This is a genomic window from Micromonospora sp. CNZ309 (genome assembly GCF_002846525.1).
Genome location: NZ_PJNG01000001.1, coordinates 4710403 through 4941088, shown reverse-complemented (window position 1 = coordinate 4941088; position 230686 = coordinate 4710403). Strand labels below are relative to the sequence as shown.

Here is a 230686-nt window from a genome sequence, read left to right as displayed (position 1 = left end):
ACCGTTGCGCCAACCGACGGTTCGGTACCAGAACGAGGTCATGGACAGTGGACGGTGGGAGGGTTTCCCGTTCCGTGAAGGTGACATCGTGGTTTCGACCCCCGCGAAGTGCGGGACGACGTGGACGCAGACGATCTGCGCCTTGTTGATCTTCCAGACACCGGATCTGCCGGCACGGCTGGACGACCTCACCTACTGGCTCGACATGTTGACTCGCAGCCGGGACGACATCTTCGCGTTCTACGAGGCGCAGCGGCATCGCCGTTTCATCAAGACTCATACGCCCTTCGATGGGCTGCCCATCCATGATGGGGTGACCTACGTCGCGGTCGGTCGGGATCCCCGGGACGTCGCGATCTCCTGGGACGCCCATATCCAGAACGTCGCCCAAGAGGCCTTCGACGCGATGCTGGCGGCCGGCGGTAGCCCGACCCAGGAGCCCGCCGATACGGCTCCGGCGCCTGCGGAGTCCGCGTACAACCGTTTCTGGGCCTGGCTGGAGGACACCAATGTGCAGGTGGGCCTGCCGTCGATGCTGCACCACCTGTCGGGGTTCTGGGCCGAGCGGGAGCGGCCCAACGTGCTGCTGCTGCACTACGACGATCTGAAGTCAGATCTTGAAGGCCAGATGAGGTTCCTCGCCGGGCGCCTCGGAATCGAGGTGCCGGAGTCGCGGTGGCCGGATCTGGTGCGGGCGGCGACATTCGACTCGATGCGCGGCCGGGCGGAGGCTCTGACCCCGGTCGCGGCGATGTGGCGCGATCCGAAGCGGTTCTTCAACCAGGGTGTCAGCGGCCAGTGGCGGGACCTGCTCGACGAAGATGACCTGCGGCGATACGAGGATCGGGTCGCGAAACTGGCCGAGCCCGACCTCATCGACTGGTTGCACCGCGGCCCCATCGTCCCCGCCCGCTGACCCTGCGCTGCCCTCCTTCCTCGCTATCCCGCCTTACACAACTGTGCTGCTCTACGGCGCCGCCCCGACCTGCATGTCCCTGCGAGGGCGTAACGCCGCCTTGGATGTGTACAAGTTTCAGTGGCTCCGATGTCGATGACGGAAAGTAGCCGGGCTTCGAAGTGACCATGGCCGGTCCTGCTGCGGGGGTTTCCCTCTGGGTTTGGTCAAGTCCCGGAAGGGGTCGACGTCAACTGGTGGGTGAGGTCGTCGAGGCAGGCAGTGAGGTCGGCGGCGGTGGACATTTCGTAGTAGGTGCTGGTGCTGGTGCTGGTGCTGGTGCTGGTGACGGTGGCTGTGGCGATCTGGGCGAGGTCAAGTTCGGCTTCTCGGCATTGTTGCTGGTGACGTTGCTGTGGTTAACAGCCTGTCAGACCGCCAGACGCCCCAGCGAGAGTGTGCAGCGATGCGCCCGAGGGCTCACCGTCGACGGGTATGCCCAGACGCAGCCGTACGAGGACCGGACCTGGTTGGAAGTCGGATTCATTGGCCCGGCATCAACAAGCGGAGCAGAGAAGGTGAAGCTCGATCCGGCCGGGAAACTATCACTGGCACTGGTTCCGCAGCGGCCGAGTGGGCCGTATGTGGTGATCGCCGAAGGTGAGGTGCGGTTGGCGGCCGACACCTGCTCTATCTCGGTGGAGAAGTTGAAACAGGGTTTGGAACCGCCAGGGCACCTGGGCATCTCACCAGAGCAGTCGGCTGCCGTGGCTGGCGGGGAGAGCGAGTTGATCATCTTGATGATCGGCCCGGAGACGATCTGACGGGCACTGGTTCCTGGCATGCGGTTCGGAATGGTGGGGTGCGTACATCGAGGTACGCACCCCACCGCCGTGGTCGGCATCTTGTGTTCGGCACCGAGAGTGGCCTGGGAGCACCGGCGATCAGGGCCGTTTTCCATTGAGTCGATCGCTGCGCCTACGGGTCGAAGCGGTTGCGCAGACGCCGCCGGCTAGCAAGGAGAACGCCAGTACATGCAACAGTCGTACGCCCGACGCGGCGACATGGCGGGAGGCCGGTAGTTGCGGTAGCGCCATTACACCGAGTGAGAGTGTGGTCGCTCCGACCGAATAGAACACTGCTGGCCACGCCGGCCGCCTCTGCTCTACGGGCGTATGTAGACGCTACGGATCAGAAGGTTAGGGGTTCGAGTCCCTCCGGCCGCACCAACGTGACCAGGGAAGATAGCTGACCGGCTGGGGCTGCTCCGGGACAGCAGGTGGAAGGCGCGGTCGGGGGCACTGGTGGAGGGATCAACTCCGGTCTGCTGGCCCGGCGGCTGGACCGGCCGCTACGCGGAGCACGTCTGATGTTTTGCGGCCCTCCCGGGCTGGGTAGTGGCCAGGCTGCAGGGCCAGCCCGGCCACTACGAGGGGACCCGCGCTGCCGTCGTGCCATAACCAGAGGCGTTTGAGATCGGGCAGGACTCGCACGCCAAGTTGGTGGGCCATCGAGTCGATGGCCTCGATCGTGGCGGACGGGCGTAGTGACTCGTAGGTCGCTGGGGCCTGTTCCCGCAGCCACCGCTCCAGCCTCGCTCAGACTGACGATCATCGACACGGACCCCGACCCGCTGATCATCGCGTTGACCGTCGCCGAGATTCGCCGACTCCTCAACGCCTTCGTCCTCGCCGTGGCGCTACCGCCGGAGCACACCCTGCGCTGGTCAATCTGGCGGCGAACATCCCAAGCCCGAGCCCGCCGATCCCACTATCAGCGCAGACAGGCCAAGTGACGTTGGAATATTAGCCAGGCTCCCTCGCCTGGCAGACCCGGGGTGGCGGCTTATCGCCATAGTTCAGTTCCGGGCAGTAACGGAGCTTGGGCTTGGGGGAGACGGTCCATTCGTATCGAGCAGCCTGGTAGCCCATGAATGTTGTGCGTCCGCAGCAGCGGAAGTATCCGCCTGCCTCGTCACGCAGCTCGTAGCTCTGGGTCACCCCATCGACCTCAAGGTCGACGCGCAGGTAGTAGTTCCACCCCCCGATCGGAAAGTTTTCGCCGACCGACTCGATGCCGGACAGGTCGACCAGCAGCCGGATCGTCTGCCCTGGTACGAGCAGGTGCGGCCCGCCGAGGTCGAGGATGTCGGGCGTGGCCTTGGGGGCGGGAGGTTCTTCACGGCAGGCCACCTCCACCCACGGGCCCTGCTCCCGCTCCCGGGCAATCTGCGCAACCGGCACAGCCACGACTCTGTGAACCGCCACGTCTACGCGGCGCTCGCCGCGAATGGTCAGTAGGTGGAGGGGTTCGAAGCCGACGGGGACGGCACCTCTGCGCTGTGCCCACGAGGCGAACTGCTGGCAGTCCCGTACCTGCGATGGTGGGACCGTCCGAGCCTGCGCCTCCGCGACTTCGAGGGCCAGCTCGCTGCTGTTCCGGGTGCCCGCGAGCGTGGCGGCCAGCGAAACCCCGTCGGCGCTGCTGGCTGTCGGACCGGCGGAGGACGGGCTGCCCGTGGGTGCCGCCTGGGGCGGCAGCGCCGGGCGGTCGTCGTCGCCAACGTCGCGTAGGGCTTGGACCACGGCAAAAGTCAGTGCCCAGGACAGCGCAAACGTGGCGAGTAGCACGGCGCCCCGGCGCCTGGCGTTCATATCAGCGGCTCGAAAGGGCCGGGGCCGTCGTATACGAGGCCCATCTTCGCCATGCTGAAGTAGTAACGGTCCTGGTAGTGGCGGGCCAGGCTGGTGCTGCGGAACGGCTGCCCATCGTGATCGACGGTGACCACCCGCTTCTCGCCGTCGAGGTCGAGGTCGAAGTCGATGACCCACTCGTGGTACGACCGGTCTGTCTGAGCCTGCACATCGATCGTGATCGGCTCACCCGGCGCGAGGGTTAACGAACGGTCGTCGACATATGCCCCGCCGAGTCGCTTGTCGGGTCCGATGACCCGCGCGACGCTGTCGGGCTCGTCCAGGTCAAAGCCGATCTTCAGCGGCTCCCCGTCGCCCTGGCTCTGCTGGAACACGTACGCGTGCGGCAGGGGCGCCGAGCGACGCAGCACCCGGGCCCGGATCTGGGTGACGAAGACCGGGGCGGCCCACTGCCCGACCACCGAGAGCCGTACCCGGGTCAAAAGTCGGTACGGGTGCTTATCGCTGGTACTAACAACCGCGTCGATGCCGCGTTCGGTGGCGATTTCCGCGAAGGCTGGCGTGCCCAGCCGCTGTCGGACCTCAGCTGTCAGGGGCGCGACTGCCAACCAGATCTTCGCCTCGTCGGACCGGTCGTAGTAGTAGGCATTCAGCGACAGCGGAGCTTTCCGGCGGGCTTCCTCACGCTTGGCGGCCTCTACCGCACGATCGTCGCGTATTGCCTGCGCAGGTGAGGTGAGTCGATCGTCCAATTCGGTGACCAGTGCGGTGAAGATGGCGGCTGCGGCCCCGCCACCAGCCGCCCAGAGCAGGTTCCGGCGAGAGAACACCGTGTTCTCCTCCCGCATGGGCGGGTCGCCCGCGCCACCCTGCGTTTCATCGTCCTGCCGGGGTGGACCGGCGCGGTCGGCGCGGCGTTCCTGTCCCGTCGCCGGGGCGCTACCGTCCGGTTGCTCCGTCGACGGGACTGAGGGCGGCTTCTTCCGACGCCGACCTGGCCGTTTACTGGGCTTGGACGACGGCACGTATCCCCCTCAAACAACGACCAGCGCGAAAGCGCGACGCTCTTGACCATCGAGTACCAGGGCGGAAGGCACTGGTAACAGTGCAGAATACAATAACCCGGCAAATGTTCGGTTCGCCCTCACAGCGGGTCTACGTGTGGCCCACAGCCACCGCGCGATCTTCGGTTGTCCGCACAGACCACCGATGATCGACCCGGTGGCCGTCCTCATGCCTACGCCACGCCCAATGCCGAAACCAAGTGACGTTGGAGTATTAGTACTCCAGCCGGGGATTGTGATCACGGCTCGGTGAGGTCTTGTCGGGTGTAGTGGCTGGTCATGGCTTGGGCTTGGTGGCGTCGTCGGCGGATGGACCAGAGCAGTGGGTCCGCTCGGCGGCGGGTGGGTTCGATGATCAGGACGTGGAACAGGTGGCGTAGTTCGTTGACGGTCAGTCGGATCAGCCCGGCCGGTTGATGGTGGTGGTTGGCGGTCGCGGCGGCGAGGAATGCGTGGGCGAGGATCACCAGGGTGGTCCAGCGGTGCCATGACGTCCAGCGGCGGTGTTGGTGCTGGTCGAGGCCGAGTCCGGTCTTCGCGGCCTGGAACGATTCTTCGATTTTCCAGCGGCGGCCGGCGACCGTGACCAGGCGGTGGAGTGGGACGGGTTGCGGTGACCAGCAGCGGTAGAAGGCCAGTTCACCGGTGCGGCGGTTGCGGCGGGTCAGGAGCCAGTGGTGTCCGCCGTGTGCGTCGGTGGCGTGCGGTAGGGCGGTGTAGGACCAGTCGTACCAGCGGTGGCCTTTCGCGCCTCGGCCGGCGGAGATGCGCTGCCAGGCGGTGGTGGGAAGACCGGTGGCCAGGGCGTCGACGCGGTGGACGCCGAGGCTGGTGGTGACCTGGTGGGAGCGGGCCACGGCCAGGACGTAGCCCAGGCGCAGCTGACGTAGCCGGGCGGCCAGGCGTGGATCGTTGCCGTAGGCCTCGTCGCCGGCCACCCACCCGCACGGCAGCCCGGCGGTGACCGCGGTGGTGATCATCCGGGACGCCAGCTGCGGTTTCGTGGCGAACCGCACCTGCTCGGGGACACCGGCCCGTGTCCGGCGTTCGGGGTCGTCGCACCAGGATTTCGGCAGGTAGAGGGCCGCGTCGAGCATCGCGTGAGCGGTGTCGGTGGCGTAGACGAGGTGCACGGCGAGCTGGCAGTTCTCGATCTTCCCGGCCGTGCCTGAGTACTGCCGCTGGACACCGACGGTGTGCCGGCCCTTCTTCAGGTCCCCCGTCTCGTCGATGACCAGCACCGCCTCGGTATCACCGAGGTGCTGGGCGACGAACTCGCGGACATCGACACGAACGGCGGCGTCGTCCCAGCGCACCCGGGTCAACAGGTCCTGCATCCCGTCCGGGCCGCTGTCACCGGCGTGCTCGGCGATCGTCCAGCAGTTCTTCGACGGTAACGGCGCCAGCAGGCCCCGGACGAAGTCACGCACCCGACGGCGAGGCTCGGGCCTGCGGAAACGTCCCCCGACCGTCAGCATCAGGCCGTCGAACAACACCCGCCACCGCTGAGCGTCTACCCTGTATCCCGCAGCCACCGCCGCGTCATGGTCAGTCCACACAACCGCCCATGATCGACGGTGGCTGCACCCGTTCACACACCACACCAAGCCCCAGCTCAGCCAAGGTCAACATCCCCGGCTGGAGTATTAGGCGGGCTGAGGACATGAGAGTCGACAACGCTGCTGAGCGAGATGGCCTTTGTGCTCTACTCCGGGAGCGGCGAAGAGCGCATCGCGGCGTACCTCGCCCGCGCTGGCATCGGCTCCCACGCTGGCACTGATTCGGTGACGCGGTTATGTCGATGAGCTGTCGGAGCTTGAGTGCCGCAGCTGTGGTGAGTTGGGGTGGCGTCGGTCGCGGACGTAGACGACGGCGGGTTTGCCGGCAGTTGACGCGCCGCCGATCCACCTCGTTTCTTGTCATCGGCCGCTGCCTCGGGTGGTCAGGGGCCGTCAGGTGGGCTTGCCTAGCTTGATTTTCAACTCGTGCGGCGCGGGCGAGGAGGGGCGGAGGTGTTCGGTTTCGCGAGCGAAAGGGGGCACCGACGAGTCCGGCGGTGCCCTCTTTCCGGGGCCGGTGTTACTCGCTGACGACGACTATCCGACGTCGCCGGGCGAGGAAGAACAGTGCTGCGCCGATCGCCACCGCACCGCCGCCGATTCCGCCAATGAGCGCCGCGTTCGCCCCGGTGACCGGCAGGCCACCGCCGCCACCGCCGCTGACCGTGACGACCAGCTTGACCTCGTTGTTGGCCGGGTTGGACTCGGTGCTTTCCGGGAACGATCGGACCCGCAAGGTGCCGTTGTCACCCGGCGTGGAGATGATCCGGAGCTTCATCTTGCCCTTGACGCCCTGGTAGCCGGAGGCCTTGGCCGGGAACTCACCCTCGGTGCTGCAACTGACCTCGGGCAGTTCCTTGGCTGGGCGGCCGTGCTCGTCAAGGAAGTAGCACCAGGGCCCGTCGTACTGAGCGTCGTTGACCAGCACGGTGCCGGTCGGTGCCTTGAACGTCCAACCGGCCCCGCCGTCGGCCGGGCCGTTGTTGATCACCGTGTACGGAATCTCGACGATGTCGCCGATGCTGCCGCTGACCGACCCGGCGGTGACAGCGAAGTCGTGCGTGTTCGGCTTGGTCCAGATGGCGAAGCCGGCCCAGTTGTTGTCGGTATTGCCCTCACTTCGGGCAGCGATCCGGGTGGTGGGCTTCAGATCGGCGATCGCGTCCGCGAACTTCTTGCCGGACGATCCCTTGCGGGTCAACTTTGTCGGTGCCCGCTCGGACTCAAGGTCGTCAACGAGGCCGACCTGAACGGATCCGCTAGTCTCCTCGGGGCCGCGTAGGTTCTTGCCGAACGCGGCGTGGAAGAGCGACTCGCCGGTCTCGTCGACGAAGACGAGTCCTTCGCCGACACCGAGCGGGTCCAGATCTGGAGGTGCCGGGCAGGTGACCACATTGGGGCCGTACACGTAACCGGCGGGGTGCTCCCCCGGCCACCAGTCCCGGTACTCGCAGTCCGAGTACTGCTCGACGATGCCGGCGCCCGTGGGCACCGAGATCTGGATGTACCAGTCGCCAGTAGCTGTGTCGCCGTCGTTGTAGATCGCAGCCGCTACCGGACGCACGTCACCGCCGCCGACGCGGTCGTTCGCGCTGTTGATATCCGCAGTGGACGCGACCAGATCAGGGCCGCTCGCCACGATCGTGACCTCGAGGTCACCACCGCCGGTGTATTCGGCGCCGTCCGGGCCGAAGGCGCGTATCGTGCCCTTGACCGATCCGGCGGGGCCCGGCTTGGACTGTTGCTTGCTCTTCAGTTCGAACGCGTGCAACCACTCGGTGTGCTCCGCGGCCAAGCCAGAAAGTTCGCATGTGACGATCTGGCCGCCGAGCTCACAGTAGTCGATCCAGTCCGGCACACTGACATTGACGCCAGCAGTCCGAGGTGTCGTCCGCGGTGTGTCCGCTTGCGTCCTTTGATCTTCTTCGCTGCGTCGATGCCCTGGCCGAGCTCCGGCAGATTGCTGGGTGTCTTCACATTTTGCTCCAATTCCCGACAGTGTCGGAATCCAGGCGGAGCAAGCTCCCGAAGCCGGAAACCGCGATTTGATGTCCTCTGGCGACAGAGAAGAACCACCGTACGAGACGGATTGGCCCCGGAGGATGGCAGATGTACGACATCAGAAAGATGGCGAGGGACACCGGTCGCGACACCAGGCGACGTTGGCTGGCGGAGGCCCTCGCGGCGGTGGCGTTGCTGGCCGGACTGCTGACCGTTGCCTCACCGGCGCAAGCAGTGCACCTGGCATCGGGACCGTACACCTGCGCGACCGGCTACGTCTGGCGAGAGGCGGTGCCGGGCGACCAGGTCTGTGTGACCCCGCAGACGCGGTCCGACACCCAGACCGAGAACGCCCTGGGGCCGTCACGCCGAGAGCCCAACGGCTTCTGCAAGGCGGGCTTCGTGTGGCGTGAGACGCGACCCTCGGACCTCGTCTGTGTGTTCCCGTCCAGCCGCGACCGGGCTTACAGTGACAACGCCAACGCGCCCTGGCGGCTGGTCGACCCGGGTGCGACGCCACGTGGGGGAGTCTCCGTCACCACCACGTTCCACCAACTCGGCGGCTACCTGTACGCCACCGGCAGCGGGCTCTCCCCCAACCGGCCGGTGCGCTTCTACGCGGTGCGGATCAACACGGTCGGCCCGTACTCGCTCGGGTCACTGACCGCAAACAGCAGCGGCGCAATTTCCGGCTGGCAATACGTCGCGGACATCCGCTGCCGCTCGGGACAGACCCAGCCGGCCATCATCGTTGTTCTCGACCAAGGCTCCGGCGTGGTTACCACCGCCGGCACTACGGACGCCTTCCGCCGCTGCGGTTGACTCATCTGGGGGAAGAGCGGGTTGGGCGCCGTCGAGGGCAACGGGTCCGTCCGCTGGTGCATTCGCCGCGGTTCGCCTGATGTGGTCGGCCACCGGTCCTGGTATGCCCGGATCGGGGCGAAGCAGAAGTGGCTGTGGCCCGACGTGCACGAGTCGGGCCGCAGCCGCTTGTCGACGGCGGGAGTTGTCAGGCAGCCGCCGCGACCGGCGCGTTACGGGCTGCGCGGCGGGCGGCTGCAGCACGGCCTGCCCGCCGCTGGCCAGGTTGCTCTGCCTGCGCTCGCAGGTGCACCAGGGTCTCCGGCGAGGCGAGACTCGGCGCACGAGTGAAGTAACGCTGCTACCCCGTCTCCGGCTCCCGGCTGGTCCAGGACCGCGCGGCCCAGGCGTGCAGGGCGTCGCTATCACCGGCCGCATCCAGGTTGAGCGCCGCTTCGATCGATGCGAGATGGGTGAAGGCCTGCGGGTAGTTGCCCAGAGCGGTGCCGTCGCCGGCGAGCTGTTCGGTAAACAGGCCGAGCGGTCCGGCGTACGACAGCAGCTGGTCGAATAATGCGCGCGCCTCGTCGTGGCGTCCGGCGAGGACGAGGGCGGAGACCAGTTCGAAGGAGCAGAGAAGGAAGGCGCCCTCATCGCCGGGCAGCCCGTCGTCGATGGCGTAGCGGCGGATCAGCGCCGGGCCGACGGAGAGGTCCCGCCACACGCGTTCGATCGTGCCCACCACCCGGGGTCGTGACCGGGGAGGAAGCCGACCAGCGGGATCCGGAGCAGCGACGCATCCAAGTCGGCCCAGGACCCGGGCGACTACCCCGTGCACCGTCGGTAAGCCGTCCCGTCCGGATCGGAGGGGGCAGGGTGGAGGGGTCGTTCGTCAACTGGTCCGGCAGCCTCCGCTTCGCGCCGGCGGAGTTCGCGATGCCGGCCGACGAGGATGAGGTGTGCGCTGCCGTGCAGCGCGCCCGAGAGTCGGGTACGACCATCCGACCCGTCGGGTCCGGTCACTCGTCCAGCCCGTTGGTGCGGACCGACGGGATCCTGCTGAGCCTGGACCGGCTCGCCGGGGTCATCTCGAACGAGGGGAACCTCGCCACCGGCTGGGGCGGCACCAAGCTCAGGGTTGCTCGGGGAGGGCCTGTACGACGCGGGCCTGGCAATGGACAACCTCGGTGACGTCGACTACCAGTCCATCGTCGGGTCGACCGCCACCGGCACCCACGGCACCGGCGTGGGGTTCGGCAACCTCAGCACTCAGGTGGCGGGCGTGCGGCTGGTCACCGGCACCGGCGAGACGCTAGACATCGGGCCGGACCGCAACGCCGACCTGCTGCCCGCCGCGTGCCTGTCCCTCGGTGCCCTGGGCGTCGTCACGCGGGTGACACTCGACGTGCAACCCCGCTACGAACTCCACCGCCGCTCGTGGTGCGCCCCGAATCGACTGGACCCTCGACCACCTTGCCGAATTGCAGCACACCAACCGGAACATGGACTTCTACTGGTATCCGCGCAGCGGACCCAGATGCGGGTGATGAACCGCGCCGACGACGGCGCCGACAAACAACCGTGGCATGCGCCCAGGGTGCCGGGCTCGGCGCCCTGGGTGAACCCCGCGAAGTTCGGGCCGGTCCCACCCACCGGACCATCCCCCGGCACCGGGAGCTGCGGTTCGAGGAGATCGAGTACATGCTGCCGTCGGAGGCCTTTCCCGCCTGCTTCGCGGAGGTACGCCAGCGGCACCGCCGGGTGGCCGCCTGGCGGGTGCTGGTGCGCAGCATCGCCGCCGATGACGTGTGGCTCAGCAATGCCTACGGGCGGCCGACCACCACGATCGCCTGCCTGCAGAACACCTTACTGCCCTACGAGGAGTACTTCCGGGACATGGAGGCGGTGTTCCGCCAGTACGGCGGACGCCCGCACTGGGGCAAGAAGCAGGTTCTCCGGCACGATCGTGGTCTCCCAACTGCGGACCGTTGCCAACGAGCTGCTCCGGACCACCGGCGTGCGACGCGACGAGGCGCGTCGGCTGGTCCGCCGTGCCGCCGCCGGGTGATGGGCGCGCCGTCGCCTTCAAGCGCCAGCTTCAGCATCCGGCAAGCTCGCCGCGAGCCGTGGCCGGCTGGTGAATAGCTTGCGCACAAGCGCAATCCCCGACGCGATATTCCTCAACCGAAGAGGCTCCGACACGAAACTGTCATGGGTAACCGCAAACTCTGAGGGCACGTTCACCGGGACGGCGACGAGGATCGGACACGTCGACGCGACAACGAAAGGGGACGACCCATGCCGAACATCCAGCAGCCCGAGATGCGCCGCAGCGGCGAGACCCGCCTGGTGCAGGACAGCGACGGCCCTCAGGGCGGCACCGGCAAGAGCCCACGGGCCGAGCATCGCACCGTACCCCCGGAGCAGCAGTCCCCGTACGGCCCCGGTGTCACCGCAAGCAGCTCACACCAGGAGCCCACGGGGCGCGAGGCCGAAGGCGAGTAGGAATCCTGCTGGCCGGGCTTCTCGTCCCGACGACTGTCGGCTAGCCACGGTCCCGGGCCAAATTGCTTGGCCCGGGACACCGCCGTAGTGCCGCCACCCTACTGACCGACGCCCGGCCATACCCCGGTCGCACGCCGTGCCAGCTACGCCGGGAGTGGGGAAAGGTGGTCGCCCACGTCCAACCCGGTGCAGGTGCCGTGCGGCCCCGGCCCTCCGTGGAAGACGCTGTGCAGCCGGCGTAGCTCTCGCGCCGGATGATCGGAGTCATCGACCCGTACGTCGAGGGTGAGCGCCCTCGGCAGGGGTACCGTTATGGCTGCTCTGGCGGTGGGTCCGGTTTCGGTGCCGGTTGGGCGGTGGTGCGCTGTTCGGCCTGATGCCTTAGCAGGACGGAGCCGCTCTGGTGCAGCACCGCGAGGACCGGCACGGCGATGACGGCTCCCGCGATGCCGGCGGTCAGGGTGCCGGCGGTGACCGCGAGGAGTACGGGGGCGGGGTGCAGTTTCAGGGCTCGGCCGACGATCAACGGTTCCAGTAGGTTGCCTTCGAGTTGTTGGACGGCGATGACGGCGGCGAGGACGAGCAGGGCGTCGGTGGGTCCGTTGGTGACGAGGGCAACGAGTGCGGCGGCGGCGCCGGCGACGGTGGCGCCGACGATCGGCACGAAACCGCCGAGGAAGGTCAGCAGCGCCAGTGGGAGGACCAGCGGCACACCGATCACCAGCAGGGCGATGCCGATGCCGATGGCGTCGACCGCCGCCACGACCGCCTGGCCGCCGATGTAGCGGCTGACCGCCCACCAGCCGGCCCGTCCGGCCTCGTCGACCGGTGGGCGCAGCCGGTCGGGGAACAGCCGGAGCAGCCAGCCCCACATCCGGGAGCCGTCCTTGAGGAGAAAGAAGAGCAGGACGAGGGCTAGAAGTACGGCACCGACCGTCTCCAGGGTGGCGGTCGCGGTCGCGGCGGGATCGATGTCCGCGGAGGCGTCGGTCAGGGACTGCTGTAGCACCTCGATGGCGGAATCCAGCTGTTCCTCGTCGATCGGTAGCGGGCCGCTGACGATCGTCTGCTGGACCTCTTCCAGACCATCGGACAGCGTTTCGCCGAGGTCGTCGAACTGGTTGGCGATCTGGTTCGTGACCAGGAAGCCGGCGAGCGTGAGGACTCCCACCAGGGTGAGCACGCCGCCGAGGGCGGCCAGCGCGGCGGGTACCCGGATGCGGCGCAGCAGTTTGCTGATCGGGTTGAGCAGCGCGGTGAGCAGCAGCGCGATGACCACGGCCAGGGACAGTGGGGCGACGGCGAGCAGGAGCCGACCGATCAGGTACACGGTGGCGGCCACCACCAACAGGCACGACCCGTAGATGGCCGTGACGCGCAGCAGCCACGGCACGGCCTCCCATGGTCTTTTCCGGGTCGGTCCCTCGGCAGCCAACGGTCTCCCGTCCGAATCGTTCAGTAGCCGAGGGCGGCGCCATCACCTCGGGGGTCCGCGCCGGCCTCCAGCAGTCCGCGTTCGTGGTCGATCCGGATGGCGTGGGCGTGGCCCAGGTTGTCGTCCCAGTTCGGCAGCATTCGTACCGGCTGGCCGCGGCGTTGTAGTTCCCTGACGATCTCGTCGCCGATGCGGCCCTCGAGGGACAGGTCCTGGGCGGTGGTGCCCCAGGTGCGGCCCATCAACCAGCGGGGCGCCTCGATGGCCTGCTGGACGTCGTACCCGAAGTCGATCGTTCGGGTCAGGAGCGCGGCGTGGGTCTGTGGTTGGCCCTCGCCACCCATGCTGCCGAAGGCCAGCCACGGTCTGCCGTCCCGGCAGACGAGACCGGGGATGAGGGTGTGGAAGGTGCGCTTGCCCGGCTCCATCCGGTTCGGGTGGTTCTCGTCGAGGGAGAAGAACGAGCCCCGGTTCTGCGGGATGATGCCGGTGTCCCCGGCGATGATCGCGCTGCCGAAGTCGTGGTAGATGGACTGAATCGCGGAGACGACCAGGCCGTTTTCGTCGACGGCGCTGAACGCGCAGGTGTCGCCCTGCGGGGACCGCCGTCGGGCCTGCGGGCCGAATCGGATGCCCGGTTCGACGTCCGCCATCACCATGGCCCGGTCGGGTCGGATCAGCTCGCGGCGCCGCGTCGCGTAGTCCGGGTCGAGCAGCTCGGTGACCGGGATGTCGAGCCAGTGCTTGTCGGTGAGCCATTCGTCGCGGTCGGCGAAGGCGAGTTTCACCGCTTCGGCGAGATGGTGGTAGTAGTCGGGGGTGCCGTCTCCCCAGGCGGCCACGTCATAGCCGGAGACGAGGTTGAGGATCTGCAGGGCGGCGAAGCCCTGGGTGTTCGGGGGGAGCTCGTAGACGGTGTAACCCCGGTAGTCGGTGTAGATCGGATCTTCCCAGTGTGCCTGGTAGGCGGCGAAGTCGTCGACGCGCAACGGCGATCCGGTAGGGGCGAGCGCGGCGCAGATCCGCTGGGCGAGGGCACCTTCGTAGAAGCCGCCGCGGGCACCGCCGGCGGCGATGGCCGCCAGCGACCGGGCCAGGTCCGGCTGGGCCAGCCGGTGGCCCTCGCGGGCGGCACGCCCGTCCGGTACGAAGATCCGTGCCATGGATTCCTCGCCGTTTAGCAGGTCCAGGTCTTCGACCAGCCAGTCGGACAACGATCGGGACACCGGAACGCCGTGCCGCGCGTAGTGGATGGCGTCGGCGAACAGGTCGGACCAGGGCAGCCGTCCGTGGCGTTCGTGGGCGAGCCGCCAGCCGTCGACAGCGCCGGGTACGGTCAGCGCGGCCAGACCGCCACGGGAGGGCACCTCGTCGGTGTGCCCCCGCTCCCGGTAGTAGTCCCGGGTCGCGGCGGATGCGGACGGGCCGGAGGCGTTCAGTCCGCGTACGGTTCCGTCGGGTTCGGCGATCAGCCAGAAGCCGTCGCCACCGAGCCCGGCCATGTGCGGGTAGGCGACGCAGAGCATGGCGTTGACGGCGATGCCGGCGTCCACCGCGCTGCCCCCACGGCGCAGCGCGTGCAGGCCGGCCTCGCTGGCCAGGGTGTGCGGCGAGGTGACCGCGCCACGGTCGACCCGGGTGGGTGGCCGGCCGGTACGCGGGCCGTGCGGAGCGGTCATCTTCAGGTCCCCGATCGTGGTCGGTATGGCTGCGGGTCGGCGAACCGGTCGCTGGTGGTGACGAAACCCCAGCACTGCTTGGTGTTGAACACCACGGCGTCCTTGCAGTACGACGGGCTGGAGGTGGCCGTCGCGTCGGCGATGAGCACCGGGTTGTAGTCGCGGAAGTAGGCGTCCTCCAGGGTGGTGCTGACGCACTGGTCGGCGTTCACGCCGCAGACGAAGAGCGTCTGGATGCCCTGGGTGCGCAGCACCTGGTCCAGATGGGTGCCGTAGAAGCCGCTCATCCGCACCTTCTCGACGTGGATGTCGTCGTCGCGCATGTGGCTCTTCACCTCGTCGACCAGCTCCGCTCCCCAGGACCCCGCGGTCAGCACCGATCCGTTGTCCAACTCCTCGCCGATGCCCTGTTGGTCGCGGCGGTGTTTGAAGGAGAAGAGGGTAGGGGCGCCGAGGTTGCGCAGGTCGGGCCGGTTGTGCCAGTAGATCCAGATGACGAACATGTCGTGCCGGCGGGCGGCCTCGATCGCCCGCCGCACGCCGGGAATCGCCTCCCGGCAGGCCCGGTAGTCCAGGCCCGAGCGGTCGGTCCAGCCGCCGGGGGCGCAGAAGTCGTTCTGCATGTCCACCACGGCCAGCGCGCCCCGATTGAGGTTGTCCACGAACGGCAGCAACTCGGCGTCGAAGCGAACCAACTGCCCGTCGGTGTGGTGCGGCGACAGGTGCACGTGGTCCTCGTAGAGGTGCCAACGGTCGGCACTGGCACCGAGTTGCACGCCCCCGTCGCCGGTGTCGGCGTAGATCTCCCGGAACCGGCCCATCATCCCTCCTCGTCCCCGCCGCCAGCGGGTGCGAACTTCAGCACGATCGGTATCGCGCCGGCGACCCCGACGAGTGCCAGGCCCGCCCACCACGCCGGCGACGTGTCGGTGTCGGCGCCGAGGCTGAGGGCCGGCAGCGCGACGAGGAACAGCACCAGCGCCAGCAACAGCCAGCGGAGCTCGGTCATAGGTCCTCCCGATGTCAGACGAACAGCAGGGTCAGCAGACCGATCACGACGGCGACGGCCATCGTCCAGGGCAGCGTCTTGCGCAGCACCTGGCCCTCCTGGCCGACGATGCCGGCGGTGCCGGTACCGAGCACGATGTTGGCCGGGGCGATCGCGTTGCCGACCGCCCCTCCGGCACTCTGCGCGGCGATGATGGCGTTGCCAGACAGCCCCGTACCACTCGCCACGCCCTGCTGCAACTGGCTGAACAGCACGTTCGATGCCGTGTTGCTGGAGGTCATGAAGGCGCCGAGCAGCCCGATGAAGTTCGCCACGAAGGCGTAGACCAGCGGCGGGGAGACCGTCTCGATGCCCTGCGCCAGCACGTCGGTCAGGCCGGAGTGCTCCATCACCCCGGCGAGCACCAGGAACGACAGGATCGCCACCGACGCGGGTGCCGCGTTGTCCGCAAGGGAGGACCAGACCGACTGCCGGCCGGCGCGCTCACGCTGCGCCGCGAAGAAACCCCGCAACCGGAAGGCCATCCACGTCACCGCCGTCGCGACGATGAGGGCGAACCCCGGGTGGGTGAACGGTGAGATCGGCGAGTACGGACGCTCCCCCTCACTCGCCACGTCATAGCCGGTCGTGACATCGGGGAACGGGAAGCCGAACTCCACCTGGTCGAGCAGGTTCTCCACGGGCGGAATCGCCAGGGTGAGTACGGCGACAGCGGTAAGCACGGCGTACGGCAGCATCGCCCACGCCAGGCCCATCGTCGGCCTCGCGTCCTCGTCCTCGGCGGCGTCCCCGGCGTCCTCGCTCATCGCCGGCCGCCGCTCGATGTCGCGCGCCGGCTCGCGGTAGCGCGACCACCGGGACAATGGATACAGAGCGACCAGGGCCACCGTCGTGGCGAGGAAGTTCGACAGCAACGGCTCCCAGTACATGATCACGAACTGCAGGCCGGCGTGGATCGCCGAGATGATCAGAACCAGCGGCCAGGCCAGCCGGACCGCCGCGCCGCGGCCCGCCATCCAAGCGATGGTGACCCCGGCCATCAGGGTGATCGGCGCCAACAGCACCGCGGTGATCAGCGCGGTGGTCAACTCGCTGTCCAGCTCGACCACCTGCAGGGTGGCCAGCCAGCCGACCGCCAGGGTGCCGAACATGTTCGCCCAGGCGTGCCCGATCAGCGGGATCGCCACCGCGTACACGGCCCGCACGCCGATCGCCAGCAGCAACGGCGCGACGATGGCGATCGGCGCGCCGAAGCCGGCAATGCCCTGCATGAAGGACGCGAACACCCAGCCGAACGCGAGCACCAGGAAGACGTGGTTGCGGCTGTAGCGCGACAGCCCTCGACGCAGGGCGTCGAAGGCGCCGGCTGCGGTGCCGATCCGGTAGAGCAGCAGTGCCGGCCAGATCACCAGCAGGATGAAGATCGCGTCCCAGATCCCCTTGCCCGCACCGACCGCGACCGTCTCCCACGGCGTACGGAAGAACACCAGGGCGAGCAGCACGGCCAGGAACATGCCGACCGGCCCGGCCTGCGGCGCCTTCCAGCGCAGCACCGCCAGGAGAACCAGCAGGACCACGATGGGGCTGATGGCCAGCAGCCAGGTGCCGACGTTGATGGGCAGACTGGTCTCATTCATGTCAGCTGCCACGGCGCGCGGGATGCGACGGGCGGCAGGTGCGAGCGGCCATGACCAAGTTCTAGTCCAGCTCAGCGCCAATTTTGCCAATACGTGTGTTTTGCCCTTCTCCGCACGTCAGCCTGGCGTTCGCCGCGGGACTCTGCGGGTAAGTGGGCCTATGCCGTCAGTGGGTGGCGCGGCCAGTGAACGCTCAGCGGGGGCCCGGGCGAGGCGGCTGGGTCGCCGGGTTTGGACCCTGACTTGGCGCCGCCTGCAGAACAATCTGCTCGTGGCGGGGCTGGCCGCGACCGCGTACCCGTGAACGGAACGTGCGAGTGTTGCCTTCGTCGCCGGGCGAGGCCAACCACCCGCCAAGCTGGAACTCCTCAACGGGTCGGACGGCTGGCCGAAGCGGATGGGCTGGCGAGGCTACGTCCGGTGTGCCTATTCGTACGTATGGGTGAGTGCCGCGCCCGGGTCCGTTGCCACCGAATGCAGATCTCGCGGGCCTGACGTTGTCGTGAGGTGATCGTGTGGTGCTCCGGTGTGCTCGGACGCACGGCACCCCATCAGCACGGGTGCGACTGTTCCAGCACCGCAGCAGCTCCTCCAGCCGTCGGCAGTGGTGGCTTGTCGAGTGGAACGCGCGGACCAGCGGAAACGGAAGCCCTCCATGCGGACGGAGAGCCGCTGAGTCAGTGCATCTTAGGAGTCTAAGATAAGGATAGAGATGATATGCCCGGTTCCGACTACGGATCAGAAGGTTAGGGGTTCGAGTCCCTTCGGGCGCACTTCACGATCAAGGCCGTGACCAGCAGAAATGCCGGTCACGGCCTTGATCGCTTCTGCATGCTGGGACGAGTTCTCCCAGTATCTAGGCCCTGGTGCTCCTTTGTCGCTGTGCTGTTCAGCAGGGTCCGTGCCGGTGGTCTGAGCCGTCCAGGTCGTTTGCGTGTCGGCTGGTCTGGATCGGTCGTGCGTCAGAGCGCAACCGTCGTCCACTACGGTCACGACTGTGGATCTTGCCTGAAAGGCTGGCGCTCGGACGGTCGGCCGCCGTTGACCTGGGCTGGCGCAGGGGTGGCGAACAGGGGTCGGGGTGCCCGACGGCGTGAGTGTCCTGGGTGACGGGCGGGAGATCCACGCAATCTGATTGAGGCACGTGTAGCGGCCTGCGTGGCGGGCAACCCGGCTCTCCTGGGTAGTGGGGAATCTCGCCCGCGTTCGGCACGGATGGCAGTGCACTGTCATGGCTCCCCTCTGTGTCAAGACACAGCCGGGAGGGGAGTTCATCCTGGGTCTCGGCGGGTCCGGGAAGTGACTTCTCCGAAGAGCCGGCTGGGGGATGCGAGTCGGTCACGCTGGAGCCAGTTGCCGTTCCCCGTTGTCCTCCCGGGCCCGCCGCCGTGGCCACCGCGTCACTGATCATGCACCGGTAGACGACGTCAGACAGCAGTTGGTGTAGCTGGGGCACCACCCGGGTGTGGTCCTCACCGAGAGAGCGACGCCGGTCGACCAAGATCCGCAGCAAGGCTAGCTGTTCATCATTGACCACTGGACGCAGCCCGGCCATGCGGGTGCCGACCAGCGCGATGCAGTGGGCGTCGGTGGCATCAGTCGTGCGGCCCTGCCCGGTGGCGAACACCCGTGCCCGGGCGGACAGCTTCGGCGGCACATCGACAACCTGCTCGCCCTCGGCCAGGAGCCGGGTGGCGATGTGCCGACCGCTCCCCTGGCAGCCCTCGATTCGCCCAGGCGTTGATGTTCGCCGAAGCCGACGCGATCTGCGGCGCCGGGTACGGGCAGCGCAGCGACGAGCGGGCCAACTCCCGCAACGGCAACCTGCGGACTGAAGCGCTTGAAGATTCACGAGTGTGCTCGCTTCTCGGCCGGGCGCGGCCTCCGGGACGACGTCAGGCCAGACAGGACAATTGCGGACCACACTGGGACCCTGGGTCGACGGCCGGATCACCATTCCCGGCTGATCCGGTCGGCCAATCTATCGGGATTCCGACTCATGCCGATGAATGGTGCTCGGCTTGACGTAATTCGGCCCTATTTATGGTGCTCGGCACCCTGATCACCTGTTGTAATCTGGCGAGAAGCGGCGATCTGAAGGCGGCCGAATGACCATTGAGGACAGGTACCGCGCTCTGCAGGAAGCCCTTCAGAAGAAGGCGGACGAGCTGGCGAGCATTCTCGACGAGGCGGGGGCTGAAGCGCGCGCGACCGACAGTCGTACACGGGAGCCGCTGGCCGAGGTGGAGAAGGGCATCCAGGATGCGCGACAGCTCGCCGACGCCATCACCCGGGACGGCGGTGAAGCCGCCGCCGACCTGGCCCACGAGAAGCTCGTCGTGGCCATCAACCAGTTGGCGGCGGTGCTGGAGACCGTCGGCCGGAAACTCGACCACAAGAGGGTCGACCTCGATTACTGCCATTCGGCCGGTGCCATTGAGGAGCGGGTGGAAGGGGTCGGGGAGAGCGGCGCCGTCCACGTCGCGTCACCGACGTTCGCCGACGACGCCCGGCACTTCTTTCCCGGCGGCTCGGTCGGCGGGCGGCTCATTCCCCGCGGCTGGTACTCCATTCCCTGGTGGCGGGACGTGAAGCCGAGCACGGTCGCCAACGCGGCCGGCACCGGCCTGGTGTTCGGCGGGGTGGCGCACGAGTTCTATGAGCACGTGCTCGCTCATCTTCCCGGGCAGCCGTCCTCCGAGACTTGGGCGAAGGGTGTCACTGCCACCTATCGGGTCTCCACCGACTGGTGGCCTTTCGACGGTGACAGCGTTCTCGACTGGCTGTTCTGAGGAGGCGGGATGAGCGAGAAGGCCTTCGGCCCGTACCGGATCAGGCTCACCCACGACACCGCCGGCTACGCCGTTTCCACGCAGGATGGCGACCTGTTCACCGCCGACTCGGTCGAGTTCAAGGACTCGGTGGTCAAGCGTCTGCGCATCGACCTCCCCGGCCGTGGCGCTCCGGTTCCGCTCACCTACAGCGCGGGCCGGAAGAAGCTCTCGGTGAAGTTGGCCAAGAGGCTCGGCAAGGCCGCGATGATCGCTTTGATCATATTCGTGAACAAGGAGAACGCCCGCAAGGGATACGTGAGAGGCGCTCGCGTGACACCCGAACTTCCGGGCAGCCCAGGGAGCACCGCCAAGAGAGCGGGCGCGGTCGCGGCCGGCGGGGCGGCCATCAAGAGCGGGAAGGACATCGCCGACTTCGTCAACCGACCGCAGGAGGGCTACTACGACGGCCAGGGGCAGCTCGTGGTCCGCGGCGTCCTCGGCCGTCCGGATCTCCTGCCCCGTGGCGCGGCACTCGACCTGTGAGCGCACTCCAGGTACCACTGGTCACCGCGACCGCCACCCTGGCCGCCGCGCTGCTCGCCGCCTCGGTCACCGTCTGGAACGAGCGTCGCAAGCGGCTGCTGGAGGCAAAACAGGCCGCGTACGCCAAGGCGACCAGCACATTGCAGCTCATCCGGCAGCACGCGGTGATCGACCAGTTGTTCGCCGACCAGGTCGACGCCCTCGTCGGGCGGTTGCTTCAGAACGGTGACCCGGCCGAGCTGCGCGACGTCGTGCGGAGCACCGTCGAATCCCTGGAACGTCGCCGCGACCGGTTGCTGGATCATGTCCTGCGACCGTTGCTCGAGGCGGAGGCTGGGGTGCAGGTGTTCGGCAGTGCCCGGGTCATCCGGGCCATGGAGGAGGCGTCCACCCTCGTCGCGGACATGCTCGGGCCCGAGCCGGGTGCCTTCGACGCGGTCCGGTTCGACGCGGCAGTGCGGGTGCTGCGGGAGGCGGTACGCAAAGAACTTCGCATCCGTTGACGTACGGATCAGAAGTTTAGTGGTTCGAGTCCCTTCGGGAGCGGGCAGCCGGTCGGGCGACCCGGACCGGCCCCGCGCGGCCTGCCCGCTCCCTTCCCGGATGGCGGGCGGTTGGCCGCGTGGGCCGGCCGATGACAGGGCCAGGTCAGAGCGCGGGGGACAGGTGCAGGAGACGGTTGGGCGAGCCGACCCCCGGGTTGATCACGACCGGGCTGGCGACGCTGAACAGGTAGCTGGCCACCTGGGCCGGTGTCCAGGTCGGGTTGTTGCTGAGCACCCGAGCGGCGACGCCGGCGACGAGCGGCGCGGCGTGTGAGGTGCCGCTGATCGTCTGGGTCGCGGTGACCGAGTTCCACCAGGCCGACGTGATGCGCTCGCCGGGAGCGAAGATGTCCAGGCAGGGGCCGAAGTTCGACCAGCTTGCCCGGTTGTCGTTCGTCGACGTCGCGCCTACGGTCAGCGCGGTCGGCACCGACGCGGGTGAGACGGTGCAGGCGCTCGCGTTCGAGTTGCCGGCCGGAACCGTTACCGTGATGCCGTCGGCGACCGCGTTCGTCACTGCGGTGTTGAGCGCGAGGGTGGGGCTGGTCAGCACGCCGATGTTCGCCACGGCCGGCTGCCCGGTGGGGTGGTTGGCGATCATCCAGTTGATCCCGTTGATCAGCATCGACAGCGTGCTCGGCAGGGCGCAGTCGAACACCTTGACCGCGACCAGCACGACGTTCTTCGCCGCCCCGTAGGTCGTCCCGCCGACGGTGCCGGCGACGTGGGTGCCGTGTCCGCTGCAGTCGTTGGCCGGGAGCGCGCCGTCGACGGCGTCGTAGCCGTACACCGCCTGGCCGCCGAACTCGACATGGTTGATCTGGATCCCGCTGTCCACGATGTACGCCCGGACGCCCGTCCCGACACTGGTGAAGTTGTAGGTACCACTGAGTCCCAGCGGTGCGTCGACCCGGTCGAGGTTCCACGGCGCGTTCGTCTGGGTGGTGGCCAAGCTGATCAAACGGTCCTGCTCCACGACCGCCACCGCCGGGTCGGCGGCCAGCCGGCGGGCCACCGGCTCGGAGGTCCGCACCGAGAAGCCGTTCAACGCGTCGCGCCAGACCTGGTCCGGGCGGAAGCCGTACCGGTCGGCGAGGCGGGACACGCCAGCCTGTCGATCGCCGACCGTACCGCCGCTGTCCTTGAGGGTGACCACGTAGCTGCCGGGCACGGAGGTGGCGTTGCCGGTGCCGAGGATCTCGCCGGTCGTCCCGGTCCGCATTCCGGTGGCGGGTGTCGCAGTGGCCGGTCCGGCAGCCACGGTGAGGAGCATGACCGTGGTGGCGAGCGTGGCCATGGCGGCCGTTCCGGCTCGACGCTCGCGGGCGAAGATCGTGTGGCGGTGGAGTCTCATCTCCCAGCCTCCTTTTGTTCCGGCCATTCCGGCGGACGCATGACGCGCCGATTGAATGGTCCGAACGGTTTTGCTGGATCGTACAGCCGATAGATGGCCGGATTCCATCGCGGAATTCGTTAATTCAATCGATGGAGGTCGTTTTCGGCGTGGAGTGAGAAGAGTTCTGGTTCGATGTATCAGGGTCCCTTCCGGGGCCTCGCCCCCCGGCTGCTGCTGCCTGCGGCACCCGTGGACCGACCGTCCGCCGTCCGTAGCGGCCGGTCGCATGGATCTCGCCCGCCTGCCCGGGCCGCCCCACCGGCTACCGGCCGAACTGTCGGTAGCGCTCCTCGGTGCGTTCCTTGTCCGGCTTCCACCACCACTCGTTGTCCCGGTACCACTCGATCGTCGCGGACAGGCCGGCGCGCAGGTCCGGGTACCGGGGCCGCCAGCCAAGCTCGCGGCGCAACTTGCCGCTGTCCGTGGCGTACCGCAGGTCGTGGCCCGGGCGGTCCGGGACGTGGTCGTACCCGCCGGCGGACTCGCCCATCAGGTCGAGGACGAGTTCCAGCACCGCCTTGTTGCTGCGCTCGTCGCCGGAGCCAATCATGTACGTCTCACCGAGCCGACCCCGCTCCAGGATCAGGTGCACCGCCGCGTTGTGGTCGTCCACGTGGGTCCACTCCCGCACGTGCGCGCCTGTGCCGAACAGTTTGGGCCGGTGACCGCTGAGCAGGTTCGTCACCTGCCGGGGAACGAACTTCTCGACGTGTTGGTACGGGCCGTAATTGTTGGCGCAGTTCGACAGCGTGGCCCGTACGCCGTAGGAGCGCACCCAGGCCCGCACCAGCATGTCGGACGCGGCCTTGGTGGCCGAGTACGGGCTGGACGGATCGTATCGACTCTCCTCGGTGAACCTCCTGTCGTTGCCCAGACCGAGGTCGCCGAAGACCTCGTCGGTGGAGATGTGGTGCAGTCGCCGGTCGTGGCGTCGGACCGCTTCCAGGACCGTGTAGGTGCCCAGCACGTTGGTGCGCACGAACGGCGACGGGTCGTGCAGGGAGTTGTCGACGTGCGACTCGGCGGCGAAGTGCACCACCAGGTCGGTGTCGGCGACCAGACCGTCGACCAGGTCCGCGTCGCAGACGTCCCCGTGCACGAACTCGATCCGGTCGTCGACGGCCGCCAGGGTCCGCCGGCCACCGGCGTAGGTGAGGGCGTCGAGGACCCGGACGGTGTAGTCGGGCCGGTTGGACAGGGTGTGGTGCACGAAGTTCGCGCCGATGAAGCCGGCTCCGCCGGTGACCAGCATCCGTGTCACGACGCACCCCCGGGCCGGGTCGCGTGCCGGCGGGGCTCCAGGGACCCGGCCGGTCCTTCCGGACAGCTCGTACGCTCGTCGCCAGACATGGCTGGGACACCTCCTCGTCGACGTGCCCGGACGGTGACCGGGCGGTCGGTTGTAGGACATGGCGGGTATCGGCCGGCGTCGACGCTGCCGGGGCGTCCTCGCGCGTGCCGAACTCCCTGCCGGGGTCAGTAGACGGCCGCGGCGGCAGACCGCTGTGACGAGGGCAGCTGGTGCGGCAGGCAGATCCGTTCCGGTTCCCCGGTGAGCAGGTGCCGGGCGACGTCGGCCCCCATCTTCATGGCGTGGTCCATGTTGCCGTACTCGTACATCCAGACGCCGAAGCGGCCACGGGAGTAGATGCCCCGTCCTTCCAGGTGGTCGAGGATCAACGCCACGGCGTCCGTGCGGTCCAACGTCGGGATCGGGTACGCCATCGGGATCCGGCGTACGTACCGGGAGGCGACGGCACCGGAGTCCGACAGCAGTCCGGCCCGCTCCAGCCCGGCCACGGTCTGCCGCACCGCCGCGTCGTCGTCCGGCCAGCCGCCGTCGGCCGGCAGGGCGATCTCGGCGAGGTACGACAGGTGGCGATCGTGCGGCTCCGGCATGTTGGCGCCGGCGAACAGGCCCATGTTGGTGATCCGGTAGAACGGGTAGTCGGCCTCGGGGAAGTACAGCCAGTGCCACGCCGGGTCGACCCGGCCACGGGCCCCGACCCCCACCACCAGCACCCGGTTGTGCCGCAACGCCGCGGTGGCGGCGCGCACCTCCGCCGGGCACCGGCTGAGCGCCGACACCAGCGCGGTCAGCGGCATCGTGGAGACCAGCCGCTCGTACGGCAGCACCTCGCCCGAGCCGTACGTGACGGTCCGGGCGTCCGGATCGATCCGCCGCACCGGCGCCTCGTACCGCACGTCGGGCAGCCGGGCCGCCAGGCGTCGGAACGGTTCACCGATGCCGCCGCGGCCCGGGTAGCTGAAGGTGCTGTTCGGTCCCCAGCCGGGAGCGGTCCGCCGCTCGACGAGGTTGCGCAGCGCGCCCCGCCAGTCGACCGTGGCCACCCGGTGGGTCACCCAGTCGGTGGACATCTCGGCGATGGGCACCGTCCACAACTTCTCGTGGTACGGCCGCATGAACCGCTCGACGACGCCGGTGCCGAAGTTCGCCAGCAGCCAGTCCTCGTAGTTGCGTACCGTGCCGTCCGGCCGGTCGATCATCTTGACCAGGCAGTCCACGGCCTCGTCGGTGGGCAGGGCGCTGAGGTTGTGCTGGAACGGGTACGGCACCCAGCTGTCCCCGTAGCGGATGTAGGAGGAGCGCTGGTGGCGCAGCACATCCCCCTCCATGACGTCGTCGAGGAGGGCGTCGAAGTCGCCGAAGTAGCTGAAGGCGACGTGCGCACCCTGGTCCCACACGAATCCGGCCCGGTCCGTGAAGGAGGAGGCGAGCCCGCCGGCCACCGCCCCGCGTTCGAGGACCACCGGGCGCGCGCCGGCGCGGTGCAGTTCGTGGGCGGCGGCGAGCCCACACGGGCCGGCGCCGATGATGAGATGGTCGTGTCGCATCCGTGCGTTACCTCCGCGAGCGGAATGGGGACGATCCGGCGGCTCGGGCGGTCGGCCCGGCCGGACCGGGGCTCAGTCGGCGGGCATCGGCCGGATGACGACGCTCGCCAGGTCGACGCCCTCGGGCTGGCCCAGCACCCAGAGGATGCTGTCGGCGATCTGGCCCGCGGTCAGGCTCCCGCCCGCCGGGGTCCCCCCGGCGGGCGCCCAGAAGGCGGTGTCGACCCGGCCCGGCGCGATCAACGTGACCCGGATCCCGTCGCCGGTGACCATCAGCCGGATGTTCTCCGCGAGCCCGGTGACCGCCCACTTCGTGGCCCCGTACAGGTTGCCGCGGGTGGCGACGAGGCCGGCGAGGCTGCCCACCAGGATGATCTGGCCACGGGTGCGGCGCAGGCTCGGCAACGCGGCGCGCACCAGCAGGGCCGGCCCGAGCACGTTGACGAGGACCATCTCCCGCCAGCCTCGTGGGTCCCCGTCGTCCATGCCGTCGAAGGTGGCCATCCCGGCGTTCGCGATCACGGTGTCCAACCGGCCGAAGCGCTCGACCGTGGTGCGTACGGCCCGCTCCACCGCGGCGGGGTCGGCCGCGTCGCCGGGCACCACCGCCAACCGTTGTCCGGCATCGGCCCGGGCGGCGAAGCGTGCGAGCCGCTGCGGGTCACGGCCGGTCACCGCGACCCGGTGGCCCCGGCGTAGCAGCCGCTCGGCGGTCGCCGCCCCGATGCCGCTGGCGCCGCCCGTGATCAGGGTGACCGGAGTGTCCGGCATGGCAGCCTCCTCCTCGGCACCGGCGGCACGGGGTCGGCGGCCGGGCCCCGGCGCGGCCGGCGATGTCGCGCCCGCCGCAACCATCTTCGGCCGCCGTCAGCGGTCCGGGCTTCTCTGAGCTTGCCGGGCCCGGACACGCGTGCGGGGCAGGGCCCGGGCCGGCCCCACCCCGCGCAACGCGTGCGGGGCAGGGCCCGGGCCGGCCCCACCCCGCACGCGGGCTCACTCAGCCGGCCTGCGCGGGCGCCTCCGCCGCGGCCGTGCCGCTGGCCGGCTTCTGCGGCTTCGGCGGCGGGGGCACCGGGGCCACCTTGCGCAGCGCGACCACGGAGAGGACGGCCAGGCCGAGCACGACGATCGCCCCGACCAGGGCGACGGTGTTCAGACCGGCGGTGAAGGCGTCGTGCGCGGCGTCGACCAGGCCGCTGCTCAGCGGGCTGGGCAGCGACCGGGCGGCGGTTTCCGCAGCCTCGACACTGGCCCGGGCGGCCTGCGCCGCCTCGGTGGTGACACCAGAGGGCAACCCGTCGGTCAGCTCGGTGCGGTAGACGGCGGCGGCGACGCTGCCCAGGGCCGCGATGCCGAAGGCCACCCCGAACTCGCTGCCGGTCTGCATCACCGCCGACGCGGAGCCGGTCTTCTCGGTGGAGACCGCCCCGATCGCCAGGCCGGTCACCAGGCCGAGCGGGATGCCCACGCCGAACAGCACGATGCCGAAGCCGATCAGCACGGGCGCCAGCCCGCCGGTGCGGGTGACCTGGCTGAGCACTACGTACCCGAGAGCCGCGACGACCATCCCGAAAGCGAGCACGTACGCCGGCCGGATCCGTTGCGCCAGGCCGGGGCCGAGCATGAGCCCGACGATCAGACCCAGGGTCGGCGGCAGCATCCACAACCCGGTGCCGAGGGTGGAGAGGCCCTCCACCGTCTGCAGGTGCAGGGTCACCAGCAACGAGCTGCCACCCTGCACCGCGCCGCCGAGCAGGCCGAAGATCACCGCGGCGGCGAAGATCTGGTTGCCGAACAGCTTGGTGTCGAGCATCGGGTCGCGGAGCGACCGCTGCCGCACGACGAACGCCGCGGCGGTCACGAGGCCGACGACCACGGCGGCGACGGGCACGGGGGCCCAACCGTTCTTGGCCAGTTCCTTGAGGCCGAAGATGACCAGCAGCACGCCGGCCAGGGAGAGCGCGACGCTGGCCAGATCCAGCGGGCCCCGGTGCGGGTTGCGGTACTCCGGCAGCAGCCGTGGACCGGTCACCAGTAGCAGGAGCATCACCGGCACGCCGATCAGGAACACCGAGCCCCACCAGAAGAACCGCAGCAGGACACCGCCGACGACCGGGCCGATCAGCAGACCGCCCATGAAACAGCTCATCCAGGAGGCGATGGCCATGCCGCGCTGGGCGGGATGGGCGAACATGTGGCTGATCAGGCCCAGCCCGCAGGGCATGACCGTGGCGGCCGCCACGCCCATCAGCGCCCGGGCGCCGAACAGCATCCAGAACGACGTGGAGAAGGCGGCGACCACCGAGGTGACCCCGAACAGCGCCGCGCCCAGCAGCAGCAGCTTCCGCCGGCCGACACGGTCGCCCAGGCTGCCCATCGTGATGAGGAAACCGGCGGTCATGAAGCCGTAGATGTCGACGACCCAGAGCTGCTCGGTGCTGTTGGCACCGAGCGCCGTGCTCAGGTGTGGCAGGGCGAGATAGAGCACGCTGAGGTCCAGCGACATCAGCAGTGCGGCGAGGGCCAGCACGGCCAGTCCGGCGAATTCGCGGCGGCCCGCCAGCGCGCCGGGAGCGGCGGAGGCGTCCGACGGCATGTCGGCATGGGACGACATGTTGATCCTTCCTTCTTGTCGGCCGTCCGGGGACGGCGGAACAGGGTCACCGGACGTACGGGCGGCTCTTCCGGTGATTGCGCAACGCCTCGCCCCACCAGACCAACTCGTCGAACATGCGCCGCGCGTCCAGCGACACGGCCTCGGCCTCGGCCTCGACCGGCTGGCCGTCGGCGTCGAAGAGCGTCCGGTGGTTCGGCAGGCTGACGGTCTCCCGGATGGTTGCCGACCCGAGCGCGGCGAACACCTGCCGGAGTTGCTCGGCGGCGCGCAGGCCGCCCGCGGGGCCGCCGTAGCAGAGGAAGCCGACCGGCTTGGCCTGCCACTCCTCCCGGTACCAGTCGACGGCGTTCTTCAGCGACGCCGGAAAGCTGCGGTTGTGCTCGGGCACCACCACCACGAAGGCGTCCGCGCTGGCGAGCCAGGGGCTCAGGTCGCGTACGGCCTGCGGCCGCACGTCGCCCTCGGCGAGGCGTACCTCCGGCAGGCGGGCCTCGGCCAGCTCGATCAGGTCGACCTGGAGGTCGCTGCGCAGCTCGGCCTGGCCGGCGAGCCAGCGGGCCGCGACCGAGCCGAAACGCCCGGCCCGGATGCTGCCGACGACAATTGCCAGACGTAATCGCGATGACGGCATTCCACGAACTCCTCGCATTTTCGTTGGCCGGCGTCCGTCGAAGTGGTATCAGCCCAGGTCATTGTCGCCGCGCGGGGTTCCGGAATCGTTTCGGTGCTGTTCGGGCGTGTCGGAGCGGCGCCGAAACGCCTCGTCACGCATTCTCTGCGGCTCCTCGGTTAGAGTGTCCGCATGCGCTTTGGTGTGCTCGGCCCACTGGAGGTGTGGACCACCAATGGGCGGCACGTCAAGATTCCCGAGTGGAAAGTCCGCGCACTATTGGTGAACCTGCTCGCGCAGTCCGGTCGGGCCGTCACGGCGGACCGACTGATCGACGATCTGTGGGGTGACCGGCCGCCGGCCAACCCGCACGCCGTACTCCGCAGCAAGATCTCGCAGTTGCGCCGGGTGTTGCGCGACGCCGAGCCGGGCCTGCCCGACCCGGTCGTGCGGCGCGGGGCCAGCTACGCGCTGGACCTCCCGGCGGACGCGGTCGACGCGCACCGCTTCGAGGCCCTGCTGGACCGGGCGGAGCACCTCGGTGATCGGCGGCAGCGGGTCTCGGTCCTGGCCGAGGCGCTCGCGCTGTGGCGCGGACCATGCTTCGCGGGTTTCGCCGAGGCACCGTTCGCCGCCGGCGCGGTGGCCCGGCTGGAGGAGCGGCGGCTGACCGCGCTGGAGGAGCAGGTCGCGCTGCGCGCCGAGCTCGGCGAGGACATGACGCTGGTCGGCGAGCTGGCGGACCTGGTGGCCGACCATCCGTTGCGGGAGCGGTTCCGGGCCGCCCAGATGCGGGTGCTCTACCGCCTCGGCCGGCAGGGTGACGCGCTCGCCGCGTACCGGGACCTGCGCGAACGGCTCAGCGAGGAACTCGGGCTCGAACCGGGTCCGGCCGTGGTGGCCCTGCACCAGGCGATCCTGCGGCAGGAAGAGAACCTGGCGGCGGCGCCCGCCGGTCCGCCGGTCCGGCGTCGGCTGACCAATCTGCCCACGCCGCTGACCGGTCTGGTCGGCCGCGACGGCGCCGTCGACGAGGTGCGCGCACTGCTGGAGGCCGGCCGGCTGGTCAGCCTCGTCGGCCCCGGCGGGGTGGGCAAGACAAGGCTGGCGGTCGAGGCCGCCCGCGGGCTGACCGCGGACTTCCCCGACGGTGTCTGGCTGGTCGAGCTGGCCGCCCTGGACCGTACGGCCGGCGCGGCCGACCCGGCGGAGGCCGACCGGCCCACCCTGCAGGGCCTGGTCGACCGGGTCGCCGCCGAGCTGGACGTGCGGGCGCCGACGGGTGCCCGGTCCTGTGTGGAGAGGCTGGCGGACGCGCTGCACGACCGCCGCCTCCTGCTGGTGCTGGACAACTGCGAACACGTGGTCGACGACGCGGCGGAGCTCGTCCGCCGGATGCTCGGCGGGCTGCCCGGTCTGCGTTTGCTCACCACCAGCCAGGAGCCGCTGGGGGTGGCCGGTGAGCAGGTGTGGGTGGTGCCACCGCTGGCGCTGCCCGAACCGGGGGCCGACCACGACCCGGCCCGGTTGTTCCGCTACGGCGCGGTCGAGCTGTTCACCCTGCGCGCCCGGGCCGGGGCGGCCGGCTTCACGATCGGGCCGGAGAACGCCGCCGATGTCGCGGCGGTCTGCCGCCGCCTGGACGGCATTCCGCTGGCGCTCGAACTCGCCGCCACCCGGGTCCGGGCGATGGGCATCCGTCAGCTCGCCGCCGGGCTGGACGACCGGTTCGGGTTGCTCGCCTCCGGGCGGCGTTCCGAGCCGGCCCGGCAGCAGACGCTGCGCGCGATGATCGACTGGAGTTGGGAGCTGCTCAGCGGCCCGGAGCGGGCGCTGCTGCGCCGGCTCGCGGTGCACGCCGACGGTTGCACGCTCACCGCCGCGCGCGAGGTCTGTGCCGGCGGTGAGGTGGATCCGGCTCAGGTGCCGGACCTGTTGGCCCGTCTGATCGACCGGTCCCTGCTGGTGCCGGCGGAGCAGCCCGACGGCCCCCGGTACCGCCTGCTGGAGTCGGTCGCCGCCTACTGCCTGGAGCAGCTGAGCGAGGCGGGCGAGCTGGCCGAGGTGCGCGCCCGTCACGCTGAGTGGTACACGGCCCTGGCCGAGCAGGCCGACGAGCGGCTGCGGGGGGTGCACCAGCGCACCGCGTTGCGCCAGATGGACGCCGAGGCGGCCAACTTCCGCGCCGCGCTGCGCGTCTGCGTGCACCGCCGCGACGCCCACCTCGCCCTGCGCCTGACCTGTGCACTGGCGTGGTACTGGGTGCTGCGCAGCCGGGTCGGGGAGGGGCGCCGCGCGCTGGCCACCGCGTTGACCGTTCCGGGCGTCGCACCGGAGGGCCTGCGCGGCACGGCGATGACCTGGCAGGCGGGCATCGCCGCGCTGGCCGGTGAGCCGCCGGACGCCCTGATCGAGCCGCGGTACGCGACCGCGAAGAGCTACGTCGACGATCCGCGCGACCCGGCGGGCCGGGCCCGCGCCGCCCTGCTGCTGGCGGTGGTCACTCCGCTCGATGTCACCAGGCCGGCCGCGAACCCGGTCAACCGGCTGTTGGCGACCTTCCGCGCACTCGGCGACCGGTGGGGGGAGGCGGCGGCGCTGGCCGTGCTGGCGTACCACGCCCAGTTGCGCGGCGACTTCTCCGCCCTGCGTCGCGACGCCGAGCGCAGCCTGGTGCTCTTCCGCGAGCTGGGCGACCACTGGGGCATCCTCCAGGCGACCACCCCGCTGGCGGAGCTGGCCCAGTTCACCGGGGAGTACGACCGCGCCGGCCGGTGGTTCGCCGACGGGTTGCACATCGCGCAGGAACTCGGCCTACGCGCCGAGGTGGCGCGGCAGCTCAACGGGGCGGGCCGGATAGCCCAGCTGCAGGGCGACAACGTCCGTGCCCGGGAGCTGTTCCGGCGGGCCCGTACGCTCGCCGCCGAGGAATCGGTCAAGGCCATGGAGCAGGTCGCCGACCTCGGGTTGGCGGTCGCGGACCGGTGGGAGGGCAACCTCGACGCGGCCGAGCGGCGGCTGCTGCCGTGGTTGAGCTGGAACCGTCGGGCCGCCTGGCCGGCGGGCATCGCGGCGGTCCAGGCCGAGCTGGGCTTCGTCGCCGAGCAGCGCGGCGATGTCGACACCGCCTCGGAGCGGCACCGGGAAGGCTGGGAGGCCGCCCGGCAGACCCGGGAGAGCCGGACGGTCGCGTTGGCGCTGGAGGGCCTGGCCGGGGCGCGGGCGGTGGCCGGCGACGGAATGGGCGCCGCCCGGCTACTCGGCGCGGCGGCGGCGACCCGCGAGTCGGTGGGGATGGCTCTGCCGCCGGCCGAGCGCGGCGACGTCAAGCGGATCGCCGCGCTGGCCCGTGCCGCGCTGGGCGAGGACGGCTTCAAGAGCGAGTTCGAGTACGGCGCCGGTCTGCGGCCGGAGGAGTGTGTGGCGCGGGCCCTGGCGGAGAGGGCCGGCACCGTCGTCGCGGACGGACGGTAGCGGCGCGGGCCCGCGTGGCGGAACCAGTCGAACAGGTGAGGTGCCCACAGGGCACGGAGAAAGAGGTGGATCATGACCGAGAGCATCTCCGCGACCGGCGGCACGACCGTCCGGGCGAACGGGGTGGAGTTGTGCGTCGAGACCTTCGGCCGGCCCGGCGACCCGGCCGTGCTGCTGCTGGCCGGTTCGACGTCGTCGATGTTGATGTGGGACGAGGAGTTCTGCCAGCGGCTGGCCGACCACTCCCGCTTCGTGGTGCGCTACGACTACCGGGACACCGGGCGGTCGGTGACGTACCCGCCCGGGAAACCGCCGTACGCCCTGCGTGACCTCGCCGCGGACGCCGTCGGCGTGCTGGAGGCCCTCGACCTGCCCGCAGCCCACCTCGTCGGCCAGTCGATGGGCGGCATGGTGGCCCAACTGGTGGCGCTCGACCACCCCGACCGGGTCGCCTCACTGGTCCTGGTCTCCGCCAGCCCCGCCGTGCCGGGGCCGGAGAACCCGGACCTGTCCGCCATGCCCGACGAGTTCCAGAAGGCGTACTCGGACGTCCGGCTGCCCGACTGGTCCGACCGGGAGCAGGTCATCGAGTACCGGTTGTCCCTGCAGCGGCCCTGTACGGGCTCCGGCCGCACGTTCGAGGAGGGGCGGTACCGGCGGCTGATCGGGCGCGAGTTCGACCGGGCGGTCGACATCGAGGCGAGCATGAAGAACCACTTCGCCATGGCGGACGTGCCCCCGTGGCGCGAGCGGCTCGGCGAACTGGCCGTGCCCACCCTCGTGATCCACGGCAGCGACGATCCGGTGCATCCCTTCGACCACGCCACCGCCCTGGTCCGGGAGATCCCGGACGCGTCGCTGCTGCGTCTCGACGGGGTCGGCCACGAACTGCCCAGCCAGGACTGGGACACCATCGTCGCCGCGGTGGTGACGCACACGGCCTGACCGCCGTCCGTACGGCCGAAGTGAGCAGCCTGCGAGATGTCCGGCCGGCCGGGCCCCACCATGCTGGGACGGAGGGGGCCCGGCCGGGCCATGGCGCGGTCCGGCGACCGATCCGGCGCCCCGATCCACGTCGTGGTCCGCCGCCCCCCGCCCTGGCGGGTCGGCGCGGCGGGTCGACCCAGGAGGAGCGCTCATGCGGATGCGTATGTTGGCAGGGATCGTCACCCTGGGGGTGGTCGCCGGCTTCGTCGGCGTGGCCCCGGTGGGGGCCGGCGAGCGGCCCCGCGTGCCGTCGGTACGCGACTGGTCCGTCGCCGGGCAGAACACGCACAACACGAGGCACGCTGCGACCGAGCGAACCATCGACGCCCGCAACGTCGCGCGGCTGCGGCCCCGTTGGGTGTTCACCGCCAACGGCGACATCAACGCCACTCCGGCGGTGGTGGACGGCATCCTCTACGTGCCGGACGCCGGTGGAACGCTCTGGGCCATCCGGGCCTCCGACGGCACGCCGGTGTGGTCGCATCCGATCAGCGACTACACGGGGCCGCCGGTCGACGGTTCCCGCACCACCCCGGCCGTCTCGGGTGACCTCGTCGTGATCGGCAAGGGCTTCACCATCGAGTCGCCCAGCGGGGCCGCCGTGATCGCGGTGAACCGGGGCGACGGCTCGCTGCGCTGGCTCACCCAGGTCGACCCCAACCCGCGGGCGAAGGTGACCGGCGCCCCCGTGATCGATCGGGGCGTGGTCTACGTCGGCATCTCCTCGTCGTCGGAGATCCTGCCGCCGCCGCACACCTTCCGGGGCAGCGTCGTCGCGCTCGACCTGCGTACCGGCCGGATCCTGTGGCGGACCTACATGGCACCGCCGGGCTACACCGGCAGCGCCGTCTGGGGGAGCAACCCGGTTGTCGACCGTCGCCGGGGCCTGGTCTACGTCGGCACGGGCAACAACTACACGGTGCCGGAGGGCGTGTGCACCCGCCCCGAGCAGACCGACTGCGAGCTGCCGGCCGCCGACGACTACTTCGACGCGGTGGTCGCGCTCGACCTGCGGACCGGCCGGGTCCGCTGGGTGCACAAGACCCTGAGCGCCGACGCGGTGTCCGAGCTGGACCCGCCGCCGGGCACCGACATGAACTTCGGCTCGTCGCCGAACCTCTACACCACCACGATCGGCGGGCGCCAGCGCGAGTTGCTCGGGATCGGGCAGAAGAGCGGCGACTACTGGGCGCTGGATCCGGACAACGGCCGGGTGGTGTGGAAGACCAAGGTGGGGCCTGCCGGCGGCATGGGCGGGATCCAGTGGGGCTCGTCCACCGACGGCCGGCGGATCTACGTGGCGCTGGCCAACTCGGACCGCATCCCCTTCAAGATCCCCTCTCCCGACGGCGGTGAGATCACCCTGACCGGCGGGATGTGGGCGGCGTTGGACGCCGCGACCGGCCGCATCCTGTGGCGCACCCCCGACCCGCAGGGCGACATCGACATGGGCTACGTCACCTCCGCCAACGGCGTGGTGTACGTCGGCTCCGGCGCCGGCACCGGCGACAACATGTACGCCCTCGACGCCCGCACGGGCGCCATCCGGTGGCGGTTCGCCAGCGGCGGCTCGGTGATCGCGGGCGCCGCCGTCGTCGACGGGTCCGTCTACTGGGGATCCGGATACCACATCGGCACCGGCAACAACAAGCTGTACGCCTTCGACCTGCGCTGACCGGTAGGCCGGGCGGGGCGGCCCGCCCCGCCCGGCGTCCCACCAACGTCTGGGTGGCTGAGGGATCATGCTCGAATCTGGTTCGCGGACCCACCGTCGGGAGCGGCGCGGCGCCGGGCCCGGCCCGGGTGCCGGCACGGCGCTCTGGCCCGATCCGCCGATGCGCGGGATCCTGCTCGCGGGCGGCACCGGCTCGCGGCTCTGGCCGGTGACCAAGGCGATCTCCAAGCAGCTCGTCCCCGTCTTCGACAAGCCGATGATCTTCTATCCATTGTCCACGCTCATCTCGATCGGCATCCGCGAGATCCTGGTGATCACCACACCCGACGACCGGGATGCCTTCGTCCGCCTGCTCGGCGACGGCTCCCAGTGGGGGCTGCGGCTGGAGTACGCCGTGCAGCCCCGGCCGGAGGGGATCGCCCAGGCGTTCCTGATCGGCGAGGAGTTCCTCGGCGGGCGCAACTCGGCGCTGATCCTCGGGGACAACCTGTTCCACGGCGTCGACCTGAGGCGCTGGTCCCGGCCCGGCGCCGGGGTGGTGGGCGGTCACATCTTCGCCTGGCCGGTGCCGAACCCCTCGGCGTACGGCGTGGTGGAGTTCGACGACGCCGGCCGCGTGCTGTCCATCGAGGAGAAGCCGTCCCGCCCGCGCTCCCGGTACGCCGTACCCGGCCTCTACTTCTACGACAGCACCGTGGTGGAGGTCGCCCGCGGGCTTCGGCCCAGCGCGCGCGGCGAGCTGGAGATCACCGCCGTCAACGACCACTACCTGCGGCAGCGCCGGCTGGGCGTGACCGTCCTCGACCGGGGCTCGGTGTGGCTGGACACCGGCACCGTCGCCGACATGGCCCGGGCCGGCGAGTACGTCCGGGTCGTCGAGGAGCGGCAGGGCTGCAAGATCGGCTGTGTCGAGGAGGCCGCCTGGCGGGCCGGGCTGATCAGCGACGCGGAGCTGCGCGAGCTGGCCCGGCCGCTGTGCAGTAGCGGGTACGGCGAGTACCTGCTGGGGCTGCTGGGCTGACCGGCCGCAGCCGGGCCGGCATGATCGAAGAAGACGCCGTCCCCGCCCCGGGTCGAGAATTGGGACACGGGCGCACCGGTTGCGACTGCCGGGACGGTCCCCCCTCCGCCCGCACCCGCTACAGCCGAGCGCCCGCCGCCGGCGGTGCGCTCCCGCCACCCACCGCAGAGACGCGGGGTGACCCATGCCGTCACGACGACCGGCCGGACCCGGCCTGCGCCCCCGCCCGGCCCGGGCGCCGCCGGGGCCGGTAACCACCGGCGGGTGAGTGCCCGCCGTCACCGTCGAGCATCCGGGGGCCGCCAGATGGAAGGGTCGATCATCCGCCGCCTCACCCACGACCACACCCGGGTGCTGGTGTCCGTGTCCGGCCTGCCGGGGGCCGCCGACGTCGCCGCCGCCCTCGCCGCCGTCGGCCGGGTCGGCGCCGCGGCGGAGATGCTGACGCTGCTGCCGGCGCCCGACGGAACCGGGCTGAGCTTCGTCACCGCCCGGTCGGACGGCCCGTCGGTCCTGGTGGCACTGGCCGAGAGCCGGCCGGCGGGCGGCACCGTGAGCGTGCGCTGCCGCGACGACGTGGCCCGGTTGACCCTGCACGGCCAGGGGATCCGCGCCGACCCGCAGGTGCTGCCCAGGTTCCAGCACGCGCTGCACCGGGTCGGGGTGACGACGCTCGCGATGTCCGTGTCGAACACGCTCGTGGAGGCGGTCTGCGCCGCGGACGTACTGCACCGGGCGTTGCGCAGCCTCGCCACCGCGTTCGGCTGCGAGGCGGCGCCCGTGCCGGCGCCCGCCCCGACGCACCGGCCGCGCTCCCTGCCCCTCCCGGCCGCCCGGCCGGCCGTGGCGGCCCGTCCCGTGCCGCCACTGACCATCGCCCGACGTTAGGAGAGACCTGTGCGCGTCCTGTTCGTCACCCCACCCGCCCTCGCCTCGCACCTGTTCGTGCTGACCCCGCTGGCCTGGGCCCTGCGTACCGCCGGACACGACGTCCGCGTCGCCACCCAGCCGGACCTCGCCGAGAGCATCGTGCAGGCGGGCCTGACCGGCGTGCTGGTCGGCTCGGGCATGGGAGAGGCCCTCATGAGGGTCGCCGCCGCCGAGCCGGCGGAGAAGCCGGCCGCCCCCGACCGCCCCCGGCAGGAGGACTACGCCCGCGAGGACCCGTACGGCGAGCTGGACTACCTCACCCGCCATCTGCTGCGGCACCTGTGCCCCGACGACATGCTCGACGACCTCGTCGGCTTCGCCCGCGCCTGGCGTCCGGACCTGGTGATCTGGGACGGGTTGAGCTACGCCGGCGCGGTGGCGGCCCGGGCCTGCGGCGCCGCGCACGCCCGCCTGCTGTTCGGTGCCGACGGGTACGTCCAGCTCCGTGCCGCCGCGCTGCGCCGACGCCCCGACCGGGACCCCCTGCGCGAGTGGCTGGAGCCGCTGCTGGAGCGCTACGGCAGCGGGTTCGACGAGGACGTGCTGACCGGCGACTGGACGATCGACACCCAGCCGCCGTGGATGTGGCGTCCGGCGGGGGCCCGCCACCTGCACGTCCGGCCGACCGCGTTCAACGGGCCGTCGATCGTGCCGGACTGGCTGCACCGGCCGGACGGACGGGCGCGGGTCTGCCTCACCCTCGGCGTGTCGCACCGGGCCGCCGACGTCGCCGAGGCGACCGCGGCGGACCTCTTCGAGGCGGTCGACGGGATGGACGTGGAGGTGGTGGCCACGTTGAACGCCGCGCAGGTGGGCGACACGCCCGTGCCGGCGAACGTGCGGCTGGTCGACTTCGTGCCGCTGAACGTGCTGCTGCCCACCTGCCGGGCGGTGGTCCACCACGGCGGCAACGGCGCTTCCGCGTCGGCGTACGAGCACGCCGTTCCGCAGCTCGTGGTGCCGGGGACGTACTGGAGCGAGAAGTGGTTCGGCCCGCTGGCCGTGGCGAACGGGGTCGAGGACCAGGGGGCCGGCGTCTACGTGGCCGACTCGGACAAGCTGACCGGGGAACTGCTGCGCAAGTCGCTGGACCGGGTGCTCGGCGACCCGTCGTACGCCGAGAACGCGAAGCGGTTGCGCCGCGAGCTGCTCGCGGTGCCGACGCCCCGCGACGTGGTGCCGCTGCTGGAGGGGCTGACCGCGCAACACCGCCGCGACCGGTCCTGACCGGGTGCGACGAGCGCGGGCCCGGCCGGACGATGTCCGGCCGGGCCCGTGGGCGCTGCGGCTCAGCCGCGGGATCTCTCGGCCACGAACTCCCGGATCGTGCGCCCCACGTACGCGGTCATCTCGTCGGTGATGCCGGGATAGACGCCGATCCAGAAGGTGTTGTCGACGATGACGTCGCTGTTCTCCAGGGTTCCCGCCACCCGGTAGTCGACCTGCCGGTACGCCGGGTGACGGGTGAGGTTGCCGCTGAACAGCAGCCGGGTGCGGATCTGCTGCGACTCCAGGTGCAGCACCAGGTCGTTGCGGGTGAACGGGGCCGACGGCCGGACCGTGATGACGAAGCCGAACCAACTGGGGTCGCTGTCCGGGGTCGCCTCCGGCAGCAACAGGCCCGGCACCCCGTCGAGGTCGGCGCGCAGCCGCTGCCAGTTCTTGCGCCGGGCCTCGCCGAACGCCGCCACCCGGTCGAGCTGGCGCAGCCCGAGCGCGGCCTGCAGGTCGGTCGTCTTCAGGTTGTAGCCGATCTGCGAGAACGTGTACTTGTGGTCGTACCCGAAGGGGAGCGTGCCGAGCTGGCAGCCGAACCGTTTGTGGCAGCGGTCGTCCTCACCGGGTCGGCACCAGCAGTCACGCCCCCAGTCCCGGAAGGACTGCACCAGGTGCGACAGCTCCAGGCTGTTGGTCAGTACGCAGCCACCTTCGCCCATCGTGATGTGGTGGGCGGGATAGAAGCTGACCGTGCTCAGGTGTCCGAAGGTGCCGGTCGGCCGGCCCTGGTAGAGCGAGCCCACCGCGTCGCAGTTGTCCTCGATCAGCCACAGGCCGTGCTCCTCGGCCAGCGCCATCATTCCCGCGGCGTCGAAGGGGTTGCCGAGCGTGTGGGCCACGATGATCGCCTTGGTCCGTGGCCCGATCGCGGCCCGGACCCGCTCCACGGTGGTGTTGTAGGTGCCGAGGTCCACGTCGACGAATACGGGCACCAGGCCGTTCTGCACGATCGGGTTGACGGTGGTGGGGAAACCGGCCGCCACCGTGATCACCTCATCGCCCGGGCGCAGCCGCCGGTCGCCCAGCTCGTGCGCGGTGAGCGCCGACAGGGCGAGCAGGTTGGCCGAGGAGCCGGAGTTGGTCAGTTGCGCCTTGCGCATCCCGAAGTGGCGCGCGAAGCGCCGCTCGAACTGCACCGCGTACGTGCTCGCCGCGATCCGCATGTCCAGTGCGGCCTCGACCAGCGCGGCCCGCTCCGTCTCGTCGAAGACCGGGCCGGACGAGAGCACCGGCGTCTCGCCCGCCACGAACTCCCCGGCGCCGCTCTGCTCCCGGTGGTACTCGTGCACCAGTTCGAGGATTCTCGCCTTGAGGTCAGTCATGCCTGCTCGCCCTTCTCTCTTCCATGAGTCGCGTGGGCCGGGTAGTCGGCGTCCGCGTACGACCAGACGTCCCGGACGGTCGTGCTCAGCGAGCGGCGCGGCGACCAGCCGAGCACCGCACGGGCCCGTCGGATGTCCGCCAGCTGCCAGCCCGCGCCGGCCGCCCGGGCGGCCCCCGCCGGGGCCGGCACGAGGACGAGGTCGTGGCCGACCCCGCTCGCGCCGGCGAGGGCGCGGACGACCTCCTCCGCCGAGCGGGCCACCCCCGAGCCGACGTTCAGCGTCCGGTCTTCGCCCACCGCCGCGGTTGCCGCCGCGACCACCGCGTCCGCGACATCCCGGGCGTCGACGTAGTCGCGGTGCTGCCGCAGGTTCAACAGGCGCAGCTCGGCCCGCCCGCCACGGCCGCGAGCGGCCCGCAGCGCGGCCAGCGCGGCGCCCAGCACGCTCACCGGCGACATGCCGGGTCCGATCGCGTTGAACACGCGCAGCACCACGGCGTCGAGCCCACGAGCGACGGCGACCGCCCCCAGCCGGCGGCAGCCCTCCAGCTTGGTCCGGCCGTAGGGGCTGGTGGGCCGGGTGGGTGTCCGCTCGTCGATTGCGACCGGCGGCGGCACCGGGGCGTACTCCAGGCACGAGCCGAGATGCACGAGCCGGGCCGGGACGCCGCTGTCCGCCAGGGCGAGCGCGATCTGTTCCGGCACCTCGGCGTTGGCCACCGCCATCGCCGCCGGCTCGGGACGCCAGATCAGCCCGGCCGCGTTGACCACGAGGGCTGGCGACAGGTCGCGCAGGGCCGGCGCCAGCACGGGGCGCAGCGGCCCGGCGGGGGGCAGGGCGATCCGACGCGGCCCGTCCGGGTGGCGGGCGGCGGCCACCACCTGCCAGCCGGCGGTCGTGAGCGCGGAGCGCACATGCCGTCCGAGGAAGCCGCTGGCACCAACCACCACGGCGCGCGGGCGGGTCACGGGGTCTCCACACCGGCGTGGCGGCGGACCGCGTCGACCAGGGCGGCCCGGCCGATCACCTCGTCGTGGTGGCGGCGCAGGTCCCGCCGCGTCGTCACCGCTGCGGCGAAGTCCGCGACCAGCGCGGCGAACTGGTGGTGGCCGCGGAGGGTGCGCCGCCGGGTGCCGGCCGCGCCGTGCAGGCTCAGCACGGGTCGGTGCTCCGGCGGCGGGGTGAACGCGCGTTCCAGCACCAGCCGGCCCTCGCCGCCCCACAACTCGTAGGCGTTGCGGTAGGCGTGGCCGAAGCCGAACGACACCGCCGCCTCGACGCCCTCCGGGGAGGCGAGCAGGGCGGAACCGGCGACGTCCACCCCCGACGGTCCGGGGAGCAGGTGGGCGCCGATCACCCGCAGTTCCCGCCCGAGGAACATCTGTGCGGCCCGCAGGGGATAGAAGCCGAGGTCGAGTAGCGCCCCGCCGCCGAGTTCCGGCCGGTAGCGGGTGTCCTCGGGCGGCAGCGGCGGGATGCCGAACACGCTGGTGAGAGTGCGCAGCGGGCCGATCTCGCCGGCGGCGACGAGCCGCCGGACGGCCTCGTGCTGCGGGTGCAGCTGGAACGCCACGTTCTCCATCAGGACCAGATTCGCGGCGGTGGCCCGGGCGACCATTTCTTGTGCCTCGGTGCCGGTGCGGCCCAGCGGCTTCTCGGCCAGCACGTGCCGGCCGGCGGCGAGGGCGGCGGCGACCCACCGCGGCAGCAGCCCGGCCGGCAGCGGCACGTACACCGCGTCGATGTCGTCGCGGTCGAGCAACCGGTCGTATCCGGTGACCGGCGCGGCGCCGAACCGGTCGGCGAACTGCCGCGCACGCCGGCCCTCCCGGCTCGCCACGGCCACCAGCCGCAGCCGTGGCTCGGCGAGCACCGCCGGCAGGGTACGGCGCCAGGCGATGTCGGCGCAGCCCAGCACGCCCAGCCGGAGCGGCTCGGGGCGGTTCACGGGCACGACCCGGCGAGGCTGTAGAGCGCGGCGAGCAGCGACCGACCCTCGACGTTGACGTAGTGGCTGTGCGCCAGCAGCGTGGCCAGCTGACGCGGCGTGACCCACCGGAACTCCTCCGACGGTCGCACCGGCACGCGCTCGTCGGCCTCCACCACCATGTACCGGTTCTCCGCGTGGTGGAACCGGCCGCCCTCCTCGGAGAGCATGCAGTCGTAACGGATCCGTTCGCTTGGCGCGGACAGCACCGCGTCCAGGAACGGCGGCCGGCGCGACGTCGGCAGGTGGGCGTAGTTCTCCGGCCGGCACTGCACGGTCGGGCCGATCTCCGGCGCGTCGCGCAGACCTGGCTGGACGGCCGCACGGGCGAGCACGTGCAGCACGCCGCCGATCGGCCGGGCGAGGAACGCGACGATGCCCCGCCCCCGGGGCCGCAGCAACGGCTGCCGCCAGCCGGGCACCTCCCGGACGGTGGTGCGCACCTCCACGCCGATGATGCCGAAGTGCCGGCCGCCGTCGTGGTCGATCGCGTACCGGTCACGATGCCAGCCGCTCACCGTCGACAGCCCGATCCGCCGGACGTCCAGGGGACGGTGGCTGCGCAGCGCGGTGAGCCAACTCAACACGTCGACGTCGCGCTCCACCGCGCCGGCGTCGGGGGAGAAGCCCCGGGCCACCAGGTCGGCGAACGCGTCGCCCGTCGTCCTGGTCGACGGGGGCAGCGCCGCCGCCAGGCAGGCCAGCACCGTGCGGGTGTCCATGTTGACCACGTTGTCGAGGCCCATGAGCAGTTGCAGGTCCCGCAGGGTGATCCAGCGGAAGTTCTCCTGCGCGGGGACCGGTCCGGCCGCCTCGACCACCATGTTCCGGTTGCGCTTGCCGAGGAACCAGGAGCCCTGCTCGGACTGGAGCACGTCGGCGACCACGCTGCCCCGCGCCGGCCGGACGAAGTGCTCCATGTACGGGGTTTCGGCGCCGCCGTGGATCCGCGTGTAGTTGCTGCGCGTGGCCTGCACCGTCGGGGAGATCTGCACCCCGTTGACGTTGCCGGGCTCCATCTTGGCCTGGACCAGGCACTCCAGCCCGGCCCTGCGGCGCACCAGCAGGCCGAGCAGCCCGATCTCCGGCTGGGAGATGATGGGCTGCTGCCAGCCCGGCACCGGCCCGCCCTCGCCGCGCACGTCCAGCCCGGTCACCGTGAAGAACTGACCGCTGCGGTGCCCGAGGTCCCCGGTCACGGGGTCGGTCCGCCAGTCGCGCAACGCGTCCAGCGGCACCTGCGTCACCGTGCTGGTGCTGGCCTCGCACCGCTGTTCGTACCATTGCCGCAGTTCGGGATCGGGCCAGCCGGTGGTGGCCGACGCCGTGCCGGCGCGGGCCGCGCCGGTCACCGGTCGGCCCCCCGTCGGAGGGCGGGCCGGCCGGAGCGCACGCGCGGCGCGGCGGGCACCGGGGACCGGCAGGGGCGGTGCGGCGGCGCGGTCAGCGCGGGTCGCATGGCGTGACCAGCCGTTCCAGGACCCGGACCACCTCGTTCGGGGTCGGCTCCGCCAGCACCTCGGCCCGCAGCCGGTCGGCGGCCGCCCGGAACGACGGCTCGGTGACCAGCCGCAGGACCGCCTCGCGGACCATTTCGGGGGTGACCTCCTCCTGCGGGATGCTCAGCCCCGCCCCCAGTTCCTGGATCCGTGCGGCGCGGACCGGGGCGTCCCACTGGGCCGGTACGAGGGTGAGCTGGGGCACCCCGTAGCGGGTGGCCGTCGCGCCGATGCCGGCCGCACCGACGTGCACCACGGCCGCGCAGGAGGGCAGCAGCGCGTGCATGGGCACGAAGTCGACCAGCCGCACGTTGTCCGGCAGGTCGATCGTCTCGCCCTCGGGCGGCACCAGGGTGGCGATGACCTCCAGATCCAGGTCGCCGAATGCCTGGAGGGTCTTGAGCGGGACCGGGTCGTGGCCGTGGAAGCCGCGCATCGAGATGCCCGCCGTGATGCAGACCCGGGGGCGCGAGGGCGGCTCACGCAGCCAGTCCGGCAGCCGCGATGGCCCGTTGTAGGGCACGTACTGCGCCGTGACGGTGGGTAGGCCGAGCGGCAGCCGCATGCTGGCCGGGGACTGGTCCAGGGTGTGCTGGCCGGTGATCAGCTCCTCGTCGTACGAGGTGCCGAAGCGCTCCGCGGTCTGCGCCAGCCACTCGCCGAGCGGGTCCTGTCGCCGCTGCGGCGGCTGCTGTGCCAGCAGCGACAGGAAGTGCTGCCGCATCCGGACCATGACGTCGGCGCCCCAGAGCAGGCGTACGTGCGGGGTTCCGGTGGCCCGGGCGGCCACTGCCCCGGCGAAGGTGAACATCTCCCAGACGATCAGGTCCGGCTGCCACTGCCGCGTGTAGGCCACCAGGTCGTCGACCATCGGGTCGTTGAAGACCTGGCCCGAGTAGATGGTGGCCTCCCGCAGGAAGCGGACGTAGTCGTCGTACGCCACGCTGGCGGGGTCGATGAGCACGTTCGCCACCCGCTCCGACCAGCCCTCGTCATCGGACTTCTCCACCAGCACCTGGTCGAAGCTGTGGTCCCGGCCGACCGACACGGCGGGCAGCCCCGACGCGACGATGGTGTCCTGGAGCGCGGGCTGGCTGGCGATCCGGACCTCGTGCCCCGCGGTACGCAGCGCCCACGCCATCGGCACCATCTGGAAATAGTGGGTCCGTTCGGCGTAGGTGACGAAGAGAACCCGCATCTGATGCACCCTTCCTGAATGGATCGGGGGAATGTCGGGCGGCTCAAATTGATCGACAAGTGTCTTGTCCACAACGGCCTCGGGGCAATTCCGGAGCGGCTCGCCTGGCGCCCGTCGGATGCCCGGCTCCCATTCTGCGTCCGTCGTACTCAGGGGGTCTTCTCGCAGATTGCGCGGTCGATGGCCCCGCCGAGCAGCCCGCCGGACGCCGCAGCGGCCACCTGTGGTGCCGCCGCGGCCAGCACGGTCAGCGCGGCGGCGTAGCCCGGCGGCGCCGGCAGGTCGGTGAGGTGGGCCGGCGGGTGCACCCGCGACCGGTAGCGCAGCAGGGTCGGGCCCGGTCCGAGGACGACTTCCGACATGGGCACCCGCAACCCGTCGCCGGTGGCCTTGAGCACCGACTCCTTCCTCGTCCAACACCGCAGGAAGCCGGCCCGGGAGCGGATCGGGTCGCCCTCGCCGGGGCCCTGGATCCGCCGGGCCAGGCGCCGCCAGTCCAGTTTTACCTCCTGCTCCACGTCGAGGCCGACCGGCCCGGCGGCGGTCACCGCCACGCCGACGAGCGTCCCGGCGTGCGTCACCGACAGGTGCAGCGGACAGCCGGGCAGGGTGACCCGGCCGTGCGGGCCCCCGCAGTCCGGGCAGCGGCGCCGCAGGGGCACCCGACGCGCCGGCACGCCGAGGTGCGCGCCGACGGCCAGCCGCGCCAGGGCCACGCCGAGGGTGAACCGGTCGCGGTCGGCGTCGCGGGCGAAGCCCTCGCGCCGACGTAGCTCGTCGGCGTCCAGCAGTTCCAGATGCGCGGAACGCAATTCCTCCAACCGCGCCCACCAGACTTCGCACAATTGGTCCGACCGCATTCGGAAATGATGGCACGGGTGCGCCGATTGCGTGGCCGGCATCAGTTCCGCAGGCTGCGCAATTTCAGAGATGCACCGTGCGGAGGGCCGGCCGACGATGGTGACGAAATGACCGCCGAATAGGGGTCGCGACATCCCGCGGCCCGAATTCCGGACGGGCCCGCACTCCGCTCGCCACCCGGCGGGGAGGCCCGGTTGTCGTGTGCCCGCGAACGGAGGAAGCCATGCGCACCCAGCTCCGGTCCGACACCCCGCTGCTGGAGTTCTGGGAGGCCACCCGGCTGAGCGCCGACGACGCCCGCTACCCGGACCAGGCCGAGCCGGCCGCCGGCACGGAGGAAGCGATCCGGGCCGCCCTGGCCGGCGTGCTCGTCCGCGGGTGCGGCCAGCGGGCCGGCACGGTCCTGGCCAAGGGCGGCAACTTCGTCCAGGCCCGTACCACCCCGTCGGCCGGCGCGTTGTACCCCTTCGAGGTGCTGGTCGGCGTGAGCCTCGGCGAGCGGTGCGTCACCTACCTGTACGAGGTGGACTCCGGGCAGCTCAACCCGCTCGCCTCGGCGCCACCGGTGCCGCTGGCCGAACTGGTCGCCGAGGCGGGGCTGGCCGACGCCGCGCCCGCGCCGGTGCACGCCGTCGTCACCCTGGTCGCCCGGCCCTGGACCTCGATGGCCAAGTACGGGCGGCGCGGCTACCTGTACACCTACCTCGACATCGGCCACGCCGCCACGAACCTGGCCCTCGCGGCCCGGGCGGCCGGCCTGGAAGCCGCCATCCACCTGCGGTTCCGCCGCCAGTGGCTGACCCACGCCCTGGGCCTGGCCGGCACCTGCCGGGAACCGCAGGCCGTGGTGACGGTCACCGTGCCCGGTCCGGCGTCGGCCGGCCGGGCGGCCGTCGAGTCGCCGACCGGCGGGGACGGGGTGCTCACCCCCGTGTGGCGGGACCGGCGGCAGGCCTGGCTGGAACCCCCAGGTGACCCGGAGCGCCGGAACTTCGAGGCGCTGCGGGACATCAGCCTCTCCTACGCGCCGACGGCGGTCGCCCGCCCCGGCAAGGTCACCTCGGTGGCCGAACCACCGGCGGCCGACCCGTCGGCCGACGTCGCGCTGCGCCGCAGCAAGGGCGGGCCGGTCGAGCACGCGGCGCTGGCCGAGCGCCGGCAGTCGGCCAAGGGCTTCCTTCCGGCGGCGGTCTCCCTCGACCAGCTCGCCGGTCTCCTCGACGGGCTGGACGGGAGACTCGCCGCCGACTTCGCCGAACTCGCCGGAGCAGGCGTCGGAGTCCGCGTGGTGGCGCGCGCGGTGACCGGGATCACCCCCGGCGCGTACGCCTACTCCGTCCGACGACACGCCCTGCACCCGGCCGGCGGCGGTTCGGTGGACGAGGAGGACGTGCTGGCCACCTGCCAGCGGCAGGACGGGCTGCGGCACGCCGGCGCGCTCGTGCTGCTGCACACCCCGCTGCGCGAGCTGCTGCGCGAGCAGGGCCGGGCCGGCCTGGCGGAGGTGCACCTCCACGCCGCCGCCGTGGCGCAGCGCCTGTGCCTGAACGCGGCCCGGGAACGCGTCGGCGTCACCTGCGTCGGCGGCTTCGACGAGGCGTACGCCGCCCGGCTGGGGTGCCTGCCCCGGGACGAGGAAGTGATCTACCTGATCGCTGTGGGGGTCGCCGACCCGGCGGCCCGGAAGGCCGACCGGGATCCGGTCGCGTACAGCCACGGCCGCACGGCCGCCGGCTTCATCTGAGCACGGCGCAGATCGGAGTACGAAGTGAGCGACCCATGGTGACCGACACCGTCCTCGCGGCACGGCTGACCCCGGCGCACCACGACCTGGCCCGCGTCGCCGGTGAGCTGTTCACGCCGGAACGGCTCGCCGGCTGGCGGGACGGCCCCGACGGACCGCTGACCCCGCGCGCCTGGCGGGACATCGCCGCCGCCGGCCTGCTCGGGGTGGCCCTGCCGACCGCGCTCGGCGGCCGGGGGCTGGGCCTGCTGGGCAGCCTGCTGCTCGGCGAGGCGATGGCCCCGCTGGCGGACGCCGGTGTCCTGCTCGGCATGCACGTGCACAACGACGTGGCGGCGTACTGGCTGGCGGACGCCGCGCCCGAGCTGCGGGACCGGTACCTGCCCCGGCTGCTCGACGGCACGCTGGTGGCCTGCCAGTGCGACACCGACCCGTCCGCCGAGGAGCCGACCACGGCCCGCCGCGAGGGCGACGAGGTGGTCGTCCGCGGGTCCAAGCGGTACGTCGTCAACGGTGCGATCGCCGGGCTCTGCTTCGTCACCGTCCGGCTGGACGACACCCCGACCCTCGTGCTGGTGGAGAAGGACCGGCCGGGCGTGCGGGTCGGCACGGTGTACGACAAGCTCGGCACCCGGTCGGTGGACTCGGCCCGGATCGACTTCGCCGACGTCCGGGTCCCGGCGGCGCACGTGTTGTCCCGGGGCGGCGTCGCCCAGCTTCTGCGCTGGAACCGGGTGATGACGCGGATGCGCTACCTGATCGCGGCCGACGCGTACCTGATCCAGCGGCGGCTGCTCGACCACATCGGCCGGCACACCACCCGGCGCAGGCTCGGCGGACGGGCGCTGTCGGCCTGGCCGGTCAACGCGCACGCGCTGGCCGCCGCGCGGGCCGACCTGGAACTCATGGCGGCCGGCCTGGTCGACCTGCTGGACCGGGTCGACGGGCCGGCCCCGGCGGTGCCGGAGGTGGCCGAGCTCAAGTGGTTCTGCGTCGAGCGGGCCACCGCGCTGGCGACGCTCTGCTGCGACCTGGAAGGCGGCGCCGGCTACATGTGGGGCAGCCCGTCCCTGCGTGACCTCGCCCAGTTGCGCGGGCTGCGGATGGCCGGCGGTAGCCAGACCACGATGCTGACCCTCGCCAACCACAGCTTCGCGTGCCGGGCCGAACTGGCCGGCACCCCGCGCCCGGCGGCCGCGCCGGTCGGCACCGCATCGGTGGCCGGCCATGTCTGAGCACGGGCTCGACGTCACCGTCCGAGCGGCGTGTGCCCGCTTCGCCGATCGGGCGGCGCTGAGGCAGGGCGCCACGGTGCTCACCTACCGGGAGGTGGCCGACAAGTCGTCGCGGCTGGCCGCCGTCCTCGACGACGCCCTCGCCGGGCGCGCCGGCCCGGACCCCGACCGCGTGGCGGTGTACGCCCACAACAGCGTCGACTACCTGCTGTCCTACTTCGCGGTCGTGTTCAGCGGCCGGGTGCCGGTGCTGATCGACCGGGCGTTCGGCGAACGTGAGCTGACCGCCATCCGGTCCGGCTGCGGGGTCACCGCCTACCTGGTGGAGGCCGGGTCGGCGGCGGAGTTCCCGCTGGCGCCCAGCTCGGCGGTGCCGCTCGAAGGCAGCACGCACGCGCTGGTCACCGTGCCCGCCGACGGGGACGTGCCGGCCCTGCTCCCGGACACCGCCGTCTGCCGGTTCACCTCCGGCACCACCGGCGTGCCCAAGTGCCTGGAGTTCTCCGGGTTCGCGGTGCACAGCGCGGCCCGCAACTGGGTCGCCGGCACCGGGCTCGACGCGGCGGACCGGATCCTGTGCCTCGCCGCCTTCACCAACGGGCTGGCGTTCAACACGTCGCTGCTGTCGAGCTTCCTGGTCGGCGCCGAGCTGGCCGTACATCCGGGACTGCCCACCTCGGCGAGGATCGTCCGGGCGCTGGCCGACTCCCGTGCCACCCGGCTGGTCGCCTTCCCGTTCGTCTACCGGATGCTGGCGGACGCCGAACTCGCCGCGGCCCGCTTCGCCGGCCTCGACGTGGCCGTCTCGGCCGGGGCGGAGCTTCCCACCGGGGTACGCGCCCGCTTCGAGAAGCAGTACGGGGTACGGATCGCCGACTACTACGGCGTCGCCGAGGCGGGCCCCTGCACCTTCGAGCGGGACCCCGCGTACCGGCGGGGTCTGGGCACCCCGCTGCCCGGGGTGGTGCTGCGCACCCGCTCCCGTTCGGCCGGGCGGTCGGAGGTGCACCTGCGCACCAGCTCGATGGCCAGTCGCTACCTCAACGCTCCCGGCCTGCTGGAGAGCCGCATCGACGCGGAGGGCTACTACGCCACCGGCGACCTCGGCCACGTCGAGGACGGGCGGCTGTTCATCACCGGACGGTTGGCCGGCCCCATCAACCTGGCCGGCCGCAAGGTGGATCCCCGCGAGATCGAGGAGGCGGTCCGGGAACTCGACGGGGTGCGGGACGCGGTGGTCTTCGCCGACACCGGCGCGGACGACCAGGTGCTGCTGCACCTGGCGGTGGTGGGCCGCCCCCCGCTCGGACGCGCGGGGCTGGTCGCCGGGTGCCGGGACCGGCTGGCCGCGTACAAGGTGCCCCAGCGGATCAGTTTCGTGACGGAGATCCCGCGCTCGTCGACGGGGAAGGTGCGCCTCACCGACCTGCGCGCCGTCGTCGCCGAATCGGCGGACCGACCGGACCAAGGGATCCGGTCGTGAGCGTGAAGGAGGACAGGATGACCGGAATGGACGTGCGGACCGGCGATCCCGGGCTGCGGGAACAGGTGGAGTCGCTGGTCGTCCTGGCCACCGGGCGGGCGGTGTCGGTGGACGACCTGCGTGGCTGCGGCGGGTCGCTGGACGTGGCCGGGGTCAACTCGATCGCGTACATCAACCTCATCGAGGCCCTGGACCGGCAGTTCCACGTGGTGGTCGACCCGGAACGCGACGCCGAGGCACTGTCCCAGGTGGACGGGATCGTCGGGCTCATCCGGTCGGCCGGCGTCGTCGACGGGCAGGACCGGACGTGACCGCCCCCACCCTCGCCGGCAGCTCCCGTGGCGACACCCTCCGCCGCCTGCTGGCCGAGCTGGCGCCGGTCGGCGCACCGGCCGCGGAGGTGTCCGAGGCGGTGCTCGCCGCCGGCCCGCGGGTCGGCCTGCCGGACGCCCTCGCGGTGCTCGAACACGCCTGCGGGGTGCGGCCGCTGCTGGACCTCCTCGCCGGGGCCGGACACCCGACCGTGGCCGCGGTCCGCGCCGGCGATCTGCCCTGCGCCCTCGCCCTGTTCACCCCGGACGCCACGCTGGCGCTTCCCGTGCCGGGGGTCCGGGCCCGGTCCGGCCCGGACGGGTTCGTCCTCGACGGTCGCTACCGCTACGGCAGCCCGGCCGGGGCCGCGCTGCTCGTCGCCGAGGCGGCGGACGGCCCGCGGCTGTGCCTTCTCCGCCACGACGAGCCGGGCGTGCGGACCACCGGCCCCGACGGGTGGGGCTGGGCCGAACTGACCGGCGTGACCGTCGACCCGGCGCTGGTGTCCGGGCCGGTCTCCTGGCACCCGGCGGGCCCGCTGCTGGCCGTCGTCGACGCCTACGCCTGGGCGTACGCCCCGGTCGTCGCGGCGCACGCCGCGGCGACGGTGGCGCAGCTGCGGCGGGAACTGGCCGACCCCGCCGTCGGGGTGCTCGCCGCCTCGCAGTACCTCGCCCACGAGCTGACCCGGCTGGACATCGAGCTGGCGCTGTTGTCCTCCGCCGCCCGCTTCGGGCCCCGGCTGCGCGGCGGGGAGGCCGGCGGCACCGCCGTCGTGGCGGTGCTCACCGCCTGCGCCACCCTCACCCACCGCACCGCGCAGGTCGCCGCCGACTTCGCCACCGAGTTGGGCGTGCCGGGCGGCGCCGCCGCGGACCCCGCCTGGCGGGTGGCGGTCCAGGCCGCGTTCGGTGGGCGGCGGATGGTCGAGGGTGAGCTGGCGCGCCGGATGGGCCTGCTGGCGGGGCGGAGCTGAGATGGCCCTGCCCACCGTCGTGTGCGGACGCAACGGCCGGATGGCGAACCTGCTCGCCGGGGCCGTCCGGGACACCACCGACCTGGCCCTGGCCGGCCGGCTCTGCCTGCGGGACCCGGCGGGACCGCCGGCCGACGGCGTGTTCACCTCGCTCGCCGCGCTACCCGCCGCGCCCGCCGTGGTGGTCGACTTCACCCACCGGGCCGGCACCGTCCGGCTGCTGCGGGCCGCCGAGGACACCCCGTGTGCGCTCGTCGTCGGCACGAGCGGCCTCACCGGGACGGACCAGGCGCTACTGCGCCGGGTGGCGCGGCGACGGCCCGTCCTTCAGGCGGCGAACTTCAGCCTGGTCATGGCGCTGCTGCGCCGCTTCGTCGGCGAACTCGCCCAGGCGTTGGACGACAGGTGGGACGCCGCCGTCGTGGACGTGCACCATGCCCGCAAGGTGGACGCCCCCAGTGCGACCGCGTCGGCCCTGGCCCGGGCCTGGGGCACCACCCGGGCCGCCCCGCCGGTCTCCTCGCTGCGGTTCGGTGACGCCGTCAGCGAGCACCGGCTGCTCGCCGGCGGCGCGGGGGAACAGATCGAACTCGCACACCGGGTCAACGAGCGGTCGGCCTTCGTCCCCGGCGTGCTCGCGGCAGTCCGATTCGCCGGCCGGGCCGCCCCTGGCCTCTACAGTCTGGAGGACGCGCTGTGCGGCTGACCCCATCGCACCACCTGCGGGAACTGGTCGTGAGCCTGGCCAAGGAGCGCCCGGACGGGGTGGCCCTGTGCGCCCCCGGCCGACCCGACCTGACCTTCGCCGCCCTCGCCCACCAGGTGCGGACCACCGGCGAACGGTTGCGTGAGCTGGGTGTCGGCCCGGCGGACGCGGTGGCGCTCGCCCTGCCCTCGGGGCCCGCCCTGGCCACCACCTTCCTCGCCGTCGCCGGGCACGCCCGGTGCGTGCCGCTCAATCCGGCGCACGCGGCGGAGGAGTTCGCCGACTACCTCCACCGCACCGCCGCCCGCGCGGTGGTGGTGCCGGCCGGCGCGGCCGGCACCGCCGCCACCGCCGCGGCGCGCGAACTGGGGGTCCGGACCCTGGAACTGGTGACCCGCCCGGGCGAGCCGGCGGGCGTCGGGGCACTGGTCGGGCAGGCCCTCGACCGGCCGGCGGCCGACCGGCCCGGACACCCGGACGACGTCGCCCTGCTGCTGTTCACCTCCGGCACGATCGCCCGGCCCCGGATGGTGCCGCTCACCCACACCAACCTGCTCACGGCGGCCCGCAACACGGCCGGGGCGTTGCGGCTGGCGCCGAACGACCGCTGCCTGAACGTGATGCCGCTGTTCCACGCGCACGGCCTGACCAGCACCCTGCTCGCCAGCCTCGTCCGGGGGGCGTCGGTGGTCTGCCCGCCCGGCTTCGACGCCGCCGCGTTCTTCGACCAGCTCGACGAGTTCTCGCCCACCTGGTACACGGCCGTCCCCGCCATGCACCGGGCGGTGCTGGACGCCGCCGCGAGCACCGGTCGGCGGCCGGCCGCCGGGCTGCGCTTCGTCCGCTCGGCCTCCGCCCCCCTGCCGGACATCGTGCTGGACCAGCTGGAAGGGCTGTTCGCCGCGCCGCTGGTCGAGGGGTACGGGATGACCGAGGCGGCCTCCCTGGTGACCTGCAACCCGCTGCCCCGGGCGAGCGCCGGCGCGGGTCGGTCGGGCTGCCGGTCGGCGAGCCGGTCCGGGTGCTCGACCCGGCGGGTCGTCCGGTGCCGGTGGGCACCCCCGGCGAGATAGCGATCCGCGGCGCCAACGTCACCGCCGGGTACGCCGACGACCCGGAGGCCAACGCCGCGGCCTTCGCGCACGGCTGGCTGCGTACCGGCGACTACGGCCACCTCGACGAGGACGGCTACCTGTACGTGGTCGGCCGGGTCAAGGAGATCATCAACCGGGGCGGCTCGAAGGTGTCGCCCGCCGAGGTGGACCAGGCCCTCGCCGGGCATCCCGATCTCGCCGAGGCCGCCGCCTTCGCCCTGCCCCATCCGACGCTGGGGGAGGACGTGGCGGTGGCGGTGGTGCCCCGTGCCGGGGCGAGCGTACGCGAGCAGGAGGTGCGGGAGTTCGCCGCGCGGCGGCTGATCGCACACAAGGTTCCCGGCCGCGTCTTCGTGGTGGCCTCCCTGCCCCGCAACGCCGTCGGCAAGGTGCAGCGGCTGCGGCTCACCGAGCGGCACACCCCGGTCGGGCGCGGGCCGGCGGTGGTCACGGGCACCGACCTGGAGCGCCGGATCGCCGCGATCTGGGCCGCCGTGCTCGGAACCGACCGGCCCGGCGCCACCGAGAACTTCTTCGACCTCGGCGGCGACTCGCTGCGGCTCGCCCAGGTCGCCGAGCGGCTCCGCGTGGAGCTGGGCCGGGAGGTGCCCGTGCCGGTGCTGCTCATGCACCCGACCGTACGCGGGCTCGCCACGCACCTGAGCGGGGACGGCGGGGCCGACCCGCCGCCGGTCGCCGAGCAGCGCCGGCGGCACGACGGCCGCGACCGGCTGCTGCGCCAGCGACGCGGCCACGGCGCTGCCGCACCGGCAGGGGAGGCCGGCTGATGGCGACCGGCCTGGAGATCGCGATCATCGGGATGGCCTGCCGCTTCCCGGGCGCCGACGACCCGGAGCAGTTCTGGCGCAACCTGCGCGACGGCGTCGAGTCGATCAGCCACTTCGACGCGGCGGAGCTGGCCGACGCCGGGGTGCCCGACCAGGCGCTCGCCGACCCCGGGTACGTCCGGGCGCAGGCGGTGCTGCCGGACAGCGACCGGTTCGACGCCGAGTTCTTCGGCATCAACCCGAAGGAGGCGGACCTCATGGACCCGCAGCAGCGGGTCCTGCTGGAGTGCGCCTGGACTGCCCTGGAGGACGCCGGCTACGACCCGGACCGGGTCGACGGGCCGGTGGGCGTCTACGCCGGTACCTACTACAACTCCTACCTGCCGCTGCTGCCACCGACGGACGACGTGGCGGAGCAGTTCGCCCGCAACATCGCCAACGAGAAGGACTACGTGGCGACCCGGTTGGCGTACAAGCTGAACCTGACCGGGCCGGCGGTGACCGTCCAGACCGCCTGTTCGACCTCGCTGGTGGCGGTGCACCAGGCCGCGCAGGCGCTGCTCGCCGGCTCCTGCGACCTGGCGCTGGCCGGTGGCGCCACCGTCCGCGCGGAGCAGGTGGTGGGCTACCCGTACCAGCCGGGCGGGATCTTCTCCTCCGACGGGCACTGCCGGGCCTTCGACGACGCCGCCGAGGGCACCGTGCCCGGCAACGGTGTCGGTGTCGTGGTGCTCAAGCGGCTGGAGGACGCGCTCGCCGACGGCGACACCGTGTACGCGGTGATCCGCGGCTCGGCCATCGGCAACGACGGCGGCGAGCGGGCCGGCTTCACGGCCCCCGGCGTGGCGGGGCAGGCCCGGGTGATCGCCGCCGCGTACGCGGCGGCCGAGGTGGACCCGGCGACGGTCGGCTACGTCGAGGCGCACGGCAGCGCCACCCGCCTGGGCGACCCGATCGAGGTGGAGGCGCTGACCCGGGTGTTCGGCCCGGCCGGCGCGGACGGCTGCGCGATCGGCTCGGTCAAGACCAACATCGGGCACACCCACGCGGCGGCCGGCGTCGCCGGACTGATCAAGGCGGTGCAGGCGCTGCGGCACGGGCAGATCCCGCCCAGCCTGCACCACGAACGGCCGAACCGTGCCATCGACTTCGGGGCGACCCCCTTCGTGGTGAGCACCCGGCTGACCGCCTTCCCCCGGCGCGACCATCCCCGCCGGGCCGGGGTCAGCTCCTTCGGCATGGGCGGCACCGGTGCCCACGTGGTGCTGGAGGAGGCACCGGCGGCCCCGCCGCCGTCACCGGCTCCGCCGGGACCCTGGCTGCTCGCGCTCTCCGCCCGCAGCGCCCCGGCGTTGGAGGAGCGGACCGACGCGCTCGCCGCGTACCTCGCCGAGCGTGCCGAGGCGGACCTCGCGGCGGTGGCGCACACCCTCTGGCAGGGACGGCGTCCTTTCGGCCACCGGCGGGTGGTGGTCGCCGCCGACCCGGCGGAGGCCGCCGCCGCGCTCACCGCCCGCGATCCGCGCCGGGTGGTCACCGGCGCGCCAGGCGACGCCCGCCCGGACGTGGCGTTCCTGGTACCGGGGGTGGGCGACCAGCGCCGAGGGCTCGGGTACGAGCTGTACCGCACCCAGCCGGCCTACCGGTCCGCCGTCGACGAGTGCGCCGAGTTGCTCGCGCCGCTGCTCGACCGGGACGTCCGGGCCCTGCTGCACCCCACGTCGGGCGCGCCGGCGGCCGGCCCGGCGGACCTGCGACGGCTGCTGGGGCGCGGCGCACCTGCGGCCGGCGGGGAACCGGATCCGCTGCACCGCACCCGCTACGCCCAGCCGGCCGCCTTCGTCGTCGGCTACGCGCTGGCCCGCCTGTGGGCCGCCCACGGCGTACGGCCCGCCGCGCTGATCGGCTACAGCCTCGGCGAGTACGTGGCGGCCTGCCTGGCCGGCGTGTTCACGCTGCCCGACGCGTTGGGCCTCGTGGTGCGCCGGGCGCAGCTCATCGACCGGCTGCCGACCGGTGCGATGCTCGCCGTACCGGCCGCCGAGACCGAGGTCGCGGCCGACCTGGTGCCCGGGGTGCACGTGGCGGCGGTCAACGGTCCGACCCTGTGCGTGCTGGCCGGCGCGCCGGAGGCGGTGGCCGAGGTCGAGCAGCGCCTGCTCGCCGCTGGCCGGGCCGCGCGGCGGCTGCCCACCAGCCACGCCTTCCACACCCCGCTGATGGATCCGGTCGCCGAGGAGTTCGGCGACCTGGTCGCCTCGGTGGACCGGCGCCCACCGACCGTGCCGTACGTGTCCAACGTGACCGGCACCTGGGTCACCGGCGACGAGGCCACCGACCCGGCATTCTGGGTGGCACACCTGCGCCGGCCCGTCCGGTTCGCCGACGGCGTCGCCGAGCTGTGCCGGGATCCCGACCGGATGCTCGTCGAGCTGGGCCCGGGGCAGGCCCTGGGCAGCCTCGCCGCGCAGGCGCGCCCCGCGGGCACCCCGGTGCCCGCGCCGCCGGTGTCGAGCCTGCCGGGCGTCTTCGACCGGGACTCCGAGCCCGCCCACTTCCTGCGGGCCGCCGGCCGGCTCTGGTCGGCGGGGGTGACGCTGACCCCACCCGTCCCGGCGGCCCGTCCGCCACGCCGGGTGCCGCTGCCCACGTATCCCTTCCAGCGTCGGCGGCACTGGGCGGCGGTGCCGGCCGGGTCGCGGCCCCACCAGACACCCGCGCTGACCCGCCGCCGCGACGTGGCGGACTTCTTCCAGGTGCCGGCCTGGCGGATGCTGCCGCCGCGCGCGCGGCGCGACGCCGCGACGAGCACCGGGCACTGGCTGCTCCTCGTCGACGACGAGGGGCTCGGCGCGGCCCTCGCCGCCCGGGTGGCGCCGGCCGTCGACTCGGTGACCGTGGTGCGGCGTGCCGACCACGACGGCCCCCGGCTGCGGCGGCTCGCCGACGACCGGTACGCGATGCCGGCGGCGGACGGGGACTATCCGGAACTCCTCGCCGAGCTGGCCCGTGGCGGCCGGCGGCCCGACCGGATCGTGCACCTGTGGACGGTCGGCATCGGCCCGGGCACCGGCGAACGGGACGCCACCGAGCGGGGTTTCGGCAGTCTGCTCCCGCTCGCCCGGGCGCTCGCCGACCGCCCCGGCGACGAACTGGTGGACCTCACCGTGGTCACCGCCGACCTGCGTCGGGTGACCGGCACGGAGACCGGGTCACCGCTGGCCGCGACGGCGCTCGGCGTGTGCCTGGTGCTCCCGCTGGAACATCCGCACCTGCGGTGCCGCGCGCTCGACGTCACCCTGGCCGGCGGCAGGCCGGCGGAGGTCGCCGCCACGCTCCACGAGGAACTGTGCGACCCGGCCGGCCCGACCACCGTCGTCCTGCGCGGGCGGCACCGTTTCGGCCCGACCTACCCGACGGTGCCGCTGCCCCCGCCACCGGACCGCGCCCCCGGCGGCGGCTACCTGGTGACCGGCGGGCTGGGCGGGGTCGGCCTGTCCATCGCCCGCGAACTGGCCCGGACCGAGAACGCCGGCCTGGCCCTGCTGTCCCGTACCGCGCTGCCACCCCGGGGGCGGTGGGACGAGTGGCTGGCCAGCCGCCCCACGGACGCGACGGCCGAGCGGATCCGGGCCGTCCGCGAGCTGGAGCGGCTCGGCGCCCGGGTGGTGGTGCTGGCCGCCGACGTCACCGACCCGGGCCAGCTCCAGGAGGCGGCACGACGCGCGGTCGCCGCGCTGGGCCCGGTGCACACGGTGGTGCACGCCGCCGGGGTGGCCGGTGGTGGCCTGATCCAGCTCAAGGAGCCGGCTGTCGCGGCCCGGGTGCTGGCGCCCAAGCTGCGGGGTGGGCTCGCCGTGGTGGACCTGGCCCGGCGCATCGGTGCCCGCACGGTGGTGCTGTGCTCGTCCACGCTGTCGCTGAGCGGCGGGATCGGGCAGGTCGACTACGTGGCCGCGAACGCCTTCCTCGACGCCCTCGCCCAGCACGCCGCCGACCGGCCCGGACCCAAGGTCGTGTCGGTCAACTGGGACGCCTGGCAGGACGTCGGGATGGCGCAGCGGCACCTCGCCGGCACCGAGCCGGTCGCCGGGCCGACGCGGCCGGTGGACCATCCGCTGCTGCACACCCGTGGCGAGCCTGTCGACGGGCACGCCGTGTACGAGGCGACCGTGGACGCCACCGACTCCTGGCTGGTGGACGAGCACCGGATGCTCGGCGACGCGGTGGTGCCCGGTACCGGCCACCTGGAGCTGGCACGCGCGGCGTACGCCGACCTCGCCGGTGCGGGCCCGGTCGTCCTGTCGGACGTGCGGTTCCACACCCCGGCCGTGCTGGGCCGGGCGGGCCGGCGGGAGCTGCGGGTGGTCCTCGACGGGGCGGGCGAGCCGGTCGGGTTCACCGTGGTCAGCCCGCATCCACGGGCGGGGACCGCGCACGGGCCGACGTGGCAGGTGCACGCCACCGGCCAGGTGGCGGCCCTGACCGACGACCCGCCACCGGACCGGCCCGTCGAGCGGCTCATCGCCGAGGGCCGGCTGCGGGACCTCGGCCGGCCCGAGCCCGTCGAGTTGATGGGCTTCGGCGGGCGCTCCCGGTGCCTGCACCGGGTGTGGCAGGGCGAGCGGGAGGCGCTGGCCGAGCTTGTCCTGCCCGACCGGTACGCCGACGACCTCGTCCGGATGCAGCTGCACCCGTCGCTGATGGACCTGGCCGCCGGCTTCGTGGGAACCCACCTGGCCGAGACGTTCCGCATCCCGATCTCGTACGGGCGGCTGCGGTGCTGGCGACCCCTGCCCCGGCGCGTGTTCAGCCACCACGTGTACCGGGAGGACGACCGGCCGGGCCGGGAGACGTCCACCGCCCAGATCACCCTCTACGACGCTGCCGGGCGGGTGCTCGTGCGGATCGACGACTTCGTCCTGAAGCGGGTCGCCGACCTGCGGCGGACCCTGGACGCCGCCCGTACCGGCAGCGGCCCGGAGCTCGGCGGGTTCCGGCTACCGGGCCCCCCGACGGTCGGGGGCGCGGGGCTGCTCGGCGCGCACCTCGCCACCGGCCTGCGGCCGGCCGAGGGCGCCGACGCCTTCCGCCGGCTGCTCGCCGCCGACGTCGGCCCGCAGGTCGCGGTGGTGGCCAAGGACCTCGACGCGGTGTTCGCCGACATCGCCGGTCGCCGGGGGGCCGAGGCGGTGGCGCAGCGACCACCGGCGCACCCCCGGCCGGCGCTGGACACGCCGTACCGGGCGCCCGGCGACGCGGTGCAGGCGCGCCTTGTCGACCTCTGGCACGACCTGCTCGGCGTGGAGCAGGTCGGGGTCGACGACGACTTCTTCGAGCTGGGCGGGCACTCCCTGCTCGGGCTGGAGATGGTCAACCGGATCGGCCGCGAGCTGGGGCTGAGCGTGCCGCTGAGCGTGCTGTTCGAGGCGCGCACCGTCGCCGAGTTGGCCGACGTGCTCCGCCGGGAGCCGGCGCCGGCCGGCCCGGCCGTACTGACCGAGAGCCGAGGAGGATGACCGATGGGTGACATCGAGACGGTCGGCGTGGTGGGCGCCGGCGTGATGGGAACCGGGGTGTCGCAGGCCCTTGCGGAGGCCGGGCTGTCGGTGGTGCTGGTGGACCTGAACACCGAGATCCTGGACCGGGCCCGGCGGGAGATCGGGGACGGGGTACGCCTGCGGCGGCTGCTCGCGGGAACCGGCGGGAACCGGACGGCGGTGCTGGAGCGGATCAGCTGGCACACCGACCTGGACGCCCTCGCCGAGGTCGACTTCGTCATCGAGAACGTCACCGAGGACTGGGCCGTCAAACAGCCGGTGTACGAGCGGCTGGACGAGGTGTGCCGGCCGGACACGGTGCTGGCGGCGAACACCTCCGTCATCGCGATCACGGCTCTCGGTGGCCTGACCCGCCGGCCGCAGGCGGTGCTGGGCATGCACTTCATGAACCCGGTGCCGCTGCGACCCATGGTCGAGGTGATCCGGGGGCACCACACCAGCGACGAGACCGTCGCTCGTGGTCGCTCCCTGCTGGAGCGGCTGGGCAAGGAGGCCGTGGTGGTGGCCGACTCGCCGGGTTTCGTCAGCAACCGGGTGCTCATGCTGACGATCAACGAGGCGGCCTTCCTGCTCCAGGAGCGGGTCGCCGACGCCGCGGAGATCGACCGGCTCTTCCGTGGCTGCTTCGGGCACCGGATGGGCCCGTTGGAGACCGCCGACCTGATCGGCCTGGACACCATCGTCCAGTCCATCGAAGGACTGCACGAGGCGTTCGCCGACAGCAAGTACCGACCCTGCCCGCTGCTGCGCCGGATGGTGCAGGCCGGCCTGCACGGCCGCAAGAGCGGTGCGGGCTTCTACTCCTACGCGGGTGCCGGCGACCGGCCGGCGCCAGCGGAGAGGCGAGGATGATGGAGAACATTCGACGGCAGGTCCGCGCGTTCCTCGCCCGGTACGTCCGGGACCGGGAGATCGCCGACGACGAGAACATCTTCGCCGCCGGGGACGTCAACTCGCTGTTCGTCATGCAGCTCGTGCTGTTCGTCGAGAGCGAGCTGGACTGCCCGGTGGCGGACGAGGACCTGGAACTGGAGAACTTCAGCAGCATCGACGCCATCGTGGCGTTGGTCGGGCGCCGGACAGCGACGGTACGCGGATGAGGGCCCAGCTCACCGCCGACCAGCAGCGGGCGTGGGAGCGGTTCGCGGCGTTCGCCGACGACGACCTGGTGCCGTACGCCGACGGCTGGGACCGCGCGCAGGAGTTGCCCCGCGCCGTCGTGCACCGCCTCGCGGAGGCGGGGCACCTCGGTGCGGTGATCCCCGCCGAGTACGGCGGCGCCGGGCTCGACGCGATCAGCTTCGGGCTGCTGCACGAGGAGGTCGGCCGGGCCTGTTCCTCCGTGCGCAGCCTGCTCACCGTGCACGGCATGGTGTCGTACGCACTGCTGCGGTGGGGCCGCCCGGAGCAGCGCGCCCGCTGGCTGCCGGAGCTGGCCCGGGGGGCGTGCCTGGGCGCGTTCGCGGTGACCGAGCCCGGCGCGGGCAGCGACCTGGCGGGGCTGTCCGCCGAGGCCCGGTCGGTGCCCGGAGGGTACGCGCTGGACGGGCACAAGCACTGGATCACCTTCGGCCAGTACGCCGACCTCTTCCTGGTCTTCGCCCGGTTGGCCGGCCGGCCGGCGGCCTTCCTCGTGGAGCGGCAGCGCAGCGGGCTGACGGTGGTACCGCAGACCGGCGCGCTCGGCACCCGCGCCTCGATGCTCGCCGAGCTGCGGCTGGATGACTGCCGCGTCCCGGCGGAGAACCTCGTGGGGCGGCCGGGTTTCGGGCTGTCCGCGGTGGCCGCGAGCGCCCTGGAACTGGGGCGCTACAGCGTCGCGTGGGGCTGCGTCGGGCTGGCGGAGGCGTGCGTGCGGGCGTCCCTGGCCTACGCGGACACCCGGGAACAGTTCGGCCAGCCGCTGCGTCGCCACCAGCTCGTGCAACGCATGCTGGCCGACATGGTGACCGGGACCAGCGCGGCCCGGCTGCTCTGCCAGCAGGCCGGTTGGCTGCGCGAGAGCGGCGACCCGGCCTCGGTGCACGCGACCTGGCTGGCCAAGTACTTCGCCTCCACCGCCGCCGTGCGCGCGGCCGACGACGCGGTGCAGATCCACGGCTCGCGCGGCATCGGCGACGCGTATCCGGTGCAGCGGTACCTGCGCGACGCGAAGGTCATGGAAATCATCGAGGGCAGCACGCAGCTCCAGCAGATCACCATCGCGGAGTCGGCGTACCAGCTACGGCCCCGGTCGGCGGGTGACGCGCAGCCCCGCCAGGGTGCGGAGGGACTGATCCGATGAACGCTGAGGACGCACGGTCGCAAGCGGAGGCGCCGGCCGGCGGAATGATCAAGTGTGTCGTCTGGGACCTCGACCACACGCTGTGGGACGGCGTGCTGCTCGAGGACGGCGAGGTGCGGTTGCGTCCGGGCGTCGCCGAGGTGCTGCGCGTGCTCGACGAACGCGGCGTCCTGCACTCCGTGGCCAGCCGCAACGACCCGGACGCCGCGCTGGCCGCGCTGCGCCGGCTGGGCGTGGCCGAGTACTTCCTGCATCCCCAGATCGGCTGGGGTGCCAAGTCGACCTCCGTGCGGGCCGTCGCCGAGGCGCTCAACATCGGCCTGGACGCGCTGGCCTTCGTCGACGACGACGCCTTCGAGCGGGCCGAGGTCGGTCACGTGCTGCCCGAGGTGCGCTGCATCGACGCGGCGGAGGCGGCCACCCTCGCCGACCTCCCGGAGCTGACCCCCGAGGTGGTCACCGCGGACGCCCGCCAGCGCCGCGAGATGTACCGGGCCGACCTGGCGCGCCAGCAGGTGGAGAGCCGCTTCGACGGGCCGACCGAGGAGTTCCTGGCCAGCCTGGGGATGCACCTGACGATCGCCGAGGCCGGGCCGGACGACCTGCTGCGGGCCGAGGAGCTGACCGTCCGTACGCACCAGCTCAACACCACCGGCTACACCTACTCGCGGGCGCAGCTCGACGCGTTCCGCACCTCGCCCCGGCACCGGCTCTACGTGGCGCGGCTGTCCGACCGGTTCGGCCCGTACGGCACCATCGGGCTCACCCTGATCGAGCAGGAGGGTTCGGCGTGGACGATCAAGCTGCTGCTGATGTCCTGCCGGGTGATGTCCCGGGGAGTGGGCGGCGTGGTCATCACGTTCCTGCGCCGCCTGGCCCGTGACTCGGGCGCACGGCTGCTCGCCGAGTTCGTGCCGAACGGCCGTAACCGGATGATGCACGTCACCTACCGGATGAACCGGTTCCGGGAGATCGGCCGCGACGGCGACCGCGTGCGCCTCGAGTGCGACCTCACTGACGTGCCGCCGCTCCCCGGCCACCTGCGGGTGGAGACGCCGTGACGGCCGGCGCGGAGGCTGTCGCGGGCGCGGCGCGGGCGGTGGGCCTGATCCGTCCCCGGCCGCTCCCCGGGGCCGCGCTGCGGCTCGTCTGCTTCCCGTACGCCGGCGGGGGCGCCTCGGTCTTCGCCTCCTGGCCGGCGGGAACCGGGCCGGACATCGAGGTCTGCGCGGTCCAGCTACCCGGCCGGGAGGCACGCTTCGGGCAGCGGCCCTTCCAGGACGTACGGACCCTCGTCTCCGCCGTCGAGGCGAGCCTCGGCGGGCTGCTGGACGAGCCGTTCGCGCTCTTCGGGCACAGCATGGGCGCCCTCGTCGCCTTCGAGTTCGCGCGCCGGCTGGCCGCGCGGCGTCGCCGGGCGCCGGCCCACCTGTTCGTCTCCGCCCGGCCGGCACCGCACCTTCCCCGGCCGTGGCCGCGCGCGCACCTGCTCCCCGACGACCAGCTGATCGACCGGGTCCGGCAGATCGGCGGCACCCCGGAGCAGGTGCTCGCCGACGCCCGGCTGATGCGGCTGGTCCTGCCGGTGCTGCGGGCCGACTTCGCCGTCAACGACGGGCACGTGCACCGCCCCGGTCCGCTGCTGGACTGCCCGGTCACCGCGCTGGGCGGCCGGGACGATCCTGAGGCGTCGCCGCGGGCGCTGACTGCCTGGCAGCGGCACACGACCGGTCCGTTCCGGCTGCGCCTCTTCGACGGCGGCCACTTCTACCTGCGTGAGCACCGCGACGAACTGCTGCGGGTGGTGCGGGAGTCGCTGGCCGGCTGAGCTGCCGACCTGGCTCAGCCGGCCAGCAGCTCCGCGACCTGGTACGCGAGGTCGAGCGCTCGGTCCCGGCCGAGTCCCCGGCCGCCGGCTGCCGAGCCCGGCCGATCGCCGTCGAGCGCCACGCGGAGCCCACCCGGGTGGGTGCCCAGGGCCCGGTGCACCGCGAAGTAGCCGCGCACGTTGTCGAGGACGCGGCTGAACGGTGTTCCGGGGGCGACCATCGGGTCGCACTGCCAGAGCACCCGGTGCCCGGCAGCGGTCATCTTCTCCACGATCGGGGGGAGGCTCTCCTCGACCCGGCCGGAGCCGAGCCGGCAGGTCAGGGTGAGCCGGCCGGCGACGTTGTCCGGGTTGAGCCGTTCGCAGAGTTCGACGGCCGACTCGGGCAGGGTGTCCGGCCCCAGGGTCACCGTCACCGGGTTGGCGATCCGGGCGACGAGGTCCACGTGCGCGCCGTCGAGGCGGCGGACCTGCTCGCCGAGGCCCAGCAGGTGACCGGAGAGACCGTACCTGCCGTCCCGGGCGGCCCGGATCAGCGGGCGCTCGTACTCCAGCACCAGGGCGTCGTGCGAGCTGTAGAGGCGGGCGTGCGGGCGCGCCGCGGTGTCCGGCACCCCGGACGCCCGCAGGAACGCCATGGCGCGGCCGATCTGCCGGGCGGCGTCGAGGTGCGGCGTGGCCGGATCGGCGCCGTCCAGCAGGCCCTGCTGCCAGCGGTGCACCGACTGGAGGTCGGCCAGGTCGCCGGTGACGTGGGCGCGCAGCACGTTCATGGCGCCGGCCGCGTTGGCGTACGCCAGGATGAGCCGGCGTGGGTCGGGGACACGGGCTTCCCGCACCGGCGTGGGGCCGTTGACCAGGTCGCCCCACCAGCTCGGCAGTCCGGTGTGGTCCGTCGGCGTGGCCGCCGGGCGGGCGTACCCGCCGGCGGCCCGAGCGACACTGACCACCGGCATCGAGCCGCCGTACGCCAGGACCAGGGCCATCTGGGCGAGGGTCGCGGCGTTGGCGACCAGCCGCGCCTCGGTGTTGTCGGCGAAGGACTCCACCGGGTCGCCGCCCTGAAGCAGGAACGCGTGCCCCTCGGCGGCGACGGCCAGCCGGTCGCGCAGCTCGTCGACCTCGGCCGGCGTGACGAGTGGCGGCAGGGTGCCGAGGAGCCGCATCACGTCGGCCAGCTCCGCCTCGTCGGGCCAGGGTGGTCGCTGGGCCCCGGGCCGGCCCCGCCAGCCGTCGAGCCCGTCGCCCTCGACGCTCCGGCTGACCTCCGGCGCCGGCCAGGCGGTCGGCGGCCAGCGCCGTAGCAGGCCCGGCGGTCTCATACCGTCTCCCTCCGACGACCCCTCCCCCGTGTCCGTCCGTCCAGGATGGCCGCTCGCCGGACGCGAGGAGACCTCCGAGAATGCGCAGTCCGGTGCTGGTGCGGGGTACCGGCGGGCCAGGCGGCGCGCGCGCAATCCGGAAGGTGCGTGGCCGGTCCGGCGGGTGCCACCGTCGGGTGGTCAGAGGGCGGTCCGGCCGTGCCGTACCACCGGCCCGTCGGCGGGAGACACCGAGGAGGCAGTCGTGACGGTAAATCCGGGATCACGGGCGGTCGTGCTGGGCGGGAGCATGGCGGGCCTGCTCGCCGCCCGGGTGCTCGCCGACGCGTACGACGAGGTGGTCGTCGTCGACCGGGACGAGTTGACCGGGAGCGACGCCCGCCGGGGCGTGCCGCAGGGTCGGCACGTGCACGGCCTGCTCGCCCGGGGCCAACAGATCCTGGAGACACTGTTCCCGGGTTTCACCGGCCGGGCGGTCGCCGCCGGCGTACCCACCGGTGACCTGGGCGAGTTGCGCTGGTTCTTCAACGGCAGGCCGCTGCGCCGGGCGAGCACCGGACTGATCTGCGTCTCGGCGTCCCGGCCCCTGCTGGAGGCCCAGGTGCGCGACGCGGTCGCCGCGCTGCCCGGGGTCCGGCTGCGCGGCGGCTGCGACATCGTCGGTCCGGTCGCCACCGAGGACCGCGACCGGGTCACCGGCGTCCGGGTGCGCCCGCGCGATGCCGCCACCGACGAGGTGATCCACGCCGATCTGGTGGTGGACGCCACCGGGCGGGGTTCCCGTACGCCGGTCTGGCTGGCCGAACTGGGCTACCAGCGGCCGGCGGAGACCCGCATCCCGATCGACCTGGCGTACACCACCCGGCACTACCGGCTGCGCGACGAGAGTATCCTGCACGGCGACCTCTCGATCAACCCGGTCTCCACCCCCTCGCACCCTCGCGGGGCGTTCTTCTCCCGGATCCAGGACGGCCGGAGCGTGCTGTCGCTGACCGGCGTGCTGGGCGACCACCCGCCGGCGGACGAGCGGGGCTTCCTGGACTTCGTCCGGTCCCTCCCGGTGCCGGACATCTTCGAGGTCATCCGCGACGCCGAACCGCTGGACGACCCGGTCTCGTTCCGTTACCCGGCCAGCGTGCGCCGGCACTACGAGCGTCTCGACCGTTTCCCGGCCGGCCTCCTGGTCCTCGGCGACGCGCTGTGCAGCTTCAACCCGGTGTACGGCCAGGGCATGACGGTGGCGGCGCTGGAGGCGCTGACGCTGCGCGAGCACCTACGGGCCGGCCCGGTGCCCCGTCCGGCTGCCTTCTTCCGGGACGCCGCCCGGGTGGTCGACGTGCCCTGGGACATCTCCGCCGGTGGGGACCTGAGCTTCCCGGGGGTGGTCGGGCCCCGCCCACCGAAGGTCCGGATGGCCAACGCGTACATGGCCCGTCTCCAGGCCGCCGCGGTCCGCGACGGCGCGGTGACGCGTACCTTCATGCGGGTGGCCGGCCTGGTCGACCCGCCGACGCACCTGATGCGTCCGGGCATGGTGTGGCGGGTCCTCACCCAGTCGCGGGGCGTGGCGCCGGTCCCGGTCCGACCGACCGAACGGGCTGTCGCCGGCGACTGAGGACACGAGATTCCCATCTAAAAGAAATCGGAAATAGGCAATACGGCAATCGAAAAGATGCACGCCCGTCTGCTGTCGAGAACCATGGGCACGAATAGCGATCGTCGCCCTTGAATCGGCTGAACCTCCGCAGATGGCAGGTGCACCCATGGTCATGTCACGTCGGCAGCTCATCGGCTCGACTGCCGCGATATCCGGTGCCACCGTCGGCCTCGCCGGCCTGGGCGCCACGCCCGCCCAGGCCGCCGGCGCCCCGGGCACCGCGGTCGACCCGCGGGTCGTCATCCACCGCGACGACCCGAGGTACGCGCAGCTCATGCTGCGCTCGTTCAACCCCCGGTTCATCTCGTCCCCGGAGACGGTCCACCTGACCTACACCGCCGAGCAGGTCCGCGCGGCGGTCGAGCAGGCGGTCGGCCGGGGCCAGCGCATCACCGTCCGCAGCGGCGGCCACTGCCTGGACAACCTGGTCGGTGACCCCGCGTTCCAGGTGCTGGTCGACGTGTCGGCCATGAACCAGACCTGGTACGACCGGCGGCACCGGGCGTTCGTCGTGGAGTGCGGCGCCACCCTCGGCCAGATGTACGAGCAGCTCTACCTCGGCTGGAAGGTCACCGTGCCGGCCGGCGTCTGCCCGCCGGTGGGCGTCGGCGGCCACATCGCCGGCGGCGGGTACGGGCCGCTGTCGCGCAAGTTCGGGCTCTCCGTCGACCACCTCTACGGGGTGGAGGTGGTCGTGGTCGACCGGTCCGGCCGGGCCCGGACCATCGTGGCCACCTCCCGTCCGGACGACCCGCACCGCGAGCTGTGGTGGGCGCACACCGGCGGTGGCGGGGGCAACTTCGGGATCGTCACCAAATACCTGTTCCGTACGCCCGGCGTCACCGGCGACGACCCGGGCAAGCTGCTGCCGACGCCACCGCCGACCCTCCTCATGACCTGGGTCTCCTACCCGTGGGACGGGCTGACCCAGGAGGGCTTCGTCCGGCTGGTGAAGAACCACAACGCGTGGCACGCCGCCCACAGCGCCCCGGGCGACCCGTACGAGGGGCTGCACAGCGCGCTGCACCTGAACACCGAGAAGGAACAGTTCATCTTCCTGGAGATCCGCACGGACGCCACCATGCCCGACGCGCGGAAGGCGCTCGACGAGTACGTCGCCGCCGTGTCGGCGGGAGTCGGCGTCACCCCGCAGGTCAACACGACGGACGACCTGTGGCTGGCCAACGCGACGCTGGAGTACCCGCAGACCATCCCGCCGCGCACCAAGTCCAAGGGCGGCTACCTGCGCAAACCGCTGGCCGAGCGGCAGATCGTGGAGCTGTACCGGGGCCTGCGGGATCCGGCCTACAAGGGGCAGTGCCTGGTCTACTTCGCCGGATACGGGGGCCAGGTCAACGCGGTGGGGCCGAACGCCACCGCGGTTCCGCAGCGCGACTCCATCCTGAAGCTCTGGTTCTCGGCCTCCTGGCCGGACGCCGCGGACGACGAGGAGTCGGTGGACTGGGTGCGCCGCTTCTACCAGCGGGTCTTCGCCGACACCGGCGGGATGCCGGTGTCCAACGACCGCTACGACGGCTGCTACATCAACTATCCGGACATCGACAGCCGGGACCCGGCCTGGAACCGGTCCGGCGTGCCGTGGAGCACCCTCTACTACAAGCAGAGCTATCCCCGCCTACAGCGCATCAAGGCCAGGTACGACCCGAACGACGTCTTCCGGCACGCCTTGTCCATCGAGCCGCTGGCCGGCTGAGCCGCCGGGGCGCGTACGCCGAGCGGGCCGGTCGCGATGCGGCCGGCCCGCTCCGCGTGCTCACCGACGCTCAGCCGGGCAGCTCGTCGGGCGCCTCGGCGGCCAGCCGCCGCCGGATGTCGGCCCGCAACGCCTTCTTGTCGACCTTCCCGACGTTGGTGCGCGGCAGCGCGGCAACCTCGACCATGCGCTCCGGTAGCTTGAACCGGGCCACCCCGGCCCGCTCCATCACCGCCCGCACGTCGGCCAACCGCACCGACGCGCCGGCCCGGACCACCACGTAGAGGCAGACCCGCTCGCCGAACTCGGGGTCGGGCATCGCCACGGCGGCGGCCAGGTGCACCCCCGGGACCTGGTAGGCGAAGTTCTCCACCTCCTCCGCGGATACCTTCTCCCCGGCCCGGTTGATCATGTCCTTGTCGCGCCCCTCCACCACCAGGTTGCCGTCGGGGCGGCGACGCACCACGTCGCCGGTCCGGTACCAGCCGTCCGCGGTGAACGCGAGCCGGTTCTGCTCCTCGGCACGGTAGTAGCCGCGGGGGGTGTACGGCCCACGGGTCAACAGCAGTCCCGGGGTGCCGTCCGGCACCGGCTCGCCCTCGTCGTCGACCACCAGGATCTCGTCGTCCGGGCAGATCGGGCGGCCCTGGGTGTGGCAGACCACCTCGTCGGGGTCGTCCAACCGCGTGTAGTTGAGCAGCCCCTCGGCCATGCCGAAGACCTGCTGGAGACGGCAGCCGAGGGTGGGCTGGACCCGCCAGGCCACCTCGTCGGCCAGCCGGGCGCCGCCCACCTGGAGCAGCCGCAGCGTGCTCAGGTCGTATCCGGGACCGGCCTCCTGGAAGGCGAGCCAGCTCTGCACGATGGTGGGTACCGCGGCGGTGACGGTCACCTGCTCCCGCTCGATCAGGTCGAAGACCTTCTTCGGCGCGGGCGACGGGGCGATGACCACCCGGCCCCCCACCAGCAGGGTGCCGAGGACGCCGGGACAGCCCAGCGGGAAGTTGTGGGCGAGCGGTAGCGCCGCCAGGTACACCGTCGACGGGCCGAAGCCGGAGACCTCGCCGCTGCGCCGGGCGTTGTACGCGTAGTCGTCGTGCGTGCGGGCGATCAGCTTGGGCAGGCCGGTGGTGCCGCCCGAGAGCAGGAAGAGGGCGACGTCCCGCCCGGCCGGCGCGGCGGCGTCCAACTGCCGGCGCGCCGCCGCCGGGTCGTCCGCCGGCCGGCACAGCGCCCGGACGTCCACCGAGCCGGGCGCGGGCCGGGGGCCGGCGGCGAGCACGTGTCTGAGGCCCGGCTGAGCCTCGGCGATGCGCCGCGCCATCTCCTGGTGGTCGAAGTGGTCCGTCTCGGCGGGCACCACCACCGCCCGGGCCTCGGCGTGCCGCACGAGGTGGGAGATCTCGTGGTGGCGGTGCGCCGGCAGCGCCATGACCGGCAGTACGCCCAGCCGCAGGCAGGCGAGGGTCAGGACGACGAACTCCCACCGGTTGTCGAGCTGCATCACGATCCGGTCGTCGCGGCGCAGGCCCAACGCGTGCAGCCGCAGCGCCGCGCCGTCGGCCCGCTGCGTCAGCTCCCGGTAGGTCATTCGCACGTCGCCGCTGACCAGCGCCTCGACGTGGGGCCGCGTGTCGGCCACCGCGAGGACTTGTGCCCCCAGCGGCCGTCCTTCCCAGTAGCCCGCGGCGACGTACCGGGCCACCGCCTCCGGCGGCCAGGGCACCAGGCCCGTCCGACTCGGCTCGGGGTCGCCCGCTACACCTGTCACTGTGGCCTCCTCACACCGGCTGGCCGTCCCACGGCCGCGCCCGTACGGGCGGGTGCGTCGCGGCGGGGTGGCCCGGAGCACGAGGCCGGGCGTCGGGGCCGCAAGCTGGTGGGACTCCTCCCGAATATGCCGGCGGCGCAGCCGGGAGGGCATCTCCGAGCGTGCCGATGGAGGCGGGGAGAAGGAGCGCGACCGCGGCGGGCGCCACCGGGACGCCTGCCGCGGCCGGCTGGTCAGTTCGGCTGCTCGGGCAACTCCGAGTAGTACTTCACCAGGTCGTCGAAGGAAGGCTGCCCGCCGTGCGGTGCCGGCCGCCCGGCCTCCCGGTCGAGCAACTCGCCCATCTTGTCCAGGGCCAGGTGGAAGCCGGCAGCGCTCTGCGGCAGGTGGCCCGGGTCGCCGACCTCGTTCTCCAGCACCAACCGGCAGCCGTCCCCCTGCGGGCTGAGCAGCCAGCGGTAGGCGTCGCCCTCGCCCGCGTACACGAACCGGCGCGGCTCGTCGACCTCGACGACCCGGGCCCGCACCACCATGTCCGGGGAGAACGTCACCGTGACCTTCCCGCCCTCGACCGGCTCGACGTCCACCCGGAAGCCGAACCACGAGGAGTGTTCCCCGCTGTCGGTGATCGCCCGCCAGACGCGCTCCGGCGGATCCGGATAGTCGTGCGTGAAGCGCAGCAGCGGCTTCCCGTCGGGGCCGGGGTGCCGGGTGGTTCGCGTACGGAAGGTCTCGGGATCCATCAGATCCGGTCTCCTCTGGGTTGCTGGCCCGGCCCACACAGCGTGAACCGGCCGTAGCAGACTGCCAACAGTGGACGGCGCGGGTCAAGGGCACACGCCACGGCCATGCCGGGCGGGCCGGCATGGCCGTGGGTGCTGCGCCGGTCAGTCGTGGCAGGAGCCCGCTGTCGCGTCGCCGTAGCTGTCGTGGTGGCGGATCCACCCCATGGTGTCCGCCATGCCCTCCTCCTGCCGTCCCAGCGGGGTCAGGTCGAGGTAGTTGTAGGTGTTGTTCAGGACGTCGCTGCCGCGCCCGTGCGTGGAGTACGCGTAGAGCACCCCGCCGTCGTCGGCGCGCAGGAACGCGCTGATTCCGGGCAGCTCGGGCTCGCCCGAGCCGACGTCCAGGGTGAAATCCTGGTAGAAGTCGTCGCCCCGGGTGGTGTACCAGGGGATGTCCCACCCCATCCGGCGCTTGAACGGCACGATGTCCGACTGCGGCGCGGCGCAGACGATGACCAGCGACGTGTCGCGGGCGTGCAGGTGCGCCAGGTGCCCGATGTTGTCGATGAACAGCGAGCAAACCGGGCACCAGTCGTGCCCCTCCAGCGGCCACATGAAGTGGTAGGTGAGCAGCTGACGCCGGCCGTCGAAAAGCTCCGGCAGCGTCCGTTCGCCGTCCGGGCCCTCGAAGACGTACTCCTTGTCCACCACCATCATCGGCAGCGCGCGCCGCTGTGCGCTGAGCGCGTCCCGCGCCCGGGTCACCTCCTTCTCCCGCTCCAGGAAGGCCCGCCGCGCCGCGAGCCAGTCCGCGCGCCCGACGATCCGGGTGTCCGTCATCGCACTCTCCTCCCGCCGCGGCCGGGGCCGGTCACCGCAGCCCCTCGCCGCCGTCGGGCAGGGCGTCGACGAACTCGCCCCGGGCCAGCGCGGCCGCGACCGTCTCGATGTCGTCGCTCATGTAGCGGTCGCTGTCCAGGGTGGGCACCATGGACCGGATCCGGTCGTAGGTGGCCCGCCCGGCCGGCCCGAGCCGGTCCACGACGCCCCGCAGGTCCACCGCCTGGGCGGCGGAGAGATACTCCACGGCCAGGATGAGGTCGTTGTTGCGCAGCACCCGGCGTGCGTTGCGGGCGGAGATCAGGCCCATGCTCACCACGTCCTGGTTGTCGCTGTTGGACGGGATGCTCTGGGTGCTCGCCGGGCCGATCGTCCGGTTCTCCGCCACCAGCGCCGTCGCCGGGTACTGGGCGCCGGTGAAGCCGCTGTTCAGGCCCGGCTCGCCGGCCACCAGATATTCCGGCAGGCCGCCGTTGAGGTGCCGGTTGAGCAGGCGGTTGGTGCGCCGCTCGCTGGTCACGCCGAGCTGGGTCAGGGCGATGGTGAGGAAGTCCATCGCGAACGCCACCGGCTGACCGTGGAAGTTCGCGCCGTGGAAGACCTCCCGGCCCTCGAAGAAGAGCGGGTTGTCGTTGGAGGAGTTCAACTCGGTCGTCACCACACTGGTGGCGTGGTAGACGGTGTCGCGTACCGCGCCGACGACCTGTGGGATCGCCCGCAGCGTGTACGGCTTCTGCAGGTAGATCTCCCCGCGCTGGACGGTGACACCCGCCTGCTTCTGCTCCTCGACCTGGCGGCGGATCTCGCGGTGCTCCAGTGCCAGCCCGCTGCCGGCCAGCAGGGTACGCATGTTGGCGGCGTTGTCGACCTGGCCCCGGTGCGGCCGGGCCAGCTCGTGCCCTTCGGCCATGAAGGCGCCGGTCGAGCCCTGCAACGCCTCCAGCGCCAGCGCCGTCACGATCTCGGCCTGGCGGACCTGGGCGAGCGCCCGGCCGGTGAGCAGGGCGCCGAGGCCGGTCATCGCGGAGGTGCCGTTGATCAGCGACAGCCCCTCCTTGAAGCGGAGCTGCAACGGCTCCACACCGAGCTGGCGCAGGACCGGACCGGTAGGGGTGGGACGGCCGTCGCGCAGCACGTAACCCTCACCGATGATCACGGCCGCGATGTGCGACAGCGGGGCGAGGTCGCCGCTGGCGCCCAGCGAACCAATCTCGGGGATGGCCGGGGTGATGCCCTGGTTGAGCAGCAGGGCCAGGCGCTCCAGCAGCTCGGGCCGGACCGCCGAGTAGCCCCGGGCCAACGCGTTGAGCCGGGCCGCGACCATCGCCCGCGCCTCGTCCTCGGCGAAGAGCGGGCCGACTCCGGCGCAGTGACTGCGCACCAGGTTGAGCTGAAGCTCGATCTCCACGGCGTTGTCCACCATCATGTACGCCAGGTCGCCGTACCCGGTGGTGATGCCGTACACGGGAATTCCCTGCTCGACGATGTCCTGGAACATCGCTCGGCTCGCCGCGGCCTTCTCCAGGGCCGTCGGGGCGATGACGCACGGCGCCTGCTCCTCGGCGATCCGCCGGATGCCGCCGATGTCCACGTTCTGGCCGTCGAGTTCGACGGGCGTCGTCTCCACAAGAGTCACGTTTGTCCACCTCACATGTCGTCGGGCTGGGCGGTTCGGGAAAAGCAGCGGTCGGCCCCTGCGGGGGCGTTCAGGCGGTGCCGCTCACCTCCCTCTGCGCCCGGGCGCCGTCGTCGGCCCGCGTCGCCGCGTCCACCAGGGCGGCGAGCCCGGCCAGGGTCGGGTCGGCGAGGAAGTGGCGGGCCGGCACGGTGACGCCGGTCCGTTCCCGGACGCGGTGCAGCAGCGGCGGGATCAGCAGCGAGTGACCGCCGAGGGCGAACAGCGAGTCCTCCGGCGCGACCTCGTCGATGCCGAGGACCTCCGCCCACACGCGCGCCAGGATCCGCTCGGTCGCGGTGGTGGCCTGCCGGTCGCCGGTCGCGCGCAACGACGTCGGTGCCGGCAGTCGCCGCCGGTCGACCTTCCCGCCCACGTTGCGCGGCAGCGTCGGCAGGGTGCGGAAGCTCACCGGCGGCATCAGGCTGCCGAACCGCTGGCGCAGCCGGGCCCGCCACGCGACGGTCGGGTCGGTCCCACCCGAGCCGTCCGGCGTCTCCCGGGCCACCACGTACGCCATCAGGCGTACGACCAGGCCGCTGTGGTCACGCACCGGCACGACCGCGCACTCGGCGACCGAGTCGGCGGCGGCCAGCGCCGCCTCCACGTCGGTCAGCTCAAGCCGGGTGCCGAAGAACTTGATCTGGAAGTCCTGCCGGCCGCGGAACTCCAGCAGCCCGTCCAGCCGCCGGCGGCCGAGGTCCCCGGTGCGGTACCAGCCGTGGTCCGGCAGCCCGAACTCCTCGTACGCGCGCAGCGGCGCGAAGGCGTCGCCCGACGCCTCCGTGCCCACGTAGCCGGGAGTGACGTAGGGGCTGCGGACGACCAGCTCGCCGGTCACCCCCGCCGGACAGGGCCGGTCCTGGTCGTCGACCACGAGCACCTGTCGGCCGGGGATCGGCTCGCCGACGGGCACCGTGCCGCGCACCGGCCCGGTCACCTCGTGCCAGGTCGCCAGCACGATCTCGGTCGGGCCGTACAGGTTGGTCAGCCGGGCCGACGGCAGCGCCTCCCGCAGCTGCCCGGCCAACTCGCCGGGGAGCGGCTCGCCGGCGAGCAGCAGGTGCCGCAGCTCGGGCAGCGCGTCGCCGCGACCCTGCGACCCCAGGGCCCGCAGGACCTCCCGGGCGAAGCTCGGCACGGTCTGGAAGTGTGTGATGCGCTCGTCGGCCAGCCAGCGCACCAGCCGGCGCGGGTCCACCCGCACCCGGTCCGGCACCAGGCAGAGGGTCGCGCCGGCGCCCAGCGCCGCGAAGATCTCGCAGAGCGCCGCGTCGTAGCCGGGCGCCGCCCACTGGGCCACCCGGCTGCCCGGGCCCATCGCGAAGTGCGTCGCCATCCACTCACAGAACTGCGCGAAGCCGGCGTGGGTCTGCGGGATGCCCTTGGGCCGCCCGGTCGACCCCGAGGTGTACGCGACGTACGCCAGGCCGGCCCCGTCGGGTCGGGGAAGGGCCGGGTCGGCCTCCTGCCCGGCGGCGCGGTGCAGCTCGTCCACCGCGACGGCCTGCCCGTCGAGTTCCGTGCGGTACCAGCGGGCCAGCTCGTCGTCGTCCGGGTCGCCCTCCACCAGCAGGCAGGCCGGGCGCAGCTCGCCCAGGATCAGCCGACCCCGTTCGCCGGCCTCCCCGGCGCCGATGCAGACCAGGTGCGCCCCCGCCTCCAGGACGCCCAGCAGCACAGCCACCTGGCGCGGCCCTGCCGGCATCCGCACCGCGACCGGTGCGCCCGCCATCGGACCCAGCCGTCGCAGTCCCCGGGCGGTGGAGCTGGCCAGTGCGGCCAGCTCCCCGTAGGAGACGGCCTCCGACTGCCAGGCCAGGGCGGTGTCGCCCGGGTGCAGCTCGGCCCGGCCGCGCACCGCCGCGTCGACGGGGGGCCGGCTGACGGTGGCCGCCCCGACCCGGTCGGCGGCCCGGACCGCCGCGCGGAGCTGCTCCGGCATCTCCAGCGGCAGCGCCGCCACCGGCTGGCCCGGGTCCTTCAGCGCGGCATCGAGCAGGGTACGGAGCTGACCGAGCAGCGCGCGCGCCGAGTCGGCCTCGAACAGCTCCGCCCGGTACGCCAGCGCGCCCGTCACGGTCGGCTCCACGGTGTCGACCTCCAGCGACAGGCCCACCGGGACCGCGCCGGCGCGCACCGGCAACCGGCGCGCGGTCGTGCCGGTGAACGCGGGTTCCGGCTCGGGTGACCCGGGACAGCTGAACATCGCGTCGAGCAACGGCAGCCGCTGCGGGTCCCGGTCGACCTCCACCTCGGCGACGACGTCGGCGAAGGGCAGCTCCCCGTGGTCGAGCGCGGCCCGGTGGGCCTGGGCCACCCGGGCCAGCAGGTGCCGGAAGGTGGGGGAGCCGGCGAAGTCGGCGCAGACCACCAGCGGGTTCGAAAACGGCCCCACGGTCCCGGCGAACTCCGGGCGGGGCCGCACCACCACCGGGTGTCCCACCGCCACCCGCTGCTCGCCGGTGTGCCGGAACAGCAGCGCCTGGAACGCCGCGGACAGCACCACGGCCGGGACGGTGCCCTCGGCCGCGCAGACCTCGCGCAGCCGGCCGGCGGTCTCCTCACCCCAGTCGAAGTACACCGCCGCACCCGCGTACCCGGAGTCGGCCGCGGGCGGCCGGTCGGCGGGCAGCGGCAGCACCGGCGGGGGCGGGGTCAGCGTGGCCCGCCACCACTGCGCCAGCCCTCGGTACGCCGGGCCGGTCGCCTGTTCCCGCTGCCACCGCGCGAAGTCGCGGTACTGCAGGGGCAGGAACGGCAGGACCGGCTCGCGCCCCTGCACCGCCGCCGAGTAGCACTCGCCCAGCTCGGTCACCAGGATCCGGGCCGAGCTGTCGTCGGCCACCAGCTGGTGCAGTACCAGCAGCACCTCGTGCTCGTCCGGCCCGAGTCGGACCAGGGTGAGCCGGCTGAGCGGGCCGTCGGCGTGATCCACCACGGCCCCCGCCAGGCCGGTACGCAGCCGCTCCGCGGCCGCCGCCCGTTCCGGTTCGTCGACGGTGGTGAGATCGACCAGCGTCGGCGCGTCGGCACCGGCGTCGATCGCCTGCCACGGGACGCCGTCGCGTTCGACGATGCGGGTCCGCAGCGTCTCGTGCCGGTCGACCAGCGTCCGCCACGCGGCGCACAGGGCCTCCTCGTCGAGCGGCCCACGCACCTGGTAGGCGCGGCACACCGTGTGCGCCGGCGTCCCCGCCGCCAACCTCTCCAGGAACCACAGGCCCTGCTGGGCCGCGGAGGTGACCGCCCGGATGCCGCTGCCCCGTGTGTCGTTCATCGCTACCCGCTCCTCGTGCTGTCGACGGCTTGCCGGCGCCGTGCCCCGGCGCGCCGGCGGTGCCGGTCGCCGGGCGCGGCGGGGGTGGGGATCAGTAGAAGTAGCTGATGTAGGGGGCCCGTTCGGGCGTGGCCATGGTGTCCCAGAGCTGGGCGCAGCGGGCATCGCGCGCGACGATGCGCCCGCCCCGGGTCAGGTCGGTGGCGGCGGTGCCGCCGAGCAGGATCGCGCCGACGGCCGCCACGTGCATCTCCAGGTCCGGCTCGGCGGTGCTGCGCCGGCAGGTGCCCTGACCGGCGTCGACCTCGAGGCGGAACGTCCCGTCGGTGTGGCCCTCCGGGTCGTGCACGCGCAGCGTCAACGCCCCGTCGCCGGCCCATCCGCGCGCCTCGAGCAGCGTCGGCACGTCCAGCGGACGCAGCCACACGCCGTCGTGGCGCTGGGCGCGCAGCTTGCGCGCGTCGGTCACCCACCACGCCAGCGGGTTGTCCACCGGCGCGTACCACATCTGGATGGTGGCCACCATGTCGACGGAGAGCAGGTAGCGCCAGAGCGTGGCGGCTGCCTCGGCGTCCACGGCGAGGAAGTCGATGACCTGGAGCATGTTTCGGGGCGTGGTCTCCGGCGCCCAGTCCGAGGTGATGCGGTACGACACGAAGCCCCGGTCACCCACCGCCACGCACGCCCGGGGCGCCCCGCCGCCGCCGATGGCCAGCATCTGCTCCAGGCGGGGGTTCGCCGGGTCCATCGCCAGCCGGTCCCAGTAGCAGGACGGCGGGATCACCTCGCCCGGCGTCCGGACCGCCTGCCGCTCGTACACCGACTGGGCCAGATCCCGGGCCTCCTTGCCGGAGACCCGCCGCACCGGCAGGTCGCCGTCCGGCGCGTCGTCGCGCCAGCCCACCCCCCGTACGTCGATGTTGAGGCTGTTGTACCAGGTGGCCGGGCCGTAGCCGAAGCGCCAGTAGATGGGCCACTCGGACACGCCCCCGGCGGCGATCGGCTTGCCCTCCTCGACGGCCCGCTCGTGCAGCCGGTGCAGGGTGGCCTTCATCAGCCCCTTGCGTCGCATCGTGGGGTGGCAGGAACCGCCGGTGCAGGCGGCGAGCGGCACCGTCCGGCCGCCCGGCAGTACCAGGTCACGGTGCAGCGAGGCGTTCGTCGCCACGTAACCGGCGTCGTCGGTGATGGCGATGGCGCGGTGCGGCGGGTGGGTACGCCGGTAGAAGTCCACCACCTCCGGGTCGTCACCGGGCGGCGAGGCGAACGCGCCGAGCCAGCTGTCGAGCCATTCGCCGTACCGTTCCTCGGTCACCTCGACCAGGCGCATGCCGGCGGGAAGGTCAGCGGTCATCAGAGGGTCCCTTCGGTGGGCCGGTCAGTTGCCGGAGGTGGCGGGCACGGCTCCCGCGGCCAGGTCCGCCAGCGGCGTCTCGGGGTCGGCGACCCCGGAGCGCAGCACGTGGGTGAAGTCGGCCAGCATGGCGTTCATCGAGGACTGCCCGAACCGGTCGACACTGCTGTTCACCGCGAAGATCAGCTCGTTGGTCGGGCTCAGCTCGGCGGTCCACAGGATCGCGTCGTCGGGGATGTCAGGGCCGACGGGCTGGGAGACGCGCCGCTGGGCGGCCGTGCAGCCGACGCCACCGGCGCCCTGCTCGCGCAGCACGAACGGGTTCGGTGACATCTGGAAGCCGGGGCGGGCCCGCTCGGCGATCCGGTCGCCCTCCTCGAGCGCGGCGATTTCGGCGGCCACCTCGGTGGCCAGCCGGACGAAGGGCACCTCGTGCGCGAACGCCGACATGCAGCTCTCCCGGACCCGCTCGACCACCTCGCGGAAGGTCCGGCAGCCGGTCAGGTCGGTGCGCAGCGGGAACAGGTTGACGAAGTAGCCGACCGTGTCGGCCATCCACCGGCGTCGTCGCCCCGGCCCGGAGGTGAGGGTCCAGATCACCCCGTCGGTGATCCCGGTGCGGGCCAGCAGGTGCACCCGGTAGGCGGCGAACAGCACCATGAACGGCGAGCACCGCAGGGACCGGGCGAACTCCAGGGTCGCCGTACCGAGGTCCGCGCTGAGCGCGAACCGGTCGCACCGGGTGCCCGCCGGGGCGCCCTCGGCCGGCGGCCGGTCGGTCGGCAGGGTCACCGGACGGGCGTCACGCAGGCGCTCCCGCCAGTACTCGAAGGAGGCGGCGGCGGACGCCTCGTCGGAACCGGCCTGCTGCCGGGCGACGTACTCCCGGAACTGGTGCACCTCGCGCAGGTCGGGCTGCCGGCCCTCGCGGCGCGCCGCGTACAGCTCGACGATGTCCCGCATGACCAGCCCGAGCGACCAGACGTCCACGACCGGCAGGTGGGCCACCAGCACGACGATCCAGTCGTCGCCGGCCAGCCGGCCCACGTGGATCCAGAAGGCCGGCACCTGCTCCATGTCGAAGGTCTGCCCCTCGATCTCGTTGAGGAACGCCTCGGCCCGCTCCTGCCGCGACCTCCCGTCGTCGGGCAGGTCCCGGACCACCAGCGTCGGCGAGCTGGGCGGCCGGACCTGCTGACGCCAGCCGTCCTCGTCGTGCAGCAGCACCGTGCGTAGCGCCTCGTGCCGGACGACCACGTCGTCGAGGGCCGCGGTGAACGTGGCCAGGTCGAGGTCACCGGTCAGTCGCCACCCGCCGCTGGAGATGGGACGCGGGCCGAAGGCGCCGGCGGAGCCGTCGTTCAGGTGTTGCAGGCGGAGGAACTCCTGCTCCAGCGAGAGCGGGAACGGGGTGTCGGGCGTCATCGGTCTCTTCCTCTCCGGGTGCGGCACACCCTGACGTCAGGCGGCGGGCTCGAGGGTCACGACGACCTGACGGATGAACGTGTCGAGGTCCGGGTCGTCGAAGAGTTGGTCGACCCCGACGGAGGTGATGCCCAGCTCGTCCTCGAGCCAGGCGATGATCAGCAGCGCGGTGATCGACTGCCCGCCCAGTTCGAAGAAGGTGGCGTGCTCCGCGCCCGAGGGCACGTCGAGCGCCTCCCGCCAGATGGCGGTGATCTGTTCCTCCAGCGAGGGAATGTCGGTGCCGGGCGCGGAAGCGCCGCCCGGCACGGGGTGCGTGCCCATGGCTCACCTTTCTGCTGGAGCGGGCGTCCGCGCCGCCACGGCGCCGGACCCGCCCGCCGGCAGGTCCATGGACCGATCGTGGCATCGCCCGTCCGGGTGCTTCACCTCCTGAAGTGCCCCGTGTGCCCGTTCGCTGCGCACCTTCGGAGAAGCCCTCGCCGAAGCCGCGTCGATATCGTCGGATTGCTTGCCGGCTTTCGCGATTCGCTTGCCAGGCAATGGATTTCCGGACGGATCCGGTCGTCGCACCGTCCTGTGTGCCGGCGGTGGCGGTCGGCCACGTCACCCCGGGCCGATCCCCCGACTCACCGGCACTGCGCCCACCGGATCGGCGCTGCGTCGCCCGTGCCGCCAGGCCGGACCTTCCTGGAGGAGTAGATGGCTGGTCATCGGAAGTACCACGAACGGACGATCGCGCCGGTCGGCGATCCACTGGCCGCGGCGGGGCTGCTGGTCGCGGTCCGGCAGGACCGCGACCACGTGTGCTACGAGGGGCCCGAGGGGTACGCGGTCGCCGTGGACCCGGTCGCCGAGGTGATCGCCGACCGGCGTCGACTGGTCGTGCGCACCGACGAGGGCCGTCGGACGTCGCCCTTCTCCGCCGAGGCGCTGCGCGGGCTGCCCACCCTGCTCGACGAGGTGTCGGTGGATGCCTGGCGCTGCTACGGCTGGGCCGGGTTCGAGCTCGCCGCGGCCCGGGACGGGCTGGTCGAACTGCTCGACGACGAACCGTTCCTGCACCTGATGATCCCCCGCGTCGAGGTGCGCTTCCACGCCAACGGCACGCTGCTGCGGGCGCTCGACGTGGCCGACCTGGACGCGGTCCAGGCCGATCTGGAGAAAGCCCCGCCGGTGCGCCCGCCCGGCCAGCCGACCCCGGTGGACGACTGGGACGCCGAGGGCTACCTGTACGCGGTGGACCGGGCTATGCGCACGATCCGCTCCGGCCGGTTGCAGAAGGTGATCCTGTCCCGCACCGTGCCGGTCGCCTTCCCGGTCGACCTGCCGGCGACGTACCGGCTGGGCCGCCAGGCGAACACGCCCGCCCGCTCGTACCTGCTGCGCCTCGGTGGCCTGGCGGCCACCGGTTTCAGTCCCGAGACCGTGGTCGAGGTGGCCAGGGGCTGGGTGACCACGCAGCCGGTCGCCGGCACCCGGGCGCGCACCGGCCATGAGGACATCGACGAACCGCTACGTCAGGAGCTGCTCACCGACCCCAAGGAGGTCTACGAGCACGCGATCTCGGTCAAGGTGGCGGTGGACGAGCTCGCCGAGCTGTGCCCCGGGGCACCAGTGGAGGTCCCCGAGTTCATGGCCGTGCGCCAGCGCGGGTCGGTACAGCACCTCGCCTCCACCGTCCGCAGCCCGCTGGCGGCGACCAGCCACGCCTGGGACGCGTTCAGCGCGCTGTTTCCCGCTGTCACCACCTCCGGTGTGCCGAAGCGGGCCGCGTACGAGGTCATCCACGAGTTGGAGCCGTCGGCTCGCGGCCTGTACGGCGGCGCGGTGCTCACCTACGACTCTGACGGCGCGATGGACGCGGCGGTGGCGCTGCGGACGGTCTACCAGCGCGACGGGCGGACCTGGTTGCAGGTGGGCGCCGGCATCGTCGGCACCTCGCTGCCGGAGCGGGAGCTGACCGAGACCCGCGAGAAATTGGCCACCATCGCCCGGTACCTGGTGGCCGAGCGACCCGACCACGCCGCCGGCGAGCGCCGGGGGCAACCTTCGACCGCGACCCGAGAGATGGGGCAGCCATGCAGCCGTTCCGTGTAGCCATTCCCGAGGCGGACCTCGACGACCTGCGGCGCCGCCTCGCCGCCACCCGCTGGCCCGACGAACTACCTGGCGTGGGCTGGGAGCGGGGCGTCCCGCTCGGCTACCTCCGGGAGCTGGCCGAATACTGGCGCACCGAGTACGACTGGCGGGCCGCCGAGGCGCGGCTCAACCGGTATCCGCAGTTCCGCACCGATCTCGACGGCGCGCCCGTGCACTTCCTGCACGTGCGCTCCCCGGAGCCGGAGGCGATGCCGTTGCTGATCACCCACGGGTGGCCGGGATCGGTGGCGGAGTTCCTGGACGTGATCGGTCCGCTGTCCGACCCGGCGGCACACGGCGGCGACCCCCGCGACGCGTTCCACCTGGTGATCCCCTCGTTGCCCGGCTACGGCTTCTCCCGGCCGCTGCCCGGGCCCGGCTGGGACGTGCCGCGCATCGCGCGCGCCTGGGGGGAACTGATGTCCCGGCTCGGCTACGAGCGGTTCGCCGCCCAGGGCGGCGACGCCGGCTCGGTGATCTCCCTGGCGCTCGGTGCCCTCTTCCCGGACCGGCTGATCGGGGCGCACCTCAACATGCTGATGACGTTTCCCGGCGCCGACCCGGCCGAGTTGGCCGACCTCGACGAGACCGACACGCGCCGGCTGGCGCTGTTGGGCCGCTTCGACACCGAACTCTCCGGCTACATGCGGGTCCAGCAGACCCGCCCGCAGACCCTGGCGTACGCGCTCACCGACTCGCCCGTCGGGCAGCTCGCGTGGATCGTGGAGAAGTTCCGCGAATGGACGGACTCGGCGAAGGCACCCGAGGACGCCGTGGACCGGGAGCACATGCTGACCATCGCCTCCATCTACTGGCTGACGGCCACGGCCGGCTCATCGGCCCAGTTCTACTACGAGGGCGCCGCGGCGGTGCGCGCGGCGGCGGCCGGTGCGCCCCCGCCGCCGGTACAGGCGCCGGTCGGGGTGGCGGTCTTCCCGCACGACATCTTCCAGCCGATCCGCCGGCTCGCCGAGCGGGACTACCCGACGATCAGCCACTGGACCGAATTCGACCGGGGCGGCCACTTCGCCGCCATGGAACAGCCGGAGCTGCTGACCGGCGACATCCGGGCCTTCTTCCGGTCGTTGCGCTGACCCGGCTGCGGGCCGCGTCACGCGCCGGGCCTGCTCGCCGGTCGCGCCCGCCGTCCCGGTCACGTGCCAGGTCTGCCTCCGGTCGCGCCGACCGTGACCCTGCCGCAGCGGCGGGGGCCTCCGCCGCTTGAGTTCCGTCAACCGAGATCAACCGAGGACACCTGGAGGAACCGATGGAACAGCGCTGCCCGATCAGGCTGGACACCACCGGCAGTCGCATCCACGCGGAGGCGGACGGCCTGCGGGCGCAGGGCCCGGCGACCCGCGTGGAACTGCCCGGCGGGGTCCTGGCCTGGTCGCTCAACAGCTACGCGACGATCAAGAAGGTGCTGACCGATCCCCGGGTCACCAAGAGCGCCCGCAACCACTGGCCCGCGTTCATCAACGGTGAGATCCCGCCCGACTGGGAGATGATCAGCTGGATCGCCATGGACAACATGGTCACCTCGTACGGGCGGGACCACGTGCGGCTGCGCCGGCTGGTCGGCAAGGCGTTCACCCCGCGCCGCACGGAAATGATCCGCCCGCGGGTGGTCGAGCTGACCGGTGAGCTGCTCGACCGGATGGCTGCCCGCGCCCCGGGCGAAGTCGTCGACCTGCGGGCGGAGTTCGCCTACCCGCTGCCGGCCCGGCTGGTTGCCGACCTCATCGGCATGTCCGAGGAGGCCCGGGTCGAGACGGCCAAGGCGATCGACATGATGGTGGACACCACCGTGTCGCCGCAGCAGGCCCAGCAGATCCTCCAGGACTGGCGCGCCGCGATGACGGAACTGATCGCCGAGAAGCGTCGCAACCCCGGCGAGGACATCACCAGTGACCTGATCGCGGCCCGCGACGTCGACGGCACCCGGCTCACCGAGGCGGAGCTGACCGACACCATCTTCGCCATCCTGGGCGCCGGCTCGGAGACCACCATCAACTTCTTCGACAACGCCATCACCGCCCTGCTCACCCACCCGGAGCAGTTGCAGCTGGTCCGTACCGGCGCGGCGAACTGGGACGACGTCATCGACGAGACGCTGCGGGTGGAGTCGCCACTGGCGCACCTGCCGCTGCGCTACGCCGTGGAGGACATCGACCTGGACGGCGTGACCATCCCGGCGGGCGACCCGATCCTGGTCAACTACGCGGCGGTCGGCCGGGACCCGGCCCTGCACGCGGACGCCCCGGGCGAGTTCGACGTCACCCGCGCCGACAAGGAGCACCTCTCCTTCGGGCACGGGCCGCACTACTGCCTCGGCGCCGGCGTGGCCCGGCTGGTCGCCACCGTGGGCCTGTCCAGCCTCTTCGACCGGTTCCCAGAGATGGCCCTGGCGGTCGACCCCGACGAATTGACCCCGTTGCCCACGTTCATCATGAACGGGCACCGCAGCCTGCCGGTCCGGCTGAGCGCGCCGGTGCCGTCCCTGTCCTGACGCCCCGCGTACCCACCGCGCCGCCCCGCCAGACCCGGCGGGGCGGCGCGGCGTCGTGGCCGTTGGTGCGGTGGTACGCGCTCTGGGCAGCGCACCGGGGACGCCGCGATCGCGACGCCCCCGGTGCGGTGTGTCGGTCCGTGCCGGTCAGCCAGGCTGGGCCGGGCTGTTCTGGTAGGCGGCGAGCAGCCAGCGCCCGTCCTGGCGGTGCAGCAGCCAGGATGCCCGGATGGCCCGCTCCGGCGCGACGGTGGACTCACCCTCGGCCAGCACGCCCCCCTCGGTCAGCAGCAGCGCCGTGTCGGAAGAGAGGATGCGCACCTCGAACGGCTGACCGGTCACCCGGGTGCCCCGGTACGGCCCGGCGAAGCCGGCAGCCATGTAGTCCCTGATCTCCGTGCGCCCCTTGCGGTAGAGGCCGGGCAGGATCATCGTGCCGTCCTCGGCGAACTGCGCGGCGAAGGCGTCGGCGTCGTGCTTGGCCCATGCCTCGACGATGCGCTGGGGTACGGCGGCCACGGCCTGCTGGGCGTCCGTCACGGATTCGGTGGAGGTCATGTGGTTGCTCCCTTCCGGAGGTCGGTGTCGGCGGGCGCGCACATCGCCGGCACCGGTAGAGCGGGTTCGGTTCGCGGCCGCACAGCACCCGGCCGCACGGCTCGGCATCGGTGTCGGTGTCGGGGTTCATCAGGGCGTGCCGGTCAGCGGTCCGCACCTCGGGCAGGCCCGGGCGGGCGAGTTCCTTCCCGGCGCGGACGACGGTCACCAAACGCCATGGCCTCCTCCAGGTGCTCGGTTGCGGTGACAGATCGGGGCGACGGGCCGCCGGCGGACTCAGGCGACCGGCACATCGGACTGGTCTGGCGGGCGACCGGTGCCTGCCGGTCCCGTAGGCCTCGGCGAAGCTCACGCCAGCGGTCGGTGACCGGCCCGGTCCCAGGTCCGGACGCCGAACTGGTGCGGCTCAGCCACCTGTTCGTTCCTCTCGGTCTGGTCCGGCGGGCGGCCGGCGGGTCCGGCGGCCGGACCGCCAGGCCAGGCGCGGCTAGTCCCAGAATGGTGGGAGAGGGACCGGTGTGTCTTCTCCCCGTGTGCTCGGTACGCCGGTGACCTGCCGGGGAGTGTCGTGCCGCTGGCGCGCGGCGCCTATCCTCGTGGCCGTGGGATCCGTCAAGCCGTGGCACCTGTTCGTCCTGACGATCTGCTGCCTCCTGCCGGTCGTGGCGGCGGTCGTCGGCGGCTTCCTGGCGACCCGTCGCTCGCGCAACCGGCGCTGAACCGCCCGACGCGAGGAAAAGACGGCCTCATTCACCTTCGGCGACGGCGCAGACGCAGAACTCGTTGCCCTCGGGATCGGTGAGTACGACGTAGTCGTCGCTGGGGTCGTGGTCGTGCCGCACGTAGCTGGCGCCCAGCGCGAGCAGGCGTTGCACCTCGCCGGCCTGGTCGTCGGTGTAGAGGTCGAAGTGCATCTGGTCGCGGGCGCCGACCGGGCTCTGCGCGACCTGGAGCGAGACGTTGACCCGACGCCCCCGCAGCACCCGGAAGCGTCCCTCGTCGACGACCGGGCCGGGCGTCAGGTGCAGCGCGGTGGCCCAGAACTTCGTCATCACGTCGAGATCCGCACAATTGATCACGACGCTGCCGAGACGTATCCCCATGGACGCAGTATTGGTCCGCCGCCCGCCCCGCGCACCTTGGGCGGCGGACCGTCAGGCCGGCACCGGCTGGTCGAACTGGGTCCGGTACAACTCGGCGTACCGGCCGCCCCGGGCCAGCAGGTCGGGGTGCCGGCCGCGTTCCACGATCCGGCCCTGTTCGAGCACCAGGATCTGGTCGGCGGAACGGATCGTGGAGAGCCGGTGCGCGATGACCACACTGGTCCGGCCCGTCAACGCCTCGCCCAGCGCCGCCTGCACCGCCGCCTCGGACGTCGAGTCGAGGTGCGCGGTGGCCTCGTCGAGGATCACCACGCGCGGGCGGGACAGCAGCAGCCGGGCGATGGTGAGTCGCTGTCGTTCGCCGCCGGAGAGGCGGTATCCGCGCTCGCCCACGACCGTCTCCAGGCCGTCCGGCAGCGAGCGGATCAGGTCGGCCAACCTGGCCCGGCGCAGCACGTCCCACAGGTCGTCCTCGCCCGCGTCCGGCCGGGCGTAGAGCAGGTTGGCGCGGATCGTGTCGTGCAGCAGGTGACCGTCCTGGGTGACCACCCCGAGGGCGTCCCGGATCGAGTCGCCGGTCAGGTCGCGGACGTCACGCCCGGAGAGCCGTACGGCGCCGGCCTCCACGTCGTACAGGCGGGGCAGCAGTTGCGCGATGGTGGACTTGCCGGCGCCCGACGAGCCGACCAGGGCGACCATCTGCCCGGGTTCGGCGCGGAACGAGATCCCGTGCAGCACCTCCTCGCCGCCGCGGGCGTCGAGCTTCGCGACGTCCTCCAGCGAGGCCAGGGAGACCTTCTCCGCCGACGGGTACCCGAAGCGGACGTCGTCGAACTCGACCGCCACCGGCCCGTCGGGCAGCGGCCGGGCGTCCGGCCTGTCCTCGATCATCGGCTTGAGGTCCAGGATCTCGAAGACCCGCTCGAAGCTGACCAGTGCGCTCATGATCTCCACCCGCGCGCTGGCGAGCGAGGTCAGCGGCGCGTACAGGCGCGACAGCAGCAGGGCGAGCGCGACGACCGCGCCGGCGTCGAGCTGCCCGCGGATGGCGTAGACGCCGCCCAGGCCGTACACCAGAGCCAGCGCGAGGGAACCGACCACCGTGAGGGCCGTGATGAAGACGGTCTGCAACATGGCGGTACGCACGCCGATGTCGCGGACGCGCCGGGCGCGGACGGCGAACTCGGCGGACTCCTCCGCCGGTCGCCCGTAGAGCTTGACCAGCGTGGCGCCGGGCGCGGAGAACTTCTCGGTCATCCGGGTGCTCATCGCCGCGTTGAGGTCGGCCGCCTCCCGTTCGAGCCGGGCCAGCCTGCGGCCCATCCTCCGGGCGGGCAGCACGAAGATGGGCAGCAGCAGCAGCGCCAGCAGGGTGATCTGCCAGGAGAAGGTCAGCATCACCGCGAGCGTGAGGACCAGCGTCACGGCGTTGCCGACCACGCCCGAGAGCGTGTCGCTGAACGCCTGCTGCGCCCCGATCACGTCGTTGTTGAGCCGCGAGACCAGGGCGCCGGTGCGGGTCCGGGTGAAGAACGCGACCGGCATCCGCTGCACGTGGTCGAAGACGGCCGTCCGCAGGTCGACGATGAGGCCCTCGCCGATCCGCGCCGACTGGTAGCGGGTGAGCAGCCCCAGCCCGGCCTCGGCGAGGGCGATGACGGCGATCGCCACGGCCAGCCGCACCACCGTCGACGTGTCGGTGCCGGTGACGATCGCGTCGACCACCCGCCCGGCCAGCACCGGAGCGGCCACGGTCAGCACTGCGGCCACGACGCTGCCCGCCAGGAACCACCCGAGCAGGCGGCGGTGCGGGCGGGCGAAGCCGCCGATCCGCTTGAGGGTCGCCTTCGAGAAGGGCCGCTGCTCGCGCTGATGCATCGCGTGGTGCAGGGACATCCACGCGGTGACTTCCATGCTCATGCCGCGAACCTAGAACCTGGAGTGAGGTTGAGGTCAAGCCGTTTTCCCGTGCGGGCACCGGGGCGGGTGCGCACCTTCCGACACTCCGCGCGCCGCCGGGCTGCCCGCTCGCGGAAAGGGGCGTCCGGCGATACCCTGCGTGCTGTGCCCGTCACGCCGTCGTCGTCGGAAGGGGAACCCCTCGTGAACCGTGAGCCGGTCGCGGAACCGTCCTTCGCCAGCGAAGGCGCCGAGCCGATGCCCTGGTCGCGGGCGCACGAGCGGCTGACGGAGGCGGGAGAGTTCTTCCTGTCCACCGTCCGTCCGGACGGCCGGCCGCACGCCGTGCCGTTGCTGGCCCTGTGGCTCGACGACGGCATGTACTTCTGCTCCAGCGGGTCCGCTCACAAGGTCGACAACCTGGCCGCCAACCCGCACTGCGTCCTGACCGTCGGCAGCCCCGAGCTGGATCTGTCGATCGAGGGCACGGCATCGCGGATCAGCGACCCGGCGACGCTGCGGCGCGTCGCCGAGGCCTACGGGAAGAAGTACGGCTGGGAGGTGACCCCGGTCGACGGCGGGATCGACGGCGACGGCATCGGACCGTCGCCGTACGTCGTCTTCCGGGTGACCCCGGCCAAGGTGGTCGGCATGGACAAGGGATCCGGCTTCAGCGCCACCCGGTGGCGGTTCGCCTGACGAAACCGGCCGGGCGCGTCGGCCGGGCATCCCGGCGGGATACGTCGGCCGGGCATCCCGGCGGCCCGGGGCGTCGGCCGGGCAGTCTGGCTGAGCGCCGGGGCGCGGTGCGGCGGCGGCCGGCGTCAGCCGCGGAGGGTGGCGGCGCGGCGGTCCGGGGCGCCGGTCGACCTCGGTAGGCGCGGTCGTCGGGTTGATATCCTCGCCGGGCCGGCCCACCTGGCCGGTGCGAATCCCGCTCCGCGCGGCACCGCTGCCCAGGCGCGCCGGCGGCGACCCGGAGCAGCTCAGGACAGTCGAGAGCCGAGGCGATGATGACCACCTTCAGTTGGTCGGAGCTTCGGCGCCGGCCCGTGTACGAGGACGACCACCTGCTCGTGCTCGACAAGCCCCCGGGCATCTCCGTCATGGGCGAGCGGCACACCGATTCCCTCACCGACCTGGCTGCCGCCGCCGGCGAGCCGGTGCACTGGGTGCACCGCATCGACAAGGTCACCTCGGGACTGCTGCTGCTCGCCAGGACGCCCTCGGCGCACGCGTCGCTGACCCGGCAGTTCGCCGACCGGGGTGCCGACAAGCGCTATCTGGCCTGGGTCGAGGGGGCGCGGCTGCCCGACCGGGGCACCATCGACCTGCCGCTGCGGCCGGGCCGCAAGGGCACCATCCGGATCGCGGGGGAGCGCGACGCCATCCGCTACGACGCCGAGCGCCGCCGCTTCGCGCTGCCGGAGTCGGCCGTCGACCGCTCCAAGCCGTCCTACGAGTCGCGTACCGACTTCGCGACGGCGCTGGTCAGCGGCGACCGTACGCTGCTGGTGCTCAAGCCGGTCACCGGTCGACGCCACCAGATCCGCGTCCACCTGGCCTGGCTGGGCTTCCCGATCGTCGGCGACCCGCTGTTCCAGCGCGGGCAGCCGGACCAGCGGACGTACCTGCACTCGTGGGGCTGCGAGATCACCTGCGACTGGCGGGACGAGCCCCGTAACCAGTTCTGGGCTCCGCCCGGCGAGGAGTTCCTCGACGTCTTCGCCGACGGCCGCGAGCCCCGCCTCGACGACGCCCTCGAGACGCTGGCCGGCTGACCCGGCGCGCGTCCCCACCTCGTGAGCCGCCGCACGCCGGCCCGGCGGACCACGCCGGCCCGGCGGACCACGCCGGCCCGGCGGACCACGCTGGCCCGCCGGCCCGCCGGCCGCCCACGATGTGGACCCGCCCCCGGCCACCCGGCGGAAGGGGCAGCCGGAAGTTCCAGCCCAGGGGGACCGTAGGTGTCGTTTCCGACAGATCCGGCCGCTTGTTCCCGCTCGGCATAGCGGCGTGGCGGGCTTGACCATTAGGCTCGATTGCTGAGTGGAGTCGCCGGACACATCGTCTCTACTCGATGCCGGGTTGCGAGTATTGGCTGGTTGCGGCACCGAAGGGCAGGACGGAGTGACCCGAGACGGCGAGCCAGGGGCCGACTTCGCCGAACGCGAGGACAGCAGACGCGTGGCGTACGAGGTGACCGGCGCGCCCGACGGCTTCCCCGTCTTCCTGCTCCACGGCACGCCCGGCAGCCGCCGTGGCCCGAAGCCCCGCGGCATCGTCCTCTACCGCATGGGCGTCCGGCTGATCGCCTACGACCGACCCGGCTACGGCGACTCCGACCGCCGCGAGGACCGCGACGTCGCCGACGCCGCCCGCGACGTGGAGGCGATCGCCGACCACCTTGGCGTGCAGAACTTCGCCGTCGTCGGCCGCTCCGGCGGCGGCCCGCACGCCCTCGCCTGCGCCGCCGACGCGCGGCTGCGCGGCCGGGTGACCCGGGTGGCGGTGCTGGTCAGTCTCGCCCCCTGGAACGCGATCGAGCTGGACTGGGTCAATGGCATGAACACCGGCAACGTCCGCGGATTCGGCGTCGGCAGCCCCGACACGGCCGCCGTCGTCGAGGAGATCCGCCAGCGCGCCGAGCGGGCCGCCGCGGATCCGCGACTGCTCCTGGCGGACCTGAGGACGGAGATGAGCACGGCGGACCGCCGGGCGGTCAACGACCCGGCCCTACGGCGACTCATCACCGACACCTACGCGGAGGCGCTCCGCTCCGGCCCGTACGGGTGGATCGACGACGTGCTGGCCTTCCGCCGCCCCTGGGGGTTCGACCTCGGAGCGATCGACACCTCGGCGACGCCGGTGCGGCTGTGGCACGGCGCCGACGACAACTTCTCCCCGGTCAGCCACGGCCGCTGGCTGGCCGCGCAGATCCCCGGCGCCGAGATGGAGGTGCAGCCCGGCGCGGCGCACTTCGACGCGGTCGAGGAGTTGCCGCGCATCCTGCGCTGGCTCGTCGACCCCGACGCGGCACTCGGCGCCGACCTGCTGATCGGCGCGCGACCCGGTCAGTAGGGGTGCGGGTCGAGCACCCGGCGCACGTACCGCCCGTCGCGCAACACCACGACGCTGGGATGGTGCTGCCCGACCCGGTTGGCGAGCCGGTCGGCGATCCGCATCCGCCCGATGCTCACCCGCCCGCCCGACAACGCCTGATGGGCGGTCTCCAGGTTGCCCCGCGCCCGCAGCGTGTCGGGGTGCTCGGGCCCGAGCACCTCGGTGAGCTGCTCCATCACGGCCCGCAGCCGGTCGCGGCCCTTCTCCGGCTCCCCGGCGAGGATGGTGAAGACCGCGACGTTGTTGGCCGCCGCCATGGCGAACGGATGCCGTTCGCCGAGCGTGGTGAGCATCGTCCGCGTCGTCGTGTCGGTGAGCGACCGGCCGGTGCCGGTGTCGCCCGCGTCCCACAGGGCCACGCCGAGGTTGATCCGGCAGACCAACGAGTACGGGTGCTCGGCGCCGAAGACCTGGACGAACTGCTGCTCCACCTCGCTCAGCTCCGTCAGGGCCTGCGCGTTCTGCCCCTGCAACATCAAGTTGGCCGTCCGGCTGAGCCGGCTGAACAGCGTGTCCGGGTTGGTCGGCCCGAGGGTGGCCAGCAGCCGCTGGTAGGTCTCGTCGAGCAGTTGGGCCGCCTCGGCGATGTCTCCGGTGCTGCGCAGCGACACGGCCAGGTTGGCCTGCGCGGTGAGCACGGCACGGGAGTGGTCGCCGAAGAGGTTCCGGTAGCCGGTCACCACCTCCCGCAGCAGCGCCACGGAACCCTCGTAGTCGCCGGTCTCCCGCAGGTCGCGGGCGAGGTTGTTGGCCGACACCAGGGTGTTCGGGTGCTCCGGGCCGAGCACGACCCGGAGCCGCCGGTTGGTGGCCCCGTCGAGGTCGAGGGCCCTGTCGAACATCCCCACCAGGCGGTACGACGCGGCGAGGTTGTTCGCCGCGTTGAGCGTGCGGCGGTGGTCCTCGCCGAAGACCTCGACCGACGCGGCGTACGTCCGCTGGGTGCGCTCCAGCGCCTCCTGGTATCGACCCAGGGTGCACAGGTCCGCCCCGTAGCCGCCGGCGGTCATCAGCGTGTGCGGGTGGCTGTCGCCGATCAGCTTCTCCTGCTGGCGCAGCGTGTCCTCGTCCAGCCGGTAGGCCTCCTCGAACCGCCCGAGGCTGCGCAGCAGGTTCGCCCAGTTGAACCGCAGGTGCAGCAGCTGGACGCGCAGCTTGCGGTGCTCCGGCCCGTCCGGCGGCAGCTCCTCCAGCAGCGCCGACCAGACGGCCTCGGTCTCCCGCGCGTACCGCTCGCCCTGCTCGTACCCGCCGCTGACGTAGATGTAGCGGACCCGGTCGATGACCAGCTGCCGGACGTCGTCGTCGTCGCAGGAGATCGCGCCGGAGCCGTCGAGGTGCGGCCAGAGCATCCGGAACCGTTGCCGGTTCGCCGGGTCCTCCACCTCGCCCGGCGGTCGGGACCCCGCGAGGATCTGGTGCACCTCGTGCTTGGCCGTGACCAGTTCGTCGTCGCTCATCCGGGCGCGCAGGGCGGTCTGCAACAGCCGGTGCACCTGCACCCGGTGGGCGTGCGGATCCAGCTTGATCAGCGCGAGCTTGTTCATCCGCTGCACCAGCGTCGCCGCGATGTCACGTTCGGACACCCGGTCGGCCACCCGCGCGGCGACCACCGGGTCGTGCGGGGCGATGACCCGCGCCACCTGGTCGCCGTAGAGCAGGTCGAGGGAGATCTCCGGGGCGAGCACCGACGCGAGCTGAAGCAGACGGTACGCCCCCGGGGACCCCTCCCTGAGCCGCTGCAACGGGAGGTCCCAGACCTCCGTCTCCAGGCCGGTGCGGCGCAGCCCGGCCAGGTATTCGTCGACCGGCGTGCGGGTGTCGGCCAGCCACGCCCCGACCGTCGCGACGAAGATCGGCACGTTCTCCACGGCGTCGGCGACCCGCTCGGCCTCGGCGACGCTCATCAGGTGCTCGCCCAGGCGGGCGCGCAGGTGCGCCACGCTCTCCGCCCGCTCGAACTCGTCGACGTCCACGGCCCGCGCCAGGTCGCCCCAGTCCGGGTTGCGGGTGGTGACCAGCACGTGCCCGTTGCCCTGCGGCAGGTAGGGCCGGACGTCCTCGTAGAGGTCGGCGTTGTCGAAGATGAGCAGCCAGTGCGGCGGCGGGCTGCCGTCGGCGCGGCGCTCGGTCTGGCTCAGCCGCTGCCGCAGCGCCCGGTTGGTCTCCGGGATCGTGGTCTGGGGCAGGCCCAGCTCCTCGGCGAGCTCCACCATCCGCACGTCGACGAACTGCGGCGGGTCGGCGGCGACCCACCAGATGATGTCGTACGCGCCCCGGAACCGGTGGGCGTACTCGATGGCGAGCTGCGTCTTGCCGAGACCGGGGCCGCCCCGCAGCGCGACCGGCGTCCCGCCGCCCGCGGCCTTCAGCTCCTCCCGGAGCCTGCGCAGCAGCTCCTCGCGCCCCGTGAAGCGGGCGTTGCGGGCCGGCGCGTTGAACACCCCGGCGCGTACGCCCGGGAAGCGGGCCGGGCGCAGACCGGCGGCACCCACCGTCCGGCCGACCAGCTTCAGCAGGTGGGTCGCCGCGTCCTCGGCCGTGAGGTCGTGCACGGACGTCCAGCTCCCGACCGGAACGTCCGGCATGGGCGGGGTGTCGTCGACGTGCACGGCCAGCCAGCTCGGCGCGGCCCGGTCCTCGGGGCCGGTGCGGGAGCGCTGGGCCGCCAGGTAGGCCCGGGAGACCAGCCGTACCTCGCGGAACGCCGTGCCGGCCGGCTCAGGTGCCGGCCCGTCCAGCACGGCGGTCACCACCCGGAGATCCGCGGAGTTGAGCACCGCCTGCGCCCACTCCGCCCAGATCTGGTCCTCGGGCGCGTGCCGGAGCAGGATCAGCTCGTCGACGACCGCCGGCTTGCGTTCGAAGCGCTGCACCGTCCGGCGGCGCAACTGGTCGTCCATCCGGGGCAGGCCGGTGATCCTGCCGTTGGTGATGTGGCTGGTCAACGTCTCGTACGCCGACAGCAGGGTGGTGCGCCCGCCCGGCTCGTCGCCGAAGGTCGCCAGCGTCTCCTCGTAGGCGTAGTACGCGCGGTAGGGCACCTCGACGGTGAGCCAGTAGGCCTGCCGCTCGCTGTCGGTCATGCCGCCCGGCAGGCCGGTGAACTTCTGCATGGCCAGCGACCGCCCGGCGTCGCGCTTGCTCTTCTCCCCGTCGTCGACCCGCATCGGCACGGGCAGCACCCGGCGGGCCCGGCGTCCCTCGTAGTCGCGCACCCGGGCGGCCACCGCCGCGGCGCCGTCGATGCCCTGGTCGCTGAGGGTGAAGCAGTCGACCAGGACGTCGGGCAGGTGGATGGTGCAGATCTCGGCGACGTCGCTGATGCCGGTGCGGCTGTCGATGAGCGCGTAGTCGTAGTGCCGCTTCATGTCCTCGCGCAGCGCGTCGAAGAACTGCGCGCCGCCGAGCCGGTTGTAGAAGTTGTCCCAGTTGAGGCCGGTCACGCTCGTCGCGTAGTCGGGGTTGTGCCGGCCGGCCAGCAGCAGGTCCAGGCTGCCGCCGCCGGGGAACTCCCAACCCACCGAGAACGCGTAGCGGTGGACGCGCGCGTACTCCCGGTGCCAGTCGCCGGGGCGGGGGTCGGCGCCGGTCTCCTCGCGCCGGCGGGCGTTCTCCCACTCGTAGTCGAGGATCAGGTCCATGACGCCGCCGGTGGTGGCGACCTGCTCCGCGTCGAGGAACGGGGCGTAGAAGCGGTGCAGGCCGGGAGACTCCAGGTCCCAGTCGGCGACGAGCACCCGCTGGCCGTTCGCGGCGAGGATCCAGGCGGTGTTGGCCAGCGCCATCGTGCGGCCCGTACCGCCCTTGTAGGAGTAGAAGGTGATGACCTGCCCTTCGCGCGATGGCGTCATCGCTCGTCCTTCCCTCGCGTCGTGTCGAACGGCCGCAGCGGCGGCAGGCCCGGGCCGGACCCCGTCGGTCCGTCGGGCGACCGGGCCGGGCGCAGGCTGGGCCTCGGGGTGACCGGGCCGTCCGGCGGGTCGACCGGGCCGTACCGGAGGAACTGTTTGCGGGCCTCGGTGACCAGCAGCGGGGTGCAGCGCTCGAACTCGTCGATCGCCCGTACCGGCATGACCCGCGGGAACCCGGCGCCCTGCAACGTCTCGGAGACCGACTCGGGCGCCGTCTCGCCGCGCTCGTGGTCGGCGGCGATGACCAGCGGCACGACCCAGCGGGGCAGGTCGTCCAGCGCCGACCGGATGGCGGTCGCTCCGGTCGCGGCGTCCACCAGCACGACGGTGGGGCTCCGCGGCGCCAGGGCCCGGGCCGCCGCCAGGTCGACGACCCGGGTGGGCAGACCGAGCCGCTCGGCGGTCGCGGCGACGTAGTCGGCCACGGCCAACTCGTGCTGCCCCGCGTAGGGCCGCCACCGTGCGTGGTCGGTGAGGGTGGTGACGACCAGCGCCGGGCCGACGCTGTCGGGCACCGGATGGCTGGACAGCGTCGCCGCCCGGGACCGGGCCAGCGGCTGCCGCTCCGCCACCGTGACGATCCGCTTCGCCAGCGCGTCGAGGACGCCCAGGTACTGGTCGTGGTAGGCGCTGAGCTTGCAGAGGGCACGCAGGCCGTTCTCGGCGTAGTCGGCCCGGTGGTTGGCGTCTTCGACCAGGTCGAGGGCCCGGGTCGTCTCCGGCCGGTCGCCCCAGGACGGCAGCGGCAGCCACAGCACCGGCACCAGGTGCCGCTCGGCCTGCGCCGGCGCGAGCCGGGTGAGCCGGCTGCGGAACGACTCGCGTTCGCCCAGGGCCCACGCGTTGCGGAAGTAGTTCGGCGAGTGCAGCGGCACGAAGACGTGCGCGAGGCTGAGCGCGTCGGTGAGCGTCTGCCGCAGGTCGGCGCCCGGGCTGACCTGGCCGTCGTAGAAGCCGGCGTCGAGGTCGCCGCCCCTGGTGGCGGCGTTCCGGACGGCGGTGGCCAGGTCGTTGAAGAACCGGTTGACCCAGTAGTCGGTGTCCGGCCGGACACCGGCCGACAGCGGCACCGAGTGCGCGTAGCTGAGGAAGAAGTAGGTCTCCCGGCGGGACGCGCCGCGGGGCGGGGCGGGGTCAGACCACGTCATGTCCGCCCTCCTCGAACGTGGTGCGCAACTGCCGTACGTCGGCGGGGACCTGGGCCTGCACCCAGTGCGTCTGGTAGGCCCGGGCGATGCGCTGCGCCAGCCGCCAGACCACCGCGTCGTAGGCGGCCTTGCCGGTGTCGCCGAGGCTCAGCAGGCCGTAGATGCCCTCTTCGTGGTATTGCGGGGCGATCTCCGGGGGCAGCCGGGTGGGGGTGAACATCTGCCGCCGCGACACGGCAGCCGGCAGGCGGCGACGCTCCACCAGGGACCAGTTCACCGGAATGACCGGCGTCTCCCCCGCCGACGGCTCGGCGCCCGGCCGGGTCAGGATCGGCCGGCGGGTGAACGCGTCCCACTCCCGGGCGCACCAGTCGCTGTTGAGGTAGTGGGTGGAGATCAACGGGATGAAGACCTGGCAGTGCCCGGCGGCGAAGGCGAGGTCGTCGGTCCACACCTGCCCTCCGTCGAGCATCCGGTCCATGAAACCCGCCGTGCGCCCAGGGCCGAGGCCGAGCAGCTCGACGACGTGGTCGGACAGGTCGACGAAGAGCTGGAAGACCTTCTGGTTGGTGTCCCGGGGTGCCGCGACCTGGTTCTTCTTGTGGGCGTAGCTGAGGAAGAACACGGGGGCGCTCTCGTCCTCCCAGAGTGTTTCCTCTGCCACCTGAGGCTCCCGACCGGTGCGGCGACTCCCGACCGTCCACAGTATCGAGCGCGGCCAACTCTCCGCTGCCCCGCCCGTCACCGCCGGTGCTCATCCATCCACTCCCGGGCGAAGTCGACGGCCACCCGGACACCCACGAGCCGACAGTCGGCGCCGCCGACCCGCCCGCGCCGCACCGCGCCGGTGTCCGTCAGGGCCAGACCGATCAGCGGGAAGTCGGTGTCGTGCAGGTCCGGGGCCCGGAAGTCGCGCCGGACCCGCCGGCCGGCGGCGTCGCGCACGTAACACCGGTACGCCCGGTCGGCCGGCGGCCGGCGCAGCCGGTACTCGGCCAGGTGGAACGCCGTGCAGACGGACCAGTCGACGCCGAGCAGCAGCACCACGGCGTCGGCGGCGTAGAGCGCGCCCAACGGAGAGCGTTCGCCGAGGTGGCAGTCGAGGTCGTGGACGGCGGTCAGCCGGGCCGCGTCGGGGCCGAGGGCGGCGAAGGACGTCTGCGGGTGTCGGCTCCGCGCCGCCCCCGGCTGTAGGCGTACGTGCTCGGCGAAGACCCCCATGCCCTGGGTGGGGCTGTGCTCCGGGTCGAACGGCGCGATGGCCGCCTCGGCCGCCGCGACCTCGGCGGCGCTCATTCCGGCGGTCGCCGCCCGGAACGGCCGCGACGTCGTCGAGTTCCCGGCCGTCTGCGCCGGTACGACCACCGTGCCCGACCCGCCCAGCACGTCCCGCAGGGCGGCCAGCAGGGCGGCGGGGCCGCCCGCGAGCCAACCGACGCGGGACAGGGCGCAGTGCACCAGCACGGTGGCCCCCGGCGGCAGTCCCAGCGCCCGCAGGTCCGTCGCCAGCGGGTCGCGCCGGAGCAGACCGGCGGTCACGACCACCCGTCCACCGTGGCGCGCATCCCCCGGACGAACCGCTCGCCGGTGGCGGTCAGCGCGTCGACGCCGAGCAGGGCGTCGAGGGCCCCGTCGGTCCACGCCCGGTAGCGACGGAAGTGGCCCCCGGCGGCCGGGCCGGGGCGGTGCCGCCACACGTCGGCGACCGCCAGGCGGGCGTACGCGCCGTGCAGCACCTCCGCCAAGGGGCGTGGCTCCTCCCGCCACGGCACGCGCAGCGTCCGGTTCCCGTCGCGCTCGAAGAGGGTGCAGACGTCCCGCACCGCGCCGAGCTTGAGGTGCTGCACCTCGTGGACCAGCAGCACGGCGAGGGTGGCGTCGTCGGGTACGGGCATGACGGCCACCGCGCCGAAGGCGGCGCCGGCGGCGGCACTGCGGGAGCGACCGGCCGGCGCCGCGCGCAGCGGCACGACGGCCCGCAGCAGGGTGCGGACCCCCGCCGCGTAGCCGGGCGCCTCGGCGTCGATTCGCTGCACCGCCCGCTCCACCTGCCGCGTCCACCGCAGCGCGGCGGCGCCGGACAGCCGAGGTTCGACCGGCAGGTCGTAGCACTCCCGGTGCGGGTCGGTGTCCTCCAGCAGCAGCCGGTCCCCGCCCACGCGGAGGGACCGCACCGGCAGCCAGCCGTCCGGCCCGTCCTCCCGGGCCGGGTCGTCGTCGTGGCCCGCGTCGGCGGTGACCCGCCGCCCGGGCAGCCGGACGTCCCCGTCGTCGGTGACGAGCCGGACGACGCCCCGCTCGCAGCCGACGGCGAGCGCGCCGAGCGTCGGCAGGCTGACCACCCCGTCGCGCACCGGGACGGGCAGGTCGGCCCGGACCCCGGCGCGGACGGCGGCGGCCGCCGCGACGCACGCCAGGTAGGACAGCTCGGCCGCGCCGTCGCGGCAGCGCCGGGCCCAGCGGCGTACGAAGGGATGGGCCAGCACGGCGCGGACGGCGTCGGGGTGCGCGTCGTCGAGGTGCACCAGCAGCCGCCACCCGTCGGCCGCTACCGGGTCGCCCGCGACGCGCTCGCTGAGCGTGACCAGCAGGGCGCGCACCATCGCCAGGTGGACGGCGGCGAGCTGTGCCGCCGAGGCCGCCGTGCCGGCGCCGGAGGCGAGGTCGTCGAGAACCCGCTCGTCGAGCGGGTCGGCGGGCCGGGTCGGCTCGTCGGCGACCGGGGCCGCCGTCACCACCCGGACGAGCTTCAGCAGGTCCGGGCAGTAGGCGGACGGGTTGTCGAAGCCGCTGCCGGCACGGTAGCGGTGGGCGTAGAGGCCGCCGCCGCAGTGCCGGACCACCGGGCACGCGCGGCAGGTCGCGCAGAGGCCGGCGAGACCACTCTGTCGTACGGCGATCGCCGGGTGGGCCGCAGCGTCGTCCACCCGGTGCCGGAAGACGTCCAGGCCGGTGGCGGCGGCGCCGTCGAAGGCGGACTTGAGCGAGTCGACCTGCTCGAAGGTGCCGTCGGTCTCGACGACGACCAGGTCGGCCGGGCTGAGGCCGACCGCCTCGCTGCGGCTGCCGTGGCCGGACGCGGTGGAGAGCAGGGACTCCAACAGGCGGATCGGCACCGGCCGCCCGTCGGCCAGCCAGCGCCGGTGGACCGCCAGCAGCCAGTCGGCGTACGGCGTGGTGTGCCCGTCGGGCCGGGCGGGCGGGTTGTCCCAGTTGGCGTGCGGCAGCAGGAAGTCGACGTGCGGCGGCTCCTCGGCGAGCAGCGCCTCGTACACCCGGATCGGGTCGTTGGCGAGGTCGACGGTGCAGAGGATGCCCGCGTAGCTGGTGCGGTAGGCGGGGCTGCGCAGCAGCGACAGCGCGCGCAGCACCTGCCGGTGGCTGCTCGACCCGTTGGCGTGCCGGCGGTGCCGGTCGTTGGCGGCCCGGTCGCCGTCGAGGGAGATTCCCACCTTGACGTCGTGGGCGACCAGCACCTCGCAGGTCGCCGGCGTGAGCAGCACACCGTTGGACTGCATCCGCAGGTCCAGCCGGGCCACCGGCTCGATGACGCGGCGCAGGGCGGCGGCGGTGGCGTCGAGGCGGGCGGCACCGGCGAGCAGCGGCTCGCCGCCGTGCAGCACCACCCGTACGCCGTCGAGCCGGTGCGCCGCCGCGTGCTCCGCGATCCGCTCCGCGACGGCCCGCACGGTGGCCGGGGCCATCATCCGGGGCTGGCGTCGCCAGGACTGGTCGGGGTGTTCGTAGACGTAGCAGTGGTCGCAGGCGAGGTCGCAGCGGCTGACCAGCTTGAGCACGTACTGCGTCAGCGGGGCGACCCGGTCGGTGGGTCGGCGACCCGGCTCGGCCGGCTCAGATCGCAGAGTTGAAGGCCGCGACATCGACACGGGCCGGACGATCCTCCCTACGGCTGGTCACGCGGGCGACGGAACGGGCCCGGTCGAGCGGGATGCGGCCGAGCGGGGTGCGCCGGAGGTCGTCCAGCGGCGGCGGGCTGAGATCGGGCTGGCGTGCGGTGCGATTCACGTCGGTTCCCCAATTCAGTCGGGAGTGGACGGACGGCCGCCCACCGCGACGGTCAACGACGACTATCGACGATGCTATATGGCACAACCTGTGATGTCACGGCTGCGCAGCGCCATCCTGCTCGATCGTCCGCGCCATCCAGCCCTCGTTGGACAGCGAGATGATCCGCTCGGCCTCGGCGACGAACGCGTCGTCGTCGGCCCAGCCCAGCCCGGCCTCCCGGGCCGTACGAAGCCGGGTGAGCTGGTCGGCGGTGCGGGCGTACTCGATCTGGTGGTGCTCGTACTGCTGGGCGGAGCCGTAGCCGACCAGCGCGGTGGTCACGGTCGCCGCGACGCCGATCCAGGCGGTGAACCCGAGGTTGTCGCCGAGTACCCCGACCGTCGCGGAGACCAGGGCGGCGGCGATCGTGAGGCCCGTCGCCGCGTACCGGACCCGCCTGGCGGCGCGGGCCATCCGGCGGGCGGCCGGCAGGTAGTAGGCGTCGATCTGCCGCTGCACCCGTTCCGTCACGTACGTCGCGATGTCGGAGACCGCCGGCAGCGGGCGTGCGGCCGGCGGCGTGTCCAGGGTGCGGCCGACCAGGTCGCCGGCGTCGTCCATGAGCGCGTCGAACCGGCCGAGCAGGACGGCGTCCCGGTTCGGGCCCCGGAACGGGGCGACCCCGGCGAGGTAGCGGTAGGTGTCGGCCTTCAGCGCCTCGGAGACCGAGCGGAGCCGGGTCCACGCGTGCACCGCGTCGCGGGAGGCCCACCGGGCGGCCAGCGGCACCACGAGCAGCGCCGCCGCCGCGACGATGGCGAGCGCCCGGCCCGCGCCGGGACGAACCGGCCCGAGCTGGTTGGCCAGGGTGCCGCACACGGCGGCGCCCACGGTGAGCCCGGCGACTGTCAGGCGCGCGCGGATGATGACGCGCTTGGCCTCGCCGGACGCCCGTGACCAGGCCGCCTGCCGCTGCCAGACCGTCGCGACCGCTGTCGGGACATCGAAGTTCGCCACGATCCGAATGGTAGGACGGCCGCGCCCGTGCGACGGGGACCCGAAAGGCCGAGCGGGCCGGTCCGGCGGGTCAGCTGGGCAGGAAGCTGTCGTACGCCTCGTCGTACCAGTCGGCCTCGTTGTGCCGGCGGAGCACACCGTCGACCCGGGTCAGCAGCAACCAGTTGTCGTTGAGCACCAGCGCCGCGTCCTCGGGCCGGTCGGCCAGCACCCGGCCGACGGTCCGCAGCATGTGCGGCCTGCCCTTCTCCCCCAGCGTGTCCTTGCGCATGTGGAAGTCGATGTCGACGTAGGTTGCCGGTTCCCACTCCCACGCGACGCCGCCGTCATCCTCGGCCCCGTAGTAGCCGTGGCTGCCGGCGACGATGCTGACGGCGTAGCCGCACGCCTCGTTCAGGTCCGCGCTGAGCATCCGGTCGCCGGAGTATGTCGTCGTCTCGGTCGCCCCCGGCGCGACCAACTCCGCCAACTGCTCCAGCGGGACGTCGCCAGCGAGCGTCAGTCGGTAGGTGATGGACATGTACTCGGCCTTTCTCAGTCCCGCCGCACGATCTCGACGATCATGCCGCTTCTGGTGACCGCCACCAGCTCCTTCAGCGCCGGTACCGGCCAGTCGTCGAACTGCTTCTGCAGGGCGGTGAGGTCTCCGCGCCAGTCCTGGAGGTTCAGCACCACGCGTTGGGTCTGCTGTCGCTCGACCTTCTTGACCACCGCGCTCCAGACGGAGCGGGTCGGTGCCGAGGAAGTGGGAGCGTAGCAATCGAAGACGAGCCCTTCGACCAGGTAATCCGGTGACCTTCCCGGACCGACGACGTCGCCGGTCTCCCTCTGCGCAGCCACGATCTCCTGCTTCGTGGGGTTCTGGTGCACCCGGTAGCCCTTGTAGGCGATCGTGTCGGCGGTCTCGTTCTCCAGTTCCAGGCTGCGGCGTTCCGTAGGTCTCTCCTTGGGTGATATTCGGGTCCGTGGTCCGGTCGGCGTGCCGCCGGGGGTGTCGGTGGCCGGCCTGGTCCAGGGCGTCTGGCCGTCGGTGCCGTCGCGCGTGGGCTTCGCGTGGACGGGCCCGTGGTCGGTGGTGGCACCCGAGAAGGCGGTGCTGGGGGCGGGGCCTGCGGTGCCGGGGCTGGTCGGTGTGTCGCCGCCAGCCCCGCTCAGTTTCCCGCGGAGCCCAGCTGTCGGGCCTCGCCGATCGCCGTTTCGACCGCCTGCCGGGCGGTGGCGGTGCGCTGGGCGACCAGGCTCAGGACCTGCGTGATGCTCTCCAGGGACTGCACGAGGGGGCCGGGTTGGCCGCCGTGCAGGACGGTGGTGACGAGTTGTCGTGTCTCGCGGACCTGCGCGATGGTGGCGGCGGCGGTGTCGCGGATGCCGTCGCACGCGTTCTGCACGGGAGTCAGGCCGGTGATCGTCTCGTGCGGGCTCGCCTCCTGCGGGACGGCCGCGGTGCTCGTCGCGGCGTCGCCGATGGTGGTCGCGAGGCCGCCCAGGCCGCCGCGGACGGCCGAGATGCCGTCGCGTACCCGGGTCAGGCCCGCCGCCACGGCGGCGAAGCCGGCACCGGCGGCGCGCAGGGCCACCTCCTGCGCCTGGTTGTCGGCGGCGGAGGCCAGCGCCTGCGCCCTGTCGACGCCGGTCGCCAACGCGCGCAGCTCCCCGGTGATCTTCTCGATGTGCGACACGCGGCCGACTCCCCCGATCGACGACGATGAGACACCGAGAAACTAGCGACATGTGCCCCGGGCCCGCCAGGCCATTCGGGTGGGGCGGGGCCGCGTCGGACGGGCCGCCTCCGCCGCCTGCGCCGCCACGACGCGGCCCGCCTCCCGCAGCGTCCGCTCCCGTCGTACGCCCGCTCAGGCCGGCGTGGCGGCGGCCTTGCGGTGCCGCTCGGCCCGGCGACGCACCTGCGTGTACGCGCTGGTCAGGCCCATCGCCCGGCGGACCTCGACGAGTGTCTGCCGCACCTCGCGCCGGGTCCGTTCCGTGCCCTCGAAGATCAACTGGTCGACCAGTCCGGGTTCGGCCTCGATGCGGGCCCGGCGTTCCCGGATCGGGTCCAGGAACCGGTCGAGCGCGACGGCCAGCTTCTCCTTCACCTCCACGTCACCGACCCGCCCGGCCCGGTAGCGCTCCTTGAGGTCGTCGACCTGCGCCCGATCGGGGTTGAAGAGGTCGTGGTACGCGAAGACCGGGTTCCCCTCGACGGTGCCGGGCACGTCGGCGCGGACCCGGTTGGGGTCGGTGTACATGCCCATCACGGCGCGGCGGACCGTCGCCGAGTCGGCGGAGAGCGCGATCGCGTTGCCCCGGCTCTTGCTCATCTTCATCCGGCCGTCCGTGCCGACCAGGGTCGGCGTCTCGGATGCGATCGCCTCGGGCACGGGGAACACCTCCCCGTAGAGGTGGTTGAAGCGCCGGGCGATCTCCCGGGTCACCTCCACGTGCGCCGCGTTGTCCTTGCCGACCGGGACGACCTGCCCCTTCACGCACAGGATGTCGGCGGCCTGGAGCACGGGGTAGCCGAGCAGGCCGTAGGGCATCTCCTCCTTGCCGGCGTCGCGGGCCATCTCCTTGAGGGAGGGCACGCGCTCCAGCCGGGGCACCGTGACCAGGTTCTGGAAGAGGGTGTTCAGGTCGCCCACCTCCGGGATGGCCGACTGGAGGTAGAAGGTGGCGCGCGCCGGGTCGACGCCGGCGGCCAGGACGTCGGTGACCATCTCCCGGGCGTTCGCCGCGACCCGCTCGATGTCCTCGCGGGTGTTGCGGGTGGTCAGCATGTGCAGGTCGGCGATGATGAAGAAACTCTCGTAGCGCTGGTGCAGCCGCACCCGGTTGGCGATGCTGCCGACGTAGTGGCCGAGGTGCAGCCGTCCGGTGGGGCGGTCCCCGGTGAGCATTCGTGCGACGGACATGGTGGTACGCCTTTCGTGCCTGGTGGAAGAGGTGTGCGCGGGCGCGCGCCGACCGGTATGTGCTCCGGGTCGGTCAGGGTCGGCTCAGCGAGCCGAGCGCCATCGCGCGCCGTCGCGGAACCGCAGTCCGCCGGCACGAAGTACGTCGATCATCCGCTCGCGGCCGTCGTCGGAGCGGGTCGGAGAGGTGGTCACGACGCCGAGCGGGAGGCCGTCGACGGGGTCGACGGCCTCCGGCGCATAGCTGATCGGCCGGACCACGCTTCCCACGGTAGCGGGTCCGGCCCTGCCCGCTCAGCCCTAGCGGTAGCTCTCCCGGTAGTAGTCGCCGATCCGGTCCCGGTAGCCGGGCTCGCCGTACGCGTCCGGATCGAAGGCCGGCGAGTCCTTCACCTGATCGCGGGTGCGGTCCACGTGGACGGTGCGCTCCAGGTGGTCCACCCGCGTCACCGTGCCGGCGGGCAGCAGGACCTTTCGGCCGAAGATCCACGGCCCGGTGTCCACCACCAGCCAGCGGGCGTCGGTGTCGTCGCTGGCCTCGTCGACCGAGCCGATCCGCCCGTCGGTGGCCTCCACCCGGTAGCCGACCAGGTCGAGCGGGGTGCCGGGACCGGGGGCGTCCGGCCCGTCGCCGCCGGGCTCCGGCCCGTCCGGCGGGGCTGAGTCGGGGTTGGCGCCGGAATATCCGCCGGCGAGGGCGGACGGGTCGCGCCAGGTCCAGGGATTGAAGGTCGACGGCTGCACGGGGCACCTCCGATGACGGTCTGCGCCGGTCCCGGAGGGCAGTGCCCCGCCCGCGCCCGCGGGAAACAACGCGCAATTTTTGGTTCACTGGAACGTCTCCGGTGCGAAGTACGTCATATTCGCCCGACGTCGATGAACGGAGTGTTCCGGCCGCAGGTGGGAGCGGCGGAAACTGTGGGCGCGCACATTCGCCGGCAATGCGAGGTGTCCATCCGGCACATTCGTTCCGCCGCTGCGGGCCGACCATTCTGGTCCCGCATCTTCCGCCGAGAGAAAAGGGGACACGGATGTACCGCACCATTCGCCGGATCGGGGTCGTGCTCGCCGTCGCGCTCGGCCTCGCGGCCGGGACCGGCGCCGCCGCGCAGGCCGCCGTCGTCAACCCCGTCACGCCGCAGTCGCTCTGCGGGCTCGGCTACGGCGTCCTCGACCAGGACCCGATCCGCCACGCGGAGACCGGCGCTCCGCTCGGCACCGTCTACCTGCTGTACCACCCGGTCACCGGCTACGGCTGCACCGTCACCGTCAAGTCCGCCTACGTGGGCGCCCCGACCCGCACCCAGGTCTACCTCGCCGCCCAGTACCTGCCGACCCGGATCGACGACGGCGACAGGTTCTGGGCGGCCGGGCCGACCCGGGCGTACGTCAGGGGTGGTTGCATCATCTGGGGCGGTTTCATGGCCGACGCGGGCGGCACGATCCATTACCACGACCGGGCGAACCCGGCGATCGGTGGCATCGGCACCTGCTTCTGAGGAAGCGGTCCGGGAGGTCCGTGACCACGCGGGCCTCCCGTTCCGGGACCGCGTAACCGAATTGTCGACCGTCGTTGAGAATTCGCCCGACGGGCCCCGTTGCGCCGCCGTTATCGTCGGTCCGATGGGGCGGATGCGGGGCGTCCACGAGCGGCCGGCGGGACTGACGTACCAGCCGGAGCTGATCGAGCCCGACGAGGAGCAGTCACTGCTGACCGCGCTCGCGGCGTTCGACTTCCGGGAGGTCCGCATGCACGGACGGATCGCCCGGCGGACGGTCCGCAGTTCGGCTTCGACTACGACCACGGCTCCTACCAGCTCACGGCCGCCCAGGCGCTGCCCGTCGAGCTGCACGGGGCCTGTTGCGCTTCCAGCAGGGCACGGGCGACGACCGCAAGGTGTACGAGGTGGAGCTGGCGCCACAGTCGGCGCACGTGCTCGCCGGCGCGGCCCGGGAGCGCTGGCGACACAGCATCCCGCGGTGCCCGACCTGTGTTACTCGATCACCTTCCGGCAACTCCGCCATCCCTGACGCTGACGCGCTGGCATACTCGGCGGCCATGGTGCTGTCGCGAGGCTGGGCCCTCTTCCTCACCGGGGTCGGAGTCTGGACCTGGGTGATCTGGCCGAGGTTCGCGGTCGCCATCTGGAACGATCCCCGGTCCTGGTCCTCCGGCACCGTCGGGGAGTTCCCGGCCACCGGCTTCCTCTGGATCCACGCCCTGCTGATCGCGGCGTCCCTGCTCATCGGCACCACCGTCGGTGTGCTCGGCGTCCGCGCGTGGCGGGTGGCCCGCCGGCGAGCTGTGGACCCGGTCTCCTGACCAGGCGGGATAGTGAGCCGGTAATGGTGTGACGGGCGCCGCTACCCCCCGATTTGACGTTCAAACCAGCAGACGCGTAACTTTCTCTCTGCCAGCGCGGAACGGGGCAAACAGGGCGAAGGTCCTGGGGGTGCCGAACCGAGTTGGTGCCGGGCCGGACAGGGTGGCAAACCCTGGAGGGCGCGGTCCGGGCGGGGCTCGCCGAAACTGCCGCGAGGCGGATTTGGCGCAGCGGAGCCGACCGGGTAAGGTTCACGGCCGGCAGGAAACCGGGCGAGCTCGCGGGAGACCGCAGAGCGGCCGGTCTGCCAAATCCGATGATCAATCGCAGCGGTCCGCCGCTGCGTGCGCTCGTCGGCGCCAACCCGTACGAAGCACGACAGACCGGGACAAACGGTTTGACACGGCGCGGACGGCGAGGTAGCGTAGTAAAAGTGCCCGGCGCGGGAGCGGCGGGGATGTGAACGAAATGCCCCGGGTCGGGGGCTCCACGGTGTGGGGTTTCCGGGCGGTGTGTGGTTGTTCTTTGAGAACTCAACAGGGTGCTTGATAAGCCAGTGCCAAATTGATTTATACCCCTTGGCTGGCAGACCGTTTCGGTGGTTTGTTGGTCTTGGATTCCTTTGGCAACACTTTTTGTTGTCGGGACAGTTTTTCAACAAGTTTTTGTTGGAGAGTTTGATCCTGGCTCAGGACGAACGCTGGCGGCGTGCTTAACACATGCAAGTCGAGCGGAAAGGCCCTTCGGGGTACTCGAGCGGCGAACGGGTGAGTAACACGTGAGCAACCTGCCCTAGGCTTTGGGATAACCCCGGGAAACCGGGGCTAATACCGAATAGGACCTCTGACCGCATGGTTGGTGGTGGAAAGTTTTTCGGCCTGGGATGGGCTCGCGGCCTATCAGCTTGTTGGTGGGGTGATGGCCTACCAAGGCGACGACGGGTAGCCGGCCTGAGAGGGCGACCGGCCACACTGGGACTGAGACACGGCCCAGACTCCTACGGGAGGCAGCAGTGGGGAATATTGCACAATGGGCGGAAGCCTGATGCAGCGACGCCGCGTGAGGGATGACGGCCTTCGGGTTGTAAACCTCTTTCAGCAGGGACGAAGCGTAAGTGACGGTACCTGCAGAAGAAGCGCCGGCCAACTACGTGCCAGCAGCCGCGGTAAGACGTAGGGCGCGAGCGTTGTCCGGATTTATTGGGCGTAAAGAGCTCGTAGGCGGCTTGTCGCGTCGACTGTGAAAACCCGCAGCTCAACTGCGGGCCTGCAGTCGATACGGGCAGGCTAGAGTTCGGTAGGGGAGACTGGAATTCCTGGTGTAGCGGTGAAATGCGCAGATATCAGGAGGAACACCGGTGGCGAAGGCGGGTCTCTGGGCCGATACTGACGCTGAGGAGCGAAAGCGTGGGGAGCGAACAGGATTAGATACCCTGGTAGTCCACGCTGTAAACGTTGGGCGCTAGGTGTGGGGGGCCTCTCCGGTTCCCTGTGCCGCAGCTAACGCATTAAGCGCCCCGCCTGGGGAGTACGGCCGCAAGGCTAAAACTCAAAGGAATTGACGGGGGCCCGCACAAGCGGCGGAGCATGCGGATTAATTCGATGCAACGCGAAGAACCTTACCTGGGTTTGACATGGCCGCAAAACTGTCAGAGATGGCAGGTCCTTCGGGGGCGGTCACAGGTGGTGCATGGCTGTCGTCAGCTCGTGTCGTGAGATGTTGGGTTAAGTCCCGCAACGAGCGCAACCCTCGTTCGATGTTGCCAGCGCGTTATGGCGGGGACTCATCGAAGACTGCCGGGGTCAACTCGGAGGAAGGTGGGGATGACGTCAAGTCATCATGCCCCTTATGTCCAGGGCTTCACGCATGCTACAATGGCCGGTACAATGGGCTGCGATACCGTGAGGTGGAGCGAATCCCAAAAAGCCGGTCTCAGTTCGGATCGGGGTCTGCAACTCGACCCCGTGAAGTCGGAGTCGCTAGTAATCGCAGATCAGCAACGCTGCGGTGAATACGTTCCCGGGCCTTGTACACACCGCCCGTCACGTCACGAAAGTCGGCAACACCCGAAGCCGGTGGCCCAACCCTTGTGGAGGGAGCCGTCGAAGGTGGGGCTGGCGATTGGGACGAAGTCGTAACAAGGTAGCCGTACCGGAAGGTGCGGCTGGATCACCTCCTTTCTAAGGAGCACCTTCCGACGAAAGTCGGTAAGGAGCCCGCGGTCCGCGAATGTCGGGTCGGGGTGCTCAATGGCGGAGACACTGGTGAGTCGGATGCTGGCAACGGCCGGGATACCTAGTACGGCCATCCTTCGGGGTGGTGTGGAACGGTTCCTCCTGGTGCGGCTGGGGTTCGGCGCTAAGCACCCTGTTGGGTCCTGAAGGAACAACCTCTGGGTTGTTTTTTCGGAGCCTTGTGCGGGACGTGAGTGTTCCGTGGGCTGCCAGGCATGGCCTGGTCTCGCATACCGATCACTGTGGTGGTGCTGGTGTGGGGCTTGTGGGTTGTGGGTTGGTCGTTTGTTGAGAATTGCACAGTGGACGCGAGCATCTTTGTGGTCAAGTTGTCAAGGGCGAACGGTGGATGCCTTGGCACCAGGAGCCGATGAAGGACGTGGGAGGCCGCGATAGGCCTGGGGGAGCTGTCAACCAAGCTGTGATCCCAGGGTGTCCGAATGGGGAAACCTGGCTGGAGTCATGTCCAGTCACCTACACCTGAACACATAGGGTGTATGGGGGGAACGCGGGGAAGTGAAACATCTCAGTACCCGTAGGAAGAGAAAACAAATAGTGATTCCGTGAGTAGTGGCGAGCGAAAGCGGATTGAGGCTAAACCGGCTGCGTGTGATACCTGTCAGGGGTTGCGTGGTCGGGGTTGTGGGACCCTGCTGAGCGAGCTGACACTCGTTCGAGAAGTTACAAAGTCAGTGGCTAGTCGAACAGTCTGGAATGGCTGACCGTAGACGGTGAGAGTCCGGTAGGTGAAAGTTGCTGACCTTCTGTGGGTGTTCCCGAGTAGCGGCGGACCCCTGAAATCTGCCGTGAATCTGCCAGGACCACCTGGTAAGCCTGAATACTTCCTGGTGACCGATAGCGGACGAGTACCGTGAGGGAATGGTGAAAAGTACCCCGGGAGGGGAGTGAAATAGTACCTGAAACCGTTCGCCTACAATCCGTCGGAGCCTTGCGGGGTGACGGCGTGCCTTTTGAAGAATGAGCCTGCGAGTTAGTGGCATGTGGCGAGGTTAACCCGTGTGGGGGAGCCGTAGCGAAAGCGAGTCTGAATAGGGCGATTCAGTCGCGTGTCCTAGACCCGAAGCGGAGTGATCTAGCCATGGGCAGGCTGAAGCGCGGGTAAGACCGCGTGGAGGGCCGAACCCACCAACGTTGAAAAGTTGGGGGATGACCTGTGGTTAGGGGTGAAAGGCCAATCAAACTCCGTGATAGCTGGTTCTCCCCGAAATGCATTTAGGTGCAGCGTCGCGTGTTTCTTGCCGGAGGTAGAGCACTGGATGGTCTAGGGGGCCCACAAGCTTACCGAAATCAGCCAAACTCCGAATGCCGGTAAGTGAGAGCGCGGCAGTGAGACTGCGGGGGATAAGCTTCGTAGTCGAGAGGGAAACAGCCCAGATCACCAGCTAAGGCCCCTAAGCGTGTGCTAAGTGGAAAAGGATGTGGGGTCGCATAGACAACCAGGAGGTTGGCTTAGAAGCAGCCACCCTTTAAAGAGTGCGTAATAGCTCACTGGTCAAGTGGTTCCGCGCCGACAATGTAGCGGGGCTCAAGCACACCGCCGAAGCTGTGGCATTCACATTTTAACCTTGCAGCGCCTTGATGTGTTGTGCAGGTGTGTGGATGGGTAGGGGAGCGTCGTGCCGGGGGTGAAGCAGCGGGGTGACCCAGTTGTGGACGCGGCACGAGTGAGAATGCAGGCATGAGTAGCGAAAGAAGGGTGAGAAACCCTTCCGCCGGATGACCAAGGGTTCCAGGGCCAGGCTAATCCGCCCTGGGTGAGTCGGGACCTAAGGCGAGGCCGAGAGGCGTAGTCGATGGACAACGGGTTGATATTCCCGTACCCGCGAAAGAGCGTCCCTGATGAACCTCGTTGTGCTAACCATCCGAACTTGGGGCGGTCTTCGGACCAAACTGGGGGAGCGTGGGAACCTGGCGGGTAGTAGTCAAGCGATGGGGTGACGCAGGAAGGTAGCTGAGCCCGGCCGGTGGTTGTGCCGGGGTAAGCGTGTAGGCCGTGTTGTAGGCAAATCCGCAACACATGGAGGCTGAGACGTGATGCCGAGCCGATTCAGGTGAAGTCAGTGATCCTATGCTGCCGAGAAAAGCCTCTAGCGAGTTCTTAGCGGCCCGTACCCCAAACCGACACAGGTGGTCAGGTAGAGAATACCGAGGCGATCGGGCGAACTGTGGTTAAGGAACTCGGCAAATTGCCCCCGTAACTTAGGGAGAAGGGGGGCCGGAGACGTGAAGCCCCGCGCGGGTGGAGCGTTGTATGGCCGCAGAGAGCAGGGGGAAGCGACTGTTTACTAAAAACACAGGTCCATGCGAAGAAGTAATTCGATGTATATGGACTGACGCCTGCCCGGTGCTGGAACGTTAAGGGGACCTGTTAGCTCTTCGGGGCGAAGCGGAGAACTTAAGCGCCAGTAAACGGCGGTGGTAACTATAACCATCCTAAGGTAGCGAAATTCCTTGTCGGGTAAGTTCCGACCTGCACGAATGGCGTAACGACTTCCCCACTGTCTCAACCACAGGCCCGGCGAAATTGCATTACGAGTAAAGATGCTCGTTACGCGCGGCAGGACGGAAAGACCCCGGGACCTTTACTATAGCTTGACATTGGTATCTGAGTTAGCTTGTGTAGGATAGGTGGGAGCCGGTGAAGTCCATACGCCAGTATGGGTGGAGGCAATCTTGAAATACCACTCTGGTTGATTTGGGTATCTAACTTCGGACCGTTATCCGGTTCAGGGACAGTGTCTGGTGGGTAGTTTAACTGGGGCGGTTGCCTCCTAAAGGGTAACGGAGGCGCCCAAAGGTTCCCTCAGCCTGGTTGGCAATCAGGTGTTGAGTGCAAGTACACAAGGGAGCTTGACTGTGAGACTGACAGGTCGAGCAGGGACGAAAGTCGGGACTAGTGATCCGGCACTTGCGAGTGGAAGCGGTGTCGCTCAACGGATAAAAGGTACCCCGGGGATAACAGGCTGATCTTCCCCAAGAGTCCATATCGACGGGATGGTTTGGCACCTCGATGTCGGCTCGTCGCATCCTGGGGCTGTAGCAGGTCCCAAGGGTTGGGCTGTTCGCCCATTAAAGCGGTACGCGAGCTGGGTTTAGAACGTCGTGAGACAGTTCGGTCCCTATCCGCCGTGCGCGTAGGATACTTGAGAAGGGCTGTCCCTAGTACGAGAGGACCGGGACGGACGAACCTCTGGTGTGCCAGTTGTCCCGCCAGGGGCACGGCTGGTTAGCTACGTTCGGAAGGGATAACCGCTGAAAGCATCTAAGCGGGAAGCTCGCTTCAAGATGAGGTATCCCACCCCACTTTGTGGGGGTAAGGCCCCCAGCTAGACGACTGGGTTGATAGGCCGGAAATGTAAGCCCGGTAACGGGTTCAGTTGACCGGTACTAATAGGCCGAGGACTTGACTACTAAGCTGCTACGCGTCCACTGTGCAACTCTCGATAAACGAACAACAGACCACGCGGTGTGTGGTGTTGTTTGATATGTCGATAGAGTTACGGCGGTCATGGCGGAGGGGAAACGCCCGGTTACATTCCGAACCCGGAAGCTAAGCCCTCCAGCGCCGATGGTACTGCACTCGGGAGGGTGTGGGAGAGTAGGACGCCGCCGGACAATTTTTCGGTTCAGGGTCACCCTTCGGGGTGGCCCTGAACTGCGTTGGGCACCCTTTTCCGGACGGGTTGCCCGACCGGGCCGCGTGGTGCGGTGCCGCCGCTGCTCAGGGACGCTCGACATCCGGAGCGTGGCCTCGCTCAACTCAGGCCCTGGGACAGCCCTCCGTCCGAGGAACTCCGGGTCTGTTTCATGAACCGTGACTGGCTGCGCCGGATCTCGACGACGGCGGTGAAGTCCGCTCGCCCGATACCACGAAGGTATTTTCATGCCACCTAGGTATCAGTGCTCGGCGGTTGTGGGCCATCATCGGCGGTAGCGGGTCAGCAGTGGTCGTCCGTAGCCGCGGTGTCGGTCAGGCTCGGGCTGGATCGCGTGGCCCCGGTGGTCGGCGCGGTGTGCGTACGGGATGAGGAAGCCCCGCCGGCGACTGGCCGGCGGGGCTTCTCCGAGCGTGAGTCAGGCGGCCGTCAGGACGGCTCGGGACCGCAGATGAAGCGCGGCTCGGCGGAGTAGCGCCAGGTGAACTTCTCCCGCTTCACGACCTTGCCGTCCTTCTTGAACACCCGGAAGGCGTCCTGGGTGAAGCCCTGGCTGCCGCTCGCCGGGATGCACGTGGGGCCGGGCTCCAGGTAGACCGTCTTCGGCTGGGTGATGTTGCGGCGCGGGGTGTACTCGGTCTTCACGCTGTCCCAGATCTTGGTGCTCCAGATCGACACGGTGACCGAACTCGACGTGTAGGAGGTGTCGATCAGTACGCCGTGCTCGGTGTTGTTGCGGAACTTGAAGTCCAGGTCCGGCCAGAAGATGGTCGACTCGATGACCGCCGGGTACCGGCTGAACCAGTACGAGTGCGGTTTGTGCTCGACGTCCTCCAGCCCGGCGTAGTACGTCGCGTTGAACAGCGTGGTGGTGAACTGCGAGGTGCCGCCGCCCACCCCGGGGACCAGCTTGCCGTCGAGGATGACCGGGGCGTCCCGGTAGCCCTGGGCGTAGCCGCGCTCGCCGGTGTGCCCGTTGAGGGAGAACGTCTCGCCGGGCAGCACCACCGTGCCGTCCACGTCCTTCGCGATCGTGACGATGTTCTGGCTGCGCGGCGAGGAGAGCCCACCGGTGAACCGCGTGGTGAAGGTGGAGACCCGCTCCTTGATGCCCAGCCCGGCCAGCTTCGCCGCGGTCAGCTCCGGCTCCGCCGGCTTCAGCTCGCCGGTGACCTTCCGGTCGTCCGCCTTCGGCAGGACGGCGAGCAGGTCGCGGCCGAGCGCCTCGCTGTCGAGCTGCTGACCGGGCCTGCCCTCGACGACCTTCGGCTTGCCGCCCGAGATGGTCATCCGCGCGTCCTTCGGCGGCACCTCGATGGCGGCCAGCTCGCCGCCGAGCGCGGCGCGCAGCCGCTTCACGTCGACCTGCGGGGTCAGCTTGCCGGCCTTGTCGGCCGTGAACCGCAGGCTCTTCGCGATCGCCTTCGGCGGGACCTGCACCGAGCCCTTGCCGGTGGTCAGCGTGACCGGGGCGGCCACGGCCGGCTTCGCCAGCTCGGCCACGAGCCGGTCCACCTCCTCGGCGCTGGTCGCCGGGTGCGTCTCGACCAGCGGCACGGTCACCGGCTGCCCGGCGAGCCAGCCCTCCCGCACCACCTGCGCGGAGCGTTCCGGATCGAGCGCGAGGCTCGGCTTCGGATGCACCGCCTTGGGCGTGGTGCCCTTCCAGGTGATCGCCGGCATGGTCATCTTCCGGCCCTGGTCGCCGACGACCTTCTCGAGGGCGGCGTCGAGGCGGGCCGTGTCCACGGTCACCACGGGCTGCACCGCCCGGGACCCCACGAGCCGGTCGACCGCGTGCGCCTCGGCCTCCGCCGCCGCCGCCACCGTGGCGTCGACGTCGATCGACAGGCCGACGGCGGCCGGGTCGATCGTGGCGGTCCGCTCGCCGACGCGTACCGACAGCGGGGCGTTCAGGGCGGCGGCGCGGCGTTCGAGCTCCGCCCGCAACTCCCGGGCGGCGTCCGCGCGGCTCCGGCCCCCCAGCTCCGCGCCGAGCACCGTCGTCCCGCGCGGCACGTCACCGGCGTACGCGTAGGCGCCCGCCCCGGCCAGGGAACCCAGCACCGCCGTGGCGACCCCGGCGGCCAGCAGCAGGCGGAACCGGCGGGACCGTGAGCCGCCCGGCCCGGCTGCCGGCGCGACCGGCTCCGGCTCGTCACCGGGCCAGGTCACGGCTGTCACCTGCACGGTGGGCCGGTCGTCGGCGGGTGGGGGCTTCTCGCCGTACAGCGTCACGGTCACCTCGATCGGACGTACCACAACGGGGGAGCACACCTCCGCCCGGAAGACACCTACGGTAACCGGCGCCCCGGCGGGGCGGCAGCCTCCGCCCGTACCGTCGCGTACGGCGTGTCGTCCGGCGTGTCGGGGAACACCGGCCGACCGCCGGCCGGGGCGGCGGGCATGGCACGGTAGGGGCATGAAAGCGGACGAGGCGGTCCTCGCGTACGGGGGCGGTTGGCTGGACCGGGCGGGCGAACTGCGTACCGACCAGCAACGGCTCGCCGCACTGCTGGCGGACCCGGCGAGCACCCTGCTGCCGCTCTGGCGGGACCGCTGCCTGGTCGCGGGGGACACGCCGGTGCGGCTGACCGGGGAACGGGCGGCCGGGGCGCTCGCCGTCGCCGACGAGACGGTCTTCCTCGGCATGGACGAGGGCTCGGCCGTCTTCGCCGTGGATCTCTCCGGGCTGCCCGAGGCCGCCGCCGTCGAGGTGGCGGGGGCGGCGGCCGCCGTGGACGTCCGGGCGCTCGTCGGCCGGCTCGACCCGGCCGGGGCGGCCGTCCAGGCGTACGCGAGGGGCCTGCTGCACTGGCACCGGCAGCAGCGCTTCTGCGGCACGTGCGGGGCGTCGACCGTGGCCCGGGGCGGTGGACACGTGCGCTCGTGCGCGCGGGCGGACTGCGGCCGGCTCCTCTTTCCCCGGATCGAACCGGCGGTCATCGTGCTGATCGAGGCGCCCGGCGCCCCCGACCGCTGCCTGCTGGCCCGGCACGCGGGCGCGCCCGAGGGGTCGTACTCGACGCTCGCCGGCTTCGTCGAGGTGGGCGAGAGCCTGGAGGACGCCGTCCGGCGGGAGGTGGCCGAGGAGGCCGGCGTGACGCTGACCGACGTGGCGTACGTGGGGTCCCAGGCGTGGCCGTTCCCGGCCGGCCTGATGGTCGGCTTCCGCGCCACCGCCGCCTCCGAGCGGGTGCGGGTCGACGGCGAGGAGCTGCTGGAGGCGCGCTGGTTCACCCGGGACGAGCTGCGCGAGCGGGCGGCCGTCGGACGGCCCCTGGGCCGCGTCGACTCGATCGACCACCACCTGCTGCACTCCTGGCTCGCCGCCGGCACCTGACCGCCACGGCCGGCACCTCAGGAGCCGCCGGGTCGGGTAGGGCCGGCCGAGGGGCGGCGGAAGGTCAGCCAGGCCATCACCGTGGCCGTGGCGACGGCGGTGGCGAGCGCGCAGACCAGGACGCCCTCGACCGTGCGCGGCGCGACGAGCAGGGCCGTCCCGGCGAGGACGGCGGTGGCCGCCCAGAGCGGCGCGGCGGGCCACCGGGCACCCGTCGCCACCTGGTCGTTGACCAGCATGAAGACCACCGCGTAGAGGGCGCCGACGGCGGCGAAGAGCGGTGCCGCGCCGGCCAGGTGCAGGTAGTCCGCCCCACCGGCGAGGCGGAACGCCAGCTCGCCGGCGAACGCGGAGGCGCCGACCAGGACCGCGCCGCAGGCCAGGATCAGCCCCAGCGCGGCGACCCGGGCCCGTTGGTCGCCCCGGGCGAGGCGGGGCAGCACCAGCACGGTGACCACCTGCGGCGCCCAGAGCGCTCCCTTGGTGAGCACCGACCCGACCGCGTACCCGCCGGAGGCGTCGTCGGGCAGTAGCTGGCGGGCGAGGATCAGGTCGGCGTACGAGATGGTGAGCATCGCCAACGACGCGCCGCACGCCGTCATGACGTGCCGGGCGGTCAGCCGGCGGTCCACCGCGGCGGCCGGGGCGCCCGTGCGCGGGGCCGGCGCGGCCGGCCGCACCGGGCGGGCGAGACGGGCCAGCAGGGGCAGGACGGCCAGCCCGGTGAGCGTGGCGAGCAGCAGGCAGGCGACCGGCCCCCGGCCGAGGGCCAGCCCGAGCACGAGCCCGCCGTAGCGGCCGGCGGCGAGCACGGTCATCGCGGCGGCCAGGCGCAGGAACCGCTGGTCGCCCTGGAGTTCACCGAGCCACCGGCCGGCCAGCACGGTGGCGAACGTGGTCGCCGCGAGCAGCAGGGTCAGCGCCACCGGCAGGCGCAGTGCCGCGCTGAGCGCCGGGGCGGCCAGCGCGGTGACTCCGGCGGTGAGCGCGGCGGTGCGCAGCGCGAGGCGGGCGGCGTTGGTGGCGCCCCACCGGGCGCGGTGCGCGGCCACCGCGATCTGGAGCCCGAAGCCGGGCACGGCCGCGATGGCGGCGAGGGCGAGCGCGGTGGCCAGCGCGCCCAGCTCGGCGGCGGCCAGCCGGCGGGCCCCGAGGACCGGGACCAGGTAGGCCAGCGCGTTGGTCAGCATGGTGGCGACGGTGACGGCGGCGCCCGCAGCGCCGAGCCGGACGGCTCCGGCTTCTCTGCCCGTCGTCCGGGTCATGTCACCCCATGTCGCGCTGCTGTCCGGCGCGGGCGGTGCGCGTCGCGGCCGGCGGAGCGGCCGGAACGGGCCCGACCCCGGGTGACGGTACCGGTCAGTAGGGTCTTGCGTCAGCCCCTGCCCATCGGGCCGGGAAGCGTCTAGTGTGCTGGCCCATGGCGTCGACGCACGTGGCCTCCGCAGCCACCTCCGGTTTGGCCTCGGTCCTGCCCGAACGGTTCGTCGCGGCCGCGATCCGGCGGGTCTACCCCCGAGTGGAGCCGGAGCTGGCCCGGTTGGCCGGTTTCGTCCCGCGCGGTGGCACGGCCGTGGACGTCGGCGCCTGGTACGGCCCGTGGACGGCCCGACTGCTCAGGCGCGCCGACCGGGTGGTCGCGGTGGAGCCCACCCCGCCGCTGGCCCGACAGTTGCGGGCGGCGTTCCCGGCCGTCGAGGTGGTCGAGGCGGCCGTGTCGGACCACGAGGGCACCGCGTCGCTCTACCTGCCCGAGGGCGGGGCGATCGTCGGCACCTCCTCGCTGGAGGACCCGCGGCAGGGCGACCCGGTGCAGGTCCGGCGGATCACGCTCGACTCGCTCGGCCTGACCGACGTGCGCTTCGTGAAGCTGGACATCGAGGGACACGAGCTGCCGGCGCTGCGGGGCGCCGCGGAGACGGTCCGCCGGGACCGGCCGGTGCTGCTCATCGAGGTGGAGGAGCGCATCCAGCCGGTCGGTCCGCTGCTGGAACTGCTCGCCGGCTGGGGCTACCGGGGGTACGTGCTGCCGGGGCGGGACTGGGTGCCACTGGCCGACTTCGACCTCGGCGGGCACCAGCGCGCGGCGATCGCCCGGGTCGGGCAGAGCTTCGCCCGCCGGGTGCTCTGGCCCCGCCCCCGCTACGTCAACTCGGTGCTGTTCCGTCCCGAGTGACCGTGCCCGGCGGGCTCACTGCTGCGGCACCGCGGTGCCGACGACGACCTCGTTGGTGCAGATCGTCACGCCGTGGCGCGGGACGGTCAGCTCGACGGTGTCGCCGCCGCCGGTGAACTCGAAGAAGTACTGGTGCAGGCCCTGCTTGACGGGGAACTCCCGGGCGCTGCCGCCGAGCCGGAAGACGGCGGTGGAGTCGGCGGAGCTGAGGTAGCCGACCCGGACCACCCAGAACCAGTCGTCGCGCGGTGCGCTGAGCGGCAGCCGTATCGTCTGCCCCCCGAGGATCTTGTAACCGCAGCCCTCGTCGGGGCCGGGCGGGACGGCGGGACCGTCGACCCGGACCGGGGTGATGCGTCCCTGGTCGTCGAAGATCGCCGGCTCCTCCGCCCCGGTGACGAAGACCGGGCCGTCCTCCAGCGCCTGGAAGAACTTCGACTGCCGGTTGTACGGCGCGGACAGGTTGGGCACCACGCCTTCGGGGACGGGCCGGTCGAGGAAGACCGTGCCGGGCGGGGCCGCGGCCAACTCGGCACGCGCGGTCTCCAGGTAGGCCAGGCCCCGCTTCACGGCCCACTCGTCGCCGTACCGCGCGGTGCTCCAGGCCGTGCCCAGACCCCCGGCGAGCAGCACGACGACGGTCAGGGTGCTGGCCGTCTCGCGGTACCGGGTCAGCCACTCCGGCCGCCGGTCGCCCGCTTCTCGCTCCCCGTCCGCGGGGTGCCCCGTCGTACCGTCCGCCGGCCCCGTGACCGGGGCAGCCAGGCCGAGCAGCGCGACGCCGACGCAGAGCGCGGCCACCACGACCACGTCGGTGACGTACCGGGGCACGGAACCGGCCACGTCGCTGTAGACCGAGCCGAGCCGGGTCGCGCCCAGCAGGGCCACCACGAGGGCCAGGTACGCCCCGAGCAGCACCCAGGCGCGCCCGGCGGTGCGCCGCAGGCGTACGGTCAGCACGACCAGGGTCAGGAAGACGGCCCAGGACAGCCATCGGCCCAGCTCCGGCGGCGCGGTCACCGGGGCGCCGTCGCCCGCCGCCATCCATGCCCACGGCCCGCCGAGCAGGCCCGGGACGACGGTCGAGCCGAGCAGCTGCCACAGGAACGAGAACACCTCGTTCAGCGAGTCCGGCTGGCGCAGCGAAGATTCCGAGCGGGTCAGGTAGAGCCCGGCGAAGCTCAGCGAGACGGCGGTGAGCACCGCCCACGACGGCCAGTAGCGGCGCACCGTGTCCCGCACCGCCCGTACCGGCGGGCCGTCGACGAGCAGGCACGCGGTGAACAGGAAGACCAGCGGCACCACCAGCAGGGCCTTCTCGAAGAAGAGCAGCCCGAACACCACCGCCAGGGCCAGACCGACCAGGTGCCGGCGACGACCGGTGCGGACATAGCGCAGCTGGGCGCCGATGGCCAGCACCATGGCGAGCTGCATGGGCACCATGTTCACGCCCACCGCCCACCAGGTGCCGGCCTCCAGGGTGAGCGGACTGAACAGGAAGATCGCGAGCGGCACCAGCAGTGCCAGGCCGGGTCGGACGAGCGTGCGGAGCAGCCGGAAGAAAGCCACCGCCAGTACCGCCTGGCCGGCGGTCATCAGCAGCACGTACGGCCAGTAGGCGAGGCCGACCACCCGGGTCACCACCCAGGTGAGCAGCAGGGCGGCCGGCATGAAGTGGTTGTTGTAGAGGGTGAGCAGGAAGTCCGGCGTGAGGTCGGCCTCCGCCGCCCGGGAGACCAGCACCCAGTCGTCGACCGCGAGGTGGCCCCGGGAGGCGAGCTGCGCCCGCCACACCAGACTGGCCACGATCATGGCGACGCCGATGGCCCGTACCGGGTCGGCGCGTACCCAGCCGCCGATCAGTCCGCTCTCGTCAGGCTGGGCGGCCCTTTCGGACCCGGTCGATGCCATGGCGGGAAGACTGCCACATCGCCGGCCGCTGTTCCCATCAGGCCAACGGATGGTTCGGTCCCCCGCGCAGGCCCGCGTACAGTGGCCGCCACCAGCGCGGCGGTCGTCGCGCCCGGGCAGTGGTGAGGTCAGGGATGCGCGAACGGCTGGTGCCGCACGGCGTGGCCGCCGCCGTGACGGTGGTGGTGCTCGCTCCGCTGGCCCTGCCCGGCTACGTGCTCCGCTACGACATGGTCTTCGTGCCCCGGCAGGCGCTGAGCTGGGAGGCCATCGCCCCGGCCACCGCGCTGCCCCGGGCCGTCCCGCAGGACGCGGTGGTCGCGCTGGCCAGCCAGGTGGTGCCCGGCTGGCTGCTGCAACGGCTGGTGCTGTGCGCGATCGTGTACCTGGCCGCGCTGGGCGCCGCCCGGCTGGTGCCGACCGGCCGGGTCTCGGTACGGGTCGTGGCCGCCGTCGGGTACGCCTGGACGCCGTACCTCGCCGAGCGACTGCTCATCGGGCAGTGGGGGCTGCTGGTCGCGTACGCCGCGCTGCCCTGGCTGGCGCGGGCGGCCCTCGACGTGCGGGCGGGCCGCGGCGGGCTGCGCCGGCTGCTGCTCGCGGCGGCGGCGTCGGCGATCACGCCCACCGGCGGGGTGCTCGCCCTGGCCGCGGTCGCGGTGCTGCTGCCCGGGCGCTACCCGGCGGCCGCCCGGTCGACGGCGCTGGGCGTGGGGTTGACGATGCTGCTCAACGCGCCGTGGCTGGTCGCCGGGTTCGTCACCGCCGACGCCGGTCGGTCCGATCCGGCCGGGGTGGTGGCGTTCGCCGCGCGCGCGGAGAACTGGGCCGGCCCGCTGGCGGCCCTGGCGGGCACCGGCGGCATCTGGAACGGGCAGAGCACCCCCGCCTCCCGGGAGGTCGTGCTGGTGCCGCTGGCCACGGTGCTGCTGCTGGCCGTCGCCGGGTACGGCGTCGCGCTGCTGCGCCGGCGCTGGTCGCCGTCGGCCGTCGGCCGGTTCGGCCTGCTCGCCGCCGGTTCGTGGCTGGCGGCGGCGCTCGGGGTGCTGCCCGGCGGCGCGGACCTGCTCGGCTGGCTGGTCGCCAACGTGCCCGGCGCCGGCCTGTTCCGCGACGGTCAGAAGCTGCTGGTGCCGTACGCGCTGGCGCTGGCGGTGTCCGGCGCGCTCGGCGCGGAACGGATCGCGGACCGGCTGGCGGCCCGCTTCGACGCGACGACCGCCGCGGTGACGCTGGTCGGCGCGGCGCTGCTGCCGGTGGCGCTCCTGCCCGACCTGGCCTTCGGCGGCGTCGGCCGACTCCACCCGGTGGCCTGGCCGGCGGACTGGGCGACGGTGGCGCGGCTGACCACGCAGCGGCCGGGCGAGGTGATCTCGCTGCCGTTCCAGGAGTACCAGAGCCATCCGTGGAACCACGGGCAGGTGGTGATCGATCCGGCGCCCCGGTACCTCGCCGTGCCGGTGCTCATCGACGACACGCTGCGGGTCGGCGACCTGGCGGTGGCCGGCGAGGACCACCGCGCCGCCCGGGTACGCGAGGTGCTCGCCGCCGGTGCGCCCCTGTCGAGCACCGGCTCCCGGTGGGTGCTGGTGCAGCGGGCGGCCGGCCCGCCCCCGGCCCCGGCGGCGCTGGTCGGGCTGCGGACCGTCCACAGGGGACCGGAGCTGACCCTCTACGAGAACCCGGACTGGACGCCGCCGCCAGCGCCCGCCCGGCCCGGCCCGGTGGGATGGGCCCACCTCCTGGCCGGAACGGTGGTGGCGGGGATCGTTTTTTCGGGCGCTGCGCGGGCAGGCTACCGCGTGGTAGCGTCCCGGCACGCGAGTCCCGCGGAAGGAGAAGGTGGATGAGGAACCTGCCCGCGTTCGTCGCCGTCGGGGTACTCGGGGTCGTGCTCGGCCTGCTCGGGAGCGTCGGACTGGCGAATGCGCTCAGCCCGTCCGCCAAGGAGGCCGCCAACACCAAGGTGAGTGAGCAGGGAACCGAGGCTCCGCTGTACGGCACGCGCTGAACCAACGCACGAAGGGCGCCCGCTGACGCGGGCGCCCTTCGTCGTCTCCGGCGTCGGCCGGGAGCGCGCTCAGGGGCGGGCGGTCACCTGCGTCACCAGGTGGGCGAACCGCGCCCCGGTGGCCGTCCAGTTGAAGCGGGACGCGTGCAGCAGCGCGGCCTCACCCATCGCCTTGCGCCGCACGTCGTCGGCGAGCAGTTCGCGCACGACGGCGGTGAACTCCGGCTCGTCGTCGACGAGGAGCCCGGTCTCGGTGTCGACCATCGCCTCGGCGACGCCGCCCGCGTAGCGGAACGCGACGGTGGGGGTGCTCCGGGCGGCGGCCTCCACGATGGTCAGGCCCCAGCCCTCCTTGAGCGAGGGGGTCAGCGCGAGCCAGGCCGAGGAGAGCACCGCGTGCTTTTCGTCCTCGCTGATGAAACCGGTGAACCGGACATGACTCGCGATGCCGAGCGACTCGGACAGCTCCCGCAGCGGCTGCGTCCACCAGCCCTGGCCGGCCACCACCAGCTCCAGGTCGGGCAGTTCGGTGACCAGTTCGGCCACCGTACGCAGGGCGATCTCCACCCGCTTGTGGGGCACCAGCCGGCCGAGCACCAGCAGCGACGGGTGCGGCGTGCGGGGCAGCGGTGGGCCGGTCACCGGAGGCGTCCCGTTGGGCACGACGTCGATCCGGTCCGCGTCCACCCCGAGGGCCGCCAGCTCCGCGCGGCTCGCCTCCGACACCGTCACGTACCGGCAGCGGCGGTAGAGCCGGACCGCCAGCCGCGACTCGATCCACCAGCCCAGCCGGGCCATCACCGGACCGAAGACCACCGGCCACTGCTCCCGGTGCACGTGGTGCACCAGGGCGAGCACCGGACGACCGGCGTAGAGCGGGGCGAAGAACGGCACCCCGTTGCAGACGTCGACGACCAGGTCCGGCCGGCCGAGACCACGCCGGCTCAGGGGGCCGAAGCCGAACCGGCCCGCCAGGCAGGTCAGCGCCGCCCGTGCGTAGACCGTCATCCGGGAGCCGCGCCGCAGCACGCGTACGCCCTCGGGCGTGGTGGTGGCCGGGCCGGCGTTGTCGTGCGCGGCGCAGAGCAGGGTGACCCGGTGCCCGGCGGCGACGAGTTCGGCGGCGATGCGCTCGACGTAGACCTCAGAGCCGCCGCCCTCGGGGTTGGCGGTGTCGCGCCAGTTGAGGAACAGCACGTGGCGCACGGGGGTGTCGGAGTTGTCCACGCTACTCCTACCGGCGGGTAATGAAGCTCGATCCGCGCCACACTAGGGCGACCTGGGTCACATCCGCAATGGGGTCGGCGCGACGGCGACGGTTCGGTCACGGCCGGTCGCCAGGGGTTTGCCGGCGACGGGAAACCTTGGCAGGGTGTGCAGCGCGACTGCGTACGGTGGCGGGCGTCGCTCCGCGCCACGCGGCGCGACCTGCGGGCGGACGTGCCTTTCGTTCCGGCGACGACGAGGAGGTGACCGGGCGTGCGCGACGGTCCGGTAGCGGTACGGGGCCTCTTCCAGCGGTCGCCGGTGGTGCTGCTCAGCGCCGCGCTCGCGCTGCTGCTGGCCGGCTGGGCGACGGTGGCGTACGTGCGGTCCGACCGCAGCGTCCCGGAGTGCGTGGAGCGGGTCCAGCTCCGCGTCGCCGCGGCCCCGGTGATCGCGCCAGCCCTGGACCGGATCGTCCGGGCCAGCGTCGGCACGCAGCCCTGCGTCACGATCTCCGTGCAGGCCCAGGAGTCCGGCGCCGTCGCCGCGCAGGTGGCCGAGGGCGTGGACGTCGCCGACGCGTGGGTGCCGGAGTCGACGTTCTGGCTGCTCCGGGCCCGCGCGGCCGGCGCCTTCGAGGTGCCGGCGCAGGGCACGTCGGTGGCGAGCACGCCGGTCGTGCTCGCGGTAGCCGATTCGGCGGCGCGCCGGCTGGGGTGGCCGGCGAGGCAGCTGACCTGGCGCTCCACCGTCGGTCCGAAGGCCCCCGCCGTCAAGGTGGGGCTGCCCGACCCGGCCGTCGACCCGGTCGGGGTCGGGGTCGTGCTCGGGGTGCGCGGCCTGGCCGCCGGGGAGGACGACCCGGCCGGGACGGTCGCTGCGGTGCTGCGCCGGCTCGCCGACCGGACGTTCACTCCCCCCGCGGGCGGGACGCTGCCGGTCGGGTCGGCCCTGCCGGGCAAGGCCGACGCCGTGGCCACCAGCGAGCAGGCCATGCTCGTGCACAACGCGCTGGCCGGCGACGACAAGCTGGTGGCGGCGTACCCGGAGGTGGCAGTCCCCGCGCTGGACCTGCCGTACGTGGTGCTGCCCGCCGCCCTCGGTCCGGTCCGGGACGCCGCCGCGCGCTTCCTGACCAACCTGCACACCGTCGAGGCGCGGGACCTGCTCAGCGGGTACGGCTTCCGCACCGCAGCCGGTTTCCCGCCGGCGATCCCCCGCGACGGCCGGCTGTCGCCGGAGGTACGCCAACCGGTGCCGCTGCCTGCCGACGAGGTCGTCACCGAGGCGCTGACCGGGTGGAGCGGCGTGCAGCGCAGTGCCCGCATCCTCACCGTGCTGGACATCTCCGGCTCGATGGCCGCCCAGGTGCCCGGCTCGGACGAGACCCGGCTCGAGGCCACGCTCAAGGCGGCCCGGGAGGGCTCCGGCCTGCTGCTCGACAACAGCGAACTCGGCGTGTGGGTCTTCTCCACGAAGGTCGACGGCGACCGGGACCACCAGGAGATCCTGCCGGTCGCGCCGTTGGACCCGACGCAGCGGGAGCGGCTGGTCGAACGGCTGGGCGCCGTCCGCGTGAAGCCCCGGGGCGGCACCGGGCTGTACGACACGACGCTGGCCGCCTACCGGGACGCCCGGCGGCACTGGACACCCGGGCGGATCAACCTCGTGCTGATCATGACCGACGGGCGCGACGAGGATGGCGACAGCATCGGCCGGGCCCGGTTCCTCACCGAGCTTGCCGAGTTGCAGGATCCGCGCCAGCCGCTGCCGATCGTCTTCATCGGGCTGGGCAAGGACATCGACGCCGACGACCTCAAGTCGATCGTCAAGGTCACCGGCGGGCAGGTCTTCAGCACCGACGAGCCCAGCGGCATCCGTCAGATCTTCTTCTCCGCGCTCGCGGACCTGAGCTGCCTTCCCCCGGAGTGCCGACGGTGAACCCGCACCCTTCCCGGCCCCGGCACCCCGGCGGCCCGGTGCGCCGGGTCGTCCGATCCGTCCGCGGGGCGCCGGGCACGGCCCTGTCGCTGCTGCTGCTCACCGTGATCGCCTTCGTGCAGCGGCCCGGTCTGGTCACCTTCGACACCAAGCTCGACCTCGCCGCGAACCCGGTGCACTTCATGGCCCGGGCGCTGCACATGTGGAACCCGGAGGCCACCTCGGGGGAGCTGCAGAACCAGGCGTACGGCTACCTGTTCCCGATGGGGCCGTTCTTCGCCGGGGGACAGTTGCTGGGCGTACCGCCGTGGATCACCCAGCGGCTGTGGACCGCGCTGCTGCTCGCCGCCGCGTTCTACGGCCTGCTGTGGTTGGCCCGGGCGCTGGGCATCGGCACCGAACCGACCCGGTACGCGGCCGCCCTCGGCTACGCGCTGGCGCCCCGGATCCTCACCGAGATCGGCGCGCTCTCCTCCGAGACGCTCTCCGCCGCGATGCTGCCCTGGGTGCTGCTGCCGTTGGTCCTGGTGCGGCGGATCGGGTCCCCGCGACGGGCCGCCGCGCTCTCCGCGCTGGCCGTGCTCGGCATGGGCGGGATCAACGCGGCGGTGGTGCTGCTCGCCCTGCTGCTGCCCGGGGTCTGGCTGCTCACCCGCCGCTGGGACCGCGAGCACCTGCGGCTGGTGGGCTGGTGGTGCCTCTGCGTCGTCGGGGTCTGCCTCTGGTGGATCGTGCCGCTGCTGCTGCTCGGCGAGTACAGCCTGCCGTTCCTCGACTACATCGAGTCGTCCACCACGACGACCGCCGTCGCCTCGCTGTTCCAGGCGGTGCGCGGCACCAACCAGTGGGTCGCGTACATCGTGCAGGGCGACCCGTGGTGGCCGGCGGGCTGGCTACTGATCGACAACCCGGTGCTGATGACGCTCACCGCCGTGGTGGCGCTGGTCGGCCTGGCCGGGCTGGCCGGCAACCTGCTGCCCGAGCGCCGGTTCCTGGTGCTGGGCTTCCTCACCGGGCTGACCCTGCTCACCATGGGCTACGTCGGCAGCCTGGACAGCCCGCTCTCGGCGCCGGTGCGGGACCTGCTGGACGGTCCGCTGGCGCCGTTCCGCAACGTGCACAAGCTGGATCCGGTGCTGCGGCTGCCGCTGATGCTCGGCTTCGCGCACGGCGTCGACGCGTGGGCCACCCGGCTGCACCGGGCCGCCGGCCGACGTCGGCGGGCCCTCCGGCTGCGCCCGCTGCTGTTCGTACCGGTGCTGCTGCTCGTGCTGGGGGCCGCCGCGCCGGCCTGGCTGGGCCAGTTGCGGCCCGGGCCGGGCTGGTCGGACCTGCCGCCGCACTGGCGGGCGGCGGCGACCTGGCTGGCCGAGCGCGACGCGTTGGCCCGCACCCTGATGGTGCCGGGCTCCGGCTTCGGCCAGTACGAGTGGGGGCGTTCCGTCGACGAGCCGCTCCAGGCCCTGGCCGGGGCGCCCTGGGCGGTGCGCCACCAGATCCCGCTCGGCTCGGCGGGCAACACCCGGATGATGGACACCGTCGAGTCCGCCCTGGCCCACGGCCGCGGTTCGGCCGGCCTCGCCGACTTCCTGGCCCGCTCCGGGTTCCGGCATCTGCTGCTGCGCAACGACATCGACCGCACGCAGGTGGACGCGCCGCCGGTGGCGGCGCTGCGCCAGGCGCTCGCCAGGTCGCCGGGGATCACGCGGGTGGCGACCTTCGGCAGCACCACCTCCTTCGGCCGTACGCCGGGCAGCCCGGTCGACGAGGGCGCCGGCCCGCTGCCGGCCGTCGAGGTGTACGAGGTGCGGCGGCCGGTGCCGGCCGCATCGGCGGTGCTCGCCGCCGACGTGCCGACGGTCAGCGGCGGGCCGGAGTCGCTGCTGCCGCTGCTGGAGCAGGGGTTGGTGGAGCGGGACAGACCGGTGGTGCTGGCCGGGGACCGGGCCGGCTTCCGCGACGGCGGCGACGAGTCGTGGATCGTGACCGACGGGCTGCGCCGCCGCGAGCGCGACATCGGCCGGGTCCGCGACAACCTCAGCCAGACGTTGACCGCGGCCGAGGCGAGCCGGCAGGGCCGCGTCGCCCTGGACCTGCTGCCGTTCCCGGGCGACCAGCACCAGACGGTCGCCACCTACCAGGGCGTACGCGAGGTCAACGCCTCCAGCGCGATCAGTTTCGTGGACAGCTTCGCCCCCGCCGACCCGTCTCACCTGCCCTTCGCGGCCGTCGACGGCGACGAGCGCACCGCCTGGCACTCGGCGCCCCTGGCCGGTCCCGTCGGCCAGTGGCTGGAGGTGGACCTGGACACGCCGCGCGAGGTCGACCGCGTCACGCTCAACTTCGTCGACGACCTCGGGGTGGGGTGGCCGGTAACCCGGTTCCGGGTCACCACGGACCGGGGCTCGGTGGACCACGAGGTCGCCCGCGCGCTGGGGGCGCACTCGTACTACACGCTTCCCGGCTCCACGAGCCGCGTACGCGTCACGGTGCTGGCGGTCGCCGGTGGGCGGCTCGACGGCGGGGTCGGCATCCGCGACCTCGTCATCCCCGGCACCGCCCCGCGACGGGCGCTGCGCACCCCGGCCGACATCCCGACCGGCTTCGTCGGACCGGTCGCCTGGTCGTTCAGCCGGGGGCCGGCCGACCGCCCCGCCTGCTTCCCGGTGGCCGCCGCAGGCTCGGACGCCGTGCCGTCCACCGGTTCCGGCCTCCGGCCCGCCGGGACGGTGATCCGGTGCGACCGGTTCCTGGCCCGGGCCGGCGAGGAGCCGCTCGGGGTGGACCGGGTGTTCCAGAGCGCGGCCCCCGGGACGTTCCGGCTGGACATGACCGCCGTGCCCCGGCCCGGCGGGCAGTGGACGCTGTCCGGGGTGCCGGTGCGGGCCACCGCCTCCTCCCACCTGGCCGGCGACGCGGCGGTGGCCGCGTACGCGGCGATCGATGGCGACCCGGGCACGGCCTGGCTGGCCGACAGCGACGACCTGCGTCCCACCCTGCGGCTGAGCTGGTCGGAGCCGCGCCGGATCGCCGAGGTGCGGCTGCGTCCGGCGGAGCTGCCGGTCGGCTCACTGCCGGAATCGGTCGAGGTGCGCACCCCGGGTGCCAACCGGGTGCTGCGGGTCGGCGCGGACGGCGTGGTGCGCTTCCCGGCGGTACGGACGGACCGGATCGAGATCGTGGTGCGGGATTCCGCCGAGCGGGTGGCCGACCGGCGGGGCAACGGCTGGACGGCGACCGTGGGGATCGCCGAGGTGCAGATCCCCGGACTGGAAGACCTGCTCCGTCCGATCGCCGGGACGACGCGCGTCGTCGAGCGGTGCGGGTCGGGGCCCGCAGTCGAGCTGGACGGAATCCGCTACGACACGTCAGTCGCCGGAACCCTCGCCGACGTGCTCGACGGCCGGCCGCTGCCGGTCACCGTCTGCGGCGCCACCGGCGCGGTGGTGGACCTCCGGGCGGGCGGGCACCGCCTGGCGACCTCCCCGTCGAACGGGTTCATCGTGCAGGACGCCGCGCTGCGTCCGGAGGCGGCGCAGGCCGCGCCCCGGCACCGCGAGGTGACCGTGCTCGACTGGAACCCGACGGACCGGCGGGTGCGGGTGGCGGCCGGCGACACGGCGCTGCTGGTGGTGCCGGAGAACGCGAACGCGGGCTGGACGGCCACCGTGGACGGTCGGCCGCTGACCGCCACCCGGGTCGACGGCTGGCAGCAGGCGTGGGTGCTGCCCGCCGGTGAGGCCGGGGAGGTCCACCTGACGTTCGCCCCGGACCGGACGTATCGGGGTGGGCTGGTGGCGGGGGCGGTGACGGCGTTCGGGGTGCTGCTGCTGGCGCTGCTCCCCGTACGGCGACGCGCGGCGGCCGACGCCCTGCCACCCTCGTCGGTGACGGTTCCGGCGGAGGGGCCCGTCTGGGCGACCGCCGTCCTGCTGGTGGTGCTGCTCGCCGCGCTGGGCGGCGTACTGCCGGTGGCCATCGTGCTGGCCGCGATGCTGCTGCGGCAGCTCACCCGCCGGGCTCTTCCGGTGGTGGTGTTCGGCGCGCTGAGCTTCGCCACGGTGACCACGGTGGCCGGCCGGTTGCAGGGCCACGGGCAGGAGTGGGCGTACGGCCCGTGGGTGCAGGGGGCGATGCTCGTCGCCGTCGGGGCGGTGGTCGCCGCGGTGCTTCCCGTGCCCGGCGTCGCGCCGGAGGGCGCGGCTCGGCCGGCGGAGGTGCCCCGCGCGAGGACGGGCACGGCCGATGCGGATGATGTGACGCCGGGCGCCAGGGACGGACGGCCGGCCGAAGCCACGGATCGGGACGAGGACGGGACGGTGGCGTGATGAGCGCAGCGCATGACGGGACGGGGCGGGCGGCGCGTCGCCGATTCGCCACGCTGGGCAGGTCGGTGGCCCTGTTCCGGGCCTTCCTGGTCGAGCAGAGCGACCCGGACCACTTCTACGGCCTGCTCGCCCAGGACTCCGTACGCCAGGTGTCCGGTTACGTTCCGCTCGCCGGCCGGACGGTGCTCGACGTCGGCGGCGGCCCCGGCTACTTCGCGGCGGCCTTCCGGGCCGCCGGCGCCCGCTACGTGGGGCTCGACCCTGACGTGGGCGACTTCTCGGCGGCCGGGGACTCGGTCGCCGGCATGCTGCGGGGCAGCGGTACGGCCCTGCCGGTGCGCTCCGGCGGCGTGGACGTGACGTTCTCGTCGAACGTGCTGGAGCACGTCGCGGAGCCGACCCGGATGCTCGACGAGATGGTCCGGGTGACCCGGCCGGGCGGTGTGGTCTTCGTGTCGTTCACCCCCTGGTTGTCGCCGTGGGGCGGGCACGAGACCGCGCCCTGGCACTATCTCGGCGGCGACCGGGCCCGGCGGCGCTACGAGCGCCGCAACGGCCGCCCTCCGAAGAACCGGTTCCGGGAGACGCTCCACCCGACCTCGATCGCCCAGACGCTGCGCTGGGTACGGGGCAACGCCGAGGTGGAACTGCTCGACGCACTGCCGCGCTACCACCCGTGGTGGGGGCGGTGGGTCATCCGGATTCCCGGCGTCCGGGAGGTCGCCGCGTGGAACCTCTTGCTCGTCCTGCGTCGGACCGGTGCGGAACCGGGCGGCGCGGCGGGAAAAACAGAGCTGGCCGGGGGTCGCGTCGCTATGTGACTTGGTAGTAACCTCGCGGCCAACTCTCATCGACAGCGGCGAAAATTAGGTCCTCCGGGGAGGAAACATGAAGCACCGCGCCATAGGTGCCGTGCTGTTCGGCAGCGGCATACTGCTCCTGGCGCTTGCCGCCGGGCTTGTGTTCGTGGTCAAGCCGGCGATGTCCAAGCTGCCCTACGATCTGGAGGCGGCGACTTCGGTCGCCGAGGCGAGGGGTGCCACCTTCCTCCAGATCACCAACGGCAAGATCGCGATCAACCGCGCCGACCTCAAGTCCACCGTCCGCGTCTCGCCCGACGCGAAGACGACCGGTGAACTCTCCGGTGACCTCGACGGCAAGGCCGTCGTCTGGCAGGTCGGGCAGACCGTGGAGCGGACGGATTCCAAGGAACTGGTCAGCGCGTACGGCCTGGCGCTGGCCCTGGACCGGGTCGCCGGTTCCGCGCTCGACTGGAACAACCAGTACCTGGATGACACCGGAACGCGGGAGAAGGTGCAGTTCTCCGGCCAGATGTACAAGTTCCCGTTCGGCGCGGAGAAGAAGACCTACCAGATCTACGACCGTGACCTGCGGGGCGTGCGGCCGGCGGAGTTCAAGGGCACCGAGGACATCAAGGGCATCGAGTCCTACCGCTACGAGCAGGTGATCACCGACGAGCAGCTGAACCTGGCGGAGGAGCGGGTCAAGCTGCTGCTCGGCACGCTCGCACCAGGGGCGACCAGCGGCAAGGTCGTCTACAGCAACACCCGTACCGTCTGGATCGACCCGGTGACCGGCTCGTTCCTCAAGGTGCGCGAGGTGCAGCGCAAGACCCTGGTGCCGGACATCGGCGCGCCGGCCACGCTGCTGGACGCCGACTTCTCATACAACGAGGAGACCGTCGCCGCCTCGGTCAAGCGGGCGGAGGACAGCCGGCAGAAGCTCACCCTTCTCGGCGTGTGGGCGCCGATCGGCCTGGTGCTGCTGGGCCTGATCCTGGCGGCGGCCGGTGTGCTGGTGGTCCGGCGGGGCGCGGCCCAGCCGGACGCGGAGCCGCGCCACCGGGCGGACGTGACCGCCGAGCAGCCCGCCGTCCCGGGTCGCTGAGCGACTGAGAATTTCCGGTGTCGACGAAGTGGCGTGATCCGGTGGCACCGGGTCTGACGCCAGCAGCGGGTGAGGTTGGCCAGCGCTGACCACGCGCTGAGCGCCGTGCGAAGGGGTGGACCGGGACGGTCCACCCCTTCGCCGTCTGCGGTGCGCGACGGCCCCGTTACTAAATCGTGATGCATCGATTGATCACCACTCATGGTGATCGGCCTATGCGGCATATGTCTGGCATGGTTGCTTCGTCTGGGCGTCAGCGGGTCGACGTCTTCCACTTTGGGTCACCGAGGCGCCTCCTCGTGTGGATCGGGAGCCGCCTGTGGGCGGCCGGGGTCTTGTGGGCCGTGGCGTGCAGGAGCAGCATCATCGGCACACTCGTTACCTGCTGGTAACAGGGGCGAGGGCAGGTGCGGGGCCGCCACGTCGCCGACCGGCCGTCTGCGCGACATCGCCGAGGAGGAGACCCGTGCAGGATCGGTTCGACAACCAGGGCCGTACCCGGTGGCAGCGCTTCGCGGCGATGCTCCCAGCCGGTTCCGCCCGGATGCCGGACGCTGGTCCCGTCCCGTCTCCCCGGTCCGACGCTTTACCCGCCGAGCCGGCACCGGTCGACGCCGTCCCTACCGGACCAGCGCCGGTCGAGTCGGTCCCGGTTGAGGCCGGACCGATGCCGGTCGGTGCCGTGCCCGCCGAGTCGCTGTCGGCGCGCGCCGGGTGGGCCCGGCCGACGGCGGTGGAGGCCGGACTGGTCGACGGGCCCTCCCGGTCGGGCGGCGGGCGGCGCGGCCACAGCTCGTACGCGGTGCTTCCGGTGCTGCTCGGCCTGGCGGCCGCCGTGGCCCTCACCGCCCCCGGCCCGACGCCGGTGGCTGCGGCCGCGCCGTCGGCTCCCGCCTGCCCGACCACGGCTCCCGGTCCGGGCGGGACGCCGCCGGCCCCGACCGGCACGCCAAGCGTGTCGGCCACCGCCCCGCTCGGTACGCCGAGTGCGCCGGTCGCCCCGGTCGGTCCCAGCCCGTCGCCTTTGCGAGGCGGCATCGTCGGCCACATCCTGGACGGCGTCGGGCAGCTCTTCGACGGCGGCCGGGACGACGACGAGAAGGCAGCCGTATGGGCGACGCCGTCGGCCACGCCGAGCCTTCGCCCCACGCCGAGCCTCGACCCCACGCCGACCGCCAGCGGCACACCGACCACCGGCCCGAGCGTCCGCCCCACCCTGACCGGACGGCCCGGCGAGCACCCGACCGACCCTGACCATGGGTGCGTCCCGGCCGGTCCGAAGCCGAGCCCGATCGGGGAGACGCCGCCGGGCACGCCCCTGCCGCGGATCGCCCCCGATCCCGGGCAGCCGGTGGTGGCGGCGGTTCCGTCGAAGCTCACCGGCTCGAAGGTGACGATGTACGGGCTGCGGTTCGAGGGCATCACCGACCTGCCCACCGCCGACGGCAGCCTGCGGGCCCTGAAGTTCACGATGGACCGGGCGGTCACCGACGACTTCCTGCTCCGCGCGCCCGGGCCGGCCAGCCGGACGATGCGCTTCGCCACGGACGAGCTGACGGTGCAGGGCGACGTCGCCTTCTACGCCACCCGCTTCGCCGGGCGGCTGCTCGGCGTCGACATCACCCTGACGCCGGACCTGCCGCTCCCCGACGGCCTGCCGGTCACGTCACCGGTGCCGATCACCTTCACCGACCCGGCCATGGACCTGGCGTACGTCAGCAGCGACGCGCTGACCGCCCAGCCGGCGCTGAAGCTGACCCTTCCCTGACCGCACTCCCCACCACCCGGTGCGGGGCCGGTGTCCCTCCGGCCCCGCACCGCCCACCTCAGAGGCGGGCGAGCGCCTTGCGCAACGGGTCGAGCCCCAGCGAGCCGAGGTCGAGCGCCTGGCGGTGGAACTCCCTGAGGTCGAAGTCGGCGCCCTTGCGGGCCTTCGCCTCGTCGCGGGCCTGGAGCCAGATCCGCTCGCCCACCTTGTAGGAGGGCGCCTGCCCCGGCCAGCCGAGGTAGCGGTTCAGCTCGAAGCGCAGGTTCTCGTCCGGCACCCGGCAGTGCGCCCGCATGAACTCCCAGCCCAGCTCCGGCGTCCAGCGCTCGCCCGGGTGGAAGTCGAACGGGTTGTCCTTCGGGATCTCCAGCTCCAGGTGCATGCCGATGTCGACGATGACCCGGGCGGCCCGGAACGCCTGGCCGTCGAGCATGCCGAGCTTGTCGCCCGGGTCCTCCAGGTAGCCCAGCTCGTCCATCAGCCGCTCCGCGTAGAGCGCCCAGCCCTCGCCGTGCCCGGAGACCCAGCAGAGCAGCCGCTGCCACCGGTTGAGCAGCTCGGCCCGTACGGCGGTCTGGGCGACCTGGAGGTGGTGACCTGGGACGCCCTCGTGGAAGACGGTGGTCACCTCGCGCCAGGTGGAGAAGTCGGTGATGCCCTGCGGCACCGCCCACCACATCCGGCCGGGACGGGAGAAGTCCTCGCTCGGGCCGGTGTAGTAGATCGCGCCGTCGCTCGTCGGGGCCAGGCAGCACTCGATGCGGCGGACCTGCTCGGGGATGTCGAAGTGGGTGCCGTTCAGCTCGTCGATGGCCTTGTCGGCGAGGGCCTGCATCCAGTCCCGGAACGCCTCCTTGCCCCGGATCGTCCGGGCCGGGTCGGCGTCCAGCGCCGCGACCGCCTCGTCGATGGTGGCGCCGGGGCCTGCGATCCGGCCGGACACCGTCCGCATGTCGGCCTCGAGCCGGGCCAGCTCCTCGAAGCCCCAGGCGTACGTCTCGTCGAGGTCGACCCTGGCACCGAGGAAGTACTGCGAGGCCAGCTCGTAGCGCTCGCGGCCCGCAGCCTGCTTCTCCCGGCCGAGCGGGGCCAGCTCGGTGCGGAGGAACTGGCCGAACTCGGCCGTCGCCGCGGTCGCCGCCGCCGCGCCCCGACGCAGCTCGGCGCCGAGGGTGCCGTCCGCGCCCAGCCGCTCGACCAGACCGTGGAAGAAGTTGTCGCCGTCCGGGTCGACCCAGACGTCGCACTGCTTGGCGACCTCGACGAGCTGCACCCGGGCGCTGACGTGGCCGGCGGCGGCCGCCTCGCGCAGCGTCGTCTTGTAGCCCTCCAGCGTGCTGGCGAAGCGGTTGAGCCGGGCCGCCACGTTGGCCTTCGCGTCGTCGCCCTCGGTCGGCATCAGGTCGAAGACCATGCGGACCTCGTGCAGACCACTGGAGATCACGTTGACCTCGCTGCTCGCCTCTCCGGCGTCGTAGCGGGCGAGGTCGAGGCCGAGCCGTTCCTGCATGGCCTCCTTGGCGGTCCGCTCCGCCTCCGACTCCGGCTCGGTCACGTCCAGGTCGGCCAGCGTCTGCCGGGCCAGCTCCGCCCGGGCCGTGTAGCCGTCGGGCGACAGGTCGTCGAGTCGGTCGTCGTAGCCGGCGATGCCGACGTAGGTGGCGCCGATCGGGCTCAGCGGCGCCCAGTCGGCCACGTAGCGGTTCGCGAGGTCATCGATTCGTCCCACGCTGCGACCCTACGTGAGGGCACCGCCGGGTTGTCGAACGCGTTCTGCGTGTTCAGGGCAGCAGGTCGGCGGGGTCGAAGTCGATCGGGAACGGCAGGTCGGCCGAAAGCCGCCGACCGCCGACCGCCCTGGCGACGGGCGGTTTCTGTGGTGGTCGACACGGCGTCCGAAAGTCGCGGGACTTCGTCGTACGGCTGCGGCAGAGTGTCAGGGGTGACAGTGGATTCCACTCCTGACCGGGCGGCGCTGCGGAGCTGGCTGCCCGGGTTCCTGGCGTTGGCCGCCATCTGGGGCTCCAGCTTCCTGTTCATCAAGATCGGCATCGGCGAGCTGCACCCACTGCACCTCACCCTCTACAGGGTCGCCGCCGGCGCGGTGACCCTGCTGCTGGTGCTCGCCGTGCTCCGCGACCGCCTGCCCGCCGAGCCCCGGGTGTGGGCGCACCTGACCGTGGCCGCCGCGTTCGGCGTCGCCGTGCCGTTCACCCTCTTCGGCTACGGCGAGCAGCGCGTCGAGTCGATGCTCGCGGGCATCTGGAACGCCACCACCCCGCTCATCGTGCTGCCGCTGGCCGTGCTGGTGTTCCGCACCGAGCGGCTCACCACGCGCCGGGCGGTCGGGATGGCGCTGGGCTTCGCCGGGGTGCTGGTGGTGCTCGGGGTATGGCAGGGGGTGGGCGGCGCCCACTTCACGGGGCAGCTCATGTGCCTGGGCGCGGCCGCCTGCTACGGGGTCGCCATCCCGTACCAGAAGAAGTTCGTCGCGGGCAGCGCGCACTCCGGGCTCTCGCTCTCGGCGGCGCAACTCCTGGTCGCGACCGCCCAGCTCGCGGTCGTCGCGCCGCTGGTGGCGGGGGCGCCCCCGGCGCCGACCGGTCTCTCGGCCGAGGTGCTCGCCAGCGTGCTCGCGCTCGGCGCGCTCGGCACCGGCCTCGCCTTCGTCATCAACCTGCGCAACATCCGGCTCGCCGGGGCGAGCACCGCCTCCACCGTGACCTACCTGGTGCCGGTGTTCGCGGTGGTGATCGGCGCCCTGGCCCTCGACGAGCGGCTGACCTGGCACCAGCCGGTGGGCGCGCTCATCGTGCTGTTCGGCGTCGCCGTCTCGCAGGGCCTGATCGGCCTCCGCCGGCCCGCCTCCGCCGGCTTCACCGAGCCGTCCGCGCCCGCCAGCGTGATCGAGTCGACCACGGCCGCTGCCGTCGCGCCGGCCGCTGCCGTCGCGCCGGCCGGCGTCGCCGCGCAGGCCGCGCCGTCCGTGCCGGCTGCCCGCCGCTGAGCGATCCCGCCCGTCACCCGGCCTTCGCCGCCTGCCGCCTGCCGTCCGCCGCCTGCCGTCCGCCGCTCGTTGCGTCGCCTGCCGCCTGCTGTCTCGGCGGACGGGTGGAACACCACGGGTGTCAACGCCCGCCTTTGACAGCCATGGTGTTCCACTCGTGAACGTGGCGGGACATGCCGTGGGCCGGCGACCTTCAGGAGCGGCGCAGTTCGTTGCTGCACGCGCCGCCGCTTCGCACCCGTCCAGACGCGGTCACCGCTCCGCCGCCCGTCAGTCAGTGACGGCCGGGCCGTCTGTGAGGTTGGGCCGTCTGTGAGGTCGGGCCGCCGGGTGTGGGGCCGGGCCGGTGTGAAGCCGGCGCGTGTGATGGCAGGGCCGCTTGTCATGGCAGGGCCGCCGCTTGTCATGGCCGGTCGCTTGTGATGGCCGCGCCCGGCGGCCACCGGCGTGTGATGCGGTCTCATGGACGGGGCAGCTCGACAGCGTCCGTGGTGTCATCCCCCTGGTCGCAGGCGTGTTGCCGGCGAGGGCCCGGTCAGCCAGGTGGAGCAGCCAGGTCGAGCAGCCAGGACCTCAGCGGGCGGAGCGGGCCCAGTCGACCAGCCGGTCGGCGTCCCAGGTGTTGACCACCCGGTCGGCGGGCACCCCGCACAGGGCGGCGCGCTCGCAGCCGAACCGCTGCCAGTCGAGCTGCCCGGGGGCGTGCGCATCGGTGTCGATGGCGAAGTCGCAGCCCGCCTCCAGCGCCCGGCGGATCAGCCGCTTCGGCGGGTCCTGCCGCTCCGGCCGAGAGTTGATCTCGACGGCCACGCCGTGCTCGGCGCAGGCGGCGAAGACGGCGTCGGCGTCGAAGTCGCTCTCCGCCCGGGTACGCGGCCGGTGCGCCCGGTCGCCCGGCCCCTTCACCCCGGCGGGCCGGGACGCCACCATCCGCCCGGTGCAGTGGCCGAGGATGTCCAGGTGCGGGTTGGCGATGGCGGTCAGCATCCGCCGCGTCATCTTCGCCCGCTCGTCGTTCAGGCCGCTGTGCACCGAGCCGACCACCACGTCGAGGCGGGCCAGCAGCTCCTCGTCCTGGTCGAGCGACCCGTCCGCGAGGATGTCCACCTCGATGCCGGTCAGGATGCGGAAGCCCTCCGGCAGCGCCTCGTTGACCTTCGCCACGTGGTCGAGCTGCCGGCGCAGCCGGTCGGCGGTCAGGCCCCGGGCCACCTTCAGCCGGGGGGAGTGGTCGGTCAGCACCACGTACTCGTGGCCGAGTTCGACCGCCGCGAGCGCCATCTCCTCGATGGGTGAGCCGCCGTCGGACCAGTCCGAGTGGGTGTGGCAGTCGCCGCGCAGCGCGGTGCGCAGCGCGGTGGCCGCCGCGTCCAGGTCGGTGCCCTCCGTGGCGAGCAGCCGGCGCAGGTAGACCGGCTCCTCACCGGCGAGCGACTCGGCCACGCAGCGGGCGGTGACGTCGCCGACGCCCGACAGCTCCGTGAGCTTGCCGGTGCGGGCCCGCTCGGCCACCTCGCTGCCCGGCAGCGCGGCGAGGGCCGTGGCCGCCGACCGGAATGCCCGGACCCGGTAGGTCGCCTCGTTGGCGCGTTCGAGGAGGAAGGCGATGCGGCGCAGGTCGGCGATGGGGTCCCGGGCGCTCATGCATGGAAAATACGCCTCCGCGCCGCCGGTCGTCGGACGACCGGCGGCGCGGAGGGTCTCGGGATCAGGAGTGCGGGAGCTTCACCAGCGACCTGTCGCCGATGCCGACGGTGGTCGGGTTGTTGCCGATCGCCGACCAGACCTCCACCCGTACGGTGCCGTTCGACAGGTTGCCGAGGGTGCCGGTGGCGGAGTGCAGGCCGCTCTGCTGGGTGTAGCGCTCGTAGCCGGGTACCGGGTCGGTGGCGAAGTACCGGGAGGTCTCCACCCGCTCCCAGCTGCCGTTGCCGGTCAGGTCGTAGGAGACGCGTACCTGCACCCCGTTGCCGACCGCGTTGCCGGCGTCGAGGAACAGGTCGAACGTGGTCTGTCCGCCGGCGTACGCCAGGTCCAGGCCCGTCGCGGTGAACACCTGCGGGTTGCTCGGCGTTCCGTCGTGGTTCGCGCCGCCCGCGCCGGCCACCGTGGCGGTCGCCGGGCCGCCGGCCGCGGCCAGTCCGCCGTTCGGCAGCAGGTACCGGGTGGGGAAGTCCGCCGGCGGCGGGGTGGTGGGCGGCGGGGTCGTCGGCGGAGCCGTGGTGGGCGGGGCCGTCGTCGGCGGGGCCGTGGTGGGCGGGGTGGTCGTGGGCGGCGTGGTGCCGCTGACCCCGCCGGTCGCGGTGCCACCGCTCCAGGTGTACGCCCCGCTGGTCGCCGTCTTTCCGGCGGGCACGTCGAGCCGGGTGCCGTCGGAGAACGTGACCGTCAGCGGTGCGGCGGTGATGTTGCTCGCCACGTAGGTGCGCGCGCCGTTGCGCTGGAACACCGCCGCCAGCGGGTGGTTGGCCGTGACCGGGGTGTGCACCGTCCCGAGGGCGGCGAGGTTGCGGATCCAGTGGAAGGTGTGCGCCCGGCTCTCGCCCTCCTCCGGCGTGTACCCGGGGTTCGCGCGGAGCTTCGCCAGCGCGGCGTCCGGGTCGCCGAGGGCCAGGAACTGCCAGAGGATGTCCTGCCACACCGTCGGTTCGCCGCCGTTGTTGCGCACCAGCTCCTGGTAGTTCGTCCGGTTGGACGCCGGGTACTGGCCGAGGTAGAGGTGCCCGCCGGTGACCGGGAGCATGTTGATGCCCTGGATCATCTCCGGGTCGGCGCTGAACCAGGTGGCGTACGCGCCGCCGTCACCCCAGACCATGCCGACCGTGGAGTGCCCGAACGCCGCCGGGTAGTTCTCGTTCGTCACGTCGAACCAGTACTCGTGGATCGCCGCGGCCTGCGTGGTGTGGATGAAGATGCCGGCGTCGCGTACGGCGGTGTTGCCGGTCGCCTGCCCCCACTGGATGAGGGCGTTGGCGAAGTTCATCCCCTCAGACGAGGACTCCTGGTTGTTGCCGGCGTGGAACGAGCCGTGCCCGGCGGCCCAGTCGTGCCCCGCGTAGATGTCGAAGTCACGCAGGTACGGGAAGCGGTTGTCGGTGCGGTCGTAGTTGTTCGCGTCCCGGATCAGCAGGTCGATCATGCCGCCGTACTGGTCCTGCCGGGCCCAGGCCGGGTCGAACTTGGCCAGCGTGGCGGCGGCGGCGATGTAGTAGCCGTAGTGGAAGTGGTGGTCGTTGAGCTCCTGGTCGGAGCCGTACGACGCCGGGTAGCCGATCAGCGTGCCCCAGTTGCGGTCGTAGTAGAAGACCTTCGAGGCCTCCCCGGGCGAGGCGGTGAGCCAGTCGGTGAGCGTGCTCCGGATGGCGTTCAGGGCGGCGGTACGCGTCTCGGCGTCGCCGACCTGGTCGGCGATCTCGGCGATCCGGGCGGCCCGGCCCAGCCCCTTGCCCGTCCAGTAGGTGTCGCCGCCGCGCTGGTCCATCGGGTTGCCCCGGACCGCCGCCAGGTGGCTGCGCAGCGTGCTCAGGTCCGCGCCGTTGCCGGTCGCGACGGCCGGCACCTCCGGCAGCACCCCGTTGAACTTCATCGAGGTGCGGAACGCGTCGACGCCGGTGAGCACCTTCATCCGGCCGCGCGCCGACGGATAGGTGAGCGCCAGCGGGGTGGCGCCGGTCAGCGACCGCCACTGGTGCGGGTAGAGGCTGACGACCGTCCGGTTCGCCGTGCCCTCCCGGGCGGTCGTGGTGAACGCGTACGTGGTGTTGACGGTGCTGGTCGCCTGGTCGTACGCGTACGAGACGCGGGTGCCGGTGACGTGGGCGTGGGCGTACCGGCCGTAGGTGGTGGCCAGTTCGGCGCGGGACGCGGCGTCGGTGCTCGGCGTGGTGGGCAGCAGGGCGATCGAGAAGTAGCCCTTACCGGCCAGGTTGGAGGTGATCCGGCCGCCGTTGACGGACCAGGTGGCGCCGGTGGGCGCGTACGCGACGTAGTCGTGCCCCCGGACGGTGAAGCCGATGGTGGCGCCGCTGTTCGACCAGACCGTGGCACCGCCACCGGTGGCGTTGATCAACGCGTCGCCGCCGCTGGCGCGGAAGTACGAGATCGGCAGGCCGTGGCCGATGGTGGCGCGCATGGTCCGGGCACCGTCGTTCCAGTACGGGGTGACCGTCCAGTCGGTCCAGCCGTCGACCTTGACGACGGGGGCGCCGAGCGCGGCGAGGCCGACGCGGATGTCCTCGGAGTACGTGTACTTGAACTCGCCGACCCCGGTGGCGGTGCCGGTGATCGTGGGGGTGGAGGTGGCCGAGAGGCCGAGGCCGTCGCCGAAGGCCTGGTAGGAGACGGGGTGCGCGTGCAGCGGCTCGCTGTAGGAGCAGTTGGTCCGCTTCCACAGCAGCGACGACCACCAGTCGTTGGTGGGGATCGGCCCGGGCGGCGCGTCGGCGGTGGCGAACTGCCGGGGGTTGGTGGTCATGTCTCCGCAACCGCTGGGCAGGGGGCCCACGCGGTCGGTGGTGTAGCTGCCGGCGCCGACGGTGGCGGCCTGGGCGGGGGTGGTGGTCACGACGGCGAGGCCGCCGAGGACGAGGGCGAGGGCGGAGGTGGCCGCCACGGCCCAGGTGCGGCGTGTCGCAGGAGGTGTCACTGTGCCTCCGGTCGGGTGGCGCCGGTCGGGGACGGGCGCGTTCTCGGGCGAATTGTGCGGAAAGCTACTTGAGAGAGCGCTCTCTTGAAGCGGGACGCTAGCCCAGCGCCGAGACTCCCGTCAATGTTTCCGCCCGATGAAGCGCTGATGACGACAAACGGAGTGCTCCGTCAGCCGGCGGGCGGCGCCTTCGGGCAGCCGTTGCGGCGGTGCCAGGCGGCCACCTCGGCGGCCGGTTCCTTGTTGCCCTTGCGCCGCCACGAGTTCAGGTAGGGCGCCGGCCAGACCACGCCCCGGCGGATCCACCACCCGTCCCGCCCCGTGCACGGCGGGGAGATGCCGAAGTGCAGGTGGCAGACGTTGTTCGCGTTCCCGGTGCGCCCCACCTCGCCGAGCCGCTGCCCGGCGCGTACCCGCACCCCGGCATCGATCCCGTCGGCGATGCGGCGCAGGTGCGAGCCGTAGTAGCGCACCCCGTCGTCGCCGAGCAGCGACACCGACAGCCCGCCGTTGTGCGGCCCCCGAGGCCCGCGCCTGTCGAACCGGTCGACCCGGCTGACCTCCAGCAGCACGCCGTCGGTCACCGCCACGACCGGCTCGCCGCAGTCGGCGAAGATGTCCGTCCCCGGGTAGGCCGAGTGGGTCGGGTGGTAGGCGACGTTCGCCGCGCGTACCGGAAAGACGTGCGGCAGCCCGGCGCGGGTCGGCGCGGCCGACGGGCCGCTCGGGGCGGCGGCCGTCGGGGTGCCGGCCGGAGCCGGGGTCGCGGCCGTCGGCTGCCCGGCCGTCGCCGGCAGGCTCGGGCGCGGGGCGCCGGGCGTCGTCCCGGGCCGGGTCGTCGCGCAGCCGGCGGCCAGGACCGGCACGAGCACCAGCAGGACCGGGTACGCCGGGCGCGCGCGGCGTCCGATCGTCGGCGAGGGCATCCGGTCATCCTGGCAGAGTCGGTACGGTGGGACGAGGTCCACGGCAGAGGGGAGAGGTCGGTGACGACCGGAGGGTACGCCTTCCCGCCCGAGCCGGGCGCCGGGTTCCGGCCGGCGCCACGGGTGCCCTCGGGGCTCTTCCCGTCCGGGCCGCCGACGCAGCCCACCTACCGCGAACCGCACCCGGTCACCGGCGCGGGCGTCGCGTCCGGCGCCGCCGTGACGACCGTGTGGCTGCTCCTGTTCGGCCTGCTCGGTCGCGGCGTCTCCGGCTACGCCTGGTGGACGCTGCTGGCCGGCGGGCTGGCCTGGCTCGTCGCGCTGCTGCTGGTCCGCGCGGGTGACCGTGGGGTGGCCACCGGGGTCGCGATCGTCACCGCCGGCGGGTGGAGCATCGCCGCCGCCATCGTGGTGGCGCGGTGGGCGTCGAGCGGGGACTGGCCGCTCTGGTGAGCCGGGGCCGGCCCGTCCGCGACCGGCTCCCGCCCCTCCCCGGGCCTGCTCCGGCAGGCCCGCGGCTGCGCTGCGTCGCGGGGCGGCTGCGCAGCGAATCCCGTCTTGACGTGGCCGCCGGAACTCGGCACCCTCGGCGGTATGGCCTGGACCACTCCGCGGCTCGATCCCGAGCGCAGCCGCCGTCGCCAGCAGCTCCTCGCCGAGTTGGCGGGCGCCCGGGCGGTACGCCAGCGCGTACGGCCGCAACGGGTGCGCACCGATCGGCTGCGGGAGCTGATCGCCACCCGACGCCGGGTCGCCGGCTGACGACCGGCAGACTTTCCCCAGGATCGACCGGCCCTTCGGGGCGTTGACCGGTCGCCTGCCGACCCGACCGGCTAACGTGCACGCGTAACGGGTCGGCCTGTCGAGGCTTTTTGGGGGAACCGTGTCGTACTTCGCTGCGGCCGTCGTGCGTGACGACAGCGGTTGGACGGCCGCCGAGGTGAACCTGCGGGGCGCCACCGACATCGAGGACGTCGCCGACCGGCTGCGCGACGTCGACCAGGACGCCGACCTGTCGCTGCTCTTCGTCGAGGCCGACGACGCGTACCTGGTGATCATGCGCCTGGACGAGGGCGAGGACCTGCGGGTCTTCGGCTCCGACTCGGCGTACGCGGAGGAGTCCCGGCTGGGCGCCCTGCTGGTCGGGGACCTGAAGACCTCGGTGACCGGGCTCGACGACACCGAGGAGCCGCGCCCGTCCGGCGGCGGCGACGAGGACACCGAGCAGCCCGCCGTCGACCCCGAGGCCGACCCGGTCGGCGAGGCCGATCTCCTGGCCGACCTGGGCGTCTCCGCGCAGAAGCTGCTCAACCTCTGCGCGCAGGAGGGCACCATGCCCGCCGACGTCACCGCCGAGGTGTGCCAGGTGCTCGGCTGCGCCGACGAGGTCGAGGAACTGCGTGAGGTCTGAGCCGGCCGGTCCGGGCCGGGCCGGGGCGGGCGGCGCCGAGCCGGCCGACGCCACCGACCCGGCGCTGGGCACCGTACGCCCCGGGCAGCCCACCCCGGGCGCGGCGGGACGGGTCGGGCCCGGCGCCCACGAGGGGCTGGCCGATCCGGACGGCGCCGGCCGCCGGCAGCGGCACGAGCTGTGGATGCGCCGCGCCCTGGAAGTGGCGGTGACCGGCCCGGACGGCTCCGCCGGCCCGGACGGCGACGCCGTGGACGACATCCCGGTCGGTGCCGTGCTCTACGGGCCGGACGGCACCGAGCTGGCGATCGGACGCAACGAGCGGGAACTGACCGGCGACCCGACCGCACACGCCGAGGTGCTGGCGTTGCGCCGGGCCGCCGGGCGGCTGGGCCGCTGGCGGCTCGACGGCTGCACCCTGGTCGTCACCCTGGAGCCCTGCACGATGTGCGCGGGCGCGCTGGTGCTGGCCCGGGTGTCCACGGTGGTCTTCGGCGCCTGGGAGCCGAAGACCGGGGCGGCCGGATCGCTGTGGGACGTGCTGCGCGACCGCCGGCTCAACCACCGGCCGGAGGTGTACGGCGGCGTCCTGGAGGCGGAGAGCGCCGCCGTCCTGCGCGCCTTCTTCCGCTGACCTTCAGGCGTTGGTGGAGGCGGGGCGGAGCAGGGTCGCGGCCACCGCGCGGGCGGTGTCGGTCCACGGGGTGGGGCGCAGGGTCGCCGGGTCGAGCCGGACGATCGCCCGGGCGCCCTCCGCGTGCACCGTGCCGCCGTCCAGCGCCTGGAACCGGTAGGCGTACCGGGCGCTGCTGGTGCCGAAGTGGTCGAGCCAGAAGTGCACCGCCACGGGGCCGGTCCCGGTGACCGGCGTCCGGTAGCTGATGGTGAACTCGCGTACGGCGTGGAACACGTCCGGCGCGCTGTGCCGCCCGCCCTGGAACGAGACGCCGTGCTCCGCCCAGTAGCCGGTCAGGGCCCGTTCGAGCAGCACCGCGTACCGGGCGTTGTGCAGCAGGCCGAACGCGTCGAGGTCGTCGAAGTGCACCGCGACGTGCGCGACGTGACCGAATTCGACGGCGGGCTGGTCGACGATGGCGTGGCTCATGAGATGCCTTCCGGTAGCAGGGTCGGGTCGGGGCACAGCGCCCGTAGTCGGTTCAGCAGGCCCTGGCGGGCGTGCCGGTAGGCGGTGTCGGGGTCCAGCAGGCGGGAGCGCATCGCGGCGGTGATCCCGAGCGCGTCGATCTCGTACGCCAGCTGCGCGACGTCCACGTCGGCGCCAAGCTCGCCGGCGGCGACCGCCTCCCGGACGAGCTGTTCGAGGAACGCGGTCCAGCGGCCGAAGGCCTCGGCGAGCCGGTCCCGGACGGGCCCGGGACGCGCGTTGTACTCGAAGTCGGCGCTGGCGAAGAAGCAGCCGCCGGGGAGCACCCGGGCGGCGAAGAAGTCGATCCGGGCCTGGTGCAGCGCCCAGAGCCGCCGTACGCCCCGGGGCGCGCGCAGGGCCGGCTCGATGACCCGTTCCCGCTGCTGCTCGACGGCCCGGTCGATCGTGGCGAGCTGGAGCGCCTCCTTGGAGCCCCAGTGCGCGAAGAGGCCGGACTTGCTGACGCCGAGCGCGTCGGCGAGCTGGGCGAGGGAGAGCCCGTGCAGGCCGACCTCGGTGGCGAGGACCACGGCGGCGTCCAGCGCGGCGGTGCGGGTCCGGTCGCCCCGCGCGACGCGTCCGTCGGGTGCGGGCGTCGGTCGGCCTGGCCGGTGAGCTGTCATGGGCAGAGGCTAGTGAATAAGCACGACCGTTCGTATAGTTTTCCGGCGTGACCGTGGTCACGAAACCGCCCCGCCGTCCGGGCGGACGACGGGGCGGTCACCGAACGGGGAATCAGGCGACGATCGTGTCCAACGCGATCTCGACCATCTGGCTGAAGGTCTGCTCACGCTCCTCGGAGGTGGTCTTCTCGCCGGTCTTGATGTGGTCGCTGACCGTCAGCAGGGTCAGCGCGCGGGCCTTGAACCGGGCGGCGATCGTGTAGAGCGCCGCCGACTCCATCTCCACCGCCAGCACGCCGTAGTCGGCGAGGCTGTCGTAGAGGTCCGGGCGGTCGGTGTAGAAGGCGTCCGCCGCCAGGATCGGCCCGACCCGCATCGCGATGCCGCGCCGCTCGGCCACCTCCACCGACGTACGCAGCAGCCCGAAGTCGGCCACCGGGGCGTAGTCGATCAGCCCGTCGAAGCGCATCCGGTTCATGTTCGAGTCGGTGGACGAGCCGATGGCGGCGATCACGTCGCGCAGCCGCAGGTCCTCGGTCAGGGCCCCGCAGGAGCCGACCCGGATCAGGCTCTTCACGCCGTACTCGTTGACCAGCTCGTGGGCGTAGATCGAGGCGGAGGGCATGCCCATGCCGGAGCCCTGGACGGAGACCTCGACGCCGTTGTGGCGGCCGGTGAAGCCCAGCATGCCCCGGACCGTCGAGTAGCACTGCGCGCCCTCGAGGTAGGTCTCCGCGATCCACTTGGCCCGCAGCGGGTCGCCCGGCATCAGGACCCGCTCGGCGATCTCTCCCGGCTTCGCGCCGATGTGCGTACTCATGGCAAGGATCCTGCCAGGCCGCCCCGCGGCATACCGGTTCGGCGTCCGAACCCGGGGTCATGTACCCTTCTCGGCGGTGGCGTGTCCGAGTGGCCTAAGGAGCACGCCTCGAAAGCGTGTGAGGGTTTACGCCCTCCGCGGGTTCAAATCCCGCCGCCACCGCTCGTGACAAGCGAGAACGCCCGGTCGATCCGCGAGGATCGCGCCGGGCGTTCTCGCGTACGGCCCCGGGTTGTCAGCGGCGGGTCAGTTCCTTTTCCAGGCGGGTGATGAGGGTCTTGCGGGACTTGCCGTCGCGCTCGCGGCGCAGGGCCGACTTCAGTTGGCCCTTGTCGAGGTCGCGGACGAGCTTGGCCGCCTCGGCGACCGGCAGCTCCGACAACTGCCCGGCAGACGTGGCGTTGCGGCGCGCGCGTTTGGCCGGTCCGGTGTTCGCGACGTACTGCCTGCCGGACTTCGACTCCTTCCGCTTCTTGGCGTCGGTCGCCCGCCTCTCCTTCCCGGACAGCTCCTTCCATGCCTGTTCGGGCAGGTAGCGGCTGGTCTCGTCGCCGTGCCGCGCCCGGGTGTCGCCCTCCCTGGTCTGCCAGTGCTCGCCGCCCCAGCGCTGTAGGGACTTCTGCCGCTCGTCCTTCGGGCCGACGAAGCCTCCGCCGCGCCTCTTGTACTCCTGGGTGACCAGCTGCGACTTGCGTGCCGACCACTGTCCCGGCCGGCCGCCCTTGTCGGAGGCCTTGACCTCTTCCTTGATCTGCTCCCGGAGTTCGGGCTTCGTGTACCGCGCCATGCCGGCGGTTACCCCACCTCACGGCCCCCATGCGTCAGGCCTGCGCGGGGCTCAGCAGGGGCTGTGGCCCTCGTCGAAGAGGCGCTGGGCCCAGTCGGCGTACCCGGCGATGATCTTCTTCACCGCCCGCCCGTCGTGCAGGAAGAGGTACGCCCGGTCGCCCTGCCGGGCGAGCAGCCCGTCGAGCCGGTACGTCCCCTGTGGAGCGTCCAGCGCCCGGGCGGACGGGTAGCGGGTGCGGACCTCCTCGACCGGCATGCCGGCGGTGACTCCCCGTGGGGTGCGCGTCGCCTCGCCGAGCCAGAGCAGCACCAGCCGGTCGTCGACGAAGATGGGGCTGGTCGTGTCGTACCCGGCCAGCGCCGGGCCGCAGCCGTCGACGTCGGAGCGCAGGATGCCCCGCCGGGTCAGCTCGTCCTCGGTGTCGCCGAACTCGATGTCGCGCAGGCCGTTGAGGTCGACCACCTCGACGGCCCCGACGGGTCGGCCGTCCAACTCGCGCAACGGCGGGTGCACGCCACTGCCCGACACCCAGGCAGCCGTCATCAGTGTGGCGATAAAGCCAAATTGTCGCAATTTCATGGAATCCCCCAGTCCCCAACGGGACCGGGGCGCTCAGGTTGCTGCCCGCCCGCAGATTGCCGGTTTTCCCACTCCTCGGCCAGCTCGTCCCAATAGTCGGCGCCCAGTCGTCGGCGTCCGTGCGCCAGCCAGCCGGCGGTGCTCCGCTCCACGTGCAGGCCCAGCTCGGCGAACGGGTCGATCCACGCGCCGGGCTCCACCCCGAGTCGGGTGAGCGCCGCGTTCAGCGGCCACTGGTCGCGGGGGCCGTCGAAGACGTGGTCGAACGCCGGGCCCCAGCTCACCCGGCCGCCGAGCCACACCACCGCCGACTGGTAGCCGGCGCCGCCGGCGAACTCCGCCTCCGCGTACGCCATCGGTCCCGACCGCGACCACCGCGCGAGAACCTCGGCGAGGGGAGCGGCGAGCGTCAGGTGGAAGGGCTCCTCGGGCGAGCGTGCCGCCACGGAGAAGTCGGGCAGCGCGCCGGTCAGCTCCTCGACCAGTTGCGGGGTGACCGGCAGCAGCGCGAAGTCCTGCCGCAGCTCGCCGAGGACCGCGTGGTCGAGGTCGGCGGTGTGCTCGCGGAGCAGCTCGGCGTCCGCGACGACCGCGCTGAGCTGGTAAGCCATCGGAGCCCTCCGCCGTCCACAGCCTGTGGATGGAACATGTGTACGACGAATTCCGCCTCCGCCGCCTTCCGCACCGTACCCAATCGTCCCCTTCCGGCACCGCCCCGCGACGTCGCGCTGCCGGCCCCTTCCGGACGTCCTGCGGCCTTGGCGCCCGGAGTGCGCGGAGCCCGACCGGGCCGGCGTCCGCGCCCGCCTTGCGATGTGGGCGGGGTCGTGCCTGCCGGCGGGGTCGAGTGGAACACCACGGGTGCATCCCGCGCCGGGAGGCACCCGTGGTGTTCCACTCGCCGCCCGCTTCCTCACCCCGGGCCGCCCAGGCGGACGACCAACCGGCGGTGGCCGCGGGACGGCCAGGGCGGGAGCCTGCGTCCGGCGCGGTGCTCAGAGCAGCAGGTTGACCAGGGCGGCGAGCCCGACCACCACGATGATGGCGCGCAGCGCCACCGACGGGAGTCGGCGTCCCCACCGGCCGCCGATCAGGCCGCCCGCCACAGAGCCGACCGCGATCAGCAGCGCCGGCTGCCACGCCACGTTTCCCACGACCACGAACAGGACCGCCGCGACCCCGTTCACGAGGCCGGCGAGCACGTTCTTCACCCCGTTGACCCAGCGCAGGTCGGCGGAGAGCAGCACGCCGAGCAACCCCAGCAGCAGCACTCCCTGGGCGGCGCCGAAGTAGCCTCCGTACACCCCGGTGGCGAAGACGCCGAGCAGCAGCAGCGGCCCTACGCGCCGTACCGCCGAACCGCCCGCCGACGACGCGCCCGCGTCGGCCGCGACCGGCCGGCGGCGGTCCAACGCCCGCGCCAGTCGCGGCTGCACCACCACGAGCACCAACGCCAGGACGATCAGCACCGGCACGATGGCCCGGAAGGCACCGGGCGGCAGGAGCAGCAGCAGTACGCCGCCGGTGACCCCGCCGAGCACGGCGGCGACCCCCAGGCGGGCCAGCAGGCCGCCGTGCCCGGCCAACTCCCGGCGATAGGCGTATGCCGCGGTGAACGACCCCGGTACCAGCCCGACGGTGTTGGACACGTTCGCCACCACGGGCGGAAAACCGAGGGAGAGCAGCACCGGGAAGGTCACCAGCGTGCCCGAGCCCACCACCGCGTTGATGGCGCCCGCCGCGACCCCGGCGGCCAGCACCGCCAGCGCCTCGGCGACGTTGAGTGTTGCGTCCACTTGTCTCCGCGCTCTCCCCGGGCCGGTCGTCGCCCGCAGGTCGCCGCCGCCCGGTTGTCGCTGTCGAATGCGGCTGTCAGCGTAGGACGAGAGTCGTGCCCGTTGATCGACGTGCGGCAGGGATCACGCCGTCACCGGCCGGCGGGTCCACCCCCGCAGCCGGCGTGGTCGCCAGGGCCCGGCGTGGCGGCGGCGCAGCCAGCGGGGCAGGCGGTGCCGGGGTACGAACATGCCGATGTCGTCCGCCGCGTCGTCGGCGTAGCCGCGCAGTTGGCAGCCGCCGAGCGGAGTACGGTCGCGCAGCGCGCCCCGGAGCAGCTTCAGCGACTCGACGTCGACGTCGCGGTGCAGGCGTCCGAAGTGACCCAGCGACTGCAACGCGTTCGCCCTGGTCTGCGCGTCCCGCGACCGGAGCCCCCGCTTGATCCGGGGAAAGGTGACGGCAGGCGGGTGGAACTCGTCCAGCACCAGCCAGAGAAGCGCCGGCCCGGCCCCGACCTCCGTACGCTCCAGGGCCGCGTCGACCTTCTCCGCGCAGTCGCATTCATCGAACTCCGGGTCGGTCACCCGCTCGCTCACCCGGGATCGGTCTCTTCGGCGTTGCCGCTGGTGCGGCCGACGATCAGCGCGGCGACGCAGTACAGCGCCATTGCGGCCGCCCCGCAGCCCACGATGATCTCCAGCGGTCGGTCGAACCCGGATCCCACCTGGGAGAGAAGGACGCAGGACATCGCGACCAGTTGCATCCAGAGCAGCCAGCGCGGATTCTTGCCCAAGCGGATCGCCCCTTCCGGCCTCACCCGTCGAGGGGCGCGACCGCCACCGACCGATCGTCGACGAGGCATCGACACATGTCGGAGGAGCGTAACCAGTGGGCCGCCGTGGCGCCCGGCAGAAACGGTACGAGGGCCGTCCCCGATGGGGTCGGCCCTCGCGTTCGTGCTGCTCAGCGAGCGGAGGATACGAGATTCGAACTCGTGAGGGTGTTAACCCAACACGCTTTCCAAGCGTGCGCCCTAGGCCTCTAGGCGAATCCTCCGCAGACGAGGATACAGGTCCCCGGCGGGTGGGCCACCCCACCACCCCCTGAAGATCGACGCGGCGTCGGGTAGGGTTGGCGGTACCTCCCGTGCGGCGGTATCTCGTGAACCTCCCCAGGGCCGGAAGGCAGCAAGGATAAGCGGGCTCTGCCGGGTGCACGGGAGGCCTTTTTGTCTCCGGGTCCCGGTAACGTCCCTGCGGGTCAGGTCACGGGGTGGTGGGTGGTCACCCGCGCCCGACCGGCGCAGAATGGCTCGGTCGAGAGGAGGCGGGACGAGTGGCACTGGCGCTCTACCGCAAGTACCGGCCGCGCACCTTCGCCGAGGTCATCGGGCAGGAGCACGTCACCGAGCCGCTGTCGCAGGCGCTGCGCAGCGGGCGGCTCAACCATGCCTACCTCTTCTCCGGCCCACGCGGCTGCGGCAAGACCTCCAGCGCCCGGATTCTCGCCCGCTCGCTCAACTGTGAGCAGGGGCCCACGCCGGAGCCGTGCGGGCAGTGCGAGTCGTGCCGCGAGCTGGCCACCGACGGTGGCTCGATCGACGTACTGGAGATCGACGCGGCCAGCCACGGCGGCGTCGACGACGCCCGCGAGCTGCGCGAGAAGGCGATCTTCGCGCCGGCCAAGAGCCGCTTCAAGATCTACGTCATCGACGAGGCGCACATGGTCTCGTCGGCCGGCTTCAACGCCCTGCTCAAGCTGGTCGAGGAGCCGCCGGAGTACGTCAAGTTCATCTTCGCGACCACCGAGCCGGAGAAGGTCCTCGGCACGATCAAGTCGCGGACCCACCACTACCCGTTCCGGTTGATCCCGCCGAAGGTGCTCCGGCCCTACCTGGAGCAGCTCTGCGAGGCCGAGGGCGTCGCCGTCGAGCCGGCGGTCTTCCCGCTGGTGGTGCGCGCCGGCGGCGGCAGCGCCCGGGACAGCCTCTCCGTGCTCGACCAGCTCATCGCCGGTGCCGGTCCGGAGGGGGTCACCTACTCCCGGGCCGCCGCCCTGCTCGGCGTGACCGACGCCGCCCTCATCGACGAGATGTGCGACGCGCTGGCCGCCGGGGACGGCGCGACGGCGTACGCGACCGTCGACCGGGTCGCCGAGGCCGGGCACGACGCGCGCCGGTTCGCCTCCGACCTGCTGGAGCGGCTGCGCGATCTGATCGTGCTCCAACAGGTGCCCGACGCCGCCGCCAAGGGCCTGATCGACGGCCCGGCCGACCAGATCGAACGGATGGCCGCCCAGGCCCAGCGGCTCGGCCCGGCGACGCTGTCCCGCTGCGCCGACATCGTGCACAACGGCCTGGTGGAGATGCGCGGCACCACCGCGCCCCGGCTGCTGCTGGAGCTGATCTGCGCCCGGATGCTGCTGCCCGGCGCCGACGACAGCACCGGCGGCCTGCTCCAGCGCCTCGAACGCATGGAGCGCCGGCTCACCCTCGTCGGCACCGACGCGCCGCCGGTCGCCGCCGGCCCCGCGCCGGTCGCCGCTCCTCCTCCCGTACGCCCCGGCACTCCCGCCCCGACCGCGGCTGCCGCCGCGCCCGACCCGTCGCCCGCCGGCCCGCCGGCGGCTGCCGGCGCCCCGTCCGGCGCCGCAGCCGCCCGTGCGGCAGCCCTGGCAGCCGCCGGTTCCCGTACGGCGCAGGCAGCCCCGGGCACCACGGAGCCCGTGGGCGCGCCCGCCGGTGGGCCGCCCGCCGATGCTCCCTCCCGTCGCCCGGTGCCGGCCTCGGCGGTGATGCCCGACCCGGCCACCCCCGCCCCGCCCCGCCCCGGCGCGGCTCCGGCAGGCCCCCTGGACGCCGTCGCGGTGCGCCGGGTCTGGCCGGACATCGTCGCGAAGGTCAACCGGATCAAGAAGCCGGCCGCCGCGCTGATGCGCGATGCGGTGGTCCGCGACGTGGACGGCGACACCCTGGTGCTGACCGTCAAGTCGCCGGTGCTCGCGCAGATGATGGGCAACCACACCTCGGTGCTGGCCGAGGTGCTGTACGAGGAGTTCGGCGGCCGCTGGCAGATCCGCTGCGAGGTGGCCGGCGAGCGGGGTGGCGCGTCGCCCGGTGGCTCGTCCCGTTCCGCCGCTCCGGCCCGCCCGGCGTCCCCGCCGTCGGCGGCCCCCGCCCACCAGGACCGAGGCGGTGCCGGCCCGGCCGGCGGCATGCCCGGCGACCCGGGCGGCACGGGCGACCCAGCCGGCACGGGAGGCCATGTCGGCACGAGCGGCCCAGCCGGCTCGGGAGGCCATGTCGGCACGAGCGGCTCAGCCGGTTCGAGCGGTCCAGGCGGTTTGAACGGCTCAGCCGGTCCGGGCGGAGGGGCGGGCACGGATGGCCCGAGCGGTCCAGGTGCTTCGAACGGTTCGGTTGGCACGGGTGGCCCCGGTGGTGCGGCCGGTGGGTCTGGTGGCGTCAGCGGCTCGCGTGGAGATGCGGGCGGCCAGGGGCAGGTGACCCGGCCCGCCTCCGGCGCTGGTGCGTCGGGGCCCGGCGGTGCTCCCGCCGCTGACGAGGCCGAGGACTGGCCCGAACCGGCCCGCCCGGGTGGCGTGGCCGGAGGCGCGGACGACTGGCCGGAACCGGCCCGGCCGGGCGGCACTTCCACCGCCACCTCGACGACCGGCGCGGCGACGGGCAGCGCATCGGCTTCCGCACCGACGGCTGGTGCGGTGTCGGCCGTACCGAAGCCGGCCGCCCCCTCGGCGGCTCCGCAGCAGGCTGCGCCCGCCAGTCCTCCGGTGAGCAGCGCGATCGCGGCGGCGCGGGCGGCTGCGGCGGGACGTGGTCCGCGTACCGGGCAGGCGGCCCGGAAGACGGCGGACGCCGACTGGGCCGGCGAGCCGCCGTACGACCCGGACTTCGACGGCCCGCTGCGCGGCGGCGCGGGACGCCCCGGCGGCGGCGCGCCGGCGGCCCCGAACTTCGAGGGCTTCGACCCGGGCGACGAGCCGCTGGACGAGGTCATCGACGAGAAGACCGCGCGCGAGTCCAGCGAGGAACAGGCGGTACGGCTGCTCCGCGAGGCGTTCGGCGCCGAAAAGATCGACGAGGTCGACGCCCGCTAGCCGACCCGCCGCAGCCGCAGCCGCGGCCCGGTGGGTCGTCAGCTGGGCCAGGCCGGGAGGCCGTGCGGGTGTGCCTCCGCCAGCAGTCGTTCCACCCCTCGGCCGAGCCGGGCGCGCAGCTCGAAGGCGTTGCGGGCCTCCCGGGGGTGGGGCTCGAAGGACAGGTGGGCTACCGGCGCGTCGGCGCTGCCGGCGGCGGCCAGCCGGTCCAGTTCGGCGGTGACCCGCGCCCACTCCTCCGCCGGCACGTACTGCCGCATCACCGAGTGCCACACGACGGTCAGCGTGCCGGGGCGCGGGGTGATCCCGGCGAGGAAGTCGGCCGCCCCCGCCGCGACGACCCGCGCCGGCAGCCGCCGGGCCAGCTCCAGCGCGCCGGTCAGCCGGGCCGCGCGGGCGGTGTGCTGCGGCCAGACGTACGCCCGCAGCGCGAGCGCGTCGTCAGGGTCGCCCGGGTCCAGCGGCGTGAGGTCGCAGCCGATGCGCTCCACGACGGTCAGCTCGGGGTACGTGCCGGCCGCCTCCCGCAGCCAGTCGGGCGCTCCGCCCCGCCAGGCGTCCGGCAGCCGCACGGGGGAGTCGGCAGGGCCCCAGGCGAAGCCGGCGGCCTCGACGCGGAACTCGTCGGCGCGCAGGTTCAGCCCGCCGCTGGCGCCCAGCTCGACCAGGCGTACCGGCAGCCCGCCCGCCTCGTACACGGCGTGCAGCAGCCCGGCGAGCAGCAGGTTGGCCCGGCCCACCTCGTTGGTCTGAGGCGGTCGGCGCAGCCAGCGGCGCAGCGTGTCGTGCTCGGCCTCGACGACCGTCCGGAACGCGGCCCAGCAGGCGGGGGCGTCCGCAGGCCGGTACGCCCCGCCGGCGCTGGGATAGAACCGGGCCAGCTCCGGCGCCCGCCCGGAGAGCACCAGCGCGTGTACGCCGCCGAGCAGGCGCAGCGACACGACGTCGTCGGCGGGCGCGTCCTCGTACCCCGTGATGGCGGTGGCGCACGGCCCGCCGGCCCGGACGTCTGCGGCGGCGCGCGTCAGCAGGTCGGCGTAGAGGCCGGCGTCCATGGCCGCGCAGGCCCGCGCCTGCCGTTCGATGGCCGCCGCGCCCTGTTCCCGGGACATCCACCACCTCCGTCCGGTCGGTCCCGTGATCGTGCGCCCGGACCCGCCGCGAGGGAAGCACCGGGCGGGGCGAGGCTGCTCACAGCGGATAGGCTGAGCGGCGGCCGAGCAGACGAGTGCGAGAAGGAGCCATCCGTGCGCCCAGGTGGACAGCCGAACATGCAGCAGATGCTGAAGCAGGCGCAGAAGATGCAGCAGCAGATCGCCAAGGCGCAGGCCGAGCTCGCCGAGGCGGAGCTGACCGGCACCGCCGGCGGTGGCCTGGTGACCGCGACCGTCGCCGGCACCGGCGAGCTGAAGTCGATCAAGATCGACCCGAAGGCGGTCGACCCGGAGGACGTGGAGACCCTGGAGGACCTGGTCGTCGCGGCCATGCACAACGCGGCCGAGGCGGCGCGGGAGCTGACCGAGACGAAGATGGGCCCGGTCGCCGGCGGCATGGGCGGCCTCGGCCTGCCCGGTTTCTGAGCGACAGATGTACGAGGGCGCCATCCAGGACCTGATCGACGAGTTGGGGCGGCTGCCGGGCGTGGGCCCGAAGAGCGCCCAGCGGATCGCGTTCCACGTCCTGTCCGCCGACCCGGCCGACGTCAACCGGCTGGCCGGGGCGTTGCGCAAGGTCAAGGAGCTGGTGCGGTTCTGCACCAGTTGCTACAACGTGGCCGAGTCCGACCGGTGCCGGATCTGCCGGGACCCGCGCCGCACCGACGAGGTGCTCTGCGTGGTCGAGGAGCCCAAGGACGTGGTGGCGATCGAGCGCACCGGCGAGTTCCGGGGCCGCTACCACGTGCTCGGCGGGGCGATCAACCCGCTGGAGGGGATCGGGCCGGACAATCTGCGCATCCGCGAGCTGATGGCCCGGCTCAGCGACGGCACGGTGCGGGAGTTGATCCTGGCCACCGACCCGAACACCGAGGGCGAGGCGACGGCGACGTACCTGGCGCTGATGGTCAAGCCGATGGGCATCTCGGTGACGCGGCTGGCGAGCGGCCTGCCGGTCGGCGGCGACCTGGAGTACGCCGACGAGATCACGCTCGGCCGGGCGTTCGAGGGCCGTCGCGCCGTCTGAGTTCCCGTCATGGCCGGCACCGGATCGCGGTGCCGGCCATCGTCGTACGGGCGCCCGCGCGTCCACTGTGGGTTCTGACAAGTGGGCGATGCAGGCGACGATCGATGTAACAAATCCGCATCGGTCAAACCGGGCATTGCACCCCTTTGATGGCGGTCCGGAACGGCCTCTGCGGCGGGTCGCATCGGTTAAGACACGATCCGGTACCAACCGGTTCCGCGAAGGTTTCCCGCCGGTCCGAACGACGGCTAAGGTCACGGCGATCGGTGACCCCTGTCACCACGATTGTCCGTAACCCCAAGGACGAGGTGAAGCACCCATGCGTGCATCCAGGCCGAAGGTCGCGATCGCGGCCGTCGCGGTCGCGGCCCTCGCGGTAGCAGGCTGCGCCGAGAGCGACCGCGATGACAGTTCCGGCGGTAGCAAGAAGGACACCCTCGTCTTCGGCGTAGCCGGAGACCCGAAGGTGCTCGACCCGAGCTTCGCCAGCGACGGTGAGTCGCTGCGCGTGGCGCGTCAGGTCTTCGAGACGCTGGTCCGTCCGGAGGAGGGTGGCACCAAGGTCACCCCCGGCCTGGCCGAGTCCTGGACCCCGGACGCCGCGGGCACCACCTGGACCTTCAAGCTGCGCTCCGGCGTGAAGTTCCACGACGGCACCGAATTCAACGCCGAGGCGGTCTGCAAGAACTTCGACCGCTGGTACAACGCCAAGGGCCTCATGCAGAGCCCGGACGTGACCGCCTACTGGCAGGACGTCATGGGCGGCTTCGCCAAGAACGAGAGCGCGGAGCTGCCGCCGAGCCTCTTCAAGTCCTGCACCGCCAAGGACGCCACCACGGTCGACCTGGCCTTCACCCGGGTCTCCAGCAAGATCCCGGCCGCGCTGATGCTGCCGTCGTTCTCGATGCACAGCCCGACCGCGCTGGAGAAGTACGACGCCAGCAACGTGGGCGGCACCGCCGAGGACATCAAGTACCCGGCGTACGCGACGGAGCACCCGACCGGCACCGGTCCGTTCAAGTTCAAGTCCTGGGACGTCGCCAACAAGACGCTGACCCTGGAGCGCAACGAGGACTACGCCGGCAACAAGGCGAAGCTGAAGACCCTCATCTACAAGACGATCTCGGACGAGAACGCGCGCAAGCAGGCGCTGCGCTCCGGCGACATCCAAGGCTACGACCTGGTCGGCCCGGCCGACGTCGAGCCGCTGAAGGGCGAGGGCTTCAACGTCCTGACCCGTCCGGCGTTCAACATCCTCTACCTGGCCATCAACCAGAAGGGGAACCCGAAGCTCGCCGACGTGAAGGTCCGCCAGGCCATCGCGCACGCGCTGAACCGGCAGGCCCTGGTCGACTCGAAGCTGCCCCCGGGCGCCAAGGTCGCCGAGAACTTCATGCCGGAGACCGTCGAGGGCTGGAACGGCGACGTCACCAAGTACGACTACAACCCGGAGAAGGCCAAGCAGCTGCTGGCCGAGGCCGGCGCGACGAACCTGACCCTGCGGTTCCACTACCCGACCGAGGTCACCCGGCCGTACATGCCGAACCCGAAGGACATCTTCGAGCTGCTCTCGGCGGACCTCAAGGCGGTCGGCATCACCGTCCAGGCCATCCCGCTCAAGTGGAGCCCGGACTACCTGAACGCCACCACCTCCGGCGCCAAGCACGACATCCACTTCCTCGGCTGGACCGGTGACTACGGCGACGCGTACAACTTCATCGGCACCTTCTTCGACCGGCAGAAGGACGAGTGGGGCTTCAACAACCCGGCCCTGTTCGCGCAGTTCAAGGACGCCGACACCACCGCCGACGCGGCGGCCCGGACCGAGAAGTACAAGGCCCTGAACAAGGCCATCATGGACTTCCTGCCCGGTGTCCCGGTGTCGCACTCGCCGCCGGCGATCGTGTTCGGCAAGGACGTGACCGGGGTCAAGGCGAGCCCGCTCACCGACGAGCGGTTCTCCACCGCCGAGTTCAAGTCCTGATCTGACGCTCCGAGTCGTGGGCGGGCGCTGTTTCGGCAGCGCCCGCCCACGACCCTCCGTACCCCTTTCGAGGCCGCCGTGTTCCGGTTCATCGTCAGACGCCTGCTCCAGCTGATACCCACGCTGTTCGGGCTCTCCCTCCTGCTGTTCATCTGGCTCCGCCGACTGCCCGGCGGTCCCGAGACCGCCATCCTCGGTGAGCGTGGGACGCCCGAGATGCGCGCCCAGATCCGGCGCAACATGGGCCTCGACGAGCCGATCCTGGTGCAGTACGGCCGGTTCGTGCGCCGGCTGATCCGCCTGGATCTCGGCACCTCGACCTCCACCAAGCGGACCGTCGTCACCGAGTTCGTCGAGCGGTTCCCCGGGACGGTCGAGCTCTCCGTCACGGCGATGCTGATCGCGGTCGGCGTCGGCATCCCGCTGGGCTACCTGGCGGCCCGCCGCCGGGGCCGGATGCTGGACCACCTCTCCGTGGGCGGCTCCCTGATCGGCATCTGCATCCCGGTCTTCTTCCTCGCGTACGTGCTCAAGGCGATCTTCGCCGAGAACCTCGGCTGGTTCCCGGCGAGCGGCCGGCAGGACCCGACGCTCGGGGCGACGCGGATCACCAACTTCTTCGTCCTCGACGGGATCATGACCCGGGAGTGGGACGCCGCCGCCGACGCGCTCTGGCACCTGGTGCTGCCGGGCGTCGCGCTGGCCAGCATCCCCCTGGCGATCATCGTCCGGATCACCCGGGCCAGCGTGCTGGAGGTCCTCAACGAGGACTTCGTACGCACCGCCGAGGCGAAGGGACTCACCGAGAGCACGGTCCGGCGCCGGCACGTGCTGCGCAACTCCATGCTGCCGGTGGTCACCTCGATCGGCCTGCTCACCGGCGGCCTGCTCTCCGGCGCGGTGCTGACCGAGACCGTCTTCGCCTTCAGCGGCATCGGAGCCTTCATCTACGAGGCGATCAGCCAGCGTGACTATCCGGTCCTGATGGGCTTCATCCTGATCATCGCGGTGGTGTACGTGCTGGTGAACCTCCTGGTCGACCTCTCCTACAGCCTGATCGACCCGAGGGTGAGGGTCCGATGACGATCACCAGCGGCAAGAAGAAGGAAAAGATCGACCGGCTCGCCGAGCTGGCAGCCCGGGAGGACGAGCGCGGCGTCAGCCTCTGGAAGGAGGCGTTCCGCCGGCTGCGGCGCAACCCGGCGGCGATCGTCGGCGCGGTGATCCTCAGCCTGTTCCTGCTGGTCGCGATCCTCGGGCCGTTCTTCGTCCCGCACCCCCCGGACGCCCAGCTCTGGAAGAGCGAGATCCGTCTCGGCGACTTCCCCGGCTTCCGTGGGGAGAACTGGTTCGGCGTCGACCACATCGGTCGCGACGAGTTCAGCCGCATGATCGTCGGCGCCCGGCAGACCCTGCTGGTCGGCGTGGTCTCCACCCTGATCGGCCTCGCGGTCGGCTCGCTGATCGGCGGGATCGCGGGTGCCGCCGCCGGCCTCGGCGGCCGGTGGGGCCGGGCCGTCGACAACGTGCTGATGCGTTTCGTCGACATGCTGCTGGCCATGCCGAGCCTGCTGCTGGCGATCAGCATCGCGGCCCTGCTCGGCGCCGGGCTGACCACGGTCATGATCGCGGTCGGCGTGGTGTCGGTGCCGGTCTTCGCCCGGCTGCTGCGCGGCTCGATGATCTCCCAGGCGAACAGCGACTACGTCCTGGCCGCCGTCTCGCTGGGCGTCAAGAAGCCGAAGATCGCGCTGACCCACGTGGTGCCGAACTCGCTCGCCCCGGTCATCGTGCAGGCCACCCTCACCCTGGCCACCGCGATCATCGAGGCCGCAGCGCTCTCCTTCCTCGGCCTCGGCAACAACGACGCCTCCATCCCCGAGTGGGGTGTGATGCTCGCCGACGCGCAGCAGTACCTCGACTCCGCGCCCCGGCTGGCGATCCTGCCCGCCCTCGCCATCATCGTCACCGCGCTGGGCTTCACCCTGCTCGGCGAGGCGATGCGCGAGGCACTCGACCCGAAGCTGCGGAAGTAGGGCCCGGTGAGCGCGAGGAGTGAGCTTGCGAGCCCCGCAGTCGCGAACGAAAAGGCCAGCACGGTGAGCGCGAGGAGTGCGCTGGCGAGCCCCGCAGTCGCGAACGAAAGGCGGGCCCGACATGGCTCTGCTTGATGTCGAAGATCTCTCCGTCACCTTCGCCCGGCGCGGTCAGCGCACCGTGCACGCCGTCGACGGGGTCTCCTTCTCCGTCGACGCCGGTGAGGTGGTCGGCCTGGTCGGCGAGTCCGGCTGCGGCAAGAGCGTCACCTCGCTGGCGATCATGGGTCTGCTGCCCAAGCAGCCGGGCCTGCGCGTCGGTGGCAAGGCGGTCTTCGACGGCACGGACCTGCTCCAGCTCGACGACCGGTCCCGGCGGGACATCCGTGGCCGGGACGTCGCGATGATCTTCCAGGACCCGCTCTCGTCCCTGAACCCGGTGATCCCGATCGGGTTGCAGGTCACCGAGGTGCTCACGCGGCACCGGGGGATGAAGGGCGCGGCGGCGGAGAAGGAGGCGGCGGCCCTGCTGGACCGGGTCGGCATCCCCGACCCGAGGCGGCGGCTCAAGGAGTACCCGCACCAGCTCTCCGGCGGCATGCGGCAGCGTGCCCTGATCGCGATGGCCGTGGCCTGCAAGCCCCGGCTGTTGATCGCCGACGAGCCCACCACTGCGCTGGACGTCACCATCCAGGCGCAGATCCTGGAGCTGCTCAAGGAGCTGGTCCGGGACTCCGGCACCGCCCTGGTGATGATCACCCACGACCTGGGCGTGGTCGCCGGGATGTGCGACACCATCAACGTGCTCTACGGCGGCCGGGTGGTGGAGACGGCCCGCCGTCGCCCGCTGTTCCGCGAGCCCCGGCACCCGTACACCGTGGGGCTGCTCGGCTCGGTGCCGCGCCTGGACGCCGGGCGCGGCGAGCGGCTGAACCCGATCCCGGGCTCGGTCCGCGACCTGCTGCCCTGGCCGGACGGCTGCGCCTTCGCGCCGCGCTGCGCGCGGCGGGTCGACGAGTGCGTGGGGGAGCCGCCCGCGCTGGTGCTCGCTCACGACGGGCGCAGCTACCGTTGCGTGAACCCGGCACCGCTGCCCGGCACCGTGCGCCCGCCGGCCGGCACCGCCCCGGCGGAGCCGACCGCCCCGGCCGCCACCCCGGTGGTCGAGGCCCCGGTGCCCGCACCGCGCGAGGAGGAGAAGCCGTGACCGAGAGCGAATTCCTCGTCGAGGTCCGCGACCTGAAGGTGCACTTCCCGATCCGCCGGGGGGTGATCTTCGACCGTACGGTCGGCCACGTGAAGGCCGTCGACGGCGTCGACCTGAGCATTCCGCGCGGCAAGACGTACGGGCTGGTCGGCGAGTCGGGCTGCGGCAAGTCGACGCTGGGCCGTGCGCTGCTCCAGCTCACCCCGCCCACCGGTGGCGAGGTCAGGTTCGACGGCGTCGAGCTGACGACGCTGCCGTCGGGCAAGCTGCGGTCGATGCGTCGCCGGATGCAGATGATCTTCCAGGACCCGATGTCGAGCCTGGACCCCCGGCAGAACGTCGAGTCGATCCTCACCGAGGGGTTGCAGGCCCACGGCATCGGTGGTGACCGGGACGAGCGCCGGAAGATCATCGGCGAGACGCTGGACAAGGTCGGTCTGCCCCGCTGGGCGCTCTCCCGCTACCCGCACGAGTTCTCCGGCGGCCAGCGGCAGCGCATCGGCATCGCCCGGGCGCTGGTGCTCGGACCCGACCTGATCGTCGCCGACGAACCGGTCTCCGCGCTCGACGTGTCGATCCAGGCCCAGGTCGTGAACCTGCTCGACGATCTCCAGGACACCCTCGGCCTGACCTACCTGGTGATCGCGCACGACCTCGCGGTGGTGCGGCACATCTCCGACACGGTCGGCGTGATGTACCTGGGCGCGCTGGTCGAGGAGGCGCCGAGCGACCGGCTCTACACGGAGCCGCTGCACCCGTACACGCGGGCGCTGATGTCGGCGGTGCCGGTGCCGGACCCGGACGTGGAGGACCGTCGGGAGCGCATCCTGCTCGCCGGCGACCTGCCCTCGCCGGCCAACCCGCCGGCGGGCTGCCGGTTCCACACCCGTTGCCCGTGGGCGCAGCCGACCCGCTGCGCCGACGAGCGGCCCGCGCTGCGGGACATCGGCGGCAGCCGGGTCGCCTGCCACTTCGCCGAGCGGATCGCCAGCGGGGAGTTGCGCCCGCACAAGGTCAGCGTGCAGCTAACCCGACCGGTCGGCGAGGGCGAGGAGCCGCACACCGTCTCCGCCCCCAGCGAGCCGGGCTCGTACGTCTGATCCGCGTCGCGGACGCGGCCCCTCGACCCGGAGGGCCGCGTCCGGGCGGCCGGTCGGTGGGGTCAGCCCTCGGGGCGGTGCAGCAGCGCCACCGCGACGGCGTGCACCGCGTCCAACCCGGCCGGGTCGGCCAGCGCCACCCTACCGCCGGTGACCGTGTACCACTCGTCGGCGTCCTTGTACTGCACCGTCAGCGTCACCTGACCGTCGGCGTACCCGGTGCGCAGGGTCAGTTCGCCGGTGACCACCCCGACCTCGTCGGTCATCACCCCGCCCGGACCGGGCACGACGTCGGCCGTACGCTCCGTCGCGGCGGTCGAGGTGCCCTCGGCGTCGGCGGCCATGCCGGCCCCCGGCACCCCGGTGGTCGTGCCCGCCGCGCCGTCCGCCGTCATGCCGGCCGTGGTCGGCCCGGCCGGCGCGCTGCCGGTGGCCGCCGCCGCGTCCTCCCCAGTGGCGTCCGGCGTCTGCTCCGGGGCGGGGGTGCCCCCGGCTCCGGTCACGGCTTGCTCGCCCATGTGCAGCCCTCCAACATGTCGGTCAGGGCGGCCTTCTCGGCACTGGTCACCGTCAGCCGCCAGTGGTGCTTCACCGTCACCCAGTTGTCGGCGTACTGGCACCAGAACGAGCGGTTCGCCGGCTTCCACTGGGACGGGTCCTGGTCACCCTTTGCCCGGTTGGAGGACGCGGAAACCGCGATGAGCTGCGGCCGGTCCAGATCGTTGGCGAACTCGCCACGCTTCGCGTCGTCCCACTCGTCGGCGCCCGAGCGCCACGCGTTCGCCAGCGGCACGGTGTGGTCGATGTCCACGTCGGACGGGTCGGTGAACGCGCGGCCGTCGTAGACGCTCTCCCAGTGGCCGCCGACCACGTTGCAGCCGGAGAGCTTGATGTCCTCCCCGTCGCGTTTCAGCACGCTGTCGCGTACGTCGCAGTTCTTGCCGGTGTCCCGCCAGTGCGGGAAGCGGCTGCGGCTGTAGCCCTTCATCGACCCGGCGGTGGCCACGGTGAGCTGGGTCAGCTTCTGCGCGGCGTTTCCGCCGCTGCCACCGCTGCTCGGCGCGACGTCCGGCTCGTCGGCGGGGACGCAACCGGCCGCGCCGAGCGCCAGCGCCGCGGCGAGCGCGGCCGTCACTGCGGCGCGCGGTCCTGATCTGGTACGCACAGACGACACCTCTCCAGCTTGCGGGCTCCCGGCGATCCCGCACAGTACCCGGGCCGGGTTTCGGCGATTCGTGGCGTCTCTCATATCCCGCGGGGCAGATTGGACGCCATGACCGAAACCGCGCCCGCGCTCCGGCTGGGCACCGCGCACGGGCGGGGCACCCTGCTCGCCGCCGTCCTCGCCTCCGGCATGGTCTTCCTCGACACCACCGTGGTCAACGTGGCGCTGCCCCACCTCGGTGCGGACCTCGACGCCACCGTCGCCGGTCTCCAGTGGACGGTCAACGGGTACCTGCTGATGCTGGCCGCCTTCGTTCTGCTCGGCGGCGCGCTCGGCGACCGGTTCGGGCGGCGGCGGGTCTTCCTGGTCGGAGTGGTCTGGTTCACCCTCGCCTCGCTGCTGTGCGGCCTGGCCCAGGGCACCGAGTGGCTGATCGCGGCCCGGTTCCTCCAGGGCGCCGGGGGCGCGCTGCTCACCCCGGGTTCGCTGTCGGTGCTCCAGGCCAGCTTCCACCCGGACGACCGGGGTCGCGCCATCGGCGCCTGGTCGGGGCTGTCCGGCGTCTCCACCGCGCTCGGGCCGTTCCTCGGCGGCTGGCTGATCGACGCGCTCTCCTGGCGGTGGATCTTCTTCCTCAACCTGCCGCTGGCCGTGCTCGTGCTGCTGGCGACCCTGCGCTGGGTGCCGGAGAGCCGGGACGAGGCCGCGTCCCGCACCGGGGCGGCGGGGCGGGGCCGCCGCCGGTTCGACGTGGCGGGCGCCCTGCTCGGCGCGCTGTCCCTGGCCGGCGTCACGTACGCGCTGATCGACGCCCCCGTCCGGGGCTTCGACTCGGTGCCGGTGCTCGCCGCCGCGCTGGCGGGCGTGGCCGGCGCGGTGGCCTTCGTGCTGGTCGAGCGGCGGCGGGGGGACGCCGCGATGCTGCCCACCGGCCTGTTCGGCAGCCGGCTCTTCTCCGTGCTGAACGTCTTCACCGTGCTCGTCTACGCGGCGCTCGGCGGCTTCACCTTCTTCCTCGCCGTCTACCTGCAGAACGTGGTCGGCTGGTCGGCGCTGCTCACCGGGGTCGCGCTGCTGCCGATGACGATGCTGCTGCTGGTCGGCTCGGCCAGGGCGGGCGCGCTGTCGGCGCGGATCGGGCCGCGGCTGCCGCTGACCGTCGGGCCGGTGGTCGCCGCCGCCGGGTTGGTGCTGCTGCGTGGCGTGGATCCGGGCGCGTCGTACTGGCGGGACGTGCTGCCCGGGGTGGTGCTCTTCGGGATCGGGCTGACGCTGGTGGTGGCGCCGCTGACCGCCTCCGTACTGGCCGCGGTCGACGACCGCTTCGCCGGCGTGGCGAGCGGCTTCAACAACGCCGCGTCCCGGGCGGGCGGACTGCTGGCGGTGGCCGCCCTGCCGCTGCTGGTCGGGCTCTCCGGCGCCGGCTACGCGCAGCCGGCCGCGCTGACCGACGCGTACCGGGGCGCGATGCTCTGGTGCGCCGGCCTGCTGCTGGCGGGGGCGGCGATGGCCGTCCTGCTCGTGCACCGTCCGCCCCGCGAGTGAGGAAGGGCACCCCGCCCGAACGGAGTGCCCTTCCCCGTCCGTCAGGCGCGGGCGCGGTTGACGGCGCTCGTCACGGCCTTCACGGAGGCGGTGACGATGTTGGCGTCGGTGCCGACGCCCCAGACCGTACGACCGTCGACCTCGCACTCCACGTACGCGGCGGCCTGCGCGTCCCCGCCGGAGGAGAGCGCGTGCTCGTGGTAGTCGAGCACCCGTACCGCCACGCCCACCGACTGGAGTGCGTTGACGTACGCGTCGATCGGGCCGTTGCCGACCGCGGTCAGCGAGCGGGGCTCCCCGCCCAGGCCGAGGCGGGCCTCGATCTCGACCTTGCCCTCGGCGGTGCCGATGGCGTAGCCGTCCAGGGTCAGCGCCGGGTCGACCTGGTGGTCGAGCAGGTAGTGCGTGGCGAAGATCTCCCACATGGTGCCCGGGTCGACCTCGCCGCCGTCGTGGTCGGTGACCTGCTGGACCACGCCGGAGAACTCGATCTGGAGCCGGCGCGGCAGGTCGAGCTGGTGCTCGCTCTTCATGATGTACGCGACGCCGCCCTTGCCGGACTGCGAGTTGACCCGGATGACCGCCTCGTAGGTGCGGCCCAGGTCCTTCGGGTCGATCGGCAGGTAGGGCACCGCCCAGGTGTGCTGGTCGATCGGCACGCCGGCAGCCGCCGCGTCCTTGGCGAGCGCGTCGAAGCCCTTCTTGATCGCGTCCTGGTGGGAGCCGGAGAAGGCGGTGTAGACGAGGTCGCCCGCGTACGGGTGGCGCTCGTGCACCGGGAGCTGGTTGCAGTACTCGACGGCGCGTCGCACCTCGTCGATGTCCGAGAAGTCGATCATCGGGTCGACGCCCTGGGAGAAGAGGTTCAGCCCGAGTGTCACCAGGTCCACGTTGCCGGTGCGCTCGCCGTTGCCGAACAGGCAGCCCTCGACCCGGTCCGCGCCGGCCAGCAGCCCCAGCTCGGCGGCGGCGACGCCGGTGCCCCGGTCGTTGTGCGGGTGCAGGCTCAGCACCAGGCTGTCGCGGCGGGGCAGGTGCCGGTGCATCCACTCGATCGAGTCGGCGTAGACGTTCGGCATGGCCATCTCGACGGTGGCCGGCAGGTTGACGATCAGCTTGCGGTCCGGGGCCGGGTCGACCACCTCGATGACCTTGGCGCAGACCTCCAGGGCGTACTCCAGCTCCGTGCCCGTGTAGGACTCGGGCGAGTACTCGTAGTGGATGTCCGTGTCCGGGGTGTGGATCTCCGCGTACTTGCGGCAGAGCCGCGCGCCCTGGGTGGCGATGTCGGCGATGCCGTCGCGGTCCAGCCCGAAGACCACCCGGCGCTGGAGCGTGGAGGTGGAGTTGTAGAAGTGCACGATCGCCCGCCGGGCGCCGCGCAGCGACTCGAAGGTCCGGTCGATCAGGTGCTCCCGGCACTGGGTGAGCACCTGGATCGTGACGTCCTCCGGGATCAGGTCCTGCTCGATGAGCTGCCGTACGAAGTCGTAGTCCGTCTGGCTGGCCGAGGGGAAGCCGACCTCGATCTCCTTGTAGCCCATCTGCACCAGCAGTTGGAACATCCGGCGCTTGCGCTCCGGCGACATCGGGTCGATCAGCGCCTGGTTGCCGTCGCGCAGGTCCACGGCGCACCAGCGCGGCGCGGCCTCGACGTGCCGGGTCGGCCAGGTGCGGTCGGGCAGGTCGATCCGGAACTGCTGCTGGTACGGCTGGTAGCGGTGGTACGGCATCCGGCTGGGGCGCTGCCGGGCGATGGGATCGGTGTCAGCGTCGGTGACGGGTTGAGCCATGACGGAGTACTCCCTGGAACATGTGGCGTCAGCAATCGGAAGGTGTCGGCCGGGTGCCGGGCGACGGTGCCCGGGCGGTTGCCGATGGAAGGTTCGGATGTGCTGGACGGCGCGGTTCGACTCCGCGACGAGGTGCCGGCCTTCAGGCCTCGTCGCGGCGACCAAGGAGGAGGTACGCCTGCCACATGACCAGGTAACCCTACGTGGTCGGCCGGGGGGCGGGAAGGCTGGTCCGAACTATGAGACGCACTTCGCAGGCTCGCTGGTCAGCAGCAGGTCGGCCAGGGGGAGGCGGCGGCGCAGGCCGGTCTCCGACCGCAGCAGGTCGGCGGGGAGGCTCAGCGGGTCGCCGAGCTGCCCGACTGCCGCCACGACGTGCGGCCGTACGTCCGCCGGCAGGTCGAGGTCGGCGGCCAGGCCGGCGTGGTCGAACTCGTGTAGTTGGCGTACGTGCAGGCCGAGCGCCGTGGCCTGCACGGTGAGGTGGGCGACCGCCTGGCCCAGATCGTACGCGTGCCCGGCGGGGCCGGTGCGGTGCGCGCCGAGCAGCAGGGCGGCGGCGCGCTGCGCCCAGCGCTGGTCGGGTTCGGGCAGGTTGACCAGGATCCGCTTGAACGTCTCGTCGTCGCGGTGCCCGAGCGCGAACCGCCACGGCTGGGCGTTGCCGGCCGAGGGCGCCCAGCGGGCCGCCTCCAGCAGTGCGGCCGCGTCCTGGCGGGACAGCTCGACCACCGGGTCGAAGGACCGGGGGCTCCAGCGAAACGCGAGCAGCGGGGTGAGGTCGGCCATGGGGCTAGTGTCCTGTAAGGGCGATTAGTAGGTTAGAGGTGGGATGTCCGAATGTGGCGAAGGGCACCCGTAACGTCACCGCCGGTCAGGGCGTTCCCGCGCCCGGGCTCGTGGCCGGTTCCGTGGTCGGCTCCGGCGTCGCCGTGCCGAGCGGCTCGCCGTCGACCACCGGCCCGGCCAACTGGACCGTCGCCGGGGCCGGCGCGGGCGTACCGGCGAGCAGCAGCGTGCCGGACGCGGTGTGCACCGCCGTGGGCGTGCCGTCGGGGTCGTAGCAGTAGATCCCCACGTCCAGCGGCGCGTTGATCGACGCCGACGTGGTCTCGACCGAGTAGCAGGCCCCGGCCGCGCCGGGCGGCGGCTGGGCGGGCGACACGGCGAGCGGGGCCCGCCGGTCGGTCAGCACGTCCAGCCAGTCGGTGAACGGGTGCTGCACGCGCGGGTCGACCCGGCGGGGCACGGCCTCGTCGCGGTCGCCGAGGCGTACGCAGGTCGCCGGGTCGGGCCGGGTGGCGGACGGCAGGGCGCACTGGAACAGCCCGTCGGCGGTGGCCGCGAACGAGACGTCGGCGCTCCCGCCGAGCGCGCCGCCCGGCACGTCGACCCGCCAACTGCCGTCGTTCGCGCTGGTCACCAGGATCGTCCGGTCCGGGGACCCCGGGGCGCGCAGCGTGTAGCTGGCGACCAGGTGCCGGTCCTGCGCGGCGGCCGCCAGCGCCGCCAGCTCGTCGCGCGCCGCGTCCATGCCCGCCGGCACCGGTGCCGAGGTGGGTGTGGGCCGGGGGGCCGGCAGGTCGGCGGTGCAGGCGGCGAGGAGCGCGGGCAGGGCGAGCGCGAGCGCGGCGGCGAGGCGTCGGGACGGACGCGCCGGGGTGCGCGCGGGCTTCGCGGGAAGGCCGGCCGGACGGAGATGGGCGTGCACGGGGCCATTCTGCGGCCCGGGAGGCACGCGCGTGCGCCCCGCCGCGCGCGGCGTCCCGGCGTGTCGCGCACCACCCCGCCCCGGCGGCGGGGCCGGATCGTGGGATCACCCGACCCACCCGGGTCGGGCGACCGATACCCTGGGTGCGTCTGACACGCGCCGCCGGCTGAACTCCGGCGGCGTCGGCACGCTCAGGGTCGTCGCTGGGAGGGAGCGCACCGTCGTGGCACTCGTGGTGCAGAAGTACGGCGGGTCCTCCGTCGCCAACGCCGAGCGGATCAAGCGGGTGGCCGAGCGCATCGTCGCCGCCCGCAAGGCCGGCGACGACGTCGTCGTGGTGGTCTCCGCGATGGGGGACACCACCGACGAACTGCTCGACCTGGCCAACCAGGTCAGCCCGCTGCCGCCGGGTCGCGAGCTGGACATGCTGCTCACCGCCGGGGAGCGGATCTCCATGGCGCTGCTCGCCATGGCCATCCACAACCTGGGGTACGAGGCCCGCTCGTTCACCGGCTCGCAGGCCGGCGTGATCACCACGTCGGTGCACGGCCGGGCGCGGATCATCGACGTCACCCCGGGCCGGCTCAAGGGCGCGCTCGACGAGGGCGCGGTCGTCATCGTCGCCGGTTTCCAGGGCGTCTCGCAGGACACCAAGGACGTCACGACGCTGGGCCGGGGCGGCTCCGACACCACGGCCGTGGCGCTCGCCGCCGCGCTGCACGCGGACGTCTGCGAGATCTACACCGACGTGGACGGCGTCTTCAGCGCCGACCCACGGATCGTCCCGAACGCGCGGCACATCACCCAGATCACGTACGAGGAGATGCTGGAGCTGGCCGCCTGCGGCGCCAAGATCCTGCACCTGCGCAGCGTGGAGTACGCCCGCCGGGCGGGCTTGCCGATCCACGTCCGTTCGTCATACTCGACCAACACCGGCACGATGGTCACCGGATCGATGGAGGACCTTCCTGTGGAGCAAGCACTGATCACCGGGGTCGCCCACGACCGCAGCGAAGCCAAGATCACGATCGTGGGGGTGCCCGACGAGCCGGGCGCCGCCGCGCGGATCTTCGACACCGTGGCCGGCGCCGAGATCAACCTCGACATGATCGTGCAGAACGTGTCCACCGAGGGCACGGGCCGCACGGACATCTCCTTCACGCTGCCCAAGGCCGACGGCCCGACCGCCATGGCCGCCCTGAGCAAGATCCAGGAGTCGGTCAAGTTCAAGGGCCTGCTCTACGACGACCACGTCGGCAAGGTCTCGCTGATCGGGGCCGGCATGCGCTCGCACCCCGGCGTCGCGGCCGGCTTCTTCGCCGCCCTCGGCGCGGCCGGGGTCAACATCGAGATGATCTCCACCTCGGAGATCCGGGTGTCCGTGGTCTGCCGCGACACCGACCTGGACGCCGCCGTGCGTGCCATCCACGAGGCGTTCGACCTCGGCGGCGACACCGAGGCCGTCGTCTACGCGGGGACGGGACGGTAGCCATCGTGTCGCCGCTGCCCACCCTGGCCGTGGTCGGGGCGACCGGTGCCGTCGGCACCGTGATGTGCGAGCTGCTCAGCGGCCGGAAGAACGTCTGGGGCGAGATCCGGCTGCTCGCCTCGGAGCGCTCGGTCGGGCGGCGGCTGCGCTGCCGGGGCGAGGAGCTGACCGTCCAGGCGCTGACCCCGGAGGCGTTCGACGGCGTCGACGTGGCGATGTTCGACGTCCCGGACGAGGTCTCCGCGCAGTGGGCGCCCGTCGCCGTCAGCCGCGGGGCCGTCGCGGTCGACAACTCCGGCGCCTTCCGGATGGATCGCGACGTGCCGCTGGTGGTGCCCGAGATCAACCCCGAGCAGGTGCGCAACCGGCCGAAGGGGATCATCGCCAACGCCAACTGCACCACCCTGGCGATGATCATCGCGATCGCCCCGCTGCACCGCGAGTACGGGCTGCGCGAACTCGTGCTCGCCTCCTACCAGGCGGCCTCCGGCGCCGGCCAGGGCGGCGTGGACACCCTGCACGCCCAGCTCACCAAGATCGCGGGGGACCGGGTGCTCGGCTCCCGCCCCGGCGACGTACGCCAGGCGGTCGGCGACGACGTCGGCCCGTTCCCCGCGCCGCTGGCGCTCAACGTGGTGCCCTGGGCCGGCTCCCTGGTCGACGCGGGATGGTCGTCCGAGGAGCTGAAGCTGCGCAACGAGTCGCGCAAGATCCTCGGGCTGCCCGACCTCAAGGTCTCCGCCACCTGCGTACGGGTGCCGGTGGTGACCGGCCACTCCGTCGCGGTGCACGCGGTCTTCGCCACCGAGGTGGACGCCGAGGGCGCCCGCGAGGTGCTGCGGAACGCGCCCGGGGTGATCCTGGTCGACGACCCGGGGGCGGGCGAGTTCCCCATGCCCATCGACGCGGTCGGCACCGACCCCTCGTGGGTGGGCCGGATCCGCCGTGCCGTCGACGACCCCCGCGCGCTGGACTTCTTCGTCACCGGCGACAACCTCCGCAAGGGCGCCGCCCTCAACACGGCCCAGATAGCCGAACTCCTCGCCAAGGAACTGACCCCCCGCTAGCCCCTCCCGCTCGCGTCGATCACGGTCTCCTGGTGGGCGGATGCTGCCTTCCGCGACTTCTGCCGGGCACCACGGGGCACCACACCTGCATGATCGCCGCCGGGCCTCGACGGCCGGCGGTGTAGTCCCCTGGGCTCGATACCACACAGGTATTTTTATGCCGCAGAGGTATCAGCCGTCCGGCGGTGGTGGTTTGTCGGCTCCACGCGTCCCGCACGTCTTCTGCCAGCCCGGAAGCGCCGTCAGGAGTGTTCCCGGACAGCACGCCTAGGCCGGGGCGAGGCGGGTGGCGTCGCGGCCGTGGCGTTTGACGGCGTAGAGGGCCTGGTCGGCGCGGCGCAACGTGGCTTCGGGGGATTCGCCCGGGCGGGGGAGGGCCACCCCGACGCTGATCGTGCGACCGATCCGTCGCGCCGCCTCGTTCAGGCGCTCGGCGATGCGTACGGCCTCCTCGGGGCGGCTCACCTCGATCACCGCCACGAACTCGTCGCCGCCGACGCGGTAGAGCTCGTCGCCGTGCCGCAGCGCCCCTTCCAGGGCCCGGGCCAGCCGGACGAGGACGCGGTCGCCGGCCTGGTGGCCGTACGTGTCGTTGACGGTCTTGAAGCCGTCCACGTCGATGGCGAGCAGGGCCGTACGCCCCGGGGTGGCCGCCGCGATCCGCTGGCCGAAGGGCCCCGTGTGCCGCAGCCCGGTCAGCGGGTCGGAGTCGGCCTGCTCGCGCAGGCGGGCCAGCGTACGCAGCCGGTCCAGGCAGCTCCACGCCTGACCGGCGAGCAGCTCCAGCAGGTTGACGGTGGTCGGGTCGGGGCGCAGCAGCCGTTCGTCGGCGACCAGCAGCACCCCGCCGTCGTCGGGCTGGCCGACCGGCACCGCGACCAGGGTGCGCACCCCGGCCCGGGTCAGCGGCAGGTGGTCGGGGATGGGCGGGTGTCCCGCCTCGCCGAGCGTGTAGCCCACGCCGTGGCGGTGGGCGCGGGTGACCAGCCGGTCCAGCGCGGCCGGGCCCGCCTCGGCCAGCTCCGCCCGGATCCGTCCCTCCAACTCGCCCGGGGTGGCCGGCGGTGTGCCGAGCCGGGGCCCGGTCGGGCCGGTGAGCACCAGCACCGCCGCGGAGAGCGTGGAGACGTCCCGGGCCGCGGTGATCGCGGCGGCGAACAGATCCCACTCCGTCGACGCCGAGGTCAGCGCGGCGGCGTGCCGGAGGAGCTTCTCGCTGCGGCTCTCCGCCGGTGGCCCGCCGAGCGCCACGATCCGGGCGCCGAGCCGGGCCGCCAGCCGCTCGGCGGTGTCGCGCCACGGCCCGAGGTCGGTCGGACCGCACCACTGGAGGTCCAGCACCCCGATGGGCCGGCCCGCCGGGTCCAGCACCGGTACGCACACCTCGGCGGTGACGTCGGGGCGTACCGGGATGTAGTCGGGGTCGTCGGCGACGTCGGGCACGACGGCGGTCTTGCCGGAGGCGTACACCCGGCCCACGATCCCGGTCTTCGGCGGGACGGTGGAGAAGACCTGCCAGGATCCGGTGGCCGCGACGCAGCGCAGCCGGTCGTGGACGTGCAGCAGGACGGAGATGGTGGCCGGCGCGTGGCGGGCGAGCGCCGTGACGGTCCACCGGCACGCCTCGACGACGGTCGACGCCATGGGGAGGCGGACCGTGACGTCTCGGATGACTCGCTCGTGATCCACTCGGCACGTCGTTCCAGGTAGGGAGGGCTGCGACCGGCGGGCGGGCCCGCGATCAAGCGTACTCAGCGGGCCGCCGTACCGCCGTGGCCAAGATCGTCCGCGTTCTTCGTACACATGTGCCATCCACAGGCTGTGGACAGGGCCTGTGGGTACGGGCGGGCCGCGCGTCGGGGCTCGCGGCGATAGCGTGAGGGTCCCGGTCGAGTGGAGGCACCGATGCTCATCGCCCAGCTCAGTGATCCGCACCTGACCACCGGCGTGCTCGCCGCCGAGCCGGCCGCCGGCCTGCACCGCGCCCTGGGCCGGGTGCTGGCGCTGAACCCCCGGCCCGACTGCGTGGTCGTCACCGGCGACCTGGTAGAGCGTGGCCGCCCCGACGAGTACGCGACGCTGCGCGAGATCCTCGGCCGGTTCCCGCTGCCGCTGCACCTCGTCGCCGGCAACCACGACGACCGCGAGTCGCTGCTGGACGCGTTCGGCGGCACCCCGTGGCTCGGCGGTGGCTTCTCGGCCTACTACCACGTCGACCACCCGGAGGCGACCGTCGTGGTGCTGGATTCCCTGATGCCGGGCGGGGGTGGAGCCGGCTGTCTCGGCGAGGACCAGCTCGGCTGGCTGGACGGGGTGCTGGCCGGCCGGTCCGAGGTGCCGGCGGTGGTCTGCCTGCACCACCCGCCGGCGCCCGTCGGCATCCCGTTCCTCGACGACATCCGGCTGGCCGACGGCGACGGGCTGGCCGAGGTGGTCGCCCGGCACCCGCACGTCGTCCGGGTGCTCGCCGGGCACGTCCACCGCCCCGTGACGGTGAACTTCGCCGGCACGGTGCTCACCACCGCGCCGAGCACCTGGCGGCAGAGTTCGCTCACCACCAGCCCCGACGAACGGTTCGGCTGGGTCGCCGAGCCGACCGGCTTCCTGCTGCACCAGGTCGCCGGAAGCGGCTGCGTCACGCACCTGGTGCAGGCCAGCCACGCCGCCGGCATGACCTGCGACCTCTGACCGCCGCCGGGGTGGGCGAGGTCTGGTACGTCGCGTACGGCTCGAACATGCACGCCGACCGGCTCGGCTTCTACCTGGCCGGGGGCTGCCCGCCCGGCGGGCGCCGGACCTACCCGGGCTGCCGGGACCAGCGACCCCCGAGGCGTACGGTGCCGGTGTGGCTGCCCGGCGGCATCTACTTCGCCGGCGAGTCCCGGGCGTGGACCGGCGGGATGGCGTTCTACGACCCGGCGCTTCCCGGCGAGGCGGCGGCCCGGGCCTACCTGCTCGACGGCGGGCAGTTCGCGGACGTGGCCGCCCAGGAGATGTACCGGGAGCCGGGCGCCGACGCCGGCCTGATCGCCGGGGCCGTCGCCACGGGGAGGGCCACCCTCGGCCCGGGCCGCTACGAGACCCTGCTCTGCCCCGGCCGGCTCGACGGGCTCCCGCTGCTGACCTTCACCGCCCCGTGGGCGGCGTCCGAGGTGCCGTGGCGCGCCCCGGCCCCCGCCTACCTCGGCATGATCGCCCGCGGCCTGCGCGAGTCGCACGGCTGGGACGCCGACCGGGTCGCCCGCTACCTGCTGGCCCGGCCGGGAGTCGCCGGCACCTGGGACGCGGCGGCCTTCGCGGCACTGATCGCCGGGACCGACCCGCACTGATCGCCGCCGTCGACCCGCACTGATCGCCGGGGGACCCACGCGCGCGCCGGCATGGACCCGCGCCGACGCTGCCGGGCATGTCGGAAACGCCCGTCCGGACGTGCCCCCGGTCGCGGGTATGCCCAGCTCCGAGGGCACGCCCCGGTCGACGGGGACGGGCGACGATGAGAGGCTGTCGGCGACGCGGCGGCGATCCCCCACCGGCGTCACCGCGACCGAACACTGCCGACGGCGCGGCCAGCCCCCGGGGTTGACCGTCATCCGGGTGCCCGCGCCGGCTTTCCACGAGGAGTTCCATGTCCATCCCCGGGATGCGCCGGGCCGCCATCGGCCTGACCGCGCTCGCCGTGACCGCCCTCGGCGCGGTCACGACCACCCCCGACCAGGCGGACGCCGGCCCGAAGCCGGTCGCCGTCAAGCTGCTCGCGCTCAACGACTTCCACGGCAACCTCGAACCGCCGTCCGGCTCCAGCGGCACCATCGCCGGGCAGCCCGCCGGCGGGGCCGAATACCTCGCCACCCAGCTCGCCGAGCTGCGCAAGCACGCCAAGAAGCAGAACACGATCACCGTGGCGGCCGGCGACCTGATCGGCGCCTCCCCGCTGCTCTCCGCCGCGTTCCACGACGAGCCGACCATCGAGGCGCTTTCGCTGGCCGGGCTCGACTACGCCAGCGTCGGCAACCACGAGTTCGACGAGGGCGCCGACGAGCTGCTGCGCATCCAGAACGGCGGCTGCCACCCGGTCGACGGCTGCGCCGACGGCACCCCGTACGAGGGCGCCGGCTTCCAATACCTCTCCGCGAACGCCTTCAAGACCGCGACCGGCCAGCCGCTGCTGGCGCCGTACGCCATCCACAAGGTGCAGGGCGTCAAGGTCGGCTTCATCGGCATGACGCTGGAGGGCACCCCGCGCATCGTCAGCCAGCAGGGCGTCGCCGGCCTGACCTTCGCCGACGAGGCGCAGACCGCCAACCGGTACGCCCGCGAGCTGCGCCGCCAGGGCGTCGAGACCATCGTCGTGCTGCTGCACGAGGGCGGCACGCAGGAGGCCACCGGCGGCATCAACGACTGCAAGGGCATCTCCGGCCCCATCGTGGACATCGCCAACCGGATGGACCCGTCGATCGACGTCGTCGTCAGCGGCCACACCCACCAGGCGTACAACTGCGACATCGCCGGCAAGCTCGTCACCAGCGCCAGCTCCTTCGGTCGTCTGGTCACCGACATCGACCTCTCCATCGACCGGCGCACCGGCGACGTGATCAGCGCCAAGGCCGAGAACGTGGTGGTCACCCGGGACGTCGCCCCGGACCGGGCGCAGACCGACCTGATCGACCGCTACAAGACCGTGCTGGGCCCGGTGGCCGACCGCGAGGTCGGCCGGACCACCACGGAGATCAAGAAGACCCAGGAGACCCTCTTCGGTACGACCCTGGGCGAATCGCCGCTGGGCAACCTGATCGCCGACGCGCAGCTCGCCGCCACCGACGACGAGCAGGGTGCCGTCGCGGCCTTCATGAACCCCGGTGGCGTACGCGCCGACCTCGATGCCGGGCCGGTCACCTACGAGGAGGCGTTCACGGTGCAGCCGTTCGCCAACAACCTCGTGACGCTCGACCTCACCGGCGCGCAGCTCTACTGCCTGCTGGAGCAGCAGTTCGTCGCCGGCCGGACGCTCTACCCGTCGTCGACCGTCCGGTACGTCGTCGACCCCGCCGGCACCACCGGCACCGCCGCCGACGCCTGCTCCGGCACCCGGGTCGTCCGGGGCAGCCTCACCCTCGGCGGGGTGGCGGTCACCGCCGACGCCACGTACCGGATCACGGTGAACAACTTCCTCTCCGGCGGCGGCGACGGCTTCACCGTCCTCACCGGCGGCACCAACGCGGTCACCGGCATGATCGACCTGGACGCGTTCGTGGCGTACCTGACCGCCGAGTCCCCGGTCTCGGCGCCGGCCCTGGACCGCATCCGCACCACGGCGGAGGTCCCCGCCTCCTGACGGCGGACGCACAGCCGACGGGCCCCGGAGCGGATGTTCCGGGGCCCGTCGTCGTCAGGGCGCGGACCGCAGCCCGGACGGTCAGGCCTTGGCGGGGGCCGGCTCGGTGGCCGACGGGGCGGCCGGCGCGCGGCCGTCCTGGGCCGGCGTGAGCAGCCGGCGCAGGGAGAGCGCGATGAGCGAGGCCACCAGGCAGCCGCTGACGACCACCACGACCCAGATCCGGCCGTTGGCCGCACCGAGCAGCGGGCCCGCCGTGACGGGGCCGATCACCCCACTGATGCCGAAGATCATCGAGCTCATGGCGTTGTACCGGCCGCGCAGCGCATCCGTGGCGAGCGCGTTCGTCAGCGCCGGCATCACCGGCGACAGCAGGGTCTCGCCGAAACCGAAGATCGCCGAGCAGGCCACCACGCAGAGGGCGGCGACCAGCGCGTTGCCCGGGCCCACCACGCCCCCGGCGCCCAGCACCAGCCAGGCGAGCGCGAAGACCCCGCCGACGGCCGCCAGCCCGCCCGTGCGGCTGCGCCCCTCCATCCGCCGCAGGACCAGCAACTGGGAGAGCACGATCATCACCGTGTTGCCGGCCAGCGCCCAGGCGACCACGCGCGGCGTCACCTCGGCCACCCGCACGGCGTACGCGGTGAAGCCGACCTCGATCTGCGCGTAGCCGCAGGTGGTGATGACCAGGCCGAAGATGACGAGCCGCCGGAACGGGCGGTCGCGCAGCACGGTGAGGTAGCCGCCGGCCGACGTCCGCTCCCCGCCCGTCGCGGCGGCGAGCCGGTGGCCCACGTGCGGCAGGGTCAGCAGGATCAGCGCGGGCATCAGGTAGCTGATCGCGTCGAGCACGTAGATCGCCTGGAAGGTGACCGCCCGGGCGGTGTCGACGATCGCGCCGGAGGTCAGGCCGCCGAGGCCGATGCCGAGGTTGAGCAGGGCGAAGTTCAACCCGAAGACCCGCTGCCGCTCGTCGGCGTCGGTGAGGGAGGCGAGGATCGTGTTCTGCCCGGGCCAGATGACGGAGCTGCCCATCGCGACGAGCGTCATCACCCCGAACGCCGAGGCGCTCGAGTCGACCAGCGCCAGCGAGCCGGTGCCGACCGCCTCGATCACCAGGCCTGTCAGCAGGATCCGGCGGGCGCCGAACCGGTCGATGAGCGTGCCGCCGATCGGCGACAGCGCCAGGGTCACCACGCCGTACCAGCCGATCACCAGACCGGCGCGGGTGTCGGAGAGGCCGCGGACGTCGGTCAGGTAGATGAACAGGAACGGCAGGGTGAGGCCGCGCCCGATCGCCGACAACAGCGTGCCGACGAGCATTCGCTGAGCTTCGAAACGGCGGGGCAGGGCGCGACTGAGCATCCCCCGATTCTGTGTGCTGGGTGTGACACAGCGCGAGGCCTTTCCGCGCCGAGTTTCCCGTTCGATCTGTGCGCGGGGTCACAGATCGAGCAGGTCGGCGGGGCGTCGTACCTCTCTGCGATCCTGGTCGCGATGACCACCACCTGGCGACACCTGCCCGCACCGGCCCGCGAGATCGCCGCCGCCACCACCGACGCGGTCGCCGCCGCCCGCGAGCGCGCCCCCGAGGCGTACGACGTGGCGGTGGCCCGGCTCGCCGCAGCCGACCGGTCCGGCCTGGTGCTCGGCGCGGTGGTCCGGCTGCTGCTGGAGGAGACCCACCCCGACGGCCTGGACGGCGACGACGTCCGTCAGGTGCTCGAAGGCTGCGTGCGCGACGCCGCGCAGTGGCAGCCCGACGTCGACCCGCACGTGGTGCTCGTCCTGCTGGCCGGCGCCCTCGGCGTCTACGACCCCGACGGCGACGAGTCGCCGCCCGACCCGCCCGCCGTGGCGCGGCACGGGCCGCTGCTCGTCGCCGACCTGCTGGCCGCCACGGGGCGGCCCCTCGACGGCTACCTGACCGCCGCGTTCACGGAGATCGCACGCACCGAACAGCAGGACTGACGTGAGGAAGGGCCCAGCAGGTGCCAGGCCCTCCGTCACTTACGAGCAGGGCTCAGGAACTGGCCGCCACCTCGAACGAGTACCAGTTGCCGTACTCGCTCCAGGTGCCGTCGGCCTTGACGGCGTACACGGTCAACAGCACCCAACCGCTCGTCGTCGGCGTCCAGGTGACCGTTGCGCGACCATCGGCATCAGCCGCGATCTCGGTCAGCTCCTCGCCGTCGACGAAGGAGTACCGGTAGGCCACGGTGTCCGTCCAGCCCGGCGGCGGGGAGAAGGTGAAGGTTCCTGCGACTCCCACTCCGCCGACCGGCGAACCGTCCGGCGGCTGGACGTAGACGTCCGACTTGACGCCCGGGCCGGGGTAGAAGTAGGTCGACCAACTGGCCTCTGTGGAGACGAAGCCGTTGTCGCTGATGCTACGTACCCGCACCGAGTGCCCTTGCGGGTTGCCGGCGATGAAGCTGAAGTGCGCGGTGCCGTCCTCTGCGGCCTGCCTCGTCTCGCGGTCGCCGTTGTCCAGGACGATCTCGTATTCGCGGACGCCGGTGACGCCGGCCGCCGGGGCGAACTTCAGCACCACCTCCTGCCCCCACTGCGGATCTCCGTTCTCGACCCGGACATCCGGCGCGGACCAGGGAATGAACGTCTTGTAGACGGTCTCGGCCGAGATGTTGCCGGCGAGGTCGAGGGAACGCACGGTCAACTGCTGCGGCCCGGACCCGGTCGGGTTCAGGGTCACGGTCGCCGAGCCGCCCGGGACGTCTGCCCTGACCGTGTTCGGCAGGCTGAACGGATCGCGGCAGACCAACTGGCCCAGGTCGCCCGAGGCCGCGCACGTGTTCACCCCGAGGCCGTTCCACGAGTACTGGAAGCCCGCCACGTCCTTGTTGCCGCCGCCGGAGAAGGTGAAGATGCCCGGAACACCCGCCGGGGCCTGCTCGCCGCTGTCGTCGGCCGGGTAGTTCGCGGAGGCAACCGTCGGTGCGGTGGGGCTGGTGCCGTCGTAGGTGAAGAAGCACTTCTTCGACCAGGCCGAGAAGTCCGCCCCGTCACCCACCCGGGCCTGCCAGGCGTACGACTTGCCGTCGACGAGCGTGCCCGCCGGCAGGTTGGCCGTGTGCACCCGACCCGAGATGGCGTGCTCGCTGGTGAAGACCTGTCGGGCCGCCGCATCGCCCGTCGGCCAGATTGCGAACTCGCTGGTCAGGCGGCGCTCGTCATCCGGGTCCGCGTCGGTGCCGAGAGCCTGGAGCACATTGGCGAAGCCGCCCAGCCGTGGGTACGGACGGAACTGGGTGCACGGGAACCCGCCGTTGTAGAGGTGGGCGTTGTCGCCCTTCGGCACCGAGTTGTACTGCGTGGTCAGGCCGACGCTGCGGTACCAGTTGAGCCGACGAGCGTAGGTCGGGTCGCTCTCGTTGGCTTCCGGGACGCGGATCTCGAACGTGATCCGGCGCTGCTTGTGCGCCACGGCGTCCTGCACGGCGGCACCGACGTCGAACGACAGGGTCGCCTTCGGGCACCATTCCGGGGTGAGGACCTCGTCCAGCTTGGTCAGCGGCTCAGGAGCGCTGTTCCAGGTGGGCGTGGTGCTCACCGGCTTGGTGCGCCAGATCTCGATCGCCCGCTTTCCGCAGTCGGCGGCGCTGTACTCCTCGATGAAGACCGTCCCACCGTAGATCTTCCGGCCCTCGTAGGCGGACAGATCGAAGGTGGCGTACACCCGAGAGGTGTGGCTGACACCCGCGTCGTCCACAGACGTGCCGAGCGGCATGTGCGTCTCGTCGTTCCACCCGTACGCCTTGCGCGGCGTGGCGGAGTCGGTCCAGCCGACCTGGATCGACGGAGTCCTTTCGTAGTGCGGTGCCGCGACGGCGGGACTGCCGGTCGCGACGAGGGCGAGCCCGCTGACGCCCAGCGTCAGCGCGAGCGCGCCGATGAGGCCACGACGTGGCCAGGTAACTGTCACAGTAGATGGCCCTCCCCGAATCCAGCCGGGATCGTCCGGCCGGAAAGCTGCGGACATCAAATCGAGCTGATCCGATCCGGCTTCACCGCCGCCCTCGCCGGCCGCCGCGACAGCGAGGACCGCTGGCGCGACCGGGTCGACCAGTACGGCCGCGACTACATGGAGATCGGTGCCGACAGCCTCCAGACCCGGCTCGCCGGTGACCTCGTCGTCCTGCAACAGCAGCTCGACTCCCCGACCATGTGGGCGACCGCCGCCCGTGCCCTCACCACCTACGGCAAGACGACCAAGGACCCGACCGAGGCGATCGGCTGGTACGACACCGCCCGCATCGCCGCCGACCGCTCCGACGACCTTGCCGTCCGGGTCTGGGTACGCGGCCGGGCCGCCATCGCCCTGGCCTACGAAGGCGCTGCGCTACCCGTCGCCAAGCGGTACGCCGACGAAGCCATTGCCCTGTCCGACCGGCCGTCGCTCGGACGCCTCCAGGCGCTGATGGCCCGCGCACACGTCGCCGCCGGACGAGGCGACATCGGCGGAGCCATCACGGCTGATGAGGACGCACGACGGATCTTCGACCTAGCTGCCTCACCAGACGGGGAGATCTCCGACGCCGCCGTACCCGCCTGGCGAATGGCCACCTTCCGGTCGATGCTCTACGCCCGACTCGGCATGGTCGGTCCCGGCGAACAGGCCCAGACCGACGCCGACCGACTCCGACCGCCAGCGCTGACCCGGTTCGCCACCCATATCGAGCTACACCGCGCCCTCATGATGACCAAGTCCGGAGATCGGTCCGGAGGACTCGCCTACGCCCGACGAGCCTGGGCAACACTGCCAGCAGACCGCCGCTCACAGACCCTGGGGCTGGTCCTACAAGAAGTCGAGAGAGCAGCCCGCAAGCCAACCTGAAACCCGCTGGGAGGATGCGGTCTCAAGCTGTCGGCTGCTGCCAACTGGTGGCGGTCCGCGTCGACGAGCAGGTGCCGGGCGTCGTCGGTTCATGTTCGGGGTCGACCCGCGTCGACGCTCGCGCTGCCTTCTTGCTGCCTCGCTGCCTCATGCCCCGCTCACAAGGCGTTGCGCCTTCCGGCCGGCGCTTGGCTGACCAAGGTCAGTTCGTGCATTTCCGCTGGAGGTAAGAGCCGCAGCCTCTCGACCTCCCATGCGATTCCCGGCACGGTTCGTGACCTGCCGAAACGCCTTCCGTCGGTTTCCGGCGTCTTCCGCCGTTACTCGCGCTCAGTTGTGCCGGATTTGTGCCCGGCCCTGAACCCGTAGATTGCCGGCGACGCGGTTGCTGACGGCTCGGTTTGCAGGCCGGCGAGCGTTGGCCTGTCGGCGAGGGCTGTGACGGTGCCGTGTGCGTCTGGGTTCTGTTGGGGGCCAGTGAGAGAACGAGTTCCGACCCGTGGATGAGCGAGCATCCGCCGGGTGCGCCGGGCCAAGTCTGGATCAGCCGGTCGAGTGGCCCTATCCTGCCGCAATGCAGCAGACGTGGCGGGTGTCGTTAGTAGGGCGGGTTTTCGGCATCCTCGTTCTGGTTCTGGCCGGCATCGTTGCCTCGGCCATCGTCGTCAGCGGGCTCGATCTCGCCTCGAAGGTCGTTTCTGTGGTGCTGCTCGGCGGCTTGGCGGCTTTTGTCTACGTGAACGCATTGCGCCCGTCGATCACGTTGACCAACTCTGAGCTGGTGATCCGGAACAAGTTCAGGACGTACCGAATCGATCTCAACACGATCGTGCGCTTGGACGCCGGCTATCACGGCATAGGCGTACAGACAAGGCACGGCCAGGTCGTCCATGGTTGGGCTGTCCAGAAGTCGAACCTCGCCCGATGGCTTGGTCGACACACCCGCGCAGACCTCGTGGTCGAGGCGATCGAGAAGGAGGTGCAGGCAGGGGCTGAGTGCGGCGACGCGAGAGAGGCCGCGGCTCCAATTGCCGGCACCGTGAGTCCTGAACTCAAGACCCTCCCACCGGCAAGCGAGGGCTGAGCCGCGCGTCGCGACGCGGCTTTGGCGGGGCTGCGGCGCATGTCCCTGGCCGGACGTCTCGCTTACAAGAAGTGAGCGCTTTGTCCGGCAGAGGTCCGCCCCCGTCCGCGACCTCGGACGGCTGTCCGCGCTCGACAGTAGGTTGCCGCCTTCGTCTCGGCCCGTTGCTGTCACCGTTGCTGTCAACAGCAACAGGGAGCCGGGTACCCCTTATGATCTTGACCGTGACTAAATCAGGATTCGAGGGTCCTGCCCGTCCCGGCGGGCTCAGGAACCCCGGACCAGCCGACGGTACTTGCGGCGGCCACGCCCGGTTGCGCAGGGCAAGGAGAACTAATGGGACTCGGTTCGGCTAGGCTCGGTGGGCGGCCGAACTTGGTTCCTGCTCGCCGCTGGCCAGCAATGCTGGCGGTCGTGGCCGTGGTAACCGCCGGCTGCGCCTCGACGCCGTCCCCGCTGCCCGAGGAACAGGACATGCCTGGCCTGTGGTGCGGCTCGGAGCAGGAGATTCTTACTCTCAAGGCCGACGACACCTTCGAGATAACCCGGCTGTCGAAGACTCACCTGGACGAGTTGTTGGGTGATCCGAACTACGTGGACGGATACCGAATCCGGATGGAGTTCGACGGCGTCACGCCGACCTCCGGATCGGGCAAATGGAATTTCCGGGTCACGACGCAAGGCTGGCCGTTCCTGGACCTCAACTACCGAAGCCTTGACGGCAAGGAGTCCTCGGACGTCCTGCAACTCGGGGTCGATCGTGACGAAAAAGAGCCGGCGCTCGTCATCTACGACGGCAATCGGGACAATGCATGGCTTAGCTGGTTCCACAAGTGCGACAAGCTGACGCCCACCGGGTCACCTGCGGGATGAGCCTGCGCAACAGATCCGCCTCCGCGCCGTTGATGATTCGGGCTTGCTCGACACAATCACGAAGCGGGACGCGAACTGGGCTTTTTCGTTTCAGCGGCCCGCTCTGTTCGTCCGGACGACAGGTTTGAGCCTGCGATCCCTTGACCCCCAGGCAACCAACACGGAACGCTGACTCGGTTCGCGCACCGGTTCGGGCGGGCGGAGCCTCGCAGGCAGGCGCTGACCTATCTGGTCGGGTTGCTGTCGCCGCTGGCCAGCAAGAACGGCTGGACCTTGGCAGAGGCCGCCGGCGACACCACGCCGGACCGGATGCAACGGCTGCTCAACAGGTCCGCGTGGGACCCGGACGCTGTTCGTGACGACCTGTTCGCCTACGTGACCGACCACCTCGGCCACGACCACGGGGTGCTGATCGCCGACGAGACCGGGTTCCTGAAGAAGGGGATCAAGTCGGCCGGGGTGCAGCGCCAGTACTCCGGCACGGCCGGACGGACGGAGAACTGCCAACTCGGGGTGTTCCTCGCCTACGCCAGCCCGGCCGGGCGCACGCTGATCGACCGTGAGTTGTATCTACCCCGCAGCTGGTGCGACGACCCCGCCCGCCGGGCCGAAGCCGGCATCACCGCGAACGTCGAGTTCGCCACGAAGCCTGCGCTGGGGCTGCGGATGGTCGAACGCGCCATCACCGTCGGCCTGCCGGCGAGATGGATAACCGCGGACGAGGCATACGGGCAGGACTCGTAGTTCCGGACGTGGTTGCAGCAGCAGCGAATCGGCTACGTCCTCGCCGTGCCCCGCAACCAGCGGGTCCCGACCATGGTGGGCAACTCCCGCCCGGACGTTCTCGCCGCCGCCGCGCCAAGGCTGGCGTGGAAGCGCCGCAGCTGCGGCGACGGCGCCAAAGGGCCAAGGCTCTACGACTGGGCCGTGGCCTCCCTACCCGGCACCGTCGACGGCTACGGCCACTGGCTGCTGATCCGCCGCAGCATCACCGACCCCACCGACCTGGCCTACTACCTGTGCTTCGGCCCCGCCGAGACTGTCGACGAGGACCTGATCCGCATCGCCGGGACCCGCTGGGCGATCGAGGAATGCGTCCAGACCGCCAAAACCGAAGTCGGCCTGGACTACTACCAGGTCCGTCGGTACGACGCCTGGTTCCGGCACATAACACTCGTTCTGTGCGCCCACGCCTACCTCGCCGTCACCGCCGCCCACGCCAAAAAGGGGGCGCCGAATCCGAGGACGGCCTCATACCCCTCACCCTCGGCGAGGTCCGACGTCTCCTGGCACACCTGATCACCACCATCCGACCCTTCGACCACATCCATCGATGGTCACGATGGCGACGCCGGCACCAGTACCGCGCCAGAACAGCCCACTACCAGCGAAGACTCCAACTCCACCAGGTGCGGCTGGAGTACTAAATCGCTTACGCTCGACCAAGCCAAGGCGGTCCTTAGCGCCGCCGAGGACGGGCGCCTTTACGCCTACGTGGTGCTTTCCCTGCTGACGGGCGCGCGTACCGAGGAACTGCGGGCGCTGACGTGGGAGCATGTCGACCTGGCCGGGCGGCCCGACGATGATCCGCCCGTGCCGCCGTCCATCGCGGTGTGGCACTCGGTCCGGGCCGGCGGGGACACCAAGACCAGGAAGTCACGTCGCACGCTCGCGCTACCGCTCCGGTGTGTGGTCGCCCTCCGTCGCCACCGGGAACTACAACAGCGCGACCGGGACAAGGCCGGCAAGGACTGGCAGCCCCGGAACCTCGTGTTCGCCAGCGCGACCGGCAGCGCTCTGGACGCTGCTAACGTCCGGCGAGCCTTTCGCAGGGTCGCTGCCAAGGCTGGTCTGACCGCCGCCGAGTGGACACCCCGGGAACTGCGGCACAGCTTCGTCTCGGTGCTGTCCAGCAGCGGTGTGAGCCTGGAGGACATCGCCGACCTGTGCGGGCACTCTGGCACCACGGTCACGGAGAAGGTCTACCGGCACCAACTGCGGCCGGTGCTCCTGAGCGGAGCGGTCGCTATGGATCGCATCTTCGCGCTCACTCCGGAGCGGTAGTCACTCAGTTAGTCACCCAGGATGCACTAGAGGGCACATCCGTCGATAGGATGTGCCCTCTTACCTGGTCGGGGTGGCCGGATTCGAACCGACGACCTCTTCGTCCCGAACGAAGCGCGCTACCAAGCTGCGCCACACCCCGAGGCGTGCCGACAAATAGTAGCCCACCCCGCTCAGGGGTCCAACTCGGTACCCCCGCCGCCGTGGCGCCCCTCCCCAGCCCCCGGGAGGAGCCGTTGAGCCCAGGCGCCGCGGCTGATGTCGTAGACGATTCAGCTCGAAAGGACGGCCACACCCAGGCCCCGGACGTCGGCCACGGTTCCGTGCCGACGCGCCCCACACCACCGCGCCCAGTTCCGGCGCGGCGTGCCCCACGTCACCGCGCCCGGACCGGCCCGCCCGCCGGCGTGGGGCGGCGGGCGGGCGTGCCCGGGGGCGGGTAGCTCAGCGCGGGATCAGGGTGAGCACGCTCGCCTCCGGCGGGCAGGCGAACCGGATCGGCGCGGTCGGGTGCGTGCCGAGGCCGGCGGAGACGTGCAGCCACGAGTCGGAGCCGGGCCAGCGGTGCAGGCCGCGTGCCATGGAACGGGGCAGGCCGCAGTTGGTCACCAGCGCGCCGACCCCCGGTACGCAGACCTGGCCGCCGTGGGTGTGCCCGGCGAGCATCAGCCCGAAGCCGTCGGCGGCCATCCGGTCGAGGACGGCCGGCTCGGGGGAGTGGGTGAGCGCGATCGACAGGTCGGCGGTCGGCGACACCGGCCCGGCCACGGCGTCGTAGTCGTCCCGCTCGACGTGCGGGTCGTCCACCCCGAGCAGCTCGACGACCCGGCCGCCGGCCTTGACGGTGGTGCGGGCGTTGTTCAGGTCCGCCCAGCCCGCGCCGACGAAGACGTCACGCAGCTCCTCGTGCGGCAGCTCGACGCCCTCGGTGTACTCCCGGTCGGACAGGAAGTAGGTGAACGGGTTCTTCCAGACCGGCCCGGTGTAGTCGTTCGAGCCGAAGACGAAGGCCCCCGGGAAGTCGAGCAGCGGTTGGAGGGCGCGCAGCACGCCGGGCACGGCGCCGGGGTGCGCCATGTTGTCCCCGGTGACCACGACCAGGTCGGGGTCGAGGGCGGCCAGCGACGCCACCCAGCGCTGCTTGCGCCCCTGGTCGGGCATCATGTGCAGGTCCGACAGGTGCAGGATCCGCAGGGGCTCCGCGTCGGCCGGCAGTACCGGCACGTCGTACCGCCGCAGGGTGAACATGTTGCGCTCGACGAGTGACGCGTACGCCAGGGTCGCCGCGCCGAGGGCGGCGGTCCCGGTCGCGAGCCGGAATAGTGTGCGCTTTCGCATGCCGTTCAGGGTAGTTTCACCGACCATGAGCACGCTGAAGGACCGTCTGACCGCCGACATGCGCGCCGCCCTGAAGGCGCGCGACGAGCTGACCACCTCCACGCTGCGGATGGCGCTCGCCGCCGTCGGCACCGCCGAGGTCGCCGGCAAGGCCAAGCGCGAGCTCACCGACGACGAGGTGCTCGCGGTGCTGACCAGGGAGGCGAAGAAGCGCCGGGAGGCCGCCACCGCCTTCGGCGACGCCGGCCGCACCGAGCAGGCCGCGAAGGAGGTGGCCGAGGGCGAGGTGCTGGAGCGCTACCTGCCGAAGCAGCTCCCCGACGCCGAGCTGACCGAGCTGGTCGCGGGGGCGCTCGCCGCGGGCGGCTTCACCGGCAAGGCGCAGATGGGCCCGGCCATGAAGGCGGCCCAGGCGGCGGTGGCCGGCCGGGCCGAGGGCGGTCGGGTCGCCGCCGAGGTACGCCGACAGCTCGGCCTCTGACTCCGGCCGCGCCGACCTGCGTACGCGAAACGGGCGGGCACCCCGCGAAGGGTGCCCGCCCGTGGCGTTCGTGCGGCCGGCTCAGCCGCCGGGGCGGCCCGGCGGACGGCCCGGGTTGTTCGGCGGCCCGCCGTTGCCGGGCGTCGTGCCCGGGGTGGTGCCTCCGCCGGAGCTGATCTGGATGGTCACCACGCCGCCCTTGATGGTGCGGCCGTCGGGGCTGGTGCCGGCGGCCTTGCCGGCGGGGCAGCTCGACGGGACCTTGATGTCGGAGATGATCGCGTCGAAGCCCTCCGCCTCGATCCGGGACTTCGCCTGCTGCGGGTCCAGGCACTTGACGTCGGGGATGCGACGCTGGTCGCCCTCACGGATCTTCTGGCCCGGGGGCTCGAAGTTGATCCGCTTCTTGCCCTTCATGGCGTCGCGCAGCGTCTCGTAGACCGGCGGGTTGATGCCGTCCTTCTGCTTGTGCTTCATCTTGACGTTGGTCTGCGGCCAGTCCGGGTCGGCCATGATGCCCGCCACCGCGTACTGCTTGGTCATCGCGACGAGCGAGGCGGTCTTCTCCGAGTCGGTGGTGCCGGACTTGCCGGCCACCGGCGCGTCGACGGCCTGCTTGACCTCGGCGGCCGTACGGCTGCCGCCGCACTTGCTGGTGGAGGAGTTGTCACCGACCGGGCAGCGGGCGGCGTCGACGGCGGCGCGGGCCACCTCGGTGCTGACCCGCTTCTCGCAGCGCGGGTTGGCGATGTCGAGCTTCTTGCCCTCCGGGTCCTTGATCTCCTGCACCGGGATGGGCTCGCAGTACTTGCCGTCCGCCGCGAGGGTGGCGTAGGCGTTGGCCAGCTCCATCGGGGTGGTCTGCGAGACGCCCAGGGTGAAGGCACCCCAGTCGTGCGCGGCCTCCTTGGTGCCGCTCAGCCGGCGGTCCTCCGTGGTGCGGAACTGGATGCCGAGCCGCTTGGCCACGTCGACCACGTTCTCGGCGCCGACCTGCTGCTGGAGCGGCACGAAGTACGTGTTGATCGACTGGGCGAAGGCGCTCCACATGTTCTGCACGCCACCGGCCTTCTTGCCGGAGTTGGTCGGGCAGTACAGGTTGGTGCCGGGGCAGGCCGCCGGCCCGGGCTGGATCCGGTATTCCGAGCGGAACTGCTGCGGGGCGTTGATCGTGTAGCCGAGCGGGATGCCCTTCTCCAGCGCCGCCACGATCGTGAAGATCTTGAAGGTCGAGCCGGCCTGGTAGCCCGTCAGTCCGTCGCCGCCGGTGAGCAGCGGGTTCACGGTGTTCGGGTAGTTGCCGAGCTTATTCTTCTTGCGCTTCTTGGGGTCGCTGTGCGGCTTGTTGGCCGGCTTCTTCGGGTCGTCGAGCTTGAAGTTGCGGTTCACCGCCAGCGCCCGTACCCGGCCGGTGCCCGGCTCCACCACCGCGACCATGGCGGCTTCCTTGCTCTTCTCCGACTTGGCCTTGCGGACGGCCTTGTCGGCGCCCCGCTGGGCCTGCGGGTCGAGCGTGGTGATGACGGTGTAGCCGCCGCTCTTGAGCCGCCGCTCCCGGTCGTACGAGGTCGAGCCGAACGTCTCCTGCCCCATCCACCAGCGGTAGAAGTAGTCGCAGAAGAAGCCCCAGCCCTTCTCGTTGGTCGAGACACAGCCGTTGGGGGCCCGCTTGCCGGTGACCTTGAGCTTGACGGCCTTCGCCGCGTCCGCCTCCTGGCGGGTGATGGCGCCGGTCTCGACCATGTTCTCGATGACGTAGTCACGTCGGGCGACCGCCGCCGTGTAGCCGCTCTTGGTGGTCGGGTCGTTGGTGCTCGGCGCCTTCACCATGCCGGCCAGCATGGCCGCTTCCTCGATCTTCAACTTGCTCGGCGGCTTGTTGAAGTAGACCTGGCTGGCGGCGTAGATGCCGTACGCGCCGTTGCCGAACGCGGCGATGTTGAGGTAGCGCTCCAGGATCTCGTCCTTGGAGAGCTCCTTGTCGATCTGGATGGCGTAGCGCATCTCGCGCAGCTTGCGGGCGCTGGTGTCCTCGGTGGCCGCGACCACGTCCGCCGGGTGGCTCGCCGAGTAGGCGATGGCGAGCCGGACGTACTGCATGGTCAGCGTCGAGGCGCCCTGCTGGCTGGACGCGTTGGACTGGTTGTTGACGAAGGCACGGGCGATGCCGTTGAGGTCCACGCCGTTGTGCTTGTAGAAGTCGTGGTCCTCGGCGGCGACGATCGCCTTCTGCATGATGGGCGCGACGTCCTTGAGCTTGACGTCGCGGCGGTTCTCGTCGTACATGGTCGCCAGCGGGGTCTTGCCGTCGGAGGCGAGCAGGTAGCTGATCTGCGGCGCGCGGGCCACGGTCAGCTCCTTGGGCAGTGCGCCGAAGGTCTCGGCGCCGGCCTTCGCGGCAAGCCCGGACATCGCCACCGCGGGGAAGGCCGCCGCCGCGACCACCACGCCGGCCAACAGGCCACAGATGAGTAGCGATGCGGCGTTGGTCAGCACATTGTGGTCACGTTTCCGCATCCAGGTCACCTCGACAGGGTACGCGAGTAGGGAACGAGGGGCGCCGGGGCGTTCTTTCCCCATTTCCTGCGCGCGCCGACCTCGTTGTGCTAAACGCACGACCCCCGGTGCGTGGTTGCGTGGATCCGGCGCCGAGTCTCTCTCCTTCCGGGAGGGGCTCGCAGCGTTTTCACGGACTCCGACGGGGTAACCGGCGGTCGCGAAGCCCGGGAAGCCGGGAGTGTCCGGAATGATGGATTTCGCCGACAACGTTGCGTAATCAGTCGACTACAGAGCATGATGGGGGCGGCGACAGCGCCACATGTCGTCCGTGCCGCCTTGGGGAAGGCAGGCCGGGCGATCGGGGGGAATTGCCGGCTGGTCCGCGACGGGGTCGGTAGGTACTGCAAGGGGGGACGTGTACAGATGGGCATGATCACTGACTGGCCGTCGCTGGCGGCGTGTCAGAACGGGGACCCGGACGCGTTGTTCGTACAGGGCGCCGAACAGAACGTGGCGAAGCGGATCTGCCGGAGCTGCCCAGTTCGGTACGAGTGCCTGGCCGACGCGCTGGACAACCGGATCGAGTTCGGCGTGTGGGGCGGCATGACCGAACGCGAACGCCGCGCGCTGTTGCGCCGTCACCCCCAGGTGGCGAGCTGGCGCAAGATGTTCGAGGCCGCGATGAAGAAGAACGCCAAGGACAAGGCCGGCAAGGACAAGATCCTCGTCACCACCGCCGGCTGAGCGCCGTCACGGCCGGCTGATCGCCGCGCCGATCGTCCGCAGCCCGTCGACGTCGTGCACGTCGGCGGGCTGCGCCGTCACCGACACCGCCGGCACCGCCGGGAACGCCTCGGTGAACCGGGCCGCCACCTGCCGCTCGCGTACCGCCTGCTGGGCCAGCGCGGCGTGGGCCCGCAGCACGTCGACGGTGCCCTCGTGCCCGCCGAGGCCGGCCAGCCGCTCCGCGGCGGCCAGGCTCTCGGCCGCGCCGAGCGCCGGCACCGCCGAGCGGTGCACCCGGTTGAGCACCAGGCCCGCCAGCGGCATCTTCTCCTCGCGCAGCCGGCCCGCGAAGTAGGCCGCCTCCCGGACCGCGTCCGGCTCCGGCGCCGCGACCAGCAGGAACGCCGTCTCCCGGGCCTGGAGGATGCGGTACGTCTGCTCGGCGCGCTGACGGAAGCCGCCGAACATCGAGTCCAACGCGGCGACGAACCCGGACAGGTCGGTCAGCAACTGGGCCCCGAGCACCTTCTGCACGACCTTGGAGAACATCCCGAACGAGGCCGTGACCAGGCTGAACATGCTCCGCCCGCCGGTACGCGCCGGGGCCAGCAGCAGCCGCAGCATCCGCCCGTCGAGGAAGCGGGACAGCCGGGCCGGGGCGTCCAGGAAGTCCAGCGCCGAGCGGGACGGCGGGGTGTCCACCACGATCAGGTCCCACTCGCCCCGGGCGTGCAGCTGGCCCAGCTTCTCCATCGCCATGTATTCCTGCGTGCCGGCGAAGGTCGAGCTCATGGCCTGATAGAAGGGGTTGGCGAAGATCTCTTCCGCCTTCGCCCGATCGGTGTGCTGGAGCACCACGTCGTCGAACGTGCGCTTCATGTCGAGCATCATGGCGTGCAGCTCGCCGCCGCTGGCCTCGACGTCGATGCCCTTGACCTGGCGGGGGGTGTTGTCCAGCTCGGTCAGCCCGAGCGACTGGGCCAGCCGGCGGGCCGGGTCGATGGTGAGCACCACCGTCCGCCGGCCGTGCCGCTCGGCGGCGCGCAGCGCGAGCGCGGCGGCCGTGGTCGTCTTCCCCACCCCGCCCGCCCCGCAGCACACCACGATCCGGACGCCCGGATCGGCGAGGATCTGGTCGACGTCCAGCTGCGGCGCCGCGTCTTCGGAAGGCACCAATCGAGCGTATCGGGCCGGGTCGGTCCTTGCGCCCGTGCCGGCGGCAGTGTGAGTCAGTCGGCCCCGACGAGGGCCGCGGCGAGCCGGTCCAGGCCGGCCCGGTCCACCCCGCCGGGCAGCAGGGGCAGCTCGGTCATCGGCAGCCCCAGCTCCACCAGGTCGGCCCGGAGCGTCTCCTCCAGTTCGCGGCGGACGGCCTGGTCGCGCGCCTCGGCGGCCAGCCCGGCGACGGTCTCCCGGTCGGTCGGCAGCCCGGCGGCGCGCAGCCCCCGTTCCAGCTCCGCGGCGGCCACCACCCGCCCGGCGGGCAGCGGCGGCCGGGCCCCGTTGACGATCACCCGACCCACCGGGAAGCCGAGCTGGGTCAGCTCGGCGATCGCGTCGACCGTCTCCTGGACCGGCATCTCCTCCAGCAGGGTGACGACGTGCACGGCGGTGATCGGGGAGCGCAGCAGGGCGGCGACCCCCTCGCTCTGGGTCTTGATCGGGCCCACCTTGGCCAGCCGGGCCGTCTCGGCGGTGACGTTGAGGAACCGGCCGATCCGCCCGGTGGGCGGCGCGTCCAGCACCACGGCGTCGTACGCGCGCCGCTGGCCGACGGTGCGGGTGGTGGCCTCCTTCACCTTGCCGGTGAGCAGGACGTCCCGCAGGCCGGGGGCGATGGTGGTGGCGAAGTCGATCGCCCCGAGCTTGCGCAGCGCCCGGCCGGCCGCGCCGAGCTTGTAGAACATGTCGAGGTACTCCAGCAGGGCCTCCTCGGCGTCCACCGCCAGGGCCCGCACCTCCCCGCCGCCCGGCGCGTCGGTCAGGTGCCGTTCCTCGTACGGCAGCGGGTCGGTGCCGAAGAGCTGGGCGATGCCCTGCCGCCCCTCGACCTCGACCAGCAGCGTGCGCCGGCCGCCGGCGGCCAGCGCGAGGGCCAGCGCCGCCGCGACGCTGGTCTTGCCGGTGCCGCCCTTGCCGGTCACGACGTGGAGGCGGGCCGGCCACCGGGGGCCGGCCGGGTCGGCCGGCGACTCTGCTGCTCGCACCCGTCGAGCCTATCCAGGCCGCCGGCTCAGGCGACCTCGCAGACCCACCAACCCGTCTTCTTCACCACGGTGAACCGCAGGTCCTGGTCGGCCACCTTCTCGTCGGCGGTGGTCATGGTGACCTTGGTGGTGACCGTGGCCCGGTCACCGGTCTGGTTGTCCACCTGCGGAGTGCTCCACCGGAACCGGGGGTTCTGGTGGGCCGAGACGTGCTTCTCGACCTCGGCCACCTTGGCCGCGATCTTCTTCTTGTCGCGCGAGGAGGAGCAGACCAGGCCGGCCGCCCGGTCCGCGTCCCGCTCCTGGTAGACGGCTTCGAGGAACTCGTCCACCGCGACCGCCGGCTCCTTTGCCCCCTCGCCGCTCTCGGCGTCGCGCAGCGTCAGGAACGCCACGACGCCGCCGCCGGCGCAGAGCAGCAGGATCACGGCCAGGGCGACGGAGGCGATCAGCGCGCCGCGCTTCTTCTTCGGTGCGGCTGGCGGCTGGTGGGGCGGGTACCCGGGCGGGGGAGGAGGGAACGCCGGGTCCGGGACGGCCGCGGGGCCGGGTGGGACGGCGACGGGGCCGGGCGGGACGGCGGCGGCGGGCGGAACGGCGGCGGGGCTGCCGGGCGGGGCGGCGGGGGCGGCGGCCGGGCCGGGCGTCCCCGTGGCGTCGGGAGCCGCCGGGGGGTCCGGCTGGTCGGCCGGTCCGACGGGGCCACCGCTGGGTGGTTGGGTCATCTCATCCCCCGGGTTGCGGCGCCGTCGCCTGACCTGGCGACGAGCGTGATCGAGCTGGCGGCGAGCCGGCGAGCGCCCGTCCGACCGGAAGGGTATCGGGCGGTTCGTCGCGCCGGGGGGCGGTGGGGTGCCGTCAGTTTCCTTACCGACGCTGTGTCGCATATGTGACTTTGGGTGATCGGGTGTGCGCGTCCGGTTGGCGGGGCTGTCGCCCCGGACCTACGTTCTCAGCGGCGCGGGGGGCGGGCCAGGCGCAGCGTCCGGGCCCGAAGTGATGACGTGACCAGGTACGACGCCCGGAGGCAAGGCATGCGCGACGTGGACAACATCCCCCGAGGCCAGTTCCCGGCGGGCGACCGGGCGCGGCGGCCCGCCTCCTCGGGCGACGCCGAGGGCGGCGTCGGCCTGCCCATCAACGAGCGGTCGTACCGGCGGCTGGCCGAACCCGTCGAGGTGGTGCGCGTCCCCGGCCGGCCGGGCCCCGGAGGCCGGGACGAGGAGGAGCCCGGGTTCGTCATCCACCTGCCGATCCGGGTCGCCGACCTGCGGGCGGCCACGGCGCTGGCCGGGACCGTCGCCACCTCGCTGAGCTTCCTGGTCGAACTGGACGCCGGCGAGACCACCGTGTCGAGCACGGACGACCAGAACAACCGGCACCGCGTCTTCTGCGACCTGCTGCTGCCGGACCGCTCCCGCTGCCCCCAGCCGTACGAGCACGGCGGCCCCTGCGGGGAGGTGCCGGCGGCCCCGGAGCAGCGTCCCGCGCCCGGCCCGTCCGCCGGACCGTAGGCTGTGCGTCGAGAAGTCGAACTCCATCCGAGGGAGCCCTCCACCGATGCAGAAGTGGGAATACGCCACGGTCCCGCTGCTGGTCCACGCGACCAAGCAGATCCTCGACAACTGGGGCGAGGACGGTTGGGAACTCGTCTCCGTGGTTCCCGGTCCCAACCCGGAGCAGCTCGTCGCGTACCTGAAGCGGGCGAAGGCATGAGCGAGCGGAGCGAGCGAATCGTCCTGGACGGCGCGTCGGGGGCTCATGGCTCCGCCGAGCGCAGCGAGGTGGCGGCATGAGCAACGGTCCGCACGCGAAGCTCGCCGAGCTCGGGCACACGCTGCCCGAGGTGGTCCCGCCGGTGGCCAGCTACGTGCCGGCCGTCCAGTCCGGGCAGCACGTCTACGTCTCCGGGCAGCTGCCGATGGTCGAGGGGAAGCTGCTCGCCACCGGCAAGGTCGGCGCCGGCGTCTCCGCCGAGCAGGCCAAGGACCTGGCCCAGCGGTGCGCGCTCAACGCGCTGGCCGCGATCGACTCGCTGGTCGGTCTGGAGAACGTCGTGAAGGTCGTCAAGGTGACCGGCTTCGTCGCCGCCGCCTCCGGCTTCACCGCCATCCCGGGCGTGATCAACGGGGCGTCCGACCTGTTCGGCGCGGTCTTCGGTGAGGCCGGCCGGCACGCGCGCGCCGCCGTCGGCGTCGCCGAGCTGCCCCTGGACGCCCCCGTCGAGGTCGAGGTCGTCGTCGAGGTCTCCTGACCCGCGCCGCCTCCCCGCGATCTGGCACTCCGCGCCGGCAAAAGCCGTGAAGCGGTACGTATCGAGGGCCGGATCTGCAAGATCGCGGGGAGCGGCCGGCGGGGCCGTACGATCGCAGCCATGACCGGGCACTTCACCGCGCCGGCGGCGGCGCTCGCCGGCGAACTGCCGGACTGGGTGACGCTGCTGCGTGCCCCGAACCCGGGGCCGATGACGCTCGACGGCACCAACACCTGGGTGCTGCGCGCCCCCGGCCAGGAGCACGCGGTCGTCGTCGACCCTGGCCCGGCCGACGAGGGGCACCTGGCGGCGATCGCCGCGCTGGGGCCGATCGGCCTGGTGCTGATCACCCACGGCCACCCCGACCACACCGACGGCTCGCGCCGCCTGCACGACCTGCTCGACGGGGTGCCCGTACGCGCCGCCGACCCGACGCACACCATCGCCGGGGAGCCGCTGGCCGGGCCGGGGGAGGAACTCGGCGAGCACGGGCTGAGCGTCCGACTCGTGCCGACCCCCGGGCACACCGGCGACTCGGTCTGCTTCCTGGTCGGGCACGGCGACGAGCGGGCGGTGCTGACCGGCGACACGATCCTCGGCCGGGGCACCACCGTGGTCGCCCACCCGGACGGGCACCTCGGCGACTACCTGGCCAGCCTGGAGCTGCTCTCCGCGTACGGGGGGATCACGGCGCTGCCGGGGCACGGCCCGGCGCTGGCCGACTGCGGCGCCGCCGCTGACTTCTACCTCGCCCACCGCCGGGCCCGGCTCGACCAGGTCCGGGCGGCGGTCGCCGGGGGCGCCGGCACCGCCGCGGAGGTGGTCGCGACGGTCTACGCCGACGTCGACCGGTCGCTGTGGTGGGCCGCCGAGTGGTCCGTGCGGGCCCAACTGGAATACCTGGGCCGGGAATCCGGCGGAGGCACCGCGGGGTTGGAGCAAGCGTGACCTGCCCGGTGTGCGGAACCGTCGCGGTGCCCGGCGCGCGGTTCTGCCACAACTGCGGCGCCGCGCTGCCGGCCGCCGCGACGCTGCCCGCGGCCGAACGCCGCGTGGTGACGGTGCTCTTCGGCGACCTGTCCGACTTCACCTCCTGGTCGGAGGACCTCGACCCGGAACGCGTCGGCGCGGTCACCGACCGGGTGCTCGCCGCCCTGGCCGGCGCGGTGAAGACGTTCGGCGGGCACGTCGACAAGCTCACCGGCGACGGGATCATGGCGGTCTTCGGCGCGCCGGTCGCGCACGAGGACGACGCCGAGCGGGCCGTACGTGCCGCGCTGTCGATGCAGCGGGCCGTCCGCCGGGTGCTCGACGACGAGCGCGGCGGCGGCGCGCCGCTCGGCCTGCGGGTCGGGCTGAACACCGGCGACGTGATCGCCGGCATCCAGGCCGCGATCGAGTACACGGTCATCGGCGACACCGTGAACACCGCCGCCCGGCTGGCCGACGCCGCCGCCGTCGGCGCGGTCTACGCGGGGGCGCGCACCTCCGCCGCCACCCGGCACGTCGCCTCCTGGCGGGCGCTGCGCCCGCTGCGGCTCAAGGGCAAGCGCGAGCCGGTCGAGGCGTACGAGCTGCTGGGCCTGCTGGACGCCCCGGGCACCCGGTCCGGCCTCGGCGACGAGGCCCCCTTCGTGGGCCGGGAGACCGAGATCGGGCGGGTCGCCGGCCGGCTCGCCGAGGTGATCGACCGCGCCGAGCCCCGGGTACTGCTGATGACCGCCGAGGCCGGGATCGGCAAGTCCCGCTTCGCCGCCGAGGTGGAACGCCTCGCCGCCGGCTACGACGTCGGCGCCGGCCGGTACGCCGCGCACACCGGCGCCCGGGTGCTGTCGGTGCGCTGCGCCGCGTTCGGCGAGCGGCGCCGGCTCGCGCCCCTGGCCGACCTGGTCAGGGCGGCGGTCGGCCTGCCCGGGGACCCCGCCACCGCGCTCACCCGCCCGGCCGTGGAGGAACGCCTGCGCCGGCTCGGCCAGCGACTCAGCCGCTCCGGCGAGCCGGCACCCATCGCCACCGACCAGCTGCTGGCCCTGCTCGGGTACGCCGAACTGCCCGGTGGCGCGGCCGACCAGGGCGAGTGGGGCACCGCCCAGCCCGCCGACGCCGACGCCGTGCCGAACGCGGTCGCGGACCTGCTCACCGCGCTCGCCGGGGAGGCGCCCCTGGTGGTCGTCGTGGACGACCTGCACGACGCCACCGCCGAGACCATCCGGGCGCTCGGGGTCACCCTGTCCCGGCTCACCGGCCCGGTGCTGGTCCTGCTGCTCGGCCGGCCCGAGCTGGTGCGTACCGCCGGGGCGCTGACCCGGGTCGCGGACGCCGAGGTGCACGCGCTGCCGCCGCTGCGCGGTGCCGACGCGGCCCGGCTGCTCACCACCTACCTCGGCGGCGGCAGGCTGCCGCAGGCCGACGCCGACCGGCTGCTCGCCACCGCCCAGGGCAACCCGTTCTACCTGGCCGAGCTGGTCACCCTGCTGATGGAGCGGGGCGCGCTGACCGCCGTCGCCGAGCGCAGCTCCCCGAGCCCCGGCAGCTGGCGGCTCGTGCCCGGCTCGCTCGGCAGCCGCCTGCTCTCCCGCGACCTGGCCGCGGTGCTCGCCGCGCGCATCGACGCGCTGCCGGCGGAGGCCCGCTCCGTGCTGCGGGACGCGGCGGTCGTCGGCGACACGGTGCCGGACGGCGCGCTGGAGGCGCTGCGCGAGCAGCGGGCCGGCCGCGACGGCCGGCCGGCGGCGGTGGTCGCCGTCGAGCTGGAACGGGCCGTGGAGGAGCTGCTGCAACGCCGGATGCTGCACCGCACCCGCACCGGCTACGCCTTCGCGACCCCGCTGATGCGGGAGGCCGCCTACGCCGGGGTGAGCAAGGCCGAGCTGGCCGAGCGGCACGCGGCGCTGGCCCGCTGGGCCGCGGCGGATCCGCTGGCGGGGGCGGGCGCGCCGGGCGGCTTCACCGAGGCCGCCCGGGACGTCTTCGTGGCCCAGCACGTCGAACGGGCCGCCACGCTGGCCGACGCGGTCGGGCTGCGGCCGGACGCGCCGGCACGGGCCGTCGTCGGCCTGGGCGTCGCCGCGCTCGGCGGGGCCGCCCGCCGGTCGTTGCAGGCGGGCGAGCCCGCGCTGGCCGTGGAGTACGCCGAACGCGCCGCCGAGCTGGCCCGCGACGGGGTGCCGGCGGCCGACCGGGTGGTGCACGCGCGGGCGCTGCTCCAGGTGGGTCGCCCCGCCGACGCCCTCGCCTCCGCCGAGAAGATCGCCGCGAACGCCGGCGACGAGTCCGCCGTCCGGACCAGCGCGCTGCTGCTCGCCGGGCAGGCCCACCAGACCATGGGCGACCAGGCGCGCGCGGTGGCCTGCTGGCAGGAGGCGTTGCAGGTGGCCACGGCCGGCGGGCTGCCGACGCTGCGCGCCTCGGCGATGCGCCGCCTCGGCATGGCCGACTTCATCGCCGGGCGGCTGGGGCAGGCCAGCAGCCGGCTCGCCGCGTCGTACCAGGTCAGCCTCCAGGCGCAGGACCGCCGGGGGCAGGCGTGGTCGTTGCAGAACCTGGCCTGGGTGACCACCACCCGGGGCGACTTCGCCGGCACGGACGCGGTGCTCGGCCGGGCCGCCCGGCTCTTCGCCGAGCTGAAGGACCCGTACGGGCGGGCCTGGCTGCGCGGCACCACCGCCTTCGCGCGGCTGCTCGCCGGCCGGCTGCGTGAGGCGTGCCGGATGGCGCAGGTCTTCCTGCCGTTCGGCGAGCGGGTCGGCGAGTCGTGGGCGGTGGGCACGCTGCGCGCGGTCGAGGCGTTCGCCACCGCCGAGCTGGGCGAGCTGGCCGAGGCGGACCGGGGGGCCCGCCGCGCGTACCGGGAGTTCGCCGCCGCCTCCGACGACTGGGGGCGCGGGTTCGCGCTGGTCGTCCGGGGGGTCGTGGCGCGCGGGCTGGGCGAGCCGGGGCACGCAGCCGACCTGCTCACCGACGCGCTGTCGTACGCGGAGCGCACGTCGCACCCGCTGCTCACCGGGATGGCCGGCACGCTGCGCGGGTTCGTGGCGCTGGACCTGGGCGACTGCGAGACGGCCGAGCGGGACGCCCGCTCGGTGCTGACCGCCGTGGAGCCGCACAACCCGCAGGCGCCCGCGCAGGTGGGGCCCCGGGTGCTGCTGGCCACCGCCCGGTTGGCGGCCGGCGACTCCGCGACCGCCGTCGGGCTGCTCGCCCCGGTGGCCACCGCCGCCGCCACCGTGCCCTCGCTGCTCTTCTCCCGCCGCCAGACCATGGCCCGGTACGCGTCCGCGCTGCTCGCCCACGGCCAGTGCGAGCAGGCGCTGGACTGGGCGCGGCGGGCCGTCACCGCCCCGTCGGAGGACGTGCGCAGCCAGGTGGTCGCCGCGAGCGTGCTCGCCGAGGCGCTCGCGGCCTGCGGCCGGCACGAGGAGGCGCTGGCCTGCGCCGAGGAGGCGGTCCGCCTGGCGTACGCGACCGAGCAGCGCAGCGAGCGCCGCGCCGCAGACGCCTTGCGCGCCCGCCTCGCCACCCCCTAGCTGTGGGCGGCGAGGTCGGGCGGGGCAGGGGTCGGCGGTCGTCGACGCTCAGGTGCCGGTAGGGGTACGGGTGCCGGCCGTGCCGCGGGTCGCGACGAGGCTCCAGCCGATGGAGACGGCGAGGGTGGCGACGATGACGCCGAGGGTCAGCGGGATGGGCAGCTTGCCCACCGGCGTCTCGGAGAGGACGAGCTTGACGCCGGCGAAGGCCAGCAGGAACGCCAGCCCGTAGTGCAGGTGCACGAAGCGACGCAGCAGCCCGGCGAGGCAGAAGTAGAGGCTGCGCAGGCCGAGGACGGCGAAGGCGTTGGCGGTCCAGACGATGAACGTGCTGGTGGTGATCGCGAGGATCGCGGCCACGGAGTCGATGGCGAAGATCAGGTCGGTGGCCTCGACGGCGACGAGGACGATGAACAGCAGCGTCGCCGTACGCCGGCCGTCGATGCGGATGAAGAACCTGCTCCCGTGGTAGCGGGCGTCGGTGGGGACGACCCGGCGGACGAGGCGGACCACGAGGTTCCGGTCGGGCTGCGTCTCGGCGTCGTGCCGGAAGGCCATCTTCCAGCCGGTCCAGACCAGGAAGGCGCCGAAGACGTACGCGGTCCAGAAGAACGTCTCGAGCAGCCCCGCGCCGAGGAGGATGAAGACGAAGCGGAACAGCAGCGCGCCGACGACTCCCCAGAACAGCACCTTGTGCTGGTAGGCGGCCGGCACCGCGAAGTAGCTGAAGACCAGGGCGAACACGAAGACGTTGTCGACCGACAGGGCCTTCTCGATGAGGTAGCCCGCGAAGTAGGCGCCGGCGGCCTCGTCGCCCTGCCACAGCCAGAGCAGGACGCCGAAGGCGAGGCCGGCGGCGATCCAGATCGCCGACCAGGTGGCCGCCTCCCGCAGGCCGATGACGTGGTCGTCGCGGTGCAGCAGCAGGTCGACCGCCAGCATGGCGGCGATCGCGGCGGTGAGCGCCAGCCAGGCCCACCAGGGTACGGACATCGGGGCTCCCTTTGACCGGGCCGGCGCCGGGGCGCCGGCGTGCTGGCCGAAGGTCTCCCCGGACCGCCGGTGCGGCGGTCCGCGCGACCGGGACCCGGGTGGGTCCGTACTGACGGCCGGCGCGTCCGGTGGCGGGTACTCCCCCTCGAACTACGGTACATTATTCACGAAATCTGGTTCGCCTGTCTAGTGCCCGGCCGCGCGGTCCGACCCCCGAAGTCTGGCGTTTCTGGGGATGCGGTGTGTCGGGGGTGGCCGATAGCGTGTCAGGTCCGAGGGGCGGTCGGTCGTGCGACCGCGTCGGGTCTGGGGAGGGCCGTCATGAGGTTGCCGCGTTCGGCCGCCGGATGGACGATGGCGGTCTTCGGCGTGTTGGCCCTGCTCATGGGGGCGGTCGGGCTGCTCTGGCCCGAGGCGCTGCTGCGCCTGCTCGGCCTCGAGGTGCCGGCGACGCGTGCCGCGGGCGACCACACCGGCACCTTCCTGACGGCCTCCTCGATGGCCTCGTTCAACATGGGGGTCTACTACCTGCTCGCCACCGCCACCGAGTGGCGCCCGTTCTTCCGCTTCACCGTGCTGTTCCGGCTGGTCACGTTCACGGTGTTCAGCATCGCGGTGCTGGCCGACGTCGCCCCCGGGCGGTTCTTCGGGGTGGCGCTCTGGGAGGGCCTCGGCGCGGCGGCGACCGCCGTCGGGCTCTGGTGGGACGACCGTCGCGCGGGCCCCGGGACGGTGGGCGTCGGGCGTGATTCCGCCGTCGGTGCCGTGCCGTCCGCCGATGCGGCTCACTGAGCCGCCGGTCCGATTGGGTATTTTCAGAGCTGTGACCGAGACCTCGCCCGGTGCCCTGCCGGTGCCCATCGTGCCCGGTCTGACCGATCTGCGCGTGTTTGCCCGAGGAGGCTACGCGACGATCTACAAGGCGACCCAGATCTCGGTGGGGCGCGAGGTCGCGGTCAAGGTGGAGAACCGCACGCTCGACAGCGAGCACGACCAGGCGCGCTTCCTGCGCGAGGCGCGGGCCGCCGGGCGGATGTCGTCGCACCCGCACGTGGTCGACCTCTTCGACGTGGGGGTCACGGTCGACCAGCACCCCTACCTGATCATGGAACTCTGCGACGGCTCGTACGCCGAGCGGATGCGGACCTCGCCGCTCGGGCCGGCCGAGGCGCGCGACCTCGGCGTCAAGATCGCCGACGCGATCGCCCACTCGCACGCCGCCGGGGTGCTGCACCGCGACGTCAAGCCGGCGAACATCCTCCACTCGCACTTCAACTCGGCGGTGCTGGCCGACTTCGGGCTGGCGGTCGTGGCCGAGATGCGTGACGCCTCGGTCGCCCTGGAGGTGCTCACCCCGGCCTACGCGCCGCCGGAGATGTTCAACCACAGCCCGCCGTCGCCCGCCGTCGACGTCTACGCCCTCTGCGCCACCCTCTACGCGGTCATGCACGGCCGGCCGCCGCGCTGGCAGTCCGAGCGCAACCCGAGCCTGATCACGGTGCTGGAGATGTTCCACCAGCCGGTCCCCGGCCTGCCCGGCGTGCCGCCCGAGATGATCGACGTGCTCCGGGCGGGGATGTCCAACGACCCCGGCGAGCGTCCCTCGGCCATCGAGCTGCGCGACCTGCTGGCCGGCCTGCCGCTCGGCCCGGCCGGCTCCCCGGTGGGCGGCGCGGGCGTGCCCGGGCCGGTCGGCGGCGGGCCCGGTCCCGTCGGCCCGTACGCCGCCGACCAGGTCTCCCGGCCCGCACCGCGACCCCCGGTGGAGGACCTGCACCCGACGGTGCCCACGGTCGGTCACCGACGCCGGCGGCGCTGGTTCCTCGGCGGTGCCGGGATGGTGGCGCTGGCCGCCTCGGCCGGCGCCGGTGCGTGGCTGGGTGGCGTGGTGTCCTCGCCGGGCCCGGTGCCGACGGCGGACGTGGCGGCGACGAGCGTGGCGGCGACGAACGCGGTGCTGCCCGCCTGCGCCCTGACGGCCGGGCTGCCCGCCGGGGCGGGCTGCGCCGACGAGCTGGAGTGCTTCGGCCCGATGGAGGTGCGTGGTGCCCGGGCCAGGGCGGCGCGGGTGCCCTGCGACGGCCAGCACACCTGGGAGAGCTACGCCGAGGGCAGACTTCCCGACACCCTGGTCGGTGCCGACCACGACCAGGTCGCCGCCGACGCGGGGGTGCGCCGGGTCTGCAACGAGACCACCTTCCGGCTTACCAGCGGGGTCAGGGTCGCCGACGGCTGGAACCTGGAGGTGCTGCCCCCGGCCGGGGCGGACACCGACCGGACGTACCGCTGCCTGGCCGGGCGCGGGCTCGACGCGCTCGCCTCACCCACCCTCACGGGCCGCTGAGCCGCCGCGCCCCCGGTGACGCTCCCGCAGGGCGCGGACGGTCTCCCGGTGGTCGAGCGACTCCAGCGTGTCGGCGTCGACGCCGTAGAGGCCCCCGGCCGGCTGCCCCGGGCCAGCCGGTGTGACGCCCGGTTCCGCCTCGTCCTCCTGCCGGGCCGCCGCCACGGAGACGGCCGCGATCATCGTCGAGAGGACGCAGAGCAGCGCCAGGGCCACCCCGACGAGATCCTGCCGGCCCCACACGATCAGCGTCACCAGCAGCGAGACCGCCACCAGCGCCGCGACGACCGCCTTCGCCCGCGCGTCGGGCCTCGGAATTCTCACCCGTCCAGGATGTCCGAGCGGGGCCCGCTGTCAACCGGGTCGCCGGCACCGGATGCGATGATCTCCGTTCGAAGATCGTCGCCTGTGGGAGAGGGGTGCCGGTGACCCGCGTCCTCCGGATCGTCGCCGCCGTGCTGGTGTCGGGTGCGCTGGCCGCGTGCGGAGCGGACGGGGCGCCGGAGCCGGCGACCGCGCCGCCGCCCGCGAGCGGTGCCGCGCCCGGGGTGTCCTCGCCCGCCCTCTCGCCGTCGGCCCCCGCCTCGTCCGCCACGCCACCGTCGGCGGGCTCCGCCCCGCCGGCCGCCGGTCGCGGCGGGTACGCCAACCCCGACGAGGCGATCGCCGCGCACCTGTCGGCCGTCCCCGGGGTCCGCTACCTCGGCCTGTGCAAGAACGCCAAGCGCGACCCGGCGGCGGTCTGCGCCCTCCGGATGGGCTTCGTCGAGCGCGACGAGGTCTACGGGCTGGGCGCCCCGCACAGCGACGTCGTCGGCTTCCTGCTGTTGCGCGACGGGCCCGACGGCTGGCGGGTGGCGGCCGAGTACGCGCCGGACGGCGGGACGCCCGCGCCGCCGTGGATGGCCGGGGTGGGATGATCCGGGACGCGCGGAGGACCTGAAGCGTCAACGGTGAATTATTCGTTACATCGTCTTGCCGGATTGTCGGATATGTAGCCACTCGCCGGCCTGTGGCCCTGTCGCCCGCTCCCTAGAGTGACGGAGGTCGAGCCACGGCTCGACCGTCCTGTTCGCCCACCGGAAGGCGTCCACATGCCACGACGAAACCGGTCCATCGCCGCTGCGGGGATCGCCGGCATCCTCCTCGCCGGCGCCGCGGTCGCACCCGCCGCCGCCGCACCGTCCCCCGCCGCCGGGGACCGTCCCGTCACCTCCGACCGGACCAGCCCGCAGGAGGCCCGCCGGGTCGACCGGGTGCCGACGCCCACACTGGACTGGTACGCCTGCTACGAGTACGCCGAGTGCGCCACCGTCCGGCTGCCCCGCGACTACGACCAGCCGGACGGCCCGACGACCGAGGTCGCCGTGCTGCGCGTCAAGGCCCGCGACCAGCAGCGGAAGATCGGCAGCCTCTTCGTCAACCCGGGCGGCCCCGGCGGCTCCGGCACCGACATCGCGCTCGCCGCGCCGTACGTCCTCGGTGACGAGGTGCTCGACCGCTTCGACGTCGTCGGCGTCGACCCGCGCGGCGTCGCCGCCAGCCAGCAGGTCAGGTGCTTTCCCTCCGTCAAGGAGCAGACCCGGGCGTACGCCGGGCTGAACGTGGCGTTCCCGTGGACGAAGGCCGAGGAGAAGGCGTACGTGGCCTCCTCGAAGGCCGTCGGCAGGGGCTGCTCCACCACGGGCCGGCCGCTCACCGGCGCGATGTCGACCGCCGAGGTGGCTCGGGACATGGACGTGCTGCGCCGCGCCGTGGGCGACCGGAAGCTCACCTACCTCGGCTTCAGCTACGGCAGCATCCTCGGCCAGTACTACGCCAACATGTTCCCCGACCGGGTCCGGGCCCTGGTGATCGACGGCGTGCTCAACCCCAACGAGTGGGTCGGCCAGGGCAAGGCGCGCAGCCTGCCCCAGGAGGAGCGGATGCGCAGCGCGCAGGGCGCGTACAAGGCGCTGCGGGAGATCCTGGTGCGCTGCGACAAGGCCGGCGCGCAGGCGTGTGCGCTGGCCGAGGGCGACCCCGTCGCGTCGTTCGACCTGGTCGCGAAGCGGCTGCGGGCCAAGCCGGTGGTGATCGAGGACCCCGACTTCGGCCCGCTCACCATCACGTACGCCGACTTCGTCGCCGCGAACCTGGGCGCGCTCTACGGCCCGACGGGCTACGCCGAGGTCGTCGACCTCACCGCCGCCCTGCTGGTGCTCACCGACCCGGCGGCGTCCCCGGCCGCCCGCCGTCCGGCCACGGCCGACGTGACCCGGCAGGCCGCCAAGGCCCGCGAGCAGGCCCGCCGGTACGACTTCCCGTACGACAACGGGTTGGAGACCTTCCTCGGCGTGGACTGCACCGACGCGTACCACCCGAAGGACGCCGGCTCGTTCCCGGCGCTCGCCGCGAAGGCCGACAGGCGCGACCCGTACTTCGGTCGGCTCTGGACGTGGGCCACCTCGCCGTGCGCCCGCAAGACCTGGACCGTGCGGGACTCCGACGCCTACACCGGGCCGTTCAACCGGCGGACCGCCGCGCCCGTGCTGGTGGTGGGCAACTACTGGGACCCGGCGACCAACTACCGGGGTGCGGTCAGCTCGGCCCGGCTGCTGCCGAACAGCCGACTGCTCAGCAGTGACAGCTGGGGACACACCGCGTACGGGACGTCGGCCTGCGTGACCGACGCAGTCGACGCGTACCTGCTGCGCGGGGCGCTGCCGGCCAACGGCAAGGTCTGCGTGGGCGACGTCCAGCCGTTCGCGGAGCTGCCGGCGGAGCCCGGGGCGACCCGCCGCGCGGAGGCGTCGAAGGGCGCGTTGGCCGCCGAGGGTGCCCCCGGGCGCGGTGAGCCGAAGCGGCTCCCGCCGGTGGTGGCGCCGCTGCCGGCGGTCGGCACGCTGACCGTCCGCTGAGGACTCGGGGTGCGGCGGGCGATCGGGCGCCCGCCGCACCCCGGCCCGCTCAGTAGGACTTGTCCTGGCCGAGGACGTGCTGGGCGACGAAGTTGAGGATCATCTCGCGGCTGACCGGGGCGATCCGGCCGGCGCGCACCGCGCCGAGCAGCGTGGCCACGCCGTACTCGGTGGTCATGCCGGCCCCGCCGAGCACCTGGACGGCGGTGTCGACGGCCAGCGCGGCGGCCTCCCCGGCGGCGTACTTGGCCATGTTGCCGGAGACGCCGGCCTCCAGGTCGCGGCCCGCGTCGTAGAGGGTGGCCGCCTTGTGGATCATCAGGCGGGCCAGCTCGACCTGTACGGCCGCGTGCGCGAGCGGATGGGCCACACCCTGGTGCGAGCCGATGCTCCGGCCACCCCAGACCTTGCGGGTGGCCGTGTACTCGCTGGCCCGCTCGATGGCGTACCGGCCCGTGCCGGCACCCATCGCGGCGACCGTGATCCGTTCCGGGTTGAGCCCGGCGAAGAGCGCCGGCAGGCCGGCGTCCAGCGACTCGCCGACCAGCGCGTCGGCGGGCAGCCGCACGTCGTCGAGGTAGAGCAGGAACTGGTTCTCCGGGGACACGATCTCCATGTCCAGCTTGGAGCGGGTCAGCCCCGGCGCGTCGGTCGGCACCACGAACAGCGCCGGCTTCAGCTTGCCGGTGACCGCGTCCTCGGTGCGGGCCACGACCAGCACGTACGACGCCTCGTCGACGCCGGAGATGTAGCACTTGCGGCCGGAGAGCAGCCAGTCGTCGCCGTCGCGGCGGGCCACCGTGCCGAGGCGGTGGAAGTTGGAGCCGGCCTCCGGCTCGGTGATCGCGAAGACCACCTTCAGCGAGCCGTCGGCGAAGCCCGGCAGGAAGCGCTTGCGCTGCTCCTCGGTGCCGTGCCGGGCGATCACCGTGGCCGCGATGGCCGGGGAGACCACCAGCAGCAGCAGCGGGCAGCCGGCCGCCGCCAGCTCCTCGCAGACGATGGCCAGCTCCGTGATCCCGCCCCCGCCGCCGCCGTACTCGGTGGGGATGTTGACCCCGAGGTAGCCCAGCCGGCCGGCCTCGTCCCACAGCTCGGTGGTGTGCTCGCCGGAGCGGGCCTTGGTGACGAAGTAGTCGTGGCCGTACCGGCGGCCCAGGGCGCGCACGGCGTCGCGGAGCTGGTCCTGCTCGGGGGTGAGGTCGAAGTTCATCGGGGGGCCTCCAGGATCACTCGGGGTTGACCACGGCCAGCACGGCGCCCGTGTCGACCTGCCCGCCGGTGGCGACCGGAAGCTCGGCGACCACACCGTCGGCCGGGGCGAGCACGGGATGTTCCAGCTTCATCGCTTCCAGCGTCAGCAGCAGGTCGCCGGCCGCCACCCGCTGACCGACCTCGACGTGCACCCGGGTCACCGCGCCGGGCAGCGGCGCTACCAGCGACCCGGCCGCCAGCTCCGCCGTGGGCTCGGGGAAGCGCGGCAGCTCGGTGAGGCTCGCCGCCCCGTCCGGGCCGTCCACGAAGACCTCCGGGGACACCCGGTGTACGCGGTACGCGCGCCGCACCCCGTCGACGTCGAGCACCACCCGGTCCGGGGCGGCCCGGACCAGGCTCACCACGGGCGTGGGCGCGTCTGCCGCCGTCCCGTCCGGCGTCGGCCCTGCCGTCGGAGCCGTCGCGTCCGTGGGGGGCCCGTCGGTGCGGGCGGCGGAGCCGGCGCCCGGCACGGCCGACCACTCCGCGAGGGCGCCCGAGCGGTCCAGGCGGTAGCGGACCTCGATCTCGCCGTCCCGGCCGGTGAACCGGGTGACCTGCGGGAACGCCGGCACGTTGCGCCAGCCCGAGGGGAGCCCGGCCAGCACCGGCGCGTCGGCGCGGTGGGCGGCGGCGGTGGCCAGCGCGGCGGCCAGGGCCGCCAGGGGGAGCTGGTCGGCGGGCAGCAGCGGGGCGAAGACCTCCGGGTGCCGGTCCAGGAAACCGGTGTCGATCTCCACCGCGCCGAACTCCGGGCTGCGCAGCACCCGGACCAGCAGGTCCCGGTTGGTGGCCACGCCGTGCAGCTCGGCCCGGGCCAGCGCGCCGGCCAGCAGCCGGATCGTCTCGGCGCGGCTCTGGCCCCAGGCGATCACCTTCGCCAGCATCGAGTCGTAGTGCACCCCGACGGTCGAGCCGTCCACGACGCCGGAATCCAGCCGCAGGCCGATCGCCCGGAGGTTGCCGAACTCCCGGGCCACCCCGGGGACCGCGAACCGGTGGACGGTGCCGGTGGCGGGACGCCAGCCCTGCGCCGGATCCTCGGCGCAGAGCCGCACCTCGATCGCGTAGCCGCGCATCCAGTGCGGGTCGGTGGCGTGCTCCGGCAGGGGTTGGCCCTCGGCGACCATCAGTTGCAGGCGGACCAGGTCCAGCCCGGTGCAGAGTTCGGTGACCGGGTGTTCCACCTGGAGGCGGGTGTTCATCTCCAGGAAGTAGATCTCCCCGTCGGGCGCGAGCAGGAACTCGACCGTGCCCGCGCCCACGTAGTCGACCGCCCTGCCGGCGGCCACCGCCGCCTCGTGCAGCCGCTCCCGCACCTCGGCGGGGAGGACGCCGGGTGCCTCCTCGACGATCTTCTGGTGTCGGCGCTGGATAGAGCAGTCCCGCACGCCCAGGGCGGCCACCGTCCCGTGGGTGTCGCCGAAGATCTGCACCTCGACGTGCCGGCCCCGTTCGACGTACCGCTCGATGAAGACCGTGCCGTCGCCGAACGCGCCGGCCGCCTCGCGGCGCGCGGAGGCGACGGCCTCGGCCAGCCCGGCGGCGTCGCGGACGATCCGCATGCCGCGCCCGCCGCCCCCGGCGGACGCCTTCACCAGCACCGGGAAGTCGGTGATCCCGTCGGCGTCGGTCCAGGTGGGCAGCATCGGCACGCCCGCCTCGGCGAGCAGGGCCTTGGCCGCCATCTTGTCGCCCATCGCGGCGATCGCCTTCGCGGGCGGGCCGACCCAGGTCAGCCCCGCGTCGGTCACCGCCGCGGCGAACTCGGCGTTCTCGGCGAGGAAGCCGTAGCCGGGATGCACGGCGTCCGCGCCGGCCCGGCGGGCCGCGTCCAGGATGAGGTCGATCCGCAGGTACGTCTCGGCGGGCGTGTTCCCGGGCAGCCGCACGGCGTGGTCGGCCTCGGCGACGAACGGCGCGTCGGCGTCCGCGTCGGAGTGCACGGCCACCGTCTCGACGCCCAGCGCCCGGCAGGTGGCGAAGACCCGGCGGGCGATCTCGCCCCGGTTGGCCACCAGAAGTCTCGTGATCATCAGTAGCCCCCTACATCCGGAAGACGCCGAAGCCGTCGGCGCCCCTGACCGGTGCGTTGTGGATCGCCGACAGGCAGAGCCCGAGGACGGTACGGGTGTCGCGGGGGTCGATCACCCCGTCGTCGTAGAGCCGGCCGGAGAGGAAGAGCGCGCCGGACTGCGACTCGATCTGCTGCTCGACCATCATCCGCATCGCGGCGTCGGAGTCCTCGTCGTAGTCGCGGCCCCGGGCGGCGGCGGCCTGCCGGGCCACGATGGACAGCACGCCCGCGAGCTGCGCCGGCCCCATCACCGCCGACTTGGCGTTCGGCCAGGTGAACAGGAACCTCGGCTCGTACGCCCGCCCGCACATGCCGTAGTTGCCGGCGCCGTAGGAGGCGCCCAGGTTGACCGTCAGGTGCGGCACGGTCGAGTTCGACACCGCGTTGATCATCAGTGCGCCGTGCTTGATGATGCCGCGCTGCTCGTACTCGGTGCCGACCATGTAGCCGGTGGTGTTCTGGAGGAAGACCAGCGGGGTGTCGGCGGCGTTGGCGAGCTGGATGAACTGGGCCGCCTTCTGCGCCTCCTCGCTGAACAGCACGCCCCGCGCGTTGGCCAGCACCCCGACGGGGTAGCCGTGCAGCTCTCCCCAGCCGGTCACCAGAGCGGTGCCGTAGCCGGGCTTGAACTCGTCGAAGGCGCTGTCGTCGAGCAAGCGGGCCAGCACCTCGCGCGGATCGAACGGCACCTTCAGGTCGGCGCTGGCGATGCCGAGCAGTTCCTCGGGGTCGTACCTGGGCGGGGCCGGGCGCGGGTTGCGCGGCGCCGGGCCCTGCTTGCGCCAGTTCAGCCGGCGTACGCACTGCCGGGCCAGTCGGATGCCGTCGCGCTCGTCGGAGGCGAGGAAGTCGGCCAGGCCGGACGTCGTGGCGTGCATGGCCGCCCCGCCGAGGGACTCGTCGTCGGTGACCTCGCCGGTGGCCATCTTCACCAGCGGCGGCCCGGCCAGGTAGACCTGCGAGCGGTCCCGGATCATGATCACGTGGTCGGACATCCCCGGCACGTACGCGCCCCCGGCGGTGGCGTTGCCGAAGACCACGCTGACCGTGGGGATCTTCGCAGCCGAGAGCCGGGTCAGGTCGCGGAACACCCGCCCGCCCGGAATGAAGATCTCCGCCTGGGTGGGCAGGTCCGCGCCGGCCGACTCGACCAGGTTCACCATCGGCAGCCGGTTGGCCAGGGCGATCTCGCCCGCCCGGCGGGTCTTCGCCAGCGACCACGGGTTCACCGCGCCGCCGCGTACCGTCGGGTCGTTGGCGACGATCAGGCACTCGACGCCCTCGACGACGCCGATGCCGGTCACCACGCTGGCGCCGACGGGGAAGTCGGTGCCGTACGCGGCCACCGGCGAGAGCTCCAGGAACGGGCTGTCCGGGTCGAGCAGCAGCTCGATCCGCTCCCGGGGCAGCAGCTTGCCCCGCTTGTGGTGCCGGGTCACGTACTTCTCGCCGCCGCCGGCACGGGCCTGGTCGAGGGCCGTCTCCAGCTCGGCGAGGCGCTCCAGCAGCGCCTCCCGGTTGGCGCGGTGCCCCGGCGAGGACGGGTCGACCGCGCTGCGCAGTGTCGTCACAGGCCCATGCCCTTCGCGATGATCTCGTTCATGATCTCGGTGGTGCCGCCGCCGATGCCGAGGATGCGGGCGTCGCGGTAGTGCCGCTCCACCTCGGCGTCGCGCAGGTAGCCGTAGCCGCCGTGCAGTTGGAGCGCCTGGTCGACGACCTCGGCGCAGGCGGCCACCGCGACGTTCTTCGCCATCGCCACCTCGGTCACCACCGGCTCGCCCGCCGCCACCCGCGTCGCCACCTCGTGCACGTACGCGCGGGCCGCCTCGGTGCGGGTGTGCATCTCGGCCAGCCGGTGCCGGACCAGTTGCCGGCTCGCCAGGGGACGGCCGAACGTGGACCGGTCCCGGCACCAGCGCACCGCCAACTCCACGCAGCGCTGCGCGGTCGCGTACGCCTGGGTGGCGAGCGAGAGCCGCTCGGCGGCGAAGTTCTGCATGATCGACAGGAAGGCGGTGTCCTCCGCGCCGACCCGGTTCGCCACCGGCACCCGGGCGTCGGCGAACGACAGCTCGGCGGTGTCGGAGCAGTGCCAGCCGAGCTTCTCCAGCCGGCGCCCGACGGTGAAGCCGGGGGTGTCCTTGTCGATCACCAGCAGGGTCAGGGCGCCGCTGCCCGGGGGCAGGGTGCACAGGGCGGTGGTCACGAAGTCGGCCCGTACGCCGCTGGTGATGTAGGTCTTCGACCCGTTGACCACGTAGTGGTCGCCGTCCCGCCGCGCGTGGGTGCGGATGCTCGCCACGTCCGAGCCGCCGTCGGGCTCGGTGATCGCCAGCGCGCCGATCATGGTGCCGGCCAGCGTCGGCCGGACGTACCGGTCGATGAGTTCCGCGTCGCCGGAGGCGACGATGTGCGGCAGCGCGATGCCGTGTGTGAAGAGCGCGGCGATCAGCCCGGACGAGCCGCCCGAGCGGATGATCTCCTCGGTCACGATGATCGAGTCGAGCAGGTCCCCGCCGCTGCCGCCGACGGCCTCCGGGAAGCCGATGCCGAGCAGGCCGAGCTTGGCGGCGGTGGCGTGCAGCTCGCGGGGGATCTCGCCGGCCCGCTCCCAGCCGTCCAGGTGCGGCAGCACCTCCCGGGTGACGAAGGCCCGGGTCAGCTCCCGCAGCTGCCGGCGCTCCGGCGTGTCCACGATGGTCATCGGCCCTCCCCGGGGGTCGCGCCGCCGGCCCGGTGGTCCGGGCCGGGCACGAGGTCCGCCGGCAGGTCGACGAGCCGGGAGCGGAGCAGTTCACCGAGCGCCTTGGCCTGCGGATCGAACCGGGTGGAGGCGGCCACCCCCTGCCCGAGCAGGCCCCGGACGACGAAGTTGACGGCACGCAGGTTCGGCAGCTCGTACCGCCCTACGACCAGCGGCGCGGTCTCCGGCAGCAGCTCGCGCAGCCGGGCGGTGGTCAGCCAGCCGCGCAGCCACGACCAGGTCGCGTCCGTGCGGGCCCAGACGCCCAGGTTGGCGTCGCCGCCCTTGTCGCCGGAGCGGGCCCCGACCAGCTCGCCGAGCGGCGCGCGCCGGGTGGGCCGGTCGGCCGACGGCGGTTCCGCCTCCGGCGGGTCGGCGGCGGGTGCCGGCTCGTCCGCCGGGGCGGCGGTGCGGGCCGGCGGCGGGATCGGCACCCGCTCGCCGGAGGGGAGCACCGCGACGTGCGGCACCGCGTCCTGCGGCACGGCGTCGGCGGTGAACACCCCGTAGGGCGCGGCGTCGCCGGGCAGCGTGGTCAGGGTGCAGCCGGGGTAGGAGGCCAGGGCCAGCTCCACCGCGGCGGCCGAGAACGCCCGCCCGGCCCGCGCCTTGTCGCCGTCGCGCAGGTGTACGTGCAGCAGCGCGCTCGCCGCCTCGGTGTCGGCCGCGTCCGCGTGGTCGGTGCGGGCCAGCGTGAACTCCAGCCCCTCCGTCCCGACGGCCGTCTCGACCTGGCTGCGGACCAGGGCCGCCTTGGCGGGGATGTCGAGCCCGCACAGGACGAAGGTCATCGAGTTGCGGAAGCCCCCGAGGTTGTTGACGCCGACCTTGAGGGTGCCCGGCGGGGGTGTGCCCCGCACACCGCTCACCCGTACGCGGTCGGGCCCGTCGGCGGCCAGCGCGACCGTGTCCAGCCGGGTCACCACGTCCGGCCCGAGGTAGGCCGGGCCGCCGACCTCGTAGAGCAGCTGGGCGGTGACCGTCTCCACGGTGACCGCGCCGCCCGTGCCGGGGTGCTTGGTGATCACGCAGGAGCCGTCGGGGCGCAGCTCGGCGACCGGGAAGCCGGGGCGCCGCCCGCCGTTGGGCAGTTCGGTGAAGAAGCTGAAGTTGCCCCCCGTGACCTGCGCCCCGCACTCGATCAGGTGACCGGCGACGGTCGCCCCGGCCAGCGCGTCCAGGTCGTCGCGGCCCCAGCCGAAGCGGGCGATCGCCGGCCCCACCACCAGGGACGCGTCGGTCACCCGGCCGGTGACCACCACGTCCGCCCCGCCGTCCAGGCACGCGGCGATGCCGTACGCGCCCAGGTAGGCGTTCGCCGTCAGCGCGTCGGGGCGGGCGAGGGCGTCGCCCTCGACGTACCCGACGCGGACGGTCAGGCCGAGCCGGTCGGCGAGCGACCCGATGGCGGCGGCCAGGCCGGCCGGGTTCAGCCCGCCGGCGTTGGTCACGAGCCGCACGCCCCGGTCCAGCGCGGTGCCGAGGCAGCCCTCCAGTTGGCGGAGGAAGGTCTTCGCGTAGCCGAGGGAGGGGTCGCGCAGCCGGTCCCGGCCGAGGATCAGCATGGTCAGCTCGGCCAGGTAGTCGCCGGTCAGCACGTCCAGTTCGCCGCCGTCGAGCATCTCCCGCCACGCCGTCGACCGGTCGCCGTAGAAGCCGGAGGCGTTGCCCACCCGCAGCACGCCGCTCACGCCGCCACCCCGCCCGCCGCGTCGCTTCCGGGGGCCGTCGGTGGGCGGCCGGGGCCGGGTGGGCCGGCGAAGGCCTGCGCGACGTCCAGCCACGCGTCGGCCACCGGGCCGGTCGCGGTCAGCGCCAGGTCGGCGCGGTGCCTGCGCTGGGTGACCAGCAGGCAGAAGTCGAGCGCCGGGCCGGTGACCCGGTCGGCGGCGTCGGCCGGGCCGTACGCCCAGGTGTCGCCGTCCGGCGCCGCCAGCTCGACGCGCACCGGCGCCGTCGGCACCGGCCGGCCGTGGGCGGCGAAGCTGTGGCCGAGGGTACGGAAGCCGAGGTGCGCCACGTGCCGCAGTCGGGCCGTGCCGGGGCGGGTCACGCCGAGCGCGTCGGCCACGTCCGTGCCGTGGGCCCAGGTCTCCATGATCCGGGCGGTGGCCATCGAGGCGGCCGACATCCGGGTGCCGAACCAGGGCAGCTTCCCGCCCGCCGGTACGCGGGCCAGCGCGTCGGCGAGCGCCGCCCGCCCGGCCCGCCAGCGGGGAAGCAGCTCGCCCGGCGGGGCGAGGAACTCCTCCGCGCCGGAGTCGACGAGCCGGGCGGGGTCTCCGGCGGCGAGCACGGCGGCGAGGAACGCCTCGGCGTCGGTGGCGGCGAGCAGCGCCACGTGGTCGGTCCAGGCGAGGTGGGCGATCTGGTGCCCGACGCTCCAGCCCGGCGACGGGGTGGCCCGCCCCCAGCCGGCCGACGCCCGGCCGGTCACCAGGTCGTCGAGCTGCTCGGACTCGTCGGTCAGGTCCGCGAGCAGGTCCTTGAGGTCGACCATGGTGCCTCCGGGGGCTGGGCGGGCCGGTCAGGGCGGGCGGTCAGGGGGTGAGCAGGGTGGCGAGCTGGCGCTTCCAGGTGTGCAGCAGGGCGGCGCGGCGGGACGAGTCGTCGTTGAGCAGGTTGGCCACGCCGAGCCCACGGAGCAGGTCGAGGGTCGCCTGCACCGCCTCGCGTACGCCCGGGCGGCGCTCGTCGACGTCGAGCAGCGCGACGGTGAGCCGGTGCATCTCGCGGCCCACCCGGGCCTCCAGCGGCACCAGGGCTTCGCGCAGCTCCCGGTCGGTGCGGGCGGCGACCCAGAGTTCGAGGGCCGCGACGAAGAGCGGGCCGGTGAACGCCGCGCCGAGCAGGTCGATCACCAGGTCGAGCCGCTGGGGGCCGGGCGGCAGCGCCTCGGCCTCGGTGCGCAGCTCCTCCGCCCGACGCTCCGCGAGGTGGGCGACGGCGGCGGTGACCAGCGCGGCCTTGGTGGGGTAGTGGTGCAGCTGGGCGCCGCGCGAGACGCCGGCCCGGGCCGCGACGACGGTGGTGGTGGTGCCGGACCAGCCGTGCTCGACCAGGCAGTCGACGGTCGCCTCCAGCAGCCGGGCCTGGGTGGCGCGGCTGCGTTCCTGCTGAGGGACGCGGGTCGATGCGGGCACGGGGACAGCGTGCCGCCCCGGAAACAAACAGTCAAGACTGACTTTTTCTTGCCACCGGACTGACGCCTGCCGGCCAGGGTCGGTGACCAGGTGTTCGGGCGCTGTCGAGCTGCCCCCACGGATGGGGCACGGGCCGGCGGGGCCACCGGCTCGCCCGGAGAGCCCGGCCCGCTGCCGGACAGCGACGGGGCCTCGACCCCGGTCCGGTCCGGGCTCGGTGGGATGCGGGGCCCGTCCCGTCGGTAACGCTCAGCGGCCGTCGCGCGGGGCGAACACCGCGAGGGCCGTGGCGTCGCTGTGTCGGGAGCGCAGGTACTCGTCCGCCCACTCGGCGGCGTCGGGGAAGCCCGACTCGGCCGTCACCCGGGCGCAGGCGGCGTCCACGTCGAAGGAGGTGCGCCGCAGGTCCACCCCGGGCCCGAGGAGCGCCCAGAAGGCGCCGGGACCGCCGTAGGGCATCCCGATGCTGCCCGGATTGACGACCAGCCGCCGGTCGGCCAGCCGGGTGAACGGCATGTGGGTGTGCCCGCAGACGACCGTGCCCACCTCGGCCGGGACGTCGGCGAGCACCTCCGCCCAGCGTTCCATCCGGGAGTCGACGAGCACGACCTCCTCGTCGTCGCGCGGGGTGGCGTGGCAGAACAGCACCGGGCCGAGGCCGGCGACCTCCAGGGTGACCGTCAGCGGCAGCGCCGCCAACCGGGCCACCTGGTCGTCGCGGAGCTGCTCCGCCGCCCAGTTGGAGACGTCGATCGGGGAGGGGCGGCCGGCCCGCGCCTGCACCAGCTCGCGGTCCGCGTTGCCCCGTACCCAGCGGGCCCGGTCGCCCAGCCCGGCGAGCACGTCCAGCACCTCGACCGGCTGCGGACCGGCCGCCATGTCGCCGGTGAGCACGATCAGGTCGGCGGCGGCGACGTCCGGCTCGGCCAGCACGGCCTCCAACGCCGGCAGCGCACCGTGGATGTCGGAGAGAACGGCCACCCGGTCCAGCATCGATCCACCGTGCCCGCCGGGCGGGCACGGTGTCCAGCGATTCTGCCCCGGGCAGACAGGGCCCCGGGGCCGCCCGGCCGGGTGCGTCAGACGCGGGCGCGGCGGGCCAGTCGCTCCGGGTCGAGGATGATGATGCTCTTGCCGTCCAGCCGCAGCCACCCGCGCGAGGCGAAGTCGGCCAGCGCCTTGTTGACGGTCTCCCGGGAGGCGCCGACGAGCTGGGCGATCTCCTCCTGGGTGAGGTCGTGGGTCACCCGCAGCACGCCGCCGTCGCGGGTGCCGAAGCGGCCGGCCATCTGGAGCAGGTTCTTGGCGACGCGACCGGGCACGTCGGTGAAGATCAGGTCGGCCAGGGAGTCGTTCGTGCGCCGGAGCCGGCGGGCGAGCACCCGCAGCAGCTGCTCGGCGATCTCCGGGCGGTTGTTCAGCCACGGGCGCAGGGCCTGCTTGCGCAGCCGCACCAGGCGGGTGTCGGTGACCGCCGTGGCCGTCGCCGTACGCGGGCCGGGGTCGAAGAGCGACAGCTCGCCCACCATGTCCGACGGGCCCATCACCGCGATCAGGTTCTGCCGGCCGTCGGCAGCGCGCCGACCCACCTTGATCTTGCCGGACAGCAGGATGTAGAGACTGTCGCCGGGTTCGCCCTCGTTGAAGACGATCTCGCCCTTGCGGACCTCGAGCGTCTCCATCTCCTTGGCGAGTGCCTCGGCAGCCTCCGGGTCGACGCCCTGGAAGATCCCGCTGCGAGCCAGTACCTCGTCCATCGCGCACCTCCGCCTGCGCGTGCCGTCCGTCGGCCGGGTCCGCCGTCCGCTGATCCCTCGCGCGTCGCCAGTCTAGGCGCACGTGAGCAGCAATCAGAGGTGCACCCCTGGAATCTTGATCGTTGGGCGTAACCTGCCGGCCCTGATCAAGCAGTAGGATCGCGCGCCCGCCCGGGCACCGGGGCGGCCCCCGACACCCGGGTCGTAGGGTCACCACGTGCTGAGTGAACCCGTGCTGACCGCCCGCCCGGAGGACGGTCGGGACGTCCCGCTGCTCGTGTGGCGCGCCGACGGCCCGCTGCACGCGGTCAGCTCCGCGCCGCTGGGCGGCGGGATCGGCGTCCGGCACTGGGTCGTCAACGCGACCGTGCCCATGTCGTACGACCGGGACGACCCCGCCGACCACCTGGCCGAACTGGCCGACCGGCTCGGCCTCGACGGGCCCGGGGTGGGCCTGTTGACCGGGGTGGACGTCGCAGAGGTCGTCGCCCGGACGGACACCGGCGTGCGGATCTGGGCCACGGTCGGCCTGGGCACCCCGGTCTGGGCGGCGGCACCCGCCCCGGCGGCACCGGGGCAGCGGGTCGGCACCGTCAACGTCGTGGCGTACGTCCCGGCCCGGCTCGGCGACGCCGCCCTGGTCAACGCCGTCGCCACGGCCACCGAGGCGAAGGCGCAGGCGATCGCGGAGCTGGGCGTGCCGGGCACCGGCACCCCGACGGACGCCGTCACCGTGCTGTGCCCCGTCGACGGCCCCGAGTCGGCGTACGGCGGGCCGCGTTCGACCTGGGGCGCCCCGCTGGCCCGGGCCGTGCACGCCGCCGTCACGGCCGGCGGGGCCGGCACCGTGGTCCCGTGGTCGGACCGACCGGTGGGCTGAGACTCCGTCCGATCGGCTCTCGTCTCGGCGTTGCAAGCCCGATAAGGTCGCGCTCGATGTACGCTGCCGCCTCCCCACCGCGCCGCCGCGCCGCACTCGGCCTCGGCGCGCTGCTCGCCGTCCTGCTCGTCGCCGGCTGCGGAGGGCCCGGTTCCGGGTCCGACGCGGTCTGGCAGCCCGGCGCGGGGGGCGGCAACTCCGGCGCCCCGGTCCGCTCGGGCGAGCCCACCCGCTCCGCCCAGCCCGCCGAGCAGGCCATCTCGCTCTCCGCGACCGGCGACATCATCATGGGCAACGCGCCGAACCGGCTGCCCCCCAACGGCGGGAAGGGCTTCTTCGACTCGGTCGAGAAGGCGCTCGCGGCCGACCTGGTGATGGGCAACCTGGAGGAGCCGCTCACCGTCGACACCGGCACCGGCAAGTGCGGGCCGAACTCGACCCGCTGCTTCCAGTTCCGGGCCCCGCCCGAGTACGCCGCACACCTGCGCGACGCGGGCTTCGACCTGCTCAACCAGGCCAACAACCACGGCTACGACTTCGGCCCGAAGGGCTACGAGAACACCCAGAAGGCGCTGGAGAAGTACGACCTGGCGCACACCGGGGCGCCCGACCAGATCACCGTCGTCGACGTCAAGGGGGTCAAGGTCGCGGTCGCCGGCTTCTCGTCGTACGTCTGGTCGAACAGCCTCACCGACATCGCCGCCGCGAAGAAGGTGATCACCAAGGCGACCGGGATGGCCGACATCGTCGTCGTGCAGGTGCACATGGGCGGCGAGGGCTCCGAGAAGACCCGGGTCAAGCCGGGCACCGAGATGTTCCTCGGCGAGAACCGGGGCGACCCGGTCAAGTTCTCCAAGGCGATGATCGACGCCGGGGCGGACCTGATCGTCGGGCACGGGCCGCACGTGCTGCGCGGCATGGAGTTCTACAAGGGCCGGCTGATCGCGTACAGCCTGGGCAACTTCGCCGGCGGGGGCAACTCGCTGAGCAACGCCGGCCGGCTCGGCTGGGGCGGGGTGCTGAAGGTGTCGCTGAACCCGGACGGCAGTTGGGCCGGCGGCTCGTTCGTCTCGACGTACATGAACTCCATCGGCAAGCCGACCATGGACAAGGACGACCGCGGGCTGGGCCTGCTGAAGCAGCTCACCAAGAGCGACTTCCCGGAGACCGGCGCCCGCTTCGACGACGCGGGCGCGATCAGCGCGCCGCAGGGCGGCTGACCGGGCCGGTACGGCGCGTGGCCCCGGCCGAGCGTCGGCCGGGCGACGTAGGCTGGCCGGCGTGACCACGAGTTCCTCCGGCTTCACCGAGACCGACCTCGGGCGCACCCGTCGCGCCCGGCGGATCGGCCGGATGCTGACCGACACCCATCCCGACGCGCACTGTGAACTGGACCACTCCAACCCGCTGGAGCTGGCCGTCGCGACGATCCTCTCCGCCCAGTGCACGGACAAGAAGGTCAACGAGGTCACCCCGAAGCTCTTCGCCCGCTACCCGAGCGCCGCCGACTACGCGGGCGCGGACAGGGCGGAGCTGGAGGAGCTGATCCGGCCGACCGGCTTCTACCGCAACAAGACCGACTCGTTGATGAAGCTCGGTCAGGCCCTCGTGGAGCGGCACGGCGGCCAGGTCCCCGGCAGGCTCGCCGACCTGGTCGAGCTGCCCGGCATCGGCCGCAAGACCGCCAACGTCATCCTCGGCAACGCCTTCGACGTCCCCGGGATCACCGTCGACACGCACTTCCAGCGGCTGGTGCAGCGCTGGCGGCTGACCGCCGAGACCGACCCCGTCAAGATCGAGCACGCGATCGGGGCGCTCTTTCCCCGGCGCGACTGGACCATGCTGTCGCACCGGATCATCTTCCACGGCCGGCGGGTCTGCCACGCCCGCAAGCCGGCCTGCGGCGCGTGCACGCTGGTGAAGCTGTGCCCGTCGTACGGCACCGGGCCGACCGAGCCGGCGGCGGCCGCGAAGCTGCTCAAGGGCCCCCGGGCCCGGGACCTGGCGGTGGCGGCCGGGGTCGACCCGGAGCTGGTGCCGGTCCAGGCCGTCGTGGCGGAGGCACCGTGAGCGCGAGGAGTGAGCCGGTCTTGCGAGCCCCGCAGTCGCGAACCGAGGTATCGCCGTGAGCGTGAAGAGTGAGCCGGTGTCGCGGGCCCGGCAGTCGCGCCGCCGGCTCGTCGCCCTGCTCGTACCCGTGCTGTTGGCCGCCGCCGGGTGCACCGCCGGCACCGAGGAGAAGGACCCGGGCCCCTCCGAGCGGCAGAAAGCCGCCGCGAGTCGCCCGTCGCCCTTCCAGGACTGCTCCGCCCTCGGCACGCCGCCCGCCTCCGCCCCGCCGGCGTCGCCGTCCGGCGGCGGGGGGCAGACGCTGCCCGAGCTGACCCTGAACTGCTTCACCGGCGGCGCCCCGGTCGCCCTGCGCGACCTGCGCGGCCCGGCCGTGATCAACGTCTGGGCGTCCTGGTGCCCGCCCTGCCGCAAGGAACTGCCCGCCTTCCAGCGGCTCAGCGAGCGGGCCGCCGACCAGCTCCGGGTGGTCGGGGTCAACAACCAGGACGGCCGCGAGGCGGCCCAGGCCATCGGCGAGGACTTCGGCATCCGCTTCCCGGTGCTGGTCGACCAGGGCGAGGGCCTGAAGCGGGAGCTGAACCGCAAGGCCATCCCCCTGACCGTCTTCGTCGACGGGCAGGGCCGCGTACGGCACGTCGACTCCACGGGCGCCCTCGACGACGCCCGGCTGGCGGAGCTGGTCCGCCAGCACCTCGGCGTGACGGTGCCGGCGTGAGCCGGCGGCCCCCGGGCTGGTTCGACCCGCTGCTGGCCCGGCTCGGCAGCGCGCGCAGCGAGGACTTCACCCGACTGGTCACCCCGGAGAGCGGGGGGCGGGAGAGCGCCGTGCTGGTGCTGCTCGGCGAGGAGCCCGGCGCCGGCCCCGACGTGCTGGTCCTCCAGCGGGCGGCCACCCTGCGCAACCACGCCGGTCAGCCGGCCTTCCCCGGCGGCGCGGCCGACCCGGAGGACGTCGACGCCCGGGCCACCGCGCTGCGCGAGGCGAACGAGGAGGTCGGCCTCGACCCGGCCAGCGTCACCGTCCTGACCGAGCTGCCGAAGCTCTGGATCCCGGTCAGCGACTTCGTGGTCACCCCGGTGCTCGCCTGGTGGCACGCCCCGCACCCGGTGCATCCCCGGGAGCCGGCCGAGGTGGCGCACGTGGCCCGGCTGCCGGTCACCGAGCTGGTCGACCCCGCGAACCGGATGCGGGTCCGTCACCCGAGCGGCTGGATCGGCCCCGCCTTCTCGGCGCGCGGGATGCTGGTCTGGGGCTTCACCGGCGGGGTGCTGGCCACCCTGCTGGAGATGGGCGGCTGGGCCCGGCCGTGGCCGCGCGACCGGGTCGTGGACCTGCCGCCGACCGGGGAGGCTCCGGCGCCCTCCGCCGGCACCGACGCGGTGGACGAGACGCCGGTGCGCTGACCGGACGGTCACCTTCGGCAAGCGATGGTCATCTCGCGGGCCCGGTGCCCGTACGCTTGACGCGTGTCCGCCGTGGATCTCGTACTGCTGCTGCTCATGCTCGTGTTCGCGATCAGCGGATACCGCCAGGGCTTCGTCATCGGGGTGCTGTCGTTCTCCGGCTTCTTCCTGGGCGCGCTCGTGGGTCTCCAGCTGGGGCCGTTGCTGGCCCGGCAGTTCGTCGACAGCGGCACCCGGGTGCTGGTGTCGCTGGTGGCGATCTTCGGGCTGGCGGTGGTCGGGCAGGCGCTCGCCGGCTGGCTCGGCTCGCACCTGCGCAAGACGATCACCAGCGACGTCGGCAAGCGGGTCGACGACGTCGGCGGGGCGTTCGTCTCGCTCTTCGCCGTCCTGCTGGTCGCCTGGCTCGTCGCGGTGCCGCTCGGCTCGTCGTCGCTGCCCTGGTTGGCCTCCTCGGTGCGCAACAGCGCGCTGCTCACGGTGGTCGACCGGGTCCTGCCCGATGAGGCGCAGCAACTCTCCACGGCGCTGCGCGACACCGTCGACACCAACGGCTTCCCCGACGTCTTCGGCGACCTGGCACCCACCCGGGCCCGGCAGGTGTCGCCGCCCGACCCGGCGCTCGCCGGCTCCCAGGTGGTCGTCAACAGCCAGCGATCGGTGGTCAAGGTGCTCGGCTCGGCCCCGAGCTGTTCGCGCCGGATCGAGGGCTCCGGCTTCGTCTACGCCGACGACCGGGTGATGACCAACGCCCACGTCGTCGCCGGCACCCGGTCCACGGTCGTGGAGCTGAACGGCGACCGGTACGACAGCAAGGTGGTCGTCTACGACCCCGACCGGGACCTGGCCGTGCTGCACGTGCCCGGCCTGCCCGGCCCGTCGATGCGCTTCGCCGCCGGCAACGCGGGCAGCGGCGCGGACGCGATCGTGCTGGGCTTCCCGCTCGACGGCCCGTACAACGCGCAGTCGGCGCGGATCCGGGACGTCGACCGGATCACCGGGCCGGACATCTACTCCGCCGGCAACGTGACCCGGGAGGTCTACACGATCCGGGCGCTCGTGCAGAGCGGCAACTCGGGCGGCCCGCTGGTCTCCTCGAACGGGCTGGTGCTCGGGGTGATCTTCGCGGCGGCGGCCGACGACCCGAACACCGGCTTCGCGGTGACGGCCGCCGAGGCCCGTCCCGTCGCCCTCGCCGGCGCCGAGCGCACCCGGGCCGTCGGCACCGGCGAATGCACCTGATCGGTCAGGCTCCCGCCGCCGGCCCGTGACCCGCCAGCGGCCTCTGGCCCGACGGCGGCGCGGGGCGGCCGGGTGGGGCGGCCCGCCAGACGGTGAGGGCGGCGGCCGTCGCGGCCACCACGGCCGCGCCGAGCAGCCAGCCTGCCAGCACGTCGCTGGTCCAGTGCACGCCGAGGGCCACCCGGCTGAACCCGGTCACCAGGGCCAGCAGCAGGGCGGCCGTCCACACCACCGGGCGCGCCGCCGGCCGTACGCGCGGGAGGAACACCACCAGCAGCACCCCGGCGGCGAGGGTGGCGTTGAGCGCGTGCCCGGACGGGAAGGCCAGGCCGGGCGCCTCGGCCACCGGATCGGGCAGATCCGGCCGGGGCCGACCGACGAGCAGCTTGAGCAGCGGGCCGAGCAGGCCGCCGACCGCCATGGTGACGGCCACCCAGACGGCCAACTGCCGGGCCTGGCGGTGGAGCAGCCAGAGCACCAGGACCAGGGCCGCCACGCGCAGCGGCATCGGGGCGAACACGTCGGTGACCAGGGCCATCAGGCGTACCCACGCCGGATGGTCGGCGGCGGGGCCGGCCAGCGCGTCGGTGACCGCCGTGTCGAGCCGGCGCAGCGGGGGCCAGTCTCCCAGCACCAGGAACGCCAGCAGCGTGAACGGCACCGCCACCAGGAACGCGGCGGTCGCGGCGAGGGTCAGCCGCAGGCCCCGCGCGTGGTCCGGGTGCAGGCGGCGGTCACGCCACGAGGAACGCGGCGGGGCGACGAGGGTACGCGGGCCGGACGGGCTCATGACATCCGTCCTACCCGCGACGCGGCCCGGTCAGACCCGTAGCGGCTCAGCCTGGCGGCGGGCGGCGCCATGTCGCGGCGGCGCGCCGGTGCGAGGCCAGCGGAGTCCACTGGCGGAACCGGCGCACCATCAGCGCCGCCCCGGTCAGTAGGGCGACGAAGAACGCGGCCCCGGTCCAGAGCTGCTCCGGCGTGGTCTCCTCCTGCGTACCCGCCGGCTGCGCCGCCCACCGGGACTGCTGGCGCGGCACGGTGAAGCCACGCGGGTCGCCGCCGACCCCCGCGACGTCGGGCCGCGCCGCCCCCGGAGCCGGCCCGAACCCGACCACGCCCGGGGAGGACTGGTCGTCCAGCGGGTTGCGGCCCACCGGGCCCACCTCGGCGTCGAGCGCGGCGACCGGGTCGACCATGCCGTACCCGAAGCGGTCGTCCCGGCCGGTCGGGCCGATGTCGCGGGCGGTGGTGAGCAGCCGGTTGACCACGTCGCCGGCGGGCATCTCGGGGTAGCGGGCCCGCACCAGCGCGGCGGTGGCGGCGACCAGCGGCGCCGCGAAGCTGGTGCCCTGCACCCGCCAGTAGCCGCCCGGCCGGGCCCCGACGAGGCCGGTGGCGGGGGCGGTCAGCACGGTGGCCCGCCCGGTGATCGAACCGGACCAGAGGTTGTCGCTGTCGCGCTCCGAACCGGCCACCGCGATGACGCCCGGCTCGCGGGCCGGGTACCAGACCTTCGCGTTGGCCGCGTCGCCCAGGTTGCCGGTGCAGGCGACCACGACGACGTCCCGGACGAAGGCGTAGTCGAGCGCGGCCGCCAGGGCGGGGCTGTCGCCGCTGCCGCCGAGGGACAGGTTGATCACGCGGGCGCCGTTGTCGACGGCCCAGCGCACGCCCTTGGCGACGATCAGCGCGTCGTCGTAGCGGTTCTCGGCGTCGAGGACGCGCACCGGGAGGATCCGGGCGTCCGGCGCCAGGCCGACGGCCCCCCGCTCGTCGTCGTTGCGGCCGGCTATCAGCGCGGCCACGGTGGTGCCGTGGCCGACCGGATCGGGACTGCCGGTCGCGCCCCGGGGCGCCACCAGGTCGAGGCCGGGCAGCACCTGGCCGGCCAGGTCGGGATGGCTGGCGTCCACGCCGGAGTCGACCACCGCGACGGTGACGCCCTTGCCGGTCGAGCTGCGCCAGGCGGTCTTCGCCCGCAACACGTCGAGCTGCCACTGCTCGTCGCGGACCTGGTCCGGGCGCTTCCTGCCGTCGGGCGCCGCGAACGCCACCGGAACGACGGCGGCCGGCTGGTGGAGGACGGGTAGGGCGGCGGGCTGCCGAGGGGCGGCGCCGGCCGCCGTCACCGGAGTCGCGACCGACACGACGGCGGCCGCCAGACCGAGCAACGTACGTCCGGCGATCCGCCGAGCCGCTGGCGGACAGCTGTGCCGCACGGTCGTCACATCCTCAGGCATTCATCGCGACGCAAACATGACGATCGGAGATTACCGGTTCTCCGCCGCCTCGCGGGGCGTTCCCGGGACACTGGTCACGACCGCCCCACGGGACGCTCCCGGGACACCGGTCACGGCGGTGGCAGATGGGCCAGCTGGACCAGGCGTACGCCCTCACGCCGGGTGACCAGCCGGCCCCGCCCCGGGGGCAGCGGGCCGGGGCGGACCGGGCCGACCAGCGCCCCCTCCTCCGGGCTGCCCGCCATCACCAGCCCCGAGGTGGACAGCTCGCGCAGGCGTTGCACGAGGGGCTCGTACTGGGCCCGGCCGGCACCGCCCGAGCGGCGGGCGAGCACCAGGTGCAGCCCGACGTCCCGGGCGTGCGGCAGGTGCTCCTCCAGGGCCCGCAGCGGGTTGGACGGCCCGCTCGCGACCAGGTCGTAGTCGTCGACCAGCACGAACAGCTCCGGCCCGGACCACCACGACCGCTGCCGCAGCTGCGCGGGCGTGACGTCGGGCCCCGGCACCCGCCCCGCCATGTAGCCGGCGGCCGACTCGATCAGGTCGGTGGTGTGCGCCGCGGCGGAGCCGTACCCGATCAGGTGCGGCGACGCCGACTCGGTCAGGTCCACCAGGCTGCGGCGGTAGTCGACCAGGATGACCCGGGCCTGCTCGGGGGTGGACCGGGTCATGATCGAGGTGGCCAGCGCGCGCAGGAACGAGGACTTGCCGCACTCGGCGTCGCCGAAGACCACGAAGTGCGGCTCGGTGGCGAAGTCCAGCACCACCGGGCGCAGGTCCGCCTCGGCGATCCCCACCGGGATGCCCAGGCCGGTGGTCGCGGTCAGGTCCAGCTCGGCGTACGGGAGCACCGGCGGCAGCAGCCGCACCGGGGGCGCGACGGGGCCGGTCCAGCTCCCGGCGGCCTGCTTGACCAGGTCCGTCGTGTCCCCGCCGGACGCGGCGAGCTGCGGCAGCGCGGTGAGGAAGTGCAGGCTCTCCGCCGTGATGCCCCGGCCGGGGGTCTTCTCCGGCACGTTCGTCGCCGCCCGCCGGGCCACCAGCGAGTCGGCGGGGTCGCCGAGGCGCAGCTCCAGCCGGGAGCCGAAGAGGTCCCGGATCGCCGGCCGGAAGTCCAGCCAGCGCACCGCCGTCGCCACCACGTGCACCCCGTACGACAGTCCCCGGGTGGCGAGGTCGGTGATGAGCGGCTCCAGGTCGTCGTACTCGCCGCGCAGCGTGGCCCAGCCGTCCACCACCAGGAACACGTCGCCGAACGGGTCGGCCCCGGGCTGGTCGGTGCCCGCCAACGCGGCCCGCCGCTGCCGCCACGTCGCCATCGACTCCACGCCCAGCTCGGCGAAGCGTCGTTCCCGGTCGACCAGCAGCGTCGCGATCTCGCCGACCGTACGCCGCACGGCCGTCGGGTCGGCGCGGCCGGCGACCCCGCCGACGTGCGGCAGGTCGCGCAGCGCGGCCAGCCCACCGCCGCCGAAGTCGAGGCAGTAGACCTGCACCTCGGCCGGGGTGTGGGTGAGCGCCAGGGCGCAGATCAGCGTGCGCAGCGCGGTCGACTTGCCGCTCTGCGGGCCGCCGATCACGGCGACGTGGCCGGCGGCGCCGTCCAGCGCCAGCCAGAGCAGGTCACGGCGCTGCTCGAAGGGCTTGTCGACGACCGCCACCGGCACCTGGAGCGCGCCGTGCAGCTCCGGGTTGCCGAAGGTGAGACCGCGCGCCGGGTCGGCGCCGACCGGACCGAGCAGCTCGTCCAGCGCCGGTGCCCGGCCGAGCGGGGGGAGCCAGACCTGGTGGGCGGGCGGCCCCTGCCCGGCCAGCCGGTCGACCATCAGCTCCAGCAGGCTCTCCGTGCCGCCCTCGTCGGCGGTGGCGGGCAGGGCGGGCGGCCCGACCGGCTCCGGCTTGGGCACGAGGTGGGTGGAGAAGGCGAGCAGGCGCGGGGCCCCGGTGCCGCCCGCGCCCGGTGCGGCGCCGCGTCGGCGCAGCGCCCCCGAGACGTACGCGGCCTTGAACCGCACCAGCGGCTCGGTGCCGAAGCGCAGGTAGCCGTGGCCGGGGGAGCGGGGCAGCTCGTGCGCGTCCGGCACCCCGAGCACCGTGCGGGACTCCAGCGCCGAGAAGGTCCGCAGCCCGATCCGGTACGACAGGTGGGTGTCCAGCCCCCGCAGCCGGCCCTCCTCCAGCCGCTGCGAGGCCAGCAGCAGGTGCACGCCGAGCGACCGGCCCAGCCGGCCGATCTGCACGAACAGGTCGATGAAGTCGGGCTTGGCCGAGAGCAGCTCGGAGAACTCGTCGCAGATCAGCAGCAGCGACGGCAGCGGGGCGAGCGGGGTGCCAGCGGCCCGGGCCCGCTCGTAGTCGCGCAGGCTCGCGAAGTTGCCGGCCCGGCGCAGCAGCTCCTGGCGGCGGACCAGCTCCCCGTTGATGGCGTCGACCATCCGGTCGACCAGCGGCAGCGCGTCGGCCAGGTTGGTGATCACCGCTGCGGTGTGCGGCAGCCGGTCGAAGGAGGCGAAGGTCGCGCCGCCCTTGAAGTCGATCAGTACGAAGTTGAGCTGCTCCGAGCTGTGCGTGGCGGCCAGCCCGAGCACCAGGGTGCGCAGCAGTTCCGACTTGCCGGAGCCGGTCGCCCCGATCAGCAGGCCGTGCGGCCCCATCCCGTCCTGCGCCGACTCCTTCAGGTCCAGCTCGATGGCGCCGCCGTCGGTGCCCACCCCGATGGGCACCCGCAGCCGCTCGCGGGCGGACCGGGGCGCCCACCCCTGCTCGGCCGTGAAGCTCTCCGGGTCGCCGAGCCCGAGCAGCTCGGGCAGGCCCAGCTCGGCACCGGGCGGGGCGGCCGGGCCGCGGGCCGCGGTGGCCAGCCGCAGCGGGGCGAGCCGGCGGGCGACGGCCTCCGCGTCGACGAGGTCCAGCCGGTCCGCCGTACCCACCTCGGCGTGTCCCTCCGCCGAGTGGGAGTGCAGCCGACCCCGGCGCAACTCCAGCAGCAGCGCGAACCGGTCCAGCAGGCGCGGCGGCGGGGTGTCCAGGTCGATGATCGTGACGGCGTCGATGCCGCCGTCGCCGGTCAGGTCGGTGGCCCCCGTCAGGTCGCCCCCGTCGAGCACCACCACCACGTGCGGGCCGTCGGTGGCCGGGCCGGCGGGGCTGAACCGGGACCGGCTGGCCAGCACCTCGTCGAGCAGCCCCTCCAGCTCGGTCCCCGCGCTGGTGACCAGCCGGACCGGGCCGAGCGCGTCGGTGCGGGTGGGGTGGTGGGCGTGCGGCAGCCACTTGACCCACTCCCAGGCGGCCCGCCGCTCCGGCCCGGCGCAGACGGCGACGAGCAGCTCGTCCGGGGCGTGGAAGACCGCGAGCTGGGCGAGCACCGCCCGGGCCAGCGCCTGGGCGGCGGGCCCGTCGCCGCCGGCCGGGCCGGCGTCGCGTACGAAGACCCGGGCGAAGCTGCGCAGCGACAGCGCCACCGGCAGGTCGGGCACCACGGCGTACGCGTCCAGGAACCGGCGCAGCGCGCCGGCGGTCATCGGTTCCAGCTCCTCCAGCGGGCGGGTGACCGGGGGGACCAGCGGGGTGGCGAGGGTCTGCGGGCCGACGGCGACCCGGACCACCGCGAAGTCCGGGTCGGTGGGGCGGCGTTCCCAGACCCGGTGGCTGTCGACGGTCGACCAGAGCCGGCCCGGGTCGGGGTGCCGGTAGTAGAGCCCGGCGCGCTGCTGCCCGGCGGTCTGCCGGACCCGGCGCCGCAGCACGGTCAGGTGCCGCAGGTAGTCCCGCCGGGCGGCCATCATCTCCGACTTCTTCGGGGTGCCGGAGGCGCTGCCCCACGAGGTCACCAGCATGGCCAGCGAGGAGAGCCCGAACATCCCGCCGACCACGTACGAGTAGGCGCCCCCGCCACGGCCGAACATCATCGCCATCGCCACGGTGCCGCCGAGCATGGGCAGCACCATGAGCAGTTGCTGCCAGCGTCCGCCGGCGACGGCGGGGATCTCCGGCGGCGCGTCCACCGGCAGCTCACCCACCGGGATCTCCGGCGCCGGTCGGCGGGGTGGCCGCTTGATGACGACAGTGGACACTCGACCTCCTGACAGCGCTCGGTAACCCGAGCCTGGCTCATGGTAGGTAAAGTCCTGTCGTCCGCGCAGCCACCAACCCTGCCGGAGATGGAGATCAGTCGATGACGATCGGGCTGGCCCGGGTCACCATCAGCGCCCCTCAGCGGCGGGTGGACGTCGCCCTGCCCGAGCAGGTGCCCCTGGCCGAGCTGCTGCCCGAGGTGCTGCGGCACGCCGGCGAGGGGCTCGCCGACGACGGCGAACGGCACGGCGGCTGGGTGCTGCGGCGCACCGACGGCGCCGTCCTGGCCACCGCGCAGGCGCTGCTGCCCCAGGGGGTCCGCGACGGCGAGGTGCTGCACCTCGTGCCCGCCCGCGCCGAGTGGCCCGAGCTGGAGTACGACGACGTGGTCGAGGCGATCGCCGACGGTGCCCGGCGGCGCGGCGGGGCGTGGTCACCCGCCGCCACCCGCGCCGCCGCCCTGGCCGGGGCCGCCGTGCCGCTCGCCGTCGGGTTGCTCGCCGTGACGGCCGGCGGCCCGGCGCACGAATCGGCCTGGCCGGCCGCCGCCGTGGTGGCGCTCCTGCTCACCCTCGCCGGGGTGGTGGCGTCCCGGGCCCACGACGACGGGTCGGCGGGCGCGACCCTGGGCGGCTACGCCCTGCCGTACGCGGCGGCGGCGGGCGCCCTCGCGGTCAGCTCCGGCGACCCGGTCGGGCCGGTGCCGGGGCTGCGCTGGATCGGCGCGCCCGAGCTGCTGGCCGGCTCGGTGGCGCTGCTGCTGGTGTCGGTGCTCGGGCTGGTCGGCGTCGCCACCCGGCTGCGGGTCTTCGTGGCGGGCGCCGCCGTCGGGGCTGCCGGCGCGCTGGCGGCCCTCGGCGGGCTGCTGCTCAACCCGGCCGGCACGGCGGCGGTGCTGCTCTGCGTGCTGGTCTTCGCCGTGGGGGCGGTGCCGCTGCTGGCCATCCGGCTCGGCAAGGTGCCGCTGCCCCCGATCACCCTGCCCACCGGCGAGCCGGGTGGCGCCGACCGGGTCCGCGACCTGCCCGACCGGGACCGGGTCTACGCGGCGGTGGCCCGCACCGAGGAGATGCTCACCGGGATGCTGCTCGGGCACGCGGTGCTGGCGGTCGCCGCCGCGGTGGTGCTGGGCCTCTCCGGCGGGACGGCCGGCCGGCTGCTGGTGGCGGTGGCCGCGGCCGTGCTGCTGCTGCGCTCCCGGCTGTTCGTGTCGCTGCGCCACCGGGTGCCGACCGTCGCCGCCGGGCTCGCCGGTTACGCGGTGCTGGGCGCCGTGCTCGTCGATGGGTCCGGTCCGGCGGGCCGCCTCGCGCTGGTCGTCGGCGGGCTGGCGCTGGCCCTCGTGGCGGTGGTCGCCGGCACCACGTACGCCCGCCGCCCGGTCTCCCCGTACGTCGGCCGGATCGCGGACCTGACCGACACCGCCCTGGTGGTGTCGGTGGTGCCCGTCGCCTGCGCGGTGCTCGACCTGTACGAACGGGCCCGGGGGCTGCTCGGCTGAGCGGCCCCCGGGCCCGTCGGTGGTCTGTGCCGGGTCAGTGCGTGGACTCGCCGCGCGCCTCGGCCTCCTTGGCGCGCCGGTACGACGCCACGATCTCCGCCTCGGCCTCGATCCGCCCCACCCACGTGGCGCCCTCGACCGACTTGCCGGGCTCCAGGTCCTTGTAGACCTCGAAGAAGTGCTGGATCTCCAGCCGGTCGAACTCGCCGAGGTGGTGGATGTCGCGCAGGTGCTCCTGGCGCGGGTCCTCGTAGGGCACGCAGAGGACCTTGTCGTCGCCGCCCTTCTCGTCCGTCATCCGGAACATGCCGATGGTGCGGCACCGGATCAGGCAGCCCGGGAAGGTGGGCTCGGGGACCAGCACGAGCGCGTCCAGCGGGTCGCCGTCCTCGCCCAGCGTCCCCTCGATGAAGCCGTAGTCGGCCGGGTACTGCGTGGAGGTGAAGAGGGTGCGGTCCAGCCGGATCCGGCCGGTCGCGTGGTCGACCTCGTACTTGTTGCGGTGACCCTTGGGGATCTCAACCGTCACGTCGAAATCCATCTGCACGCTCCCTCGTTTGCCCACGCTGGCCAACGGAAACCAGCGGCACGCCGCTCCACGGATGAATGCCCACCCGCGGGCTCCGGCCGCCGCATAGTGTTCGGACCGAAGTAGTGTCACCCAAGCAGATTTTCGCGGGGCGAGGAGGGGGCCGTGGGGAGGGAAGATTCACACTACCGTCCGGATGCCGATGCTGGACGGGGTACCGGCCGATCTGCTTCCGGCGGCGCGGCCGGGCGGTTCCCGGTGCCCGACGCCCACCTTCCCCGCCCACCCGCGTCTCCCGGCCCCGCCGACCTGACGCCCGGCCCGTCCCCGGACAGCGGAGTCCTCGCCGGCTCCGGCGTCCCGGCTGGTCCCGGCGTCCCGGCTGGTCCCGGCGTCCCGGCTGGTCCCGGCGTCCCGGCTGGTCCCGGCGTCCCGGGCGGTCCCGGCGTCCCGGCGACCGGTCCCGTGGGCCAGGGACCCTCGTCGGGGGCGGCGGACCTCTGGGCCGCCGCCGCGAACCGGCCGGCCGGCGGGCCGCCCGGCCCGGGCGCCCCGGAGCCGCCCGCGCCGACCCCCCGCCGTCGCCGGCGGGTGCCCGTACTGCTGGCCGCGGTGCTCGTGCTGGTCCTGGCCGCCGCCGGGATCGCCGTGCTCCGCCCGGGACCGGTGGCGCAGTGGCTGGGCGACGAGCCCGCCGGCCCGGGAGCCGCCACACCGGCGGCGGAGCCGGCGCCCGTGGCGGTGCTGGCCGCCGCGGACGCGAACGCCCCGATGCCCACCCCCGAGGGCGTACGCGCCGCGCTCGCCCCGCTCGTGGGCGTGCCCGCCCTCGGCGACCGGGTGCACGTGTCGGTGGCCGACGTGGCGACCGGTCAGCCGCTCTTCGGCCGGGGCGAGGACGACGGCACGGTGCCCGCCTCGGTGACCAAGCTCGTCACCGGGGTCACGGTGCTCGCGGCGCGCGGTCCGGCGTACCGCATCCCGACCCGGGCGGTGGCCGGCGCGGCCCCCGGTGAGGTGGTGATCGTCGGCGGCGGGGACCCCACGCTGGCGGTCGACAAGAAGGGCTTCTACCCGGGCGCGGCCCGCCTGGACGACCTGGCCGCCCAGGTGCGCGACGCCCTCGGCGGCACGAAGCCGACGAAGGTCACGGTCGACTCGTCGCTCTACTCGGGTCCGGTCTTCGAGCCGGGCTGGGACGACGACATCCCCACCGGCGGTTACGGCGGCGCGATCACGGCGCTGATGACCGACGGGGCCCGCAGCGACGTGACGCGCGCGAAGAAGGACGAGGCGGCCGGCAACCACTGGGCCGAGCGGGTGTCCCAGCCCGACCTCGCCGCCGGTCGGGCCTTCGCCCGGCTGCTCGGCGTGCCGCCCAGCGCCGTCGCGCGCGGCACCGCCCCCGCCGCCGGCGCCGCCACCCCTGGGCCCGGGGCCGAGCTGGGCAAGGTGGAGTCGCTGCCGATGGTCCGGCTGGTCGACATCATGATCAGCGACAGCGACAACATCGTCGCCGAGGCGCTGGCCCGCCAGGTCGCGCTGGCGCGCGACCAGCCCGCCTCCTTCGTCGGCGCGGGCGCGGCGATGGACGCGGTGGCCGCGGAGCTGGGCCTGCCGGCCGACGAGCTGACCCTCGCCGACGGCAGCGGCCTGTCGCGCAGCAACCGGATCAGCCCCTCGCTGCTCACCGACCTGATCGCGCTCGCCGGTGACGGCAGCCGCCCCGAACTGGCCGCGATCTTCGGCGGCCTGCCCGTCGCCGACTGGTCCGGCACCCTCGCCGACCGGTACGGGACGGCGGCGACGAAGGCCGGCGCCGGGGTGATCCGGGCCAAGACCGGGACGTTGACCAAGGTGCACGCCATCGCCGGCCTGGTGAGTACGAGCGACGGGCGACTGCTCACCTTCGCGGTGCTCACCGACGCGGTGCCGCCGGACGGGCTGACGGCCGCGCGGGGAGCGCTGGACCGGATCGGCGCGGCACTGGCCGGCTGCGGCTGCCGCTGACCGTCGGCGCGGGCTGGGGCGGGCGTCGGCGTGGGACCGGCGTCGATCCCGGGCGCGAGCCCGGGCCGGGGTGTCGCGGCGCGGGTACGGTGGGGTGCATGGCGCAGTTCGTGGACTGGGATCTGGCCGCCGCGACCGCGGGGGCGCTGAGCAAGTCGGGCCCCCGGGTGTCGTACACCGAGGCCACCGACGTGGTCGCTGAGCTGCGGCGGCTGACCGACGAGGCGGCCGGGCACGTCGCCGACTACACGGGGCTGCGTTCGCAGGTCTCCCACCCGCCCGTGCGGGTGGTCGACCGGCGGGACTGGGCGGCCACCAACATCGCCGGGCTGCGCGAGGTGATCACCCCGCTGGTCGGCCGGCTCACCAAGGACAAGCAGCCGGGCGCGCTGACCGAGGCGATC

Annotated in this window: 180 protein-coding genes, 3 tRNA genes, 3 rRNA genes, 1 other RNA gene and 6 pseudogenes (1 of these 193 cut by a window edge); 98 read left to right on the top strand and 95 right to left on the bottom strand. The window is 72.8% G+C overall.

From position 1 onward, the window contains the following. Positions 1 to 88: 88 nt before the first annotated feature. The 3 genes and pseudogenes from CLT72_RS20760 to CLT72_RS32945 all read left to right on the top strand — a co-directional run. Complete coding sequence (locus CLT72_RS20760) at positions 89 to 916, top strand: sulfotransferase domain-containing protein (protein WP_250100348.1); 828 nt, start codon at positions 89 to 91, stop codon at positions 914 to 916. 236 nt (positions 917 to 1152) lie between these two features. After that, the gene (locus CLT72_RS31605) at positions 1153 to 1719 is read left to right on the top strand and encodes a hypothetical protein (protein ID WP_144082287.1); all 567 of its coding nucleotides are present in this window, start codon (positions 1153 to 1155) and stop codon (positions 1717 to 1719) included. Positions 1720 to 2516: 797 nt separating this feature from the next. Beyond that, positions 2517 to 2690, top strand: a pseudogene (locus CLT72_RS32945) (IS701 family transposase); the annotation flags it as partial. Between the two features lie 10 nt (positions 2691 to 2700). On the opposite strand, the gene CLT72_RS32940 reads toward CLT72_RS32945, so the two are convergent. From CLT72_RS32940 to CLT72_RS20730, 4 genes and pseudogenes are all read right to left on the bottom strand, one after another. Continuing rightward, a complete protein-coding gene (locus tag CLT72_RS32940) occupies positions 2701 to 3138 on the bottom strand; it encodes a hypothetical protein (RefSeq protein ID WP_144082286.1) in 438 nt (145 codons plus the stop codon). Between the two features lie 407 nt (positions 3139 to 3545). Then, positions 3546 to 4397, bottom strand: coding sequence for a hypothetical protein (locus CLT72_RS20740; protein ID WP_101413212.1), 852 nt, complete (start codon positions 4395 to 4397; stop codon positions 3546 to 3548). Positions 4398 to 4852: 455 nt separating this feature from the next. Then, positions 4853 to 6091: an IS701 family transposase gene (locus CLT72_RS20735; protein WP_199184735.1), complete on the bottom strand. Its 1239-nt coding sequence runs from the start codon at positions 6089 to 6091 to the stop codon at positions 4853 to 4855. 601 nt (positions 6092 to 6692) lie between these two features. After that, positions 6693 to 8042: pseudogene (locus CLT72_RS20730) on the bottom strand (hypothetical protein); the annotation flags it as partial. Positions 8043 to 8299: 257 nt separating this feature from the next. Here CLT72_RS20730 and CLT72_RS20725 point away from each other — a divergent pair. Next, positions 8300 to 8995, top strand: a complete 696-nt coding sequence (locus CLT72_RS20725; protein ID WP_144082285.1) for a hypothetical protein — start codon at positions 8300 to 8302, stop codon at positions 8993 to 8995. Positions 8996 to 9335: 340 nt separating this feature from the next. Here CLT72_RS20725 and CLT72_RS20720 read toward each other — a convergent pair whose 3' ends face one another. Next, positions 9336 to 9812: a glycoside hydrolase family 15 protein gene (locus CLT72_RS20720; RefSeq protein ID WP_350823081.1), complete on the bottom strand. Its 477-nt coding sequence runs from the start codon at positions 9810 to 9812 to the stop codon at positions 9336 to 9338. 38 nt (positions 9813 to 9850) lie between these two features. Between CLT72_RS20720 and CLT72_RS20715 the strand changes: the two are divergent. Next, a pseudogene (locus CLT72_RS20715) lies at positions 9851 to 10930 on the top strand (D-arabinono-1,4-lactone oxidase); the annotation flags it as partial. 342 nt (positions 10931 to 11272) lie between these two features. Next, a complete protein-coding gene (locus CLT72_RS20710) occupies positions 11273 to 11479 on the top strand; it encodes a hypothetical protein (protein ID WP_101413209.1) in 207 nt (68 codons plus the stop codon). A 310-nt stretch (positions 11480 to 11789) separates the two neighbouring features. Here the strand turns inward: CLT72_RS20710 and CLT72_RS20705 are convergent, their stop codons facing one another. The 6 genes from CLT72_RS20705 to CLT72_RS32935 form a co-directional block, all read right to left on the bottom strand. Next, entirely contained in the window at positions 11790 to 12872 is a 1083-nt protein-coding gene (locus CLT72_RS20705; RefSeq protein ID WP_250100343.1) for an AI-2E family transporter, read from the bottom strand. Positions 12873 to 12934: 62 nt separating this feature from the next. Next, the gene (gene ggt / locus CLT72_RS20700) at positions 12935 to 14593 is read right to left on the bottom strand and encodes a gamma-glutamyltransferase (RefSeq protein ID WP_101413207.1); all 1659 of its coding nucleotides are present in this window, start codon (positions 14591 to 14593) and stop codon (positions 12935 to 12937) included. A 2-nt stretch (positions 14594 to 14595) separates the two neighbouring features. Beyond that, complete coding sequence (locus tag CLT72_RS20695; protein ID WP_101413206.1) at positions 14596 to 15414, bottom strand: cysteine hydrolase family protein; 819 nt, start codon at positions 15412 to 15414, stop codon at positions 14596 to 14598. Then, positions 15414 to 15602 carry a hypothetical protein gene (locus tag CLT72_RS20690; RefSeq protein ID WP_101413205.1) on the bottom strand — a complete coding sequence of 63 codons (189 nt, stop codon included), beginning with the start codon at positions 15600 to 15602 and terminating at the stop codon, positions 15414 to 15416. Before CLT72_RS20690 ends, CLT72_RS20695 begins: the two co-directional genes overlap by 1 nt. A gap of 14 nt (positions 15603 to 15616) precedes the next feature. Then, entirely contained in the window at positions 15617 to 17239 is a 1623-nt protein-coding gene (locus CLT72_RS20685) for an L-lactate permease (RefSeq protein ID WP_101413204.1), read from the bottom strand. 889 nt (positions 17240 to 18128) lie between these two features. Continuing rightward, positions 18129 to 18968 carry an IS110 family transposase gene (locus CLT72_RS32935; protein WP_350823089.1) on the bottom strand — a complete coding sequence of 280 codons (840 nt, stop codon included), beginning with the start codon at positions 18966 to 18968 and terminating at the stop codon, positions 18129 to 18131. Positions 18969 to 19347: 379 nt separating this feature from the next. Between CLT72_RS32935 and CLT72_RS20675 the strand changes: the two genes are divergently transcribed. From CLT72_RS20675 to CLT72_RS20665, 3 genes are read left to right on the top strand one after another with little or no spacing between them, the layout of a single operon-like run. After that, positions 19348 to 20031, top strand: coding sequence for a hypothetical protein (locus tag CLT72_RS20675; protein WP_101413203.1), 684 nt, complete (start codon positions 19348 to 19350; stop codon positions 20029 to 20031). 9 nt (positions 20032 to 20040) lie between these two features. Beyond that, positions 20041 to 20556, top strand: coding sequence for a hypothetical protein (locus CLT72_RS20670; protein ID WP_101413202.1), 516 nt, complete (start codon positions 20041 to 20043; stop codon positions 20554 to 20556). Then, entirely contained in the window at positions 20553 to 21059 is a 507-nt protein-coding gene (locus CLT72_RS20665; RefSeq protein WP_101413201.1) for a hypothetical protein, read from the top strand. The genes CLT72_RS20670 and CLT72_RS20665 overlap by 4 nt, the downstream gene beginning before the upstream one ends. 145 nt (positions 21060 to 21204) lie before the next feature. Here the strand turns inward: CLT72_RS20665 and CLT72_RS20660 are convergent, their stop codons facing one another. The 6 genes from CLT72_RS20660 to CLT72_RS20635 form a co-directional block, all read right to left on the bottom strand. Next, entirely contained in the window at positions 21205 to 22455 is a 1251-nt protein-coding gene (locus CLT72_RS20660) for a S8 family peptidase (RefSeq protein ID WP_101413200.1), read from the bottom strand. A 304-nt stretch (positions 22456 to 22759) separates the two neighbouring features. Beyond that, complete coding sequence (gene rfbB, locus CLT72_RS20655) at positions 22760 to 23749, bottom strand: dTDP-glucose 4,6-dehydratase (protein ID WP_101413199.1); 990 nt, start codon at positions 23747 to 23749, stop codon at positions 22760 to 22762. A 224-nt stretch (positions 23750 to 23973) separates the two neighbouring features. Then, positions 23974 to 25353 carry a protoporphyrinogen/coproporphyrinogen oxidase gene (locus tag CLT72_RS20650; RefSeq protein ID WP_101413198.1) on the bottom strand — a complete coding sequence of 460 codons (1380 nt, stop codon included), beginning with the start codon at positions 25351 to 25353 and terminating at the stop codon, positions 23974 to 23976. A gap of 72 nt (positions 25354 to 25425) precedes the next feature. Then, complete coding sequence (locus CLT72_RS20645; protein ID WP_101413197.1) at positions 25426 to 26124, bottom strand: SDR family oxidoreductase; 699 nt, start codon at positions 26122 to 26124, stop codon at positions 25426 to 25428. Positions 26125 to 26350: 226 nt separating this feature from the next. After that, positions 26351 to 27967 carry an MFS transporter gene (locus tag CLT72_RS20640; RefSeq protein WP_250100341.1) on the bottom strand — a complete coding sequence of 539 codons (1617 nt, stop codon included), beginning with the start codon at positions 27965 to 27967 and terminating at the stop codon, positions 26351 to 26353. 46 nt (positions 27968 to 28013) lie between these two features. Beyond that, positions 28014 to 28601: an NADPH-dependent FMN reductase gene (locus CLT72_RS20635; protein ID WP_101413195.1), complete on the bottom strand. Its 588-nt coding sequence runs from the start codon at positions 28599 to 28601 to the stop codon at positions 28014 to 28016. A gap of 171 nt (positions 28602 to 28772) precedes the next feature. On the opposite strand from CLT72_RS20635, the gene CLT72_RS20630 reads away from it, so the two are divergent. From CLT72_RS20630 to CLT72_RS20605, 6 genes are all read left to right on the top strand, one after another. Beyond that, complete coding sequence (locus CLT72_RS20630; protein ID WP_101413194.1) at positions 28773 to 32054, top strand: BTAD domain-containing putative transcriptional regulator; 3282 nt, start codon at positions 28773 to 28775, stop codon at positions 32052 to 32054. A gap of 72 nt (positions 32055 to 32126) precedes the next feature. After that, on the top strand, positions 32127 to 32999 hold the full coding sequence (locus CLT72_RS20625) for an alpha/beta hydrolase (RefSeq protein WP_101413193.1): 873 nt from the start codon (positions 32127 to 32129) through the stop codon (positions 32997 to 32999). 199 nt (positions 33000 to 33198) lie between these two features. Continuing rightward, positions 33199 to 34716 carry an outer membrane protein assembly factor BamB family protein gene (locus CLT72_RS20620; protein ID WP_158242046.1) on the top strand — a complete coding sequence of 506 codons (1518 nt, stop codon included), beginning with the start codon at positions 33199 to 33201 and terminating at the stop codon, positions 34714 to 34716. Positions 34717 to 34876: 160 nt separating this feature from the next. After that, on the top strand, positions 34877 to 35737 hold the full coding sequence (gene rfbA, locus CLT72_RS20615) for a glucose-1-phosphate thymidylyltransferase RfbA (RefSeq protein WP_101415288.1): 861 nt from the start codon (positions 34877 to 34879) through the stop codon (positions 35735 to 35737). A 306-nt stretch (positions 35738 to 36043) separates the two neighbouring features. After that, a complete protein-coding gene (locus CLT72_RS20610) occupies positions 36044 to 36625 on the top strand; it encodes a hypothetical protein (RefSeq protein WP_101413191.1) in 582 nt (193 codons plus the stop codon). 9 nt (positions 36626 to 36634) lie between these two features. Next, positions 36635 to 37894 (top strand): activator-dependent family glycosyltransferase, encoded by a 1260-nt coding sequence (locus CLT72_RS20605; protein ID WP_101413190.1) that lies wholly within the window; start codon positions 36635 to 36637, stop codon positions 37892 to 37894. Between the two features lie 62 nt (positions 37895 to 37956). Here CLT72_RS20605 and rfbH read toward each other — a convergent pair whose 3' ends face one another. The 6 genes from rfbH to CLT72_RS20575 form a co-directional block, all read right to left on the bottom strand. Next, positions 37957 to 39267 (bottom strand): lipopolysaccharide biosynthesis protein RfbH, encoded by a 1311-nt coding sequence (rfbH, locus tag CLT72_RS20600; protein WP_101413189.1) that lies wholly within the window; start codon positions 39265 to 39267, stop codon positions 37957 to 37959. Beyond that, positions 39264 to 40238 (bottom strand): NAD-dependent epimerase/dehydratase family protein, encoded by a 975-nt coding sequence (locus CLT72_RS20595; protein ID WP_101413188.1) that lies wholly within the window; start codon positions 40236 to 40238, stop codon positions 39264 to 39266. The genes rfbH and CLT72_RS20595 overlap by 4 nt, the downstream gene beginning before the upstream one ends. After that, positions 40235 to 41224, bottom strand: a complete 990-nt coding sequence (locus CLT72_RS20590; RefSeq protein WP_350823068.1) for a Gfo/Idh/MocA family protein — start codon at positions 41222 to 41224, stop codon at positions 40235 to 40237. Before CLT72_RS20590 ends, CLT72_RS20595 begins: the two co-directional genes overlap by 4 nt. Next, positions 41215 to 42609: an NDP-hexose 2,3-dehydratase family protein gene (locus CLT72_RS20585; RefSeq protein WP_101413186.1), complete on the bottom strand. Its 1395-nt coding sequence runs from the start codon at positions 42607 to 42609 to the stop codon at positions 41215 to 41217. The genes CLT72_RS20590 and CLT72_RS20585 overlap by 10 nt, the downstream gene beginning before the upstream one ends. Positions 42610 to 42700: 91 nt before the next feature. Next, a complete protein-coding gene (locus tag CLT72_RS20580; RefSeq protein ID WP_101413185.1) occupies positions 42701 to 43954 on the bottom strand; it encodes an activator-dependent family glycosyltransferase in 1254 nt (417 codons plus the stop codon). 149 nt (positions 43955 to 44103) lie between these two features. Next, positions 44104 to 44766 (bottom strand): 4'-phosphopantetheinyl transferase family protein, encoded by a 663-nt coding sequence (locus CLT72_RS20575; protein WP_158242045.1) that lies wholly within the window; start codon positions 44764 to 44766, stop codon positions 44104 to 44106. Between the two features lie 272 nt (positions 44767 to 45038). On the opposite strand from CLT72_RS20575, the gene CLT72_RS20570 reads away from it, so the two are divergent. From CLT72_RS20570 to CLT72_RS20510, 14 genes and pseudogenes are all read left to right on the top strand, one after another. Next, entirely contained in the window at positions 45039 to 46559 is a 1521-nt protein-coding gene (locus CLT72_RS20570) for a nitroreductase family protein (protein WP_101413183.1), read from the top strand. A gap of 35 nt (positions 46560 to 46594) precedes the next feature. Then, positions 46595 to 47794 carry an acyl-CoA dehydrogenase family protein gene (locus CLT72_RS20565; RefSeq protein WP_101413182.1) on the top strand — a complete coding sequence of 400 codons (1200 nt, stop codon included), beginning with the start codon at positions 46595 to 46597 and terminating at the stop codon, positions 47792 to 47794. Next, entirely contained in the window at positions 47787 to 49277 is a 1491-nt protein-coding gene (locus CLT72_RS20560) for a class I adenylate-forming enzyme family protein (RefSeq protein ID WP_101413181.1), read from the top strand. Before CLT72_RS20565 ends, CLT72_RS20560 begins: the two co-directional genes overlap by 8 nt. 17 nt (positions 49278 to 49294) lie before the next feature. Continuing rightward, the gene (locus CLT72_RS20555; RefSeq protein WP_144082282.1) at positions 49295 to 49588 is read left to right on the top strand and encodes a hypothetical protein; all 294 of its coding nucleotides are present in this window, start codon (positions 49295 to 49297) and stop codon (positions 49586 to 49588) included. Further along, on the top strand, positions 49585 to 50565 hold the full coding sequence (locus CLT72_RS20550; protein WP_101413180.1) for a hypothetical protein: 981 nt from the start codon (positions 49585 to 49587) through the stop codon (positions 50563 to 50565). Before CLT72_RS20555 ends, CLT72_RS20550 begins: the two co-directional genes overlap by 4 nt. 1 nt (position 50566) lies before the next feature. After that, positions 50567 to 51271: a 4-hydroxy-tetrahydrodipicolinate reductase gene (locus CLT72_RS20545; protein ID WP_101413179.1), complete on the top strand. Its 705-nt coding sequence runs from the start codon at positions 50567 to 50569 to the stop codon at positions 51269 to 51271. Then, a pseudogene (locus CLT72_RS20540) lies at positions 51262 to 52316 on the top strand (AMP-binding protein); the annotation flags it as partial. The gene CLT72_RS20545 and the pseudogene CLT72_RS20540, both read left to right, overlap by 10 nt. Continuing rightward, the gene (locus tag CLT72_RS32930) at positions 52317 to 53153 is read left to right on the top strand and encodes an acyl carrier protein (RefSeq protein WP_486484384.1); all 837 of its coding nucleotides are present in this window, start codon (positions 52317 to 52319) and stop codon (positions 53151 to 53153) included. Continuing rightward, a complete protein-coding gene (locus CLT72_RS20535) occupies positions 53153 to 58672 on the top strand; it encodes a type I polyketide synthase (RefSeq protein WP_101413178.1) in 5520 nt (1839 codons plus the stop codon). Before CLT72_RS32930 ends, CLT72_RS20535 begins: the two co-directional genes overlap by 1 nt. Positions 58673 to 58675: 3 nt before the next feature. Beyond that, positions 58676 to 59566 (top strand): 3-hydroxyacyl-CoA dehydrogenase family protein, encoded by an 891-nt coding sequence (locus CLT72_RS20530; protein WP_101413177.1) that lies wholly within the window; start codon positions 58676 to 58678, stop codon positions 59564 to 59566. Beyond that, entirely contained in the window at positions 59566 to 59814 is a 249-nt protein-coding gene (locus CLT72_RS20525) for an acyl carrier protein (RefSeq protein ID WP_089002954.1), read from the top strand. Before CLT72_RS20530 ends, CLT72_RS20525 begins: the two co-directional genes overlap by 1 nt. Continuing rightward, entirely contained in the window at positions 59811 to 60998 is a 1188-nt protein-coding gene (locus CLT72_RS20520; RefSeq protein WP_101413176.1) for an acyl-CoA dehydrogenase family protein, read from the top strand. The genes CLT72_RS20525 and CLT72_RS20520 overlap by 4 nt, the downstream gene beginning before the upstream one ends. Beyond that, positions 60995 to 62059, top strand: a complete 1065-nt coding sequence (locus CLT72_RS20515) for an HAD-IIIC family phosphatase (protein ID WP_101413175.1) — start codon at positions 60995 to 60997, stop codon at positions 62057 to 62059. The genes CLT72_RS20520 and CLT72_RS20515 overlap by 4 nt, the downstream gene beginning before the upstream one ends. Continuing rightward, positions 62056 to 62826: an alpha/beta fold hydrolase gene (locus tag CLT72_RS20510; protein ID WP_199184613.1), complete on the top strand. Its 771-nt coding sequence runs from the start codon at positions 62056 to 62058 to the stop codon at positions 62824 to 62826. Before CLT72_RS20515 ends, CLT72_RS20510 begins: the two co-directional genes overlap by 4 nt. Before the next feature lie 14 nt (positions 62827 to 62840). On the opposite strand, the gene CLT72_RS20505 is transcribed toward CLT72_RS20510, so the two are convergent. Beyond that, positions 62841 to 64148, bottom strand: a complete 1308-nt coding sequence (locus CLT72_RS20505; RefSeq protein WP_101413174.1) for a 3-deoxy-7-phosphoheptulonate synthase — start codon at positions 64146 to 64148, stop codon at positions 62841 to 62843. Between the two features lie 289 nt (positions 64149 to 64437). On the opposite strand from CLT72_RS20505, the gene CLT72_RS20500 reads away from it, so the two are divergent. Next, a complete protein-coding gene (locus CLT72_RS20500; RefSeq protein WP_101413173.1) occupies positions 64438 to 65763 on the top strand; it encodes an FAD-dependent oxidoreductase in 1326 nt (441 codons plus the stop codon). A gap of 148 nt (positions 65764 to 65911) precedes the next feature. Next, positions 65912 to 67519 (top strand): FAD-binding oxidoreductase, encoded by a 1608-nt coding sequence (locus tag CLT72_RS20495; RefSeq protein WP_199184612.1) that lies wholly within the window; start codon positions 65912 to 65914, stop codon positions 67517 to 67519. Between the two features lie 70 nt (positions 67520 to 67589). Here CLT72_RS20495 and CLT72_RS20490 read toward each other — a convergent pair whose 3' ends face one another. From CLT72_RS20490 to CLT72_RS20455, 8 genes are all read right to left on the bottom strand, one after another. Further along, complete coding sequence (locus tag CLT72_RS20490) at positions 67590 to 69290, bottom strand: (2,3-dihydroxybenzoyl)adenylate synthase (protein WP_486484287.1); 1701 nt, start codon at positions 69288 to 69290, stop codon at positions 67590 to 67592. Between the two features lie 233 nt (positions 69291 to 69523). Further along, a complete protein-coding gene (locus tag CLT72_RS20485) occupies positions 69524 to 70033 on the bottom strand; it encodes an SRPBCC domain-containing protein (RefSeq protein ID WP_101413170.1) in 510 nt (169 codons plus the stop codon). Positions 70034 to 70177: 144 nt separating this feature from the next. After that, positions 70178 to 70855 (bottom strand): DUF899 domain-containing protein, encoded by a 678-nt coding sequence (locus CLT72_RS20480; protein ID WP_101413169.1) that lies wholly within the window; start codon positions 70853 to 70855, stop codon positions 70178 to 70180. Between the two features lie 31 nt (positions 70856 to 70886). Further along, on the bottom strand, positions 70887 to 72491 hold the full coding sequence (cmdF, locus tag CLT72_RS20475; RefSeq protein ID WP_101413168.1) for a tyrosine 2,3-aminomutase: 1605 nt from the start codon (positions 72489 to 72491) through the stop codon (positions 70887 to 70889). A gap of 70 nt (positions 72492 to 72561) precedes the next feature. Next, complete coding sequence (locus CLT72_RS20470) at positions 72562 to 75810, bottom strand: non-ribosomal peptide synthetase (RefSeq protein WP_101413167.1); 3249 nt, start codon at positions 75808 to 75810, stop codon at positions 72562 to 72564. A gap of 91 nt (positions 75811 to 75901) precedes the next feature. Beyond that, the gene (locus CLT72_RS20465; protein ID WP_101413166.1) at positions 75902 to 77164 is read right to left on the bottom strand and encodes a GNAT family N-acetyltransferase; all 1263 of its coding nucleotides are present in this window, start codon (positions 77162 to 77164) and stop codon (positions 75902 to 75904) included. Between the two features lie 24 nt (positions 77165 to 77188). Continuing rightward, positions 77189 to 78589, bottom strand: a complete 1401-nt coding sequence (locus CLT72_RS20460; protein ID WP_101413165.1) for a condensation domain-containing protein — start codon at positions 78587 to 78589, stop codon at positions 77189 to 77191. Positions 78590 to 78625: 36 nt separating this feature from the next. After that, on the bottom strand, positions 78626 to 78913 hold the full coding sequence (locus CLT72_RS20455; protein ID WP_101413164.1) for a phosphopantetheine-binding protein: 288 nt from the start codon (positions 78911 to 78913) through the stop codon (positions 78626 to 78628). A gap of 378 nt (positions 78914 to 79291) precedes the next feature. Here CLT72_RS20455 and CLT72_RS20450 point away from each other — a divergent pair, with 378 nt between their 5' ends. The 3 genes from CLT72_RS20450 to CLT72_RS20440 all read left to right on the top strand — a co-directional run bounded on the left by CLT72_RS20450 (position 79292) and on the right by CLT72_RS20440 (position 83240). After that, on the top strand, positions 79292 to 80689 hold the full coding sequence (locus CLT72_RS20450; RefSeq protein ID WP_101413163.1) for a salicylate synthase: 1398 nt from the start codon (positions 79292 to 79294) through the stop codon (positions 80687 to 80689). Next, a complete protein-coding gene (locus tag CLT72_RS20445) occupies positions 80671 to 81825 on the top strand; it encodes an epoxide hydrolase family protein (RefSeq protein ID WP_101413162.1) in 1155 nt (384 codons plus the stop codon). Before CLT72_RS20450 ends, CLT72_RS20445 begins: the two co-directional genes overlap by 19 nt. Before the next feature lie 173 nt (positions 81826 to 81998). Continuing rightward, a complete protein-coding gene (locus CLT72_RS20440; RefSeq protein ID WP_101413161.1) occupies positions 81999 to 83240 on the top strand; it encodes a cytochrome P450 family protein in 1242 nt (413 codons plus the stop codon). A 147-nt stretch (positions 83241 to 83387) separates the two neighbouring features. Here the strand turns inward: CLT72_RS20440 and CLT72_RS20435 are convergent, their stop codons facing one another. From CLT72_RS20435 to CLT72_RS20425, 3 genes are all read right to left on the bottom strand, one after another. Beyond that, on the bottom strand, positions 83388 to 83798 hold the full coding sequence (locus CLT72_RS20435; RefSeq protein ID WP_101413160.1) for an SgcJ/EcaC family oxidoreductase: 411 nt from the start codon (positions 83796 to 83798) through the stop codon (positions 83388 to 83390). Positions 83799 to 84544: 746 nt separating this feature from the next. Further along, a complete protein-coding gene (locus CLT72_RS20430) occupies positions 84545 to 84901 on the bottom strand; it encodes a VOC family protein (RefSeq protein WP_101413159.1) in 357 nt (118 codons plus the stop codon). A gap of 51 nt (positions 84902 to 84952) precedes the next feature. Continuing rightward, positions 84953 to 86821, bottom strand: coding sequence for an ABC transporter ATP-binding protein (locus CLT72_RS20425; RefSeq protein WP_101413158.1), 1869 nt, complete (start codon positions 86819 to 86821; stop codon positions 84953 to 84955). Between the two features lie 183 nt (positions 86822 to 87004). On the opposite strand from CLT72_RS20425, the gene CLT72_RS20420 reads away from it, so the two are divergent. The 3 genes from CLT72_RS20420 (at position 87005) to CLT72_RS20410 (ending at position 89881) form a co-directional block, all read left to right on the top strand. Then, a complete protein-coding gene (locus tag CLT72_RS20420) occupies positions 87005 to 87499 on the top strand; it encodes a pyridoxamine 5'-phosphate oxidase family protein (RefSeq protein WP_158242044.1) in 495 nt (164 codons plus the stop codon). Positions 87500 to 87813: 314 nt separating this feature from the next. Further along, entirely contained in the window at positions 87814 to 88581 is a 768-nt protein-coding gene (locus CLT72_RS20415; RefSeq protein ID WP_101415286.1) for an RluA family pseudouridine synthase, read from the top strand. 349 nt (positions 88582 to 88930) lie between these two features. Continuing rightward, on the top strand, positions 88931 to 89881 hold the full coding sequence (locus CLT72_RS20410) for an alpha/beta fold hydrolase (protein WP_101413156.1): 951 nt from the start codon (positions 88931 to 88933) through the stop codon (positions 89879 to 89881). Here the strand turns inward: CLT72_RS20410 and fxsT are convergent. The 12 genes from fxsT to CLT72_RS20355 form a co-directional block, all read right to left on the bottom strand. After that, positions 89875 to 93777 carry an FxSxx-COOH system tetratricopeptide repeat protein gene (fxsT, locus tag CLT72_RS20405; protein ID WP_101413155.1) on the bottom strand — a complete coding sequence of 1301 codons (3903 nt, stop codon included), beginning with the start codon at positions 93775 to 93777 and terminating at the stop codon, positions 89875 to 89877. The genes CLT72_RS20410 and fxsT overlap by 7 nt on opposite strands. Further along, a complete protein-coding gene (locus CLT72_RS20400) occupies positions 93774 to 94985 on the bottom strand; it encodes a TIR-like protein FxsC (protein WP_350823045.1) in 1212 nt (403 codons plus the stop codon). Before CLT72_RS20400 ends, fxsT begins: the two co-directional genes overlap by 4 nt. Beyond that, positions 94972 to 95649: a TIR-like protein FxsC gene (locus CLT72_RS20395; protein ID WP_101413154.1), complete on the bottom strand. Its 678-nt coding sequence runs from the start codon at positions 95647 to 95649 to the stop codon at positions 94972 to 94974. The genes CLT72_RS20400 and CLT72_RS20395 overlap by 14 nt, the downstream gene beginning before the upstream one ends. Positions 95650 to 95726: 77 nt before the next feature. Continuing rightward, positions 95727 to 96524, bottom strand: coding sequence for an AAC(3) family N-acetyltransferase (locus CLT72_RS20390; protein WP_374208812.1), 798 nt, complete (start codon positions 96522 to 96524; stop codon positions 95727 to 95729). Continuing rightward, positions 96521 to 98866, bottom strand: a complete 2346-nt coding sequence (locus CLT72_RS20385) for an FxsB family cyclophane-forming radical SAM/SPASM peptide maturase (protein WP_101415284.1) — start codon at positions 98864 to 98866, stop codon at positions 96521 to 96523. The genes CLT72_RS20390 and CLT72_RS20385 overlap by 4 nt, the downstream gene beginning before the upstream one ends. 241 nt (positions 98867 to 99107) lie before the next feature. Then, positions 99108 to 100010 carry a DUF4231 domain-containing protein gene (locus CLT72_RS20380; RefSeq protein ID WP_101413153.1) on the bottom strand — a complete coding sequence of 301 codons (903 nt, stop codon included), beginning with the start codon at positions 100008 to 100010 and terminating at the stop codon, positions 99108 to 99110. Between the two features lie 70 nt (positions 100011 to 100080). Beyond that, complete coding sequence (locus tag CLT72_RS20375; protein WP_101413152.1) at positions 100081 to 100530, bottom strand: SitI3 family protein; 450 nt, start codon at positions 100528 to 100530, stop codon at positions 100081 to 100083. Between the two features lie 14 nt (positions 100531 to 100544). Beyond that, positions 100545 to 100967: a CdiA C-terminal domain-containing protein gene (locus tag CLT72_RS20370; RefSeq protein WP_101415283.1), complete on the bottom strand. Its 423-nt coding sequence runs from the start codon at positions 100965 to 100967 to the stop codon at positions 100545 to 100547. Between the two features lie 194 nt (positions 100968 to 101161). After that, positions 101162 to 101689 (bottom strand): DUF6244 family protein, encoded by a 528-nt coding sequence (locus tag CLT72_RS20365; RefSeq protein WP_101413151.1) that lies wholly within the window; start codon positions 101687 to 101689, stop codon positions 101162 to 101164. Between the two features lie 174 nt (positions 101690 to 101863). Continuing rightward, positions 101864 to 102922: a tryptophan--tRNA ligase gene (gene trpS, locus CLT72_RS20360; RefSeq protein ID WP_101413150.1), complete on the bottom strand. Its 1059-nt coding sequence runs from the start codon at positions 102920 to 102922 to the stop codon at positions 101864 to 101866. An 84-nt stretch (positions 102923 to 103006) separates the two neighbouring features. Then, positions 103007 to 103183, bottom strand: a complete 177-nt coding sequence (locus tag CLT72_RS31975; protein ID WP_157747272.1) for a hypothetical protein — start codon at positions 103181 to 103183, stop codon at positions 103007 to 103009. A gap of 39 nt (positions 103184 to 103222) precedes the next feature. Then, entirely contained in the window at positions 103223 to 103666 is a 444-nt protein-coding gene (locus CLT72_RS20355) for a PRC-barrel domain-containing protein (protein WP_101413149.1), read from the bottom strand. 287 nt (positions 103667 to 103953) lie between these two features. Here CLT72_RS20355 and CLT72_RS20350 point away from each other — a divergent pair, with 287 nt between their 5' ends. From CLT72_RS20350 to rrf, 5 genes are all read left to right on the top strand, one after another. Continuing rightward, positions 103954 to 104421, top strand: a complete 468-nt coding sequence (locus CLT72_RS20350) for a hypothetical protein (RefSeq protein WP_101413148.1) — start codon at positions 103954 to 103956, stop codon at positions 104419 to 104421. 362 nt (positions 104422 to 104783) lie between these two features. Next, positions 104784 to 105245, top strand: a complete 462-nt coding sequence (locus tag CLT72_RS32925; protein ID WP_396803244.1) for an SCO4848 family membrane protein — start codon at positions 104784 to 104786, stop codon at positions 105243 to 105245. Positions 105246 to 105911: 666 nt separating this feature from the next. Beyond that, positions 105912 to 107426: ribosomal RNA gene (locus CLT72_RS20340) — 16S ribosomal RNA — on the top strand. A gap of 376 nt (positions 107427 to 107802) precedes the next feature. Next, positions 107803 to 110912 (top strand): 23S ribosomal RNA (locus tag CLT72_RS20335). An 87-nt stretch (positions 110913 to 110999) separates the two neighbouring features. Then, positions 111000 to 111116: ribosomal RNA gene (rrf, locus tag CLT72_RS20330) — 5S ribosomal RNA — on the top strand. The 16S, 23S and 5S rRNA genes sit together here, the layout of an rRNA operon. A gap of 470 nt (positions 111117 to 111586) precedes the next feature. Here rrf and CLT72_RS20325 read toward each other — a convergent pair. After that, positions 111587 to 113401 carry a VanW family protein gene (locus CLT72_RS20325; protein WP_101415282.1) on the bottom strand — a complete coding sequence of 605 codons (1815 nt, stop codon included), beginning with the start codon at positions 113399 to 113401 and terminating at the stop codon, positions 111587 to 111589. Positions 113402 to 113579: 178 nt separating this feature from the next. On the opposite strand from CLT72_RS20325, the gene nudC reads away from it, so the two are divergent. Then, positions 113580 to 114500 carry an NAD(+) diphosphatase gene (gene nudC / locus CLT72_RS20320; RefSeq protein WP_101413146.1) on the top strand — a complete coding sequence of 307 codons (921 nt, stop codon included), beginning with the start codon at positions 113580 to 113582 and terminating at the stop codon, positions 114498 to 114500. A 17-nt stretch (positions 114501 to 114517) separates the two neighbouring features. On the opposite strand, the gene CLT72_RS20315 is transcribed toward nudC, so the two are convergent. Further along, positions 114518 to 115765 carry a polysaccharide biosynthesis protein gene (locus CLT72_RS20315; RefSeq protein WP_197697781.1) on the bottom strand — a complete coding sequence of 416 codons (1248 nt, stop codon included), beginning with the start codon at positions 115763 to 115765 and terminating at the stop codon, positions 114518 to 114520. Positions 115766 to 115920: 155 nt separating this feature from the next. Here CLT72_RS20315 and CLT72_RS20310 point away from each other — a divergent pair, with 155 nt between their 5' ends. Next, a complete protein-coding gene (locus CLT72_RS20310; RefSeq protein ID WP_089002986.1) occupies positions 115921 to 116676 on the top strand; it encodes an FkbM family methyltransferase in 756 nt (251 codons plus the stop codon). Between the two features lie 15 nt (positions 116677 to 116691). Here the strand turns inward: CLT72_RS20310 and CLT72_RS20305 are convergent, their stop codons facing one another. After that, a complete protein-coding gene (locus CLT72_RS20305; RefSeq protein WP_486484286.1) occupies positions 116692 to 118587 on the bottom strand; it encodes a hypothetical protein in 1896 nt (631 codons plus the stop codon). Positions 118588 to 118721: 134 nt separating this feature from the next. Between CLT72_RS20305 and CLT72_RS20300 the strand changes: the two genes are divergently transcribed. Next, positions 118722 to 120437, top strand: coding sequence for an MmpA family trehalose lipid delivery protein (locus CLT72_RS20300; protein WP_101413145.1), 1716 nt, complete (start codon positions 118722 to 118724; stop codon positions 120435 to 120437). Next, a complete protein-coding gene (locus CLT72_RS31970) occupies positions 120434 to 120598 on the top strand; it encodes a hypothetical protein (protein WP_157747273.1) in 165 nt (54 codons plus the stop codon). Before CLT72_RS20300 ends, CLT72_RS31970 begins: the two co-directional genes overlap by 4 nt. A 69-nt stretch (positions 120599 to 120667) precedes the next feature. Here the strand turns inward: CLT72_RS31970 and CLT72_RS20295 are convergent, their stop codons facing one another. Next, positions 120668 to 121825: a glycosyltransferase family 4 protein gene (locus tag CLT72_RS20295; RefSeq protein ID WP_101413144.1), complete on the bottom strand. Its 1158-nt coding sequence runs from the start codon at positions 121823 to 121825 to the stop codon at positions 120668 to 120670. Between the two features lie 252 nt (positions 121826 to 122077). On the opposite strand from CLT72_RS20295, the gene CLT72_RS20290 reads away from it, so the two are divergent. The 5 genes from CLT72_RS20290 to CLT72_RS20270 all read left to right on the top strand — a co-directional run bounded on the left by CLT72_RS20290 (position 122078) and on the right by CLT72_RS20270 (position 131749). After that, on the top strand, positions 122078 to 123745 hold the full coding sequence (locus CLT72_RS20290; protein ID WP_101413143.1) for a substrate-binding and VWA domain-containing protein: 1668 nt from the start codon (positions 122078 to 122080) through the stop codon (positions 123743 to 123745). Continuing rightward, on the top strand, positions 123742 to 128073 hold the full coding sequence (locus CLT72_RS20285) for an alpha-(1->3)-arabinofuranosyltransferase domain-containing protein (protein WP_396803585.1): 4332 nt from the start codon (positions 123742 to 123744) through the stop codon (positions 128071 to 128073). Before CLT72_RS20290 ends, CLT72_RS20285 begins: the two co-directional genes overlap by 4 nt. Beyond that, positions 128073 to 128894 (top strand): class I SAM-dependent methyltransferase, encoded by an 822-nt coding sequence (locus CLT72_RS20280; protein ID WP_101413142.1) that lies wholly within the window; start codon positions 128073 to 128075, stop codon positions 128892 to 128894. Before CLT72_RS20285 ends, CLT72_RS20280 begins: the two co-directional genes overlap by 1 nt. 67 nt (positions 128895 to 128961) lie before the next feature. Continuing rightward, a complete protein-coding gene (gene pgfA, locus CLT72_RS20275; RefSeq protein WP_396803587.1) occupies positions 128962 to 129981 on the top strand; it encodes a cell envelope lipid trafficking protein PgfA in 1020 nt (339 codons plus the stop codon). Positions 129982 to 130648: 667 nt separating this feature from the next. Continuing rightward, positions 130649 to 131749, top strand: a complete 1101-nt coding sequence (locus CLT72_RS20270; RefSeq protein WP_101413141.1) for a hypothetical protein — start codon at positions 130649 to 130651, stop codon at positions 131747 to 131749. A gap of 58 nt (positions 131750 to 131807) precedes the next feature. On the opposite strand, the gene CLT72_RS20265 is transcribed toward CLT72_RS20270, so the two are convergent. Next, positions 131808 to 133478: a DUF885 domain-containing protein gene (locus tag CLT72_RS20265; RefSeq protein WP_101413140.1), complete on the bottom strand. Its 1671-nt coding sequence runs from the start codon at positions 133476 to 133478 to the stop codon at positions 131808 to 131810. Between the two features lie 213 nt (positions 133479 to 133691). Between CLT72_RS20265 and CLT72_RS20260 the strand changes: the two genes are divergently transcribed. Then, positions 133692 to 134756 (top strand): DMT family transporter, encoded by a 1065-nt coding sequence (locus tag CLT72_RS20260; RefSeq protein WP_101413139.1) that lies wholly within the window; start codon positions 133692 to 133694, stop codon positions 134754 to 134756. A gap of 573 nt (positions 134757 to 135329) precedes the next feature. On the opposite strand, the gene CLT72_RS20255 is transcribed toward CLT72_RS20260, so the two are convergent. From CLT72_RS20255 to CLT72_RS20245, 3 genes are all read right to left on the bottom strand, one after another. After that, complete coding sequence (locus CLT72_RS20255) at positions 135330 to 136400, bottom strand: PHP domain-containing protein (protein WP_101413138.1); 1071 nt, start codon at positions 136398 to 136400, stop codon at positions 135330 to 135332. Positions 136401 to 136464: 64 nt separating this feature from the next. Continuing rightward, on the bottom strand, positions 136465 to 139401 hold the full coding sequence (locus tag CLT72_RS20250) for a glycosyl hydrolase (protein ID WP_101413137.1): 2937 nt from the start codon (positions 139399 to 139401) through the stop codon (positions 136465 to 136467). Between the two features lie 170 nt (positions 139402 to 139571). Beyond that, the gene (locus CLT72_RS20245; RefSeq protein ID WP_101413136.1) at positions 139572 to 140327 is read right to left on the bottom strand and encodes a M23 family metallopeptidase; all 756 of its coding nucleotides are present in this window, start codon (positions 140325 to 140327) and stop codon (positions 139572 to 139574) included. A gap of 60 nt (positions 140328 to 140387) precedes the next feature. Between CLT72_RS20245 and CLT72_RS20240 the strand changes: the two genes are divergently transcribed. From CLT72_RS20240 to CLT72_RS20230, 4 genes are all read left to right on the top strand, one after another. Further along, entirely contained in the window at positions 140388 to 140780 is a 393-nt protein-coding gene (locus CLT72_RS20240) for a hypothetical protein (protein WP_374208892.1), read from the top strand. A gap of 141 nt (positions 140781 to 140921) precedes the next feature. Further along, positions 140922 to 141089 (top strand): hypothetical protein, encoded by a 168-nt coding sequence (locus CLT72_RS32350; protein ID WP_172896616.1) that lies wholly within the window; start codon positions 140922 to 140924, stop codon positions 141087 to 141089. 121 nt (positions 141090 to 141210) lie between these two features. Next, a complete protein-coding gene (locus tag CLT72_RS20235; protein WP_101413135.1) occupies positions 141211 to 141738 on the top strand; it encodes a tRNA adenosine deaminase-associated protein in 528 nt (175 codons plus the stop codon). Between the two features lie 184 nt (positions 141739 to 141922). After that, on the top strand, positions 141923 to 142372 hold the full coding sequence (locus CLT72_RS20230) for a nucleoside deaminase (RefSeq protein WP_199184778.1): 450 nt from the start codon (positions 141923 to 141925) through the stop codon (positions 142370 to 142372). Between the two features lie 3 nt (positions 142373 to 142375). Here the strand turns inward: CLT72_RS20230 and CLT72_RS20225 are convergent, their stop codons facing one another. From CLT72_RS20225 to deoD, 3 genes are all read right to left on the bottom strand, one after another. Further along, positions 142376 to 142843: an acyl-CoA thioesterase gene (locus CLT72_RS20225; RefSeq protein ID WP_101413133.1), complete on the bottom strand. Its 468-nt coding sequence runs from the start codon at positions 142841 to 142843 to the stop codon at positions 142376 to 142378. Then, complete coding sequence (locus CLT72_RS20220; protein ID WP_101413132.1) at positions 142840 to 143508, bottom strand: TetR/AcrR family transcriptional regulator; 669 nt, start codon at positions 143506 to 143508, stop codon at positions 142840 to 142842. Before CLT72_RS20220 ends, CLT72_RS20225 begins: the two co-directional genes overlap by 4 nt. A gap of 112 nt (positions 143509 to 143620) precedes the next feature. Continuing rightward, positions 143621 to 144328: a purine-nucleoside phosphorylase gene (deoD, locus tag CLT72_RS20215; RefSeq protein WP_101413131.1), complete on the bottom strand. Its 708-nt coding sequence runs from the start codon at positions 144326 to 144328 to the stop codon at positions 143621 to 143623. Positions 144329 to 144403: 75 nt separating this feature from the next. Here deoD and CLT72_RS20210 point away from each other — a divergent pair. Continuing rightward, positions 144404 to 144490 (top strand) — tRNA-Ser (locus CLT72_RS20210). Positions 144491 to 144563: 73 nt separating this feature from the next. Here CLT72_RS20210 and CLT72_RS20205 read toward each other — a convergent pair. The 7 genes from CLT72_RS20205 to CLT72_RS20175 all read right to left on the bottom strand — a co-directional run bounded on the left by CLT72_RS20205 (position 144564) and on the right by CLT72_RS20175 (position 148532). Next, the gene (locus CLT72_RS20205; RefSeq protein WP_101413130.1) at positions 144564 to 145115 is read right to left on the bottom strand and encodes a DUF5872 domain-containing protein; all 552 of its coding nucleotides are present in this window, start codon (positions 145113 to 145115) and stop codon (positions 144564 to 144566) included. A 51-nt stretch (positions 145116 to 145166) separates the two neighbouring features. Further along, positions 145167 to 145661, bottom strand: a complete 495-nt coding sequence (locus tag CLT72_RS20200) for a polysaccharide deacetylase family protein (RefSeq protein ID WP_101413129.1) — start codon at positions 145659 to 145661, stop codon at positions 145167 to 145169. Positions 145662 to 145693: 32 nt separating this feature from the next. Next, complete coding sequence (locus CLT72_RS20195; protein WP_101413128.1) at positions 145694 to 146308, bottom strand: hypothetical protein; 615 nt, start codon at positions 146306 to 146308, stop codon at positions 145694 to 145696. Positions 146309 to 146692: 384 nt separating this feature from the next. Continuing rightward, positions 146693 to 147493, bottom strand: coding sequence for a sulfite exporter TauE/SafE family protein (locus CLT72_RS20190; RefSeq protein WP_199184611.1), 801 nt, complete (start codon positions 147491 to 147493; stop codon positions 146693 to 146695). A 123-nt stretch (positions 147494 to 147616) separates the two neighbouring features. Beyond that, entirely contained in the window at positions 147617 to 148072 is a 456-nt protein-coding gene (locus CLT72_RS20185) for a hypothetical protein (RefSeq protein ID WP_101413127.1), read from the bottom strand. Further along, entirely contained in the window at positions 148069 to 148269 is a 201-nt protein-coding gene (locus tag CLT72_RS20180; protein WP_101413126.1) for a hypothetical protein, read from the bottom strand. The genes CLT72_RS20185 and CLT72_RS20180 overlap by 4 nt, the downstream gene beginning before the upstream one ends. A 178-nt stretch (positions 148270 to 148447) precedes the next feature. Then, positions 148448 to 148532: transfer RNA gene (locus CLT72_RS20175), tRNA-Ser, on the bottom strand. Positions 148533 to 148614: 82 nt separating this feature from the next. On the opposite strand from CLT72_RS20175, the gene ffs reads away from it, so the two are divergent. Together ffs and CLT72_RS20165 are read left to right on the top strand one after the other, a co-directional pair. Next, an RNA gene (gene ffs, locus CLT72_RS20170) (signal recognition particle sRNA small type) lies at positions 148615 to 148704 on the top strand. Positions 148705 to 148811: 107 nt separating this feature from the next. Beyond that, positions 148812 to 151592, top strand: coding sequence for a DNA polymerase III subunit gamma and tau (locus tag CLT72_RS20165; RefSeq protein WP_101413125.1), 2781 nt, complete (start codon positions 148812 to 148814; stop codon positions 151590 to 151592). Positions 151593 to 151630: 38 nt separating this feature from the next. On the opposite strand, the gene CLT72_RS20160 is transcribed toward CLT72_RS20165, so the two are convergent. Further along, positions 151631 to 152704 carry a DUF2332 domain-containing protein gene (locus CLT72_RS20160; protein WP_101413124.1) on the bottom strand — a complete coding sequence of 358 codons (1074 nt, stop codon included), beginning with the start codon at positions 152702 to 152704 and terminating at the stop codon, positions 151631 to 151633. Between the two features lie 159 nt (positions 152705 to 152863). Between CLT72_RS20160 and CLT72_RS20155 the strand changes: the two genes are divergently transcribed. From CLT72_RS20155 to CLT72_RS20125, 7 genes are all read left to right on the top strand, one after another. Continuing rightward, on the top strand, positions 152864 to 153172 hold the full coding sequence (locus CLT72_RS20155) for a YbaB/EbfC family nucleoid-associated protein (protein ID WP_250102523.1): 309 nt from the start codon (positions 152864 to 152866) through the stop codon (positions 153170 to 153172). Between the two features lie 7 nt (positions 153173 to 153179). Then, a complete protein-coding gene (gene recR / locus CLT72_RS20150; protein WP_089003014.1) occupies positions 153180 to 153773 on the top strand; it encodes a recombination mediator RecR in 594 nt (197 codons plus the stop codon). A gap of 319 nt (positions 153774 to 154092) precedes the next feature. After that, on the top strand, positions 154093 to 155757 hold the full coding sequence (locus CLT72_RS20145; RefSeq protein ID WP_101413122.1) for an ABC transporter substrate-binding protein: 1665 nt from the start codon (positions 154093 to 154095) through the stop codon (positions 155755 to 155757). A 78-nt stretch (positions 155758 to 155835) separates the two neighbouring features. Then, the gene (locus CLT72_RS20140; protein WP_101413121.1) at positions 155836 to 156840 is read left to right on the top strand and encodes an ABC transporter permease; all 1005 of its coding nucleotides are present in this window, start codon (positions 155836 to 155838) and stop codon (positions 156838 to 156840) included. Further along, complete coding sequence (locus CLT72_RS20135; protein WP_089003017.1) at positions 156837 to 157793, top strand: ABC transporter permease; 957 nt, start codon at positions 156837 to 156839, stop codon at positions 157791 to 157793. Before CLT72_RS20140 ends, CLT72_RS20135 begins: the two co-directional genes overlap by 4 nt. A 121-nt stretch (positions 157794 to 157914) precedes the next feature. Next, positions 157915 to 159000 (top strand): ABC transporter ATP-binding protein, encoded by a 1086-nt coding sequence (locus CLT72_RS20130; RefSeq protein WP_101413120.1) that lies wholly within the window; start codon positions 157915 to 157917, stop codon positions 158998 to 159000. Continuing rightward, on the top strand, positions 158997 to 160100 hold the full coding sequence (locus CLT72_RS20125) for an ABC transporter ATP-binding protein (protein WP_101413119.1): 1104 nt from the start codon (positions 158997 to 158999) through the stop codon (positions 160098 to 160100). Before CLT72_RS20130 ends, CLT72_RS20125 begins: the two co-directional genes overlap by 4 nt. Positions 160101 to 160162: 62 nt before the next feature. Here the strand turns inward: CLT72_RS20125 and CLT72_RS20120 are convergent, their stop codons facing one another. Together CLT72_RS20120 and CLT72_RS20115 are read right to left on the bottom strand one after the other, a co-directional pair. Beyond that, positions 160163 to 160618 carry a hypothetical protein gene (locus tag CLT72_RS20120; RefSeq protein WP_089003020.1) on the bottom strand — a complete coding sequence of 152 codons (456 nt, stop codon included), beginning with the start codon at positions 160616 to 160618 and terminating at the stop codon, positions 160163 to 160165. After that, positions 160600 to 161265, bottom strand: coding sequence for an HNH endonuclease family protein (locus CLT72_RS20115; RefSeq protein ID WP_101413118.1), 666 nt, complete (start codon positions 161263 to 161265; stop codon positions 160600 to 160602). Before CLT72_RS20115 ends, CLT72_RS20120 begins: the two co-directional genes overlap by 19 nt. A 108-nt stretch (positions 161266 to 161373) precedes the next feature. Here CLT72_RS20115 and CLT72_RS20110 point away from each other — a divergent pair, with 108 nt between their 5' ends. Beyond that, positions 161374 to 162810, top strand: coding sequence for an MFS transporter (locus CLT72_RS20110; RefSeq protein ID WP_101413117.1), 1437 nt, complete (start codon positions 161374 to 161376; stop codon positions 162808 to 162810). A gap of 41 nt (positions 162811 to 162851) precedes the next feature. Here CLT72_RS20110 and leuA read toward each other — a convergent pair whose 3' ends face one another. The 3 genes from leuA to CLT72_RS20095 all read right to left on the bottom strand — a co-directional run bounded on the left by leuA (position 162852) and on the right by CLT72_RS20095 (position 166314). Then, a complete protein-coding gene (gene leuA / locus CLT72_RS20105) occupies positions 162852 to 164603 on the bottom strand; it encodes a 2-isopropylmalate synthase (protein WP_101413116.1) in 1752 nt (583 codons plus the stop codon). 237 nt (positions 164604 to 164840) lie between these two features. Further along, the gene (locus CLT72_RS20100; RefSeq protein ID WP_101413115.1) at positions 164841 to 165392 is read right to left on the bottom strand and encodes a nitroreductase family protein; all 552 of its coding nucleotides are present in this window, start codon (positions 165390 to 165392) and stop codon (positions 164841 to 164843) included. A gap of 85 nt (positions 165393 to 165477) precedes the next feature. After that, the gene (locus tag CLT72_RS20095) at positions 165478 to 166314 is read right to left on the bottom strand and encodes a hypothetical protein (RefSeq protein ID WP_250102341.1); all 837 of its coding nucleotides are present in this window, start codon (positions 166312 to 166314) and stop codon (positions 165478 to 165480) included. Positions 166315 to 166537: 223 nt separating this feature from the next. On the opposite strand from CLT72_RS20095, the gene CLT72_RS20090 reads away from it, so the two are divergent. Both CLT72_RS20090 and CLT72_RS20085 read left to right on the top strand, forming a co-directional pair. After that, on the top strand, positions 166538 to 167803 hold the full coding sequence (locus tag CLT72_RS20090; RefSeq protein ID WP_089003025.1) for an aspartate kinase: 1266 nt from the start codon (positions 166538 to 166540) through the stop codon (positions 167801 to 167803). Between the two features lie 5 nt (positions 167804 to 167808). Continuing rightward, a complete protein-coding gene (locus tag CLT72_RS20085) occupies positions 167809 to 168870 on the top strand; it encodes an aspartate-semialdehyde dehydrogenase (protein ID WP_101413114.1) in 1062 nt (353 codons plus the stop codon). A 267-nt stretch (positions 168871 to 169137) separates the two neighbouring features. Here the strand turns inward: CLT72_RS20085 and CLT72_RS20080 are convergent, their stop codons facing one another. After that, positions 169138 to 170559: a diguanylate cyclase gene (locus CLT72_RS20080; RefSeq protein WP_101413113.1), complete on the bottom strand. Its 1422-nt coding sequence runs from the start codon at positions 170557 to 170559 to the stop codon at positions 169138 to 169140. A 216-nt stretch (positions 170560 to 170775) separates the two neighbouring features. Between CLT72_RS20080 and CLT72_RS20075 the strand changes: the two genes are divergently transcribed. From CLT72_RS20075 to CLT72_RS20065, 3 genes are all read left to right on the top strand, one after another. After that, positions 170776 to 171558 (top strand): phosphodiesterase, encoded by a 783-nt coding sequence (locus CLT72_RS20075; RefSeq protein WP_101413112.1) that lies wholly within the window; start codon positions 170776 to 170778, stop codon positions 171556 to 171558. 11 nt (positions 171559 to 171569) lie between these two features. After that, positions 171570 to 172199, top strand: coding sequence for a histone deacetylase (locus CLT72_RS20070; RefSeq protein ID WP_350823265.1), 630 nt, complete (start codon positions 171570 to 171572; stop codon positions 172197 to 172199). A gap of 296 nt (positions 172200 to 172495) precedes the next feature. Further along, positions 172496 to 174202 carry a bifunctional metallophosphatase/5'-nucleotidase gene (locus CLT72_RS20065; protein WP_101413111.1) on the top strand — a complete coding sequence of 569 codons (1707 nt, stop codon included), beginning with the start codon at positions 172496 to 172498 and terminating at the stop codon, positions 174200 to 174202. Between the two features lie 81 nt (positions 174203 to 174283). Here the strand turns inward: CLT72_RS20065 and CLT72_RS20060 are convergent, their stop codons facing one another. Then, positions 174284 to 175567, bottom strand: a complete 1284-nt coding sequence (locus CLT72_RS20060; protein WP_101413110.1) for an MFS transporter — start codon at positions 175565 to 175567, stop codon at positions 174284 to 174286. Between the two features lie 132 nt (positions 175568 to 175699). Between CLT72_RS20060 and CLT72_RS20055 the strand changes: the two genes are divergently transcribed. Beyond that, a complete protein-coding gene (locus CLT72_RS20055) occupies positions 175700 to 176173 on the top strand; it encodes a hypothetical protein (RefSeq protein WP_101413109.1) in 474 nt (157 codons plus the stop codon). 52 nt (positions 176174 to 176225) lie between these two features. Here the strand turns inward: CLT72_RS20055 and CLT72_RS20050 are convergent, their stop codons facing one another. Beyond that, entirely contained in the window at positions 176226 to 178145 is a 1920-nt protein-coding gene (locus CLT72_RS20050; RefSeq protein ID WP_199184826.1) for a hypothetical protein, read from the bottom strand. Between the two features lie 30 nt (positions 178146 to 178175). On the opposite strand from CLT72_RS20050, the gene CLT72_RS20045 reads away from it, so the two are divergent. The 5 genes and pseudogenes from CLT72_RS20045 to CLT72_RS20025 form a co-directional block, all read left to right on the top strand. Then, positions 178176 to 179057 carry a DNA-binding protein gene (locus CLT72_RS20045; protein WP_101415275.1) on the top strand — a complete coding sequence of 294 codons (882 nt, stop codon included), beginning with the start codon at positions 178176 to 178178 and terminating at the stop codon, positions 179055 to 179057. Between the two features lie 574 nt (positions 179058 to 179631). Continuing rightward, positions 179632 to 180141 carry a hypothetical protein gene (locus tag CLT72_RS20040; RefSeq protein WP_101413107.1) on the top strand — a complete coding sequence of 170 codons (510 nt, stop codon included), beginning with the start codon at positions 179632 to 179634 and terminating at the stop codon, positions 180139 to 180141. 414 nt (positions 180142 to 180555) lie between these two features. Next, positions 180556 to 181014, top strand: a complete 459-nt coding sequence (locus tag CLT72_RS20035) for a hypothetical protein (protein ID WP_144082280.1) — start codon at positions 180556 to 180558, stop codon at positions 181012 to 181014. A gap of 168 nt (positions 181015 to 181182) precedes the next feature. Then, positions 181183 to 182313: pseudogene (locus CLT72_RS20030) on the top strand (IS701 family transposase). 108 nt (positions 182314 to 182421) lie between these two features. After that, positions 182422 to 183078, top strand: a pseudogene (locus tag CLT72_RS20025) (tyrosine-type recombinase/integrase); the annotation flags it as partial. Positions 183079 to 183143: 65 nt separating this feature from the next. Here CLT72_RS20025 and CLT72_RS20020 read toward each other — a convergent pair. Together CLT72_RS20020 and CLT72_RS20015 are read right to left on the bottom strand one after the other, a co-directional pair. Beyond that, positions 183144 to 183220, bottom strand: a tRNA-Pro gene (locus tag CLT72_RS20020). A gap of 302 nt (positions 183221 to 183522) precedes the next feature. Then, on the bottom strand, positions 183523 to 184416 hold the full coding sequence (locus CLT72_RS20015) for a metallophosphoesterase (protein WP_101413105.1): 894 nt from the start codon (positions 184414 to 184416) through the stop codon (positions 183523 to 183525). Between the two features lie 25 nt (positions 184417 to 184441). Between CLT72_RS20015 and CLT72_RS20010 the strand changes: the two genes are divergently transcribed. Next, entirely contained in the window at positions 184442 to 184897 is a 456-nt protein-coding gene (locus CLT72_RS20010) for a GatB/YqeY domain-containing protein (RefSeq protein ID WP_101413104.1), read from the top strand. An 81-nt stretch (positions 184898 to 184978) separates the two neighbouring features. Here the strand turns inward: CLT72_RS20010 and CLT72_RS20005 are convergent, their stop codons facing one another. Beyond that, entirely contained in the window at positions 184979 to 187414 is a 2436-nt protein-coding gene (locus CLT72_RS20005; RefSeq protein ID WP_101415274.1) for a penicillin-binding protein, read from the bottom strand. Between the two features lie 405 nt (positions 187415 to 187819). Between CLT72_RS20005 and CLT72_RS20000 the strand changes: the two genes are divergently transcribed. Beyond that, positions 187820 to 188140, top strand: coding sequence for a WhiB family transcriptional regulator (locus tag CLT72_RS20000; RefSeq protein WP_089003040.1), 321 nt, complete (start codon positions 187820 to 187822; stop codon positions 188138 to 188140). A gap of 6 nt (positions 188141 to 188146) precedes the next feature. Here the strand turns inward: CLT72_RS20000 and bagB are convergent, their stop codons facing one another. The 3 genes from bagB to CLT72_RS19985 are packed head-to-tail and all read right to left on the bottom strand — an operon-like array spanning position 188147 to position 191054. Continuing rightward, complete coding sequence (gene bagB, locus CLT72_RS19995) at positions 188147 to 189298, bottom strand: ArsA family ATPase (RefSeq protein WP_199184609.1); 1152 nt, start codon at positions 189296 to 189298, stop codon at positions 188147 to 188149. Between the two features lie 53 nt (positions 189299 to 189351). Next, on the bottom strand, positions 189352 to 190329 hold the full coding sequence (gene bagA, locus CLT72_RS19990; RefSeq protein WP_101413103.1) for an ATPase BagA: 978 nt from the start codon (positions 190327 to 190329) through the stop codon (positions 189352 to 189354). Between the two features lie 26 nt (positions 190330 to 190355). Continuing rightward, a complete protein-coding gene (locus tag CLT72_RS19985; RefSeq protein WP_101413102.1) occupies positions 190356 to 191054 on the bottom strand; it encodes an Rv0361 family membrane protein in 699 nt (232 codons plus the stop codon). 309 nt (positions 191055 to 191363) lie between these two features. On the opposite strand from CLT72_RS19985, the gene CLT72_RS19980 reads away from it, so the two are divergent. From CLT72_RS19980 to CLT72_RS19960, 5 genes are all read left to right on the top strand, one after another. After that, on the top strand, positions 191364 to 191843 hold the full coding sequence (locus CLT72_RS19980; RefSeq protein ID WP_089003044.1) for a hypothetical protein: 480 nt from the start codon (positions 191364 to 191366) through the stop codon (positions 191841 to 191843). Positions 191844 to 191889: 46 nt separating this feature from the next. Continuing rightward, positions 191890 to 192045 (top strand): Sp36 family protein, encoded by a 156-nt coding sequence (gene sp36 / locus CLT72_RS19975; RefSeq protein WP_012184767.1) that lies wholly within the window; start codon positions 191890 to 191892, stop codon positions 192043 to 192045. Between the two features lie 76 nt (positions 192046 to 192121). Then, the gene (locus CLT72_RS19970) at positions 192122 to 192583 is read left to right on the top strand and encodes a RidA family protein (protein WP_101413101.1); all 462 of its coding nucleotides are present in this window, start codon (positions 192122 to 192124) and stop codon (positions 192581 to 192583) included. Positions 192584 to 192703: 120 nt separating this feature from the next. Next, positions 192704 to 193531, top strand: a complete 828-nt coding sequence (locus CLT72_RS19965) for an MBL fold metallo-hydrolase (RefSeq protein WP_101413100.1) — start codon at positions 192704 to 192706, stop codon at positions 193529 to 193531. Further along, entirely contained in the window at positions 193528 to 197109 is a 3582-nt protein-coding gene (locus tag CLT72_RS19960) for an adenylate/guanylate cyclase domain-containing protein (protein ID WP_101413099.1), read from the top strand. Before CLT72_RS19965 ends, CLT72_RS19960 begins: the two co-directional genes overlap by 4 nt. A 48-nt stretch (positions 197110 to 197157) precedes the next feature. On the opposite strand, the gene CLT72_RS19955 is transcribed toward CLT72_RS19960, so the two are convergent. Then, on the bottom strand, positions 197158 to 198102 hold the full coding sequence (locus CLT72_RS19955; protein WP_101413098.1) for a TerC family protein: 945 nt from the start codon (positions 198100 to 198102) through the stop codon (positions 197158 to 197160). A 321-nt stretch (positions 198103 to 198423) separates the two neighbouring features. On the opposite strand from CLT72_RS19955, the gene CLT72_RS19950 reads away from it, so the two are divergent. Both CLT72_RS19950 and CLT72_RS19945 read left to right on the top strand, forming a co-directional pair. Further along, entirely contained in the window at positions 198424 to 198894 is a 471-nt protein-coding gene (locus CLT72_RS19950; protein WP_101413097.1) for a hypothetical protein, read from the top strand. A gap of 31 nt (positions 198895 to 198925) precedes the next feature. Next, positions 198926 to 200446: a serine/threonine-protein kinase gene (locus CLT72_RS19945; protein ID WP_101413096.1), complete on the top strand. Its 1521-nt coding sequence runs from the start codon at positions 198926 to 198928 to the stop codon at positions 200444 to 200446. Here CLT72_RS19945 and CLT72_RS19940 read toward each other — a convergent pair. Further along, positions 200423 to 200770 carry a hypothetical protein gene (locus CLT72_RS19940; RefSeq protein ID WP_144082278.1) on the bottom strand — a complete coding sequence of 116 codons (348 nt, stop codon included), beginning with the start codon at positions 200768 to 200770 and terminating at the stop codon, positions 200423 to 200425. The genes CLT72_RS19945 and CLT72_RS19940 overlap by 24 nt on opposite strands. 101 nt (positions 200771 to 200871) lie before the next feature. Here CLT72_RS19940 and CLT72_RS19935 point away from each other — a divergent pair, with 101 nt between their 5' ends. Further along, positions 200872 to 201366 (top strand): hypothetical protein, encoded by a 495-nt coding sequence (locus CLT72_RS19935; protein ID WP_144082277.1) that lies wholly within the window; start codon positions 200872 to 200874, stop codon positions 201364 to 201366. 174 nt (positions 201367 to 201540) lie between these two features. Next, complete coding sequence (locus CLT72_RS19930; RefSeq protein ID WP_101413093.1) at positions 201541 to 203346, top strand: alpha/beta hydrolase; 1806 nt, start codon at positions 201541 to 201543, stop codon at positions 203344 to 203346. Positions 203347 to 203395: 49 nt separating this feature from the next. On the opposite strand, the gene CLT72_RS19925 is transcribed toward CLT72_RS19930, so the two are convergent. The 9 genes from CLT72_RS19925 to CLT72_RS19885 all read right to left on the bottom strand — a co-directional run bounded on the left by CLT72_RS19925 (position 203396) and on the right by CLT72_RS19885 (position 214323). After that, complete coding sequence (locus CLT72_RS19925; RefSeq protein ID WP_101413092.1) at positions 203396 to 204559, bottom strand: acyl-CoA dehydrogenase family protein; 1164 nt, start codon at positions 204557 to 204559, stop codon at positions 203396 to 203398. A gap of 16 nt (positions 204560 to 204575) precedes the next feature. Next, positions 204576 to 206636 carry an ATP-binding protein gene (locus tag CLT72_RS19920; RefSeq protein ID WP_101413091.1) on the bottom strand — a complete coding sequence of 687 codons (2061 nt, stop codon included), beginning with the start codon at positions 206634 to 206636 and terminating at the stop codon, positions 204576 to 204578. A gap of 10 nt (positions 206637 to 206646) precedes the next feature. Beyond that, entirely contained in the window at positions 206647 to 208248 is a 1602-nt protein-coding gene (locus tag CLT72_RS19915) for an acyl-CoA carboxylase subunit beta (protein ID WP_101413090.1), read from the bottom strand. Beyond that, entirely contained in the window at positions 208245 to 209384 is a 1140-nt protein-coding gene (locus CLT72_RS19910) for an acyl-CoA dehydrogenase family protein (RefSeq protein WP_101413089.1), read from the bottom strand. Before CLT72_RS19910 ends, CLT72_RS19915 begins: the two co-directional genes overlap by 4 nt. Next, positions 209381 to 211114 (bottom strand): acyclic terpene utilization AtuA family protein, encoded by a 1734-nt coding sequence (locus tag CLT72_RS19905; protein WP_101413088.1) that lies wholly within the window; start codon positions 211112 to 211114, stop codon positions 209381 to 209383. The genes CLT72_RS19910 and CLT72_RS19905 overlap by 4 nt, the downstream gene beginning before the upstream one ends. Next, positions 211111 to 211923 carry a TIGR03084 family metal-binding protein gene (locus CLT72_RS19900; protein ID WP_101413087.1) on the bottom strand — a complete coding sequence of 271 codons (813 nt, stop codon included), beginning with the start codon at positions 211921 to 211923 and terminating at the stop codon, positions 211111 to 211113. Before CLT72_RS19900 ends, CLT72_RS19905 begins: the two co-directional genes overlap by 4 nt. Positions 211924 to 211963: 40 nt before the next feature. After that, positions 211964 to 212566, bottom strand: coding sequence for a TetR/AcrR family transcriptional regulator (locus CLT72_RS19895; RefSeq protein WP_101413086.1), 603 nt, complete (start codon positions 212564 to 212566; stop codon positions 211964 to 211966). 249 nt (positions 212567 to 212815) lie between these two features. Then, positions 212816 to 213559: a metallophosphoesterase family protein gene (locus CLT72_RS19890; protein ID WP_101413085.1), complete on the bottom strand. Its 744-nt coding sequence runs from the start codon at positions 213557 to 213559 to the stop codon at positions 212816 to 212818. Positions 213560 to 213645: 86 nt separating this feature from the next. Then, a complete protein-coding gene (locus CLT72_RS19885) occupies positions 213646 to 214323 on the bottom strand; it encodes a Crp/Fnr family transcriptional regulator (protein WP_089003062.1) in 678 nt (225 codons plus the stop codon). A gap of 217 nt (positions 214324 to 214540) precedes the next feature. On the opposite strand from CLT72_RS19885, the gene CLT72_RS19880 reads away from it, so the two are divergent. The 6 genes from CLT72_RS19880 (at position 214541) to CLT72_RS19855 (ending at position 219922) form a co-directional block, all read left to right on the top strand. Further along, positions 214541 to 215203, top strand: coding sequence for an adenosylcobinamide amidohydrolase (locus CLT72_RS19880; protein ID WP_101413084.1), 663 nt, complete (start codon positions 214541 to 214543; stop codon positions 215201 to 215203). A gap of 56 nt (positions 215204 to 215259) precedes the next feature. Further along, positions 215260 to 216423, top strand: coding sequence for a CapA family protein (locus CLT72_RS19875; protein ID WP_101413083.1), 1164 nt, complete (start codon positions 215260 to 215262; stop codon positions 216421 to 216423). A 61-nt stretch (positions 216424 to 216484) separates the two neighbouring features. Beyond that, positions 216485 to 217273: an endonuclease III gene (gene nth, locus CLT72_RS19870; RefSeq protein ID WP_199184608.1), complete on the top strand. Its 789-nt coding sequence runs from the start codon at positions 216485 to 216487 to the stop codon at positions 217271 to 217273. Between the two features lie 55 nt (positions 217274 to 217328). Continuing rightward, the gene (locus CLT72_RS19865) at positions 217329 to 217991 is read left to right on the top strand and encodes a TlpA disulfide reductase family protein (protein WP_250102159.1); all 663 of its coding nucleotides are present in this window, start codon (positions 217329 to 217331) and stop codon (positions 217989 to 217991) included. Beyond that, positions 217988 to 218680 (top strand): NUDIX hydrolase, encoded by a 693-nt coding sequence (locus CLT72_RS19860; RefSeq protein WP_101413081.1) that lies wholly within the window; start codon positions 217988 to 217990, stop codon positions 218678 to 218680. Before CLT72_RS19865 ends, CLT72_RS19860 begins: the two co-directional genes overlap by 4 nt. A 63-nt stretch (positions 218681 to 218743) precedes the next feature. After that, positions 218744 to 219922, top strand: a complete 1179-nt coding sequence (locus tag CLT72_RS19855; RefSeq protein WP_101413080.1) for a MarP family serine protease — start codon at positions 218744 to 218746, stop codon at positions 219920 to 219922. 4 nt (positions 219923 to 219926) lie between these two features. On the opposite strand, the gene CLT72_RS19850 is transcribed toward CLT72_RS19855, so the two are convergent. From CLT72_RS19850 to eccCa, 3 genes are all read right to left on the bottom strand, one after another. After that, positions 219927 to 220712 carry a phosphatase PAP2 family protein gene (locus CLT72_RS19850; RefSeq protein ID WP_101413079.1) on the bottom strand — a complete coding sequence of 262 codons (786 nt, stop codon included), beginning with the start codon at positions 220710 to 220712 and terminating at the stop codon, positions 219927 to 219929. 46 nt (positions 220713 to 220758) lie between these two features. Then, entirely contained in the window at positions 220759 to 222165 is a 1407-nt protein-coding gene (gene mycP / locus CLT72_RS19845; RefSeq protein ID WP_101413078.1) for a type VII secretion-associated serine protease mycosin, read from the bottom strand. A 110-nt stretch (positions 222166 to 222275) separates the two neighbouring features. After that, positions 222276 to 226241 carry a type VII secretion protein EccCa gene (eccCa, locus tag CLT72_RS19840; RefSeq protein WP_101413077.1) on the bottom strand — a complete coding sequence of 1322 codons (3966 nt, stop codon included), beginning with the start codon at positions 226239 to 226241 and terminating at the stop codon, positions 222276 to 222278. Positions 226242 to 226342: 101 nt separating this feature from the next. Here eccCa and eccD point away from each other — a divergent pair, with 101 nt between their 5' ends. Then, positions 226343 to 227743, top strand: coding sequence for a type VII secretion integral membrane protein EccD (gene eccD / locus CLT72_RS19835; protein ID WP_101413076.1), 1401 nt, complete (start codon positions 226343 to 226345; stop codon positions 227741 to 227743). 34 nt (positions 227744 to 227777) lie between these two features. On the opposite strand, the gene CLT72_RS19830 is transcribed toward eccD, so the two are convergent. Beyond that, a complete protein-coding gene (locus CLT72_RS19830; RefSeq protein ID WP_101413075.1) occupies positions 227778 to 228284 on the bottom strand; it encodes an inorganic diphosphatase in 507 nt (168 codons plus the stop codon). Between the two features lie 579 nt (positions 228285 to 228863). On the opposite strand from CLT72_RS19830, the gene dacB reads away from it, so the two are divergent. Further along, positions 228864 to 230282, top strand: coding sequence for a D-alanyl-D-alanine carboxypeptidase/D-alanyl-D-alanine endopeptidase (gene dacB / locus CLT72_RS19825; RefSeq protein ID WP_250102179.1), 1419 nt, complete (start codon positions 228864 to 228866; stop codon positions 230280 to 230282). 98 nt (positions 230283 to 230380) lie between these two features. Further along, positions 230381 to 230686 carry the 5' end (the start) of a zinc-dependent metalloprotease gene (locus CLT72_RS19820; protein ID WP_089003074.1) on the top strand. 765 nt of this gene lie beyond the right edge of the window, so the window shows 306 of its 1071 coding nt (coding positions 1-306); its start codon is at positions 230381 to 230383; its stop codon lies off the right edge, out of view.

Excerpts from the sequence above, each read along its gene's own strand:
- CLT72_RS20230 (WP_199184778.1), top strand. The coding sequence starts at position 141,923 with ATGCGCCGCGCCCTGGAAGTGGCGGTGACCGGCCCGGACGGCTCCGCC.
- CLT72_RS20010 (WP_101413104.1), top strand. The coding sequence starts at position 184,442 with ATGAGCACGCTGAAGGACCGTCTGACCGCCGACATGCGCGCCGCCCTG.
- CLT72_RS20375 (WP_101413152.1), bottom strand. The coding sequence starts at position 100,530 with ATGTCCATCACCTACCGACTGACGCTCGCTGGCGACGTCCCGCTGGAG.
- CLT72_RS20430 (WP_101413159.1), bottom strand. The coding sequence starts at position 84,901 with ATGGGGATACGTCTCGGCAGCGTCGTGATCAATTGTGCGGATCTCGAC.
- CLT72_RS20545 (WP_101413179.1), top strand. The coding sequence starts at position 50,567 with ATGGCCCTGCCCACCGTCGTGTGCGGACGCAACGGCCGGATGGCGAAC.
- CLT72_RS20560 (WP_101413181.1), top strand. The coding sequence starts at position 47,787 with ATGTCTGAGCACGGGCTCGACGTCACCGTCCGAGCGGCGTGTGCCCGC.
- CLT72_RS20280 (WP_101413142.1), top strand. The coding sequence starts at position 128,073 with ATGAGCGCAGCGCATGACGGGACGGGGCGGGCGGCGCGTCGCCGATTC.
- CLT72_RS20480 (WP_101413169.1), bottom strand. The coding sequence starts at position 70,855 with ATGACGGACACCCGGATCGTCGGGCGCGCGGACTGGCTCGCGGCGCGG.
- CLT72_RS20555 (WP_144082282.1), top strand. The coding sequence starts at position 49,295 with ATGACCGGAATGGACGTGCGGACCGGCGATCCCGGGCTGCGGGAACAG.
- CLT72_RS20620 (WP_158242046.1), top strand. The coding sequence starts at position 33,199 with ATGCGTATGTTGGCAGGGATCGTCACCCTGGGGGTGGTCGCCGGCTTC.
- CLT72_RS20635 (WP_101413195.1), bottom strand. The coding sequence starts at position 28,601 with ATGCCGTCATCGCGATTACGTCTGGCAATTGTCGTCGGCAGCATCCGG.
- CLT72_RS20515 (WP_101413175.1), top strand. The coding sequence starts at position 60,995 with ATGAACGCTGAGGACGCACGGTCGCAAGCGGAGGCGCCGGCCGGCGGA.
- CLT72_RS19900 (WP_101413087.1), bottom strand. The coding sequence starts at position 211,923 with ATGGTCGACCTCAAGGACCTGCTCGCGGACCTGACCGACGAGTCCGAG.
- CLT72_RS19850 (WP_101413079.1), bottom strand. The coding sequence starts at position 220,712 with ATGAGCCCGTCCGGCCCGCGTACCCTCGTCGCCCCGCCGCGTTCCTCG.
- CLT72_RS20200 (WP_101413129.1), bottom strand. The coding sequence starts at position 145,661 with ATGACGGCTGCCTGGGTGTCGGGCAGTGGCGTGCACCCGCCGTTGCGC.
- rfbA (WP_101415288.1), top strand. The coding sequence starts at position 34,877 with ATGCGCGGGATCCTGCTCGCGGGCGGCACCGGCTCGCGGCTCTGGCCG.
- CLT72_RS20455 (WP_101413164.1), bottom strand. The coding sequence starts at position 78,913 with ATGGGCACGCACCCCGTGCCGGGCGGCGCTTCCGCGCCCGGCACCGAC.
- CLT72_RS20415 (WP_101415286.1), top strand. The coding sequence starts at position 87,814 with ATGACCACCTTCAGTTGGTCGGAGCTTCGGCGCCGGCCCGTGTACGAG.
- CLT72_RS20650 (WP_101413198.1), bottom strand. The coding sequence starts at position 25,353 with ATGCGACACGACCATCTCATCATCGGCGCCGGCCCGTGTGGGCTCGCC.
- CLT72_RS20670 (WP_101413202.1), top strand. The coding sequence starts at position 20,041 with ATGAGCGAGAAGGCCTTCGGCCCGTACCGGATCAGGCTCACCCACGAC.
- CLT72_RS20465 (WP_101413166.1), bottom strand. The coding sequence starts at position 77,164 with ATGACCGCTGACCTTCCCGCCGGCATGCGCCTGGTCGAGGTGACCGAG.
- CLT72_RS20640 (WP_250100341.1), bottom strand. The coding sequence starts at position 27,967 with ATGTCGTCCCATGCCGACATGCCGTCGGACGCCTCCGCCGCTCCCGGC.
- CLT72_RS19830 (WP_101413075.1), bottom strand. The coding sequence starts at position 228,284 with ATGGATTTCGACGTGACGGTTGAGATCCCCAAGGGTCACCGCAACAAG.
- CLT72_RS20400 (WP_350823045.1), bottom strand. The coding sequence starts at position 94,985 with ATGACGTGGTCTGACCCCGCCCCGCCCCGCGGCGCGTCCCGCCGGGAG.
- CLT72_RS20440 (WP_101413161.1), top strand. The coding sequence starts at position 81,999 with ATGGAACAGCGCTGCCCGATCAGGCTGGACACCACCGGCAGTCGCATC.
- rfbH (WP_101413189.1), bottom strand. The coding sequence starts at position 39,267 with ATGACTGACCTCAAGGCGAGAATCCTCGAACTGGTGCACGAGTACCAC.
- CLT72_RS20155 (WP_250102523.1), top strand. The coding sequence starts at position 152,864 with ATGCAGCAGATGCTGAAGCAGGCGCAGAAGATGCAGCAGCAGATCGCC.
- CLT72_RS19885 (WP_089003062.1), bottom strand. The coding sequence starts at position 214,323 with ATGGACGAGGTACTGGCTCGCAGCGGGATCTTCCAGGGCGTCGACCCG.
- CLT72_RS20040 (WP_101413107.1), top strand. The coding sequence starts at position 179,632 with ATGCAGCAGACGTGGCGGGTGTCGTTAGTAGGGCGGGTTTTCGGCATC.
- CLT72_RS20505 (WP_101413174.1), bottom strand. The coding sequence starts at position 64,148 with ATGAGACCGCCGGGCCTGCTACGGCGCTGGCCGCCGACCGCCTGGCCG.
- leuA (WP_101413116.1), bottom strand. The coding sequence starts at position 164,603 with ATGGCTCAACCCGTCACCGACGCTGACACCGATCCCATCGCCCGGCAG.
- CLT72_RS20000 (WP_089003040.1), top strand. The coding sequence starts at position 187,820 with ATGGGCATGATCACTGACTGGCCGTCGCTGGCGGCGTGTCAGAACGGG.
- CLT72_RS20255 (WP_101413138.1), bottom strand. The coding sequence starts at position 136,400 with ATGAGCGCCCGGGACCCCATCGCCGACCTGCGCCGCATCGCCTTCCTC.
- ggt (WP_101413207.1), bottom strand. The coding sequence starts at position 14,593 with ATGACCGCTCCGCACGGCCCGCGTACCGGCCGGCCACCCACCCGGGTC.
- CLT72_RS20740 (WP_101413212.1), bottom strand. The coding sequence starts at position 4,397 with ATGCGGGAGGAGAACACGGTGTTCTCTCGCCGGAACCTGCTCTGGGCG.
- CLT72_RS19920 (WP_101413091.1), bottom strand. The coding sequence starts at position 206,636 with ATGATCACGAGACTTCTGGTGGCCAACCGGGGCGAGATCGCCCGCCGG.
- CLT72_RS20535 (WP_101413178.1), top strand. The coding sequence starts at position 53,153 with ATGGCGACCGGCCTGGAGATCGCGATCATCGGGATGGCCTGCCGCTTC.
- CLT72_RS20270 (WP_101413141.1), top strand. The coding sequence starts at position 130,649 with ATGCCGGTCGGTGCCGTGCCCGCCGAGTCGCTGTCGGCGCGCGCCGGG.
- CLT72_RS19890 (WP_101413085.1), bottom strand. The coding sequence starts at position 213,559 with ATGCTGGACCGGGTGGCCGTTCTCTCCGACATCCACGGTGCGCTGCCG.
- CLT72_RS20425 (WP_101413158.1), bottom strand. The coding sequence starts at position 86,821 with ATGAGCATGGAAGTCACCGCGTGGATGTCCCTGCACCACGCGATGCAT.
- CLT72_RS19910 (WP_101413089.1), bottom strand. The coding sequence starts at position 209,384 with ATGACCATCGTGGACACGCCGGAGCGCCGGCAGCTGCGGGAGCTGACC.
- CLT72_RS20310 (WP_089002986.1), top strand. The coding sequence starts at position 115,921 with ATGGCGTCGACGCACGTGGCCTCCGCAGCCACCTCCGGTTTGGCCTCG.
- CLT72_RS19930 (WP_101413093.1), top strand. The coding sequence starts at position 201,541 with ATGCCACGACGAAACCGGTCCATCGCCGCTGCGGGGATCGCCGGCATC.
- CLT72_RS20160 (WP_101413124.1), bottom strand. The coding sequence starts at position 152,704 with ATGTCCCGGGAACAGGGCGCGGCGGCCATCGAACGGCAGGCGCGGGCC.
- CLT72_RS32350 (WP_172896616.1), top strand. The coding sequence starts at position 140,922 with ATGGCCTGGACCACTCCGCGGCTCGATCCCGAGCGCAGCCGCCGTCGC.
- deoD (WP_101413131.1), bottom strand. The coding sequence starts at position 144,328 with ATGAGTACGCACATCGGCGCGAAGCCGGGAGAGATCGCCGAGCGGGTC.
- CLT72_RS20580 (WP_101413185.1), bottom strand. The coding sequence starts at position 43,954 with ATGCGGGTTCTCTTCGTCACCTACGCCGAACGGACCCACTATTTCCAG.
- CLT72_RS20460 (WP_101413165.1), bottom strand. The coding sequence starts at position 78,589 with ATGACGCCCGACACCCCGTTCCCGCTCTCGCTGGAGCAGGAGTTCCTC.
- CLT72_RS20060 (WP_101413110.1), bottom strand. The coding sequence starts at position 175,567 with ATGCTCAGTCGCGCCCTGCCCCGCCGTTTCGAAGCTCAGCGAATGCTC.
- CLT72_RS20470 (WP_101413167.1), bottom strand. The coding sequence starts at position 75,810 with ATGAACGACACACGGGGCAGCGGCATCCGGGCGGTCACCTCCGCGGCC.
- fxsT (WP_101413155.1), bottom strand. The coding sequence starts at position 93,777 with ATGACGCCATCGCGCGAAGGGCAGGTCATCACCTTCTACTCCTACAAG.
- CLT72_RS20305 (WP_486484286.1), bottom strand. The coding sequence starts at position 118,587 with ATGGCATCGACCGGGTCCGAAAGGGCCGCCCAGCCTGACGAGAGCGGA.
- CLT72_RS20015 (WP_101413105.1), bottom strand. The coding sequence starts at position 184,416 with ATGCGAAAGCGCACACTATTCCGGCTCGCGACCGGGACCGCCGCCCTC.
- CLT72_RS20685 (WP_101413204.1), bottom strand. The coding sequence starts at position 17,239 with ATGAATGAGACCAGTCTGCCCATCAACGTCGGCACCTGGCTGCTGGCC.
- CLT72_RS20205 (WP_101413130.1), bottom strand. The coding sequence starts at position 145,115 with ATGGCGCGGTACACGAAGCCCGAACTCCGGGAGCAGATCAAGGAAGAG.
- CLT72_RS20735 (WP_199184735.1), bottom strand. The coding sequence starts at position 6,091 with ATGCTGACGGTCGGGGGACGTTTCCGCAGGCCCGAGCCTCGCCGTCGG.
- CLT72_RS19970 (WP_101413101.1), top strand. The coding sequence starts at position 192,122 with ATGAGCAACGGTCCGCACGCGAAGCTCGCCGAGCTCGGGCACACGCTG.
- CLT72_RS20645 (WP_101413197.1), bottom strand. The coding sequence starts at position 26,124 with ATGCCGGACACTCCGGTCACCCTGATCACGGGCGGCGCCAGCGGCATC.
- CLT72_RS20625 (WP_101413193.1), top strand. The coding sequence starts at position 32,127 with ATGACCGAGAGCATCTCCGCGACCGGCGGCACGACCGTCCGGGCGAAC.
- CLT72_RS20225 (WP_101413133.1), bottom strand. The coding sequence starts at position 142,843 with ATGAGCCACGCCATCGTCGACCAGCCCGCCGTCGAATTCGGTCACGTC.
- CLT72_RS20445 (WP_101413162.1), top strand. The coding sequence starts at position 80,671 with ATGCAGCCGTTCCGTGTAGCCATTCCCGAGGCGGACCTCGACGACCTG.
- CLT72_RS19965 (WP_101413100.1), top strand. The coding sequence starts at position 192,704 with ATGACCGGGCACTTCACCGCGCCGGCGGCGGCGCTCGCCGGCGAACTG.
- CLT72_RS20315 (WP_197697781.1), bottom strand. The coding sequence starts at position 115,765 with ATGACCCGGACGACGGGCAGAGAAGCCGGAGCCGTCCGGCTCGGCGCT.
- CLT72_RS20100 (WP_101413115.1), bottom strand. The coding sequence starts at position 165,392 with ATGGCCGACCTCACCCCGCTGCTCGCGTTTCGCTGGAGCCCCCGGTCC.
- pgfA (WP_396803587.1), top strand. The coding sequence starts at position 128,962 with ATGAAGCACCGCGCCATAGGTGCCGTGCTGTTCGGCAGCGGCATACTG.
- CLT72_RS19985 (WP_101413102.1), bottom strand. The coding sequence starts at position 191,054 with ATGACCCAACCACCCAGCGGTGGCCCCGTCGGACCGGCCGACCAGCCG.
- CLT72_RS20675 (WP_101413203.1), top strand. The coding sequence starts at position 19,348 with ATGACCATTGAGGACAGGTACCGCGCTCTGCAGGAAGCCCTTCAGAAG.
- CLT72_RS20055 (WP_101413109.1), top strand. The coding sequence starts at position 175,700 with ATGACCACCACCTGGCGACACCTGCCCGCACCGGCCCGCGAGATCGCC.
- CLT72_RS20005 (WP_101415274.1), bottom strand. The coding sequence starts at position 187,414 with ATGCGGAAACGTGACCACAATGTGCTGACCAACGCCGCATCGCTACTC.
- CLT72_RS20130 (WP_101413120.1), top strand. The coding sequence starts at position 157,915 with ATGGCTCTGCTTGATGTCGAAGATCTCTCCGTCACCTTCGCCCGGCGC.
- CLT72_RS19950 (WP_101413097.1), top strand. The coding sequence starts at position 198,424 with ATGAGGTTGCCGCGTTCGGCCGCCGGATGGACGATGGCGGTCTTCGGC.
- CLT72_RS19925 (WP_101413092.1), bottom strand. The coding sequence starts at position 204,559 with ATGAACTTCGACCTCACCCCCGAGCAGGACCAGCTCCGCGACGCCGTG.
- CLT72_RS20220 (WP_101413132.1), bottom strand. The coding sequence starts at position 143,508 with ATGACAGCTCACCGGCCAGGCCGACCGACGCCCGCACCCGACGGACGC.
- CLT72_RS20690 (WP_101413205.1), bottom strand. The coding sequence starts at position 15,602 with ATGACCGAGCTCCGCTGGCTGTTGCTGGCGCTGGTGCTGTTCCTCGTC.
- eccD (WP_101413076.1), top strand. The coding sequence starts at position 226,343 with ATGACGATCGGGCTGGCCCGGGTCACCATCAGCGCCCCTCAGCGGCGG.
- CLT72_RS20385 (WP_101415284.1), bottom strand. The coding sequence starts at position 98,866 with ATGTCGCGGCCTTCAACTCTGCGATCTGAGCCGGCCGAGCCGGGTCGC.
- CLT72_RS20300 (WP_101413145.1), top strand. The coding sequence starts at position 118,722 with ATGCGCGAACGGCTGGTGCCGCACGGCGTGGCCGCCGCCGTGACGGTG.
- CLT72_RS20610 (WP_101413191.1), top strand. The coding sequence starts at position 36,044 with ATGGAAGGGTCGATCATCCGCCGCCTCACCCACGACCACACCCGGGTG.
- CLT72_RS20350 (WP_101413148.1), top strand. The coding sequence starts at position 103,954 with ATGTACCGCACCATTCGCCGGATCGGGGTCGTGCTCGCCGTCGCGCTC.
- rfbB (WP_101413199.1), bottom strand. The coding sequence starts at position 23,749 with ATGCTGGTCACCGGCGGAGCCGGCTTCATCGGCGCGAACTTCGTGCAC.
- CLT72_RS20450 (WP_101413163.1), top strand. The coding sequence starts at position 79,292 with ATGGCTGGTCATCGGAAGTACCACGAACGGACGATCGCGCCGGTCGGC.
- CLT72_RS20065 (WP_101413111.1), top strand. The coding sequence starts at position 172,496 with ATGTCCATCCCCGGGATGCGCCGGGCCGCCATCGGCCTGACCGCGCTC.
- CLT72_RS20120 (WP_089003020.1), bottom strand. The coding sequence starts at position 160,618 with ATGGGCGAGCAAGCCGTGACCGGAGCCGGGGGCACCCCCGCCCCGGAG.
- CLT72_RS20630 (WP_101413194.1), top strand. The coding sequence starts at position 28,773 with ATGCGCTTTGGTGTGCTCGGCCCACTGGAGGTGTGGACCACCAATGGG.
- nudC (WP_101413146.1), top strand. The coding sequence starts at position 113,580 with ATGAAAGCGGACGAGGCGGTCCTCGCGTACGGGGGCGGTTGGCTGGAC.
- CLT72_RS19955 (WP_101413098.1), bottom strand. The coding sequence starts at position 198,102 with ATGTCCGTACCCTGGTGGGCCTGGCTGGCGCTCACCGCCGCGATCGCC.
- CLT72_RS20525 (WP_089002954.1), top strand. The coding sequence starts at position 59,566 with ATGGAGAACATTCGACGGCAGGTCCGCGCGTTCCTCGCCCGGTACGTC.
- sp36 (WP_012184767.1), top strand. The coding sequence starts at position 191,890 with ATGCAGAAGTGGGAATACGCCACGGTCCCGCTGCTGGTCCACGCGACC.
- CLT72_RS20570 (WP_101413183.1), top strand. The coding sequence starts at position 45,039 with ATGCGCACCCAGCTCCGGTCCGACACCCCGCTGCTGGAGTTCTGGGAG.
- CLT72_RS20075 (WP_101413112.1), top strand. The coding sequence starts at position 170,776 with ATGCTCATCGCCCAGCTCAGTGATCCGCACCTGACCACCGGCGTGCTC.
- CLT72_RS20195 (WP_101413128.1), bottom strand. The coding sequence starts at position 146,308 with ATGGCTTACCAGCTCAGCGCGGTCGTCGCGGACGCCGAGCTGCTCCGC.
- CLT72_RS19875 (WP_101413083.1), top strand. The coding sequence starts at position 215,260 with ATGTACGCTGCCGCCTCCCCACCGCGCCGCCGCGCCGCACTCGGCCTC.
- CLT72_RS20500 (WP_101413173.1), top strand. The coding sequence starts at position 64,438 with ATGGCGGGCCTGCTCGCCGCCCGGGTGCTCGCCGACGCGTACGACGAG.
- trpS (WP_101413150.1), bottom strand. The coding sequence starts at position 102,922 with ATGTCCGTCGCACGAATGCTCACCGGGGACCGCCCCACCGGACGGCTG.
- CLT72_RS31970 (WP_157747273.1), top strand. The coding sequence starts at position 120,434 with ATGAGGAACCTGCCCGCGTTCGTCGCCGTCGGGGTACTCGGGGTCGTG.
- CLT72_RS20660 (WP_101413200.1), bottom strand. The coding sequence starts at position 22,455 with ATGAGACTCCACCGCCACACGATCTTCGCCCGCGAGCGTCGAGCCGGA.
- recR (WP_089003014.1), top strand. The coding sequence starts at position 153,180 with ATGTACGAGGGCGCCATCCAGGACCTGATCGACGAGTTGGGGCGGCTG.
- CLT72_RS20145 (WP_101413122.1), top strand. The coding sequence starts at position 154,093 with ATGCGTGCATCCAGGCCGAAGGTCGCGATCGCGGCCGTCGCGGTCGCG.
- CLT72_RS20485 (WP_101413170.1), bottom strand. The coding sequence starts at position 70,033 with ATGGATCCCGAGACCTTCCGTACGCGAACCACCCGGCACCCCGGCCCC.
- mycP (WP_101413078.1), bottom strand. The coding sequence starts at position 222,165 with ATGCCTGAGGATGTGACGACCGTGCGGCACAGCTGTCCGCCAGCGGCT.
- CLT72_RS20135 (WP_089003017.1), top strand. The coding sequence starts at position 156,837 with ATGACGATCACCAGCGGCAAGAAGAAGGAAAAGATCGACCGGCTCGCC.
- CLT72_RS19980 (WP_089003044.1), top strand. The coding sequence starts at position 191,364 with ATGCGCGACGTGGACAACATCCCCCGAGGCCAGTTCCCGGCGGGCGAC.
- CLT72_RS20565 (WP_101413182.1), top strand. The coding sequence starts at position 46,595 with ATGGTGACCGACACCGTCCTCGCGGCACGGCTGACCCCGGCGCACCAC.
- CLT72_RS20520 (WP_101413176.1), top strand. The coding sequence starts at position 59,811 with ATGAGGGCCCAGCTCACCGCCGACCAGCAGCGGGCGTGGGAGCGGTTC.
- CLT72_RS20530 (WP_101413177.1), top strand. The coding sequence starts at position 58,676 with ATGGGTGACATCGAGACGGTCGGCGTGGTGGGCGCCGGCGTGATGGGA.
- CLT72_RS20725 (WP_144082285.1), top strand. The coding sequence starts at position 8,300 with ATGGCGAGGGACACCGGTCGCGACACCAGGCGACGTTGGCTGGCGGAG.
- CLT72_RS20695 (WP_101413206.1), bottom strand. The coding sequence starts at position 15,414 with ATGGGCCGGTTCCGGGAGATCTACGCCGACACCGGCGACGGGGGCGTG.
- CLT72_RS20710 (WP_101413209.1), top strand. The coding sequence starts at position 11,273 with ATGCCGAACATCCAGCAGCCCGAGATGCGCCGCAGCGGCGAGACCCGC.
- CLT72_RS20435 (WP_101413160.1), bottom strand. The coding sequence starts at position 83,798 with ATGACCTCCACCGAATCCGTGACGGACGCCCAGCAGGCCGTGGCCGCC.
- CLT72_RS20495 (WP_199184612.1), top strand. The coding sequence starts at position 65,912 with ATGGTCATGTCACGTCGGCAGCTCATCGGCTCGACTGCCGCGATATCC.
- CLT72_RS20110 (WP_101413117.1), top strand. The coding sequence starts at position 161,374 with ATGACCGAAACCGCGCCCGCGCTCCGGCTGGGCACCGCGCACGGGCGG.
- CLT72_RS20245 (WP_101413136.1), bottom strand. The coding sequence starts at position 140,327 with ATGCCCTCGCCGACGATCGGACGCCGCGCGCGCCCGGCGTACCCGGTC.